Source organism: Paenibacillus sp. OSY-SE (assembly GCF_000283315.1).
Lineage (GTDB): Bacteria > Bacillota > Bacilli > Paenibacillales > Paenibacillaceae > Paenibacillus_B > Paenibacillus_B profundus.
In genome coordinates this window covers 1-166563 of the sequence record NZ_ALKF01000198.1, presented here as the reverse complement: position 1 = coordinate 166563, position 166563 = coordinate 1, and the positions used below count along the sequence as shown (strand labels likewise).

The following is a 166563-nucleotide window of genomic DNA, read 5'->3' as shown; positions in this document are numbered from 1 at the left end:
AATATGCGCCCTTAGCTCAGCTGGATAGAGCGTTTGACTACGAATCAAAAGGCCGGGAGTTCGAATCTCTCAGGGCGCGCCATATATAACTTCATAAGCCGGTGTGGCGGAATGGCAGACGCGCGCGACTCAAAATCGTGAGGGAAACCGTGGAGGTTCGAGTCCTCTCACCGGCACCATAAGATGTTCGGGACGTAGCTCAGCTTGGTAGAGCACTTGGTTTGGGACCAAGGGGTCGCATGTTCAAATCGTGTCGTCCCGACCACTAACATGAAGAACCGTCGGTTATATGCCGGCGGTTTTTGCATTTTATTTTGTGTATTCGATTACTCTTCGCATAATTCGGCATAGACTACTTCTTGACTAGGTTGCATCCTCTATTCATATCCGTCTTTTCAGTTCGTTTACATTCCTTTTTTTTCTATACATCTTCCAGTGTGGTCACTGGGGTTCCATATTTTTTTGCGCTGCGTTGAACGATTGAACCGCCTTGTTCGTATTACTTGCGACTGCAGTCATTAGAACATAAATCATAAGGAGCGTGAGAGTAATTGACCGAACAGGATACCATTGATCGTGCTCAAGCTGGTGATACGGCTGCGCTCGCGCTCCTTTTGCAGCAGCATTACACATTTGTGCGCAGCTATGTGCTGAAGCTAACTATGAATCCAACATTGACGGATGATATTGTGCAGGACACGATGTTGAAAAGCATGGAAAAGTTACATTTGTATAACGGCGCTTCCAAGTTTTCGTCTTGGCTTATTACGATCGCCACTCGAATCTATGTGGATCTAACGAGGCGACAGAAGGTGGAGAAGCGCTGGCAAGAACAGGCGATACGATCTCTCCGATACCAGATGGAGGCTCATAACGAAGAATGGACGGATATGATTGATTCATTAGGCAAGCTTCCGCCGGAGCAGCGCGCCGCAATCTTATTAAAGCATTATTACGGCTATTCCTATCCGGAAATAGCGGAAATGCTCAATTGTAGCGAAGGCACTGCAAAATCCCGCGTATTTTACGGCATCGAGCACATTCGAAAGGAGCTGAGATAAACATGGAGCATAAGAAATTGCCGGAGACCGAAGAAGAATGGTCAGCTATGCTCAAGGAACAATGGACCAAGCTGGATGTGTATAGCGAACAGAAGCCCGTGCCAAGTCAGACGTTTCTTATCGGAATGTTAACGGAACACAAGCAAAGGCAGAAGCGCGCGTTATGGCGCGAATTAAGTGTCCTGTGGCTGGCAGCTGCAGTTATGCTGCTTGGCGGATTTACATTGGCAGTGACCGATATCTCCGTATATGTAATGATCCAGCTCGTATTATTTGTCGGCATCCTAGGGGGATTGCTCATGCGAGGATATGTGATGAAAAGACGCAGAAGAGGTGCGCGTCATGAATAATCTGAATTCAATTCCGTTGTGGGCATTGTTCCTGTTAGGAGCTATATTGGTGACGCAGGGGACGTGGCTTTTTCTGCATGCCCGCAAGCACGGCTATTATCCGTGGTTATGGGCCTTGTGGGGCTTCCTTAGCTTTCCGCTGCCATCCCTAGTGTACGTGCTCTTTGTAGCTCAGCCATGGAGAAGGACAATACCTAAGAACAGACATACGGATGATAGCGAATAACTTACTTTATGGAATAGAGGGGATAACGAATGGAGATGGCTTGGGCGGATATTCCTTGGAATATCATTATGCCACTTATCGTTGTGCAGCTCATCTTGATGGTAGTTGCTCTGGTATCGCTGAACAAGACAGAATGGACCAACGGGCCGAAATGGCTGTGGCTTATCATTATTATCGTGTTAAATATTCCGGGTTGCATCGCTTATTTCTTAATAGGTAGAAAGGAGAGAAGATGAGCCAGTTCATTATTACACAATTGAGCAAGCAGTATGGCAATCATAAGGCGGTGGATGCCGTTAACTTTACGATACAAAGCGGAAGCTGCACGGCCCTTCTCGGTCCGAACGGGGCGGGAAAGACGACGACGCTGCACATGCTGACAGGAGTGACCAAGCCAAGCTCCGGGACAGTCGCGATGGTCGATGGGGCGGGACGGGAACATCGCGGGGATCTGAGACGCTGGATCGGATTTATGCCGCAGTCGCCCAGCTTTCATTATTGGATGACAGGCCGGGAGTGGCTGCAAATGATGGCTGAATTAACAGGCAGCAGCAAGCGTCAAGCTCGTGTAACGGCGGATGAATGGATGAAGACTGTCGGTCTGGAGCATGCGGGGCAGCGCAGCATTGGCGGATATTCCGGAGGTATGAAACAGCGACTCGGCTTGGCGCAAGCTATGATCGCGCGTCCGGAGCTGCTAGTGCTTGACGAACCGGTGTCTGCGCTCGACCCGATCGGCAGGCGTGAGGTCATGGCATTGCTGGAATCGTTGAAGCGGCGAACGACGATTCTATTCTCCACTCATGTGCTGCACGATGCCGAGGACTTATGTGATGAGCTGATTATTATGAAGCAAGGTAAAGTATTGATGCAGGGCAAATGGGATGAGCTTCGTAAACAATCGGAATCACCGTTATTTACGATTGAAGTGGAGCATACGGCGGCAGCTCTTGCTTGGCTGCGAGAGTTAGCCGATATGCCGCTCGTAAAGGAAGCGAGTGTACGCTCCGCACGAGCGGAGCTAGTCGTGAGCGATCACGATGCCGCAAGGGAATTTCTGTTGAAGCAGATTCGCGAACGCAGAATACCGCTTGTACGATTCGAGGCCGGCGTGACAACCTTAGAACAGCTATTTATGAAGGCGGTGAAGTGATGAAGGCATGGTCCGTCCTTTACCGGAAAGAATGCACGGAGATGCTGCGTAATTATAAATGGATTTGGGTGCCGCTAGTATTTGCTGTCTTAGGTATTGCTCAGCCTGTCACGATGAAGTTTATGCCCGATATACTATCGATGGCAGGAAGTTTGCCGGAAGGCACGATTCTGCAGATCCCGACACCTATGGCAGGAGAGGTGCTCGGCCAGACCCTGAGTCAATTTAACACGGTTGGAGTACTTGTACTTGTGCTTGCATTGATGGGGTGTGTATCGGGAGAAGTGAAGTCGGGAGCGGCTGCCGCACTGTTGACCAAGCCGATCTCCCATGTTAGCTATATGATGGCCAAATGGGCAGGAGCCATCTCCTTGACGATTCCGTCAGTCCTGCTTGGTTATTTATGCTCATGGTATTACACGGAACAGCTGATCGGACATGTGGATATATTAAATGGCGCGACAGCAGCCTGCCTTGCACTAGGCTGGTTCATATGGATCTCGAGCTTAACCGTAGCTATGAGCGCGCTGATTAATAATGCGGGCGGTTCAGCCTTTGCAGCACTTGCTGCCGCTATGTTGACGAGTATTCTAGCGGGCCTGCTTCCGGCGTCAAGCGGATGGATGCCTTCCAAGCTGCTGCAGGGAGCCCAACTGATGCTGATGAATATTGAACTGCCATTCCCATGGCCAATTGCGGCTATGACAACTCTGCTTCTTATGGCAGCCTTTATGGTCACAGCTGTTATTCGCAACGCCCGGCGCGGCACGTGGCTGCCGGCGTCGCACGAATAAATGAAATGAGACAAGCAAGTATAGACATCCCCTTCATTTGGCCAAACTAAGAAAAAAAGAGTAAGAGGGGATTGTTATGGCTCGGGAACCTCGTACCTATACACGGTTCTATTTTCGAGTGAAGCAATGGAAAAAGCGTCTGCGGCGATGGAAGCGTCCGCTCTGGTCATTGGCAGCCATTCTATTGTTTCTTACGATTTTGACTATCGGTATTCAATTGTCGGATAACATACGCAATCTGGTGGAAGGTAAAGATAATACGCCATCGCTGGAGACATTTGCAATGCTTCAGGGTGATGAATTCACAAAGTTAGATAGGTCAACACAGCTTGTCCTGAATCAGCTGATGAACAAGGATGAGAAGCGAGAGGTCGTCCATCGGAAGCAATACATTTGCGGAAAAAGTGATGAAGCGCTAGGCAAACAGAACTCGCGTGACATTATTCAAACCGTGCTGAATCATCCGGATTGGCTGACTTCGATGGACAGTGACGGCCGTGTTATTTTAGAGGAGCAAGTTGACGACATGTCGGAAATTTGTAAGGAACAAGCGCACATTGGATTGGATAAAGACGGGAACCTAACTCTATATGACGGACCGCCGCAGAAGCAGAAGGCGATACGAACTTTTTTTCAACTGGATGTAGAGTCGATGGAGAGCGCTCTTCCGCCTAAAGTGCTCAAACAGTTGTATCAAGGCATACGCATTACGGACATGGATGAATATCATAGCGTACTGTCCACGTTCAGCGATTATGCCGTAGAAGAGACCGAAAAAGTGATGAAACCAACTCCAGTCGATTGACGTAATCTTATAAAAAAAATGAAAGAAGGACGCCGTAAACCGGAGTCCTTCTTTTTTTATCCTGGCGGGGTTGGCTCGATTAAATCAGAGTGTGAAAATGGAATGGATTGCCCTGAACAGTTTCAAGAGAAATACCGGTTTACGGTCATAATATATATACAGCCGAAAGGGGAATGCCAATGGAACTAATTCTCATGCTGCTCATTATTTTGGCGTCGACGAAGATTGCGGGAGAGCTTACCGTACGATTGGGACAGCCAGCCGTACTTGGTAAATTGCTCGTCGGTATTATCATTGGACCTGCCGTACTCGGATGGATTATGGACGGAGAGGTCATTAAGGAAATGGCGGAAGTCGGTGTCATTTTGCTTATGTTTATCGCCGGTCTGGAAACCGATCTGGATCAGTTGAAGAAGAACTGGAAAGCGGCGTTTGCCGTAGCGATTGGCGGCGTCATTCTGCCGTTCATCGGAGGCTACAGCGGAGGCTTATTGATCGGCCTAGATAACAATCAATCGATGTTCCTCGGTCTGTTGCTGTGTGCTACATCCGTAAGTATTTCCGTACAAACATTGAAGGATCTGGGACAGCTAAGCACGAGGGAAGGCACGACCATATTGGGAGCTGCCGTGGTGGATGATGTTCTCGTTGTCATTTTGCTCGCCTTTATGCTGAGCTTGCTCGGAGCAGGCGGTGAAGCATCGATTGGACTAATTATCGGTAAAAAGGTGTTGTTCTTCGCAGTCGCCATCGCAGCGGGCATTTACTTGGTGCCGCACGTTATGAAGTGGCTAGCTCCGCTGCGAGTGACCGAAGCGGTCATTAGTGCAGCGCTTATAATATGCTTTGCGTTTTCTTATTTTGCCGATTATCTAGGCGTGGCGGGAATTATCGGTGCCTTTGCCGCTGGCATCGCCATATCGCAGACGAAATTCAAACACGAGGTGGAGCATCGCCTGGAGCCGATTGCGTATGGCATATTCGTTCCGATATTTTTTGTCAGCGTCGGCATTAATGTAACCTTCGAAGGGATTGGCGATCACATCGTCTTCATTATTATATTTACTGTCATCGCCATACTGACCAAGCTGCTCGGCTGTGGCTTCGGGGCTCGCATGACTGGCTTCGATCGCAAGAGTGCCATTGGTATCGGCGCAGGAATGGTATCCCGTGGAGAAGTGGCGCTCATTATTGCTACGACTGGTCTGGAAGGCGCGCTCTTTGACAAGGTGTACTTTACACCGATTGTCATCGTCATCATTCTAACCACGTTAGTCACACCTCCGATGCTGAAGGCTGCATTTCGCCAGCCGAAAGCGGGTGCGAAACCAATGACAGCAGGAAAATAACAGAATCTATAGCGTGAAAACATGTATCTATTGATTCATTCTCTTCCTATCGATCTGTGTTATAATGGGGTGAACACATATGTTCGCTTACTGTTACATGGACATCGGTGAGGGAGAGATTTTTTTGCGTATTTTAGGAATTGATCCTGGCATTGCTATTGTCGGGTTTGGGTTCGTTGATAAACAAGGGAGCAAGATTGTTCCCGTACAGTACGGCTCGATTCAGACGGAAGCGACGACAGCGCCCGAGACTCGGCTTCTGCAGGTGTTCGAAGCAGCCGAGGAGCTGCTGGACAGATATAAACCAGATGCGATGGCGGTAGAGAAGCTGTTCTTCAATCGCAATGTCACGACTGCATTCTCTGTGGGACAAGCCCGTGGAGTCACTATATTGGCTGCGGCTAAGCGCGGCATCTCGATTGCAGAATATACTCCTATGCAGGTAAAGCAGGCCGTCGTCGGATACGGGAAGGCGGAGAAGAAGCAGGTGCAGGAAATGGTGCGTATATTCTTGAAGCTGAAAGAAGTTCCCAAGCCGGATGATGTGGCGGATGCGCTTGCTGTGGCTATATGTCATGCGCATTCCAGTGGGCTTAATGACAAATTGAACGGAGTATCGCGGACATGATCGATTTTTTGCGCGGGCAGGTGGCCCATTTAGAAACGGATTATATTGTAATGGATGTACAAGGCATCGGTTACCGAGTGTATACGCCGAACCCTTATGCTTTTGCTAAGAACGATGATCCTGTTACCGTATATACGCATCATCATGTGCGGGAGGACGCCATGCTGTTATTCGGCTTCGGTTCGCGAGAGGAGCAGAAGCTGTTCCGCCGCTTGATCGATGTGAATGGCGTCGGTCCGAAAGTCGCCCTTGGCATATTGGCCGGTGGGAAGCCGGAGAGCGTTGTGTTGGCGATCCAGCAAGAGAATATAGCCTTTTTGACGAAGCTGCCAGGCATCGGCAAGAAGACGGCGCAGCGTATTATTCTTGATTTGAAGGACAAGCTCGACAGCATCGGAATAAATTTGAGCGCCGGCGCGCTGTTTATGGATATTGCGGTGCCAGGAGATGACGTAGCGAACAGCGCATGGGGAGAGGCTAGGGAAGCCTTGATGGCGCTCGGATATACGGACGCGGAGCTGGATCGGGTATGGCATGACCTGCAGCATCGAGTCCATGCTGACGAGAGCGTCGACTCTTTAATGAAGAAGGCGCTGCAATCGTTGTTTAAAGGTTAAGAAAGGCGGTTAAGATGGAAGAGCGCATCATATCAGCCAATTACATGATGGAAGATCAAGTCGTCGAGTTGAGCCTTCGTCCGCGGTATTTGTCTGAGTATATTGGGCAATCGCAAGTGAAGGACAACTTGAAGGTGTTTATCGAAGCGGCGAAAATGCGGAAGGAAGCGTTGGATCATGTTCTCTTGTACGGGCCGCCAGGGCTTGGGAAGACGACGCTCTCCAACATCATTGCGAACGAGCTCGGTGTCAATATTCGCACTACTTCCGGTCCTGCGATCGAGCGCCCAGGTGATTTGGCAGCGATCTTGACGAACTTGCAGGAAGGCGACGTGCTGTTCATCGATGAGATTCACCGCCTTCACCGCACGGTGGAGGAAGTGCTGTATCCCGCGATGGAGGACTTTGCGCTGGATATTATTATCGGCAAAGGTCCGAGCGCGCGGTCAGTCCGTCTGGATCTGCCCAAGTTCACGCTGATCGGGGCGACTACACGCGCAGGCCTACTGTCCGCACCGCTGCGCGACCGATTCGGTGTCATGAGCCGGCTAGAGTACTACAACAAGGACGAGCTCAGCTTTATCGTATCGCGGGCTGCCGATATTTTGGAAGTGCAGGTCGTAGGAGATTCTTCCGACGAGATCGCTGTACGATCCCGCGGGACGCCACGGATTGCCAATCGGCTGCTGAAGCGGGTTCGCGACTTTGCGCAAGTTCGCGGAGACGGCATCATTACTCCGGAAATTGCGAAGGAAGCGCTACAGAGCATTCAGGTCGATCCGATCGGATTAGATCAGATTGACCATAAGATGCTGCATGCGATGATTTCACATTTTCGTGGCGGACCTGTTGGACTGGACACGATTGCAGCGACAATCGGTGAAGAGAGCCAGACGATTGAAGACGTATATGAGCCATATTTGCTGCAGATCGGCTTTCTTCAACGCACGCCGCGCGGACGTATGGTGACGCCACAGGCATACACTCATTTAGGATTGCCAATTCCAGAAAATAAATAACTGAAATAATAGTGCGTGCTCAAAAAAAGTCACTTTTCAGCACCGAGAAGTACAAGTTTCAGCAAGAGAACTACATCGGAAGCATTCCTCGAAGGAAGAGCGGAATGTAGGTAAGACTCATGAGCGCCTGCAATGTTTCCGGAGGATACATACTTCGGAAGCATATGCTCTTCAAGGGTGAATGCAAGATTCGATGTCAAATGATATCTTGGATGCTTCGTGATCAAAAGGGGTTTTTTGCACAACCTCTAATTGTTTCAACGGAGAGACGTGCAGGAAGGGGAATGTAACATGAAAAACAACCGGAACGTTATCCGCAGAACGGCAGTGGGGATGCTGGCGGGGGCTTTGCTTGTGAGCGGGGCTTCGCTCGCACCGCTGCCTGGCAGCGGTGCGCAGCTCATAGCGCATGCAGCGGAGGCTGCAGCTGATAAAGACACAGTTCCTCCGCAGAATGTGAAGAGCGAGGACATCCGCGTAGCTTTATTTGCGAATCTGTCCAAGGGATCGCCAGGAGAGACGGCGCGCATTACGATGTCTTCCACATCGAAACTTCAGATTGCAGCGCGTCACAATGCGGAGAGCATAGGCATTGTCGATGCGGGTACGGAGCAGGTTCGATTCAGCGCAGATGATTATAAGGTAAAACTAATCGAGACGAAAGATAAAGCGGTCGCTACAGCGGTACTGAAGAAGGCGCAAGCGAGCGATGATGCAATTATGAGCGAGATGCAGCGCCGGGGTACGACCTTCTATGCGATATATGTAGGGAGCTACCCGACAGGCAAAGCAGCGAACCAAGCCTTAACCCGGCTGAAAAATGATGGAAGCGTTGTTTCTTTGCTGAAAGGTTACGAACCAACCGTCGCTGGCCCACATTATGTGCAGACGGGAACGTACGCTTCATCCAATGAAGCAAAAGCGGTCCAGAAGATGTTGCTCGATGCGGATGTGGACGCCTTTGTCGTCTCTATGATATCGAACGGGCAGTTATTGACCTCCGTATGGGCCGGACAAGCAGAATCGGAGGCGCAGCTCGAACAGACGAAAGCCTCCATTGAACGAAAGAATCTATCCGTATCTGTACGCCCTGCACAAGCGCAAGGAGCCCTTATACATACGTTAGAAGAGACAGGAACCGGAAGCTTGACCCATTTACGTGTTAACGGAACCGTCAAGTGGTTGGTGAAGCCGGCTGAGCCGACGAATATTAAAATCTCGGAACGATATGAACGTGCTTATCGTGGTGAGATGGAAGTAAGCTTGCATAATGGGGAGCTTGCATTAGTGAATGAAGTGCCACTGGAGCAATATTTAATTTCGGTAGTCGGTGGAGAGGTATACTCCAGTTGGCCGCAGGAAGCACTGAAAGCTCAGGCGGTGGCGGCACGCACGTTCGCGCTGTATCAGGGCACAAAATTCGAAATCGCCAATGTGGTGGATACGACATTAAGCCAAGCCTATTATGGTGTCGAGAAGGAACATCCCAACATTAAGAAGGCTGTTGAAGACACGGCTGGAGAAGTATTGATGCAGAACGGCAAACTAATCGAAGCGATCTTCAACTCCAATGCCGGAGGCAAGACAGCCGATCCTAGCGAAGTGTGGGGCGGTTCCTATGATTATTTCCAAGTGGTGGACAGCCCTGATGACGCCGTGCAGGAAGGCAAGAAATCATGGTATCATGTCGTTATGCCAGACGGCAAATCGGGTTACATCCGTGAAGATGTAGTCGACATGACCGAACGGCATAATGAAGCAGGCTTTGCGCTCGTCTCCGTACAGGAGGATGGCACGAATATTCGTCCTAATCCAGCCATTCAATCCGATGTGAACCCGATCGCTAAAGTAAATAAGGGCACATCACTCGCAGTGATTGAGACGGTTGCGGAATCAACGGAAATGAATTGGGTTCGCGGTCCATATACATCGGAGCAAATCACGAGTTGGTTGAAGAGCCGTACGAAGACCGCGCTGAACGGTCCGGTTACCAGCTTGGAGATTACGGAACGCGGACCATCTGGCCGCGCCGTCAAGATAGAAGCGAACGGAGTTCAAGTGGACGTTAGCTATCCTGATAACTTCCGCTATGCGTTTGGGGGACTTCCGAGCACGCTGTTCGACATTGTGTCTACTGACGCATATACGGCAGCAGGCGTGGATGGAAAGACGAAGGAACTGAACGGAGTTGGCGGTGCTCAGGCTGTGAGCGGCACGAACCAATCCGATGCGAAAGTGCCGGAGAACGGAGTTAAGCTAGGCGCGAATGAGAAGAGCGGCATCGTCAACTCAGAGCCATCATTCCTGTTTGTTGGCAAAGGCAACGGTCACGGCGTAGGAATGTCGCAGTGGGGTGCCAAAGGTTTGTCTGATCAGGGGTATGACTACAAGAAAATTTTGCAATACTATTACAAAAATGTGGAGCTTGTGAAGCGTTAGGACGGACAAACAATGAATGTGGACTTATTTGATTTTCATTTGCCTGAACATTTAATTGCACAGACTCCGTTGCAGGACCGGACGGCTTCTCGTCTATTGACGTTGAACCGCCGTACCGGAGCTATCGGACATCAACTATTTTCAGACATTTTGCAATTTTTGCGTGCCGGGGATTTGCTCGTATTGAATGATACAAGGGTAATCCCTGCCCGGCTGTTCGGCGTCAAGCCGGATACCGGTGCTAAGGTGGAGGTATTGCTATTAAAGCAAGAGCAAGATGATTGCTGGGAAGCATTGGTGAAGCCAGCGAAAAGGTTGAAGGAAGGGGCTGTCGTTCACTTCAGCGATAAGCTGCAAGCGGAGGTCGTAGAGGAGCGTGAGATGGGGGCAAGAGTTCTTCGCTTCTCCTATGAAGGCATCTTCAACGAAATCTTGGACGAGCTCGGTCAAATGCCCTTGCCGCCTTATATTAAAGAGCAGTTGGAAGATCGGGAGCGATATCAGACGGTCTATGCGAAGCATGAAGGTTCGGCAGCTGCTCCCACAGCAGGTTTGCATTTTACGAAAGAAATATTGAAGGATATCGAACGTATGGGCGTTCGTATCGCTTATATTACGCTGCATGTCGGGCTGGGAACGTTCCGCCCCATGTCTGCTGATACCGTGGAAGAGCATGTGATGCATTCGGAGTATTATGAACTAAGCGAAGAGACAGCTGCGCTTATCAATGATGCAAAGCGTCAGGGCGGACGAATTGTGGCGGTAGGCACCACATCCGCGCGTACGCTGGAGACGGTGGCTGAGCGGTATGAAGGCGCAGTTGTAGCTTCATGCTCGGGCTGGACGGATATTTTCATGTATCCGGGCTACACGTTCCAGCTCGTCGATGCGCTGCTTACTAACTTTCACTTGCCGAAGTCAACACTCGTTATGCTAGTAAGCGCAATGGCAGGACGTGAGCGAATTATGGCTGCCTATCAAGAAGCTATCGAACGCGAATACCGTTTCTTTAGCTTTGGCGACGCCATGTTCATTTATGATGATCGTTAAACCAAAAACAAGGATGAGATAATTACATGGCAGCAGTAACGTATGAGTTAATTAAGACATGCAAACAAACTGGGGCGCGCCTCGGACGCGTTCATACGCCGCACGGCTCGTTCGAGACCCCGATATTTATGCCAGTTGGCACTCAGGCAACCGTAAAGACAATGAGCCCGGAAGAATTGAAGGATATGGATGCCAAGATTATTTTGAGCAATACGTACCATCTGTTCCTTCGTCCGGGACACGACATCGTGAAGGAAGCGGGCGGTCTCCATTCGTTTATGAACTGGGATCGTGCCATTTTGACGGACAGCGGCGGATTTCAAGTATTTAGTCTGAGCGACATGCGTAAGATTGAAGAAGAGGGTGTACATTTTCGTTCTCATCTAAGCGGGGACAAGCTATTTATTTCTCCGGAGAAAGCGATGGAAATTCAAAATGCACTCGGTTCAGATATTATGATGGCTTTTGACGAGTGCGCACCTTATCCTGCCGAGCATGCCTATGTGAAGCAATCATTGGAGCGTACGACACGTTGGGCAGAAAGATGCTTGAACAGTCATTCTCGTCCACATGATCAAGCGCTGTTCGCTATTGTGCAAGGAGGCATGTTTGAGGATTTGCGTCGTCAGAGCGCAATGGATTTGACTTCGATGGATTTCCCGGGGTATGCTATTGGTGGATTGAGCGTAGGAGAGCCAAAACATCTTATGTATGATGTGCTTGATTACACGATGCCGCTATTGCCTGCTCTTAAACCACGATATTTGATGGGCGTCGGTTCACCGGATGCGCTTGTCGAAGGTGCTATGCGCGGAGTGGACATGTTCGATTGCGTCCTGCCGACTCGGATTGCTCGTAACGGAACAACGATGACGAGTCAAGGACGTCTCGTCGTACGCAATGCTAAGTTCGCGCGGGACTTTGGGCCGCTTGATCCGAAGTGCAATTGTTACACCTGCCGCAACTACTCGCGTGCGTATTTACGCCATCTCATCAAAGCGGACGAAACGTTCGGACTTCGCTTGACAACGTATCATAATTTACACTTTTTGTTGGATTTGATGCGACAAGTGCGTGAAGCCATTCGGGAAGATCGTCTCCGCGACTTCAGGGATGAATTTTTCGAGGCTTATGGGATGGATCGCAACGAGAGCGGCTTCTAATGGACGCGACTGCTCCTATTATGTATTATTATTTGTATTGTGTAACGGAGCAGCGAGTCTATACATATTGTTTATATTTTATGGAAAGGGGGATTACATATGCTATTAGCTGGAGCAGATGCAGCAGGGGGCGGCGGAATTATGGCGATGTTATTGCCTTTCATCGCTATGTTTGCCGTATTTTATTTCTTATTAATCCGTCCGCAGCAGAAGAAACAGAAACAGCGGAATTCGATGCTTACTGCATTGAAAAAGGGAGACAAAATCGTCACGATCGGCGGACTTCACGGTACGATTGTTGAGATTACAGACGACATCGTGGTCCTTCGCGTCAATGACGTAACGAAGATGACTTTTGACCGCAGTGCGATTAGCAACATTGTTACAAGCGAGGAAACTTCAAGCGCGTCATAATAAGGTATTTAGCAGCAATCAACAAAGAAGCGATACTCCGTTGAATAGGAGCATCGCTTCTTTGTTGTTGAGGCATTAGCAAGCTGCCGGCTTGCTTGAGTCGTTATCCTTCGTGTACAAAGGGAGGCGTTTTGAAAGCTCTTATAGCAATTCTTTGGAGTTGGGGTATGACTTGGCATAGGGCTTCTGTCGTGTTGGAAGCATCGTTCCCCAGGACATTTGAACACCAGCCAACTTCATGCCCATCCAGGCAGCGAAGACGGCGAGCATCGTTCCAGCCACCATATCGGTCAGCCAATGAATGCCGAGATAGAAGATGGAGAATACGATAATAATCGCACTAATAGCCGTAAAGATGGACCAACGCCGGTTACGGGACTGTGAAGCGAGCAAAGCGACAGTCACGGAGATGGAAGTGTGCAAGCTAGGGAAACAGTTATCGAGTCCAGATAAGGAGCGGTAACTTTCTTCAAAGCTCGGGAACACATCCAACATGCGGAACTTGACGCCTGCTGGCGGGTAAGACCATACTTCGTTAACCGGAAAGAACAAGTAGAAAGGTATGGCTACAATATAATTAATCATAATTGCATAACAGACCGCATGCGCCATGCGCATATTCCCGTTGGCTGTATAAATGGCGAGCGAACCTACAATTAACGCCTGAAACACAACAATATAGAAAAAAGACACAACTTGTGTAATAAGCGGGTGATTGAATATTTGCTGTACGCTATATACGAATTGTCCTTCCAAGCGATGAATATTGGCTGTAAAGTCCCAATTAATGTTAAGCCAACTTTCAATCGTAAGCTCCCATCCATTTATCATTAGAATAAGAATAAGTGCGATAAAGGCAAACAAGAACGAACGAGAAGTCCACAGTGCTTTCACAAAAGCGCTAACGACAGCCAACGGCTGTCGGCGCGAACCGAACCAAATTAGCAAGATGACGACTGCGACGGTCCAGAGCGTGACGGACTGCATGGAATGGAATAAAACCATGATAATCCCCCTAAGTATTGTCACTTTGCAATGTTAAACTTCAATAGTATATCACAAATAGAGGGGGATTACATGAATCGAATGTTCCTATTCAATCACATGAATTGGTCATTTGCCCGTTCTGCTCATATTTACACCGATAATTCCACCCAAGGCTCCGATGCAAAAAGCAATGAGTACAAGCAGGAGCTTGGTGCCGCTAAGCCCTGCGTCCATAGCAAGAAAGCCAATAAGCAGAACGAGCATAGAATAGCATAAGCCAGTTATCCCGCCATAATACCAGCCTTTCTTGCCGCTTCGCCGTCCAGAAATCCATCCTCCGATAAAAAGAGCGATAGCGTGAACAATATAAGTATAGCTTATCATATCATCTTCGCTGGCAGAACTGGAATATAACATGACGGATAAAGCTAAAGCGCCTAAGGCCATCCACACAAAGGCATAGACGACACCGGCCAATAACGGATGACTAACTTTCCAGTGGGAAACGCGCTGAATCGCATTCATGTTCAATTTCAATAACCCCTTTCCAAATTGGAACTGTTTAGTAATCATCGTATGGGCAAGCTGTACGAAATAGTACAAGGCATAGACGAAAAAAAAAGTCGGGTGTTATAATGTGTGATCGATAAGTCCATAGTGAGTATGAAATACTCGAACAAGCAATTCACTAGAGAGGGATGGAATTTGTGGGACAAGATGCAGCAAGTTGGCAGGTGACCGCAGCGGTCATCATTTTTTTGGTTTCGTATGCCATCATAATTTCGGAAAAAATAAACCGAGCGATAATCGCTCTGCTCGGTGCGGTGGCTATGCTAATCCTCCAAATTGTAGATGTGCATACAGCATTTACAACTTATATTGAGTGGAATACAATTTTCCTGCTTGTCGGAATGATGATACTCGTCGGCATTACGAACAAGAGCGGGATATTTCAATATGCAGCTGTGAAGGCTGCGCAGAAAGCGAAAGGAAGACCGATTCGAATATTGATTATTTTATTTCTGCTCACTTCTGTGGGCTCAGCCTTTCTGGATAATGTAACGACTGTCTTATTGATGGTGCCGATTACGTTCTCCATTACCCGCATGCTGAAAATCAATCCGGTGCCGTTTCTGATAGCTGAAGTCATTGCTTCAAATATTGGGGGAACGGCAACGCTTATCGGCGATCCGCCGAACATTATGATTGGATCTGCCAATAAGCATTTGACGTTTAATATGTTCTTGACCAACTTGGCACCGATTATCGCGGTCATCGTTGTCGCCGTCATCGGAATGCTAATTCTTATTTATCGCAAGCAACTAAAAGTATCGGACAGCCAGCGATATGCATTGATGGAATTGTCAGCGGCGTCGTACATTTCTGATAAGCGGTTGGTGCGTAAATCTGTAACGGTTCTTCTCCTTACGATCGTTGGCTTCGTCCTGCATTCGGTCATTCATGTAGAAGCAGCTGTCGTCGCCATGGCAGGAGCTGCAGTGTTAATGCTCATCGGTCTGAAAAACGAAGAGGAGCTCGAAGAAGCATTGCACAAAGTGGAGTGGGTCACTATCCTGTTCTTTATCGGTTTGTTCATCCTCGTTGGCGGATTGATTGAAGCAGGCATTATCAAACAGCTAGCCCAAATGACGCTTAGTATAACAAACGGAGATATGACGAGCACTTCAATGCTTGTACTGTGGGTGTCGGGTATTGCGTCGGCAACGATAGATAATATCCCGTTCGTCGCAACGATGATTCCATTGCTTCAGGATGTGGGTACACAAATGGGCATTACAGACCCGAACCAGTTAAATCCGCTCTGGTGGTCATTGGCGCTGGGAGCCTGCTTAGGAGGAAACGGAACGCTTATCGGAGCCTCTGCAAACGTTATTGTGGCAGGCATGGCGCAGCGCGAAGGCAACGGCTTCAGTTACATGGATTTCCTGAAGATCGGGGCGCCGATTACCATCGTGTCGTTACTCATTTCTACCGTGTATATTCTACTATTCATCCTGTAACTTTTGATCTCGATGTGTATTAACTCCACTCCTCCTTCTTCGAGGGATGTGCGCAACAGGAAGAAAGCGGATGGGAATATTTCAATAACTAAATGCTGAATGCCTTAGCGAAACGGCGGTCAGAATACCAATGAATGCGGCTTTCGCAATCCGACAATATCGGTACGCGAGGAGGGTGTTACATATGGAAATCTGGACCGTCGTTGTTCGTACGGTCGTCATGTATTTTACGGTGTTCATCGTGCTTCGTTTGATGGGAAAACGGGAAATCGGCAAGCTGTCCGTATTTGACCTCGTCATTTCCATTATGATTGCTGATGTTGCGGTATTTGTCATTGAGGACAAGAATCGGCCTTACTGGGAAGGATTTGTGCCCATAGGTGTGTTAATCATCATCCAAATCAGTCTGTCCTTTATGTCGTTGAAAAGTAGAAGGCTGCGGCTTCTTTTTGACGGGTTCCCGAGTATTGTAATAGCGAATGGGAATTTAAATCGGAAAGAAATGAGTAAGCAACGGTATAACCTGGATGATTTAATGCAGCAGTTGCGTGAACAAGGCATCGATAATTTCGAGGACGTGAAGTATGCGATCCTGGAATCAACGGGGAAGCTGACCGTGTTCCTTATGGAGAATGCCAGCAGCTCCAACGGGCAGTCCAGCGGCGCCGATGATTCGGATTATCCGGATATAATGGGCATGTCCAGCGGCTCCTCAGCATCAGGTGATGACAGTTCGGAAGCGTCCGCTGCAAATTCTTCAAGCAATACTAAACAGAAGAAGAAGCCTACCCTGCCCCAGCCCGATCGCTTTCGGTTTGCAACCTTACCTCTTCCCCTTATCATGGACGGTAAGGTGCAGGATGATAATCTACAAAGCATTAATAAGACGCGATTTTGGTTGAAAAATCAACTTCAGTTAAAAGGTGTAAACGAATTTAAACAAGTATTTTTCTGTTCAATTGATCATAAAGGGCATATGTTCATCGATCGGAAACAACCATAAGAGGTTCTCCAAAAAGCCCCTTTTGACTACGAGCATAGGTTATTTATGGTGCGGCTTCGGGGCGAACCACTGCCGGAGCAAAGGAAGCCGCGCCAAATCATCGCGATCAATGAGACGCATCAGGATAAGCAATAGAAGATAAACGACCACCCCAGCCAGGCATGAAACGATAAACTTGGCTAAAAATTGCCCCGAAGCTGCAGGAAAGTGCGTGTATACGGCCTGCATGCACCCCGCAGTAATAATCATCGCGGCAGCTACTTTTAAAAAGTCCATCCAAGGCATTTTGAGCTTTATATGATGAATGACCCCTATCCCATGAAGCATAGTGACGACAACCGTATTAATACATATAGCGATGACTGCACCATAGATGCCAAGACTTGGATTTGAAGTAAGCTGGACGATAAGAATGATCTTCAGCGCTGCTCCGATAAATGTATTTACCAATGCCGTGCCGGGACGTTCAAGCGCTTGCAAGGCGGCTTGAAGTGGAGCCTGCAAGTAAATGAAGACGGCGATGGGGGCCATCCATTTTAACATAGGCGCGACGCTCACATCGTTATAGAGCAGCGCACATAATGGAAGCGCCAATACGAACATGGCGACGGCAAACGGTGCACCGCTGACTAGAGCGAGCCGCAGCGCTTGATGGATGCGCTTATGAATCGTCTCCATATCTTTGCGTCCTAATGCCTCAGACAGAGAAGGGACCAAGGAGACAGCCAGAGAATACGTCAATGCGCCCGGTAAGGTAAGTATAGGGATAATCATACCTTGCAAGGCTCCATATTGAGCGGTGGCAACTGCGGTAACGACACCCGCCATGGCTAAGCTTCGCGCAATCGTAATGGATTCCAATAAATAGGACAAGGAGCCGATGAGTCTTCCTCCGGTCACAGGCAGCGCAATATGGAGCAGGCGTGACATTTCGCTGCGTTGGTCTGCAGCAGGCTGCTCTGTCTTGACTTCATCGTCCGCTGCGGTCTGCTTCCGAGCAGAGCGCATGAGAAACATTAACACGAGCAGTCCCCCTAATTCACCAACAACGACGCCTGCCATGGCGCCTGCGGCAGCCCACTCGAGGCCATAGGGCAGGAACATATATGCAAAGACGATGACGGCGACAATGCGGATGAGCGTCTCCGTGACTTGCGACATCGCGGTGGGGACCATGTTCTGCATGCCTTGAAAATAACCGCGCAGCACGGAAGAGATGGCGACGAACACAATGATCGGAGTCATCACGAGAAATGTATAATAGACCCGGCTGTCCGTCAGCAGCTTGGACGTAATCCATGGGGCCAGCACGACGTAGAGGACGGAGAAGATGATACCAGCGCTAACAGTGAGCCGCATGGCGGTCACTACAATTCTGCGAACGCGCTGCTTGTCCCCCGTAGCATCCGCCTCAGCGATAAGCTTGGCCACTGCTAGCGGAACTCCGCCTGTAATGAGTGTAATGATGACGATAAGAAACGGATAACCTAGCTGATAAATGCCTACTCCTTCTGCCCCGATAATACGCGGAAGGGTAATGCGAGGTATAAACCCGAGAATCCGATTAATGATGCCTGCGGCCAATAAGATTAGCGTTCCTTGTATAAACGATTGCTTTTTCACGGTTCATCCCTCTTCCGAAGCGGACTTGTCTACCTGTTATATCCATAGATATGCGGTTGTCCCTATTCCATGCCGATTCGTTCTATGAATGTCGCGCTGCAGGCAAGTTTTCTTTTTCTTACGCATGGAAAAGATGTGGAGCAGGAATTCGGCACAGTGAGGTCGAATGTTGTCATAATTAGAAAGGGGATGTGCGGCATGTCTGAGCTGTATACCGAACAAGAGCGCATTGAGGCTATCGAGCTGTGCTGCATCAGTAAGGCGGAAGAGCTAAGGCTGCTTGGCTATGAGTACGTAACGGGAGAAGATGTATGGGAATGCGTCAGTGCAAAGTATAAAAAAAATAATGACAAGCCGGCGCTGCATCGCGTCGTGAATGACATACTGTCTTTAAAATCAACGCAATTTATGAACTATATGACCATGGCGGCTTTCCGGGGGGAACCCATTTAATGTTCAAAAAAAACCTTTTGATCACGAATTTATATAGGTGAAAGCTAACATGTAAAACAGAAAGGCAGCTCATCATGCTCCGATAAGGAGCTTTTCTTCTGCAAACAAAAATAATAATTTTTTCCATGAAAATAGCGTGGAAACAGTATGTACAACGGCACAAGAGCACAGTGAATCCCGTTATCGCCATGATCCGTAAAATTGACTCGAAAAATGACCGCCGATATAATAGGAATATTGAATATGAAAGGGGACTTGGGACGATATGAAAAGGGTGCTCGCATTCCTGCTCATCGTTGTTGTATCGCTAGGCGTTATTGTTTGGACTAGCCCTTCGATAGTCAACAACATACGTCTCGGACTCGATTTGAAGGGCGGATTTGAGATTTTATATCAAGCATCGCCACTTGAACCGGGCGGGAAGATTACATCTGAGGCGCTGAGACAAACGGCAAGAAGCTTAGACAAGCGGATTAACGCGACAGGAACTAGTGAACCGGAAATTACGATTGAAGGTTCGGATCGCATCCGCGTAAAAATTGCCGACGTAAAAAACGAAGAGGAAGTACGCAAAAGATTGAAAGAACCTTCCGTGCTGACATTCCGCAGCTCTGACGGTTGTAAGGAAGCGACGGATTACTGCAAAATAGAGTTGAAAGGTACGGACTTTGTAGAAGGTGGAGCAAGCGTTGTGTTCAATGAGCTCCATCAGCCGATCGTAGCGATTAAACTGAAGGATGCCAGCAAGTTCTCGGAAATTACGAAACGATTGGCTTCTTTGGCACCGGAACAACGGAATCGCCTTGCCATTTTTATGGACGAGCATTTGATTTCCGATCCGGCAGTCAGCTACGAAATTTCAGGCGGGGAAGCAACCATTACGGGTCAACGCACGAACGAGGAAGCGAACGAGCTTCGGGATACGATTAATTTAGGGGCGTTGCCGCTGAAGCTGACCGAGAAATACTCGCAAAGCGTTGCTGCAACACTCGGTAAATTGTCACTCGATCAGACCGTGAAAGCGGGCTTAATCGGCACAGCGCTTATCCTTCTATTCATGCTGATCGTGTATCGCTTGCCTGGCGTCATCGCAAGCTTCTCGCTTATCCTGTTCACGTGGATGCTGCTCATCGTGTTCTGGCTGTCCGAGATTACGCTCACATTGCCCGGGATTGCGGCATTTATTTTGGGGCTCGGGATGGCCGTGGATGCCAATATTATTACGTACGAACGGATTAAGGAAGAGCTTCGCAGCGGCAAATCGATTAACTCTTCCATGAAAGCCGGATCCAAGAACTCCTTCCGTACGATTATGGATGCGAACATCACGACGATTATTGCTGGTGTCGTAATGTACGTTCTTGGAGAAAGCCAAGTTAAGGGCTTCGCGCTCATATTGATGATGACTGTTATCGTCAGTATCTTTACGAACGTGTTCCTCTCCCGTATTTTCCTGCACATGCTTGTGAAAGCACATGTGTTGACCAAACCGGGATATTTCGGCGTAAAGGAGAGTGAAATCCGTGCGCTTTAAGGGAACATTCAACTTTGTTCATTCCAGCAAGTATTTCTTTATCTTTTCCATCGTCATTACGATTCTTGGGGCGGTAGCACTCGGCGTATTTGGCTTGAATTACGGCGTTGACTTCAGTTCGGGCACGAATGTGGATATCACTTCGACGAAGACGATAGAGAAGACTCAGGTTGACGATTTGCTGAAATCGTATGATTTCAAGAAGGAACCCATTATTACGACGGGGGCCGAACGGATGACCATTCGCTTTAGCGAAGTGTTGACCGAGCCGCAAGAGAAGCAGTTTAAAGCTGATTTCAACAAGATTGATCCCGGGGCTTCCTTCGAAATCAGTACAGTTGACGTTGAGATCGCACGTGAGCTGCAGCGCAACGCGCTGCTTGCTGTCGGGATTGCCAGCTTAGGAATTATTCTTTACGTCAGCATCCGGTTCGAATGGCGCTTTGCGGTCTCGGCGGTTGTAGCCCTGCTGCATGACGCATTCATGGTTATCAGCTTGTTCTCAATTCTCAGGCTTGAGGTTAATCTGCCGTTCATCATTGCGATTCTGACGATTATCGGTTATTCCATCAACGATACGATCGTTATTTTTGACCGTATACGAGAAAATCTGCGGTTTTCAAAAGTTAAGAACATTCATGACCTGGCACACTTGGTCAATGACAGTATCTATCAGACGCTGACTCGTTCTATTAATACGGTGTTGACCGTGCTGGTGGCGGCACTCTGCTTGTTCATCTTCGGCAGCGAGTCGATTCGCATGTTCTCACTGGCGATTCTGTTCGGCTTGGGATTCGGTGCGTACTCCTCCATCTTCATCGCGAGCCCGCTCTGGGTTGTACTGAAGAGCAAGGAGAAGAAGAAACCGAAGGCATCTACCAAGACACAGCAAGCACAATAAGGACGAATTGGCATTGCATAATTGCGAAGTCAATGCTGCCTATTTCACTTGCGTGAAATAGCAAAAATTTTCGTTTCTTCTCATATTTGGGAGGAAAGAAACATACGATAAAGCCGCGTCCGTTTGTGACGCGGCTTTGGCGTTGTGCGGCAGCGTGCCTCTCATCGGTTGAAGATCAAGCTGCCAACGCCACAGACATAATGTGATACAAACGAGGGATGTAAATGTCTACCGACCGTTTTGCCAAAGCTGAGACAGGTGCATGGATAGGGATCATCGGAAATGTCGTTCTTGCTGCAGTGAAAGGAGCTGCCGGCTTTTTGTCCGGAAGTCAAGCACTTATCGCTGATGCATTCCACTCCGCCTCCGATGTAGCAGGCTCCTTTGCCGTGCTCATTGGGTTAAAGGCTGCCAAGCGTCCGCCGGATAAAGATCATCCCTACGGACATGGAAAAGCGGAATCGATTGCGGCCATTATCGTCTCGGTATTGCTCCTTGTCGTTGGACTTGAGCTGGCGATTTCTGCGGTCAAATCGATTTGGAACGGACAAGTGGAAATACCGAAATGGTATGCACTCGCGGCAATTATGTTATCCATTGTGGCCAAAGAAGGAATGTTCCAGTATAAATATCGTTTAGGCAAAAGACTCTCTTCCCAAGCTCTTATCGCGAATGCATGGGAGCATCGCTCGGACGTGTATTCGTCCATCGCGGCGTTAATCGGAGTCGGCGCAGCGATGATTGGGGGGCAGCTCAACATTGGTTGGCTGCTGTATATGGACCCTGCTGCGGGTGCCGCTGTTGCTGTACTAGTATTGCATATGGGCTATAAACTTGTCATGGATTCCATCCATTCGACGATGGATCATGTCCTTCACGACGAAGAAGCTAATCCGCTCATCCGTGCGGTGCAAACGGTCGATGGTGTTATTACCGTTGATGAGCTGCGCGCACGGGAGCATGGTCATTACGTCATCGTAGATGTTAAAATAAGCGTAAATCCGCGCATGACGGTAGCTGAAGGACATATGATCGCCAAGCGGGTCAAAAATCATTTGCTGCAGCGCTTTTTACACGTTGCCGATGTCTTTGTTCATGTGAATCCGTTCGATCCTGGGTATCCTTACCGGATGCAGGATCAAGTCCGGGAAGACACGACAACCTTATTGCAATAGATGTTGATAAAGGAGAGGAAGGATGCTTCATCCACGCTCGCGGTGGATCTGTGCGGAAACATCGGAAGCCCGCGTTGAACAGTTGGCGCGCGAAGCCAATATTTCGAAGCTGCTGGCGCGTATGTTCATGGTGCGCGGGGTAGAAGATGCGGAGCAGATTCATCGTTTTCTAAATGCTGATGTTGAACTTATGCACAATCCGTTCCTTATGGCCGGTATGGAACAGGCAGTGGAACGGATTCGACAAGCGATTGCCAATAATGAACGAATTCGCATTTATGGGGATTACGATGCAGACGGGGTGTCGAGCACCTCATTGATGATTTATGTGATGCGTCATTTGCAGGCGAACTTTGATTACTACATTCCGCATCGGGCCAACGAAGGTTACGGCCTGAATAAGGCGGCGATCGATCACGCGAAAGCGGCAGGCTGTACGCTCATCGTCACTGTCGATACGGGAATAAGCGCCCTCGAAGAAGTTGCATACGCCAAGGAGTTAAGCATTGATGTCGTTGTCACGGACCATCATGAGCCACCGGAACAACTTCCTGACGCTTACGTTCTCGTTAATCCGAAGCTTCCATACTGCACGTATCCGTTCAAAGGATTAGCAGGCGTAGGAGTTGCCTTTAAAGTTGCTCACGCACTGCTTGGACGCTTGCCAGAGGAATGGCTGGAGCTGGCTGCCATCGGCACGGTGGCGGATCTGATGCCGCTTATCGATGAGAACCGGATCATTGTCCAAAAAGCGCTGAAACGTATGGGTCGTTCCGATTATACGGGGATACGAGCCTTAATGAGAATCGGCGGTATCGAACCGAACCATGTAACATCGACAGATATCGCCTTCTCGATGGCGCCGCGAATCAATGCCAGCGGACGGCTCGATCATGCGGATACGGCAGTACAGCTTTTGACGACGGATGATGACGAGACGGCCCAAGCGTGCGCAGAAGAGCTCGATCGGCTGAATCGGGAGCGGCAAAAGATTGTGGAAAGTATCGTGAAGGAAGCGGAAGCCCAACTGGAAAAAAAGATAGAACAGAAAGAAGGCGTTCCTCACGTCATCGTGCTTGCAGCCGCAGGATGGAATGTTGGAGTCATCGGTATTGTCGCTTCTAAAATATTAGAGCGATATTATCGGCCTACGTTCGTGTTAGGTATTGATCCAGAGAGCGGTATGTGTAAAGGTTCAGCCCGATCGATCCCCGGATTTGACCTGTATGAAGCGATGACCGACTGCGCCGAGCTGTTCGAGCATTACGGAGGCCATCAGGCTGCAGCGGGTATGACGCTCCATCAGGATAAGCTTGAGGAACTGGAACGATGCTTGAATGAGTCAGCTCAAGCGAAGCTGAAGGAAGAACACTTCATGCCTAGCGTGGAAGTGGACGCGGAATGTGAAGTGTCAGACGTTCCGCTATCCGAGATTGAGCAGTTGGAACGTCTCGCTCCATTCGGAATGGGCAATCCAAGCCCTCGTGTCGTCATTCGCAATGCGATCGTGCGCGATAAGCGGACGATGGGTAAAGAAGGTCAACATTTGAAGTTGATGTTGGCGAAAGACCGTGCTACATTGGATGCGGTAGCTTTTCATCGCGGCAGCTTGTCGCATCGAATCGCCTCCGATGTGAGGGCAGATGTGCTTGGCGAACTGTCGGTAAACGAATGGAACGGCCAGCGCAAGCCTCAACTTATGATGCAGGATATTCGCATTGCAGAGCGGCAATTGTTCGATATGCGAGCCACCTCCAATGCTGTGGATAAGGCAGTTGAGTTGGCTCGAATATTAGAACAGGACGCGCCGCAATCATGCGCTCTTGTCTTGACACGGGAGCAGGCAGGTGTATATGCAGCCGAGCCGTATGTATGGCTGTACAGCGATGAAGAGAAGGGACCTGTCATTATTCCGGGTGCCTGGGGCTGGAAAGCGGACGATGCATTCGTTGCCGACCTGTCAAGCCATGTGCGAGAACTAGTCATCTGCGGCATGCCGCCAAGCGAGGAAGAATTCGAACGAGTGGCCCGGCAGCTGCCGGACGTCGAAAGAATATATGTCATCCTGCCCCGGCAACCGGAGGGAGGACGGCTGCACTCGCCTGAACGGGAACGCATCGCTCGCGCTTATAGTGAATTGAGACGATTGGCAACATGGGACACCGAACCGGCACTATTACAGTCACTTGCCTCTCGATTGAACATGAGCGATAGAGAACTGCTGCTCCTGTTCGGTGTATTTCAAGATTTGGACTTTATAACATGTATATTATCTCAAGAAAAAGTAACCTATCGCATCGTGGAGCAGCCTCAGAAGACTTCACTTGAACAATCGCAGCGCTATCAGGATTGGATGATTGCCTCCGCCTGGGAAAGTCGTTGGTATGAACCAGCGACAGAGGCTTTTGCGGCTTGGCTCTGGTCATGCTGGGACCGTGTGCGCGGTGTATAACCAATTTAGGAGGAATTCGTATGGATTTTAAATCGTACATTCGTGTCATCCCTGACTTTCCACAACCGGGAATCAGCTTCAAGGACATTACAACGCTACTCAAGGACGGTCCAGCTTATCAAGCTTCGATCGCAGCGATGAAAGAATTGGTCAAGGATAAGCAAATCGATCTGGTTGCTGGTCCAGAAGCGCGCGGGTTCGTTGTAGGCGCGCCGCTCGCCTTGTCCATCGGAGCTGGCTTTGTGCCTATTCGCAAGAGCGGGAAGCTGCCAGGCGACACGATTGAAGCCGGATATAATCTGGAGTACGGCAACGACAAGCTGGCGATGCACAAAGATGCGATTCAACCGGGTCAGAAAGTGCTTATCGCCGATGATTTGCTTGCTACCGGCGGTACGATTTCCACTTCCATCGACTTGGTTCGCCAATTGGGCGGCGAAGTCGTAGGCGCATTGTTCTTGATCGAGCTTAGCTACTTGAACGGTCGGGACAAGCTGAAGGATATTGATGTGTTCACGCTTCTCACGTATTAATCCGACCTAAACAAAAATCCCCTTGGAACTGTGTTCCAAGGGGATTTTCTCTAAGTGAGTGTTCCAACAAGTTTTTAGCTGTCGCTATTCGTTAGACAGGCGAAGCTTGTCGATGATGATGAAGAACAAGTTCAGGAAGATAGCGAGCACGGTCGCAAGCGCCATTCCTTTCAATTCGACGGCACCGAGCTGCAGCTTCGCACCACTAATGCCAATGACGATAACAAGCGTCGTCAAGAGCAGGTTTTTAGGTTTGCTGAAGTCAACTTTGGAATCGACCAGCACACGCAGGCCTGAAGCTGCGATGACCCCGAACAGCAAGAGTGATACGCCGCCCATGACCGGAACCGGAATGTTGGCGATAAGCGCAGATACCTTGCCGAAGAACGACATCAGCACGGCAAATACGGCCGCTCCGCCGATAACCCACACCGAGTAGACACGCGTCAGCGCCATGACGCCAATGTTCTCTCCATACGTCGTATTTGGCGTGGAGCCAAGGAAGCCGGAAATAACGGTGGAAACCCCGTTGCCAAGCAAGGAGCGGTGCAATCCCGGATCCTTGGACAAGTCTCTGCCTACGATATTGCTTGTCACCATCAAGTGACCGATATGCTCGACGACGACGACGAGCGCGGCAGGTATGATGATGGCAATTGCCGTCAAATTCCACTCAGGGAACGTAAATGTCGGCGTTTTAAAGAAGGCGGCTTCTGCAACGAGGCTCATTTTAACTTCTCCCATAAAGTACGCGACGACATATCCAGTTATAATTCCAATGAGCACAGGAATGATTTTAAAGAAGCCGCGGAACATGACGTTCCCGATTATCGTTGTCCCGAGCGTGATCAGCGCGAGAGTGATAGCAGTCGAATCTAGCGGCGCATCCGGACTGGCCGGAATGAGTCCCGACATGCCAGCAGCGACCGGCACGAGTTCCAGACCGATAACGGCTACAATTGCGCCCATGGCTGCAGGAGGGAACAGAACATCCAGCCAGCGCGTGCCAACCCATTTGACGATTAACGCCACGAGAATGAAGATGATTCCGGATACGATAAATCCGCCGAGCGCCTGTGCGTAGTTCTCAGTCTTCCCGGCCAGTACGACGGTCACCGGGGAGATGAAGGCGAAGCTCGATCCCAGATAAGCGGGGATGAGACCGCGGCATAAGACGAGATAGAACAGGGTGCCAAGGCCGTTCATAAGCAGTACGATACCCGGATCGATGTGGAATAGGTTGGGTACGAGAACGGTTGAGCCGAACATGGCGAACAGATGTTGAATGCTAAGCAGCAGTCCCGGGGCGAGGCCCGGTTTCTCATGCACTTGAATTTCGCGTTGCAAGGCGAATGCACTCCTTTAATATGTAATTGTAATTGGCCGCACAATGAAGTTTCAGACCCAACTATATAATTTACATGTTGTTGGGGTTTCATTTCAACAACAAATTTTACGATATCGATAAAAAAGTGACATGTATATAAAAAAATACGTTTCTTTATCAAAGTTTGACAGCAACGGACATCGGACATTGACAAAGCAATTTCGAGGCCATTGACGGGAGACACCGAATAAAGGCATAATTATAGGATAATCTGTAGTCTAGGGGTACTGCCCCGGATGTAGAAAGGAATCGAAACGACTCCAATGGGCATCGAGCAATTATTAATGAAGGCTTCGACCTATATGAAAGACCCGGACCTGCAGCGTATTCGCGAAGCTTACGAATTTGCCGACAGAGCGCATTCCGGACAAGTTCGGAAGTCTGGTGAACCTTATATATTGCATCCACTGGCGGTCGCAGATATTGTTGTGAACATGCAGATGGATCCAACCTCCGCCGTGGCAGCGCTGTTGCACGATGTCGTTGAGGATACGTCTGTGTCGCTGGAGGAAGTGCATGCGAAGTTCGGGGAAACCTGTGCGATGCTTGTCGACGGTTTGACGAAGCTGGAACGCATTCAGTTCCGATCCAAAGAGGAACAGCAGAACGAGAACTATCGCAAAATGTTCATCGCCATGGCGAACGATATCCGAGTTATTGTCATCAAGCTGGCGGATCGGCTGCACAATATGCGCACGTTGAAGTATCAGTCAGAAGAAAGCCAGCGCCGTATCGCGTATGAGACATTGGAAATCTTCTGCCCGATCGCTCACCGACTCGGGATATCTGCGATCAAATGGGAAATGGAAGATATTGCGCTTCGTTACTTGAATCCGCAGCAGTATTACCGCATCGCGAATTTAATGCATAAGAAACGTGCCGAACGAGAGCAGTACATTTCCGACGTTATCGCTCGCATCAAAGAGAAGCTGGATGAGATGGGAATTACGGCTGATTTGTCCGGAAGGCCGAAGCATATTTATAGCGTTTATAAGAAAATGACGGCAAAAAATAAGCAGTTTAATGAAATTTATGATTTATTGGCGATTCGGATTATTGTCGATAACATTAAAGACTGTTACGCGACGCTTGGCATCATCCATACGCTGTGGAAGCCGATGCCTGGCCGCTTTAAGGACTATATTGCAATGCCGAAGGCAAATATGTACCAGTCGCTTCATACGACGGTCATCGGCCCGACAGGAGAGCCGACAGAGGTGCAGATTCGCACATGGGAAATGCATCGCACGGCAGAATACGGGATTGCCGCCCACTGGGCCTATAAAGAAGGAAATACTTCCACAGGGGGCAGCTTTGAAGAAAAGATGACGTTTTTGCGTGAAATCCTGGATTTACAGCAGGAGACGAAGGATGCGCAGGAATTTGTCGAATCGCTCAAGATGGATTTCTTCTCGGACTCGGTATTCGTCTTCACACCGAAGGGAGAGGTTATCGAGCTTCCGACTGGATCGGTGCCGCTTGATTTCGCCTACCGCATTCATACCGAGGTCGGGAACCGCACGATTGGCGCCAAGGTGAATGGTCGAATCGTGCCGCTTGATCATAAGCTAAAGACCGGAGATATCGTTGAAATTTTGACGTCGAAGCATTCGTACGGTCCAAGCTCGGACTGGGTCAAAATTGCTCAATCCTCGCATGCGCGCTCGAAAATTAAGCAATGGTTCAAAAAAGAGAAGCGTGAAGAAAATGTGCAAAAAGGGCGGGACATGATTGAGCGCGAGTTAAAACGACTCGGCTTAGAGCCGCCTGCTTGGATGTCCGATGACAAATTGCTTGAAGCAGCGAAGAAATTCTCGTTTAACGATATTGAGGATATGATGTCAGCCATCGGCTTCGGCGGCATTACGGCAGCGCAAATCTGTACGCGCTTGACGGAGAAGCTGCGCAAGGAAGCAGAGGAAGCGAGTCAGATTGAACTGACGCACGAAGTGAAGGAAGTCAAGAAAGAGTCGGAACGCAAATCCCGGCCGACCCATGGCGTCAGCGTCAGAGGCATCGATAATTTGCTTGTCCGCTTTGCACGTTGCTGCAATCCGGTGCCCGGCGATGATATTGTTGGGTATGTGACGCGTGGACGCGGAGTATCGGTACATCGTGCGGACTGCTTGAATATCCCTACGACAGCGGATGGGGAAGAAGCGGAACGAATCATTGACGTGGCCTGGGGCGAATCAGTCGAGGCGAATTATAGCGTCGATATCGAGATTACAGGGATGGATCGGCGCGGATTTCTAAATGAGGTGCTGCAGGCTGTATCAGAGAGCAAGACGAATATCGCCGCAGTATCTGGTCGGTCCGACCGCAACAAGCTGGCGATGATCCATATGACGATTCTCATTCGGAACACAGATCATCTCCAAGCTGTCGTCGAGAAGATTAAACGAGTGAAGGATGTATACACGGTGCAGCGAATTATGCAATAATTCGCTGCTTTTTTTCATAAGCAAATCAGGAGGAACAAAGATGAAAGTCGTTGTACAACGGTGCAAAGAAGCCCGCGTCACTGTGGGTGATGAAATGGTAGGTCAGATTGCAGAAGGACTTATGCTGCTCGTAGGCATAACGCATGAGGATACGGAACAGGATGTGAACTGGATGGCGGACAAGGTGGCCGGTCTGCGTATTTTTGAGGATGAAGCGGAGAAAATGAATTTCTCTGTTCAAGATGTGAACGGCGCCATTCTTTCCGTTTCCCAATTTACGTTATATGGGGACTGCCGCAAAGGGAGACGACCGAATTTCATGTCTGCGGCCAGACCGGATCAAGCGGAACGGTTCTACGAGCTATTTAACGAACGGCTGCGTTCTTTAGGCCTGACGGTAGAGACTGGCCGTTTCGGCGCGATGATGGATGTCAGCTTCACTAACTGGGGGCCAGTTACTCTTATTATCGACAGCCAAGGCTGAGCTTAATGATAAGGGAACGTGCCATGATTAATGAACAAAGGAACCGCCCATACTAATAGTGCGATATGAATTAAGTCTTGTTACTAAAAGTGTGTGTTCAAGCTGCCGGATGATCTTCGTGATCAAAAGGGACTTTTTGAACAACCTCTAAAAGGAGTTATATCGTGCGGCAGTCTTTACATCAATTGGCGATACAATACAGTTCATTAACATCGGCGCAATCGTTGAAGGAATCAGCTAAGCTTTTGCGTGACGAAGCAGAACATCAGGACGCGCTTCGCCGCAGCGGAGCACATATGAAACGTTAGCATAATGCCTATAATGACGCCCGGACGCTCTGTCTTACATGATGGAGGTTCGGGCGTCATTGTTTCACCCCGGCAATCGTCAGGGTATATGGAAAACAAGGAAGCTTCCAGTATGAAATGAAACGGGAAGTAAACAATAGGGAGAATGAGGTGATGCACATGAAACAGATTCAAGCTTACACACGTACAGAAAACGAAGCGGAATCCTTGCGCACCCAACTCGTTACTGTGGATGCGACGAATATTGAAGTAGGCGAGTTAGAGGCGTCAGTTGACGGGAAAGCGCTGCTGTTTGCCCCGATAGCGACCAATAACTTAAATGGCTCGACCTATACAGGCGGCGTGGGCAGCTTCGCCCCGGCTGGCATAATCTTTGCGCGTGACGATGACAACATTGCCGCATCTGCACCGCCGGCGGCGGATTCAATCGGCGAGGAAGCAGATTTCAGCCCTGCGCAGGTGTCGATATCCGAACCGACTGCGGCTCCGGACGATTTACGTTACGTGGTGGCGGCCAAGGTGGAACAATCGCGTTATGATGAAGCCGTGCGGCTTATACACGAAAATGGCGGGTACGTCGAGAAGTTGGACTGACGTCGAATACTTTATTTTCCGTCTAAAATATGCTAGGATATCGATAATGCGCTCATGGATATGAGCGCTTTTTTACGCACAGAAAAGGCGGCAATGCTTGCCTTTTTTGCTTGCTTGGGAGGAATCTTGGAACGATGCGCATTACATTAATCGCCAACGAAGCGGCGTTTGAACGCTCGCTTGTCCATATTGTCCAATTGTTTGTCGAACAGCCTGAAGTGACCTATCAGGTAAGCTTAGATCCCGACTCAGTGCCGTCGGACGGGGAGGATGCCGTCATCGGACTGATGCAATGCGGCCCTGAGAGATTGACGCCCGAAGCATTTCCGCGAATGGAAGCGGGACTGGTGCGGGTGAAGGCCACGTTGCGCCTGCTGGGCGAAGGTAAAACGCTGGAAGCCCTCAACGAACGCTCGTTTCCAGCGGATGTGACGTATGAGCAATATCGGAAGCAGGTGAAGAACGCGTTTGCCCATGCGCTGCTGCAGGTATTGACGGAATGGACCGGAATCGAACAGCCGTGGGGCATTCTGACCGGTATCCGTCCGACGAAGCTGATGCACGACGCCCGCCGCAAAGGACTGTCTCAGGATGAGGCGAAGCGTATGCTGAAAGAGGAATATTTGATTACGGACGATAAGATTGGCCTGATGGAACGCATCGTCGGCCGGCAATTGACAGCCCTGCCGGATTTGGATCGTTTGCAGGAGGAGATCAGCATTTATATCGGTATCCCCTTCTGTCCGACCAAATGCGCGTACTGCACGTTCCCGGCCTATGACATTAATGGGCGGCAAGGATCGGTGAATTCGTTCCTAGGAGGTCTTCATTACGAGATGCGGGAAACCGGACGTTTCTTGAAGGAACGCGGTATTCGCATTACGACGATTTATTACGGGGGCGGCACACCGACAAGCATTACGGCGGAAGAGATGGATATGCTCTACGAAGAAATGATGACGTCGTTCCCGGATGTGGACCGCGTGCGTGAGATTACGGTGGAAGCAGGGCGGCCCGATACGATTACGCCGGACAAATTGGCTGTGCTGAACAAGTGGAACATCGACCGGATCAGCATCAATCCGCAGTCTTACATCCAGGAGACGCTCGATATTATCGGCCGACATCACAGCGTAGAAGAAACGGTGGAAAAATATAAGCTGGCTCGGGAGATGGGCATGAGCAACATCAATATGGACCTCATCATCGGCCTGCCGGGAGAAGGAGTTCCTGAGTTCGAGCATACGCTTGCGAAGACGAAGGAGCTGATGCCGGAATCGGTTACCGTCCATACGTTATCGTTCAAGCGGGCGTCGGAGATGACCAAGCACCGGGGCGAAGAGAAATTTAAGGTGGCCGATCGTGCAGAAATTGGCCGTATGATGGAATTGGCTGGGGATTGGACCAGAGAGCACGGCTACGTGCCTTATTATTTATACCGCCAGAAAAATATATTGGGCAACTTGGAAAACGTAGGTTATTGTTTGCCGGGAGCGGAAAGCTTGTATAACATCTTGATTATTGAAGAGATCCAAACGATACTCGGACTCGGCTGCGGGGCGAGCTCGAAGTGGGTGCATCCGAAGACGGGCGCTATAAGCCGCTTTGCCAATCCAAAGGAGCCGAAGGTATATAATGATAACTATGTGGAAGTGACTCGCAAAAAAATCGAGATGATGGCAGAGTTGTTCCAGTAATCAAAAATAAAACGCTTTATTATTTGTAATCGTTTTGTAATGTTTGTTTCATCTTCCTTTAACATTGACAGCCTATAATAACAGACATGACCCCCTTTTAAAAATATATCTTTTGATAAACCTACATTCGATGTAGGTTTTTTTCTTGACTTTAGCGTGCTGCATCCTTACAATGTTCTTTATATTCCGACAATCGCAATTTGATTTGGATGACCTCATAAATAACGATTTGATGACGGGAACAAGTAGTTTACCCCCACATATACAGAGATAGGTTCCTTGGCTGGAAGAACCTTATATGATGGACGAATGAATGACATCCCCGAGAACCAACGGCGAAACAGACAGCATGTCTTGCGGCAGACTGTCCATTACATGAAGTAGCCGTTCGGCGTGATACGGACGTTACACGTAAATGAAGCGCAGTCAGACGGAGCTTTACATTCGCTTGAGAATGAACCGTCTGTTTTGCGGAATGTGGGTGGCACCACGGGTGAATGGAACACAACCATCTCTCGTCCCTTTGCAAATTGATTTTTGCGGGGCGGGAGATTTTTTTATTTATATAGGAGGTTGAAACTATGGCTTATCAGAAACCGACGGGCACGCAGGATTTGCTGCCGGGCACGGTTGAGACGTGGCAGACGATCGAGCGGAAAGCGCGCGACTTGTGTCAACGTTTTAACTACAAAGAAATTCGAACGCCGGTTTTCGAGCAGACTGAACTGTTTGTGCGCGGTGTCGGTGAGACGACCGATATTGTGGAAAAAGAAATGTATACATTCAAGGACAAAGGCGATCGCAGCATGACGCTTCGCCCTGAAAATACAGCGGGTGTCGTTCGCTCCTACGTAGAGAACAAGCTCTATGGCGAACCAGATGTTACGAAGCTGTATTATATGGGGCCGATGTTCCGCTATGAACGCCCGCAGGCAGGCCGTTACCGCCAGTTCCACCAATTCGGGGTGGAAGCATTCGGTTCCGTTGCTCCGAGTCTGGATGCGGAAATTATCGCACTTGGATATCAATTCATGAAGGATGTTGGATTAAGCGGTGTGCGTGTGGAGATTAACTCGATCGGCAATGCGCCGAGCCGGGCGGCTTATCGCCAGCACCTGCTTGATTTCTTGACACCGATGAAAGAGACGCTGTGCAAAGATTGCCAATCCCGAATGGACCGCAATCCGCTTCGCGTGCTGGACTGCAAGGTGGATCAGGAGAAATTCAAGGAAGCGCCATCCATCCTCGACAGCTTGGACGAAGAATGTGCGACACACTTTGCCAAGGTGAAAGAATATTTAACGGCGATGGGCGTTGATTATGAAGTGAATCACCGCCTTGTGCGAGGCCTCGATTATTATACGCACACGGCGTTCGAATATAAGGCGCAGGGCATCGGTGCCATTGACACGGTTGGCGGCGGCGGACGATACAACGGTCTTGTCGCCGATATCGGCGGGCCGGACCAGCCTGGCATTGGCTTCGGAATCGGAATGGAACGGATTGCGCTCTTGCTTGAGAAGCAAGGCGTCGTATGCAACGATGCTCCTCCGCTAGATATCTATCTGGTCGGCCTCGGCGAACAGGCAGAAGATGAGGTAACGAAGCTTCTGTATGACCTTCGCAAGGCAGGCATTGCGGCGGAGAAGGATTATCAGAGCCGCAAGATGAAGGCGCAGATGAAATCGGCAGACCGGATGCAGGCACGCTATGCCGGAATTCTCGGTGATGACGAGCTCTCCCGCGGTGAAATCGCCGTGAAAGAACTGGCTACCGGAGAGCAGCGTTTCGTCAAGCTGAGTGAACTGGCTGAAGTATTAAAGCAAGGCTAATACGATCAACGACAGATACAATACTTTGCAGCTACCGTCATTCTAGTAACGAACTTCTACATGGCGCAGCCATAACATTATATAGTGAGGAGCGTGCATCACATGATGTACAAGACGCATCATTGCGGAAAAATTACAAAAGCTCAAATTGGAGAAACAGTTACTTTAAACGGTTGGGTGCAGCGCCGACGTGACTTGGGCGGCGTATTATTCATCGACCTGCGCGATCGCAGCGGGATAGTGCAAATCGTCTTTAACCCAGAATTCTCCCATGATGCGCATGACATTGCGGACCGTGCGCGCAATGAATACGTGCTGGCCGTTCGCGGACAAGTGGTCCTGCGTGACGATGAAACGGTTAATCCGAACATGCCTACCGGTGAGGTAGAAGTTCGCGTAACCGAGATCGAAATTTTGAACGGTGCGAAGAACCCGCCGTTCTTTATCGAAGACGGCATCGAAATCGATGAATCGCTTCGCTTGAAGTATCGTTATTTGGACCTGCGCCGTCCAGAAATGCAGAAGACGCTGGCGCTTCGTTCAAAAGCGACGAAGGTGTTCCGTGACTTCTTGGATGAGAATGAGTTCGTAGAGGTTGAGACGCCAATCTTGACGAAGAGCACGCCGGAAGGCGCACGTGATTATCTTGTGCCAAGCCGGGTGCATCCGGGTGAATTCTTCGCCTTGCCGCAATCGCCGCAGCTGTTCAAGCAACTGTTGATGGTGTCCGGTATGGAGCGCTATTATCAAATCGCGCGCTGCTTCCGCGACGAGGATCTGCGTGCGGATCGTCAGCCTGAATTCACTCAGGTCGACATCGAGACGTCTTTCGTCTCTCAAGACCAATTGCACGATATGATGGAGCAACTGATGGTTCGTCTGTTCAAGACGACTATCGGTGTGGACATCCCGACTCCGTTCCAACGCATTACGTATCAAGATGCGATGGAGAAATACGGCTCTGACAAGCCGGACCTTCGTTTCGGTCTCGAGCTTGTTGATGTATGCGACATCGTGGCCAACAGCGGCGTTAAAGTGTTCGGTTCCGTCATTGAGAAGGGCGGCGTCGTGAAGGTCCTGAACGCGAAAGGTTGCGGCACGTGGAGCCGCAAAGATATCGATGACCTCGCACCGTATGCAGCGCGGTACGGAGCAAAAGGGTTGGCTTGGATCCAAGTGAAGGACGGCGAATTCCGCGGACCGATCGTAAAGTTCATGAGTGAGGAGGAAATTGCCGCGCTTCGTGAACGGACCGTCGCTGAAGAAGGGGACTTGCTGCTCTTCTCTGCGGACAACCGCAAGGTCGTATATGACGTGCTTGGCAACCTGCGTCTTCTGATTGGACGCAGACTGAACCTAATCGACGACAGTGTGTATAAATTCGCTTGGGTTGTTGATTTCCCGCTTCTCGGCTATGATGAGGAAGCGAAGCGTTATGTAGCGGAACACCATCCGTTCACCCGTCCGAAGGATGAGGATGTGGAACTGTTCGACACGGATCCGGGACAAATTCGCGCTGAAGCGTATGACCTTGTCCTGAACGGATACGAAGTCGGCGGCGGATCGATGCGGATTTACAAGCGTGAAGTGCAGGAAAAAATGTTCAACGCGTTGGGACACTCCCCAGAGGAAGCGCAAGAGAAATTCGGCTTCCTATTGAACGCGTTCGAGTACGGCACGCCTCCGCACGGCGGGATTGCCTTCGGACTTGACCGGCTCATCATGCTGCTTGCGGGCCGCAACAACTTGCGTGAAACGATCGCGTTTCCGAAGACAGCTAGCGCGGTGGATCTCATGATGGATGCGCCGAATGAAGTGGATTTAGGCCAATTGGAATTGCTGCAAATTAAATCGACATATAAGAAGAAAGAAAAGAAAGAAGAGCAATAAGCCACACAGCTGTTTGACGGCAGCTTGATATGACGCCCCCCGCCCGATTCCTATTGCTGGATCCGGCGGCAAGGGGCGTTCCGACTATGTGCGGCTTATGCGGCAGGAGGAGTAAATAGACGATGTTACATCAATTTTCGCGTACTGAATTAGCGATTGGCCCGGAAGGACTGGAGAAGCTGAAGAATAGCACGGTCGCCGTGCTCGGCATTGGAGGCGTAGGTTCGATTGCCGCAGAAGCGCTGGCCAGAACCGGCGTCGGCCGCATTATTCTAATCGACAAGGATGTTGTCGACATTACGAACCTGAACCGCCAAATTCATGCGCTCACGACGACAGTAGGGCAGAAGAAGGCGGAACTGATGCAAGAGCGGATTAAGCTTATCAATCCGGACTGTGATGCGATTGCGTTAAATATGTTCTATACGGATGAAACGTGCGAGGAACTGTTCAAATACGAACTGGACTATGTCGTCGACGCCTCGGACACAATTTCATATAAGATTCACCTCATTAAAGAATGCTTGCGGCGTAAGCTCCCGATCATATCCTGTATGGGCGCCGCGAACAAGATGGACCCGACGCGATTCCAGGTGGCTGACATCTCGAAGACGTCGGTCGATCCGATCGCACGCGTCGTCCGCCAGAAGCTGCGGAAAGAAGGCATTAAGAAAGGCGTGAAGGTCGTCTTCTCGACGGAGGAGCCAATGAAGCCGCGCAGCGATGTAACGGAGAAAATTGTACCGGAAACGGCGCCTGACATCCGCAAGGCGAAGCAGCCTCCGGCAAGCAATTCCTTCGTTCCACCGGTTGCCGGACTTATTATGGTAAGTGCCGTCGTGCGTGACCTCCTCAAAACGATAGAATAACGGTGATGAACATGGATTTATTCTCGTATCAGGAAGACCGGGAACCGGGCATGCGGCTGTTAGCCGATCGCTTGCGCCCACGGACGCTCGAACAATATATCGGACAGGAGCATATCGTTGGCCCGGGACGGTTGCTTCGCAGAGCTATTGAGGCGGATCGTGTCTCGTCTATCATCCTGTATGGTCCGCCAGGCTGTGGAAAAACGACGCTCGCCAACATTATTTCCGAGCAGACGCAGGGCGAGTTCGTCCGCTTGAATGCGGTAGACGCTTCGGTCAAAGACGTGCGTGCGGTTATCGAGCAAGCGGAAACGAATAAACATATGTACAATACAAAGACGATCTTGTTCCTGGATGAAGTGCATCGCTTCAATCGCTCTCAGCAGGATGCGCTGCTGCCGGCAGTGGAGAAGGGCACAATTATTTTTATCGGAGCGACGACAGAGAATCCGTTCCATCATGTCAACGGCGCGTTGATGAGCCGTTCGACACTGTTCCAGCTGAAGCCGCTCACGAAGGAGCATTCGCTAATCGCGATGAAGCGGGCGCTCTCAGATAAGGAACAGGGGTTAGGGTTCATGCCGATTGAGGCTGATCCGGAGGCGCTTGAACATATCGCCTCCATGGCTAACGGGGATATTCGGCGGGCATTGAATGCGCTGGAGCTCGCCGCTATGACGACGACGCCCGAAGCGGACGGTACAGTCCATATTACGGTTCCGGTGGCGGAAGAATCGGTTCGTCGTCCGACCGTGCAAGCGGATGAGTCGGTACAGTATGACGTGCTGTCCGCCTTTCATAAGAGCATACGCGGGTCGAGCGATGCCGCATTATTTTGGTTCTTTTACGCCGTAGAGAAGCTCGGAATGGACCCTATGACGTTCATCCGCCGCTTGACGGTAGCGTGCAGCGAGGATATCGGACTGGCCAATCCCCAAGCGATGGTGCAGGCGGTAAGCGCCCTTGAGGCTTACCATCGAATTGGATGGCCGGAATCGAAGTATATTATTTCCCAAGCGATTTTGTTTGCGGTGGAAAGTCCGAAATCGAACTCCATTCCGCTTGCCATTGCTCGTGTCATGCAGGCATTTGATGATATCAAATCCGCGGACGTGCCCCTGCATCTACGGGACACGCATTATAAAGGAGCGGATAAGCTCGGTCATAAAGGATATCAATATCCACACGAATATCCGGGGCATTATGTGGAGCAGCAGTATTTGCCCGATTCGATTAAAAATCGCGTGTTTTTCATGGCAAGCGAACAGGGGACGGAAGCAAAAATGCGCATCAATCAGGAACGCCGCCGCAATCCGAACTGATGGTCAAGCGGATGCGGGGCAATCAGCTTGCTTGCAGCAGCGATAGGTTACGGAGTGACTGGTTTCGTTAGCTGAACGAAGGGGTAATACGGTTCATACATTCAAAATTGCGAGGGATCAGAGGAGGGGATGGGTTGTTCACGAAGATTCAACCTAAACGTAAGCAGCGTAATTTGTATCGTCTCGTGTCCGCAACCGTAATATTGAGTTTGTCATTAGTTGCTGCTGGCTGCAGCTCGGCCGAAACGGATAGTCAACCGTCTGCTTCACATGCGGAGCAGCATGAACATCTGCTTCCGAATGGCGATCTGCAGCAAACGACAGCATCCCGAAATGACCTTCCGCCGTTTTTAGATGATAAAAAGGAGGAGATGCGGCTCATTTATACGTTAGCTGCGCAAAACCACGAGCTGTTGCAGTATATTCCTTGTTATTGCGGTTGTGGGGAGATTGCGGGACATGAGAGCAATCTGAATTGCTTTGTTGCGCAAATGGAAGACGACGGAGCTGTGCAGTGGGATGATCACGGAACACGCTGTGGCGTCTGCCTTGAAATTGCGGTCGAAGCATCCCAAATGCAGCGGGAAGGCAAATCTATGCGCGATATTCGCCAAGCGATTGATGAGAAGTATAAGGAAGGCTACGCAGAACCGACACCCACTCCTCTGCCGACAGTGTAAATGTTCACGATTATATGTAGTCTCGCCTACACTCAGCGTCTCCTTCGAGGAATGCTTCTCATGTAGTTTTCTTGCGAAAACTTGTACTTCTCAGCGCTGAAAAGCGGTCTTTTTGAACACGCGCTTATATGTACTATAGAAACTTGAAATCGTTTCCTAGTGTCGCCATGTTTATTTTGTTTTCCTTTGTCATAACCTACAGGCATTAGCGTGCCGTACATATGTGGATATGTTCATTTCGATTGGACACTGCTGATACTTGGATGAATGAGCTTATTAAAGGAGACGAAGAACATGGATTATTTCCTGGGAAAAGATTTGGATGCAGAGGTGCTTGAACGTGTCTCGCAAACGTTTAAAGCGCTCGGTGACCCGACGCGCATTCGTATTTTAACGCTGCTTGCCCGTGAGGAGTGTGCCGTTAATCAGGTTGCCGATGCGCTGCAGTTATCTCAATCTGCCGTGTCCCACCAATTGAAGACGCTGCGGGCATACCGATTTGTCCGCTATCGCCGCGAGGGACAGAACATTTTATACGTTTGCGACGATGCCTATATCATTGGCTTGCTTGATGAAGCCATCCGATACGCGACTGAACAGCAATAAAAAGTGAGCATCCTGTCTGAATTAGGTGATAGGACGGCGTACAGATAGAATATATATAATGTCAATCAACGCATGGCAGGGAGATGCATATTATTTTAATATTTCGGCCGTGCGTCGATTTGAATTGTATGTATTTTCTTATATAATATAATTATATGATTTTATTTTTTGACGATGGGGAGGTGCACCTGTCCGCTTCTTATAGAGGAGGATGGGGAATCGATTGGATGATCCGTTACCGATAGGCTGGGGTTTGTTATTTGTCTTGTTTCTTGTGTTTTTAAATGGTTTTTTCGTAGCCGCGGAATTCGCGATGGTGAAGGTGCGCGGCAGCCGGATTGACACGCTGGTGCAGGAAGGAAATGCGAAAGCCAAATTCGCAAGACATGTAACAGACCACCTAGATGCTTATTTGTCGGCATGTCAGCTGGGTATTACGTTAGCTTCACTTGGATTAGGATGGATTGGGGAAAAAACGGTGGCCGAATTATTGCATGACCCGTTGACGGCCTTAGGTGCAGGACCTGCAGTCGTGCATTCTATAGCAACGGTGATTGCGTTTATCATCATTACGGTGCTTCATATCGTATTGGGTGAACTGGCACCTAAGACATTGGCTATCCGCCAAGCGGAAGGAGTTGCGCTGTGGACAGCCGGCCCGCTGCGTTTTTTCTACAAAATTATGTATCCGTTCATCTGGCTGTTAAATGGAACGGCCAATCTGGTGCTGAAGCTGTTCGGTATTGAACCGGCATCTGAGCATGAATCGGCCCATACGGAAGAAGAGATTCGCATTCTCATGAAGGAAAGTCATAAGAGTGGTTTGATCGATAATACAGAACTTACGTTAATGGATAACATTTTTGATTTTACGGAAACGCATGCCCGTGAAATTATGATTCCGCGCACGGACATGGTTTGTTTGTACGCACAGGATTTATTTGAAGATAATAAACGCAAAGCGATTACCGAAATGCATACTCGTTACCCGGTATGCGATAACGATAAGGATAATATTATCGGCTTCGTTCACATTAAAGACTTGGTGAAGGCGCCTGCGGACACACAGGACATTCGTGACATTATTCGGCCGATGATGAGCGTACCGGAATCGATGTCCATCAGTGCGCTTCTCAAAATGATGCAGAAAAACAAGGTGCAAATCGCGCTGCTTATCGACGAATTCGGCGGTACGGCCGGTTTGGTCACGTTAGAAGATATTATGGAGGAAATCGTCGGGGAAATTCAAGATGAATTCGATGAAGAACGGCCTCAAATTGAAAAAAAGGATGACATGAACTTTTCCATTGATGGACGATTGCTTATCGAAGAAGTGAATGCCTATTTTGACACGGATATCGTGTCCGACGATTACGATACGATTGGTGGATGGATTTACTCCAAGGTGGAGGTTCCGCCCCGCAAAGGACAGCGGATTACGGTGGAACAACAATTGGAATTTATCGTGGAAGAAACCGATCATCTCCGGATTTCCCGACTGCACGTAAGAAGGTTGACTCTGCCCGAGTTAGATTTGAACATAAATACAGCAACTTCATAACATATTACAAGCGAAGCCCTTTCCGGACTACATGCCGGGAAGGGTTTTTTATGCGGGTTTTCCCGATGAGGCTCAGATTGATCGAGGGAAGGGACGCTAGATCGTTCTTTTATCCATTCTCCCCATGATTCAGATCGTGCAGTAACTTTCAGCCCATACCGATACGCTGCTAAGTACTTCTTTCCACTCTCCCTCTTGTTCAGAAGGGGCATCTCTCCGTATGGGTAAGGTTAAACTTTGGTATACATGTCTCTTTCATCCCAAAAGTTATAGCCCTCGAATGGGCGAGGTTGCCTTCGGTGTACATGTCCCTAATAACGTTGCTCTTCAGCCTGTGTAATATTTCCCTCTATTACATTAACCTTCGACGATACCATAGAGCGCCTGAGCGATGCTGGAATCACTGTTCCTGATGGACAGGTAAAGGCGACAAGGTTTAAGGAATGAGATACAGAGCAATCCATGTACTTTTCGGAGCGTGAGGTGTTTCTGATGGCATAATCGGATTTTTCTGAATCAAAGGGTGAGTGGGCAAAAGGGCTTTTTGAAGCATCATTCTTACGAAAGAGGATACGTACGATTGTTGGAGCACAAACCGGGGACTGAACATCTCAAAAAGCCTGACGGAGGTTTCCTCATTCACTAAAACACGGCCCGCTCTTGTCCCAAACAACAAGGAAAGCCCATGAACCGATGCGATCATGCCGCGATTCATGGGCGTAGGTTTGGAGGTTAGTCCGATTATCCATACAGTACTGCGATGTGACCTAGCAACTCAATTAACGGAGGTATGATTTTACCAATGAACTCCAAGATCGCTATGAACATAGTCATATTAATCACTCCCGATACGATAGCCAAGAAACTGTAATGTTCCTTGTACTATATATATCGGCAAGCAGCCTCCTTTTTGTTAGCGCTTTCATAACAAAAATTAAAAAATATTGGTGGAAAAACCACCCAACCCCCTAAAAAGGGAATTGGGTGGGAGTCATTACGCTTCAAGCTTGCGAACGGCATCGATCGTGCCTCCGCCCAAACAAACTTCGCCATCATAGAAGACGACGGCTTGCCCTGGTGTAACGGCGCGTTGGTGTTCATCGAACGTCACCTCTACTGTTCCGTCAGCGTTCTTCATAAGAGTCACGCCTTGATCTGGCTGACGATAGCGGAACTTAGCCGTACAACGAATCGGTCCTTCAGGCATATCCCCTGAAATCCAGTTCACTTGGGAAGCGAGCAGGCCAGTGGAGTAGAGGCTAGGGTGGTGATCGCCCTGAACGACATATAAGATGTTATGCTGCAAATCTTTTTCCGCTACGAACCACGGCTCTCCTGTCCCGGATCCACCGATGCCCAAGCCTTGGCGTTGGCCGAGTGTATAATACATGAGCCCATCATGGCGGCCCATTACTTCATTGGTGCGGATATCGACCATCTCACCCGGCTGTGCAGGCAAGTATTGGCTGAGGAACTGTTTGAAGTTGCGTTCCCCGATAAAGCATACGCCAGTGCTGTCCTTCTTCTTCGCTGTCGCAAGGCCAGCTGCTTCGGCAAGGCGCCGCACCTCAGGCTTCGGCAAATGCCCGATAGGGAACATCGCTTTTGCCAGCTGCTCCTGACTGAGCGCATTCAGGAAATACGTCTGGTCCTTGTTGCTGTCAATCCCGCGCAGCAGTGTATGACCGCTGTCTTCGTGCACGACGCGGGCATAATGGCCGGTAGCCAAATAATCAGCTCCCAGATCGAGCGCCTTCTGCAGAAATTCGCCGAATTTGATTTCGCGGTTACACATGACGTCTGGATTAGGCGTACGCCCGCGGCGATATTCATCGAGAAAGTAAGAGAATACCTTATCGAAATATTGCTCCTCGAAGTTAACCGTATAATAAGGAATGCCGATTTGTTCACACACGCGGCGTACGTCTTCCGCATCTTCCTCGGCAGTACAGTGCCCAAATTCATCTGTGTCATCCCAGTTTTTCATGAAAATACCGATAACATCATACCCCTGCTGCTTTAAGAGCAGTGCGGTTACTGACGAATCGACGCCGCCTGACATCCCGACGACGACGCGTGTTTGTGGATTGGATTTTGTCATATTATCACCGTCTTTGCTGCGATCTGTTGAATGATGGATCTAGGATTCACTATTCATGTTCTATTGTAACATATGGCGCTTTTATATCGAAAATAAGGTTGCTTGTCAAGAGATTGACATCATTTTATGAATACGCAGGCAGATTATTGACTATAACGAGGATAGTTATGATACGATATACGGGTGCCTTAATCGGAATACATTGAATTGATACGATAATGAATAAACGAGGTGTACAATATGAAAATATCTACGAAAGGCCGTTACGGATTGACGATTATGATGGAGCTCGCGAAGAGCACTGGCGAAGGTCCGACTTCTTTGAAGAGTATAGCGGAAAAAAATCAACTATCTGAGCATTACTTGGAGCAGCTGATCGCGCCACTTCGCAATGCAGGACTCGTGAAGAGCATTCGCGGCGCATACGGTGGTTATATTTTATCGCGCAATGCGGAGCAGGTTACGGCTGGAGAAGTGATTCGCGTGCTGGAAGGTCCGATTTCACCAGTCGACTTCACGGAAGAAGACGATCCTGCCAAGCGTGATTTATGGTTGCGCATAAGGGATAGCATTGCTCAAGTGCTTGATTCGACAACGCTCGCCGATTTAATTACCTATAAAGAAGAAGGCAGTCAAGATAGTTATATGTTTTATATTTAGAGGTTAGGTTACGCATATTTAGTAGTTGGGGGAAGATGCGATGGAACGCATATATTTTGATCATGCTGCAACTACGCCGCTTCATCCGGACGTGCAAGCAGTAATGGCGGCAAGTATGCATGACGTATTCGGGAACGCATCAAGTGTTCATGCATACGGGCGTGAGGCAAAATCTGCTGTCAATCAAGCACGCGATCGCATGGCGGCACGGCTTGGCTGCCGTCCTCAGGAGCTGGTATTTACGAGCGGAGGTACGGAAAGTGATAATGCGGCATTGTTCGGGGCCGCCTGGGCGGCATGGCTGCAATCCGGGCAGTCGCCGCACCAGCACCAGCACAACACGAAGCCTCATATTGTGACGACTCAAGTCGAACATCATGCTGTTCTCCATGCCTGTGAACGATTGGAGGCTCTTGGCTTTGAAGTGACTTATGTGGCTCCTGATGAGACAGGCTTCGTTAGCGCGGACAAGATTGAATCCGCTTTACGGCCGAATACGTGCCTTGTCAGTGTCATGTACGGCAATAATGAGGTAGGCACGATGCAGCCTATACGGGAAATTGGCGGAATCGTGCGTTCACACGGTATTCTGATGCATACAGATGCCGTACAAGCTCTAGGCATGATACCGATCCAGTTGAATGAACTGCCTGTAGACTTTGCAAGCTTCTCCGCCCATAAGGTGAATGGTCCGAAGGGTGTCGGCGCGCTGTACATTCGTACAGGCGCCGTTTGGGATCCGTTTCTTTTCGGAGGCAACCAAGAACGCAAACGCAGAGCGGGCACGGAAAATATTGCGGGAATTGCCGGCTTTGCCGAAGCGGTGGAGCGGGCGGTCAGTTCGTTAGATGAGAAGATTCAGCAACTGAACAGCATCCGGGAAGCGCTGTGGACAGGGTTGAAGGATACTTTGGGAGATCGCGTGGTGTGGAACGGTCATTCTTCCTTGCAGCTGCCCCATATTTTGAATGTGAGCATACTCGACGTTCCTACCGAAACGATGCTGATGAATTTAGATATTGCAGGCATCATGGCAGCAAGCGGCTCGGCCTGCACATCGGGATCATTGGAAGTGTCCCATGTGCTGGAAGCAATGAATTTACCGGAAGAACGCAAGCGCACGGCTGTACGTTTCAGCTTCGGATTGGGCAATACTAGGGAAGAGGCAGCTTTCGTCGCTCAACAAATTGCAACCATCGTTTCACGTGTTCGTACTAGAAAGTAAGGGCGATTCCACGGCGTGAAAGGAGGGGCAGCATAGATACGGCGGTAAGCGAGTTCTCGTACTTCTTGGACAAGCATCAGGCGAAGTCGCGGATGTGTGCAAGAAAGTGATTATGCCGTAAGCTGAGGAGGCCCCGACATGAAGTTGTTGGAATTGATAGGTCTGCCTGTATATGAAATTGAAACAGGAAAGCAAGTATCCAAAGTGAAGGATTTCCGTATCACGGAACAATGGTGTATTACACATATAGAGCTTGAAGGAAGTGGCCGCAAAGCAAACGTCATATCTGTCGTAAGATGGGAGGACGTAACGGCTTGTGGCGAAGATGCCATCATGATAGCGAACGATAAAGCCATCCGGCAGACGGAGGCTATCCATATAGAACGATCGTTTCTTACGGGAAAGGCGGCAATGAGAGATTTGCCTGTCGTAACAACGGAAGGATCACAATTGGGATGGGTCGCCGATGTTTATTTTCAGCCAAATATGGGTAACCATATAACAGGTCTGGAAATATCAGACGGTTTGCTTTCTGACCTTTTGGAAGGGAGACGGCAGATAGATGGGATGAGCGGCTTGAAGTGGGGCGCTGATGTTATCGTCGTTGAAGAAAGCTGAAATAGCATTTAGTACGAACAAATTAGTCAATGGACGGAATGGTGAGAATGATGCGCTGCCCGAATTGCAATTCCAAAGATATCGGGAAAATTGGCTCCCACCAATTTTATTGCTGGGGATGTTTTATAGAGCTGACGGTAAACGGCGACAAAATGTCTGTATTTCAAGTGGAAGAAGACGGTACATTAAGCTCGTTGGACGATTTATTTTTCGGTGATGATTTTGTGACACCTCCTTATCCGGAAGCGCATGCTTCATCCTAGAGGATGCGAACAGGAACGGTTCAAAATAATGCCTAAGCGCTCGAACTCGGTCGTTGACACGGGAACGGGCGCTTTTTGTGTTGACTATGACAAAGCGCATATTGTGTTTATAATGATTGAGGCATAATACATATTGTGTTTGAAAACATAAAAATACACTACATATAGTGATTTGCCTGGAATATAGCAATGGAAGGACTGGACGAAGATGACGATGATACCGGTGAAACGCCGCAACACGGCTTGGGAAATGCACAAAAATCAAGAAGGAACCGCTGTGGCGGCAGGTTGGGACAGTCAGCTTCCCCGAACAAGTGAAATGAAGATGAACACATCTCTAGATATAGCATCCGCTTCGGATAAGCTGACTTGCTCGCTGCATGAAATTATCGACGGCGGCAACAAGGATTTAATGCAGGAAAACGCGAACGTGGACGGTCGCTCCCCAATGGGCATGATGGGGAAGATGGCAAGTGAAAGCGCTCGTTGGTACGCGGTGGAGCGCTTGCTGTCACCGGACGTGAGAGAAGCGATGGACAATAATTTGTTGTACCCGCACGATTTGGACTTCTATGCTTCCGGCACGACGACCTGTTGCCAAATTCCGCTCGGCAAGCTGCTTCGACTCGGGTTCAATACCGGGCATGGTCATATGCGCGAGCCGCAGGATATTAAGAGCGCACTGGCACTAGCTTCCATCATTCTGCAGGCGAACCAGAATCAGCAGCATGGCGGGCAAGCCTATCCGATGTTTGACTATGATCTTGCTCCATATGTGCGCAAGACGTATGAGCGTCATATGCGTTACATAGCAACCCTGCCGCTTGATCCAAGCTTCGACACGGAAGCCGAAGCATGGCGTCTTGCGGAACGAGACGTATACCAAGCGTGTGAAGCATTCATTCATAATGCGAACTCGATGCATTCGCGCGGAGGCGGCCAAGTTCCATTTATCTCGATTAACTATGGGACGGATACCTCTGTCGAAGGGCGCATGCTGATGAAGCAGCTGCTGCTCGCGACGCAGGCAGGACTCGGCAAAGGAGAGACGCCGATTTTCCCCATTCAAATTTTCAAGGTGAAGACAGGTGTCAACTTCGAACCTGAGGACCCGAATTATGATATATATTTGCTCGCGTTGGAGACGACGGCACAGCGTCTTTTCCCGAACTTTGCGTTTTTGGATGCGACCTTCAACGCGCAATATTACGACGGGACGGCGGAGAGTGAAGCGTGCTACATGGGGTGCCGCACGCGCGTAATGGGCAATGTTAACGGAAAAGAGACAGCGCTCGGGAGAGGGAATTTGTCGTTTACCTCGCTTAATCTTGTGCGGCTTGCCCTATTGTCCGCCAATGTGTCCGATTTCTTTCAGCGGCTCGACGAGCTATTGTCGCTATCGGTGAAGCAATTGCTAGAGCGCTATGAGTATCAGGCCAAGAAGCAGGTTCAGGATTTCGCGTTTCTGATGAAGCAGGGTGTATGGCGGGGCAGCGAAGCGCTTCGAGCGGAAGAGGAGCTGCGCGAGGTATTGAAGGAAGGGACACTCAGCGTCGGCTTTATCGGGCTCGCGGAGGCGCTTGTCGCCTTAACCGGAGAGCACCATGGTCAATCGGAAGCAGCATGGAAGCTCGGCCTCCGCATCGTCTCTCACATGCGCAAGCGGATGGACGAGGCGACCGATGCTACTGGCATGAACATGACGCTCATCGCTACGCCAGCGGAAGGCTTGTCTGGAAAGTTTACGCATAAGGATCGGGCTGAATTCGGCTGCAGGGAAGGAATTACGGATCGAAATTATTACACGAATTCCTTTCATGTGCCTGTGTACTATGACGTCAAGGCATATGACAAAATTGTGATTGAGGGGCCGTTCCATGAGCTATGCAATGCCGGACATATTACGTATGTAGAGCTGGACGGAAGTGCCAAAGCCAACACGCGAGCGCTCAATCAGCTCATTCGCGCCATGGCGGCGAACGGAATCGGCTATGGCTCCATCAACCACCCTGTGGACCGCTGTCGGGCATGCGGTCATCACGATACGATAGAAGAGGACTGTCCGGTATGCGGCAGTCCCAGCGATCAGATTGAACGCATTCGCCGCATTACGGGCTACTTGGTCGGAGATATGAATAAATGGAACTCGGCGAAGCGTTCCGAAGAATCGGAGCGGGTGAAGCACGGATGAGCTTGCAGGTGCTTTCGATCCTTCATGACAGCGTCGTTGATGGCGAAGGGCTGCGAACGGTCGTCTTCTTCAGCGGATGTCCGCATCAATGCCCTGGCTGTCACAATCCTGAATCGTGGAATATTAGGAACGGTACGAAGATGACTGTGGACGAGGTCGAGATGGAAATTTTATCAAATCCGCTGACCGATGTCACTTTGTCTGGAGGAGAGCCGTTCATGCAGGCCAAGGAAGTGAAGCAGCTTGCGCGCAAGCTGAAGGAGGCCGGCCGCCATATTTGGTCGTACACCGGTTATACTGTGGAGCATCTATTGCAGCGAGGTACGGCAGATCAGCGCGAGCTTCTGCAATATGTCGATGTGCTCGTGGACGGTCCGTTTCTAATGGAGCGGCGCCGTCCCGGCCTTCGTTTCTGCGGGAGCGACAACCAGCGCATTTGGCGAATGAATTGCGGTCAACCTGACGGGTTAATTTTTCCTTGAGTTACATATACTCTACTGTATGATGCTCGTCCGAACGGAGTGTGGAATGCAGTGGAACGTTTTTGGAAAAATCGGTTGTTCGTATACGGAGTCTATATTCTGCTTGGTCTTATTATTGTATATATTCTACTCTTGTTGAAGCCGTTGATCGGGCATGTGTACGGGGTTATGAAGGCCGTGCTGGCTCCGTTCTTCATTGCGATGATTATCGCATATGTGCTTAATCCCGTCGTGACACTGTTGAACGAGCGCAAGGTGCCCCGCACGATGGCGGTGCTGCTCATCTACGCCGTATTCATCGCCTCGCTTACCGTCATTCTCATCAATATGATTCCGATGCTGATGAAGCAGCTCGAGGAACTTAACAATCAAATGCCGCATCTCAATGCGAAGGCGGAGAAGCTGATGGACGGCTTGAGTCAGTCGTCTATCATGCCGCCTTCCGTACGTTCTGGGCTGAACGATTGGTTGTATGCGTTCGAGGAACGGCTCGGCAAAGGAATTTCTAACTTTATGGACAATATCGGTGCCACCATCAATATGCTGTTCATTGCCTTAATTGTGCCATTTTTGATTTTTTACATATTGAAGGATTTCGATGTGTTCGAACGGACGATTATCGCCTATGTGCCGAAGTCGCACCGCAAGCATATGGTTATGATGCTTAAAGAAATCGATACGGCGCTTGGCAACTACATTCGCGGCCAATTCCTCGTCTGTGTCATTATTGGTGTGTTGGCATATATCGGTTATATGATTGTCGGTATGCCCTACGCGCTGCTGCTAGCGTTGTGTGTGGCGATTTTTAACATCATCCCATACTTGGGGCCATACTTCGGCGCAGCACCGGCGCTGATCGTTGCTTCTACGATATCGCTCAAGATGCTCATTTTTGTAGCGGTAGTCAATACCATTTGCCAAATTCTTGAGGGCAATATCATTTCGCCACAGGTGGTGGGACGGACGCTGCACATGCATCCGCTCGTCATTATATTCGCGCTGTTGGTAGGCGGCGAATTGGCTGGAGTCGTCGGCTTAATATTGGCGGTTCCGTTCTTTGCGGCGCTGAAAGTGGTGCTCAGTCACGTGTTCACCTATTACATTTGGCGCAAGACGCCTTGACGCCCTTGAGGTGCGGAATAAGTGGAGGCCTGTTGACGGGCTTCTATTTTTTTTGAAAAAAAAGCAGGGCTGAAGGCTTGACCGTATCCCCCTTGTCTCAATTTCGTTCAGCGTATATCGTACATTTTGAATCATGTAAGCTCTAATTATATTTGATAATTGGAGTTTTTTATTTTTCCATATAAGATTGATCACAGTCACAATAACTACATTCACCGTCGATTACGGACTTACGAATAGGATCATATAGTTAGCCCAGTGAATACTCGGGACTATCCGACTTTTTACCTCCTTCCAAAGTTGTATTTTCTGGTAATTTCAAAAATAGGTACAACAAAACATGCTTTAGTCGCGTTTAAAAATGTGGATGCGGCGTTACATGATATTGTGTGCTGCATGTTTTGTTTCTGGAAAAAGACGCAGGTCAATAGACCAAAGGAGGAGAGTTCTAGCGTGAAAAGAACACTCGCGATACTACTCACCGTTGCAATGGCGATGGAACTTTCAATGAGTACCGCATTTGCCTTGTCTCCCGACGAGGTGAAGCAGACGAATAAAGCCTGGCATAACGTAAAGGTGGAGGCAACCTATCCTCGTTCCGGTACGAATGATGTGGATGTGCAATCGGAGCTGAGCATACAGTTTCAAGAACAGGTTGAAATAGGTACGGGAAATGTAACTATTAAGACGATGAACGGGGAAGTGGTGGAAGCCATTTCCGTCCAAAGCGATCAAGTAAAGCTTGACGATGCGAAGAAGACAGCGACGATCAAGCCTTCCAAATCACTTCATTATCGGACGAAATATGTCGTACAGGTCGATTACGGTACGTTCAAGGTCGAGAACGGCGAGTTCCTGGGCATTTACGACCCTGTTGCGTGGACGTTCGCCACAAAGGCGGAGCAAGGATTGCCAGTCCTGTCGAAGCTGTCTCCAGCACAAGAACAGCGAGATGTCCGTGTGGATGCAAATCTTGAGCTTACGTTCAACGAGAATGTCTGGAAAAAAGACGGCAGCGTCATTATAAAAACGGCAAAGGATGGCAAGGTGGCCGAAGCGCTGCCAATGTCGTCGGGCCGTATTACAGGTGACGGGACGAAGACGATTTCGATTGACCCTGTGCAAGATTTAAAGGGCAATACGGACTACGTCGTGGAAATATCAGCCGGGGCGCTTAAAAATGAAAGCAGCAAGGACTATGCTGGCTTGAAGGATTGGCGTTTCTCTACAGGCAAGCAGGACGTAACTGCACCGGTATTGAAGTCTGCGGATCTGACCGCCACCGATACGATTCGGTTGACTTACGACGAGTCGCTGGATAAGGCGTCCGTTCCGTCTGAGTCCAGATTTACGGTGACGGTTAATGGCGATGCGCGCCGGGTGAAGAGTGTAGCGGTAAGCGGCGAACACGTCGACGTGAAGCTGCAAAGCGGCATTGCCTATGGTCAGGAGGTGCGCCTGTCTTATAGTCCGGGCTCGGATCGCAAGCCGATTCGGGACACGAGCGGAAATGCGGCGGCTTCGATAGACCGTTGGACAGTCGCCAATACAGTGGACAATACGCTGCCGAGCGTTCGTAACGTAACGGCTCAAGGCAATAAGGTGGAGCTCGAATTTACGAAAGAGCTGGATGCCGTATCTTCCAAGGCGGATGGCCAGTTCACGGTGTGGGCAGACGGTAAAGAACGAAGAATTAGCCGTATCTCCCACAATGGATCCAAGGTGACATTGAGCATTATTCATCTCATTACGAACGGTGAAGTCGTAAAGGTAAGCTATAAACCAGACAAATACCCGTTAAAGGACCGAGGCGGCAATCAGGTGCAGGCCTTCTCGGACTTATATGCACGCAATTTGTCAGACACGAAAGCGCCTGTGTTGAGAACGGCAGAGGTGAACGGAAGCACTTTGAAGCTTATCTATGATGAAGCCTTGAAGGCGGATCAGGTTCCGCTGCGCAGCCATTATTCGGTGCTCGTGAACCGATCGGCGCGCTATGTCAGCGCAGTGAATATCAAAAGCAATGTCGTTGAGCTTACCTTGGATTCAAGTGTCGGTGACAACGATGAAGTGACGGTGTCCTACGCGCCGGGCGAGCCGCGCTTGGCCGATTTGGCGGGCAATCCGGCTGCGAGCTTTACGTTAGTGCGGGTGGATAACAAGTCAGACAATCAGGCGCCGACATTGAGATCGGCCATTATTAAAGGCGCGACGATGACGCTCACGTTCTCGGAGAAATTAAGAGAAACGCCAACGCCGACACTGTCGCAGTTCTACGTGCAGGCTGACAATAGCAGCCAGAAGGTGAAAAGCGCGTCCATCAAAGGCGATCAAATTACGTTGACGCTCACCGATGCGGTCAGCACGTATTCTAACGTGACGCTCGCATACTTGCCAGGCGCCAACCCAGTTAAAGATCGGAGCGGCAATGCGCTGCAAGCTTTCTCAAACGCGGCGGTGTCAAATCAGACGGACGGATCGACGACGAGACCCGATGATATTCAACCAGCGGCATATGAGTGGTTTTTGGATAACGGCTGGTACTTGCTTGCGAGCTCCGCGGCAGAAACGAAATCGGAGCGTTCGCGCTTCGGTGAAACGGTGAAGCGGTATACGTTACCGTCAAGTAAATTGAAATCATCCTTTGACTATGTTATTAAGAACGGAACGCGCAATCATCTCGCGTTCGATGTGCCGGCGTCTGAACGTGCCGCCATGGTTGCGGTGCCGCTGCAAACGTTGAAAGAGGTATACAATCAGGTCAATGATGCTATCTTTTCCGTGAGATACGGAGACGTGCTCTATTCCGTGCCGCTGAAAGAGTTGAACTTCCGTGATCTGGAGCGGGAATGGGGCAACAGCACGGCTTATCTGCTCCTGCAAGTTGAGAAGCAGCCAAGCTCATCGGCGGATGCTATGCTGCGCGACCTCAATTCGACAGGGGCGAACGTGCGTGTGCAGCCGCTGGATTTCTATGCTTCCACCTTTGCCGGTTCTGCGAGCCCGAAAGCACTTGCTGCGAAGCTTGAAAGTAAAGTGCGCACGACCGGATATGTTCAACGCCACAATGCGTCTGCGGTACGTTACGATTCCGTACTGAATAAGGTGGGTTACGTGCCGACAGTTGTGAAACAGAACAGCTCGATTACCGTCTTCTCTTCCACGTTCAAGGGCAATCAAGCGATGGCCATGATGGACCGCAGCAAAGACTTCACCGATGCAGCGAATCATTGGGGGCGTGAAGCGATACGCGAACTGGCATCCAAATATATTATTGAAGGTGTCAGCTCCACCTCGTTCGCGCCGAATGCGAACATTACGCGCGGTCAATTCGCCATTTTACTTGCTCGTTCGCTCGGACTGCAGGCCAACTCAGGGGCGGCTGCGGTGTATCGTGATGTCAGCTCGAACAGTATGATGGCGCCTTATATCGGAGCAGCGACGGAAGCCGGTATTATCGGAGGCTTTGAGGATCGCACGTTCCGTCCGAATGAGTCAATCAACCGCGAGCAAATGGCGGTTATGCTCGTCCGTGCGATGGAATATACAGGTCATACCGTATCGTATGAACCGTCATCGCTGAACAAATTCAAGGATCGCAACAACATCGGCGGATATGCCCAGCAAGGTGTTGCGAAGGCGATTTCGACCGGCATTGTACAGGGGATGACCGTGAATACATTTGAGCCGAAGGGGACGGCAACTCGCGCCCAAGCGGCGGTCATGCTGAAGCGGATGCTGGAGCAGATTGAATATTTGGGATAGGTCGCATTAAAAAGGCGCTTTGCCGTATAGGCACTGGCTAACTTGTCTGTTCTCGTTTGCTTCATCCATTGGATTTCGTACATTGAAAATTGCTCGTAATTCTCTTTATGGTTGGTTTCATTGGAGATTGTCCAATAGTTTGACGCTCATTCAGCAGCAAACGCCGAAAAGCATCTGGATCCGCTGGATATAATACAGTCCACATGCTGTGTATCCCGCCGAGTCCGTACATGTGACTGTATATTTTCCAATGGTCTTACTTCGAACTCGACTTGCCACGAGCTTCAGGATTGACAAGCGTTCGACATTTATTTATACTCTTGGATAAATATCTATTGCAAAACGAAGATGAAACCGAGTAAGCTGCAGTCCTTGGACCAGAGAGAAGATTCCGCGCGACTTCCGTCGCCAGGCTGGAAGAATCTTCACCATGAAGAGCGGCTGAAGGCTAGTTTCTGAGTGTGAATGAACTTCACCGGGACGTTCCCGTTATCAACGACGAGGCGATCGCAGACGCGGCACGACAGGTTGAACTGCTCCTATGATAGGGGGAGACAGCTATGTGCGCTGCATAAGCGATAACCAGGGTGGTACCGCGATACTTACAATCGTCCCTGTTTTACAGGAGGCGATTTTTTTTATTTTCAGAACAAAATCAGTATGATACCAAACCTATTGAACTGGGGGCTTCCATTCATGAAAGCAAGTGAAATTCGTACAAAATGGCTGAAGTTTTTCGAAAGCAAAGGACATCATATCGAGCCGAGCGCCTCGCTCGTGCCGCATAACGATCCGTCGTTGTTGTGGATTAATGCAGGCATGGCTCCGCTCAAACCGTATTTTGACGGACGGGAAAAACCGGAAAATCCGCGTATCGCCAACTCGCAGAAATGCATTCGCACCAATGATATCGAAAACGTCGGCAGGACGCGGCGTCACCAGACGTTTTTTGAAATGCTGGGCAACTTCTCGATTGGAGACTACTTCAAGGAAGAAACGATTACGTGGGCATGGGAGTTCCTGACGGACAAGAAGTGGATTGGCTTCGACCCGAACCGGCTGTATGTTACCGTATATAACGAAGATGAGGAAGCATACAAGCTGTGGAACGAGAAAATCGGTCTTTCACCTGAACATATCATTAAGACTGGCGACGATAACTTCTGGGATATCGGCGAAGGGCCCTGCGGTCCATGTACGGAAATTTTTTATGATCGCGGCGTGAAGTACGGGGATCTTGAAACAGATCCAGAGTGCTACCCGAGCGGTGAGAACGAGCGTTATCTCGAAGTGTGGAACCTCGTGTTCTCTCAATTCAACCACAACAAGGATGGCAGCTATACGTCGCTTCCGAATAAGAACATTGATACCGGCGCGGGCTTGGAACGCTTTGCATCTATTTTGCAGGACGTGGACTCGAATTTCGATACCGATCTGTTTCAGCCGATTATTCAAGCGACTTGTCAGATTGCTGGTGTGAAGTATAACGAAAATCCCGAATATGATGTGGCGCTCAAAGTTATCGCCGACCATGTTCGTACAGTAACATTTGCTGTAGGCGACGGCGTGCTGCCGTCCAATGAGGGAAGAGGATACGTCATCCGCCGCTTGCTGCGCCGTGCCGTGCGATATGGCAAAGTGCTCGGCATCGATCGTCCGTTCCTGGTCGATCTGGTTAAGACCGTCGGCGATGTGATGGGCGTGTACTATAATGAAGTGCTCGAGAAGCGTGAATTTATTGAAAAAGTGATTAAGAGCGAAGAGGAGCGCTTCCATGAAACATTGGTGGAAGGACTCGCTATTCTGGCGGACATGGCTTCCGCGGCGAAAGCCGAAGCCCGTTCTCAGATTACTGGAGCCGAAGCGTTCAAGTTGTATGATACGTATGGCTTCCCATTTGATTTGACGGAAGACTATGCGGCTGAGCATGGTTTGACGGTAGATCGAGATGGCTTTGACCAGGCAATGCAGGAACAGCGCGATCGTGCGCGTGCCGCGCGCCAAGATTCAGGAAGCATGAAGGTGCAAGGCGGACCGCTCGCTGATTACACGACTAAAAGCGAGTTCGTTGGTTATAATGAATTGGTAACTGACGCCAAAGTTCTGGCCATTATTGTAGAAGATCAGACAGCGGAAGAAGCGCAAGCCGGCATGACTTGCCAAGTCGTGCTTGACCGCACGCCATTCTATGCGGAGAGCGGCGGACAAGTGAGCGACTTCGGTCTGTTAAGTGATGTTGATTCGGACTTGAAGGCGCGCGTTGAAGATGTGATGAAGGCGCCGCACGGCCAGCATGTCCATCTGGTGCAAGTGGACGGTGGAACGCTGCGCGTCGGCATGACTGTACAGGCATCCGTGGCTCGTTACGCACGAGAAGATATTATTAAGAACCATACGGCTACCCACCTGCTTCATAAGGCACTCAAGCAAGTGCTCGGCGAGCACGTGAACCAAGCGGGATCCCTTGTGGAAGCGGAGCGCATGCGCTTTGACTTTTCGCATCTGGGCGGTATTAGCCAAGAAGAACTGCAAGATATCGAACGCCGCGTTAACGAGCAAATTTGGATGGGTACGGATGTGGTTATTCAATCGAAATCGATTGACGAAGCGAAAGCGATGGGCGCGATGGCGTTGTTCGGCGAGAAGTATGGCGATGTCGTTCGTGTCGTTCAAGTAGGCGACTACAGCATTGAGCTATGCGGCGGGTGCCACGTCGGCAATACGTCTGAAATCGGATTGTTCAAAATTGTAAGCGAGAGCGGAATCGGATCGGGTACACGACGAATTGAAGCCGTTTCTGGCCGTCATGCGTATCAATATATGGAAGAGCAATTGGAACTTCTAAAGCAAGCAGCAGGCTTGTTGAAATGCAATGTGACTGATGTGCCGAAGCGCATTGATGGGATGTTTATCCGTGAGAAGGAACTGTCCCGCGAGAATGAATCGTTAAAGGCGAAGCTGAGCAGCATTGAAGCCGGTCAATTGACTGATCAAGTGCGCACGGTAGCTGGTATCCAGGTGCTCGCTGCAAAAGTGAATGCCGGTGGAATGGACGCGCTGCGCACGACGGCAGACGAGTTGAAGGCGAAGCTGCCGGAAGCGGTTATTGTGCTGGGCGCCGCGAACGAAGATAAGGTTAACTTTGTCGTGGCTGTATCGCCTGTGCTCGTGAAGCAGGGACTGCATGCAGGCAAGCTGATTAAAGAGTTGGCAGCCGTATGCGGCGGCGGCGGCGGCGGCCGACCAGACATGGCGCAAGCGGGCGGCAAGGATGCTGACAAGCTGGATGAGGCGCTTGGTCTGGTGGAACAATTAGTGTCCAATCAAGCTGGCGCATAAGTGTTAGCATTGCAAATTCAGGGGAAAGAGTTAGAATGAGAACAAACGGTCCGCTTCATAGCATTCTCGTCAATTATGTGAATTGATTGTGCAATGAAGCGGAATATTTTCTAGTTTGTTCGGGTATGTGTTATGATAAGAGTAAAGCGAGGTGACGGCGATGAATTCCATGGATAAGACGATGAAGTTCAATGTGAAGGCGGAAGAACAGGAAGCATCCAATCAAGATATACTTCTGTCTGTCTATGATGCGCTTTTGGAGAAGGAGTACAACCCCATTAACCAAATCGTCGGTTATCTGCTATCTGGGGATCCCGCTTATATCCCGCGGCATAACAATGCTCGAAGCTTAGTGCGCAAGAAGGAGCGGGACGAACTTATTGAAGAATTGGTCCGCTTCTACTTGAATCATCACCGTTAAGCCGCGTGGATTAACGGAGTTCGCAACTTAAAATGCATGTGTCGAATAACTTCTTGGGATGCTTCATGATCTAAAGGAACTTATTAAACAACCTCTAGAAGTGAGTGCAGGAGATATCGGATGAAGATACTTGGATTGGATTATGGAGACCGTAAGATTGGCGTCGCGGTTAGTGACGCTTTCGGATGGACGGCACAAGGACTTGAAGTTATTGTGCAGCGCAAGCCCGGGGACGCGATGCGTCGAATCGGAGAGATCGTGCGCGAGCACGGCGTCGAGGAAATTGTTCTTGGCTTGCCAAAGAACATGAACGGTACGATTGGACCGCGTGGCGAATTAAGCAAGTCATTTGCTGAAGAATTACAGCAGTCGTTCGGATTACCCGTTCACCTGTGGGATGAACGCTTGAGTACGGTGTCAGCGGAGCGCACATTGCTCGAAGCTGACGTTAGCCGCAAGAAGCGTAGACAAGTCGTCGATAAAATGGCGGCAACCATTATTTTACAAACATATCTTGACTATCAATCAAGAAGGTGAGGGGTTAACATGACACAAGACAACCATTTGCAAGAAGAACCGGAGATCATTTATATTCCGGACGACGAGGGGAACGAGGAAGAGTTCGAGGTCATTATGAAGTTCGAAGTGGATGGCTCGGATAACAAATATATGATGGTCGTTCCTATGGATGCTGAAGACGATGAAGCAGATGAAGTGTACGCGTTCCGCTATGAAGAAGAAGGTGATGATCTGAAGCTCTACGTCATTGAAGACGAAGAGGAATGGAACATCGTTGAAGAAACATTTAATACGCTTGTAAGCATGGATGAGGAGAATGAAGGGTGAACGAATCGCTTGACATTCAATTCATCGACCGTCTGAAGAGCGTCTACGGCGATAGCATTGAAATGACCGATGATCGCGGAGAAATCCGCGTGCTGTCTTTGGCAGCAGAATTTGAATACCGCAATCGCGCGTATGCGGTGCTCTTGCCGGAAGGCGAGCGAGATGCGGAGCCGGATTTGTTCCGTATCGTACAGGGCGATGCGGAACAATGGCAGCTCGAGAGCATTAATGACGACGACGAGTGGGAAGAGGTAATGGAGCGTTACGATGAAGTTGCTTATCGCGACGCATTCTGATATTGCAATCCCGTGTTATAGAGATACGTAAGCATGATCTCGGCGAAAAGAGCGGAAAACCGCTCTTTTTCCATGTAGGAGAGTGAATGGATGAGGACAGGTTCCAAAGTGCTGCTTGCCATTATCCTTGTTGTCGCCTTAGCGGCCGGCGGGGGAACATGGTATATTTGGAATGGCATGAAGCCGCTGCCCAAAGAAGAACGGGATATTACCGTGACGATTGATCAAGGTACCGGAACGGCAAAGATTGCGTCTCAGCTTGAAGCTGAAGGCGTCATTCGCAATGCACTTATATTTAAAGGATATTTGAAGTGGAGTAAGGAAGGAGCTCGATTCCAGGCAGGCACCTACGCGTTCCAGGCGGGAACAACGTTTGATGAAATTATAGCCAAACTCAATCAAGGCGATGTCGTTCCTGAAGAAATGATTCGCTTTACTATCCCGGAAGGCTTCACGATTGAACAAGTTGCCGACACATTAAGCAAAGACGGCATCGTAGATAAAGCTGAATTCATGCAGCTTGCGGATGATACGGCTTGGTTAACCGATACATCTTCTATGGTACAGGCTATTCCGGACAACGACAAGCTGCGGCATAAGTTGGAAGGTTATTTATTTCCAGAAACGTATGAGCTCAAAAAAGACAGTTCTGCCAAAGATATTATTACACGCATGATTCAAGAGACCGAAAAACGATTGACGGAAGCTTCACCGAGCTGGGAAACGGACATGAAGAAGCAGGGTCTGACACTTCATGAGCTAATGACGGTCGCTTCGTTAATCGAGCGCGAAGTTGTCGTAGACGCCGAGCGGGGACTTGTTGCAGGAGTAATCTATAACCGAGTCGGGGAAGGGATGAAACTGCAGATCGACGCTACGGTTCAATATGCGCTGGACAAACCTAAAGAACGTTTGTACTATAAGGATTTGGAAATTGACAGTCCGTACAATACGTATAAAATAGAGGGATTGCCGCCGGGACCAATAGCAGGCCCGAGCGTAGCTTCGATTGAAGCGGCGCTTCATCCGAAACAATCGGACTATTTCTATTATGTCACGAAGAAAGATGGTACAGGCTCGCATTTGTTTGCAAAGACGTTTGCCGAGCATCAACGCAATATTGAGAAAAGCAAGCAAACTGCAGGGGAATAGAAAGTGGTGAAACAACATGATGACATATGAACCCGAATTGCTCGTTACAGCTGGCAGTGTGGCCGAGGTGGAGCGCATGCTCCAAGCCGGAGCCAATGCCGTATTTGTAGGTGAGCAGCGATATGGCATGCGCCTGCCGGGCGAAATGACGCTGGAACACATTGAAGAAAGCATGAATGCGGTCCGCGATCATCAGGCGAAGCTGTATGTTGCGGTCAATAATATTTTGCATAACGAACGTTTAGATGGGCTATCTGCTTACTTGCAGCGGCTGGGACAGATCGGTGTAGACGCGATCGTATTCGGCGATCCTGCTGTTCTGATGACAGCAAGAACAGCAGCGCCCAATCTTAATCTGCACTGGAATGCGGAAATGACATCCACCAACTATATTACGGCAAAATACTGGAAAAAGCGTGGCTCGAGCCGGTTTGTCGTCGCTCGTGAGCTCAATATGGAACAGGTTGTTGAGATGAAGCAGAAGCTTCCCGACATGGAGGTTCAAATTCAGGTCCACGGCATGACGAATATTTATCATTCCAAGCGCCATCTGCTGCAGCATTACTTCCGCCATATTGATAAAGAAGAGCAAGTGAACGAAGTCGGCATGGAGCGCAAGCTCTTCCTGATTGAACGAGAACGTCAGGACGAGAAATTCCCCTTATATGAGGATTCGAACGGCACTCATATTATGAGTTCGGACGACGTGTGCATCATCGAGGACTTTAAGCATTTGCTTGATGCGCGCATTGATAGCTTTAAGGTGGAAGGACTATTGAAGCCTACGGTATATAATGAGACAGTCGTCCAAGTATACCGCGAAGCAATTGACACTTACGTCGCGGATCCGGACAATTATCGATTCCAAGAAGAGTGGATTGAACGCATTCGTGCCGTTCAGGACCCTGAACGCGAGCTATCGTTTGGATTTTTCTATAAAGAGCAAATGTACTAAAAGGGAGCGAACAGTAATGACAACACAAGTGAAGCCGCAATACAAAGGTAAGCGGTATCGTCTCGACAAGCCGGAATTGCTCGCTCCCGCCGGCAACTTGGAGAAGCTGAAGTTCGCCGTCCATTACGGCGCGGACGCCGTCTATATCGGTGGGCAAAAATACGGTCTGCGTTCGAATGCAGACAATTTTAGCTTCGAAGAAATGCGCGAAGGCGTGGAGTTTGCAAAAAAATATGGCGCCAAGGTGTTCGTCGCGACAAACATTTACGCCCATAATGAAGATATCGAGGGATTGGAAGACTATTTGCGCAATTTGTACGAGGTCGGCATTAGTGCGATCATTGCAGCCGATCCATTCATCATTGAAACGGCGCAGCGCGTTGCCCCGGGCTTGGAAGTGCACGTGAGCACGCAGCAATCGATAGCAAACTGGCAGACCGTTCAATTCTGGAAGGAGGAAGGCGCACCACGCGTTGTGCTGGCGCGTGAGACGAGCTTGGAAGAAATCGCCGAGATGAAACAGCACGTCGATATCGAAATCGAAGCGTTCATACACGGCGCAATGTGTTCTTCGTATTCGGGGCGCTGCGTCCTCTCCAACCATTTCACGGATAGAGACTCCAACCGCGGCGGCTGCTGTCAATCATGCCGTTGGAAATACGATTTGTTCGAGGATAATCGTCCGGATGGAGACGAGCTTATTAGCGCTCAAGAAGCATCACAATTCCCGGTGCTTGAACAATTCCGTCTCGGCGTGAATCAGCTGGCTCTCTTTGACGAAGAAGACAATGCCTTCGCGATGAGCTCGAAGGATCTGTGCATGATTGAGCATTTGCCTGATCTGATCGATGTCGGAGTTGATAGCTTCAAGATTGAAGGACGGATGAAATCGATCCACTATGTCGCTACCGTCGTCAACGTATACCGCCAAGTCATTGACAGTTATATGGCGGATCCGGACAATTATGTTCTGAAGCAGGAATGGCTGGATGAAATCTATAAAGCGGCGAACCGACCGGTGAATACAGGCTTCTTCTATGAAGAGCCTGACCACGAAGATCATATCTACGAGCCGGAAGACAAACCTGCGCCTTACGACTTCGCGGGTCTCGTCATGGATTATGATGCTGAGACCGGCATGGCAACCATTCAGCAGCGCAACCACTTTAAAGCGGGCGCGGAAATCGAGTTTTTCGGTCCGAACGGAACATTCTTCAAACAGAAGGTAGATCGTCTATGGGATGTCGAAGGCAATGAGCTTGATGCTGCGCGCCATCCGCTGCAGCTGGTTCGGATCAAGGTGGAACAGCCTGTCACTTATTTCGATATGATGCGCAAAAAGAACGCGAAAGCGTGAAGATAATCGGCAATGCAGCCCTGCATGACGCAGCGGATGGCATTGCCGTTTTTTTTTGATCTTATAGAATTTGGAGTGTCTCCCTCCCCTTCATTCGAGAGTGATAATGTCGAGGTTAAGACATATGCCGTGTCATATAGCATGTCATGAAGCGGACGATTATAGTGGCAGTGAACCAGACTCGTCCTTGGGAATGCCGCCTCCTGATGGAAGGGGAGAATGAAGCAAAGGGGCGGTTGAAGCGAATCACCGTCAATCTGGACTCGCCACTGCACGAATGGAACATGTCGTCCATGATGAAGAGTCCATGCCAGACGAGACTTAGAAACTTATATTTTGAATGAATGGGAGATTATTGTAATTGGATACAGGAAAAAAGTGTATGGCGTCGAATGAGTAGTAACTAGGACATATGTCTTAGGACAATATACATTCATATGGGTGAGGTGTAGCGCATGTATACCGGAAAACGTCATGTCACAAAGGCTTCACCGTCCGCAACCGAACAAAGCAGCCACTCCAAGAATCGACCATTCAGACCGCTGCGTTCCGTCGGAATGAAGCTGTTTCTTCTCTTTTTTGTGAGCATTACACTGCTTGTTGGTTCCGTTGGTCTTTTCTCTTACAGTCAGGCTCGCCAAATCATTGAACAGCAGCTCTCTTATTCACAAGAGCAAACGGTAATCCAGGCCGGAGAAAAGCTGGATTTGTTCTTTAGCAAATACGCTGAGCTCTCGCAGCAAATCTTGTTCGATCAGGACATACAGTCCGCCTTGTCATTAGCGACACAAGGACAGAAGCTCAACGACTATGGCAAGCTGCAAATAGCCAAAACGATTGAAAATAATTTGAAAACGTATGTATTTGGCAATGATGCGCTGTACGGCATGTACTTGATTCCTGTGGAGGAAGATGGCGCAATGCTGTTCACGTCGGGCTTGTCCGCCGAACGGCTGCAGGAGCTTCGTCATGAGTCTTGGTTCAAAGAGCTGCTGCAACAATCCGGCAGTAAAATCTGGCTGCCGACGACTCCGAACGGTGTCTCTGGACAAAGTCCCAATGAAACCTTTGCCCTCGCCCGAACGGTGAAAAGCGTGAATCGCGGCGGCACGATGTATGTGATGGTTATGGAGATTAAGTCATCCGTTCTGAAGGAGCAGTTAGTATGGAATGACGCAGACGGGTCATTTGTCCAGATGGTAAGCTCTGAAGGCAAAATCGTATACGCTGAAGACACAACACTTATTGATCAGCCTCCTCAAATACGGTTGACAGCTGAATCATCGGCGCAGAGCGGGCGGGATATGTTGGTGGACCAAGCAGGAAATGAACTGCTCGGCGTTTATTATCGTTCGCCTGTAACGAATTGGACGTTGAATGGATTCACTCCGGTACATACCTTGCTGCAGGATACGTTGAAAATAAGGAACGCGTCATGGACGGCTATCGTGATCGCGCTAGTTGTAGCACTCTTTATCGGTTGGTACGTCATGCGCAGAATCGGCCTGCCGCTTCAGCACATGCGGGACTTGATGGAAGAAGGGGCAGATGGCCATCTCGGCGTGCGAATGACCGAGCGATCGCAGGATGAAATCGGACAAGTAGCTTCCAGCTTCAACACGATGATGTCGCGCATTAGCGAATTGGTGAAGCAGACAGGGAACGCGTCAGATTCGGTGCTGCAGACGGCGAACAAGCTGAGCGTCGCTTCGCAGCATACGGCCTTGTCAGCGAAGGAAATTGTTATGGCTACCGAGGAGATTGCACATGGCTCGACTACACTTGCGGAGGAAGCGGAGCGCGGAAATGAATGGACGGGACTCACTTCAGCAAAGATGCAGCAAGTTATCGAACTGAATGTAGATATGTATGGCGCCGCCAGTGAAGTGGAACAAGCGAGCCAGCGCGGCACGGGATACATGAACGAGTTGAACCGTAAGACCGAACTATCGGAAAGTATGGTGCGAGCGCTCGTGTCGAAGGTGGATGCGTTACAAAGCAGTACGGCATCCGTACGCCATATTCTTGAATTGCTGACCCAGCTTGCGAAGCAAACGAATATTTTATCACTGAATGCGGCGATTGAAGCTGTTCGCGCGGGCGCGTCTGGCAGGGGCTTCCGTGTCGTGGCCGATGAAATCCGCGGATTGGCCGATGAAACCCAACGCTCGATCGGGGTGGTCGGAGAAATGACGGAGAAGATCGGACAGGATGTGGAGGAAACGGTATCTATGCTGGGCCGAGTATACCCAGTATTTCAAGAGCAATTGCAGGCTGTACAAGATACGGATACGATCTTCCATGACGTGAAGCGTCAGATGGGTTTATTCATGAATAAGCTGGATCGGGCAACAGAGGCGTTGAACGAGTTGGATGAGACACAGAAGGTGATGACAGAAGCAATGACGAGCGTCAGCACGGTAGCCGAAGAGGCCGCCGCCACTTCGGAAGAGGTCGCATCGTTAAGCAACGAACAGGTGTCTGTCTCTAACCAGCTTGTCGGCTTGTCCTCCGAACTCGAACAGGTGTCGCAGCACCTGTCGGAATGTCTGTCCCAGTTTGCATTGAATAATGACGATTAAGTTATGAGGTATATTGCAGCAGACGGATTATAGCCCGCATTATCGTCGATAATGTGTATAAGTGCGAGTTCAAAAAGGGACTTTTTGAACAACCTCTATAAGGACGATATTAGGCTAGAAAGAGGGTCAATCCGCCTGTGGAAAGGATACGTCAATGGGGGAGAGCAACGGTGATGAAGCGAATCGCTGTTATCGTCATTCTCTTTACCGCCATTCTTATTGTATATGTCATACGGCTTGGCTGGCTGCAATTCATCGAAACGAAGCGCTCGGTTCAGACAAGCAGCCATACGCTGCTGCAGCGTTCCGTCATACAGCGCGAACGAGGCATTATTTTGGACGATGGAAGAGGTCGCATTCTGGACCGTTATGGACGTCAATATACGGGACTATCCGAATATGCTCTCGTTTTATTTCCTGTTCACAAGCAAGCGATGGCTGCTGAGGTGACGCGGACGTTGGCGCTATGGCTTCATGTGACCGAACAGGAGGTGCTGAAGCGGTGGGAGAATGCGATACAGCCGTATATTTGGCCTGATTCGGCTGATGCGAAGCTTCCTCACCCGCTGACGAAAGAACAAGTGGAGCGACTGCAGACGCTGTCTTGGGATGGCGTGCGCGCGCTTCCCGTCACGATTCGTTATCCGATGAAGGGGCAGACTCCCCAGTGGGTTGGAACGGTAGCGGAACGTTCTGGCGCAGACAAGCCTACAGAACGCTCAATCGAGGGAGTGTCTGGCTTGGAGCGCGCCTTTCAACCGCTGCTTAAAGGAATTGGTCCGACGACTTTCGTGCATTATACCGATGCGCTGCATCGTCCGCTCTATGGGTTGGATGTCAGAATACGGCGGCCCGACAATCCATATTATCCGTTGCGGCTGCTGACTACGACCAGCATGGAGCTGCAAGCGGAGATCGAACAAGTAATGGACCGGAACGGCATGAAAAAAGGATCGGTTACCGTGTTGGATGCGCGAACAAGGGATGTGGTTGCCATGGTGTCCCGTCCGGCTTTTAATCCGAATCATGTCGATCCGCATAAGGGAGACTGGAACAATCGTGCACTTAAGGCACTAGCCCCCGGATCCATATACAAATTATTTATTGCTGCCGCAGCGCTGGATGCGAAGGTGACGGATCCGGAAGAGGTGTTCCATTGTGACGGGCAGTATGGAAAGTACGGATTGTCTTGTTGGCTGCCTGAGGGACATGGGGAACTGACCTTGCGGGAGGCGCTTGCGAAGTCATGCAATGTCGTCTTCGCAGAATTGGGTGAACGGCTCGATGCCCGCACGATTGCGAGCTACGCCTCCAAGCTGGGGATGAGCGGCAAGGTAGGGATGGTATCTGATGACAGGTTAGGTCATTCCGCACTGCGCCATTTCGATGGGGAAGAAGACAGCCGCGTCTTTCATTCGTCATCTGATGAGCATACTGTAGACGGTGGTGTAAAGGCGCAATTGGGTATCGGTCAACGGGATGCGCGGCTTACTCCGCTTGCGGCTGCGAACTTCGTCGTTACTTTATTGCAGGGCGGAGTAAATGGAGAACCCCGACTTGTGCAGGAAGTTCAGTATGCGCATGGTCTGCCGCTCGCTCAATTCGCCGCACGGCCGAAGGTGGAACAGGCAATAAAGCCGTTTACGGCTCGGTATATCCAGCGCTGGATGGAAGATACTATACAATATGGAACAGGGCAAGCGCTGCGTCATGCGACATGGCGGCTGGCTGGCAAGAGCGGGACCGCACAAGCAGATGCTTTTGGGACGAATCGGCTCCATACATGGTTTGTCGGATACGGGCCAGTTCAGAAGCCGCGATTTGCCGTTGCAGTAGTAAGCGAAGAGGAAGCGGCGGGCCCATCCCATCGAGCTACCCTCGTCTTTGGTGAAGTGATGGATGTGTTGGCTGAGTATTCGCTTCATAAATAAATAACGCCGCTTCTCCGGGATAATGGAAAGCGGCGTTATTGCTTATTTGGTGGGTTGTGCAGGTTCTTCGGGTTCCTTCGCCACGTCTGGAGAAGCATCGAACGGATTGGAGATGAATTCTTCTTTAGGCATACGAATCCATTCTTTCAAATAACCTTGATCGTATAGGGCTTTCACTAAGATGAGCAAAATTGGCGATAACACCACGCCAATAACGCCAAACATGGAGAGCGATAGTATCATGAAGGATAACATGGTAAACCCAGACACGCCGAGTGTGTTACCTGTTATCTTCGGGTCCAGAATTTGACGAACAAGGAGCGTAAGACCTAAGACGACCGTAAGCCAAATAGCAAGAGAGCTGTTTCCAATGATGAACAGATAGACAATCCACGGTATAAAAATAAACGGGATGCCAAGCAGAGGCAGCAAGTCGAAAAGCGCGGATAGCAGTCCGATAAAGAATGCATGATCTACACCTAGAAGCAGCAATGATACGAAAATGATCGAAAATGTAACGGAAATGAGCTTCATTTGAGCTTTCAGGTAGGCTCCGATGCCCCGTAAAACGTTTTCTTTTAAAAAGTGATACGCGTTTTGAAACGTCCGCGGTGTCTTATCACGGGCTATCCGGCGCCACATATCTATCTCGATGCTCAGAAAATATGCGAGGATAATCGCGATGCCGAAGTTGAGCGTAAATGCGGAGAAGGAAGAAATATTATTGGTGAGCCATGCCAAAAAATTGATTGCGATTTTCGATCCTTCTTTGGTAATGATGCCGACGTATTCGTTCAGACGACCTGTCACCTCAGTCGGCAGAGTTTCATATTTATGAGTAAGGAATGTCGTAATGTTCACGAACCCTCGCTGAAGGGCGCCTACGTATTGAGGAAGTCTTTCCTGCAATTCCGCCGCTTGCTTCAAAAATATGAATCCAAGGCCAAAGATGGCGCCCAATATGATGAGCACGAACAGCAGCACGGAAATGGCGGAGGCAATGGCCTTCTTGATGCCGCGCCGATTCAGAAACGCAGCGAAAGGTTCAATCAGCATGAACACGATGAACGCTAAAAATATAGGCGCAGCAATCGAATACAAGAAACTGAACGTGTACATGACTAGGTAGACCGTCAAAGCCAAGAGGGCAATGTCAAATGCGGTCCTCCAATATTTTTGATAAAATGCGATCATGAATTCGACTCCTTTTCTTCCTTAAATATCTAGTTATCATTGTACACGAAAATGAATTACAGTGCCTATTTCTTTACGCAATATGATACAATAATGACAGTTACACGTATGAGTAAGATATAAAGAAAGAAACGGGGAAAACGGGATGGAATTCATTTTGTTATGGGGCTTTTACATCCTGACGTTTTATGCGTTTCTCCCAGGCATCATCAGCCGACTGTTCGGATTTAGAGTGTTTCAGAAAGGACGATCTGACCGCAACCTCGCCCTGACGTTTGATGACGGTCCGGATCCTGTGTATACGCCGCAGCTATTAGAGTTATTGAAGAAATACAATGCCAAGGCAACGTTCTTTGTCGTTGGCATTCATGCGGAGAAATATCCTGAATTGCTCAGGCGCATGCACGAGGAAGGTCATTTGATCGGCATTCATAACTATGTTCATAAATCCAATTGGCTCATGCGCCCTAAGACGGTGAAGCGACAAATTAGAAAGACGTCGGATATTATTGAATCGATCACAGGCAAGCGGACGACTTATTATCGCCCGCCATGGGGAATTGTTAATCTATTTGATTACGGCAATCTAGGTTACTTGCAAATTATTTTATGGTCTGTCCTATTCGGTGATTGGCGCAAGAAAGTCGGTGTAGACAGACTGCATAAGCGCATGATGAAGCGCTGCCGCGGCGGAGAAGTGCTGCTGCTCCATGACTGCGGATTGACCTTAGGGGCTGACCGCGAGGCGCCGGCCAATATGCTTGCCGCCTTGGAGCGGTTTCTGGAGGAAGCGGCGTCCCGAGATTTGCACTGCGTCCGCATTGATGAGTTGATTCGGGAAACCGACCAGGAACGGGCGAACAATCCTTCTTGGTTAAGACACATCATCGTCCGCACGTGGTTTCTTTACGAAAGAGCGTTCCATCTCGCATTTGGATTAAAGACAACGAATTGCGACGATCCCGTGTTTCATTTCCGGGTGCGCCCTTATCACGGGAAATCGATGATGTTGGATGACGGTGTAGAGCTGAAGCATGACGATCTGATTTTAGAACTTCACTTTGATAATAAGCGATTATATGATATCGGACGGCGATCGCGAACTTCCATGCAGCTTGCTATCCAAATGATACGTTCAGTAGAGAAGACGTTGCCGGAATTGGCGGAATATGTACTGGATCACCCCGATCTCAGGGTGAATGTCAAGGCCTTGTACGGGGTAAGCATGTTACACCGCGGACCCGAACAATTTGGATTTACGGTTCGCGACTTGTCTAACGGCTTGTTCTCATGGATAACCAAGAAATATTTGCGGCTTTTGATGAAGGTCATTCATCCGCAGGGCCAGCGGCGTCTGCGCCAACATGCGGAACAGATGGTTCCCAAGATGATGGCTATGTCGGTAGAGACGTTAATTGAGCGATACGGAAAGACAAGAAATTATGCATACGAGTCACGAACTGCAGAATGTATGATTTTGCTTGATCAAGGTGTAGAGAATGTGCCGCATCCGTTGTAATATATTTCCTGACTATATAAAATAAGACGAAAAGCCTCAGAGTGTGAATGTTTAACATCTCTGGGGCTTTTTTTATGCACAAACGGAATAACCGAATTATGCATGTTTTATGCATGATTATGAAATTATTGAATGTTGCACATGAGAGGCGGACTTTTTTGGGTTATGTGTTTCTCATAGTGGACAAAACGACAAAAAAGGGTGTCGAAACCAACTTTTTAGTTCAGAGTCTTTCATATATCACTACATTTCGGCATATATCGATAAAAAAAACTTATCGTGCAAAAATGAAAAAGTTTTAATCTAAAGCTGACATAGGGATTTACAAATCCGAAATTATAAAGTAGTATTATGAAAAAATATTCGTTTCCTGCTCATGGAACGGGCCTGCTTAACAAATTATTTGACCAATGTTCTATAAAGCATTAACGAATGTTTTTATTTTAATCGCGATGAGTATGTATGCAACTTTATAACTAAATATAATATGACATCATTGTAGGGGGAAAATGTAGTGAAAAAGAGATTTAGTATCATCATGTGCCTGCTCTTGTCCCTGACGCTTGTCCTGTCGGCATGCGGCGGTTCCAAAGAGGGCAGCGGAGACACATCATCTGCGGGTCAAACATCAGAGCAATCGAGTGGTAGCGGCGAAGGAGAATTGGTGGCGGACGGCCTTCTTAAAGCAACCGACCAGACAAAATCTCCAGAAGCGGCAAACAATCGTAAAGATATGGTAATTATCGGCTTTACGGCTCCAAGCGGTATCTTCAACCCGGCATATGCTGAAACAGCATATGATATATATGTATCTGAGACGCTGTTCGATTCGATGCTGCAAGTGAACAAGGACGGCACGTATTCCGAAGGGCTGGCCGAAAGCTACTCCATTTCGGACGACAAATTAGTCTATACGTTCAAGTTGAAGGACGGCTTGAAGTTCAGCGATGGCTCTGCATTGACTGCAGAAGACGTGGCATTTTCGATTACTATGTTCCATGACAAGTCATATGATGGACCTACTGACATCATCAAAGACGCCCACATTAAAGGCGGACAAGAATATAAAGACGGTAAAGCATCTACAGTCGAAGGGGTTAAAGTTATCGACCCTAGAACGATTGAAGTAACGACTACCGAGCCGGGCGCGCTTGCATTCTCCGCAATCGGAACGACAGGCGTTTTGTCTAAAGCCTACTATGGCAAAGATTACAAGCAAGGCGACTTGGGCTATATGAAAGATTTGTTCACGAAGCCGCTTGGTTCCGGATCGTACAAGCTTGAAAAGTTCGCTGCGGGTCAAGAAGCGGTATTGACTGCCAACGAGAATTACTATAAAGGCAAACCTAAAATTCCTAATCTGATTTTCAAATTCACGACGAATGAGACGAACGTTCAACTGCTGCAAACAGGCGAGACGGATATGGACTTCATTACGGTATCCAAAGACCAGGTTGATCAGTTGAAAGAAATGGGCTTCTTGGATGTCAATTTGTTCCCGACGAATGGTTACGGCTACATCAACTTCAACCATAACCGTGATCAATTCAAAGACAAGCGCGTGCGTCAAGCGCTCACTTACGGACTGGACCGTCAACAAATCGTTGACGCGGTATATCAAGGATATGCGGACGTTATTGACATTCCACAATCCAAGGAATCTTGGTCCTACACGGATGAAGTGACGAAATACAACTTCGATTTAGAAAAAGCGAAGCAATTGCTGGATGAAGCAGGCTGGACAGTCGGCGCTGACGGAATGCGGGAGAAAGATGGCAAGAAATTTAAAATCATCTTTACGGCGACAACGCCTAACGAGGTTAATGATGCCATCATTCCGATAGCGCAAGCTAATTATAAGGAACTCGGCATCGAGTTCATTGCAGAGCAAATGGACTTCAACGCCGCTATCGAAAAACGTAAAAAAGGCGACTTCGACATGATGTTCTTGGCATGGGGCTTGACACCTGACCCGCAATCTTCCGAGAACGTCTTTAAAACAGGCGGTTCCCAGAACGATATCGGTTATTCGAATGCTAAATTGGATGAATTGTTCACGAAGGCTGGCAAAGAAGTAGACATCGAGAAGCGCAAGCCAATCTTCAAAGAAATCTATCAAGAGCTGAATGAGGACTTGCCTTACATCTACTTGTACCAGCGCCGCGATATGTGGGCAACGAACGCACGTATTCAAGGTTTTGATATGTCGCCTTACCGTAGATTTACAAATGATTTGAGCCAAATCGAAATTAAATAATACGGAAATGTGCTGCATACCAAATGCTCAGCCTGTCGGCTGAGCATTTGGGTTTATCTAAAGCTAGGAGGAATATTTATGAAACAATACGCCATTCGGCGACTGTTGCAAATGATTCCGACCATTATCGGCGTTTCGGTTCTGCTCTTTATCGTGTTTGCGATGGCGCCGGGGAACTTCATTGATTCGAATCCGACGATCTCCAAAGAGCGCGCGGCCGAATTGAAAGCCATTCATGGGTTGGATAAGCCTCTTGTCGAACGTTATTTTACTTGGGCGGAGAATACGATTAAGGGCGACTTGGGGTTGTCATTGCAGCATAAACAGCCGGTCACGACGGTGCTTAACCGTTATATGTGGAATTCATTCTTAATTGCGGCCATCGTTCTTGTCTTAAGTTGGACAATAGCGATTTTGGTCGGCGTTTTTTCTGCAGTCAGGCAGCATTCCATCTATGACGGACTCATTACCTTTCTCGTCTTTGCTTTAATGTCGCTGCCGTCCTTCTTCGTCGGATTGTATGCGATTAAGCTGTTTGCAATCGATTTAAAGTGGACCCCAGTCGGCGGGATGTATACGTCGGGAAGCAACGCTACCGGCTTGGCCCGTATATGGGACCTAGTGGAACACTTGATGCTGCCGATCATCGTGCTTACCTCGATTAGCGTCGGAGGTCTGACACGCTATTTCCGGACGAGCATGCTCGACGTCGTCCGTCAAGATTTCATTCGAACGGCCCGCGCCAAAGGGTTGAAAGAACGGACTGTTATATTCAAGCATGCGCTGCGCAACGCTCTGCTGCCTGCGATTACGCTGCTAGGCATTGAGCTGCCGGGATTGTTCTCCGGTGCGATGATTACGGAGAAAATCTTCAACTGGCCGGGAATAGGACGCATTAACTTGGACGCGATTAACGCCCGTGACTATTTCTTATTGATGGGCTTTACGATGTTCTTGGCATTGTTGACGATGTTGGGTAATTTGTTGGCTGATTTACTGTATCGAGTCGCTGACCCACGTGTACGGATGAAATAGAAAGGGGAGTTATCTGTGTCTCAAACGGTAGCTGAATCCACAGCACAAGATAGTAAAGTGCAAACGATCAAACCGGCTTCCCCGTGGAGGTTGGCGTTCAAGCAACTGCTTAAAAATAAATTTGCGGTCGGGGGACTGGTCGTACTCGTACTCATGTTTCTCATTTGCTTTATTGGGCCATTTTTCTCGCCGTATTCTCTAGAAACGATGAATATCCGCAACGGCAACAAGCCGCCGAATGCGGCACATTGGCTTGGAACGGACAACTTGGGCCGTGACATCCTGCTGCGTGTCATGCTGGCAGGGCGGGTGTCTCTGCTTGTAGGTCTCGTAGCGATGATGATCTCGGTGGCCATCGGGAGCACACTCGGCGCCTTGGCAGGTTACTACCGCGGCTGGGTCGACTCCATCATTATGCGCCTTGCAGATATTATGATGTCGATTCCAAGCTTGCCATTGCTTATTATTCTCGGTGCGGTGCTGTCCGATATGAAGGTGCCGCCGGATAAACGTATTTATGTTGTTATGTTCCTGCTCGGATTTATGTCGTGGCCAAGCTTGTCGCGGCTCGTGCGCGGTCAAATACTGATGCTTCGCGAGCAAGAATTCATGCAAGCGGCTGAAGTGCTTGGTTTGCGCGACCGACGTAAAATTTTCCGTCACTTGCTGCCGAATACGATTCCAATTATTATCGTCGTGGCTACTTTGATGGTCGCTGGTGCCATTCTGCAAGAATCAGTATTGAGTTATTTAGGTCTAGGGGTTGTCCCGCCGACGCCGTCCTGGGGTAACATGATTACCGCGGCGAATAACTTGATCGACTTCCAGAAGCGTCCATGGCTGTGGGTTCCGCCTGGGGTCTGTATCTTCTTCACAGTAATTGCGATTAACGTAATTGGTGATGGTTTACGCGACGTGCTCGATCCGAAAATGAAGAGGTAGGAGATACGATATGGCAAACAATTTGATCGAATTTCGCAATCTGCGGACGAATTTCTATACCGGTGGCGGCGTCGTGAAAGCGGTCAATGATGTCAGCTTCTCGATTAAAGAAGGCGAAACGCTGTGCGTCGTCGGTGAATCCGGCTGCGGCAAGAGCGTTACCGCCATGTCGCTGATGCGCCTAGTCTCAGCTCCGGGGAAAATCGAAGGTGGACAAATTATTTATAAAGGGAAAAACCTGCTGGATCTTAAGGAACGCGAAATGCGTCAAATTCGCGGGAACGAGATTGCAATGATTTTCCAAGAACCAATGACATCCTTGAACCCAGTATTTACGATCGGCGAACAGCTGACCGAACCGATTCTGCTTCATCGCGGCGTGACGAAGAAAGAAGCGAAGAAGCGTGCGATTGATCTGATCGATCTTGTAGGTATTCCGCGTGCAGCGCAAATCTTCGACGCTTATCCGCATGAGTTGAGCGGCGGGATGCGCCAGCGGATTATGATTGCGATGGCATTGACCTGCGATCCGAAGCTGCTTATCGCTGACGAACCGACAACTGCACTGGATGTAACGATCCAGGCACAAATTCTAGACTTGATGCGCAATATTAAGAGCGAATTCAACACGGCGATTATGCTTATTACGCACGATCTTGGAGTCGTGGCGGAAATGGCAGATCACGTCGTCGTTATGTATGCCGGCAAAGTCATTGAAGAAGCGCCGGTCATAGAATTGTTCAAAAATCCTAAGCATCCGTATACACAAGGACTGCTGCGGGCGAAACCGATTATCAACGAACGCATGAAGCGATTGTATACAATACCGGGACAAGTTCCGAATCCAGTTGAACTGGGCAACAACTGCTATTTCAATGACCGCTGCGAGCATTGCATGGCGATTTGTACGGAGAAGCAGCCAACTCTGCAAACTTATGAGAAGGTGCACAAGGCGGCATGCTGGCTGTATGAGAAGGAGGGGGGAGCTCAATGAGTCAACAACCGTTACTTGAAGTAGACAACCTTAAGAAATATTTCCCCATCCAAGGCGGTATTTTTTCACGTACGGTAGGACATGTGCGAGCAGTTGACGGAGTCAGCTTCAGCTTGAATAAAGGGGAGGCGCTCGGACTCGTCGGAGAGTCCGGCTGCGGTAAATCGACGACCGGACGGACGATTTTGCGACTATTGGATAAAACAGACGGAAAAGTGCTCTTTAAAGGAACGGAGATTCATGACTTGTCCCGTAAAGACCTGCGCAAGATGCGTCCGAAGATGCAGCTCGTGTTCCAGGATCCGTATAGCTCGTTGAATCCCCGGATTAAGATCGGAGATGCTATCGGAGAAGCGCTGGTGGATCATGGTATAGCATCGAAGAACGATATCCGCGACCGTGTCAAAGAAATTTTGACGATTTGCGGCTTGGCACCATACCATATTGACCGTTATCCGCACGAATTCTCTGGCGGTCAGCGTCAACGTATTGGTATTGCGCGCGCACTCATTATGAACCCTGAATTTATCGTGGCGGACGAACCGGTATCTGCATTGGACGTCTCTATTCAAGCACAAATTATCAACCTGCTGAGCGACCTGCAGGAGCAGAAGAATTTGACCTATCTGTTCATTTCGCACGATTTGTCAGTTGTCGAGCATCTGTGCAACCGGATCGGCGTCATGTACTTGGGATCGCTCGTTGAGATGGCGCCGCGCGATGAGTTGTTCAAGCAGCCGCTCCATCCGTATACACAAGCGTTGCTGTCGGCGATTCCAGTGCCGGATCCAACCAAGAAGCCGGAACGGATTGTGCTGCAGGGAGATATTCCGAGCCCGGCGAATCCGCCATCAGGCTGTAAGTTCCATACCCGTTGTCCGTTTGCCACAGATATTTGCAAACAAGCGGTGCCGGAATATCGCGATGTGGGCAGCAATCATTATGTTGCTTGTCATTTGGTATAATCATTTATATGACAATTGATAGAAGAAAGACTGCAATGGTTGAGGCCATTGCAGTCTTTTTTTAGGTTTATCTCTATGTGGCGTATGAGCTGCTATGAGGCGATATGCTTGGCTGATGGGCCGTACCACAGCTTCGATTTCTCGAAATCGGATTTCAGAACCTTCTTAACAAGAAATGCTCCTATGAGAAGCCCGATGCCGTCAATGGCATACAGCAACTTGATTCCGATTCCTCCCATATTGTAGACGCTGTTGCCAAGTAGCGGAATTAAGATCGCGTATCCGCCGCCCGCGAAGCCCTAGCTAATGCCGATAACAATAATGGTTCTGATAGCTTTGTTCGAGCCAGCCTCGACAAACCCTTCCTTCAAAGCTTGACGGTACGGCTGCCGGTGGGACGAATCCGCTCGGCTTTCCTTCCAGTCGGAAGTATAAATGCATAGCGCTGGCCATAGGTAAGAGGCAGAGTTGACGGCAAAGCAAATCACGGGCGAGGCAGCGCCGATAGAAACCCGCTAAGAATGGCGCCGACTACACGCATCATGCCGGTAACCGCAGAATTCAAGGCATTCGCTTCAGCCAAATCTTCCGGCGGGACGGTGTACATAGCAGTTACGGCTGCGCAACAAATCATTAAATACAGCGTGTATTGCTTTCATTGACTGTCTGTTGATTATAGCTTAGCTCCTTTCTCCCCGTGTCTCAGATTTCAAATGGCAGGGAGCAGACTTACTCCGTCCGCAAAAGATTCTTTCCGTATCCCACTTTCCCGCAGTGCCTGAAGGGATGGTTTGCAGCACGTTCCTGATGGATTGGGAGAGTGACGTGAAGATAGGAATAACAAGGTATGAACTACGTTACTGTGAACAATAATCTCCTCTCAGCAAATGAGCAGCGACGATATCGGACATGAAGTCCATGAAATCAAATGCATCATTTGCATATTCCGTCCGTACGAATTGCACATTGCATTGCTCCGCCACTTGCTTCGCTTCTTCGCCAAGGTCATGGTACACTTCGATATTATCTGTCAACGACGTCAATTCGCAGACTACGACCGCTTGACAGCCGTCGGCTGCTGCCTGCTGAATAACATCCTTAATATCAGGACCGAGCCATCGCTGTGGTGCTGGCATGCCGCTCCGATAGGCGATATCCCAGTGGCAGATTTCTGCCTGCTCCGCAATCAGGCGGGCTAAGCGGCAATACTGCGCAATAAAGGCTTTATGTGCGGTTGGCAGTCCGGGCTTGCTATGAACCGTAAAGATGACCCGTGCTGTCGGCATGCTTGCCGAAGGCAGCCAGCGATAGGCATCCTGCACACGTCGAGCAATTAGCCTGATGAAGGTCGGATGCTCTTGCCAATCGGCTACGACGCTAATCTGCAGGGAGCTGCCTGCGGCGGCAATTGCTTTTTTCGCTTCCTGTACATACGTACCAGTGCCAGTCGGCGTGCAGAACGGCGTGAGGTGCAGCACGGCTAACTGATTGATGCCATCATGCACGGCTTGGTTTACCGCTTCGGGAACGAACGGGTTCGAATGCTTACAGCCGATATAGACGGGGATTGCGGATCCGCATTTCGTTCCGATCAGCCGTGATAGGGCATCCGCTTGCCTCCTGGAAACCGCATGAAGCGGATCGCATACGCCAGTCTGCTTGTATCGCTCGACCCCTTGAATTATGGTGTCCGCTGAAGGCTTATGTCCGTGAAGAATATGCTCGTACAGTGCCGGCACATCGTCAATGGACGAGCATGCGCCATAGGCTGTCAATAGAACGGCTCGTTGCGCCCGTTCTGCTCTCTTCGTCAAAGCCTCTTCATGCACGGGATATGGGGAAGGCTCCGCCTGATGGACGAATCTATGTTGCTCGTTCATCGTGTCTTCTCGCCTTCATCCCATAAGTCAGGATGAAGCCACGCTGACATTTCCATCAATCCATCTACTGTATAACGGTTAGGCGCTAGCAGATGTTTGGCTTTCATCGTTGTGATGCGGCCATTCTTCACTGCAGTCAGCGTCTTCCATGACGGCTGTGATTTCAATTCAGACAGCCACTCTTCTCCCGTGCCGTCCCAATCTCCAAGCACAATATAATCGGGATCAATTTTAATCAAATCTTCGCTAGAAGCTTTGGTCGATTTATTGATTCCAAGGGCAGCGGCTGCTGGCTCAGCTCCGGCAAGGCGAATCATTTCATAGGCAATATTGCCTGGACCGATGACGTATGGACCGGTATTCGGACCAACAGGTGATAATACGAGCACGGTTGGCTTAGTGGTGAGTGCTGACGTGCGTTCGGCGACTTCATTTAATTTATCTTTGATTTCTTTCCCGATGCTGTCGGCTTTCTCTGGCGCCCCTACCGCTTCACCAATCGTGCGGAAATTAGCGATCAGCTCATCAAAAGTGCCCCATTGCTCAAAGGTAACCACCTTAACGCCGGCTTGCCGCAGCAATTGCTCGGCATCGCTCTCGCTATTATGCAGCTTCGTAATGAGTACGAGATCCGGGTTGAAGGAGAGGATGCCCTCCGGGTCGAGGCCTGTAGCTCCGCTAACTTGGCCGGCAACCTGCTCGCCGCTCTCATGGTTGGACGCCAAGAAAGGGTTGGTAATGCTCTTCGGCACAGTTACCACCTGTTCCGGCGCGACGATCTCCAGCACAGCGTCGGCAGTATCCAGAGAAACAGGAGCCACTCTCAATGCTTCTGCTGACACGGCTGCCTTCTGGACCGCAGCGGTTTCTAGCGGGGAAGGTTCGGATGAGGCCGTGCGTGAATCGTTAAATAAAATGTTAGTTATAGCTGCTGCTGCACCAATGATGACGATGAGTGCTGCGCATAAAAGATATCGTTTCCGTTTTCTTCGTGTTTTTGCGTTCATTCGTTAATTCCTCCATGTTGTTCTTAGTAGTTAAAGTTATAATTGGCAATCGATTCTACTTGATCAAAGGCGATGACAGACAATCCCTTCGTATCGGGCTCCTTGCGTATGACGGCGTGAATACCATATACGGCATGCAATGCTGCCGTCGTCAGCACTTCGTCCGGTCGGCCGCTAGCTTCTACCCGTCCATCGTTTAAAAGCAGCAGCCGATCGCAATACCTGGAAGCGAGCGACAAATCGTGCAAGGAAGCGACCACGGTAAAGCCTTTCCCGGCAAGTTGCCGCAGCAGGGACAGCGTCCGCAGTTGATGGCGGATGTCGAGCGCGGATATCGGCTCATCCAGCAGCAGCAGCTGCGGCTCTTGCGCCAACGCTTTGGCGATGAACGCCAGCTGTCGCTGTCCGCCAGAGCAGGCGTGGATGTAACGGTCCCGCAATGCGTCGATTCCGCACTGGCGCATGGCTCGTTCCGCGCACTGGATATCCGCTGCGGACAAGCTCCGGAATAGCGACCGATAGGGATGGCGTCCCATCGTAACAATCTGCTCGATCGTGAAATCGGCATCGATAGAGCAGTCTTGCGGGACATAGCCGATGATTCGCGCACGCTCCTTGGCAGAATAGGCGGAATAAGGCCGACTCAAGAGCATGAGCCGCCCTTGTTCCGGCTGCAGCAGACCGCACAGCATGCGGAGCAGGGTGGACTTGCCGCTCCCGTTCGGACCGATAATGCCGAGAAAGGAGCCGGGATGCAGGTGCAGCGAAACGCCGTTAATAATCGGTCGACCGTCGATGGAGCAGGTTAACCGCTCGGCTCCCAGCAGCATGTCCGTCCTCTGATTGATGCTCATACGGATACCTCCTTTCGTTTGCGCAGCAGCATTATCATGAATAGCGGCGCGCCAATGCAAGCACAGACGACTCCGACTTGAAGCGTAATCGGCTGCAGCACCATTCTTGACGCGAGATCCGCAAGAACAAGAAACGATGCTCCGAATATGGCGCTGAGCGGAAGCAAATATCGATGGTCGGCGCCGGCGATCAAACGGACAAGATGCGGGATGACCAAACCGACGAAACCAATAATGCCGCTGACAGATACCGCCGTCCCGGTCAAGAACGATGCTAAGAGAAGGATTGCATAGCGTGCTCCCTGTACGGGAACACCGGATGCTTGCGCATGCTCATCACCAAGGAGCAGCAAGTTAAGCGTACGGCTGAACATATATAAGAGTGCGCCTGCGAGCGCAATCGGAAGGGCAATGATATGCACATGCTCCCAAGTTCTCGCCTCGAGCCCGCCCTGCAGCCAGAATACGATGCTTCGCAACTGCTGCTCATGGGGTGCGCTGGCGATAATGACGTTGATGACGGCTGACAAGAGCGCATTCATACCGATGCCAAGCAAGAGCAACGTCGTCACATTCGGCTTGCCGCTCGCCCGCCATATGGCAAGGATAAGCACTACCGCACCCAATGCGCCAGCAAAGGCAGCCAGAGGGAGCGCGAATGGAGAGTGTCTAGCGAAGCCGAATGCGATGCACAATACGGCACCGGCTGCCGCTCCGGATGATACACCGAGATACCCTGGCTCAACGAGAGGATTGCGAAATACACCTTGCATGGCGGCACCTGCTATCGACAGTCCGGCTCCAACAAATACGCCGGCAAGAACACGTGGCAGACGGATATCGGTGACAATCGTCAGATTGCGTTCTGAGACAGTGACATGGTCCAGCCACCCTGCTGCATGGAGCATTGCTGCGAACGTATCCGCAAAGGGTATCGAGACCGGACCGATGGAGCAGCTGGCAATGACGGACAACAGCAGCGTCAGTATCCCCGCGATAGTCAATGTGGTGATACGCAACCACTTGAAGGTCAGTTTGCGCCGGGGGACGGATTCTTGATGTCCTTGAGCCGGCTTCATCGTGATGTTCATGTTGACCTCCTCTCCTAGTCTGAAAGAAAATTGATTTAACGAAAATAAGTTGCATAAAGGAAACATTTATTACTATACCGCAGGTAATTGTTGCCGTCAATGGCTCAATTCGTGCGTCTTTGGTGTTATAGGCAGCATTAAAGCTGTGAGATGAGGGGATTTTCCGGGTTTTAACCCGCCTCTTTTTCTGTTGCTGGATGAACGTTTATACCAATATGCCGTGATGGAATAGAGTGAAATATGGAGGTGGAAGCGGGATGCTTGTTTTTTGGGAAAAGGTGATTTTGCCCCTCTTGAATTGGGCCGGAGCAAAAAAAATCGTCGAAATCGGATCCGAATTCGGCGGGAACACTTACAATTTTCTCCATTACTGCAGTGCCACGAACGGTGAATTATTTGTCATTGACCCTGCCCCACAGTATGATGTGCATGGATACAAGCGCATGTATCACAAACAATTCCATATGATACTGGATTACAGCTTGGAGATGTTGCCACATTTGAACGGGTATGATTTTGTGCTCATTGACGGCGATCACAATTGGTACACCGTGTACAATGAATTGAAAATCATCGAGTCCATGGCTATGAAGACAGGGAAATTTCCGCTCGTTCTGCTTCATGATACGCAATGGCCGTATGGCAGAAGGGATATGTACTATTTTCCGGAGTCGATACCGCCGGCCTTCACGATTCCGTATGCGCAAAAAGGGATGGAGCAGGGCCGTTCCGAATTGGTTGAATCCGGCGGGGTCAACTGGATGTTGAACAATGCGATTTATGAAAATGGGGAACGAAACGGCGTGCTGACTGCGATTGAGGACTTTTTGCAGCATACCCGGCTGCATCTCAGCTTCCACCAGCTTCATTCCCACAGTGGGTTGGGAATCATCACGACAAAAAATAGGTATTCCGATGAGCAAATCAAGACGATTCTGTCTGCCTCGCAATTATAAAAGCGCAGGAGTAAAAAACGGATGATGTGTTCTTAGGGAGGTGGGAACGACTAATGAGTGCGTCTCCATTAGGGATCGTCATTCCCGTCATGAATCAAATGGAAGTGACAAGAAAATGTATCGCTTACATTCGCAGCCATTCCAACGGGCAAATTCCGATATTGATTGTCGATAACGGCTCGCGCAACGAATATATGGATGAGCTTCGCTCGCTTAGTGATTACTACATCCGAAATGAAGAGAATATCGGCGTCATACAAGCGATGGATCAAGCGTGGCAGGTGCTCGATACCCGTTATATCATGTACCTTCATAACGATTTGTTCATTTTGGAACCGGAGTTTGATGTGAGGGTGAACCGGATATTGACGGAAGTCCCTTTTGTTGGGGCAGCCGGTTTTGGGGGAGGACACTCTGTAAATTGCGTCGGAGTAAGGACTTCATTTACAAGCAATCTGATTGATGCCGAGAGCCATGGCACGAGACTGCTCGAGGATTACGTTCCTTCGGTCGTTCTGGACGGGATGTGCTTAATTGTAAGAAAAGAGCTGATACAACAGATTGGCGGCTTTGTAAATCATTATTCGTTCCATCATTACTATGATATGGATATTTGTCTGGAAGCCATTTACCGAGGGTACAAAGTAATTACGATTAGCATCTCGATCGATCACCCGGGGAGCCGGACGGCCTCACAGCCAGAGTATGCGGCATGGCTTGGCAAGAAAGGCTTGACGGACGGGGACCTGTTCGAAATGAACCGCAATCGATTCATGTCTAAGTGGGGAGAACGGCAACATGTTGTCGTAGATTCGCAATTCAACTATTGTGATGCACACGGTCCCATTTACATGAAAACAACATAGACAAGAAAGCCAGTTCTGCACTGCAGCAGAACTGGCTTTCATTTATCGGGAAGCGCCTATTAAATCTTGAGAATTCCACCTTGGCTGGCGTTGGTGACCAGCTTGGAGTAACGCGCCAAGTAACCGGTCTTCACCTTCGGTTCAAAGCCTTTCCAATTCGCCCGGCGGCGTTCCAACTCTTCATCGGACACTTGCAGCTCAATTTTGCGATTGTTCAGGTCCAACTCGATAATATCTCCGTCTTCCACGAAAGCAATCGGCCCGCCTTCAGCCGCTTCTGGCGAGATGTGGCCGATGCTGATGCCACGGGATGCGCCCGAGAAACGTCCGTCCGTAATGAGACCGACCTTGGCTCCCAAGCCCATGCCGACAATTTGCGAAGTTGGCGCTAACATTTCAGGCATACCTGGACCGCCCTTCGGACCTTCGTAACGGATGACGACAACATGGCCTTCCTTCACTTTGCCGTTCGCGATGCCAGACAGCGCCTCATCTTGCGAATCGAAGCAAATGGCAGGACCGACGTGACGACCGCCGACGGATGGATCAACTGCGCCCACCTTCACGATGGCGCCTTCCGGCGCTAAGTTGCCGAACAGGACTGCGAGTCCGCCGCGCTCGCTGTGCGGCTGGTCGAGCGTATGAAGGACTTCGGTGTTCTGAATGTCGCAGCCGGCTACGTTCTCGCGCAGTGTTTTGCCTGTAACTGTAATGCATTCGCCATGCAGTGCGCCATCCTTCTTGAACAGCTCGTTCAAGACAGCGCTCACGCCCCCGGCATCATGCACATCTTCAATGTGATAATCCGATGCTGGAGCGATCTTCGCCAAGTGCGGCACGCGTGCAGCTACCTCATTAATCCGCTCGATCGGATACTCAAAGCCAGCTTCTCTTGCAATTGCCAGCGTATGCAGAACGGTATTGGTCGATCCGCCCAGAGCCATATCAAGCGCAAAGGCATTGTCGATCGCCAGATCGGTTACGATATCACGCGGCTTAATGTCATCTTTAATAATGTTCATCAATTGCTTCGCGGAACGTCTGACGAATTCGCGGCGTTCCGGTGACACGGCGAGTATGGTCCCGTTGCCCGGCAGGGCGATTCCGAGCGCTTCCGCCAAGCAGTTCATCGAGTTCGCTGTGAACATGCCTGAACAGGAACCGCAAGTCGGACAACCGAATTGCTCCAGCTCCTGCAAGCCTTCATCATCGAGCTTGCCAGCTTGATAGGCACCGACGCCTTCGAATACGCTTGACAAGGAGATGGAGCGTCCGGACGAGTCTTTGCCTGCCTTCATCGGTCCGCCGCTTACAAATACGGTCGGTATGTTGACCCGAAGCGCGCCCATAATCATGCCGGGCGTAATCTTGTCGCAGTTCGGGATGCAGACCATGCCGTCGAACCAGTGCGCAGATACGACCGTTTCCAGCGAATCCGCAATAAGCTCGCGGCTTGGCAAGGAGTAGCGCATACCGATGTGTCCCATTGCGATGCCGTCATCGACACCGATCGTATTGAACTCGAACGGCACGCCGCCCGCTTCGCGAATCGCTTCCTTGACGAGTTTACCGAACTCTTGCAAATGAACATGGCCCGGAATGATATCGATATAAGAGTTGCACACCGCAATAAACGGTTTATCAAAATCTTCTTCTTTAACGCCTGCAGCACGCAGCAAGCTGCGGTGAGGCGCACGATCAAAGCCCTTTTTAATCATGTCTGAGCGCATCTTTTTGGCTGTCATAAATGGTGAACCTCCGTCTCTCTTGCTCCCCTTTATGAGGGATGAATGGAATGTAAGCTTGCTTTCTTCAAAAGTACGCCAATGGGTATTTCTTAGAGTCTATCATAACTGCTCTGCTTTTTCTACCAACTTTAAACAAGCTTTGCACCGCATTCTGACAGGGAAAAACCGGAAAAGACAGCATCATTTCAGAGCTGAAAACGTATACATACTACGACATTATCCTCATTTCTGTCATGGAGGCATGGCGATGATAAAATCCCCCCATCCGTATGGGCAATACGCAGAACAGTGCGCCGGACTGCAAGCGCCGCTCGCTTGTCTCAACCTGGACTTGTTGGAGCAGAACGCGCAAGAAGTGCTAAGACGCGCAGGAGGCAAGCCGGTACGCATCGCCACGAAATCGATTCGCTCGCTTGAGGTGCTGCGCTACGTATCGAGACTGAGTCCGCGGTTTCAAGGCCTCATGTGCTATTCACCATGGGAGGCAGCCGCTCTGGCGCAGGCCGGCTTTGCCGATGTGCTTCTGGGATATCCTACAATGGATGCCGCTGCATTATCAGAATTGGCCAAATACTCAGTGAGAGCGCATCACGTCACACTGATGGCGGACGGTCTAGAGCAGTTGCAGCTGGCTGAGACGATCGGGCGGCAGGAGGGCGCCTGCTTCGCGATATGTCTCGACGTCGATATGTCGTCCTCCTTATACGGCATCCATTTCGGTGTCCGCCGTTCGCCGCTCCGCACCGTTGAGGAGACGCTGCGGCTTGCGGAGTACATCCGCCGCTCCTCGTCGCTGAGGCTCACAGGCGTGATGGGTTATGAAGCGCAGATGGCGGGTGTGGCGGATCGCGTGCCGGGTGCCACCATGATGAACACCATCGTTCGCCATCTGAAGCGGCGCTCGGGCAAGGACATTCAGGCGCGCCGCTCCCGCATCGTGCAGGCGCTCTCCGCCGAAGGGCACGAGCTTGCCTTTGTGAATGGCGGCGGCACGGGGAGTCTGGGCTTTACCGCTGCGGATGCCAGCGTTACGGAAGTAACGGCAGGCTCTGCCTTTTTTAATCCGGCTTTGTTCGACCATTATGCAGGCTTGAGGCTGTACCCTGCCGCTTCGTTCGCGCTGCCTGTCGTGCGTATTCCGAAGCAAGGCATCTATACATGCTTCGGCGGCGGTTATGTAGCATCAGGGAAGGCGGGCAAGGATAAATATCCCCGGCCAATATGGCCGGAATGCGGAATATTGCTGCCGAACGAAGGAGCAGGCGAGGTGCAGACGCCTGTGCAGTATCCGGAGGCGGGCAGCGGCGTATCGCTTCAGACCGGGGATTGGATATGGTTCAGGCATGCGAAGGCCGGCGAACTATGCGAACGATTTCGGGAGCTTCATGTGGTGAAAGGCGGCGTCAGGATCGGAACGTGGTCAACTTATCGGGGAGAAGGGTGGTGCTTCGGATGAAATCAGCTTCACAACCGCTGCATTGGAGCAATTGGTCGGGAACCGTGCAGTGCGATCCAGAGCAAATGTTGCGCCCGGACACAGAAGAGGAGGTATCCGAACTCGTTCAAGCAGCTGCTCGCCAAGGAAAAACAGTGCGCATTATCGGATCGGGCCATTCGTTCACTCCGCTCGGCGAGACCTCGGAATGGATGGTTCAATTAGACCGGATGCAGGGCATCCGCGAGCTGAACGAAGCGGAAGGCACCGCGACCGTCTATGCGGGCACGAGGCTGAAGGATTTGGGTGAGCTGCTCTTTGCGAACGGATGGGCGCAGGAGAATCTGGGCGACATTAACCGTCAAACCATTGGCGGCGCTATCGGCACGGGCACGCATGGGACCGGAGCCAGATACGGCAGCTTGGCGACGCAGGCCGTACGGTTCAAAGCCGTGCTCGGGGATGGAAGCATCGTGAACGTGGATGCCAGCCATCCCGATTGGTTCAAAGCGATGCAAGTATCGCTCGGCGCCTTCGGCATCATTACAGAAGTGACGTTGCGCGTCGTGCCGGCCAAGCGCAAGCGCCTGACCAGCTTCCGCACGACGCTCGAGGAGACGCTGGCCCAGCTTGACGAGTGGCGGGATCAACACGAGCACTTTGAATTTTTCTGGTTTCCCCATACGTCAGGGTCACAGGTGAAGACGATGAATTCGACGGAAGAGGAGGTAACGCCGAACCGGCGTTGGAACGAGTGGAGCAAATACGTTGTGGAGAACGGGCTGTTCTGGGGCATGTCGGAAGCATGCCGTCTCGTGCCTTCATTAAGCAAGCGTGTCAGCAGCGTATCCGCGCGCTTCGTGCCCGTGTTCGATGAGGTCGGTTACGGGCATCGGCTCTTCGTCACTCCAAGGCTCGTGAAGTTCAATGAGATGGAGTACAGTGTCCCGGCGGAAGCGATGCGCGGGGCGCTCCTCGATATTCAGCGCGCGGTGCAGAAGCACCGTTTCGCCGTTCACTTTCCGGTGGAGTGCCGTTATGTGCGGGGAGACGATATATGGTTGTCTCCGGCCTATGGCCGCGATTCAGCCTATATTGCGGTACATATGTATAAGGGGATGCCGTTTCAAGCGTATTTTCAGGAAATGGAGCGTATATTGCTTCATTACGGAGGCAGGCCGCATTGGGGCAAGTGGCATTCGCTTACGGCGGAGCAGTTGCGCCCTCTTTATCCGAAGTGGGATCAGGCGATGACGATTCGCGGGCAATGCGATCCGGACGGCATCCTGATGAACCGCTACGTCAGGCGGGTGTTGGGGGAGTGACTGGCGATCTCCTTCGATCTCCTTTGAATCCGAGTCATCCCCGCATAGTCTCGTCCTAATGACTTGGATTCAACAGTGACGGAAGCGGATATCCCCACCATGCTTGCTTCCTTTTTACTTCATTTTGGGCTTCACAACAAGCTGAGCCGCCCTAACATTGACAGGGCGGCTCATATATATTATCGAGCATGTCTTTATACCGACATGGATTTTATTTTCTTTGCGCTTGCCGGCTCATTCTTGTCATTCCGCGGTAAAACACGGATCGGCGTGTCCATGCGGCAATTTTGTCCCATTTCGGTTCAATGATCGGATGGCAGCATTCCCGAACTTGAGGCTGCGCCAGCATAATTGCGCCCGCAACGGAAGCGGCAATTAACAGAGCCGTTTCAATCCCGGCAGAAATGTGATTGTAGATGCCGGAATACACGACAAAGCGAATGACGATTCCATGAATCAAAAAGACGTAAAGTGTGCGTTGACCGAGAGCGGTGATGCCGTTGTTGCGTTTGGGCACCCATGCGAGGAAAGCGATGGAAGCGATGATTTCCAGTGCATAAATGCTAAGCCGCAGAACAGATGCCGCCCAGATGTTGCCCGTCCATCCCAGCTCGTGGAATGTCATGTTGTTCATCAGCCAGACTGGGTTGATCCGATTCGCCATCAAGTACAACGTAACGAGAATTCCAGCGGATAAGGCTGCCGCCAGCAGGCGGAGCGCCGGCGTAAATCGTGCGCGGAATGCATCGAAATTGAAAGTGTAGCCAATGACGAAAAACGGCAAGTATACGACAGACCGCGAGATGCCAAGCCATGCGCCTTCTACCGGAAGAAATCCGACGAGCACGCCGAGCATGAGTGACAAGATGATCGGATGGCGGACCTGATAGCGTGTGAAGAGCATCATCATAAGCCGCCAGAATATATGCCCGACAAGGAACCACAGCAATAGATAGGGCATGAAGAAGGAATGCGTAATGCCCGGAACCCGGAACAAGAACACATCGAGCAGCGAATATATCGATTGGAAAATGACATACTGCAGGGCGATCTGCTTCAGAACGCGAATACCAGCCATACCGTTCAAGTTATGACGCGCGAAATAACCGGTCACAAAGACGAACAGAGGCATATGAAACGCATAAATCCATAGAAACAAAGCTTTGATTTCCGGCATGCCGCCAATAAGAGGCTCGATAGCATTGCCGACAAATACGCATACGATTAACAAAAAACGCAAGTTTAATGCAAACGTCTCTCCACTCCCATGTGACGTTACCGATGCATTTTCGGGGGCGGTTCGTGTCAACCAACGCTCCCACATGGTGTATGTCCCTCCCTACAACATCAACCAATCGGCCTCTTTGTATATTAGCCGAAATTTCTTGTTATTTACAATTTAAAGTTATCATAGCTTATCGGCATATATTGTGATTAAGGTCACAAAGACTGAGGCGAAAGCGCTGCGCACTTTTGACAGAATTGCGAACGTTGCCCCGTCGCCTTAGACAGGAGCTCATCCTTGAAGTAACATATCAACATAGGGGAAATGAAAGGGGATGCAGAACATGTCTACCGTGTCTGCCGATAGTCGCAGCCGTCGGCTCAAGCGTGTGCGTTCATACATACCGAATCAGCACGGAGCATGGGCCATGCTGATCGTGCCTTTTGTAGTCGGTATGTTTGCGAGCCGGCCTAACATGACACATGTATGGCTGTTTGTGGCCTGGCTGGCTGTGTACTGCGGTTCCTTTGCGTGCATGCAGTGGATAAAAACGAGGCGGATAACGGTTTATCTAGGTCCTATGCTGGTATACGGAGTTACTTTTGTGGTATCGGCCGTTGTCGTGGTCGCGCTTCGCCCCGATATTTGGTGGATGGGCGCGGTGATGCTGCCGTTGTTCGTTGTTAACTTGATGTTCGCTAAGCAGAAGAACGAGCGGCATCTAGTAAATGATTTCGTTGCCGTTTTGCAATTTTGCTGGATGCTTATCATTTCGTTCGAGATTGGCGGCGGCACGGACTGGAGCTTGGCTTGGCGCTTGTTTGCCGCTTGTGTGCTGTACTTTGTCGGTACTGTTTTTTATGTCAAGACGATGATTCGCGAAAAAGGAAATCCCGTATATTATGCATTATCGATCATCGTGCACCTGATTGCGGCATCCATTGTTGGACTATTGTTTCCAGCGTGGATTGCAGTGCCGTTTGCGCTGCTGTTCATCCGCGCGGTCTGGATGCCGAAGCAAGCCGTAACGGTGAAGCAGGTCGGTATTTCGGAGATTGGATTCAGTGCCGTCACCGCTTGTTCACTCATTGCATTGCTCTGATTGGCAAGGCTGTTCTACCTGAATTGGGGGAAGGGCCTTGTCTTTTTATCAATTGACGCTGTGGCAAATATAGGATTATGATTAAGGACATGAACGATAGTGAACCAATGGGTTGTGGGGCGAAGGAGGTTGCGGCAACATGCAAGCGTTATCAAGGGGGAGCGAACCAGAAGTAGTAACTTTTGGCGAGTCGATGGCGCTCTTTAGTTCTGCCGACACACGGGGGCTGGAGTATGCGCAGACGGTAGGAAAATCATTCGGTGGCGCCGAGAGCAATGTGGCTATCGGCTTGGCACGCTTAGGTCACCGTGCCGGTTGGTGCGGCCGGTTGGGGAAAGACCCGCTTGGCCTTCACATTTGGAAGGCGATTCGCGGGGAAGGCGTTGATGTCTCCCGGGCCGCACTTGTCGGCGATGCGCCGACCGGCCTGATGATGAGAGAGCTTGTGGCAGGCAAATCGTCCGTATACTACTATCGCAGAGGTTCCGCTGCAAGCCGTATGGCGCCGGAGCATTTGGATATGGAATATATAAGTTCCGCACGTATGCTGCACGTTACCGGCATTACATGCGCCTTGAGCGATAATAGTGCGGATACGGTGGCGGCTGCGGTTCGGTCGGCGAAGGCAGCGGGTGTGAAGGTATGCTTCGATCCGAATCTGCGGCTTAAGCTGTGGTCAATTGAAGAAGCGCGAGCACGTCTGCTTCCGCTGTCTCTCGAAGCGGATTATTTTATGCCAGGACTCGACGAACTGAAGCTGCTATACGATACAGAGGATGAAGCAGCGATCTTCAAGCGGCTCTCTGCTCTGCCGGGCATCAGCATCGTCAAAGGCGGGCAAGGCGAAAATTACGTCGTTCAAGGTTCACATATCGAGAAAGTCTCTTATGAACTGGTCGAGCATGTCGTGGATACGGTAGGTGCGGGAGATGCATTCTGCGCCGGATTTCTATCTGGAATATTGCGCGGCAGCACACCGGTCGAAGCCGTCTCGTTCGGCAATGTGATGGGAGCAATGGTCGTGCAAGCTTTCGGCGATTGGGAAGCCATGCCGACATGGGAGCAGGTGCAAGCATCGCTTACGAATGCGGTTCATATCGAGCGCTAATTCCGCAAGCTTGAGCTTGATCTGCATATCAGACTGCTCGAATTTCGTCTAGTTGTGGTTGTCATGCACATGGTTGTCGAACACAAGGTAAAAGTAAAGGTGTAAGTATGGGGAGGAGAGTCAACATGGAAAAAATTCGCGTTATCCAACAAATACACGAGCAAGGTGTTGTTGCCGTACTGCGTGGGAATTCGCCTGAAGAGGTCGTTGAAATGGCGGCACAGGCCATTGCCGGAGGCATTCGCGTCATTGAAGTGACGATGACGGTCCCAAATGCGCTGCAAGCAATTGAACAATTAAGACGGATGTACTCTTCGAAATCTTCCAATGTGGACCGCTTTGCGATTATTGGTGCTGGCACCGTGCTTGAGCCTACCACCGCGCGAGCCTGCATTTTGGCCGGATCCGAGTTCATCGTCGGTCCGTCGTTGAATGCGGATACAATCAAGATGTGTAATCTGTACCGTATTCCGGTCATGCCTGGCGTCATGACAATTGGCGAAGTGCAGGAAGCGCTTGAGCTGGGGGCGGATATCATCAAGCTGTTCCCAGGCAATTTGTACGAGCCATCCATTATCGGGACGATAAAGGGCCCAATGCCGCAAGCGAACATTATGCCGACTGGCGGGGTCAACGTGGCGAATCTCGGCGATTGGATTAGAGCTGGCGCCGTTGCCGTAGGCATCGGATCAGACTTGACGAAGGAAGCGATAGCATCCGGCGACATGAGCTTGGTGCGCAAGAAGGCGGAGCAGTATATGGATGCGTACCGTCAGGCCAGATCGAAGCTGACGCTGCAGCCGCAATAGCAACAACAGCTCTTATGACCATAGGTTTATTAAGTTGTTAGATGAACCACACAACCTCCTCATTTCCATGAAGCGGCGATCCATGCAGCTATTTATTGTGGAAAGAGGAGGTTGTCTGTTTTGGTATGGTTTGCTTGTAGGAACAGATGAGCCCGTGGTAAGGTGAAGAATAAGAAGGCGCTTTCAAGGAGCGATGATCAGCATGCCTTATCCGGAGCCTGCCCCACGCTTGCACAAGCGAATTCGCTTGCTGTGGAAGCGGTTGATTTCGTTCATCCATCAATGTCTCAGACAGGTGACGATACGCCGGAGACTCACGACGACACTCGTTATTTTGGCGATTGCCCCCGTCTCCATCATGGGGGTATTCACGTTCACGCAGACGACGAAGGATGTGCGGGATAAGGTCAGTTACGCGTCCATCCAATTGCTGAATCAAGTGGCGAAAAATATTTATTACGTCAATCAGCGCTTCGAATCGCTGTCTGATTACATTATGTATGACAGTATGGTGCAGAAAGCGCTCATAGAGAAGGATCAGATTACGAGCTGGACGCAGCGCGTCGTCAATGAGCATATCAATGAGATGCTGGAGAAGCAATTTGAAATTTTAGCGGACATTAAGACACTGATGCTGTTCACCCCGGATGGTCAAGTATTTTACGATATCGGCTACAACCGGTTCCGTGAATCCGATCTTCAGGCGCTGTACCGCCAACTCGAAGCGCATACGGCTTCGAACCGTTCCCGGGAATTGTGGACGCACGTGAAGACGATAAACGGGGATAATTGCTTAGTATACGCCCGTCCCATCAACAACATGAACGATTGGAGCCAGCGGATTGGCTACATTGTCGTAGCAGTGGACGAATATTTATATTCGACCTTTACGTATGGCGATGTCACGATGGGACAAGGTTCCAGCTTGTTTATCATCAATACGGCAGGCAAGGTTATGTCGACGAGCGATTACAGGCTAAAGGTCGGACAGTTCTATCCCGATCCGAGCTTCAAGGACCATCTGCAAGTGGACGCGGAACGATTGAACGGCGTATTCACGATGAACCGGTCGATTGATTCCACCGAGAAACCTTATTTATTTGTTTATACGTACAGTGTATTCAATGATTGGTTTTTGGTCGGTTCCATACCTTATAACTATTTGAATGAGGAAGCTTGGAAGCTGCAGCGTGATTTCATCATTATCTGTGGCGTGCTGCTTGCTCTGTCGCTTGTCATTACGCTCGTCATCTCCACGAGCATTACGGGGCCTTTGAAGCGTCTGACGGACGAGACCAAGAGGGTCTCGATGGGACAGCTGGACAATCGGATTGTGGACAAAGGAAATGACGAGCTCGGCTTTCTCACGCACAAATTTAATGACATGGTCATTCAAATTAAAGATCTCATCGTGCGGACTGAGGAAGAGCAGCGGCTAAAGCGAGAGATAGAATTGCAAATGCTGCAAGCGCAAATTAACCCGCACTTTCTATTCAACACGTTGAACTCGTTAAAATGGACGGCAGCTTTAAGTCAGGCGGATAGCGTTAGCAACGGACTGGGCGCCTTGGCGGATCTGCTTCGACATACGATAGTGGATAAGAAGGAGCTTGTCACGCTGCGCGATGAATTCCGACAGCTGCGCAATTACGTCACGATTCAAAAAATGAGGTACGGGGAATTTGGCATCAATTTCGATGTTGATCCCGGGCTGTACGATATATACGTCATCAAATTTTTGCTGCAGCCGATCGTGGAGAACGCCATCATTCACGGGCTCGATACCGGGAAGGCGGAGCGGGTAATACGGATATCGGTTCGCCAGGTGAAAGTGTCTCAGTATATGAATACGCAGGGCGCGTTTGACACGGCTGCAGCGTCAAAGGCGATGAAGGACTCGCCAGTGCTGCAAATTCAAGTGAGTGATAACGGAAAGGGAATGGACGAAGAAACGCTGCGTTCCTTTTTCACAAAGCAGCCAAAATCCCACCAGCGTCTTGCGAATATCGGCGTTCATAACGTTCTTGAACGCATTCGCCTTCATTACGGTGAGCCTTACGGTATGCAGGTCATGAGCAGGCTCGGCGAAGGAACAACGGTGACGTTCTGTTTGCCGCTCATCCTTTACATTTCGTCGGCGGAACAGGATTAGACATAAGCTACACGAAGAAGGTGACAGAACATGTATAAAGTGCTTATTGTTGATGACGAGTCCATCGTACGCATTGCGATGAAGACGATGATACCTTGGGAAGCGAACCAATTTCAATTGCTTGGCACAGCGGAGAACGGCCGGGCGGCTATGGCGGTCATTCAAGAAGAAGAGCCCGATATCGTCATTACCGACTTGAAAATGCCGGAAATGGACGGGCTTGAACTAATCCAGAATATTAAGGAGCAAGCGCATCGCTGCCGCATTATCGTGCTGAGCAACTATGGCGAATATGAAATGGTGCGTGAAGCAATGAAGCTCGGAGCGGAAGATTACTTGCTTAAAGTAACGCTTCAATCCGACGATCTGCTTGAGCTGATGCGGACGGTGAGCGAGCGAATCGAGAAGGAGCGGGAGCGGGAACGGGAGAACGTTCAGCTGCGTGTCGCCTTGAAAGAGAAGGAATCGAGAACGCGCAACGAGCTGTGGAAGGAGTGGCTTACGGACAGAGATGCCGCTCAGAATGAAGCGGCCTGGGTGAAGAAAGCCGAGCGGGCTGGCATCGGCCAGCATCTGAAGCAATGTGCCATGCTGCATATTACCGTAGATCGATATGAGCAGGCCATTACGGCAGGCAAGATCAAGGACAGGCACTTGCTTCGCTTTTCTATTCAAAATTTCGTAAGCGACGTACTGAGCGAATATAAGCATTACGAGTGGATAGAGCTGAATAATAAGGACTTCGTGGTGCTGCTTGCCGAAGACGGGTATACTCGCGCGCTCATTCCCACATTGGCACGCCATATTCAGAAGACGCTTCATATGTATTTAAATGTAAATGTGACCGTCGTATACACGGACACATTCTCGGCCTTTCCGAACTGGCGCGGGGAATGGCAGCGCTGTCGTCATACCGGTGAGCTGGTGTTCTATATGGAAGATTCCGAATCGCTGGAAGATATCCCGTGTCTGCAAGCCGAAGAGATGGAGGCCGTGCAGCGTGAAACGAGTGAAAGCAAGGCGATGACTTCTGCCAAAATGGTGGAGTGCGGAAGCGGCGGAGACTGGGCAACATTGACGGCTTCCGTTGATTACTTGCTAGACGAGGCAATAATAAATCGCATGCCGCCCAACGAGTTAAAGCGTCTGGCGGTAGATGTGATGAGGGAGATGAAGCTTGACATGAGCTTGGAGAACGAGCAGCTTCTGGCACGCATGCAGCAGTCCGAATCCTGCTATCAGCTGCGTGACAATTGGTATCGGGCCATCTCCGCCCTCGCCGAAGCACGCAATAACGATTTGGCCAGACAACGTCCGGAAATACGGGATGCCATTTTATTTATGAAGCGTAATTACCAGCACAAAATTACATTGGGCATGATCGCAAGCGAGGTAAAAATGAATGAAAGCTATCTATCCCGTCTGTTCAAACAGGAAACCGGACTCAACATGATGCAGTATTTGACGGACATCCGGATGGAGAAAGCGAAAGTGCTGCTGAAGGACCCGCAGGCGAAAGTGAAGGAGGTCGCGGCAATCGTCGGTATCGAAGACCCGTTCTACTTCAATCGGCTGTTTCGCAAGACGTTCGGTGAAAGTCCTTCACATTTTAAGGAGAAGATGAGCAGGAATTCTATCGTTCCTGTCGAATAATATAGCGAAATATGTTATTTCCTTCTTCGACGCAATGAAATTCATGTAAGCGGTATATTTTACTCATACCAGCATACACATATTACACTCCATGCACTCTCTAACTTTAACGGAAGAGGGGCAAGTCTTCCGATATCATGCCCTTCCTCCCTTTCTACGACATCATGCGACATCCTATGCGCATGCTTAACCCTTCCTAATATGAACCGTGTCATTCCATCCATCAAGACGATCCTTTCTTTCAAACTTAAAAAGTTCAAATTTCACACGTTGGTCATATACAAACACAATCAAGTGACAATTATCATACAGAATGGCCTGCTCCGAGTTTACCATTTTGTCATAACGTTACAATTTGGCTCGACCTGTCTTCATGACAGCTTATCATAATGACAATCGTCCTGCCTCGCGGTGCATATCACCATTCGGTATCAGGAGTTAGGAAAGGAGTAACTTTATGGTCACTTTGCCAAAAGTAAACGCACTTGGTTTCTTTGAGATCCGGTTGGAATCCATTGGAGGACTCGGCGCGAATTTGGCTGGAAAAATGTTGGCGGAAGCTGGAGTAAATGGAAGCGGATTGAACGGTGTCAGCTTCTCTTCCTACGGTTCAGAGAAGAAAGGATCGCCGGTGAAGGCGCATATCCGATTTTGTATGCCTGAGACGCTCATCCGCGATACGACGCCGGTTGAACGTCCACACATCGTAGGTATATTCCATGAGTCGCTTCATAAGACAACGCATGTAACAAGCGGAATCTACGAAGACAGCCTCGTTCTCGTGAATTCGACGAAAACGCCGGAGGAATTGAAGGAGAAGCTGTGTCTCTCTGGAGGGAAAATTGCGGTCGTAGACGCTATCGGCATCGCTTTGGAGGAGAAGAACCGTGTCAATATGGCGATGTTAGGCGCCTTGTTCCGTCTGTGTGATTTCTTGGACGTAGAGCAGATGAAGAGCGTCATCCGCAAATCGCTGGAGAAGAAATATCCGAACGCGGTGCAGCCGGCGTTGAACACCTTCCAGCGCGGCTACGATGAAGTGAAGTTCCAGACGTTCGCCTTCCCGGAAGGCATTGAGCTGCCAGAGCCTGTACGTTGGGACACGCCGCTGCTTGGCTATGAGACACAGCCTATCGGCGGGATGGTCGTGAACCCGGGTAATTCAATCCTCAAAGATTTGAGCATCTCGCGTGCGGGAATGATGCCTCATTTCTTATCAGACAAGTGTATCCACTGCGCTGCGTGCGACAATGTCTGTCCTGATTATTGCTTCGTATGGGAAGAGAAGCCGGATAAGAAGGGACGGCCGCAGATGTTCCTGCAAGGCATTGATTACCAATACTGCAAAGGCTGCTTGAAGTGCGTCTATGCTTGTCCGACGGACGCGTTGTCCAGCGAGAGGGAAGAGGACGGATATGCGGATGAGCATCGCGTTCCGCATCTGTTCGATTTAACCGCGCGCCAGTAAATAGAGTGAGGTTAAGGAGGATGAGGACCTGTGGCAATTGAGTATGAAAAGGAAATGAAGAGCGGGACAGTAGAGCAGCGCATGGTGTACGAATCGGGGAACGAAATGGCCGCTTACGCCGCCCACCAAATTAATTATCATATTATGGGCTACTACCCGATATCGCCGTCGACGGAAGTTGCGCAATTTCTCGACTTGATGAAAGCGAACGGACAGCACGATGTCAAGCTCATTCCGGCGGATGGAGAGCATGGTTCGGCAGGAATTTGCTACGGCGCATCGACGGCAGGCGGACGCGTATTCAATGCGACGAGCGCAAACGGATATATGTATATGCTTGAGCAGATGCCGGTGCAATCGGGCACTCGCTTCCCGATGGTCATGAACTTGGTATGCCGCTCAGTCTCAGGACCGCTCAACATTCACGGTGATCATTCGGATTTATATTTTGCGCTCAATACGGGTTGGCCAATCTTGCTCTGTCGTGATCCGCAAGCGGTATATGACATGAACATTATGGCAATTAAGCTGGCAGAGGATGCGGAGGTCCGTCTTCCGGTGCTCGTCGCGTTCGACGGCTATTTTACATCGCACCAGAAGCGCCGCGTGCAGACGTTCGCTCACCGGGAAGACGTTCACCAGTTCATCGGGGAGCAGCCGGTGCGCGGCTTCGCCGACACGCTTGATCGGCACAATCCGATTACGGTCGGGCCTTACATGAATGAGCCGGATTACATTAACAACTGTTATCAGCAGTCCATGGCCATGTATAAAGCCGGCGAGGTGTTCGACCGCATCCGCCAAGAATATGCCGAACTGACCGGACGCGATTATCCGATTCTTGATCTGTACCGGATGGAAGATGCAGAGGTCGCCGTGTTTTTGCTGAATTCGGCGGGAGAGATTATTAAGGACGTTGTCGATCAATTGCGGGCAATGGGAATTAAGGCAGGGGCTATATCGCCGAACATCATCCGTCCATTTCCGGCGAAGGAGATCGCCGAGGCGTTGGCGCATGTGAAAGCCGTTACGGTCGGCGACCGTGCGGATTCCTATGGCGGACACGGCGGAAATATGGTGAATGAAGTGAAGGCGGCGCTCTTGACGCACGGCAACCGCGACACGATGATTATTAACCGAATTTACGGCTTGGGCGGTAAAGATTTCTATTCCGAGGACGGTCACGCTTTGTTCGAATGCGCCTTGGAGGCTGTGCAGAAGGGGCATGTGGAGAAGCCGTTCGATTATTACGGCCACACGCCAGGCGATGCGGCAACAACGCCTCAGCGGGTGCTGGAGCCGATGAAATATGAGGATTTGAAGACCGGGCTCATTACGGTCAAGCAGGATGAAGAGACAGGCAAGCTGAATGTCCGCATTCCGCCCTTGCGCCAATTGACGAAGAAGCCGAAGCGCATCGCCCCGGGACATGGCGCATGTCCGGGCTGCGGCATTTTCTCAGGCTTGGAGTTGTTCTTCAAAGGGATTGAAGGGGATATCGTGGCCCTCTTTCATACGGGCTGCGCAATGGTGGTGACGACAGGCTACCCGTATTCCGCTCATAAAGCAACTTATATTCACAACCTGTTCCAGAACGGAGCGGCAACCTTGTCCGGCGTCGTCGAAATGTTCTGGGAGCGCAAACGGAGAGGCGAGCTTGACGCATTGAATTTGCCGGACGACTTCACGTTCGTCATGATAACGGGCGACGGCGGCATGGATATCGGTATGGGCCCGGCCATTGGAGCCGCTCTGCGCAATCATAAAATGATTATTTTGGAATATGACAATGAAGGGTATATGAATACCGGTGCCCAATTGTCCTATTCGACACCGCTGGGGCACCGCACCTCGACTTCCAACGTAGGCACCGTACAGGCGGGCAAGATGTTCCATCATAAGGATACGGCGCAGATTATGGCTGCGACGAACATTCCTTACGTATTTACGGGCAGCGAGGCTTATCCCCAGGATTTGCTCAAGAAGGCAGCGAAGGCGCAGTGGTATGCCCAGAACGAAGGGCTGGTGTACGGCAAAATACTCATCACTTGTCCGCTGAACTGGCTGTCCGAGGATAAGATGGGCACGCAAATCGTAAATGCGGCCGTAGAATCCTGCTTCTTCCCGCTCTATGAGGTGGAGCGCGGTGTAACGAACATTACGTACAATCCGGAAGAGAAGAACAAGAAAATCCCGCTCTTGGATTGGCTTAATATGATGGGCAAGACGCGACATATGGCGAAGCCGGAAAATGCGGACACCCTTCATCGATTCGAGCATGAAGTGGATCGCCGGTGGAACGCGCTGAAAGCGAAGCATGAGCATCCGGATTTATAAGGAACAAGGCAAACCTGTGAGGCATCTTCATTTCCTGAATGATGCTGCGCAGGTTTTTTTTTTGTGAGCAAGGCAAGAGTCGTCAAAGTACTCTTTTGTTCACTCTCCCCATGATTCAGACTAAGCAAGGAACAGCCTAGAAACTGAAGGCAATGGCTTATATGATAAGATACGGGTGAGATCATATTCTTTTTTCTGGAACACATTCTCAAAAATTCCTGTAAATGAAAAGAAAGTCTGATATGATCCCGGTAGTGGAGAGCAAGAGCAATTGACTTTTCCGACTGGTGACTTGATAGGGTTTCGTTTTTCTGAATCAAGGGGCCTCGACAGAGGTTTTCTCATTAGGTCACCCTGCGCTATACTTAATTACATAGCAATCGATGTAGAAAAGGGAGGAAAGCGAACATGATGCCAACCGGACATTCTGATTCAACACTACAAGCCCATGCGAATCAGCTGGCAGACTGGCTAAGCCGCAGCCGTTCCGTCGTCTTCTTCGGCGGCGCCGGCACTTCGACGGAGAGCGGAATTCCCGACTTTCGCTCCAGTGACGGTATTTTTGCGGATGATGAGACATTCCGCCACCCGCCGGAGGTCATATTAAGCCGGTCCTTTTTTGAACACGATCCGGACACGTTTTATCGTTTTTATCGAGCGAAAATGATTCATTCAGCGGCCAAGCCAAATGCGGCCCACCGTGTTCTGGCTCAGCTGGAGCAAGACGGCATCGTCAAGGCCGTGGTCACGCAGAACATCGACGGCTTGCACCAAGCGGCAGGTAGCGAAGAGGTGTGGGAGCTGCATGGCTCCATCCATCGCAACGAATGTACGAGTTGCCGGGCGAAATACGGACTGGACAGCGTGCTGCATAGCGAGAGCGCAATTCCGGCGTGCTCCGAGTGCGGCGGCATGCTGAAGCCGGACGTTGTGCTGTACGAAGAGCAGCTGCATGATGACGTAATCACGCATGCCGTCGCGCGAATTCGTGAAGCGGATTTGCTCATCGTGGGCGGGACTTCGCTCACGGTGCAGCCGGCCGCCAGCTTTATCAGGCTGGCGGCCAAGGCGAAGCTCATCTTGATGAACCGGTCGGCAACGAGCGTGGACGCATATGCGGATGCAGTCTATCGCGAACCGATGGGTGCGCTGTTCGATGCAGCTTATAAGCAGCTACGAGGAAAAGGGGAATAAGAGCATGCGGATGATGGGGATTGACTTGGGTACGACGAATCGCAAAGTCGGCCTGTTTGATGAGACCGGACAGCTGATTGGTCAAGTGAGCCGTCCGACGGAAACGGTTGATTCGAATGAAGGCTTTGTCACATATGATCCGGAAGCGCTATGGAATGACGTGGCCACGATGATTCGGGAGCTGATGGCAGCTTACGGGACAGAGCCTGTCGCCTATATCGGCATTACAAGCATGGCGGAGAGCGGATTGCTCGTGAATCGCAGCACCGGAGCCGTGCAATCTCCGTTTCTGCCTTGGTTCGAGACATGCTCGGCCCCGCAGGCCGAGCGGATTCGCCGTGAAGGGACACCACTAGAACTGTTCCAACGGACAGGGCTGCATTTATCCTTCAAGCATGGCTTAGCCAAGCTGCTCTGGCTGAAGGAACGTGATCCGGACATGTTCGACGATGCCGTGTGGCTGTCCGTATCCGGTTATATTGCTTACCGCTTGACGGGCGTGATGGCGTGCGACCCGACCCTCGCGACGCGCACATATGCTTACAGCATCCCGAATCAGGCGTGGGATATGGAGTGGATTCGCCACTTCGGCTTGAACGAGGACGTATTTCCGGAAGTTCGTCCGAGCGGTGTTCCGCTTGGCTCCGTCACTGCGGCCACGGCTGCGGCGCTGCACCTGCCGGAAGGGGCGGCGGTAGCTATCGGCGGGCACGATCATGTATGTGCCGCACTGGCTGTCGGCGCCGTCGATCCCGGTGATGTGTATGTGTCGATGGGGACGGCGGAGACGCTCGTCGGGACAATCGAGAAGAGGGCATTGGGCCAAGCTGAATTTGAAACGGGATTGTCCTATGGCTTTCATGTCGTCCCAGGGTACCATTTCTGGATGGGAGGCAACGCTTCCTCCGGCGGTGCCGTGGAATGGATTCGACGGCAGTTGGCAGATGAGGCCTTATCCTACGAGCAGATTAAAGAACTGATGGTTGAGGTGAATGATGGACCGGGCGAAGCGATGTTCTTCCCGTACTTATCGGGCAGCGGCGCGCCGTTCCCGAATTCACGCACACGGGCGGCATTGATCGGGCTTGCGCAATCCCATGGCAAGAAGGAATTGCTGCGCGCCGTCTTTGAAGGGACGGCCTATCAGCTTGAAATGATCCGGCAGAGCGCCGAACGGAACTCGGAGCATGCCATTCGCTTCATGCGGGCGGTTGGAGGCGGTACGAGACTGCCGGCATGGCTGCAGATGAAGGCGGACATTTCCAACATTACGCTCGTCGTGCCGCCGATTGAAGAAGCGACGATGCTGGGGGCGGCTTGTGCGGCCGCGCTTGGCGCTGGATATTACGGCAATGCCGAAGAGGTTCGGGTGGCGATGCAGAGCCGCGGTGTCGTGGAATATGCGCCGGATGCGGTGCGCCATGAGCGTTACCGGCAAGCATTCGAGGAGCGCTATGTTCCGATGGCAGCACATTTAAGAGGCTTATCATGACAGGTTCATAAGATCAATAAAGCCGCCTGTGGCCGATTAGCGCTGCAGGCGGCTTGTGCTTGTTCAGTTTTCCTTTTCAGCATGGACGACAGCTTCTCAACTCCGCGGCGCGATAATTCGGATATCGCGGCGACTAGCTCACTCCTACGAATGAATTGTACAGGGTGTAAAATAAGCATGACCAATATCCTCTAAAATGCCTGTTCCTATTTGTTGCGTTTGCCGGGTCGATTTAGTTCCAGTGTGCTGTTTCTGTATATGGTGGGCGACTGTCCATAGAAACGCCGGAATTGCCGTGAGAAATAAAGTGCGTCAGGTATGCCGACAGAGGCGGCGATTTGCTCTATGGTCAGATTCGGACGTTCTCGCAGCAGCTGCCTTCCTTTGTCGATGCGCAGCTTCAAGAGAAAGGTGACTGGTGTCATCTCAGTGACGCGTTTAAAGATGCGAGACAAATAGGCACGGCTATAACCTAAGCTGTCCGCGATTTGCTCGATGGAAAGCGGATGTGCATATTGCGTTGACATCATTTGAATCATTTGTCGCACCGTCTGTTGAATTTCGGATTCTGGTCTGAGACGAACATCGTCACCAACACTGCGCTGATGATCCGCATAGTCCGCCATAATGAGATGGAGACAGCCGTGCGCGATTAAATCGGCAGACATGTCGCGCTGCTGATAAGCATGCCGAATGCGGTCCATCCATTGCGGAGCTTCACATTGCAAGCCTGCGCTGACGACCGGTCGCTGTGGCGTAAAGCCGGCAGCGCGCACGAGGGACGCGGCGCGTTCTCCCTTGAAGGCGATCCAACGGTATTCCCATGGGGAACGGGCATCGGACGCGTAACTGACCAGTTCATTGGGCGCAATGAGAAAGGCGTCCCCGGGTCCGAGCGGATAGGACTTCGTCTCGGTTATAAATGTACCGTGACCATCCATAATATGATGCAGCAAAAAGTAGTCATACAGCTTGGGACCGAGTCTGTGGGACGGATGAGTCTGACTCTCGCCGGAGAACAGGACATGAATCCCTTCCCGTTCGATCAACATCGGATTGGAGGCTACGGAATAAGTTTCTTCCTTTTGCCATGCAGTCTGTGCCGGTTCATCGGCAGCATTCGGCCTATTCAGGTCTTCTATGGAGTGTGTCATGCTCTCCCCCTTACGCTAACCGTTCTATCGATGTCTATTGTATCATGGAATTGAACCGAGGTCACATTTGTCTATATGATGTGCACATCGCTATATTACAGACTCCCACGTATTTCAGTATGATAAATGTATGAAGTGCAATTACGGAAACCTATCAGGTGACCATGCAGTCTTGCCAGTGGATGCTTCCGAAGCGAGTTTGCTTGCGCAAACTTTTAACTGCGCTCCTCCTTCTTCGAGGGATGCTTCCGATGTAGTTTTCTAACGAAATCTTGTACTTCTCGGTGCTGAAAAGTGCCTTTTTGAACACGAACTTATTAGGAGGTAAATTGTGATGGAAGCAAACGCATTGCTCTCACGATTCGAACAGGAATTTGGGACAAGTCAATTGCCGGTTCGTTTTTTCCATGCTCCAGGTCGGGTGAATCTGATTGGTGAACATATCGATTATAACGGAGGCTTCGTCCTTCCGGCTGCTTTGGAGTTCGGGACGACATTACTGATTCGCCCGCGTGATGACGACATGATTCGCTTGGTCACGACCAATTTCGATTTTCAACGTAATGTAAATATAGCGGATATCAAACATGCGAAGAGCGGAGAGTGGACGGATTACCCGATCGGTGTCATGGTCGAGCTGGAAGAGTCCGGACGTGGCATAACGAACGGGTATGACTTGCTGTTCCACGGGGAAATTCCGAACGGAGCGGGATTGTCATCGTCTGCTTCATTGGAGGTCGTAACCGCTTATGCCTTGTTGATCCTGGAAAGGCATGGGATTGACCGTACGGATATCGCCGTATTGTCCCAACGGGCAGAGAATCGATTCGTTGGCGTCAATTGCGGTATTATGGACCAGTTCGCCGTAGCGAATGGCAAAGAAGGCCACGCCATTCTGCTCATGTGCGATACGCTGGAATTTACGCATGTGCCGTTCCGTACGGACGGTTATAAGTTGGTTATTGGCAATACGAACAAGCGCCGTGGACTGGTCGATTCCAAGTATAACGAGCGCCGTTCACAGTGCGATCAAGCGGTTCAGGCGTTACAGAGCGTGTTCTCTGATCTTGAATTGCTGGCACAGCTTAGCGCAGAACAGTATCAAGTGAATAAGCAAGCGATTGTCGATGAGACCGTACGCAGACGGGCGGAACATGTCATTGCGGAGAACGACCGTGTGCTGCAGTCGGTGGAGGCTCTCAAAGCGAACAAGTTGGAACGCTTCGGCGAGCTGATGGTTGCTTCGCATGAATCGTTGCGCGACCTGTATGAGGTCAGCTGTACTGAGCTTGACGTGATGGTGGAGGAGGCGCTGCAGGTGGAAGGGACGCTTGGCTCGCGCATGACAGGCGCCGGCTTCGGCGGCTGCACCGTATCCCTCGTGAGCGAAGCGGCGGTCGAACGCTTTATCGCACAGGTCGGTGAAGCATATGAGCAGCGCACCGGATTGAGAGCAGAGTTCTATGTATGCAACGTCGGTGACGGCGTACATGAGATAACAGAACAGACAACTGCAGTGAAGGGGGAGGCATAATCGATGGCTGTATTAGTAACAGGCGGTGCAGGCTATATCGGATCCCACACGGTAGCGGAATTGCTTGCGCGTGGGGAAGAGGTTGTTATTGTTGATTCATTAGAGACCGGGCATCGGTCATCGGTGCTGGGTGGTGCGCTTCATGTCGGAGATATCCGTGACAAAGCCTTCTTGGAAGGCGTCTTCGGGCAGCATGACATCGATGCGGTCATACACTTTGCTGCTTATTCTCTAGTAGGAGAAAGCATGCAGAACCCAGCCAAATATTATGACAATAATGTACATGGCACACTCATGCTGCTGCAAGTGATGCAGCAATTCGGCGTGAAGCGCATCGTCTTCTCTTCGACAGCAGCGACGTACGGCGAACCGGAGCGGACGCCGATTGAAGAGACGGCCAAGACGAACCCGACGAACGTATACGGCGAGACGAAGCTGACGATGGAGCGGATGATGCGTTGGTTCGACGAGACGCACAGCTTGAAGTACGTGGCGCTTAGATACTTTAATGCGGCGGGAGCGCACGAGAGCGGGCTTATCGGCGAAGACCACTGTCCAGAGACGCACCTGGTGCCGATCGTATTGCAGACTGCGCTTGGCAAGCGAGACGAAATTGCTGTCTTCGGCAACGATTACCCGACAGAGGACGGCACTTGCATACGGGATTACATTCACGTAAGCGATTTGGCGGATGCCCACTTGTTGGCAGTGGACTACTTGCGGCAGGATGGTGAGAGCGACGTGTTCAATTTGGGCAGCGGCAATGGTTTCTCTGTCTTGGATGTCATTCACACGGCTGAACGCGTGACGGGACTGTCGATTCCGACGGTCATTCGCGAGCGTCGTGCCGGTGACCCTGCCGTGCTCATCGCCTCCGCCGACAAAGCGAAGTCGATTTTGGGCTGGAAGCCGAAGCGGGAGAACATGGAGATTATTATTCAGAGCGCATGGCGCTGGCATCAAGCGCATCCGAACGGATACGTGGAATAAGGAGGGGAAGGACGATGCAAGAGTCAGCCTTAACCGAGCGTGTTGCCTTGCAAATCGAAAGGTTGATTCGCTACGCGCTGCACAAAGATATGATTGCCACATCCGATCTGCCATATGTCCGCAATCAATTGCTCGATCTGTTCCATATTGCCGAACCTTGCGCAGGATACGAAAGCGACACATGGAGCGATATTCCAGATGAGCCCCAAGCGATGCTTGAAGACCTGCTCGATTATGCTTATGGCATCGGGATCATACCGGACAATACGGCAACCCGGCGCGACTTGCTTGATGCGAAGATTATGGGACTGCTAATGCCGCGACCATCGGAAACGATCGCGCGCTTTGAGCAGCTGCGTGTGGAGAGCGGAATTGAGCGGGCGACCGATGACTTTTACGAGTTAAGCAGGAACTGCAATTACATTCGGGTGGACCGCGTCCGGAAAAATGAATACTGGCTTCATCACAGCGAATTCGGCGCTATGGAAATGACAATCAATCTGTCTAAGCCGGAGAAAAGTCCGCAGGAGATCGCGCAGGCAGGGCAGGCGTCCGTATCGGACTATCCGAAGTGTCTGCTCTGCGCCGATAATGTCGGATATGCGGGCCGGCTCAATCATCCGGCTCGTCAAAATTTGCGCGTCATACCGCTGCAATTGAATGAGGAACCGTGGTTCTTCCAATACTCGCCGTATGTATATTACAACGAGCACAGCATCATATTCCGCAAGGAACATGTTCCGATGACGTTGACTCGAAGCACCTTCAGCCGTCTGCTGGCGTTCACGGAGCAATTTCCGCATTACTTCATCGGATCGAATGCGGACCTGCCGATTGTAGGCGGCTCCATTCTGAGTCACGACCACTTTCAGGCGGGCAGACACACGTTTCCGATTGAGAGAGCGCCGATGGACGCGGAGTTTACGCATTCTGCCTATCCGGGGGTGACGGCGGGCATCGTGCAGTGGCCGATGTCGGTGTTGCGTCTGCGATCCGATAATAAGGAGATGCTGCTGCAGTGTGCAGATGAGGTGTACGAGCAGTGGAAGTGCTACAGCGATCCTAGTGTAGAGCTGCTTGCTTCGACATCCGGATCTGACGGGGAAGTAAGACATAATACGGTGACGCCGATCGTGCGGCGCCGCGGGGCGCAGTATGAGATGGATCTCGTGCTGCGGAACAACCGTACCAACGAGCAGCATCCGGAAGGCATCTTCCATCCGCACCGCCACCTCCACCACATCAAGAAAGAAAATATCGGTCTGATCGAAGTGATGGGGCTGGCAATACTCCCGGGCCGTCTGAAGCAGGAAACCGAACGAATGGCATCTTTGCTGACAGGTCAGGATGATTGGCAGACGCTGCGGCTCCAATTGGATGAGAAGGACGCTCTATATCCGCACGCCGCTTGGATTGAGGCGATGCTGGGGAATGCGGGCACGACGAATTCACAAGCAGAAGCGATAGACATCATCCGCAATGAAATTGGAACGAAATTCGTTGAAATTTTGGGGACTGCAGGTGTGTTCAAGCAGGACGGGCAAGGGCAGGAAGCGTTCCAGCGTTTTGTATCCAGAGCCGGATTTCAGAGTTGAATTATTGGGAGGCGAAATGATTGAATCACATAAGTGTCAATAAGATACAGCATGAACGTTTTGGAGAAAGTCTGAAGCTGGAGAACGGAACTTATTGTATGATTGTGCCGCTTACCTACGGCATTCGAATTATGCATCTAAGCTTAGCGGATGGTGAAAATGTCTTTTTTGAGGATATCGAAGGCAGCGTCCGTCAGGAGGGGCCTGAATTTCATGCAATGGGCAGCGATGGATGGCTGCTGCGCGGCGGGCACCGTCTCTGGGCAAGCCCGGAAGCATATCCACGCACCTATGCGCCAGACGATAAGCCTATTGAGTATGTATTGACCGAATCGGGAGTCAAATTCATCTCACCGGTCGAGCCGTGGACCCATATCAGCAAAGAAATTGAACTTCTTCTATCTGATGAAGAGATTACAGTTCGCCACGTCATCACGAACAAAGGGCCATGGCCAATCGAGCTTGCGCCTTGGGCGATATCGGTCATGGCGCCGGGAGGCATTGCGGTCGCTCCGCAGACGAAACGTGAAACCGGCTTCTTGCCGAACCGTTCGATCTCGTTGTGGCCGTATGCGAAGATGAACGACGAGCGCGTCACTTGGGGCGAGGAGTTGATAACGGTTCGTCAATCCTCCGAATTCCAACAGGCTTTTAAATTCGGGATGCACAATGAGGAAGGCTGGGCGGCGTATATCCGAAGCGGCGTTGCGTTTGAAAAGCGTTACGAGCCGCAGCAGGACGTCCATTACCCGGATTTCGGCAGCTCGTTCGAGCTATATACGAACGCTCACATGCTGGAGCTGGAAACATTGGGGCCGTTGGTCACGATCCAGCCGGAACAGACGGCGAGCCATACAGAATATTGGCGTCTCACCGCATGCCAAGATGCAGACGACTATATACGCCTCAGATCGGCAGCCCAATAAGCTTGCAATATTGCAGCACCCTCTCCATCCGGATAACGTTGAATCGGCTTTAATGCGAAGAAAATACCGGGAGGAGAGGGTATGTTTTTACCACTGAGATATGTTTAAGTTCTCTTCGGAAGGCCTCGATAGAGATTTTCTCATTCAATTGCCGGAATTGATACGAAAGGGTCTTTACAAGCGGATGGAAGGACGGTCATAATGAATCCGTGGGAATCATTGCTCACCAATGAAGGGAGAGATATTATGCGTATTCGGAAGTGGCTGGCACTCGGACTAGTTGCCATGCTCGTCGTGCTGACGGGTTGTCAATCGATCGGCGGGCTTGATGTTGCGAAGGTACTGAAGCAGCAGCTTGACGTCAAATCGGCTGAATCCAAGAGTACCGTTTCATTAAAGCTTGATCTCGCTGACAATGCGAAATTGAGCGATGAAGACAAGCAGATCATTCAATGGTTGAATGATGCGCAGATTACCATTGATGCGAAGACACAAGACATCACACATGTGTCAATGGAGGGCAAGCTGAAGCTGGCGGGCCAGGAAGTGCCGTTCAAATTAGGCAAGCAGGATACTGCTATGGCATTATGGGTGGAAGGAGCGAAATCACCACTTATTATTAGCGATCCTGGTTTGGTTGCAGGTATCGGCATGCTGCCGACGGATGAAGTGACGAAGCAAGCGCAATCCTTCATGAAATCGACGGTGGATTTGTTAGTCAAGCATGCTCCGAATCCGAAGCAAGCGGACGTATCGTCGGTGAACGAGCAAGTTGCAGGCGAATCCTTGTCGCTCAAGAAGCTGCACATGGAATTTACCGGGGAGGAATTGATTCCTTGGGTGAAAGAAACGTTGCAATCACTCTTGAAGGATGAAGCGGGATTGAAGGCATGGTTCCAAGAGATGGGCAAATTGTATGCGCCAATCATCACGGCAGGCATGGGACTGTCTCTCGGGGATGAATCCGGTCAGCTGGATTTCTTGAAAGACGGTGAAGTGCTCGGCTTGACGGCGTACAAGTGGGTCATGGAAAATGCTCCGAAATGGGTGGAAGAACTCGATGCCGCTTATGCCAAGCTCGTAAAAGAAACGCCAGAGCTGGCAACGGTGTTAGGACCGAATACGAAGCTGACGCTGGACTATTATGTAGACGGACAGTCTAATGTTCGCAAATCTTCCATACAGTTGAATGTGGCACTGCCTGCAGGCCAAGAAATCCCGTTAAAAGGCATTACATATTCGATCACATCGGAATTGAGCAACATCAATGGCAACGTGAAGGCGGATGTTATCGATACGGCGAATGCTGTGAAGATGGACGATCCGAACATGACGCCAGGAAAGTGGCTGAATCATTTCGATTCCAAATCGGTTGTATATAGCTGGTTGAAGGGAATGGGCATTACGAGCAAGATCGCAATGCTGCCTATGAAGAGCAGCGAATACGACGATTGGTTCTCTGACGATCCGCTTCCTTACAACAAAAACGGCAGCATGATGGCACCTCTTAGTGAAGTGGCGCAGCAATTCGATGCAGATTTGAAATATGACAGCAGCACGAAGCAAATCGCTATCATTGATGATATTACAGGCAACCGCATTGAAATGAAGCTGGGCAGCAAGGAAGCGACAGCCGACGGGCAGGCAATGACACTGCCGGTTGCGCCGGAACTGAAGGACGGAATGATTTTCGCTCCACTTCGTTCGCTCGGCGACATGCTCAACTTTACGATTAAGTTCGAAGAGACAGAGTATGCCAGTTGGATTATGCTTGAGCGCAAATAAATAGACGCAGCACAAAGGAAGCCAAAGCTTGAACCGGATGGTTCGGGCTTTGGCTTGTTGCATTTGTAGAAGGGTTCTGACAAGAAGATTGCCTAGCAGGCGTTATTTATAACCGACTAAGCGGGACATTTCCTTCGTCATTTGCAGCAGCGCGCTGAGCCAGCGGTCTACATTCGGTTCCATTCGGTCACTTGGTCCGATGAGACTGATGGAGGCATTTACACTGCCATCGGCTTGATAGATCGGGGCAGCGATACCCGTAACACCGACATTGCGCATGTTGGAGCTAATCTCATAGCCGCGGCTGCGAATGAGTTCGAGACGACTTCGTATTTCGCTAAGATCGGTGAGCGATTGTTCCGTAAACGCGGTAATTGGCTCTTCGAGTGCAGCATCCCACATTTCCTCCGGACTGAAGGCGAGAATAACGCGCGATGCGCTTGTCGCGTACAGCGGGAAGCGGCGGTACGCATCGATGATGAAGCGGATAGGCAAGGGAGAATCCAGCTTGTCCACATAGATGGCATCACGATGGTCACGAATGCAAAGACAGACGGATTCTTTCGTCAATTCAGCCAACTGCTGCAAATAAGACCTTGAGAAGCTGACCCAATCATCATCATGCTTTACTTTGTTGCCCAGCTCCAGAAGGGTATATCCGAGCGAGTACAGCTTCGTTTGCGGATTCTGCTTGATGAATCCTTCGCTTTCAAGCGTCGACAGCATTTTATGCACAGCCCCTTTGGACCACTGCAGTTCCTTGCTTAGGTCGGTGACGCCCCATTCTTTGTTGCCGTTAATAAATACTTTAAGCAGCGTACAGCATTTCTGTACGGAAGTCAGATAGTGTTCCATACCCTCTCTCTCCCTACCCTGCATCTCAATAGAGTTTGTTCAAAAAGGTTCCTTTTCGAACACGCACCAATATGCAAACAAAACGATGATTGCAAATATGTTTTCCGTAAGACATCGAAAATTCACGAATGTGTTCAATATTTTTCCTGATAAGTGATTAAAATGTGACAAAATTCATGGTATCTGTATTGAACATACCAAATCGCTGTGCTAAAATCAAACCAATATTCACTATTCATAAACAGTGTTCACTATATGTGAACGAATTAGGGAGGAAAATAATGAAGGTACGTCGCTGGGCTTCGTTGATATTGGCTTTGACGTTAGCAGGAACTTTGTTGGCAGCTTGCGGAGAATCGGTTTCAACCCAAACTAATGGAAGCGATTCCAATTCAACTGCGCTTGCAGGCGAACTGATTGTTGCGGGAAATGGCGCGACGGTCGAAGCCTTGATGAAGGATGAAATTTTTAAGAAGTTCAATGACAAATACCCAGAGGTCAAGCTGTCATATGTGTCGGGCGTGTCGACTGATATTGTAGCGAAAGTCACTGCCCAGCAAGGCTCGCCGCAAATAGACGTCGCCGTCATCGAGGGCGGTGAACAAGAGGCGGGACGCGCAAAAGGGTTGTGGGAAACACTTGACTCGAGCCAAATTCCGAATATGTCCAAGATTGACGAATCATTAAAGGTGAACGAGAACAGCGGCGTAACCGTCAACTTTACCCCAATGGGTATTTCGTATAATGCCAAGCTTGTACGGGACAAAGGGCTGCCTGTCCCTGAATCATGGAATGACCTGGCTCGTCCGGAGATGAAGGGAAATATTACGCTGACGGAAATGTCCAGCAATTTCGGACGATCCGCTACCATTATGCTTGCTTATGCCAATGGTGGATCCGAGAAAGACATGACCGCAGGGTTCGATAAACTGAAAACGATTGCCGGGTATATGCCGACCTTTGCGAAGACGGCCGCCCAGCTGCAGCAAAATTTGCAAAATCATACATCCGTGTATACAGCATGGACGATGGCGCGCAGCATTGTGCAGAAGGATCAAGGTGTGGAGCTTGAATTCGTTATCCCGCAGGAAGGGGCAAATATCGTGCCGAACGTTGCCTCTTTGGTGAAAGGCGCCAAGCATCCGGAGGCTGCAAAAGCGTTCATTGATTTCCTGTTGACGGAGGATGTCCAGATTCTGTACGCAACCAAGCTGTATTATAATACGGCCGTCGATGTGAAATTGCCGGAGGACACGGGGAAGCTGCTTGATTTCGATAAGAGCAAAATTGTCGCACTTGATTATGAAGTCATCAGCCAAAAAATGAAGGAATGGCTAGATACGTTTAATAAAGAAGTAGCACCTCAGGTCGGCAAACAATAATTCGTGTTCAAAAGAGACTTTTTTGAGCAACCATACATGGCGAATACTTATCGGAGCGGAGGCATGTTCATGACACAATATGACGTAGAACTGCAGGGCGTGCACAAGCGCTTTGGAGGAACGGCCGTCGTTGACAATTTCAACTTGCAGGTGGAACGGGGAGAGTGTGTCACATTCCTCGGTCCTTCAGGCTGCGGGAAGACGACGACATTAAATATGATCGCTGGCTTCCTGGAACCGGATGGAGGGGAACTGCGCATTAAAGGCAAATCGATGAATGGGGTCCCTGCGAACAAGCGCGATCTCGGCATGGTGTTCCAGACCTATTCGTTGTTCCCGCATATGACCGTGGAAGAGAATGTCGCTTACGGTCTGAAGCTGAGAAAGACGTCCAAGCGTGATATGCAGGCACGCGTGCGCAAGGTGCTCGAACTGGTGAAGCTGCCGCATGTAGCCGATCGTTATCCGAAGCAGCTATCCGGCGGACAGCGTCAGCGTATTGCGATTGCCCGGGCGCTGGTGACAGAACCGTCGTTGCTCTTGCTTGACGAGCCACTCAGCAACTTGGATGCGAAGCTGCGGGAAGAATTGCGCGAGGAGCTGAAGCGGCTGCAGCAGGAGATTGGGGTAACGACTATTTTCGTCACGCATGATCAGGAAGAAGCGATGTACTTATCCGACCGTATCGTCGTCTTGGACCACGGGAAGGTGGAGCAAATTGGTGCGCCTGAGGACATATACCATTCCCCAGCGTCCGCATTTGTACACGAGTTTATTGGGAAATCAAATCGATTTGAGGCGGTCGTCACCTCCCAGTCAAACGGCATGGGGGCGCTCGTGACGACAAACGGCATCACATTGAAGGCGGAGCAACATATGTATTCGTTCCAGGAAGGGGAGCGGGTGTCGGCTTATATCCGCCCCGAGCATATCCGAATGGCTGCAGCTCATGAGGAACGCGATGCCAAGGCTGGCCTTGGTGAAGACAATACAGTCTTTGGCACGGTTCGCCTCATCTCTTTCCTCGGATCCTATGGCGAGCTTATCGTCGACGTGGAGGGAGCTCCGGTTACCGTTCGTACGCATACGCTGCGCCGTCAGGCGGGGTTTGACGAAGGGGAGCGCATCAAGCTCATATGGGATGCCCATGACGTCAGCGTCTTTCCGTGGAAGGAGGAGTAAGCGATGTCCAAGCTTGCGCGCAACAAAGTGTGGGCAGCGCTACTGCTGCTCGTCCCGAGCTTCATTATTATCTTCGGCGTGTTCGTGCTGCCGATGCTATACATGCTAATGATTAGCGTTCGTGAAGACGGAGGAACGGGAGCGTGGACGGCTGCTCAGTATAAGCTCTTTTTTCAAGACCCCTATTATATTGAAGTGTTATGGCGCACGGTCAGGCTTAGCTTGTGGACGGTGCTGGCTTGCCTTATTCTTGGTTACCCTGTGGCGATGTATATGGCGAGAGCAACGCCCAAGATGCGCGGTTTCATTACTTTTCTTATTTTATCGCCGCACTTAATCAGTGTTGTCATACGCAACTTCGGCTGGGTCGTCATTTTAAGCGATAACGGCTTTATTAACAATACGTTATTAAAGCTTGGGCTTATCGATAAGCCGTTGCGCTTGCTTTACAATGAGCTCGGCGTCGTTATCGGGTTAACGGATTCCCTTATTGTCTACATGGTGCTGGCGGTGGCCACGAGCCTGTATGCGGTAGATGCTTCATTATATAAGGCGGCCGGAATCCTCGGGGCATCCAAGGCGCGCATGTTCTTCAGCGTGACCTTGCCGCTCAGCATGCCTGGCATCTTTGCGGGCACGACGCTCGTATTCAGTCTGGCAATGAGCGCGTTCGTGACACCGGCCCTTATGGGAGGCACTTCTGTGAAGGTCATGCCTGTCATCGCGTATGAGAAGATGATGGCTGCTTACGATTGGTCGCTTGGAGCGGCGCTTGCTTTCTTGCTGCTCGGTTCGACACTGGGGTTGGTTGCGTTCTTTACGAAGCTGGTCGAGACGAAGCGCCATAAGGAGGTGTTCTCATCATGATGAGGGAGTCAGGACGTTTCCGCCTCACCCCGCTTGGTCTAATTACGTTCTTTGTCGTGCTGATGGTCATTTCACCGCTGCTTATTATCGTTCCCACCTCGTTCACATCGACAGGTGTGCTGAGATTTCCGCCGGAAGGCTTTTCACTGCAATGGTATATCAAAATATTCGATCGACCCGAATTCGTCGATTCCTTCTGGTTCAGCTTGAAGCTGGCGGTGCTGGCCGCTGTCATTGCAACGCTCTTCGGCACGCTGGCTGCGTTGGCGCTTCACAAATACAGGCCGCCCGGCAGCGGTGCGATTAACGCTCTCTTGCTGTCGCCGCTAACGGTGCCTTCACTCATTATCGGGATTTCAGCACTCTTATTCTTTACACGGATCGGGCTCGCAGGAACGTTTACAGGACTTCTCTTATCTCATATACTCATTTCGGTGCCGTACGTAGTGCGGCTGGTGTTAACTGGACTCAGCTCCTTCGATTATACATTGGAACGAGCGGCTGCTATATTGGGCGCTCACCCGATACGCACCTTCTGGGACATTACGCTCCCGGTCATCCGGCCAGCGATCTTCTCCGGAATGGTGTTCGCCTTCTTAACTTCATTCGATAACGTGACGGTATCGCTCTTTCTCGTTTCGCCGTCGACGACCACGCTGCCGATGGCGATATTCAACTATATGCAGGAGTCGCTGACTCCGCTTGTCGCTTCGATTTCATCCATCATGATTCTACTTAGTCTTATTTTTATTTTCATCTTAGAACGGGTATATGGATTAGACCGCTTATTCGGTTCCAATTCGCATTCCCATTAAGGCAGGTCGAGAACCTATGAATTTTGTATCGCAGCTCGAACGTTGGTTGCCGGACATGGTCGCTCTCTTGGCGGAGAGTGTCAACATGGATTCACCGTCCACGGACAAGTCATTAACGGACCGGATGATCGGTTGGTATGCTGCACGCTGCAGCGAAGTTCTCCAAGCACGGGTAGAGCGCGTTCCGAACCGGCAATACGGAGATCGGTTGGCCGTTCGTGTAGGCAATGGTCCGAGGCAAGTTCTGCTGGTCGGCCATGCGGATACGGTATGGCCTGCTGGCGAGGCGAAGCTCAGGCCGTTCCGAATTGATGGGGATCGCGCCTTCGGTCCTGGCGTCTACGATATGAAGGCAGGTCTTATTCAAGCATTATTTGCATTAAAATTGCTGCAAATGACAAATAAACTTTCCCAACAGCTATCAATTGTGTTATTAATTAATAGTGATGAAGAAATTGGGAGTCCCACCTCCCGGCAATGGATCGAATCTTATGCGCGCAAGAGCGAGGCCGCCTTCGTGCTGGAGCCTCCCATGGAACCGTATGGAGCGGTAAAGACCGCCCGCAAAGGCAGCGGTCGCTTCCTGCTGTCCTTGGAAGGACGGTCAGCCCACGCCGGAGTCAACCCGGAGGCGGGCGTGTCCGCAGTCGAGGAGATGGCGCGACAGATTATTAGATTGCATACTTGGTCCGAACCAAGCCGCGGCATTTATATCAACGTAGGTGTCGTAAACGGGGGCATCGGTGCGAATGTCATTGCAGATCGCGCGACGGCGGAAATTGATGTTCGCGTGCAGACGATGGACGATTTTCGGCATTTTGCAGCGAGAATGAACCATCTGACGCCCTTTCATCCCGAAGTTCGTATGCAAATGACTGGGGATATGAATCGCCCGCCGATGGAAAGAACGAAGCAAATCGAACGACTGTTCAATATCGCCCGCGGGGCTGCCTGGGATCAATTGAACCTTGATCTCGGTGAAACGAGCACGGGCGGAGTCAGTGATGGGAATTTTATTGCAGCATGCGGAACGCCGACATTGGACGGGCTTGGAGTCCGCGGAGACGGAGCACATTCATCGTCAGAATATATATGGCTTACAGAACTTCCGCGCAGAGCCGCATTGTTGGCTGGCATCTTAGAACGCTTATAAAGGATCTTACGCCAAGGGAGAGTGACGACAATGGCCAAGTCGTTAGGGTCAAGCACGAATATTATTATTCGTATGGAAATTGATAAAAATCAGTGCACATTTGCACAAGTTGCAGCAGCTATCGGTGAAGGCGGCGGTGACATTGTTGCGATTGACGTCATTCGCGGCACAGCGGCATCAACAGTTCGCGACATTACGGTGAACGTGTATGACGGCAGCGTAGGCGATCGCATCGTCCAACATTTGAAGCAAGTGGAAGGCGTCAAAATCGTTAACGTATCGGACCAGACGTTCCTGCTTCATTTGGGCGGCAAAATTGAAATGCAGCCAAAGGTTCCGATCCGGAACCGCGATGATTTGTCGCGTGTCTATACCCCAGGTGTAGCACGTGTCTGTATGGCAATTCACGAGGATCCTTCTCGTGCCTATACGCTGACGATTAAGCGGGATACGGTTGCCGTCGTCTCAGACGGAACGGCCGTGCTCGGACTGGGCGATATCGGGGCGATGGCCGCGATGCCGGTCATGGAAGGGAAGGCGATGCTGTTCAAGCAATTCGCGAATGTCGACGCGTTCCCGATCTGTCTCGATACGCAGGATACGGAAGAGATTATCCGGACGATTCAGGCGATCGCACCAGCCTTCGGCGGCATCAACCTGGAGGATATTTCAGCACCGCGCTGCTTCGAGATCGAACAGCGTCTGAACGAGCTGCTTGACATCCCGGTCTTCCATGACGATCAACACGGTACGGCTGTCGTCTTGCTTGCCGGTATTTTGAACTCGCTGCGCATCGTCGGCAAGCGGATAGAAGATTGCAAGATCATATTGTGCGGCATCGGCGCAGCTGGAATGGCATGTACGGAAATGCTAATGTCTGCTGGAGCGGTCAACGTTATCGGCGTCGATCGGCAAGGAGCGCTTAATCGGGATGAATTGTACGCGAACGAGGCTTGGAACCGTTTTGCGGCGAAGACGAATCCGAATGGTGAGCGCGGCATGCTGTCTGATGTCATTAAAGGGGCGGACGTGTTCATCGGCGTATCGGGTCCAGGTGTGTTGAAGAAGGAAGACGTATCTGCGATGGCGTCGGATCCGATCATATTCGCGATGGCGAACCCGACACCCGAAATCGATCCAGAGGAAATCGAAGGCATAGCCCGCATTATTGCGACTGGCCGCTCGGATTACCCGAATCAGATTAACAATGTGCTCTGCTTCCCAGGGTTGTTCCGTGGCGTGCTGGATTGCCGCGCCTCCAAAGTGACCGAGCGCATGAAGCTGGCGGCAGCCCATGCGATTGCGGAAGTGGTGTCCCCTGAAGAATTAAGTGAACTATATATTATTCCGAGCGTCTTTAACACGCAGGTCGTGTCCAAGGTTCGCGACGCGGTGGTGGATGCCGCGTATGCAGATGGTGTGGCTCGCCGGCGTGATTATCGAGACAGCACGAACAAAGGAGTATAGAGAGAGCAATCATGTTTGCGCTATTAAAAGACGAATCTTTGTTAGAAGCTTATCAAGAAGCGCTCCGCATGGAGTTGGAGCCTTCTTTCCTAGAGCTGCTGCGCATTGAAATCGAGAGCAGGAAGCAGGGCGGCAGCCATCTTCATCACACAACGCAATAAAGAAAAATTCACATTCGTGTGAAACATACATCCAACAAAGCCATCTTTCGACAGCAGTGAAGAAAGATGGCTTTGTTTATATATGGAACAAGAAAACTATAAAAACACCCATTTTTAACCTAAAAAATACCATAAATATCAAACGTTTATATTGACGAGACGGCATAAATATATACAATTATGTCAATGGCACGTTACTGGGTTCATGCTTTTGCGCGTTAAACCATAAAAACGGTAATTGACCATCGGTGCGTCGCATTAGTGCAGGTTATAATTCAGCTCATATCGAGGGAGAAGAAAGGGGAAAGCATTTATGAAGTCAAGTCGTCATTTCGTTCTAGCGGGGATTCTTACGGTAATGATGCTGTTCACTGCAGCTTGCGGCGGCAGTGAAGCAACCAACGGAGGGGCTGCAGGAGCCGGGAACTCGTCTACCGCAGTTGGTTCAGACACGAAAAAAGAAGCGGCAGGCAAAGTGAAAATCGGCGTAGCGCAGGTCGTAAACCATACGTCGCTTGATGAAGCACACAAAGGATTTCTTCAAGCGCTCAAGGATAACGGATATGTCGAAGGCGACAATCTGGAAATCGATTATCAGAACGCGCAGGGAGACAACTCGAATGCGGCAACGATAGCGCAGAAATTTGCTACGGGTGGCGTTGAACTTATATTAGGCATCGGCACCTCTGTGTCTCAAGCGGCGGCAAAGGAAGCACAGGATATCCCGGTTCTGTTTACTGCTGTAACGGACCCGATTGGGGCAGGCTTGGTGAAGAGTATGGAGAGTCCGGGCGGTAACGTGACGGGAACGACCGACCTGCACCCGGAAGCGATTTCGAAGCTGATGGAGTTTATCAAGAACAATGTGAAGGACGTAACGGCGGTCGGCATATTAGCCAACGAAGGCGAGCAAAACACGATCGTGAACGTGACGCAAGCGGAGGAGGCGCTGACAAAGCTGGGCTTAACCGTTCATAAAGCGCCGGTCACGAACAGCTCTGAAGTGAAGCAGGCTGCCGAATCGCTTATTGGCAAGGTGCAGGCAATCTATGTGCCTTCCGACAATACGGTGGTCAGCGCATTAAGCGCTGCGGTTGGCGTTGCGAATGACAACAAAATTCCGCTGTTTGTGGCAGAGAAGGATTCGGTCAAGAACGGCGGTGTGGCATCCTATGGCTTTGAATATTTCGATCTTGGTTACACGACAGGCAAAATGGCAGTAGAAATATTGAAGGATGGCAAGAAGGCGTCGGATATCGCGGCCAAATTCCCTGAATCGCTTGATCTGGCCTTGAACTTGAAGGCTGCGGCAGCGCAAGGCTTTGAAGTGTCGGATGCGTTGAAACAAGAAGTGAAGCCTGATAACTTATTCGAATAAAAGCGATATCGCATCTGCTGAGGTAGTGAGCGGAACGAAATGTATGGTCGGCAAGAACGGTCGGCAAGGTGACGGCACGTTGTCCGGTGAAGACGGATAATACGACCTGCATCATTGCAGGCCGTTCTTTATTTTATAAGATTATAAAGGAGGAACAAGTGATGAGTGGATTTTTGATGGCAATGCAAAAATCAGTTGAACTCGGTTTGTTATATGCCATTATGGCGCTTGGAGTATATATAACGTTTCGAATTTTGGATTTTCCGGATTTGACGGTAGACGGCAGCTTTACGACAGGGGCGGCGATTGCCGCTCTATGCATTACATCGGACATTCATCCGTTAATCGGCACGGTGCTCGCCTTTTTAGGAGGGGGCATAGCGGGGATGATTACGGGGCTTATCCATACGAAAGGTAAAATCAATGCGCTTTTGTCTGGTATTTTGATGATGATCGCCCTTTATTCCATCAACCTGCGCATTATGGGGAAGGCCAACATCGGGATAGTGGACACGGATACGGTATTGACCCCATTGTCGCAAGGATACACGATGCTCATCGTTATGGGAGTATTTGCATTGCTTGTTAAGTTCGGATTGGATTGGTTCTTGCGCACGGAAATTGGACTTTCACTGCGGGCGACCGGCAACAACCCGCGCATGATACGCAGCTTCGGCGTTCATACCGACAGTACGCTTATTCTCGGCGTCAGTCTCTCCAATGCGCTTGTTGCTCTCTCAGGCGCCTTGGTCGCACAGTCACAAGGCTTTGCCGACATTCAATCAGGCGTGGGCATGATCGTAGTCGGATTAGCTTCGGTTATTATCGGAGAAGCCATCTTTGGACATCGTACCATCGCACGGGCGACATTTGCCGTTCTTCTGGGCGCTGTATTATATCGTGTTATCGTCGCGATCGCGCTGCGTTTGCAGATGAACGCAACTGATATGAAGCTGCTTACAGCCGTCATCGTCATCGTTGCCTTGACGCTGCCTATGATTCGCCGCTCGGTGAATCAGCGCAACATAAGCCGTCAGCGAGCTATTCAATATACAAAAGAGGGCGGTGAGTAAAATGCTGAAAATGGAACAGGTCAGTAAATTTTTTAATCCGAACACAGCGGACGAGAAGTTGGCACTGACGCATATTCATTTGCATCTGAATCCAGGTGATTTCGTGACGATTATCGGCAGCAACGGGGCAGGCAAATCGACTTTGATGAATATTATATCTGGTGCAATCCTTCCCGACATCGGAAATGTAATCATCGATGACCGCGATGTGACATCGATGCCCGAGCATCGGCGGAGCCGCTGGATTGGCAGAGTATTTCAAGATCCGATGGCAGGTACGGCGCATGCGATGACGATCGAGGAGAACTTGGCTATCGCGGCAGCACGTATAGGAAGGCGTGGACTAGGCCCAGGAGTGAACCGTCATCGCCGTACGTGGTTCAAGGAACAGCTGGCCAGCTTGCGGCTGGGCCTTGAGGATCGCTTGAGTGCGAAGGTCGGCCTGTTATCCGGTGGGGAGCGCCAAGCGCTTAGCTTGCTGATGGCGACATTTACGAATCCTAGCATTTTGCTGTTAGATGAGCATACGGCGGCCCTTGATCCGGCTCGTGCCGAACTGATTACACGTTTGACGGAAGAAATCGTCCGCAGGTCCTCGCTAACGACATTGATGGTGACGCACAATATGGAGCAGGCGATTCGGCTCGGCAACCGGCTGATAATGATGGATAAAGGCAGAATCGTGCTAGATATTGCGGCAGCTGACAAAGGCTCACTGACGGTCGAGAAACTGCTGCGTGAGTTCGAACGGGTTCGCGGAGAGCAATTCGTCGATGATCGTGTCGTATTGGGGGGATAAATGATCTAAAAAGATGCATACGCGCTGCCGAAATATGATAAAATCCATGAAGATTACTTTATTGTAAGCAAGATTGAAAAGGGGGACGCTCATGGATTGGTTTAAGCGCAGCATCATTCCGAAGCTTATTTTGGTTTCGTACATCATTGTGATGGCGATTAGCGGCTTTTTCATCATGCGGGAGTATTCTCGTGAAAAAGCGTTATACCTGGACTTTTTACAACAAAAGCATGAATTGTTCGTGAAGATGGAATTAACCGATGTAAAGGGCGCGATCCGGCAAGCATCCAACATGCTGCAGAGCAAAGAAGCCAATGCGCCGATGGAAGATTCGATCTTCAGGCTCATACGCGGACGTCTTAATGTCATTGCCAAGGATGACATTGTAAACGCCTTCCTTATTGTGCCCGAAGGGAAGCAAGAAGGAGCGGAACGCGCCGCATTTCGTATTTTGCAAGCGAATAGCGGCCTTGAACAGCAAGGGGTGACCGCGAACAAGACCTACGAAATGCCTCCATCCATTGAAGAGGCTTATAAAGAGATGATGAAGAAGGGACAAGCCTTGTCCGACGAGTTCCTTATCGGTGATGATACGCTGATTAGCGCGATTGCGCCGGTCAAGGATGATCGCGGCAAGACGCTTGCTTACTTTGTGCTTGATTTTGACTACACACCGGTCAAGCAAGAGTTCATGAACTACTTGAAGCAGGCGCTCATTACCGGTTTGGCGTTGGGATTCGTCGGCATGCTTATTCTCACTTGGTATATTTACCGCCAACTCAAGCCGCTTAACGTCATCCATCGTCTTAGTGAGCAAGCGGCGGAAGGCGATCTTACGGTGAAGCTGGATGTGAAGACGCAAGATGAAATTGGGCGGCTGTCGACCGTATTCAATCATATGATTGGCCGACTGGGGAATTTGTTGCAGAGCGTACAGCAAGCTGCGAACAATGTGTCGATATCGTCGCAAGAGCTGAAGCGCGGCGCGGAAGAAACAGCCATCGCGGCGCAAGAAGCGGCAAGCGCGATGATGGAAGTGACGAACGGAGCGTTGGAGCAGCAGCATAACGCGAAAGAGACGAAAGCAGCGATGGGTGAAATTGCAACAGGCGTTCAGCAGATCGCGGCATCATCTGATCAAGTAGCGCTATGGATGCAGCAATCTTCAACACAGGCAAATACTGGGCGTAATGTCGTGGAACGAGCGGTCGAGCAGATGAATGTCATCCAATCCGCATCCGAAGAGACGCACCACGCTTTTTCAAGCTTGTCTGAAGTGGTCAACCAGATTAACGGGGCCGCCAGCTTAATCCAGAATAGCGTCAAGCAGACGGAGCTGCTCGCGTTGAATGCCTCGATTGAAGCTGCTCGCGCCGGTGAGCACGGACGGGGCTTCCAGGTAGTCGCGTTGGAAGTGCGCCAATTGGCAGAGCATTCGAAGCGTTCACTCCATACTATTATGGAGTTGATTCATGAAGTTCATGCAAAGCAAATGATGACCGAGCAAGCCGCGCTGCGGCAGCAGGATGCGGTTATGCATGGTCTGACGGCGGTCCAAGAGGCAGATAACGCCTTCAGCAGCATATCCTCAGCCATTGCTCAGACGAATGAGCAGGTGGAGCAGTATCGAACGATCGCTAAGCAGATTGCGCAATCCTGCGAAGATGTCTCGCTGCTCGTCGAGCAGTTGTCCAGCGTCGCCAAGAGCTCCCACGATCATACGTCCCGCGTCGCTGCTACGACGGAAGAACAGTCGGCGCTCACGGAACAGATTGCCGCCTCTGCTGACAGCTTATTGTCATTGAGCCGGGATATGGAATCGATGCTGACGCAATTCAAGGTCAACTCGAACGACAGCAACAAGCAGTAATTGCATCATGTCCTTCGTCATAAAAGAGTGTGCTGTGGGAAGGATAAGGGTGGAGGTGAGCGGCATGCCGCACAATAAAGCGGAACGCATTCATCAACAGCAGAACAAATCAAGCCAAAAAGAAGAAAGCATCACGCTTAAGCCTGAGAAAGCGGGCGCCCGACCACCAAGCCTCAACCGCATTCCTAAGCAGGAAGGCTAGTTGATGGGAATTCATTTGAATTCATTCATTCGCAGCATACTAAACCATGACAAAGGATGTGTATAACAATGGCACACAAACAGCAAGGGCATTCCAGACAAAACACGACGACACGCACTTCGGACGCCAACAACGCAAAAGGAAAAAACAAAAGCAAATAGCAGCAGGCTTTAGTCTGGAGGGATTACGATGCTCGACAATATTGAAAGTGATTACAACTGTGCGCGAGTAAACGACGATCTGCCCCAGCTTATAGCGGAGCTCGAGTCGTTGCGCACAAAAGCCATCGGCGGCATGTCCGATGAGATCGAGCAGGAAATGAATCGCGTGGAAAACCAAATTCATTTTATAAAAAACAAATGCTCTTTACACTAGCACGACCAGCGTAGGCAAGGAGAAAGGAGCTATCCCAAAAGTAGTTAAATTCCTTGAGGGACAGCTCAGTTCATTAAAACAAAAAAAATGGTGGGGCAGGTTCTATTCTGCTCCACCATTTTGCGTTTTTATACGGCTTATGCGTAAATAATGGGAAGGCGCTTTTCCCTGCTTGAGACAATTGAGGGACAACCTTGTGGACTGACTGCATTTCAGTGAATGATGCGAATTTAGTGTCAAAACGCTGGATGAAATCCAATAAAATCTACCGTAAAGAGAGATATGAAGCTGTTCCATTGCACAAAATTCATTGCAGGAAGAATCAGAGAGCTCAGCCCGCCCTTCAGTAAAAAGAGGGACTGCCCTTCAGGTCATTCAAACCTTGTGGACAGCCCCTTTCGTTTTTTAAAATGTAATTTAACAGTTCGCCCTAACGCCTACAGGGAGGGCACGATGGTGGCGGCAGACTGTGCCGCGGCGGTGTGCTGCACACCGTACACATCCGTATTTGTAGCTGTATTGCCCGCGCCTTGCTGCAATTGATACATTTTGTAATAACGGCCTTTTAGCGCCATCAGCTCATCGTGAGATCCGCGTTCGGCGATTTCACCCCGATGTAGAACGAGAATGACGTCGGCGCTGCGAATTGTGGACAGACGGTGAGCAATGATGAATGTGGTGCGTCCGCGCTTCAGCACGTCTAGCGCCTCTTGAATGATAGACTCCGTCTCCGTATCGATATTGGCCGTTGCTTCATCCAGAATAAGAATGGCCGGTTGAAAGGCGAGCGCCCGTGCGAACGAGATTAACTGCCGCTGTCCGGCAGACAGTGTGCTTCCTTTCTCAACGACGGGTTCATCGAACCCGTTAGGCAGCCCTTTCAGTACACGATCAGCCCCGACAGCCCGCAATGCGTCCTCTACTTGTTGACGCGAAATTCGCGGGTCATTCAAGCTGACGTTGCTCGCAATCGTCCCGGTGAACAGATACGGGTCCTGCAGCACAATGCCCATATGCTCGCGTATCCACTGCTTTGGCACGCTCGTTATCGGTGTGCCGTCAATGCGGACCTCGCCTTTTTGCGGATCATAGAAGCGGAATAGTAGGTTCATAATCGAGCTTTTTCCCGATCCAGTATGCCCGACAAGCGCCACCGTCTGACCCGGCTTTGCTTCGAACGAAATTTGTTTCAATACAAAGTCTTCTTTATAGGCGAAGGAAACTTGATCGAACTCGACATGACCTTGGTAACGAGGCATAGAGCCTTCGGAGAGCTCTTCGCCCGGTTCATCCATCAACTCGAACACGCGGCCCGCCGAGACGAGTGATGAATCCAAGTTGGCCAACTGGTTGACCATGCCTGTAATCGGTTGGAACAAGCGATTCAACAGGTCGGAAAATGCATACAGCACACCGAGTGTAATCACCCCAGAACCACTCAGCGACGCTCCTCCGAAATACCACAGCACTACCGCAAAAGAAATATTTCGCAAGACGGTAACCAAATTATGAGACGTTAATGCATTTAAATTCAACATCTTGTTCTGATTCGCCAAATATTCTTCATTCCAATTTTCGAATTCCTCCATCGTTTCTTTCTGACGGCGGAACGAGCGAATGACCGGGATCCCTTGAATGGATTCGTTAATCATTGCATTGATGGAGCTCAATCGCGAGCGTATCACTTTGTTATATTTTGTTGCAAATTTACGGTAGAGCACAATCCAAATAATGATAAGCGGCAGCACGAACGTGCAAATCAATGCCAGCTTCACATCCAGAATGAACAGTGCCACATAAATACCTGTAATCGTAATGATACCTGAGGTGAAGCCCTCCAGCACCGAGACGAACAGATCCTTCACTGCCTCCGTATCATTCGTTACCCGGGAGACGACTTTGCCCGCAGGTAAATTGTCGAAATACGGGATTGGCAGACGCTGCACGTGCGCATATACATCGCCCCGCAGCTTGCGGATGACCCGGTTCGCCGCCGTCTGCAGCCCCAGTATCTGACCGAAGCTCATTATGACGCTAACGAGCAGGAGACCGACATATAAAGCCATATTTTGAATAATGCCGATAATTTCAGGCTGATAAAACGTTAAAAGCTGCTGCAAGGTCATTGCCGTTGCAGGGGACGACCATGTGGCAGCTCCCGTGCCAATCGTTAATGTACCCCCTTCGTAGCGACGCTCTCCCGCAATAGCAGGGACAGAGCCGTCCACGAAGATGAATTGCTTGCCAACTTGTAAAATACGGACCTCTTTGCCTTTCGGATCCACTTCTGCAAAGCGATCCTCTCGCTTGAAGTGGCGTCCTTCATAAGCAATTGCGCCCTTCGCATCAGCAGACGTTTCATAGTAAGGCTTTTCGATGCCCAGTATATGTTTATCAATTATATTTTTTGCAATAAACGGACCAGAGAGCTGTGCAGCAACGGTTAAAATTAGCATGAGCAAAGCGATGATGAAGCTCGCTTTGTACTGCAAAGCGTATTGCCACAGGCGCTTGCCGACATGTTTCGGATCGGTCGTCTGTTGTTCCACTTCCATATACGAAGTCCTCCTATAATTATAATCCGGATTCCAGCTGCTGACGTTCGTATTGTTCTTTATACCAACCGTCTTGCTTCAACAGCTCTTCATGTGTGCCTTCTTCAATGATTTTGCCGTCATCGAGCACGATAATCCTATCAGCATGCTCCACGGCGGACAGCCGGTGCGTCGTAATAAGCGTCGTCTTGCCGGAGCGCTGCTCGCGGATGTTGGCGATAATATTGGCTTCCGTTCTGGCATCTACCGCCGAGAGCGCATCATCGAGAATCAAGATTTCCGGCTCTTTAATGAAGGCGCGCGCCAGCGAAACACGCTGCTTCTGGCCTCCGGACAATGCGACGCCTCTCTCGCCGACAAGGGTCTCCACTCCATTTAAGAGAGTCGGGATGTCATGGGTGAAGGAGGCGGTGTCGATGGCGTTCATGACATCGTCATCGCTGCCGCCCGAGCGGCCGTATAATATATTTTGCTTGACTGTTTTGGAGAATAATATCTGCTCCTGCGGCACGTAGCCGATCCAGCTATGAATGCGATCGATCGGAATCTGCTCGACCGGAACGCCGTTAATCCGAAACTCGCCGTCGCCCATCGGATATTCGCGCAGCAGTTGCTTGACGAAGGTGGACTTCCCGCTGCCGGTCCGGCCGACGATGCCAAGCGTCTGTCCTTTACGCAAAGTCAATGACACATGAGCCAAGTTGTCTGCCGTCGAAGCCGGATACCGGAATCGGTAATTGCTCCAGGTGAGCATTTCCGGAACGGCGACATCTTTGGTCTGTGCAGCATCTTGAACGTCTGGAGTATAGAACAGCACTTCATTGACCCGGTCGAGCGAGGCGTTGCCGCGCTGCATGACGTTAATCAAATTACCGATGGCGAACATCGGCCATATCATCATCCCGAGATACATATTGAACGCGAGCAGTTCTCCGAGCGACAGCTCGTTATGAATGATGAGATAAGCTCCGTAACCCAATCCAATCATATAGCTCAAGCCGATACACAGCCGAATTGTCGGATCGAACAAGGCGTCGACTTTGGCGACTTCAATATTTTTTTCATATACGTCCTGGGTAATGCCGCGGAAGCGCGCCTCATCGGATTTCTCCTGCACATACGCACGGAGCACCCGCACGCCGCCGACGGATTCGAGTACCTGATCGTTCATATCTCCGAACGCATTCTGAGCAACCGTATAGCGTTCATGAATCTTTTTGCCGAACACGTTCATGGCCACGGCAATGAAGGGAAGCGGCAGCAAGGCCGCCAGTGTCAGCTTCCACTGGAGCAGGAACATGGCGAACAGCACGACGACCAAAAAAGCAGTCGAGTCTGTCAAAGTAAGCATGCCAAATCCCGTCGTTTGCGATACCGAGCGCAGATCGTTCGTGGCGCGTGCCATCAAATCACCGGTACGGTGTTTTTCGAAAAATGGAGGAGTCATCTTGAGAAGATGACGCATCAGCTTGGAACGAAGCTTGCGCTCGACCAAGTTCGCGCCCCCAAAAATTTGATACATCCATACGTATGTGATTCCATAAATAACGACCATGGAGATAAGGATGTAGGATAGGTAACGCAATAGCGATTCCGCCGTAATGACTCCATATACGATGTCGTCGATGGCTTGCCCCAGCAGCCGAGGCGGTATCAGTTCGATTACGCCAACCACTATTAGCATCGTCACTCCGATGATGTATCTCGTCTTATGTTCTTTAAAGAACCAACCGAGCTTGCCTAGTACAGACAGCATGAAATTTCACTTCCTTTGTCTCTTTAGAGGATAATATGTAAAAATAAAAAAGGTATATCGTTCGTAGACGATATACCTCTGGGTTACGCAAGGTGTATGTTCGAGCGATATTAGCGCCCGTCTTGTTCATATGAAGTGATCGCATCGCTTCGCCATGGACTGTGTTCGAACAGGGCTTGCGAGGCACGCCAGCGTATGCTGCGCGCAAAGGTACACTTCATGAGAGAATCACGATCCGGTTCGATGCTGGTGCATTATGCTTACGAATGATCGTTTCTTCCGGCAGGGCTCCAAACATATGAAATTAGTTGATGGAATACTTGGTTCCGTTGATTGGTATCAAATAATTTGCGCATGGAGTTCACCCGCCTTTCTGAAGTAATGTTCACTGCGACGATGTTTCCGCTCAATAAATTGTACGAAAAAGTCGCTTCTGTTTGTTGATTCTAGCATCGTTCTTCAAGCATTGTCAACTAATTTTTGCATCATTTTTACACCTTGTGCGTTATATTCCACGTAATCTTGTCTGCGTTCGCACCTTATCGAAACGAGGTGAAGACGGCATTAGCCTAGCATATGACGGCGCGTTCAGCCTCATTCCATCAGTAAATAAAAAGTCGCCGCTCTACAAAAATTCGATGATATCGCGTTCCACGGCGGCATCGCCGCCAAGTTGCTCTGGCCGCACCGCATTAATGACGGTGACGTCCTGTCCCGCAGCAGCGAGATGCCGCGCCAAGACCGTCGCCGCCGTTATTGCCTTTACCGACGAGTACGACCCAATGTCCGCGCCCATGCGAGAGCAGCCGGAGCGCTTCCTCGGCAACTGCGCGTCGCGCATTTTCCATCAAGACAAGTGCCGGAATGCCAATCTCGTCGATCGTGCAGCGATCCATGTCCGCATTTGTTCTACCGTAACGATAGGGAAGGTGTGCATTGATTATTTCGCTCCTTTTGAATCCTTTATCCCGATTGTAACGCTTCCATTCATTTGCTGGCAAACCGGATTCGTCGTATGATGTGTGAGGGCGAAAAGCGGTTCATGGAAAGAAAAAGACGCCCCGATCGAAACGTCCGAAGCGTCTTGTGCGTACTGTTTTACGATTCCTATATTGCAATGATTACGATTTGCCAATGAATAACGATAGAATCCCAGCGGCAATGAGCGGTCCGACTGGCACGCCGCGGAACAAGGCGACGCCGAGCACCGTGCCGACCAATAATCCGGCGACGATCGTCGGGGATTGGCCCATTAGCTGAGCACCCCGTCCACCTAGGTAAGCGACGAGCATTCCGATAACGACAGCCAAGAGCGATTTCCAGTTCACAAAGGAAGCCAAAATCGTCTCGACGGACATTTTTCCGCTTGCAATCGGCGACATGACCCCGATCGTTAAAATAATAATTCCGACGGTGAGCCCGTATTTTTCTATCCAAGGGAACAGGCTGTTCAGGTTGGTTACGCGCAGCAGCAGCAGCACGATCATGGCGATCGTAATGGTGGAATTGCCGCTAACAATGCCCAAACCCGCCATTCCGAGTAATAGAAGTGATGAGATATCAAGCTGTGACATAGTTCGCTGCTCCTTTCACACGTTGACAAGGATATCATATTTTCCGCCAGATTGAAATGAACCATACTATACATAAGAGGTGCATCAATATGAGCAAAAACTTATTACTAACGGGCTTTGACCCATTCGGAGCAGACAGCATCAACCCTTCATGGGAAGCGGTACGCTCCCTCCATGGACGTACTATTGGCAGTTACCAAGTACACGCGGTGCAGCTGCCGACTTCGTTCGCGCGTGCAGGAACTGCGCTGCGTGAAGCGATGAATACGTTCGCGCCAGATGCCATGCTCTGCATCGGACAAGCGGGAGGAAGACCGGATATTACATTGGAACGGGTAGCCATCAATCTGATGGATGCTCGCATACCGGATAACGACGGAGCACAGCCGACAGATGACGAGGTCATGCGGGGCGGACCTGCCGCGTATTGGTCGCGTCTGCCCGTAAAAGCGCTGCGCCAAGCATTGCATGCTGCCGGCATACCATGCTCGATCTCATATACAGCGGGGACATTTGTCTGCAACGCAATCTTCTATACATTAATGCATGAGCTTCATATTGAGCCTGACGGTTCAGGAAAGCGCGGCGGCTTCATCCATATTCCGTATTTGCCCGAGCAAGCGGCCGTCCATCCCAATGCCGCAAGCATGTCATTAAGCTCCATCACCCATGGCTTGGAAACCATCATTTTACATCTGGATGACGTTGAAGATACGAACTGTAGCGCCGGGACGTTACATGGGGCCTAAAGTAGGCTATAATAGTGCGTGTTCAAAAAAGACTTTTTGAACAGCCTTTATATATTTTGAAAATTGATTTCGTGTTGCCCAATGGGCAGAAAGGAGTGCCGACGTGCACGGTAAACCTTCTAATATAGATGACGAGCAGCTCTATTTAACGCGCGTGCTGCAGTTGATGGACCGACAGATCGCCGAATTGGAAGCGACCGTTGACGACCGTCAATCCGAAATTGTAGAAATGAAACGCCATTTCTGGGATGAGGTGACCGTCGATAAAGACGAGATGTTCGAAACGTATGTCAGCATCATGCAGCAGGCGAAGGACTTAGCGAGTCATGAGCGCGTTCAAGCGCACGCTGCCAAGTGGATGAACAAACTGCGCAAACATATTGATGCGCCCTATTTCGGACGTGTCGACTTTGTGGAAACGACGGACCCAGAAGTGCTGCCAGTCTATATCGGCCTTATGTCCGTAACGGATGAAGCGAGCGGAGAGCATCTCGTCTACGATTGGCGCACGCCAATTGCGAGCCTCTTCTATGATTATGCCCCTGGGCCAGTCCGCTATCGAACTCCGGCAGACATGATTGAAGGCGAGATGACGTTGAAGCGGCAATATTTGATTCGAGGCGGACGATTGGAAGCCGTGTTCGATACCGGTATTCAGATCGGCGACGATATGCTGCAAGAAATGCTGAGGCGTAGCGCAGATACGAAGATGAAGAGCATAGTCAGCACAATCCAGCGCGAGCAGAATGCGATCATTCGCGATGATGCGCATGATGTGCTCGTCGTGCAAGGTGCGGCAGGCAGCGGAAAGACGTCGGCCGCGATGCAGCGTATTGCCTATTTACTTTATAAATATCGCGACAGCATGAGGTCGGAGCAAATTGTGCTGTTCTCACCCAATGATTTGTTTAACGACTATGTATCCAACATTTTGCCAGAGCTGGGCGAGTCCAATATGACCCAGACAACTTACCAGTCATATATCGAGCATCGCCTTGTGACGGAACGCCGTATTGAGGATATTTATGACCAGAAGGAGCGGCTCATGGGCACTGCTGCGCAATTAGTGGGTGAAGACATCGCCGACATAGAATCGGTAGCTGCATGCTGGAAAGCGTCTGCCTCTTACAAGCTGGTGCTGGATACGTACATGGATTCGCTCAAGCGAGAGGGAATGCGATTCATCCGCTTTGGTACACCAAAACGGACGATCATCTCGGCGGAGCAGCTGGCGGATCAATTTTACGGGCCGCTTGCGGATTGGTCCCTGCCGGCGCGCATTGATAAGCTGAAGGATTGGGTGCTGACCGAGCTGAAGGCTTGGGCGGAACGAGAGGTGAAGCGCGTATATCGCAAGCTGGCAGCCCAGCCTAATTATTTGGGAACGGATGATGAGCTGCGGAGCATGAGCAGGAAGCAGGTCAATAAATGGCTTAAGCTCATGCGCGTGCAAGCCAAGAAGCTGCGGTTTGTCGAATGGGAAGAAATGTACTTGGACCTGATGCGAGGGTTGCCAACCTGGACAGAGCAAGCCGGCGTAACTGTTCAGGAGTCGGGAGCGGCCACGGATCCGATGGCATCGGAGCGATATGCCAATGACATCGGCAAGCGCACGGTGGAACGTTTCGAAGCAGGTGTGATCCCGTTTGAAGATGCTTCACCGCTGTTATATTTAATAGAGAGCGTGGAGGGCTTCGACACATTTAACCATATCCGGCATGTGGTTATGGACGAAGCGCAGGACTATTCGCCGTTCCAGTATGCGCTGCTGAAGCGTTTGTTCCCGCGCAGCCGCTTTACGATATTGGGGGATTGGAACCAAGCGATCTATGAAGCGAACCGCATGAGCTCCATCGCTTCGGTGGAGGAGATGTTTGCGGACAAGCAGGTTGGAGTCATCCGCTTGACGAAGAGCTATCGTTCAACGCTTGATATTATGGAGTTGGCCCGTACTGTTCTGCCATATGGGGAAGAGGCGGAGCCATTCAATCGCGAAGGCGATAAGCCCGAGCTTCATATGCTGTCTGATGAGTCGGAACGAATGCAGTATTTGGATTCTTGCTTGCAGAGGATGAAGGCAGACAAGCTGTTATCGACAGCGATTATTACAAAGGATGAAGCGGCGGCAGAACGCGTGCACGCGCAGCTGCATGCTCTCCATCCGCAGCTGAAGCGTGTATCGAAGCATACGAAGCAGTTCGTATCCGGGCAATGGGTAGTGCCGTCTTACTTGGCAAAAGGCCTTGAATTTGACGCCGTCATCGTCTACGACGCAGAGGAGCAGACCTATGGTGACGAAACGGAACGGAAGCTGTTCTATACGGTATGTACGCGCGCATTGCATCGGTTGTCGTTTCTCTCTGTCGGCCAGCCGACCTCGTTCCTGAATAACTGGTTATCTGCTATAAAATGACAAGAAGCGCCTCGTCAACGTAGTGCACTACATTCTGCCAATGTTGACAGGCGCTTTTCCTATTCAGGCGAGAGGCTGCAGGATGTCAGGGGAAGTCCAGCTTGCTTTCCGCAACGCCCTAGGATTGCATTACATGAAATAGCAGATCTGATCGTACAGCACGTATGCTTTCTTACCATGTGTTCCATGTGTTCCATGTGTTCCATGTGTTCCGTGTGAACCGTGTGTCATGAGTGTAAGATGATCGACGCAGACGTCGCACAGCTTTCCTTCGAGTTTTCCGCATTTGGTCATTACCGCAATGTGATCGCCCAGATGCTCCATGAGTTGTTCCATAAATTTCGGTCTTACATTCGTAACGTTGGTGGAAGGAATCGGCGGAAGAAATGGTACTGGCTTCTTGTGGGCAGCTGGCTTCACCATAGGTTGTTGCACCGGCAGTGTCATCGGCTTGGGACAACATGCATGAGAAGGGTAGTGGTAGCCGCTCACGGCTTGGGGTCCACAGTGGGACGAACGGACATAGCGTGTCATCGGTGGAAATCGCTCCTTTTGGAATGGGATTATGACATGGATAGCATATGCCCTGTTCCGCAGCTGTGCGTGGATGAAAGCCTAGAACAACATGAAAAATCGGGGGCGGCATGCCCCCGATTTTTCATGTTGTTTATTCTATTTTAATAAATCCTCGATCGAATTGATATCCATATACTTCGGCACAACGAGACCAATCTTCGTTCCGTCCAGATTCGGTCCCAAGTCGTCGATCTTGTCTTTAAATTTATCATAGTAATCTTTGTGCGTTGTCGGCAGCCATGCCGCAACGATGGCGTCTACATCGCCGTTGGCGACACCGGTCCACATCGGTCCGGCTTCCACCTGCACGAGATTTACCTTATATCCGAGTTTCTCTTCCAGCACATGCGCGACAACATGCGTGCTTGCGATTTCCGAATCCCATGCGACATATCCTAGTTTTAGCTTCTGGCCTTCGGCAGGCTGGGCGCCGGACACCCACGCTTCAACTTTGTCTCCGTTTGCGCTAACCCATTCCTTAGCTGCTTCTTTTGGATCCTGTCCGTCATGAACGGCAACCATCACTTTCGCCATATCATCTGGTGTCCATTCAAATTGGTCCAACACCTTATAAGCCTCAGGCTGATCTTCCTTCAGACCTGTGCGGGCGATCGTATGGATTTGCTCGTCTCCGCCGTATACGCCTTTTGGATCCTCTAAATATTTCAAATCATATTTGGCGAATTTCCAGTGGGGTGTCCAACCGGTTATAATGATAGGCTCTTCTTTCTTCATCGCTTTAGCCAAAGCGGCGGTCATCGCTGCTCCCGAGCCTTCAATAAGCTTCCAATCCTTCAAGCCGTATTGCTCGATCGCTTGTTCGGTCGCTTGCATAATGCCTGCGCCAGCATCAATGCCGATAATTTTGTAATCGACTTGAGCGCCTACGCTGCCCGTCTTCGTGTCTTCATTCTTTTTGGAGTCTGACGAACCCGATGAATTAGAGCAGGCGGCTAATGTCCATCCGATGACGACGATAAGTCCCAATACCATCCAACGTTTCATTGAGTTATGCTTCATGCACAATCACGCTCCTTGTTTTTGAGTATTGCGTTTCTTCAAGCTATGTTGGGAGAAACGGTCAATAATAATGGCCAGCAATACGACTGCGAGCCCGGCTTCAAAGCCTTGGCCGATCTTGAGCTGCGTCACAGCCCGGTATACTTCAGCCCCGATGCCTTGAGCGCCGATCATCGATGCGATTACGACCATGGACAAAGACAACATAATCGTCTGATTGACACCGGCCATCAAGGTTGGCATAGCTACGGGCAGCTGGACTTTCCACAGTGTCTGCATCGAAGTGGATCCAAAGGCGGAGGCGGCTTCCATCATGTCATGGGGAACTTGCCTAATCCCTAGCTCGGTCAGTCGAATTGTAGGAGGAACTGCAAAGATAACAGAGGCAATAACACCGGGTACAATACCTAAACCGAAGAATGTTACCGCAGGCAGCAAATATACAAATGCTGGCATCGTCTGCATGAAGTCAAGCAGCGGGCGGACGATGCTTGATAATCGGTCCATTTTGCCGCATGCGATTCCTAATGGGATGCCGATGATAACGGACAACAGCGTCGATATAATAACGAGCGCCAACGTGTTCATCGTAGGCTCCCAGTAACCTAGCGCTTCAATAATAAAGAGACCAATGAGCGTCAACAAGGATAAGGACCACCGTCCTACCCAGAACGCCAGTAAAGTTAATATGATAATAAATACATAAGCAGGAGGCCATAAAAATAAGCCGGATATTCCGTCTACGCTGCCTTCAATCCCGGTCGACATCACCTGGAAAAAACCGTCCGCATACGTTGCCAGCCAATCTACGCCCTGCTCGACCCATTCACCGATGTTGAGCCGCATCAGGCTTCACTCCTTCCGTCTCTTCCGCGATGGCGCCGTTCGGCATATTGCCTGCCAGTGCGCCAAGTATGGCTCCGCGCACAATCGCTCCAAGCAGCTTGCCATCCGGATCGACAACTGCAATCGGCAGCTTCACTTCTCCAGACAAAGCAAATAAATCATTTAGTACGATGTCTGGCGAGACTACCGGAATGTCAGTCGTCATAACATCCTGCAGCGATTGTCCACTGCGTGCCGCTTCGCTCGCCTGCTCGGCCGTAACGACTCCTTGAAGAGACTTATCCTTTCCAACGACGAACAACGTGGAAATTCCGATATCCCGCATCAATTGCAGAGCGACACGCGGACCGCGGTCGAGGGATACCGTCTCCGGTCTGCGCATAATATGTGCAGCCGTTAACACTTTAGATAAGTCCACGCCTTCAACGAATCGCTCCACATATTCGTCCGCCGGTTCCATCAGCATTTGCTCCGGCGTTCCGATCTGCACGAGATTGCCATCTTTCAATAAGGCAATGCGGTCTCCGATGCGAAGCGCTTCATCCAAATCATGCGTAATAAAAATAATTGTCTTATGCATCTTTTGCTGCAGGGCAATCAGCTCATCCTGCATGTCGCGGCGTATGAGCGGATCGAGTGCACTGAATGCCTCGTCCATGAGCAATACGTCCGGATCGTTGGCCAAGGCCCTTGCGAGTCCGACACGCTGCTGCATCCCGCCGCTCAATTCGTCGGGATATTTGTCTTCCCATCCGTTCAGACCGACCAGACCGAGGGCTTCGCTTGCTTTCTTGTAACGCTCATCTTTCGGCATGCCTTGAATTTCCAAGCCGTAGGCCGCGTTTTCGAGCACGGTACGATGGGGAAAGAGGGCGAATTTCTGAAATACCATTCCGATCGTTTTGCGTCGGACCTGTCGTAAATCCACATCATTTAGCTTGGAAATATCGCGATCCTTCAACCAAATTTCACCTGCGGTCGGCTCAATCAGCCGATTCAGCATACGTACGAGCGTGGACTTCCCGCTGCCCGACAGTCCCATAATGACGAATATTTCGCCTTCTTCTACCGAGAAGGACACTTGATTGACAGCTACGGTCGCTTGTTTTTCTTTCGCAAGCCGTTCCCTTGACCACCCTTGCTGCAGCAGAGTGAACGCTCTTTGTTCTTGTGTGCCAAATATTTTCGTCACTCCATTGACGTTAATGATGGACACTCGCTTCACCTCTCTTGCGTGTTTGAATAGTGAGAGTAATCACTGCTTCTATTGTATCCCTTGGAAATTTTAGAGAACAACCTTGGAAACAGTTTGTATAATACGTTCAGAAAAAACTGTACAAACTTATCCGTCCATATCCTCCCGTATCCTGAATATTCCTACCTCATTTGGTGCTTTACTTTTCGTTCGGCCTCCCATACAATGTTTGTTGGAACCTTGGAGAAGACTTTTTATCAAGGATTTACAATAGAAATACGCAAGAAATATAAAGTGAGCAGACAGCGGTTTCGAATCGATAGGAGCGGGTTGCATCTTTTACGATTCGGCACAGGAGGATTGGCATATGGCAACGTTCGCACAGTTGACGGAGTACCAGCAGAATATGGTGGAGAAGGCTCGCAATCGTGTCATTGAAGCGATCGGACAAAATATGGATTTGTACGGAATGACGCATTCGACAGGTCATTTATACGGATTGCTGTTTTTTAGCGACCATCCCATGACTTTGGATGAGATGGGAAAAGAAATGGAAATGAGCAAAACAAGCATGAGCACCGGTGTTCGAACGCTTGTCGATATGAAAATGGTGCACAAAGTATGGGAAAAAGGAAAACGCAAAGATTTGTATGAAGTCGAAGCGGATTGGTATCAGACATTTGCCGATTATTTCAGTTTAGAGTGGAGAAAAGCGGTTGAAATGAATCTATTGGCGATACGCCGTTCGATGAGAGAGCTTGAAGGGCTTATGAACGAACATCCGGATGATGACACGCTGGCTGTCATCGTCAGACGGGATTTAACGAAGATGCACGAGGCTGAAGCTTATTATCATTGGTTGGAGCGGTTAATCGAGACGTTTGAAACCGGACAGATTTTTGATTTTGTACCGAAGACTGCGGAATAGAAAACCTGGTTGGAGCGGATAATTCCGCTCTTTTTTTATAATTATTTGAAAGTATAATTCCCCCTTTTACGTTTGAGCATCTCTAAGCTGTCACTCCTGTACACTTTTCCTGTTTCGAATTGCTCTTTTGTCCACTCTCCCAATGAATCAGATTGCGTATTTTGGTTCGGTACTTATTGATCTAACGGGTTATTGGATGGAAAGTGGATGACTAAATGTTCTTTTGGAGCGGGCGACGCAGAACGCGTTTTTTTTCGTGGTCTGAGGTCGAGGCAAGTTGAAGTAAACGCCGTTGGAAAATATACAGTCAAATGTACGGACTCGGCGGCTAAACGGCGTGTGGACTGTAATTTGTCCAATGGATCGGGCTGTTTTCCAGCCATCGGAGCGGAGGGAGTGTCAATCGATTGGATGAACTCCAATGAAACCAACCGTAAAGAGCTCTACGTCGCTGTTTTATTGGATCAAATCCAATGGATGAGACAAGGGGTACCCCAAACTATCCTTCTTGCTTTTTTCGACTTGAGCAGGAGGTAGGCCAGACGAATATCATCGAACACCACTTATGTTGGTCTCCACTGCAAGTACTAACGGCTTGGGCGGTACATATTTGCAAGCTTATTCGGACGAGTACTGCTACCGTTGCAATCTTGAGCTCGAATGCTTATGAGGATGGCAGATTCGGTATTGTTCGCAATTTTCTGAATAATTGGGATAGTGGCCGAAGGGTCTTTATGGCAAACCTTCTCTAGAAGCGCGAGCGGTTTCAAGCAAATATCTTAAATGGACTGTCTGAACAAGGCCCTTCTGCATGAGACGATATAACGAAACTTTAAACGCGGTCGCTCATTTTCGAAAGGGTCGATAGAGATTTTTCTTATGTTTTAACCGCTTTAATATTGTATCTTGTTCGTAAATGATATATTATATATATTAAATTATAATTAAGGATGATTCGGATGAGTTATGATTCTCGTTCCCCGCTCTATATGCAGGTTCATCGCTATATTGAAGAGATGATTCAAAGCGGGAAGCTGCAAAGCAATGACCGTATTCCAACGGAAAAAGAGCTCATGGAGCAATTTCAAGTCAGCCGCATTACCGTAGTGAATGCGCTTGCAGCTCTTGTAAAGGAAGGGTGGATTTATCGCGTTCCTGGTCGCGGCAGCTTCGTGGCGACTAATCTCCCGCAGAGTGCGGGCCTTCGTGAAGAGGAGGAACAGAATGTTCCGAAGATGGCTTCTGCTTCACGTACAACGGGTATCGTGCCAAGAGATGCGGCAGACAGACGGCTGGTTGGTTTTCTTATGCCGACGCTTGATGATTATTTTGCAATTCGTTTAATTAATTCCATTCAGAACACGCTGCAAGAACGAGGCTATTCGATTATCGTCGCGTTCAGTGGCGGGTCTAAAAGCCGCGAAGAGCAGCAAATTCGTGAATTCATTCGAATGGGCGTCAACGGTCTGCTTCTCTTCCCGGTCGATGAGGACACGTATAATGAAGAAATTCTTTCTTTGAAGGTGAGCGGCTTTCCGTTTGTGCTTATCGATCGCTATTTGCCTGGGGTGGAGACACATTACGTCTGCTCTAATAACCGGAAGGGCGCGCAGATGGCGGTGGAGCATTTATGGGAGCTTGGACATCGCGATATTGCGATTTGTACGGATGCATATCGGGAATGTGTGAGTGTGCAGGATCGCATTACAGGATATATGAATGAGTTCGAACGCCGCGGGGCGATGATTAATCCGGCACTTATTTTGACGGACTTCTCGATCCCGGTGGGCACAGAGGCGGATGAATCGGTGCTTGCCCGCTACATGCGGAGCCGGATGGCAAGTGCATATATCGCGCTGCATGGCAAGCTGGGCATGCGCATGGCTCAGATTGCGACACGTATGGGACTTCGCGTACCTGAAGATATTTCGATTGTAACGTTTGACGATCCGGAACATTTTGAAGAACGGGAGACGTTCTTCACCCATGTGTATCAGAATGAAGCGGAAATCGGTCGCCGCGCCGCCACCATTTTGGCCGATATTATGGAACAGGGCGCGCAAGAGGACGGAAGCCGAGACTCGACTTACCAGAAGGTAGTGCTTGAACCGGAACTGGTTGTCCGCCGCTCTACAGCACCATTTCAAGAAACATAGCCGTTCAGGTATATACAACAATCGCCAACCTCTGCCGAAGCGGGGATTGGCGATTACATATCATCGTTATTAAATCTGCACAAGCGACAGCACAGCGAAGAAGTGAGCCGCTGAACCCCCTAGCACGAATAGATGCCAAATCATATGATGAAACGGGAATCCGCGCCACACATAAAATATCGTACCTACCGTATATAGTATGCCTCCCGTCACTAGCAGCGTCAGCCCAGCTGGCGGCATCGCCGCCGAGAGCGGTCCCCATGCCCACACGATGAGCCAGCCCATTCCGATATAGAGAAGCGTCGACATAAAGAGAAAGCGCTTCGTAAAGAACGCCTTGAACACGACCCCGCCGGCGGCGAGCGTCCATACGACGGCAAAGAGCGTCCAGCCGAGCATCTTCGGCAATGCAATGAGAACGAGCGGCGTGTACGTTCCCGCTATAAATAAATAGATGGACGCATGATCGAACGTTTCGAACAGATCCTTGACTTTGCCTTCAGGAAAGCTGTGTACTAAGGTGGAGGATGTGTATAGGAGCAGCATGGAAATTCCGTAAATGATAAAGCTGACGACATGAATTGCGTCACCATATAACGCAGCAAATACGATGAGCAGTGTCAAGGCTGCGACACTGAGCACGACGCCGACGCCATGGGTGATCGCATTGGCGATTTCTTCGCCGCGAGAATAGGTATGCGTGTTGGCCATTGCGTTCTTCCTTTCTTTCCGAGCCATTCTTTATCCTTATTGTATAAGAGTATAAAGTGTCCTGCAAATGAGAGGAGGGTTTCCTATGCACAAATCCGTACTGGGTGTAATTATTGGCTGTTTTACTCTGGTCGCTCTATTTGTTTGCTATTTGCTCGTGGAGGAATTGGCATTTTTGATCGGAATAAGCATTATTGTCGCGTTGCAGAGCGTAATCGTAATGAATGTGTCGGAAAGTGCAAAGCTTGAGCGAGCCGCAGCTAGAAAGGAGCGTGAAGAGAGAATTAGGTGCAACAATAAGCGGGTTATCGAGCAATTAAATGCGGACCAGGAAAAATAAAAACAGCACCGTCGTCTATCCCTTTGCGGCATAGCTTCCGGCGCTGCTCGGCTCTCTTATTCGGTACGATTTGGGTACGCGGTTTGCGCGTCCAGCAATTGCGGATCAATTCCGGATTCATGTGTCCGGCGCGTTCGGCCTTTTGGCGCGATCGTTTCGCTTTGCTCATAATGATCTTCCCCCTATATACTTGTCTCTTCACAGCGTAAATTACAATGTGGAATAAATCAAGGCCATTTGGTCCTGATTCGGTTAATATAGTAAGAAAGCAGTTATTTCAATAGACATAGGAACTGATTCTCTTATCGTAAACATAAGGAGGAGACAAATATGATCATTCGCACAAATGAGCAAGAAATCATATTTATTCAGCAGCATGACCATGGTTTTCTTTCTGGTGAAATGGCGCGCCACTTTAATCCACAGCTGTTGGGACGCACGGAGCGCTTCGAAGATGTCGTATTAGCGGCTTATGAGCATGATCGCAGTTGGATTGGACTTGACAAGACTCCGATCTGGTACGATGCAGAGCAGGTGCCATATACGTTCATGGATTTTCCACTCGCGCTGAAGCTGGCCTTCTACCGGATCGGGCTCGATGAGATTGAAGCGATGAACCCGTATGCAAGCCTGCTGTGCAGTATGCACTTTGCGTCCTTCTTCCATCTGGAGGAGCAGCAGGAAGTGGTTGGGTTCCTGCGCAAAGAACGTGAACGGCAGAAGCGAGTACGAGAACAGCTTGGCGAATTGCCCGAAGATCTTATTCATAGTCACTTCAGGCTGCTGCAATTTTGCGACGATTTGTCGCTGTTCGTGTGTCTTAATAAGCCTGGGGTGAGCAAGGAAGACGAGTTCCCGTGGTATCAGGAAGGCTTCGAACGGACGGAACCGTTCAACCGAGATACAGGCAAGCCTCTCGTTGCGGAGTGGGTGAGCGAGAAAGAAATTCGAGTCGCTCCATTCCCGTTCACGGTGCCGTTTACAACGATATTGAAATACAAGACGGTAGCAAAAGAGAACATCCGCAAGCTAGGTATCGATAAAGCGTATCACGCAGCTTCATGGCTGGAGCAGGAAATTACGTTTGTTCAATAAGTTGAACCTATAAAAGTTGACCCAATAAATTCACCCAGAATGCCAATTTTTTTATCCCTATATTGAAGGAATGCTCATAGGTTGAAACGTCTTATCAGGGACAGAATGGAATAATGTCATTTAATTAAAGAAAATAGAAAAAAGAATTTGAAAGAAAGAAAAGGGTGAATCGTATGATAACAAGAAGAAATGCGGAAGCAAGCGTATTTATCGGATTAGGGCTGCTTCTCGTCTTATTTTCATGGAGCGGCTGGGGGAATTTGCGGCTGAGCGACCCCGGATTTATTTTCGGCTATTTCTGGCCGATTCTATTTGTAATTCCGCTGGGAATTTTGTTTCATGTTATGTATTTCGTCTTTTTGCATAGACGGGCACCAGGGCTGTTAATTCCGGGAGGCATCTTGCTCGTCAGCGGCGTCGTATGTCAGATTTCAATGCTGTTCGACGCCTGGGAGTATATGTGGCCTGGATTTCCTTTGGCCGTCGCATTTGGACTGTTCGAATTTTATTTGCTCGGCATACGCAACAAATGGCTGCTTATTCCGGTTTACATTTTAGGAAGCATGTCCTTGCTTTTTTTCGCTATCTTTTCCTTCGGCGTATTTACGAGCTCTGGCGCCGGCAGCGGTACGCTCGCCTTGCTGTTGATTGTAGCCGGCATTGCGCTGATGTACCGGCGCAAACCTTCATATGAATATTGATGAGGTTCGAAGCGGCAGCGGGCTTGAGTAGTTCAAGCACGATGCCGCTTTTGCTTTGATTGCCCGGACGGAACGATCCGACACGTCTTGACATCCACCTGCGCTGTAACTATAATTGTTACAAGAAAGGGTGAGCAGCATGAAAATTAGCAGCCGCTTTAGTGTAGCCGTTCACATTCTGTCATTGTTGTCACTCGAGCCGAACGCACATCATACATCGGAATGGATGGCGGGCAGTGTTAACACGAATCCAGTCATTATCCGGCGCGTCACGAGCCAGCTGAAGAAGGCAGGCTTGGTGGCAGTTCGTTCGGGAACAGGTGGTGCCACGCTGATGAAGCCGGCAGAGCAGATCTCACTCCTCGACGTGTACCGGGCGGTGGAAGCAGTGGAGGAAGGCGAATTGTTCGGCTTCCATGAGCATCCGAATCCGCAATGTCCAGTCGGCGCCAATATTGAATCGGTGCTGCAGCTCGTAATGCTGCGTGCGCAGACTGCGATGGAGCAGGTGCTGGGGGAAATAACGCTCGACCAACTTTCAGCCGAGTTGAAGCATAAAATAGACGAGAAAATGTGCTAATTTTTTTAATGTAGTTGTAATTGATTTGGTTACAACTAGTTGAAGTTGTTGTGGCTGTTTTATCTGCATTATAACGAGACGAGCACATGAGCAAAAAGGAGAGGAAATGATGGGCAAGTCGATTTTTCTAAGCCACGGATCACCGATGATTGCGGTGGAGAATAATGAATATACCCGCTTTTTGGCGGAACTGGGTGCAAGCTGGACTCCCGAATTTATCGTCATATTTAGTGCCCATTGGGAAAGTGACGACTTGACGATCTCCTACACAAATGAGACATACGAGACGATATATGATTTCTATGGATTCCCAGATGAGCTGTATCGCGTTCAATATCCGGCCCGCGGATCTGAGCAAGCGTCCGCTCGGTTGGAGGAGCTTTTTACCGCCAGTGGGATACAAGTCCAGCGGGATACATCGCGAGGACTTGATCACGGCTCATGGTCGCTGTTAAAGCACATGTATCCGCAAGCGAATATACCGGTCGTCCAAGTATCGGTCAATGCGTATTTGTCAGCTGAGGAGCAGGTGAAGATTGGAGCAGCTTTACGTGAACTCCAGCATGAAGATGTGCTTATCATCGGCAGCGGAGCTTCCGTTCACAATTTGCGCACGTTGAAATGGGGACAAAAGACAGCGGAGACATGGGCTCTTCAATTCGATGATTGGCTCATCGATAAGGTGGAGAGTAAGAAAATGAACGATTTATTTGCTTACCAAGACCTGGCGCCGCATGCTTCATTAGCGGTTCCAAGAGCGGAGCATTTTGTCCCGCTGCTGATCGCATTGGGAAGCTCTAATCCGGACAGCAAGGCCAAAGTGCTGCATCGCAGCTATGATGTAGGAACGCTCAGCTACTTGTGCTTTGAATTTTAAGCAATTGCATATAGCGCACAGGCATATATCTGTCAATGATTGACGATGATGCTTGTGCGTTTTTTTGTGCTGTTAGATCGCGAAGTATCATCAGCTGTGGTTGAACTTGGGCAGAAGTTGCATTATATTCAACAACAGGACTTGATTCAACAAGTGAACAACGAATGAAGACATAGAGCGGCGAGGGGAAGCAGCATGGCTAAAACAACAGTAGTCCGGCGCAATGTGGGCGTGTTCGCCCATGTGGATGCCGGGAAGACGACGACGACCGAGCATATGTTATATGAAAGCGGGCAAATTCGCGCGTTGGGAAGTGTGGATGCGGGAACGGCGCAGACCGATTGGCTTGACGTGGAACGGGAGCGAGGCATATCGGTCCGGGCGGCGACTACGACGTTCCATTGGCGGAATGCAGCTATCAATATGGTTGATACGCCGGGACATGTCGACTTTCTGTCGGAAGTCGAGCGCTCGCTGCATGTCATGGATGGCGCGGTGCTTATCGTGTCGGCGGTGGAAGGGGTGCAGGCGCAGACGGAAATCATCTGGCAAGCGCTTCGCAGCTTAAACATTCCGACAATCATTTATGTAAACAAAATGGATCGCATTGGAGCTGACGCCGACACGGTTCTTCTTGGCATCCGCAAATACTTAACTGCGCATGCCGTTCCGATCCAGTCACCGGCCGGCCGGGAAGACAGCTTCTTGGGCGGACAGGATTTATGGGGAGCGGACCCTTTTGTGCCCGAAGAGGAACGAAAGCAGCTGATCGAAGCTATCGCGGAATGCGATGAAGGTCTATTGGAACGCTATTTAAACGGGGAAAATGTGAACGTTGACGAGTGGAAACTGCATTTGACGGCGCTTACGCACAGATGCGAGTTGTTTCCGGTGCTGTTCGGCGCTTCCAGCAAAGGCATCGGCGTGAGCGCGCTGATGGATGCCGTCGTCGATTATTTACCAGACCCGTCGGGAACGCTAGATGCTCCGCTGTCAGGTATCGTGTTCAAGATTGAACGTGACAAGACGATGGGACGCATGGCCTATGTGCGGCTGTTTAATGGGATTATTCACAATCGGGATGTCGTCTTCAATGATACGCTTGGCGTTGAGGAGAAAGTGACGCAGATTCGCAAAGTCGACGGACACAAGGCCAAGGATACCGGTATGCTGGAAGCGGGAGATATCGCCGCCGTCTGCGGAATGCATCGCGTCCGCATCGGTGACGTGCTTGGCTGTCGCGCAGGGGTGAAGCAGGCTATGCGGCTTGCCGTGCCTCTTCTGAAGGTACAGGTTCACTGGGCGAACGAGCAGGATTATCCGAGAACAGTGGCAGCGCTCCAGGAGCTGGCAGACGAAGATCCGCTATTGGACCTGCAATGGCTGCAGGATGAGCGTGAGCTGCATCTCAAAGTGATGGGGCCAATCCAGCTTGAAATTATGTCCAGCCTGCTGCATACGCGGTTCGGTCTGGACGTGACTTTCGGACAACCTTCAGTCATCTATAAGGAAACGCCGAAGCATGAGGGAGAAGGCTTTATCGCATACACGATGCCGAAGCCATGCTGGGCTGTGCTCCGCTTCAAAATCGAACCGGGCCCATGCGGAAGCGGTCTGCAGTACGACTCGCAGGTTCGTGCCGAGAACTTACTGCCGCAATATCAGAATGAAGTGGCGCGCCGCGTTCCTCAGGCTTTGCAGCAAGGGCTGCACGGCTGGGAAGTCGTCGACCTGAAGGTGACTCTTATCGAAGGGGAACACCATGTATGGCATACGCACCCGCTCGATTTTGCCGTAGCGACGCCGATGGGCATTATGGACGGGCTTGTCAATACGGAAACGAGGCTGCTGGAGCCGATGCTGCAATTCCGCATTACAGTGCCCGAAGAGTTCGGGGGAAAAATAATGAATGATCTTGTGCAAATGCGCGGTGTATTCGAAGCCCCGGTTCCGCATGGCGGGCGGATGACGCTGGAAGGGAGGATGCCGGCGGCCACCTCGTTAGACTATCCGATCAAGCTTGGCTCCATGACGAAAGGGCGCGGCACGATCGCAACCTTTTTTGACAGATATGAACAATGTCCGCCGGACATCTCGGTTACTTGCCCGCGGCGAGGAGTCAATCCGCTCGATCAATCCAAATATATATTAAGCGTCCGCAAGGCGCTGCAATCATGAACTGGCTTCATGTCCCGAATCGGAAGCGGTATGGGTAAGCGTGTCATCTTCTAAAGAGGGGCGCGCTTTTTTTTTTGTAAAGAAAAATTCACATAAAATTTATTTAAAATTTAAATTATCGCTATTCATTTTTGTCGAATATTGACGATATATAGCTGGTAAAATTGCTACTACAGCAGACATACGGTACGTGTACACCGGCGACAACGCAAGGAACAGCCCGTATTCAACCTGCTCATCAGTCAAAAGGGGGCTAATCTATGAGAAACAAAAGTCTGGTATTCAAGTCTGTCGTCGCTATGACGGTGCTTCTCGCTGTCATGTCAGGTGTGTTCACGACCTTCTCTTACATGATGGAACGGAGCATTTACAATGGAGAACTATCTTCTCTCCATACGACCCTTACCAAACAAATCGAACTCGAATGGGAGGGCATCGCCGGAGCGGCCGAGAAGCTAAAATCGTTAGACGCATTGCAATATGTCAAGGATCAGAGTATTGCATGGATACATAATAGCTTGAATGGCATGATTCGGGACAATTTCATCAGCAATACGTATTTGCTCTTTCCCGAAATGATCGAACAGGATGGGAAATCGTATTTGAAATTGCTGCAGGGGAGCCAGTCTTTCATTGACACGGGCATAAAGCCTGGTGACAACTACGAGCTTCCGCCCGAGCTTATTCAAGCGGTTCAGGACATGAAGGAGACGGGCACCGGGCTTAGCGACATGTACGAGGATGAGGATGGGGAATGGATTACCGTCTTTAAACCAATCCAGAACAAACAAAATCAAACCGTAGCGATTTTTGCCGTCGATTTCAATAATGAAACAATTAATGACGACCTGAACGTGATGCTGTGGAAAACGGTTGGAGTCGGAGCGGCTACCGGTGCCGTGTTTATTGCTATTATTGTCTTGCTGATCCGCCGCCTTATCCTGCCGTTGAAGGAATTGTCCGAGCTGTCGAAGCGGGCGGCGAACGGCGATTTGACCGTGACGATCCCGGTCACGTCCAAAGATGAGATTGGCGTTCTGTCAGACAACTTCAATGTGATGATGACCCACATTAAGCAGCTTGTTGCGAATGTAAAGTCTACGGCGGACCATGTGGCTGAATCGTCAGATCAACTATCGATTATCGCGGAGCAAACGGCTCAGTCGAGTCATGAAATATCCGGCTCCATTCAGGAAGTCGCCTCCGGCTCGGAGACACAGCTGCAGGGTGCGGAAGAGAGCAAAGCGGCGATGTCGGAAATCGCGATCGGCATTCAACGGATCGCCGAATCAACTGCGACGGTGTCAGAGCTCAGCCTTGAGGCAGCAGGTGCGGCGCAGCAAGGTAATGAAGTCGTGCAGCAGACGATGAAGCAGATGAATCATATCAACAACTCTGTCCACCGTTCCGTGGAGATTACGAAGTCGTTAACCGAACAATCGAAGCAGATTGAACAGGTTGTTGGCATTATCGGCAATGTAGCGACGCAGACGAATCTGTTGGCGCTCAATGCTTCCATAGAGGCGGCGCGAGCGGGCGAGCACGGACGGGGCTTCGGTGTGGTTGCGCAAGAAGTGCGGCAGCTAGCCGAACAAACGAAGGCTTCGACAGAGCAAATCGCCGAAATGCTCCATTCCGTCGTGAAGTATACGAGACAGTTGGCGGAAGCGATGGAAAACAGCGCGATTGAGGTGCAGGAAGGGGCGAAAATCGTTCAGGTCGCAGGCGATAACTTTCAACTGTTATGGACATCTGTGCAAGATGTTACTGAACAGGTTCAAGAAGTGTCTGCCGCAGCTCAAGAAATGTCCGCTGGCAGTGAAGAGGTGGCGGCTTCCCTTGAGAATCTGGCGGAAATTGCAAGAAGCTCATCAGAAAGTTCGCAGAGCGTGGCCGCTTCGTCCGAAGAACAATTGGCAATCGTCGAAGAGATTTCGGATTCTGCAGTCGTGTTGAATCGGAAAATGAAGGAATTGCAAGAAGAGCTGCGCAAGTTTACTTTGTAGTGATGAAAGTCCCTGCTCCATTAACGAGCAGGGGCTTTTTTCACGAATTGACGGGAAATTGCTCATTGGTACTTCTGGCCGTGTTCAGTATACTAGAACTCAGGCTTTACAAATCGATCATATTGAATGAGGACACAACATGAATGACAGCTCGATATCTGAACATCCCGTAACGTATAAGCAGATGCTTGCCTTTTTCCTGCCCTTAGGATTCTCTTCTACTCTTGTTACGGTATCCCACGTCATTATTAACAGTACGCTTGCAAGGTCACCGAATCCGGAATTTATTATTTCTACCTATGCCATCGCATTGAGCCTGTACAGCTTGACGGAGCGGCCGGGCATTCTGCTTAGACAGACCTGCTCAACCTTGGTTCGGGATCGGAATTCTTTCCGGGCGATGACCTCAATCAGCAACTATGTGTTGGCCTGCATTATGCTGCTCAACACGATTATTGCATACACTCCGCTCGGTACGGTCGTATTTCGCCACTTCTTCGGCGTGGAGGAGGCAGCCTTAGAGCCGACGCTTGGTGTATACCGGATATTAATGTTCGTCAGTATATTTTCGGGAATCCGCTGCTTATATCATGGCATCATTATTTATAATATGCGGACGAAGTGGCTGACCATCGGGATGATAATCCGTTTGGCTGCCATGTATGGTCTGTCGCTGTATTTTATTCGGACGGGTGTGAACAGCGGCAAGGCTGGAGCTATCATTTTTTTGTCGGGGATGGCTATAGAATGTCTGGTCGCTTGGTTGGAGGGACGCAACTTGTTGAGACATAGCATTCCCGATAAGGTGGAAGGTCACGCCATTACGAACCGATCCCATATTTTCAAATTCTATAAGCCGCTATTATATTCATCCTTTATTGCCGTTCTGATCGGACCATCTATCAATGCCATGCTGGGGAAAACGGCGGAACAGCAGCTTGCGGTTGCTTCGTTTGCGCTTGCGAGCAGCATTAACCTGCTTGTGCTCAGTTTTTTTACGTATTTGCATCAGATCGTGCTCAATTTCTATGCGAAGGATAGCAGGAAAGTCAAACGCTTTGCGTTTACACTCGCCTTTCTTCCCGGGTTGCTGACGGCTCTGCTCAGCTTCACACCGATTGGACCATGGATATTGACGCAGGTGATGGGGGCGAACGAGGAATTGATGCGTGCGAGCCTAGACACGCTACGGGTCCTCATGCTGTACAGCTTCATTTTTCCGTGGATCGACTATGGCAACGGAATCATCATGATGCGCGGACAGACGAAAATGATGATGAGATCTCAAATGGGGAACGTCGTTCTTACGATTGCGACTCTCATCTTATGTGTCTGGATGACGCCTGGATGGAACGGCACGATCGGTGCGCTTGCCCAATCGCTAGGAGTGGCGGCGGAGTTGACAATCGTCATGATTGTCGTCAATTCGGGAAATACGCCTGTCCGTCCGGCTCGCGATAAGGGCGCTTCACTATAAATTCATGCATAAGGATAAATGAGGTAATTCACTTCGGCTTCAATACCTGTCATTTATCCTTTTTTTTGTGCTTTAAGTCCTGTTGAATTATTTGAGTGTATGACGAAAAGCGCAATACAAATGCAGGTCGTGGATACACAAGAGTCGTCCGATGAAAAAGATTGCGTTTGCGGCCAAGTCGTACCGTGAGATACCCGGTTCTGTTCGGGATGCAGACATCAATTTCCCGAAGAAGCAGCGCCGGTACCGGCCGATATGCAATCATAAGGAGGTCTTTGTCGATGCAGCAATTTTCCAATGTAATTCGTGAATTGAGAACCTGGTTGTTGTCCTTTTCATTTATTCAAGTTCTTTCGCCTTTTAGGCTGTATTTATTATTTGGCGGGATAGGAGTCGGGTTTCTTCAAGCTTTACTGTTCAAGGTGCTGCCCTATTCCAGCTATGGTGTCTTGGACTTTATGTTTTATACGATTCCGTTAAGCGCGGTTGCCGGTTATTCCTTTCTGCTAGGAGTATGGCTGACGCTTATATCCAGCGATATCAAGTATTTGCCGTATGGCCTTTGGGCGAAAGCCGTTCTGATTTTGTTTCCCTTTATGGCCATTAGTGTTAATTCCCTGATCTCTGTAGCTGTATATGCTTACCTCGGTTATCTCGCATTTAAATACTCGGCCTCTTCTTTTGCGGAGCAAGCAGCCTGACTTATTCATTGAGTTCAAATATACATACGGCCCCCAATTTTGGGGGCTTTCGCTGTTTATCCGCAGCTCATTCAGATAATGCAATAATAGGCTTGCGATCTCTCCATTAAGAGGCGTTCCTTTGGACAGAAACGGTGTCTGGACAGAGGAAGTAAATCCCTTAAGGCGAGCTTTGCAAGCTGAACTTTCTCAAAGCACCACGTTCCCTTCATCTCCTCCACAAGCTCGAATGCTTCCACTACAGTTTTCCCTTTTACCTGATCCAGCCGCCGCGACCAGTGAATGAGATCAAAGTGCGGAGCAGTATGATAAAACAGTAACTTACCCCAACCAACGGCGCCGTTTGCGCAGGAAATTTTCAATACCAACGTTAGCGGCCTTGAGCCGCCTTCCAATCCGTGTCCGGACGACACAGATATTTGATACAATTCCAAATTGCTAATGATTCGTTCCGCTTGCTGCTTTGCCATGTTCATTCCCTCCAGGCATTGTCTTGCGCGCAGCGAAGCCATCATGACTGATTGCCGCGGGTTGCTGCGGCATAATTGAACAATCAGGCTGCGAATGACAGACACTGCGCAGGTAATCATGTGCCTCTCCCGCTACGCTTACGAGGTTAGCTGACGGATTCGGACGTAGGAGTCGCCCTGCCGACGGCAAGCTTGCCAATCGGATTCACCCCGATGGACCAAGTTAAACCAAGTCAGAAAAGGTCCTGATGGGTCCCCCGCTCCTTGCTTCAAGAATTCAGCGATCGAAAGAATGATGGTGTACGACACGTATCTTACTCCTTTCCTTTATGCTTTGTACAATGTGAAAACAGTTAAAAAACCGTATATTTTCATCGAATCGGCTGGGAAATTGGTTTTGTTTACAAATAGGAACTGTTTATTTCGCGATTTTACGGTTGTTTCTTCGAAAAGCTAATGTTTTCTGAAAATGCAGAAACCGCATCACGATTTCTGCGCAAAATGGGTGAAGGGAGACTGTGCTCATATGATGCGCCCTATAGAGGAAGTATTCTGAAATACCGAGCAAGAACGAGATAATGAACGCGATAAATGGATTTAGAAGTGTAAATCGATTTTGGCAGACCAAAAGCTGCCGTTTTCTAGTCATTTTTGGAAATTTGGCTGCTTTACAAAGTAACTGCCGAGACGTAATATACGTTCATGAATTAAATTATCCGTTCAGCATTCTGAATCGCTTAATTTCTGCACAGCAGAAAGCGGGGGAACCAACATCTGATCGAATTCCGATGTGAGAGTCGGAGAACGGTCATGGGGTGAATCCTGCGGAATTGGATTCCATGGGTCTAATTCCGGGGTAGGGCAACTCTCACTGCCCGAATCCGTCAGCTAACCTCGTAAGCGTAGGAGAGAGGATGAGGACTCGTGATCGATTAATCGGCCACAGGGTTTATGCCTCTGTGGCTTTTTATTGTCTTCCCATGAAAATAATGAAAATCATAGCTTGTACCTTTTCAAATTTATCGCTTAATTTCTGTAAAGCAGAAAGCGGGGGAACCAACGAGCTTGGGCGCATAGTTGACCGAGCTCACGGGGTGAATCCGACAGTTCACTGTCGGTAGGGCGACTCTCGCGCCCGAATCCGTCAGCTAACCTCGTAAGCGTACGGAGAGAGGCAACGATCGTCGTGTGTGACACGGTTTAATAGACTGTGCCCGGAAACCACGAGAAAGTTCCTTTTCTCGCAGGTTTCTTTTTTATTGCCTTTTTTGGGCGTGAGAGCACGATTGCGTGTTAAAAACAATGCTAATGAAGAGAGGTTGTCACATGTCTGATCTATATATGATTGCTGCTCTAGCCCTTGCCTTTTCCATGTTCTGCGGATTTTTGGCATGGTGCGGCAAAGTTGTCGAACAAACGGGAGGAGACGAACGATGATGTTCCTCACCATTTGTATCGTGTTTCTGTTCCTGTACTTAATTTACGCGCTGATTCATCCGGAAAAATTTTAACCGAACGACGGACTTATACATTAGAGGGGGAGCCTATCCATGGGGATTTTGCAAATTGCGGCGGTTCTTATTCTGCTGCTTCTACTTGTCAAACCATTAGGGAGCTATATGTACCATGTGTTCTCTAATCAACCGAACCGGACCGACAAGCTGTTTACACCGTTCGAGAATGTCATTTATGGCATTGCGGGTCTGAAGAACCGCTCCAGCATGTCGTGGAAGAAATATACGCTCAGTTTGATTTTGACCAACATTGTGCTGGTCGTGCTAGGATATATCATTTTGCGAGTGCAGAAGCTGCTGCCGCTGAATCCGAACGGCATCGACAATATGGAGCCGACACTCTCGTTCAATACGATTATCAGCTTTATGACAAACACGAATTTACAGCATTACAGCGGTGAATCCGGGCTGACCTATTTCTCGCAAATGGCGGTCATTATGATGATGATGTTCACGTCAGCGGCCACCGGTATCGTCGTGGCCATCGCCTTTATTCGCGGGATTACGTCCAAAGGAAATACGCTTGGCAACTTTTTCGTTGACTTTGTCAAGGCGCATACGCGCTTACTGCTGCCACTCGCAGTTGTTGTGACGCTTATTCTTGTTGCATTGCAAGTTCCGCAAACCTTCGGGGCTACGGTGCAGGCGACAACGCTGCAAGGAGACGTGCAATCAATTGCGCGGGGCCCGGTTGCCTCGCTGGTGTCGATTAAGCACTTGGGTACGAACGGCGGCGGATTTTTCGGGGTGAACTCCTCTCATCCGTTCGAGAACCCGAACCCGCTTACGAATGTGATTGAGATATTATCGATGTGGTGCATCCCGGCTGCATTGACTTACACCTTCGGCAAATTTGCCCGCAATCAGAAGCAAGGGTGGGTCATCTTCGGTGCGATGAGCATGCTGTTTCTCATGTTTTTGTCGCTGGCCTATTATGCGGAAAGCCAAGGCAATCCGGCGATAAACGCACTTGGCATCGATGCTGCGCAAGGCAGCATGGAGGGGAAGGAGGTGCGCTTCGGCATTGCCCAATCCGCCCTATTCACGACCGTAACGACGGCAGCTACGACCGGCACAGTCAACAATATGCATGATACATTAACGCCGCTCGGCGGCTTAGTGCCGCTGGGGCAAATGATGCTGAACTGCGTGTTCGGCGGAGACGGTGTCGGCTTGGTCAATATGTTGATGTATGCCATACTGGGCGTGTTCTTGTGCGGTCTTATGGTCGGGAGAACGCCGGAATTTCTGGGGCGCAAGATTGAGGCCAGGGAAATGAAGCTGGTGGCGATTGCTATTTTGGCCCATCCGTTCATTATTTTAGTTCCAACGGCGATCGCTTTCCTGACCGATTTGGGCAGGGGATCCATAACCAATCCGGGTTATCACGGCATCTCTCAAGTGCTGTATGAGTTTACGTCGTCGGCAGCAAACAATGGATCTGGATTCGAGGGGCTGGCAGACAACACGCCATTTTGGAATATTTCTACGGGCCTGGTTATGCTGTTCGGACGGTATATCTCGATTATTGCGCTGCTCGGTGTAGCAGGCTCGATGGTTAAGAAGCAGTGGATACCAGAAACGATCGGAACGTTTCGTACGGACAATGCGCTGTATACGGCCATCCTCGTCGGAACCGTGTTCATTATCGGCGCACTGACCTTCTTGCCCGTGCTTGTATTGGGACCCATTGCGGAACATCTGACACTCCGATAGTAGAGGTTGTTCAATAATATCCCTTTTGATCAGGAACTAGTAGATGAGGTGAAACGGAAATGAACTCAGCCAACAAAAAATCGTTGTTAACCGGCGAATTGATCAAGCAAGCTGCGATAGATAGTATTAAGAAGCTCAATCCCGTAATCATGATGAAAAATCCGGTCATGTTCGTGGTTGAATTGGGAACGCTCGTCGTTCTTCTCATGGTGCTTTTGCCAGAAGTTTTTGGCGCGGAGGAGCGTATCGGTTTTAACGTGACCGTGTTCTTTATTTTGTTGTTTACCGTGCTGTTCGCCAACTTCGCAGAGGCCCTCGCCGAAGGGCGGGGCAAGGCGCAGGCGGATTCGTTGAAGAAGGCGAAGAAAGATATCGTCGCGAACAAAGTAGTCGGCAATGGAATCAAGGTTGTATCGTTGGCCGAACTGCGTAAAGGGGATATCGTCATCGTAGCGCAAGGCGAAATGATTCCGGGTGACGGTGAAGTTATTAAAGGTCTGGCTTCGGTTGATGAATCCGCGATTACCGGTGAATCGGCCCCGGTCATCAAGGAAGCGGGCGGAGATTTCAGTTCCGTCACCGGCGGCACTCGGGTCGTCAGCGACAAGATTACGGTGAAGATTACGAGTGACCCGGGCGAATCGTTCATGGATCGGATGATATCGCTCGTCGAAGGGGCGAAGCGGCAGAAAACGCCGAACGAAATCGCATTGAACACGTTGCTTATCAGCTTGACGCTCATTTTCCTCATCGTTGTCGTGACGCTTGCCCCGATAGCGAATTATTTAGGAATCGAATTGGAAATTCCAGTGCTCATTTCCCTGCTTGTCTGCCTCATTCCGACGACGATTGGCGGGCTGTTGTCCGCTATCGGGATCGCCGGGATGGACCGCGTGACCCAATTCAACGTACTGGCGATGTCCGGTAAAGCGGTAGAAGCGGCTGGAGATATTAATACGATGATTCTCGATAAGACCGGCACGATTACGTTCGGGAACCGGATGGCAAGCGAATTCATTCCTGTCTGCGACCAATCGCTCGCTGCAGTAGCAGAATGGGCAGCGATCAGCTCGGTGAAGGATGAAACGCCGGAGGGTCGATCGGTCATCGAGCTGATGAAGAAACAGCAGCTTTCGTATGAAGCCTCTCTTGCGGAAGGCGGCGAATTTATCGAATTCAAAGCGGAAACTCGGATGAGCGGCATCGATTTACTGGATGGACGCCAAGTGCGCAAAGGGGCGGTTGACGCCGTGAAGACATGGGTGGCTGCGCAAGGCGGTGTCATTCCCGCCGACTTGGATGACAAAGCGAACGCGGTTGCGCGGGAGGGCGGCACGCCGCTGGCAGTCGCTGTCGACAATGTCATGTACGGCATCATTTATTTGAAGGATACGGTGAAGCCGGGCATGAAGGAACGGTTCGACCAGCTGCGCAAAATGGGCATCAAGACGATTATGTGCACGGGCGACAATCCGCTTACCGCTGCCACGATTGCACGGGAAGCAGGCGTGGATGATTTCATTGCGGAGAGCAAGCCGGAAGACAAAATTGCGGTCATTCGCCGCGAACAAGCTGAAGGAAAGCTGGTCGCTATGACCGGTGACGGGACGAATGATGCGCCAGCCTTGGCGCAAGCGGATGTGGGACTTGCGATGAACAGCGGCACCGTGGCGGCGAAAGAAGCGGCGAACATGGTCGATCTAGACTCCGACCCGTCCAAAATTATCGAAGTGGTCGCAATCGGCAAGCAGTTGCTTATGACGCGCGGCGCACTGACAACCTTCAGTATTGCGAACGACGTGGCGAAGTATTTTGCCATTATCCCGGCGATGTTCACACTTGCAATTCCGCAGATGGAGGCTTTGAACATAATGGGACTAGGTTCCCCGACTTCGGCGATTTTGTCGGCGTTAATCTTCAATGCGATCATTATTCCGCTGCTCATTCCGTTGGCGATGAAAGGTGTAACGTACAAACCGATGAGCTCGTCGCAGCTGTTGAGCCGCAACATCATCATTTACGGTCTGGGCGGAATTATCGTTCCGTTCATTGGCATCAAGCTTATCGATATGGCCGTAAATCTATGGATATAGAGAGGAATGAAAAAGGATGAAACCAATGACTAATCAAACGGCAGCGGATGTTTCCGGAAGCTCTTATCTATTTTCGATTGTCAGAATCGGCATTTTGTTTATTATTATGTGCGGAATTATTTATCCATTAGTATGCACTGGTCTGGCACAGCTCCTTATGCCCGGCTATGCGGAAGGAAGCTTCATCAAGAATGCGGAAGGCGGAATTATCGGATCGGAATTAATCGGGCAGAAATTTACGGACCCGCATTATTTCCAAGGACGCGTATCCAGCATTGAATATGCGGCGGATGCATCGGGATCGAACAACTACGGTCCGTCTAATCCTGAACTGGTGAAGCGGGTGCAGCAATCGGTTGCGGATTGGCAGAAGAGCAATCCCGATGTGCCGGTAAGCGAGCTGCCGGCAGATTTGATTACGAATTCGGGCTCAGGATTGGATCCTCACATCACTCCGGATTCGGCGGAAGTGCAAATTCCACGAATAAGCAAGCTGACGGGAATTCCAGCAGCCGAGCTCGACAAGATCGTTGCGCAGCATACCGAAGGGCGCTCGCTTGGCCTCTTTGGCGAACCGCGGGTCAATGTGCTGAAGCTGAACTTGGCTGTAGATGAGATGATGAAAAAATAAAGCCGCTTCCATTACTTGGTTGAGCGCCCTGCTTCACATCTGTGGAGCAAGCGCTGCATAAAGAGCGGGCACCGCAGTCGATTTTTTTTATTAATATTTGTAAAGTTGCGACTTGGACAATTGCTGGAAAGGGGAAACTTCAATGGACAGCTTTCGCCGTAGAGCTCCAGAGGAAATTCTTGCATCCATCTCTGACATCCGGCGCGGGAAATTAAAAGTATATATCGGTCCAGTCAGCGGCTCGGGGAAGACGTATCATATGCTGCGCGAAGGACAGATGTTGAAGAAGCAAGGTATTGATATCGTCATTTGCGCTGTATCTACGAATCAAAGACCGGAAACGATCGAGCAAATCGGCGACTTGGAACGGATACCGAGCATGCACTGGCACAAAGGCGGCGTGGAACGCAAAGATTTGAACGTGGATGCGCTCATCGAACGGAATCCGGAAGTCGTGCTGACCGATGGCCTGGCTCACCGCAACCGCAAAGGTGCCCCGTTTGCGACACGTGAAGAAGACATTCGCTATTTGTTGCAGCACGGAATCAGCGTCATCACTACAGTTAACGTGTATGAATTGGAAGGGGCGACAGAGATCGCCCGCCGCTTGACCGGTATTGCGGTAGAGGAGACGGTGTCGGCGGATGTGCTCAATCTCGCGGACGAAGTGAGATTGATTGACGTCACGCCGGAGACGATTTTGACGAGGGTGTCTGAAGGCAATCTAGGATATCATTCCGATGCCTCGCTGTTCCAGCGCGGGAACTTGGGTAAATTGCGGGAATTGGCACTCAGACTTGTAGCTGAAGATGTGAATGAGTCTCTGCAGAAGCACAGGGAACAGTTAGGCTTGGCAGGGCCTTCCGGCACGGCTGAACGAATTTTGGTATCTGCCCAGTACTATTGGAACGGCTCCATTCATGTCCGCCGCGGACAACAGATTGCCAAGCGATTGAATGGCGACCTATGGGTTGTATCCCTTGTGAATCCGCAGCGGCCGCTCACGAAGGACGCGGCAGCATTCAAGCGCTCTATATTGAAGCTGACCGACAAAATCGGGGCCTCATTCGAAGAACTGCATGTGCCTTCACGCAGAGCCATTCCGAAGGTGCTGGTCCGGTACGCGATGGAGCATAACGCCACGCGTATCGTTATCGGCCATTCGAAGCAGACGCCTTGGCAAGAGTTCTGGCGGGGTTCGATCGTCAACAATGTATTGACACGAATCCACAACATCGACGTTTTTTTCGTAGCTGACCGCTCGAATAAGGAAGGTGAGCGGATTCTTCCCACGAAGCGCAATGATCAGGAGTCGGAACGCGATTGGTACCGCAGGCTGAGCAATAAAGAAATGGAGCAAAAAATTAAACAGATGAAGCGAGGGACGTTTAAAGTATATATTGGCGCGGCCCCAGGTGTTGGAAAGACGTACACAATGCTGCGCGAAGGGAACGATTTGCTGCGCAAAGGGATCGATGTCGTCATCGGTCTTCTGGAAACGCATGAACGTCAAGAGACGATGGAGCAGGTGGGAGATCTGTGCGCGATTCCGCGTCAACAGGTGCGTTATCGCGAATTTGAGCTCGAAGAGATGGATACAGAAGCGATAATCCGGCGCAATCCCGAAGTTGTGCTGGTCGATGAGCTGGCCCATACGAATGTGCCGGGAAGCAAGCGCAAAAAACGGTACGAAGACGTATCAGCCATCCTGGACGCAGGCATTTCGGTCATCTCTACGGTCAATGTGCAGCATTTGGAAAGCTTGAACGACGCGATCGAACAAATTACCGGGGTCCGGGTTCGGGAAACGGTGCCGGATAGTATTTTGAATATGGCAGACGAGGTGGAGCTGATTGACGTAGCGCCGAAATCACTGCAGCAGCGCATGAGGGAAGGGAAGATTTATGCGCTGAACAAGGTGGATCAAGCGTTGAACCACTTTTTCAAGACCGGCAATCTCATCGCACTGCGCGAGCTGGCGCTGCGGGAAATCGCGGACGATGTCGATGAGAAGCTGGAGTCTTGGGATCGCAACGACTCCTTGCGCGGTCCATGGCGAAGACGAGAGGTCATCTTCGTCGGCGTGACGGCCAGCCCGAATGCAGAGCGGCTTATTCGGAGGGGGTTCCGCATTGCCTATCGCTTGAAGGCGGAATGGATCGTCACATATGTCCATGACGAGATGAGCATTCCCGAATCGCTGCATCCGCGGCTGGAGAGCTTGCGAGCATTGACCAAGCGTCTGGGCGGAACATTCGAAGCGCATGCGTCCCATTCTCCGCGGGACATTCCGCAGCTGCTGCTGAACAAGGCCAACGAAAAAAAGAGCACGCAAATCATTATCGGCCAATCTAAACGCGGATGGCTGCATGCGCTGCTGCACGGGTCCGTAGTGGGTGCGATTCTTCGTTCGGCCCGACATATGGATGTGCTCGTCGTTGCGGATTTTGTCCCAAATCACAAATAAACACAACCCATCTGAAAATAACAAATTTACCTTTCGGCAATACCATTTTATCTTTAACCGCGAGCGCTTACAATGCGCTTTACTACTCCACATGGGAAAGGTGAGTGGCATGAAAGGCGAGGGAGGGTTCCACGAAGAATTGGAGCAAGGTTGGCGGTGCTGCTTATGCTAAGCCAACTGCTGCCGCTTGGTTTCCAGCCTGCAGTTAGAGCGGCAGATACAGACGGACAAGTGAAGGATATGGCGCTGCATCAACCGTCTATGGCGAGTTCCGAAAGAAAGCTGTTACTCCTTATTCCTGCGTGTTCTTCAACAGTTCGATGAAGCTGCGCGCGCTCTTCGAGACATAATGATCCTTCAGCCAGATGAGCGCGGAGGATGCAGGCTGTGATCCTTCGATCTCCAGCGAATGAATGCCGGAGAATGGCTGCAGGCGCAACACGGATGCGGGTACGACGGCTGCTCCGAAGCCGGATGACACCAACGTCATTAACATCGCAATATCAGAGCATTCGCAGACGATGTCCGGCGTCAGCTGTCGGCGCGCAAACTGTTCCATTATCGTGTAATATACCCCAAGTCCCTGCGTGCTCGGCAGAATAAGCGGCCGATGCGCAATATCCTCGAACGTCACGGATGCAGAGTTGGAAGCAGGAGGTTCTGAAGTAATATAATAGAACGGCTCTGCAGGCAAGTGCAGGACGGTGAAATCGCTCAGCTCGAGCGGAAGCCAGACGATGGCAAGCTCGAGCGTCCGATCCTTGACCATGCTGCACAGCTGGGCTGACTCGTTCTGCCGGATCGAGTACGTGATGTTCGGGCAGGTCGCCCTGAAGGCGCGCAGGAGCGCCGGCAGCCGGACATTCGATAGCGTGTTTACGCCGATCGTCAGCTGACCGCGCAGACCGTTGCCGATTTCCTTCACTTCTGCCGCAGATTCATCCATCCGTTTCGTTATGTGCAGCGCATGACGATACAGGGACCGCCCTGCTTCCGTCAACTCCAGAGTCCTTCCGTTTCGCAGGACGAGCGTTACGCCGAGCTCGGTCTCCATTTGCTTCAGCTGCTGGCTGAGCGGGGGCTGGGCTATATGAAGCCGGTTCGCCGCAGCCGTAATCTGCCGCTCCTCGGCAATCGCAATAAAATAGCGCAATTGTCTAATGTCCATTGTGCAGATGCCTCCCTTTGGCGCATGAACCGCGCCATACTGATCTATTTCTTGTACTTTCATATCCTCTTCATTCGTATTTTTAATATAATATATGTTTTTCCTATATAACAACTCGCAGCGGCAAAACAGCAAAAACGGTCCAAACGGCCGCAGCCTGCTTTTATACAATGAAGATATCCTGTTGAACAGGAAAGAGGAGGATACAGAATGCAAGAGGTCACAGGTTATTTCGCACAGTTGAATGGAACAAGCAAGGAAGCAGGCAAGCAGCAAGGCATGTTTGCCGTGGAACATCCGGCTTTTATGCCCATGATAGCATTGCAGGAGCGCCTGCCGGAGCCGCGGCTGCGTGAGACGATTAAGCTACTGGACCAGTATTGCCCTGGCATCAATGACGAGATTCACGGCGCGGCCGAGGCGATAGGTCTGGATCCCGGGCGGATGGCCTATTATGCAGGGACGGACATTCAGGCGGGCTGTAGCCACTGCGCCGTGCTGCCGGGCAAATCAACGGATGGCCGGACTTACGTGCTGCGCAATTATGATTTATCGCCGGAGCTTACGGATATGCGGCTTTGCTATACGGACATTCAAGGTCTGTATCGGCATACAGGATTCTCCGCATCGTTGTTCGGGCGCACCGAAGGCATGAACGAGCATGGTCTATGCGTCACGTTCTCGGCTTGCGGGCAGCCAGTAGGTGAAGTGCAGGGCATGCGGCCTGCGAAGGTGCGCGGATTGCAGTTCTGGGCAGTCGTGCGCACGGTGCTGGAGCAGTGCCGGAGCACGGCAGAAGCGGTGGATGCGATTCGGGACATGCCAATCGCCTCGAACATGAACCTGATTATAGCAGATCCGTCAGGGGCGGCTGCGCTCATCGAGACGTTCGATGGCAAGCTGGCGGTACATGACACGGACGGGAGCTCCAGTCAGCCGTATGTTACTGCGACGAACCATCCTCTGTTTGCGGAAGTGGAACGGCTCGAACCGCGCAAGTTGAACCATTCCGTCATCCGTCACAGACTGTTGAATGACATGCTCGAGAAGCAGGATTCGGTTGGCAAGCAAGACTTGAAAGCGATGGTAGAGACTGAGTATCCGCACGGCCTGACCGTGCACAATTACCGCCAATGGTTCGGCACGCTGCATTCCGTCCTCTTTGATCTTGAGGAACGTTCGCTGGACGTTTGCTTCGGTTCGCCGCTCATGAACCCGTGGTATACTTTACGGATGGGGGAACAGCTTCCTTTTGCGAAGGTGAATGTACAGGTGGAGCATCGGGAGGCAGGTCCCGACTTCTGGAAGCTAGTATAACGAAAAAAAGGAGGCACCGGCATGGATCTGTCCTTGATAGAAAGTGCTGTTCAGTACATTGAGACTAATCTGAAGCAGCCGCTTCTTGCAGAAGATGTGTCGCGATCCGTGCATGTCTCTTACTATCATTTTCACCGTATCTTTCATGTGATGACCGGAGAGACGATTGGGGACTATATTCGCAGGCGGCGGCTGACGGAAGCGGCACTGGAACTATTGGCTGGACAGCGGCCGATTCTGGACATCGCGCTTGATTATCAATTCGAATCGCAGGAGGCGTTCGGCAGGGCATTCAAGAAAGTGTTCGGTTTCACCCCGAACGGATTTCGCCGCAAAAGCGCTCGTCCTGTCGTCAATGAGAAGGGGGCGCTTGTCGGCCGGCGGCTGCAGCACCGTTTCGATAACATCAGCATTGAACCGGAACTTACAGAGCTGACAACCGCGATTTCCCTTGTCGGCCTGCAGGGACGCACGAATTTACGCGACAACCGCATTCCGCTGATGTGGTCCGAGCTCGTTCGGCGGCGGCAGGAGTTGACGAATGCAGGCGCAGGCGGTACCGCCTACGGCATATGTCAGGCGATGGACGCGATGCCGGTGCACGATTTGACGGAAGATACGGAGTTTACGCAATTCGTCGGCTTTGAATGCGCTGAATGCGGCGATATCCCTTCCGGCATGTTGGTATATACGATTCAATGTGGAAAATACGCGGTGTTCCGGCACCGAGGGCCGACTGCCTTGCTAAGGGACAGTTACGAATACATTTGGGGAACATGGTTGTACAGTACGTCATACGAACTGGATAATCGTGATGATTTTGAGATGTATGGGGACGATTTCCGCGGAACAGAGAACGAGGAGTCCGTAATCTGGATCTATATTCCGGTGAGGTAGCTTGATTCATTATGTCATGTCATCGCTCAACTTGAATGGGAATACCGCCAAACCTGGCCACTTGGCCAGGTTTTTCTTTCATTATAAAAATGATAAAAAGTCGAGCTGCCGTACAATGGCCCTTATCTCCATTCTCCCATACAGTCAGAAGAGATAACGACGAGGATAAGTCACATTGCCTTTTCGTATATCATTCTATGAAGCGGCCGATTGTGTTGGCGGTTAACCAGAGTCGTCCGTAGGCATGCAGCCTACTGAAGGACGGGGAGATTGAAGCAAAGGGTTGGATGAAGCGAATCCCCGTCAGTCTGAACGCGCCACCGCACACACGGAACGTTTTGTTTCATCTTTGAAAGACCTTGATAGGGGCTTTTACATTGATGAAGTATACACAATACATATGCAAAATAGATATTATAAATATTTTTTATATACTTTTGGGCGTGGTAGCATGTAATCAAGCAATAGTTGATGATAAATTGTGAGAGGATGAACGAGGATGGAAGCGAAATATTGGCTGACTGATGTATCGTTAGAGCACAGCTTTCGATATGAAGCTGGAGTGATTGCGGGTACGATGATCGAACCGAGCCATTTGCTTATTGAGCAAGGACGCATCTCTAGAATTGTTCCAGCCAGCATGCGCTTAGATGATGACTTGCCGCGACGGAGCGCCCGCGGTCTGCTGGCGCTTCCTGCATTTGTCGAGAAGCACTGCCATTTAGATAAGACGATATTGGGTGATGAATGGAGAGCCGTACGACCGGCAGCGAACATTTTGGAACGGTTCGAGATTGAGAAGAACGTGCTGCCACACTTGTCTACCACGATGAAGGATAGAGCGCGAATACTTGTTGAGAGGCTGCTCAATGCAGGATCCACTCATATCCGCACGCATGTGGACATTTACCCGGAAGTCGGCCTGCGTCATCTGGAAGAGGTGCAAGAAGTGTTGGCGGAGTACGATGACAGGTTGACCTGCGAGATTGTCGCGTTCCCGCAGCACGGACTGCTCCGGACAGATTGCGGCGATTTGTTGCGTGAAGCAGTCCGGCGCGGTGCGGACCTCATCGGCGGCGTCGATCCAGCGACGGTTGATGGCGACATGGAGACGTCCTTGCAGACGATGATGGACATTGCAGTGCAGGGTGATGCGGACATTGATCTGCATCTGCATGATGGCGGAGCAGTCGGCCTGCAGACGATAAAGAGGCTGTGCGAACTTGCCGGGGAAGCAGGCTGGCAGGGCCGCGTGGTGGTTAGCCACGCCTTTGCGTTAGGGGATGCGGCTGGTCAAGAAGCGGATGACATCGCACAGATGCTGTCCGAGTATGGGGTTACCATTGTGACAAGTGTTCCGCTCGCCCGCACGATGCCACCGGTGAATTTCTTGCATGAGAAGGGTGTATCGCTCGCAGTCGGTTGCGACAATATATATGATTCGTGGTCGCCATTCGGCACCGGGGACATTCTGGAGCGTGCCGGGCGGCTGGCGGAACGATTCGGCAGAGTGACGGAGCAGAAGCTTGCGGAGACGCTAGGCTTTATTACGGGAGGGATAACCCCGCTTGATAAGGAAGGGAAGCGAGTCTGGCCCGCAGCAGGAGATGAAGCAAACCTCGTATTGGTAGACGCAAGCTGCTCGGCCGAGGCGGTGGCGAGAAGAGCGGTTCGGAAGGCGGTGCTGTTCCGAGGGCGAATTGCGGCAGGCACATTGTAATTCTGTGTGCTGACCGGCCGAAAAGAAGCAGCCTTCACCCAAGCTCAATACTTGGGTGAAGGCTGGTGGGTATCATTCCGTTTTGGAGCAATGCTACCAGTTCGAACCGCCGGAAGAATTGTTGTTTTTGTTGCTCCAATTGGAGCCGCTGGAAGAGTTGCTGCTATCGCCCCAGCTGGAGCCGCCGGAAGAATTGCTGCCACCGATCCAACTGGAGCCGCTTGAAGACTGGTTGTTGCGTTGTTGCGCTTGACGTTCCCGTTCTCGTTCCCGCTCTCGTTCCCGTCGTTCGGCTTCACGGCGCCTCTCTTCCTGTCGGCGTTCCTCGCGGATGACCTCATCGTATGCCCGGTCCATCGCCGTGATGATGCCAGCCAATGTAGCGGCGCTCCGGGCAGCTTGATCGTAGGCGCCTAACCGCATGAGATGACTGATTTCGTTGTTCACGCTGGAATATTGCGACTGATACGGAGACACGTTTATTTTGCGTCTGACCCGCGAATGGACGGAATGGTAGCGGCTTTCCAATTTATCGATTTCGCGCTCGGCGTTCCGCTTTTGAACGACTGCCCGTTCGATTTCCCCTAAATATTGCTCCGCCTCGGCCACGAACTGATTGCTGACTTCGGCCAAGAGAACAAGATCGTATGGCTCGTCGGCGAACAGCTGCTGCAAGCCGGATTGCAATTTCGCCAAGCTGTTTTCCTGACGGCTCCAGACATGCACAAGTCTGTGCCGGGATATCGCCTGCCGCCCTTTGGCATATGCGGTTTCAGCCGCAGCCTGCTTCCGTCTTGCTTCCTCCAGCATGCTATCGAGCTTGCGTACCAGCTGAGAGTAATGCTCGGCCCGTTCATCCAGTTCCGCTAGCGTATGAAGCATCTGGTCAAGCTCTTTCCGTGCCATCTCATATTCTTGAACTTCCTCATCGCACCAGTGCTGCACTTGACGCAGCGACTCTGCGATATCTGCTGTGTACGGCACCTTATCCCGATAATCGTGCCATGCCTGTTCCCAATGCTTCGTCCGGTACATCCGCCGGACCCGTTCGGTCAGACCTTGAAGCTGTTCGTCCTGCTGGGGATAGCCGGCAAGCTTCGATACGATTAAAGCGATATCGCTCGCATTTTTGATTTTTAAATCCGCCTGCCGTTGCGTCATTTGCACGGCTTCGCTCAAGAGCTGGCGCATGAGTTCCACCTGCTGCGCGGCTCCAGACATTTCCCCCTGCTGCAGGCAGGCGAGCATTTGTTCATTTGCTTGGCGCGCCTGCTCGACATGGCCGTACGGATCGATTCGAACGAGCTTGAGGCGATGTTCCTGTATAATTTGTTCGAAGCGTTGCCTGCATGCTCCCATTTCATTCGGAAAGCTCCGGTATAAATCGGCAAACGAAGAAATGGAGGAGACATCCTGTTCCAGCCGCAGCAGCGTTTCATTGGCATGGTTGACCCGATGCTCCGCGCCGAGCGGATCGAAGATTTCCAGCTGCTTGCTCTTTCCAAGCTCGGCTTCGATCGCATCCTGACGGATTCCAAGCCCCCCGAGCGGCCAGCCGCGGTTCGCTTGTTCTGCGGCCAGCGCCGTCTTTAGCGTGTCCAAGCGGCTGTCCGCATCGGCAATCGTCTGCTTCAACGTGCGATCCACCTCTTCGATGTGAGTGACCTGCTGGGCGAGCTCCGTTGCCTGCCCTGTCATTTCGGCAATCTCGGTCAGAGCGGACTTGAGCCGCTTGCGCAGGCGCGGCAGCAACCATTCCCTCATTTGAATGCGCAGGAGCGATTGCTCCAATCCATTGAGCCGAACCAGCATATTCGACAGTTGATGATCGATGGACTTGGCTGTTTGCAGCGTTTCACCTTGAGACAGGCCGACAAAAGGCTGAATGCCTTCCATTCCATGATTGGCTTGAACCATTAGCTTCGGAAGCTTCTTGCGTATCCCGCGCAGGCGCAGCGCCTGAAATCCGATTTCAGCGAGAGCCGCTAGCAGAAGCAGGGTGACGGCAACTGCAATGACCAAGCTCCAATTGATTTTGGCGCTAACGGTAAGTTCGGGCTTCACTTGTTTCTCTGATGAAGGCGAAGCATGCTCCGTTGAATGCTGCTGCACCGAAGATTCGTCCTGTACCGCCGGCGCCTGCTCGTTCGCGCTTGGCTTGGCCTCTGTTCCTGTTTCGCTCGCAACGGGTTCCACCGGCTTCAACGCGTGGGTTGCCTTCATCAGCTGAATTGATGCTTTTGCGAAATTGCCTTCTTTGGCATGAGGGATGAAGTTCGCATCGACAAATTCTGTCAGCTTCTGATCCGTCTTTCCGTCGCCATTCAAGTCATTCGGAAGCGCATCGATCTTTTCTTGCAGCATGGCGTTGTTGAAGTTCATTTCTATGCGGCGGTCTTCCTTGGACAAGAGAAGCAGGATGTCGTCCGTGCCAAGGTCCCATTTCGTGTAGACGTCTGTCGCATATGAAGCGGGATCCGCTCCGCCCAGATTGGCAATTGTCAGCACATAGAAGGTGTACAGCTTGCCTTGAGCCGCCTTTTCGATTTGGGGTATCGCTTCTTTGGAAAGCATTTTGGCTGTATCCTGTATGAGCCCCTTTTTGGCGGGGATGTTGGCTGCCGCGATGATGCTTGGAAAGGCGAGACACATCACAATCATAAGCAGGAATAGGCGTTGCGCATGTTTCACAATCAACCCTCCAGTTATCCGGTTATATCGTGCAAAATGGAATGCAGTATGATACCAGTATAACGGATTTACGGATATCGTCGAATGAAAGTTCCTGTTTTTCGCAAAATGACACAAATAAATTGGAGGGCAAATTCATCAGATGAGAGCAGAACGGGCTCGTCGAGGGAGTGTACCGTGTAGATTTTGGATAATTAGGGGAATACAATAGAAAAGAACAACTTGTATATTTGACATTCACGACAGATATGGGATGTGTTGGGGTTGAGCATGGCGGAAGTGTACAAAAAAATACGGCGCGGAGAAACATTTAAAACGATATCGGATCTAGACTTCGCTCGTCTGAACATTAAAAATCCTGTTGAATTGGCTGCAAATTCCCCGGTCATGCAGCAAGTGATCGCCAAACAGTGGAACCGAATTCAAACGACCGTCAGCAAAGAAGCAAACAAAACCCGCCAATAATGGCGGGGTGCTTATCTAATGGCTTTTAAAATACGAGTCACGCTCGGATCATCCTTCGGGACTTCGACCATTCGGACGA

The 166563-nt window shown here is 50.4% G+C and carries 140 protein-coding genes, 3 tRNA genes, 1 pseudogene and 3 riboswitches; of the genes and pseudogenes, 116 read left to right on the top strand and 28 right to left on the bottom strand.

What is annotated here, in order from left to right; genetic code table 11:
* Positions 1-5 precede the first annotated feature (5 nt).
* From A372_RS0125110 to yajC, 18 genes are all read left to right on the top strand, one after another.
* A tRNA-Arg gene (locus tag A372_RS0125110) sits at positions 6-82 on the top strand.
* Between the two features lie 15 nt (positions 83-97).
* Positions 98-179 (top strand) — tRNA-Leu (locus A372_RS0125105).
* 9 nt (positions 180-188) lie between these two features.
* Positions 189-265 (top strand) — tRNA-Pro (locus tag A372_RS0125100).
* Positions 266-551: 286 nt separating this feature from the next.
* The gene (gene sigY / locus A372_RS0125095; protein WP_019423677.1) at positions 552-1061 is read left to right on the top strand and encodes an RNA polymerase sigma factor SigY; all 510 of its coding nucleotides are present in this window, start codon (positions 552-554) and stop codon (positions 1059-1061) included.
* Positions 1062-1063: 2 nt separating this feature from the next.
* Entirely contained in the window at positions 1064-1411 is a 348-nt protein-coding gene (locus A372_RS0125090) for a YxlC family protein (protein ID WP_019423676.1), read from the top strand.
* Entirely contained in the window at positions 1404-1637 is a 234-nt protein-coding gene (locus tag A372_RS0125085; RefSeq protein WP_019423675.1) for a hypothetical protein, read from the top strand. Before A372_RS0125090 ends, A372_RS0125085 begins: the two co-directional genes overlap by 8 nt.
* 29 nt (positions 1638-1666) lie before the next feature.
* Positions 1667-1873: a PLD nuclease N-terminal domain-containing protein gene (locus tag A372_RS0125080; protein WP_019423674.1), complete on the top strand. Its 207-nt coding sequence runs from the start codon at positions 1667-1669 to the stop codon at positions 1871-1873.
* Positions 1870-2790: an ABC transporter ATP-binding protein gene (locus A372_RS0125075; protein WP_019423673.1), complete on the top strand. Its 921-nt coding sequence runs from the start codon at positions 1870-1872 to the stop codon at positions 2788-2790. Before A372_RS0125080 ends, A372_RS0125075 begins: the two co-directional genes overlap by 4 nt.
* Complete coding sequence (locus A372_RS34725; protein WP_019423672.1) at positions 2790-3584, top strand: ABC transporter permease subunit; 795 nt, start codon at positions 2790-2792, stop codon at positions 3582-3584. Before A372_RS0125075 ends, A372_RS34725 begins: the two co-directional genes overlap by 1 nt.
* Before the next feature lie 76 nt (positions 3585-3660).
* A complete protein-coding gene (locus A372_RS0125065) occupies positions 3661-4389 on the top strand; it encodes a BofC C-terminal domain-containing protein (RefSeq protein ID WP_019423671.1) in 729 nt (242 codons plus the stop codon).
* 179 nt (positions 4390-4568) lie between these two features.
* Positions 4569-5738, top strand: coding sequence for a cation:proton antiporter (locus tag A372_RS0125060; RefSeq protein WP_019423670.1), 1170 nt, complete (start codon positions 4569-4571; stop codon positions 5736-5738).
* 124 nt (positions 5739-5862) lie between these two features.
* On the top strand, positions 5863-6366 hold the full coding sequence (gene ruvC, locus A372_RS0125055; protein WP_026011283.1) for a crossover junction endodeoxyribonuclease RuvC: 504 nt from the start codon (positions 5863-5865) through the stop codon (positions 6364-6366).
* The gene (gene ruvA / locus A372_RS0125050; RefSeq protein ID WP_019423668.1) at positions 6363-6983 is read left to right on the top strand and encodes a Holliday junction branch migration protein RuvA; all 621 of its coding nucleotides are present in this window, start codon (positions 6363-6365) and stop codon (positions 6981-6983) included. The genes ruvC and ruvA overlap by 4 nt, the downstream gene beginning before the upstream one ends.
* Positions 6984-6997: 14 nt before the next feature.
* Complete coding sequence (gene ruvB, locus A372_RS0125045) at positions 6998-8002, top strand: Holliday junction branch migration DNA helicase RuvB (RefSeq protein ID WP_019423667.1); 1005 nt, start codon at positions 6998-7000, stop codon at positions 8000-8002.
* Positions 8003-8293: 291 nt separating this feature from the next.
* A complete protein-coding gene (locus tag A372_RS0125040; protein WP_019423666.1) occupies positions 8294-10441 on the top strand; it encodes a SpoIID/LytB domain-containing protein in 2148 nt (715 codons plus the stop codon).
* Positions 10442-10453: 12 nt separating this feature from the next.
* On the top strand, positions 10454-11491 hold the full coding sequence (queA, locus tag A372_RS0125035) for a tRNA preQ1(34) S-adenosylmethionine ribosyltransferase-isomerase QueA (protein WP_019423665.1): 1038 nt from the start codon (positions 10454-10456) through the stop codon (positions 11489-11491).
* Between the two features lie 26 nt (positions 11492-11517).
* Complete coding sequence (tgt, locus tag A372_RS0125030) at positions 11518-12654, top strand: tRNA guanosine(34) transglycosylase Tgt (protein WP_019423664.1); 1137 nt, start codon at positions 11518-11520, stop codon at positions 12652-12654.
* A 99-nt stretch (positions 12655-12753) separates the two neighbouring features.
* Positions 12754-13068, top strand: a complete 315-nt coding sequence (gene yajC / locus A372_RS0125025; protein WP_019423663.1) for a preprotein translocase subunit YajC — start codon at positions 12754-12756, stop codon at positions 13066-13068.
* A gap of 141 nt (positions 13069-13209) precedes the next feature.
* Here yajC and A372_RS0125020 read toward each other — a convergent pair whose 3' ends face one another.
* Together A372_RS0125020 and A372_RS0125015 are read right to left on the bottom strand one after the other, a co-directional pair.
* Positions 13210-14073 carry a phosphatase PAP2 family protein gene (locus A372_RS0125020; protein WP_019423662.1) on the bottom strand — a complete coding sequence of 288 codons (864 nt, stop codon included), beginning with the start codon at positions 14071-14073 and terminating at the stop codon, positions 13210-13212.
* A 108-nt stretch (positions 14074-14181) separates the two neighbouring features.
* Positions 14182-14580 (bottom strand): TIGR04086 family membrane protein, encoded by a 399-nt coding sequence (locus A372_RS0125015; protein ID WP_026011282.1) that lies wholly within the window; start codon positions 14578-14580, stop codon positions 14182-14184.
* A 173-nt stretch (positions 14581-14753) separates the two neighbouring features.
* On the opposite strand from A372_RS0125015, the gene A372_RS0125010 reads away from it, so the two are divergent.
* Positions 14754-16076 carry an ArsB/NhaD family transporter gene (locus A372_RS0125010; protein WP_019423660.1) on the top strand — a complete coding sequence of 441 codons (1323 nt, stop codon included), beginning with the start codon at positions 14754-14756 and terminating at the stop codon, positions 16074-16076.
* Positions 16077-16260: 184 nt separating this feature from the next.
* Positions 16261-17079 (top strand): DUF421 domain-containing protein, encoded by an 819-nt coding sequence (locus tag A372_RS0125005; RefSeq protein WP_019423659.1) that lies wholly within the window; start codon positions 16261-16263, stop codon positions 17077-17079.
* A 39-nt stretch (positions 17080-17118) separates the two neighbouring features.
* On the opposite strand, the gene spoVB is transcribed toward A372_RS0125005, so the two are convergent.
* Positions 17119-18702 carry a stage V sporulation protein B gene (gene spoVB / locus A372_RS0125000; protein ID WP_019423658.1) on the bottom strand — a complete coding sequence of 528 codons (1584 nt, stop codon included), beginning with the start codon at positions 18700-18702 and terminating at the stop codon, positions 17119-17121.
* A 198-nt stretch (positions 18703-18900) separates the two neighbouring features.
* On the opposite strand from spoVB, the gene A372_RS0124995 reads away from it, so the two are divergent.
* From A372_RS0124995 to A372_RS0124970, 6 genes are all read left to right on the top strand, one after another.
* Positions 18901-19155 carry a post-transcriptional regulator gene (locus A372_RS0124995; RefSeq protein WP_026011281.1) on the top strand — a complete coding sequence of 85 codons (255 nt, stop codon included), beginning with the start codon at positions 18901-18903 and terminating at the stop codon, positions 19153-19155.
* Positions 19156-19420: 265 nt separating this feature from the next.
* Complete coding sequence (gene secD, locus A372_RS36710; protein ID WP_019423655.1) at positions 19421-20689, top strand: protein translocase subunit SecD; 1269 nt, start codon at positions 19421-19423, stop codon at positions 20687-20689.
* Entirely contained in the window at positions 20679-21590 is a 912-nt protein-coding gene (gene secF, locus A372_RS36705; protein WP_019423654.1) for a protein translocase subunit SecF, read from the top strand. Before secD ends, secF begins: the two co-directional genes overlap by 11 nt.
* Positions 21591-21814: 224 nt before the next feature.
* Entirely contained in the window at positions 21815-22765 is a 951-nt protein-coding gene (locus tag A372_RS0124980) for a cation diffusion facilitator family transporter (RefSeq protein WP_019423653.1), read from the top strand.
* Positions 22766-22787: 22 nt separating this feature from the next.
* Positions 22788-25217, top strand: a complete 2430-nt coding sequence (gene recJ, locus A372_RS0124975; protein ID WP_019423652.1) for a single-stranded-DNA-specific exonuclease RecJ — start codon at positions 22788-22790, stop codon at positions 25215-25217.
* A 20-nt stretch (positions 25218-25237) separates the two neighbouring features.
* On the top strand, positions 25238-25750 hold the full coding sequence (locus A372_RS0124970; protein WP_019423651.1) for an adenine phosphoribosyltransferase: 513 nt from the start codon (positions 25238-25240) through the stop codon (positions 25748-25750).
* A gap of 84 nt (positions 25751-25834) precedes the next feature.
* On the opposite strand, the gene uraA is transcribed toward A372_RS0124970, so the two are convergent.
* On the bottom strand, positions 25835-27097 hold the full coding sequence (uraA, locus tag A372_RS0124965; RefSeq protein WP_019423650.1) for a uracil permease: 1263 nt from the start codon (positions 27095-27097) through the stop codon (positions 25835-25837).
* A 303-nt stretch (positions 27098-27400) separates the two neighbouring features.
* Here uraA and A372_RS0124960 point away from each other — a divergent pair, with 303 nt between their 5' ends.
* From A372_RS0124960 to A372_RS0124905, 12 genes are all read left to right on the top strand, one after another.
* Positions 27401-29581: a RelA/SpoT family protein gene (locus tag A372_RS0124960; protein WP_019423649.1), complete on the top strand. Its 2181-nt coding sequence runs from the start codon at positions 27401-27403 to the stop codon at positions 29579-29581.
* A gap of 40 nt (positions 29582-29621) precedes the next feature.
* The gene (dtd, locus tag A372_RS0124955) at positions 29622-30065 is read left to right on the top strand and encodes a D-aminoacyl-tRNA deacylase (protein ID WP_019423648.1); all 444 of its coding nucleotides are present in this window, start codon (positions 29622-29624) and stop codon (positions 30063-30065) included.
* A gap of 164 nt (positions 30066-30229) precedes the next feature.
* Entirely contained in the window at positions 30230-30373 is a 144-nt protein-coding gene (locus A372_RS38030) for a hypothetical protein (protein WP_019423647.1), read from the top strand.
* 159 nt (positions 30374-30532) lie between these two features.
* The gene (locus tag A372_RS0124945; RefSeq protein WP_157259700.1) at positions 30533-30967 is read left to right on the top strand and encodes a flagellar basal body rod protein; all 435 of its coding nucleotides are present in this window, start codon (positions 30533-30535) and stop codon (positions 30965-30967) included.
* A gap of 134 nt (positions 30968-31101) precedes the next feature.
* Positions 31102-32664, top strand: coding sequence for a coproporphyrinogen III oxidase (locus A372_RS0124940; protein WP_019423645.1), 1563 nt, complete (start codon positions 31102-31104; stop codon positions 32662-32664).
* A 581-nt stretch (positions 32665-33245) separates the two neighbouring features.
* A complete protein-coding gene (gene hisS, locus A372_RS0124935) occupies positions 33246-34496 on the top strand; it encodes a histidine--tRNA ligase (protein ID WP_019423644.1) in 1251 nt (416 codons plus the stop codon).
* A gap of 105 nt (positions 34497-34601) precedes the next feature.
* Positions 34602-36386: an aspartate--tRNA ligase gene (gene aspS / locus A372_RS0124930; RefSeq protein WP_026011280.1), complete on the top strand. Its 1785-nt coding sequence runs from the start codon at positions 34602-34604 to the stop codon at positions 36384-36386.
* A gap of 122 nt (positions 36387-36508) precedes the next feature.
* Positions 36509-37255, top strand: coding sequence for a tRNA threonylcarbamoyladenosine dehydratase (locus A372_RS0124925; protein ID WP_019423642.1), 747 nt, complete (start codon positions 36509-36511; stop codon positions 37253-37255).
* A gap of 5 nt (positions 37256-37260) precedes the next feature.
* Positions 37261-38577, top strand: a complete 1317-nt coding sequence (locus A372_RS0124920; RefSeq protein ID WP_019423641.1) for a replication-associated recombination protein A — start codon at positions 37261-37263, stop codon at positions 38575-38577.
* 134 nt (positions 38578-38711) lie between these two features.
* The gene (locus A372_RS0124915) at positions 38712-39257 is read left to right on the top strand and encodes a PCYCGC motif-containing (lipo)protein (protein WP_019423640.1); all 546 of its coding nucleotides are present in this window, start codon (positions 38712-38714) and stop codon (positions 39255-39257) included.
* Positions 39258-39551: 294 nt separating this feature from the next.
* Positions 39552-39863: an ArsR/SmtB family transcription factor gene (locus tag A372_RS0124910; protein WP_019423639.1), complete on the top strand. Its 312-nt coding sequence runs from the start codon at positions 39552-39554 to the stop codon at positions 39861-39863.
* Positions 39864-40086: 223 nt separating this feature from the next.
* Complete coding sequence (locus A372_RS0124905; protein ID WP_019423638.1) at positions 40087-41424, top strand: hemolysin family protein; 1338 nt, start codon at positions 40087-40089, stop codon at positions 41422-41424.
* 994 nt (positions 41425-42418) lie between these two features.
* On the opposite strand, the gene mnmA is transcribed toward A372_RS0124905, so the two are convergent.
* Positions 42419-43525, bottom strand: coding sequence for a tRNA 2-thiouridine(34) synthase MnmA (gene mnmA / locus A372_RS0124895; protein WP_019423636.1), 1107 nt, complete (start codon positions 43523-43525; stop codon positions 42419-42421).
* Positions 43526-43765: 240 nt separating this feature from the next.
* Between mnmA and cymR the strand changes: the two genes are divergently transcribed.
* From cymR to A372_RS0124805, 18 genes are all read left to right on the top strand, one after another.
* Positions 43766-44185, top strand: coding sequence for a cysteine metabolism transcriptional regulator CymR (cymR, locus tag A372_RS0124890; RefSeq protein WP_019423635.1), 420 nt, complete (start codon positions 43766-43768; stop codon positions 44183-44185).
* Between the two features lie 40 nt (positions 44186-44225).
* On the top strand, positions 44226-45410 hold the full coding sequence (locus A372_RS0124885; RefSeq protein ID WP_019423634.1) for a cysteine desulfurase family protein: 1185 nt from the start codon (positions 44226-44228) through the stop codon (positions 45408-45410).
* A gap of 138 nt (positions 45411-45548) precedes the next feature.
* Entirely contained in the window at positions 45549-46028 is a 480-nt protein-coding gene (locus tag A372_RS0124880) for a PRC-barrel domain-containing protein (protein WP_019423633.1), read from the top strand.
* A gap of 50 nt (positions 46029-46078) precedes the next feature.
* Complete coding sequence (locus A372_RS0124875; RefSeq protein ID WP_026011278.1) at positions 46079-46291, top strand: hypothetical protein; 213 nt, start codon at positions 46079-46081, stop codon at positions 46289-46291.
* Positions 46292-46616: 325 nt separating this feature from the next.
* Entirely contained in the window at positions 46617-48482 is a 1866-nt protein-coding gene (locus tag A372_RS0124870) for an anaerobic ribonucleoside triphosphate reductase (RefSeq protein WP_237728592.1), read from the top strand.
* Between the two features lie 2 nt (positions 48483-48484).
* Entirely contained in the window at positions 48485-48964 is a 480-nt protein-coding gene (gene nrdG, locus A372_RS34715; RefSeq protein WP_036705267.1) for an anaerobic ribonucleoside-triphosphate reductase activating protein, read from the top strand.
* Positions 48965-49015: 51 nt separating this feature from the next.
* The gene (locus A372_RS0124860; RefSeq protein WP_019423629.1) at positions 49016-50086 is read left to right on the top strand and encodes an AI-2E family transporter; all 1071 of its coding nucleotides are present in this window, start codon (positions 49016-49018) and stop codon (positions 50084-50086) included.
* Positions 50087-50539: 453 nt separating this feature from the next.
* A complete protein-coding gene (locus A372_RS0124855; RefSeq protein ID WP_019423628.1) occupies positions 50540-53851 on the top strand; it encodes a SwmB domain-containing protein in 3312 nt (1103 codons plus the stop codon).
* A 696-nt stretch (positions 53852-54547) separates the two neighbouring features.
* Positions 54548-57190 carry an alanine--tRNA ligase gene (gene alaS / locus A372_RS0124850; protein WP_019423627.1) on the top strand — a complete coding sequence of 881 codons (2643 nt, stop codon included), beginning with the start codon at positions 54548-54550 and terminating at the stop codon, positions 57188-57190.
* A 160-nt stretch (positions 57191-57350) separates the two neighbouring features.
* Positions 57351-57611, top strand: a complete 261-nt coding sequence (locus A372_RS0124845; protein WP_026011276.1) for an IreB family regulatory phosphoprotein — start codon at positions 57351-57353, stop codon at positions 57609-57611.
* A 120-nt stretch (positions 57612-57731) separates the two neighbouring features.
* Entirely contained in the window at positions 57732-58148 is a 417-nt protein-coding gene (gene ruvX, locus A372_RS0124840) for a Holliday junction resolvase RuvX (RefSeq protein WP_019423625.1), read from the top strand.
* Between the two features lie 9 nt (positions 58149-58157).
* Complete coding sequence (locus tag A372_RS0124835; RefSeq protein ID WP_019423624.1) at positions 58158-58457, top strand: DUF1292 domain-containing protein; 300 nt, start codon at positions 58158-58160, stop codon at positions 58455-58457.
* Positions 58454-58753: a DUF1292 domain-containing protein gene (locus A372_RS0124830; RefSeq protein ID WP_019423623.1), complete on the top strand. Its 300-nt coding sequence runs from the start codon at positions 58454-58456 to the stop codon at positions 58751-58753. The genes A372_RS0124835 and A372_RS0124830 overlap by 4 nt, the downstream gene beginning before the upstream one ends.
* A 90-nt stretch (positions 58754-58843) precedes the next feature.
* A complete protein-coding gene (mltG, locus tag A372_RS0124825; protein WP_019423622.1) occupies positions 58844-59905 on the top strand; it encodes an endolytic transglycosylase MltG in 1062 nt (353 codons plus the stop codon).
* A 19-nt stretch (positions 59906-59924) separates the two neighbouring features.
* The gene (locus A372_RS0124820; protein WP_026011275.1) at positions 59925-60860 is read left to right on the top strand and encodes a peptidase U32 family protein; all 936 of its coding nucleotides are present in this window, start codon (positions 59925-59927) and stop codon (positions 60858-60860) included.
* A 16-nt stretch (positions 60861-60876) separates the two neighbouring features.
* Entirely contained in the window at positions 60877-62217 is a 1341-nt protein-coding gene (locus tag A372_RS0124815) for a peptidase U32 family protein (protein WP_019423620.1), read from the top strand.
* A 455-nt stretch (positions 62218-62672) separates the two neighbouring features.
* On the top strand, positions 62673-64799 hold the full coding sequence (locus tag A372_RS0124810) for a methyl-accepting chemotaxis protein (RefSeq protein ID WP_019423619.1): 2127 nt from the start codon (positions 62673-62675) through the stop codon (positions 64797-64799).
* Between the two features lie 173 nt (positions 64800-64972).
* Complete coding sequence (locus A372_RS0124805) at positions 64973-66730, top strand: peptidoglycan D,D-transpeptidase FtsI family protein (RefSeq protein WP_019423618.1); 1758 nt, start codon at positions 64973-64975, stop codon at positions 66728-66730.
* Positions 66731-66772: 42 nt separating this feature from the next.
* On the opposite strand, the gene A372_RS0124800 is transcribed toward A372_RS0124805, so the two are convergent.
* The gene (locus A372_RS0124800) at positions 66773-67924 is read right to left on the bottom strand and encodes an AI-2E family transporter (protein WP_019423617.1); all 1152 of its coding nucleotides are present in this window, start codon (positions 67922-67924) and stop codon (positions 66773-66775) included.
* A gap of 145 nt (positions 67925-68069) precedes the next feature.
* Here A372_RS0124800 and A372_RS0124795 point away from each other — a divergent pair, with 145 nt between their 5' ends.
* The 6 genes from A372_RS0124795 (at position 68070) to A372_RS0124765 (ending at position 75636) form a co-directional block, all read left to right on the top strand.
* Positions 68070-69443 carry a polysaccharide deacetylase family protein gene (locus tag A372_RS0124795; RefSeq protein WP_019423616.1) on the top strand — a complete coding sequence of 458 codons (1374 nt, stop codon included), beginning with the start codon at positions 68070-68072 and terminating at the stop codon, positions 69441-69443.
* A 514-nt stretch (positions 69444-69957) separates the two neighbouring features.
* Entirely contained in the window at positions 69958-71700 is a 1743-nt protein-coding gene (locus tag A372_RS0124785; protein ID WP_019423614.1) for an ABC transporter substrate-binding protein, read from the top strand.
* 78 nt (positions 71701-71778) lie between these two features.
* A complete protein-coding gene (locus A372_RS0124780; RefSeq protein ID WP_019423613.1) occupies positions 71779-72735 on the top strand; it encodes an ABC transporter permease in 957 nt (318 codons plus the stop codon).
* Between the two features lie 15 nt (positions 72736-72750).
* Complete coding sequence (opp4C, locus tag A372_RS0124775) at positions 72751-73677, top strand: oligopeptide ABC transporter permease (RefSeq protein WP_019423612.1); 927 nt, start codon at positions 72751-72753, stop codon at positions 73675-73677.
* Between the two features lie 10 nt (positions 73678-73687).
* Positions 73688-74671 carry an ABC transporter ATP-binding protein gene (locus A372_RS0124770; RefSeq protein WP_019423611.1) on the top strand — a complete coding sequence of 328 codons (984 nt, stop codon included), beginning with the start codon at positions 73688-73690 and terminating at the stop codon, positions 74669-74671.
* The gene (locus A372_RS0124765; RefSeq protein ID WP_019423610.1) at positions 74668-75636 is read left to right on the top strand and encodes an ABC transporter ATP-binding protein; all 969 of its coding nucleotides are present in this window, start codon (positions 74668-74670) and stop codon (positions 75634-75636) included. The genes A372_RS0124770 and A372_RS0124765 overlap by 4 nt, the downstream gene beginning before the upstream one ends.
* Before the next feature lie 484 nt (positions 75637-76120).
* Here A372_RS0124765 and A372_RS39145 read toward each other — a convergent pair whose 3' ends face one another.
* The 5 genes from A372_RS39145 to A372_RS0124735 form a co-directional block, all read right to left on the bottom strand.
* On the bottom strand, positions 76121-76243 hold the full coding sequence (locus A372_RS39145) for a hypothetical protein (protein ID WP_272943481.1): 123 nt from the start codon (positions 76241-76243) through the stop codon (positions 76121-76123).
* Between the two features lie 250 nt (positions 76244-76493).
* Entirely contained in the window at positions 76494-77516 is a 1023-nt protein-coding gene (gene hemH, locus A372_RS0124750; RefSeq protein ID WP_019423607.1) for a ferrochelatase, read from the bottom strand.
* Positions 77513-78523 (bottom strand): ABC transporter substrate-binding protein, encoded by a 1011-nt coding sequence (locus A372_RS0124745; protein WP_019423606.1) that lies wholly within the window; start codon positions 78521-78523, stop codon positions 77513-77515. The genes hemH and A372_RS0124745 overlap by 4 nt, the downstream gene beginning before the upstream one ends.
* Before the next feature lie 23 nt (positions 78524-78546).
* On the bottom strand, positions 78547-79377 hold the full coding sequence (locus A372_RS0124740; protein WP_019423605.1) for an ABC transporter ATP-binding protein: 831 nt from the start codon (positions 79375-79377) through the stop codon (positions 78547-78549).
* A complete protein-coding gene (locus A372_RS0124735) occupies positions 79374-80468 on the bottom strand; it encodes a FecCD family ABC transporter permease (RefSeq protein ID WP_019423604.1) in 1095 nt (364 codons plus the stop codon). Before A372_RS0124735 ends, A372_RS0124740 begins: the two co-directional genes overlap by 4 nt.
* A gap of 257 nt (positions 80469-80725) precedes the next feature.
* Between A372_RS0124735 and A372_RS0124730 the strand changes: the two genes are divergently transcribed.
* Positions 80726-81424 carry a class I SAM-dependent methyltransferase gene (locus tag A372_RS0124730; protein WP_019423603.1) on the top strand — a complete coding sequence of 233 codons (699 nt, stop codon included), beginning with the start codon at positions 80726-80728 and terminating at the stop codon, positions 81422-81424.
* Positions 81425-81477: 53 nt separating this feature from the next.
* Positions 81478-82290 carry a glycosyltransferase family 2 protein gene (locus A372_RS0124725; protein WP_019423602.1) on the top strand — a complete coding sequence of 271 codons (813 nt, stop codon included), beginning with the start codon at positions 81478-81480 and terminating at the stop codon, positions 82288-82290.
* Positions 82291-82349: 59 nt separating this feature from the next.
* On the opposite strand, the gene ilvD is transcribed toward A372_RS0124725, so the two are convergent.
* A complete protein-coding gene (gene ilvD, locus A372_RS0124720) occupies positions 82350-84035 on the bottom strand; it encodes a dihydroxy-acid dehydratase (RefSeq protein ID WP_019423601.1) in 1686 nt (561 codons plus the stop codon).
* Between the two features lie 250 nt (positions 84036-84285).
* Here ilvD and A372_RS0124715 point away from each other — a divergent pair, with 250 nt between their 5' ends.
* Entirely contained in the window at positions 84286-85494 is a 1209-nt protein-coding gene (locus A372_RS0124715) for an amino acid deaminase/aldolase (RefSeq protein ID WP_019423600.1), read from the top strand.
* Positions 85491-86798, top strand: a complete 1308-nt coding sequence (locus tag A372_RS0124710; RefSeq protein ID WP_019423599.1) for a D-arabinono-1,4-lactone oxidase — start codon at positions 85491-85493, stop codon at positions 86796-86798. The genes A372_RS0124715 and A372_RS0124710 overlap by 4 nt, the downstream gene beginning before the upstream one ends.
* A gap of 211 nt (positions 86799-87009) precedes the next feature.
* On the opposite strand, the gene A372_RS0124705 is transcribed toward A372_RS0124710, so the two are convergent.
* Positions 87010-88122: an acyltransferase family protein gene (locus A372_RS0124705; protein ID WP_019423598.1), complete on the bottom strand. Its 1113-nt coding sequence runs from the start codon at positions 88120-88122 to the stop codon at positions 87010-87012.
* 244 nt (positions 88123-88366) lie between these two features.
* Here A372_RS0124705 and A372_RS0124700 point away from each other — a divergent pair, with 244 nt between their 5' ends.
* The 9 genes from A372_RS0124700 (at position 88367) to A372_RS0124660 (ending at position 101338) form a co-directional block, all read left to right on the top strand.
* Positions 88367-89125, top strand: coding sequence for a YwiC-like family protein (locus A372_RS0124700; RefSeq protein ID WP_157259696.1), 759 nt, complete (start codon positions 88367-88369; stop codon positions 89123-89125).
* A gap of 139 nt (positions 89126-89264) precedes the next feature.
* Positions 89265-90233 (top strand): sugar kinase, encoded by a 969-nt coding sequence (locus tag A372_RS0124695; RefSeq protein WP_019423596.1) that lies wholly within the window; start codon positions 89265-89267, stop codon positions 90231-90233.
* A 125-nt stretch (positions 90234-90358) separates the two neighbouring features.
* A complete protein-coding gene (locus A372_RS0124690) occupies positions 90359-91042 on the top strand; it encodes a bifunctional 2-keto-4-hydroxyglutarate aldolase/2-keto-3-deoxy-6-phosphogluconate aldolase (RefSeq protein WP_019423595.1) in 684 nt (227 codons plus the stop codon).
* A 202-nt stretch (positions 91043-91244) separates the two neighbouring features.
* Positions 91245-93194, top strand: coding sequence for a cache domain-containing sensor histidine kinase (locus A372_RS0124685; protein WP_019423594.1), 1950 nt, complete (start codon positions 91245-91247; stop codon positions 93192-93194).
* A gap of 30 nt (positions 93195-93224) precedes the next feature.
* The gene (locus A372_RS0124680) at positions 93225-94847 is read left to right on the top strand and encodes a response regulator (protein WP_019423593.1); all 1623 of its coding nucleotides are present in this window, start codon (positions 93225-93227) and stop codon (positions 94845-94847) included.
* Between the two features lie 457 nt (positions 94848-95304).
* Positions 95305-96315, top strand: a complete 1011-nt coding sequence (locus tag A372_RS0124675; protein WP_019423592.1) for a 2-oxoacid:acceptor oxidoreductase family protein — start codon at positions 95305-95307, stop codon at positions 96313-96315.
* Between the two features lie 30 nt (positions 96316-96345).
* Complete coding sequence (locus tag A372_RS0124670; RefSeq protein WP_019423591.1) at positions 96346-98652, top strand: thiamine pyrophosphate-dependent enzyme; 2307 nt, start codon at positions 96346-96348, stop codon at positions 98650-98652.
* Between the two features lie 408 nt (positions 98653-99060).
* Entirely contained in the window at positions 99061-99846 is a 786-nt protein-coding gene (locus A372_RS0124665; RefSeq protein WP_019423590.1) for an NAD-dependent protein deacylase, read from the top strand.
* Positions 99809-101338, top strand: a complete 1530-nt coding sequence (locus A372_RS0124660) for an FGGY-family carbohydrate kinase (RefSeq protein WP_237728590.1) — start codon at positions 99809-99811, stop codon at positions 101336-101338. Before A372_RS0124665 ends, A372_RS0124660 begins: the two co-directional genes overlap by 38 nt.
* 206 nt (positions 101339-101544) lie before the next feature.
* On the opposite strand, the gene A372_RS0124650 is transcribed toward A372_RS0124660, so the two are convergent.
* Complete coding sequence (locus A372_RS0124650) at positions 101545-102492, bottom strand: AraC family transcriptional regulator (RefSeq protein ID WP_019423587.1); 948 nt, start codon at positions 102490-102492, stop codon at positions 101545-101547.
* A gap of 334 nt (positions 102493-102826) precedes the next feature.
* Between A372_RS0124650 and A372_RS0124645 the strand changes: the two genes are divergently transcribed.
* The 5 genes from A372_RS0124645 (at position 102827) to A372_RS0124625 (ending at position 109322) form a co-directional block, all read left to right on the top strand.
* Positions 102827-104026: a galactokinase gene (locus A372_RS0124645; RefSeq protein ID WP_019423586.1), complete on the top strand. Its 1200-nt coding sequence runs from the start codon at positions 102827-102829 to the stop codon at positions 104024-104026.
* Positions 104027-104029: 3 nt separating this feature from the next.
* Complete coding sequence (gene galE, locus A372_RS0124640; protein ID WP_019423585.1) at positions 104030-105016, top strand: UDP-glucose 4-epimerase GalE; 987 nt, start codon at positions 104030-104032, stop codon at positions 105014-105016.
* Positions 105017-105030: 14 nt separating this feature from the next.
* Complete coding sequence (locus A372_RS0124635) at positions 105031-106611, top strand: UDP-glucose--hexose-1-phosphate uridylyltransferase (RefSeq protein ID WP_019423584.1); 1581 nt, start codon at positions 105031-105033, stop codon at positions 106609-106611.
* Positions 106612-106631: 20 nt separating this feature from the next.
* Positions 106632-107537, top strand: a complete 906-nt coding sequence (locus tag A372_RS0124630) for a hypothetical protein (RefSeq protein ID WP_019423583.1) — start codon at positions 106632-106634, stop codon at positions 107535-107537.
* A 201-nt stretch (positions 107538-107738) separates the two neighbouring features.
* Positions 107739-109322 (top strand): copper amine oxidase N-terminal domain-containing protein, encoded by a 1584-nt coding sequence (locus tag A372_RS0124625; protein WP_019423582.1) that lies wholly within the window; start codon positions 107739-107741, stop codon positions 109320-109322.
* A gap of 102 nt (positions 109323-109424) precedes the next feature.
* Here the strand turns inward: A372_RS0124625 and A372_RS0124620 are convergent, their stop codons facing one another.
* On the bottom strand, positions 109425-110177 hold the full coding sequence (locus A372_RS0124620) for an IclR family transcriptional regulator (RefSeq protein ID WP_019423581.1): 753 nt from the start codon (positions 110175-110177) through the stop codon (positions 109425-109427).
* 281 nt (positions 110178-110458) lie between these two features.
* On the opposite strand from A372_RS0124620, the gene A372_RS0124615 reads away from it, so the two are divergent.
* The 13 genes from A372_RS0124615 to A372_RS0124555 all read left to right on the top strand — a co-directional run bounded on the left by A372_RS0124615 (position 110459) and on the right by A372_RS0124555 (position 122901).
* Positions 110459-111559, top strand: a complete 1101-nt coding sequence (locus tag A372_RS0124615) for an ABC transporter substrate-binding protein (protein WP_019423580.1) — start codon at positions 110459-110461, stop codon at positions 111557-111559.
* Positions 111560-111628: 69 nt separating this feature from the next.
* Complete coding sequence (locus A372_RS0124610) at positions 111629-112741, top strand: ABC transporter ATP-binding protein (RefSeq protein WP_019423579.1); 1113 nt, start codon at positions 111629-111631, stop codon at positions 112739-112741.
* A 3-nt stretch (positions 112742-112744) separates the two neighbouring features.
* Complete coding sequence (locus A372_RS0124605; protein ID WP_019423578.1) at positions 112745-113608, top strand: ABC transporter permease; 864 nt, start codon at positions 112745-112747, stop codon at positions 113606-113608.
* A complete protein-coding gene (locus A372_RS0124600) occupies positions 113605-114423 on the top strand; it encodes an ABC transporter permease (protein WP_019423577.1) in 819 nt (272 codons plus the stop codon). The genes A372_RS0124605 and A372_RS0124600 overlap by 4 nt, the downstream gene beginning before the upstream one ends.
* Before the next feature lie 16 nt (positions 114424-114439).
* Positions 114440-115576, top strand: coding sequence for a M20 family metallopeptidase (locus A372_RS0124595; RefSeq protein ID WP_019423576.1), 1137 nt, complete (start codon positions 114440-114442; stop codon positions 115574-115576).
* Between the two features lie 30 nt (positions 115577-115606).
* Complete coding sequence (locus A372_RS0124590) at positions 115607-117043, top strand: NAD-dependent malic enzyme (RefSeq protein ID WP_019423575.1); 1437 nt, start codon at positions 115607-115609, stop codon at positions 117041-117043.
* Between the two features lie 11 nt (positions 117044-117054).
* The gene (sda, locus tag A372_RS36700) at positions 117055-117204 is read left to right on the top strand and encodes a sporulation histidine kinase inhibitor Sda (protein WP_019423574.1); all 150 of its coding nucleotides are present in this window, start codon (positions 117055-117057) and stop codon (positions 117202-117204) included.
* A 313-nt stretch (positions 117205-117517) separates the two neighbouring features.
* Complete coding sequence (locus A372_RS0124580) at positions 117518-118582, top strand: ABC transporter substrate-binding protein (protein ID WP_019423573.1); 1065 nt, start codon at positions 117518-117520, stop codon at positions 118580-118582.
* A gap of 161 nt (positions 118583-118743) precedes the next feature.
* A complete protein-coding gene (locus A372_RS0124575; protein ID WP_019423572.1) occupies positions 118744-119655 on the top strand; it encodes an ABC transporter permease in 912 nt (303 codons plus the stop codon).
* Between the two features lies 1 nt (position 119656).
* Positions 119657-120454, top strand: a complete 798-nt coding sequence (locus tag A372_RS0124570; RefSeq protein ID WP_019423571.1) for an ABC transporter ATP-binding protein — start codon at positions 119657-119659, stop codon at positions 120452-120454.
* Between the two features lie 91 nt (positions 120455-120545).
* Positions 120546-122324, top strand: coding sequence for a methyl-accepting chemotaxis protein (locus A372_RS0124565; protein ID WP_019423570.1), 1779 nt, complete (start codon positions 120546-120548; stop codon positions 122322-122324).
* Between the two features lie 64 nt (positions 122325-122388).
* Entirely contained in the window at positions 122389-122526 is a 138-nt protein-coding gene (locus A372_RS38025; protein ID WP_019423569.1) for a hypothetical protein, read from the top strand.
* Positions 122527-122715: 189 nt separating this feature from the next.
* Positions 122716-122901: a hypothetical protein gene (locus A372_RS0124555; RefSeq protein WP_019423568.1), complete on the top strand. Its 186-nt coding sequence runs from the start codon at positions 122716-122718 to the stop codon at positions 122899-122901.
* Between the two features lie 437 nt (positions 122902-123338).
* On the opposite strand, the gene A372_RS0124550 is transcribed toward A372_RS0124555, so the two are convergent.
* The 4 genes and pseudogenes from A372_RS0124550 to A372_RS0124530 all read right to left on the bottom strand — a co-directional run bounded on the left by A372_RS0124550 (position 123339) and on the right by A372_RS0124530 (position 128786).
* Positions 123339-125456, bottom strand: a complete 2118-nt coding sequence (locus A372_RS0124550; protein ID WP_019423567.1) for an ABC transporter ATP-binding protein — start codon at positions 125454-125456, stop codon at positions 123339-123341.
* A 19-nt stretch (positions 125457-125475) separates the two neighbouring features.
* Positions 125476-127212 carry an ABC transporter ATP-binding protein gene (locus tag A372_RS0124545; protein WP_019423566.1) on the bottom strand — a complete coding sequence of 579 codons (1737 nt, stop codon included), beginning with the start codon at positions 127210-127212 and terminating at the stop codon, positions 125476-125478.
* 628 nt (positions 127213-127840) lie between these two features.
* Positions 127841-128149 (bottom strand): annotated as a pseudogene (locus tag A372_RS36695) (NAD(P)H-hydrate epimerase); the annotation flags it as partial.
* 184 nt (positions 128150-128333) lie between these two features.
* Positions 128334-128786, bottom strand: coding sequence for a DUF441 domain-containing protein (locus A372_RS0124530; protein ID WP_019423563.1), 453 nt, complete (start codon positions 128784-128786; stop codon positions 128334-128336).
* Between the two features lie 89 nt (positions 128787-128875).
* Between A372_RS0124530 and pcp the strand changes: the two genes are divergently transcribed.
* Positions 128876-129535, top strand: coding sequence for a pyroglutamyl-peptidase I (gene pcp, locus A372_RS0124525; RefSeq protein WP_019423562.1), 660 nt, complete (start codon positions 128876-128878; stop codon positions 129533-129535).
* A 103-nt stretch (positions 129536-129638) separates the two neighbouring features.
* Complete coding sequence (helD, locus tag A372_RS0124520; RefSeq protein ID WP_019423561.1) at positions 129639-131948, top strand: RNA polymerase recycling motor HelD; 2310 nt, start codon at positions 129639-129641, stop codon at positions 131946-131948.
* 129 nt (positions 131949-132077) lie between these two features.
* Here helD and A372_RS34710 read toward each other — a convergent pair whose 3' ends face one another.
* From A372_RS34710 to A372_RS34705, 4 genes are all read right to left on the bottom strand, one after another.
* Positions 132078-132482 carry a DUF2642 domain-containing protein gene (locus A372_RS34710; protein ID WP_083858937.1) on the bottom strand — a complete coding sequence of 135 codons (405 nt, stop codon included), beginning with the start codon at positions 132480-132482 and terminating at the stop codon, positions 132078-132080.
* Positions 132483-132620: 138 nt separating this feature from the next.
* Complete coding sequence (locus A372_RS0124510; RefSeq protein ID WP_019423559.1) at positions 132621-133544, bottom strand: glycine betaine ABC transporter substrate-binding protein; 924 nt, start codon at positions 133542-133544, stop codon at positions 132621-132623.
* A 6-nt stretch (positions 133545-133550) separates the two neighbouring features.
* Positions 133551-134390 carry an ABC transporter permease gene (locus A372_RS0124505; RefSeq protein ID WP_019423558.1) on the bottom strand — a complete coding sequence of 280 codons (840 nt, stop codon included), beginning with the start codon at positions 134388-134390 and terminating at the stop codon, positions 133551-133553.
* Complete coding sequence (locus A372_RS34705) at positions 134371-135606, bottom strand: quaternary amine ABC transporter ATP-binding protein (protein ID WP_019423557.1); 1236 nt, start codon at positions 135604-135606, stop codon at positions 134371-134373. The genes A372_RS0124505 and A372_RS34705 overlap by 20 nt, the downstream gene beginning before the upstream one ends.
* 346 nt (positions 135607-135952) lie before the next feature.
* Here A372_RS34705 and A372_RS0124495 point away from each other — a divergent pair, with 346 nt between their 5' ends.
* Together A372_RS0124495 and A372_RS0124485 are read left to right on the top strand one after the other, a co-directional pair.
* Entirely contained in the window at positions 135953-136513 is a 561-nt protein-coding gene (locus tag A372_RS0124495) for a GbsR/MarR family transcriptional regulator (protein WP_019423556.1), read from the top strand.
* Between the two features lie 959 nt (positions 136514-137472).
* Positions 137473-138669: a GntR family transcriptional regulator gene (locus A372_RS0124485; RefSeq protein ID WP_019423554.1), complete on the top strand. Its 1197-nt coding sequence runs from the start codon at positions 137473-137475 to the stop codon at positions 138667-138669.
* Positions 138670-138738: 69 nt separating this feature from the next.
* Here the strand turns inward: A372_RS0124485 and trhA are convergent, their stop codons facing one another.
* Positions 138739-139380 carry a PAQR family membrane homeostasis protein TrhA gene (gene trhA / locus A372_RS0124480; RefSeq protein ID WP_019423553.1) on the bottom strand — a complete coding sequence of 214 codons (642 nt, stop codon included), beginning with the start codon at positions 139378-139380 and terminating at the stop codon, positions 138739-138741.
* 85 nt (positions 139381-139465) lie between these two features.
* On the opposite strand from trhA, the gene A372_RS0124475 reads away from it, so the two are divergent.
* Positions 139466-139720, top strand: coding sequence for a hypothetical protein (locus tag A372_RS0124475; protein ID WP_019423552.1), 255 nt, complete (start codon positions 139466-139468; stop codon positions 139718-139720).
* Here A372_RS0124475 and A372_RS36690 read toward each other — a convergent pair.
* Complete coding sequence (locus A372_RS36690) at positions 139686-139889, bottom strand: hypothetical protein (protein ID WP_083858936.1); 204 nt, start codon at positions 139887-139889, stop codon at positions 139686-139688. The genes A372_RS0124475 and A372_RS36690 overlap by 35 nt on opposite strands.
* 161 nt (positions 139890-140050) lie before the next feature.
* Here A372_RS36690 and A372_RS0124470 point away from each other — a divergent pair, with 161 nt between their 5' ends.
* The 9 genes from A372_RS0124470 (at position 140051) to A372_RS0124435 (ending at position 149335) form a co-directional block, all read left to right on the top strand.
* The gene (locus tag A372_RS0124470) at positions 140051-140815 is read left to right on the top strand and encodes a DUF3891 family protein (RefSeq protein WP_019423551.1); all 765 of its coding nucleotides are present in this window, start codon (positions 140051-140053) and stop codon (positions 140813-140815) included.
* A 173-nt stretch (positions 140816-140988) separates the two neighbouring features.
* Positions 140989-141516: a hypothetical protein gene (locus A372_RS0124465; RefSeq protein ID WP_019423550.1), complete on the top strand. Its 528-nt coding sequence runs from the start codon at positions 140989-140991 to the stop codon at positions 141514-141516.
* Positions 141517-141655: 139 nt separating this feature from the next.
* Complete coding sequence (locus A372_RS0124460) at positions 141656-142096, top strand: Rrf2 family transcriptional regulator (protein WP_019423549.1); 441 nt, start codon at positions 141656-141658, stop codon at positions 142094-142096.
* A gap of 109 nt (positions 142097-142205) precedes the next feature.
* Positions 142206-142973: a dioxygenase family protein gene (locus tag A372_RS0124455; protein WP_019423548.1), complete on the top strand. Its 768-nt coding sequence runs from the start codon at positions 142206-142208 to the stop codon at positions 142971-142973.
* A 195-nt stretch (positions 142974-143168) separates the two neighbouring features.
* Positions 143169-145151 carry a GTP-binding protein gene (locus A372_RS0124450; RefSeq protein WP_019423546.1) on the top strand — a complete coding sequence of 661 codons (1983 nt, stop codon included), beginning with the start codon at positions 143169-143171 and terminating at the stop codon, positions 145149-145151.
* 260 nt (positions 145152-145411) lie between these two features.
* Positions 145412-147157 (top strand): methyl-accepting chemotaxis protein, encoded by a 1746-nt coding sequence (locus A372_RS0124445; RefSeq protein WP_019423545.1) that lies wholly within the window; start codon positions 145412-145414, stop codon positions 147155-147157.
* Positions 147158-147296: 139 nt separating this feature from the next.
* A complete protein-coding gene (locus tag A372_RS0124440; RefSeq protein ID WP_019423544.1) occupies positions 147297-148634 on the top strand; it encodes a hypothetical protein in 1338 nt (445 codons plus the stop codon).
* Between the two features lie 151 nt (positions 148635-148785).
* Positions 148786-148944: a hypothetical protein gene (locus tag A372_RS38020; RefSeq protein WP_192813634.1), complete on the top strand. Its 159-nt coding sequence runs from the start codon at positions 148786-148788 to the stop codon at positions 148942-148944.
* A complete protein-coding gene (locus A372_RS0124435) occupies positions 148916-149335 on the top strand; it encodes a hypothetical protein (protein WP_019423543.1) in 420 nt (139 codons plus the stop codon). Before A372_RS38020 ends, A372_RS0124435 begins: the two co-directional genes overlap by 29 nt.
* 71 nt (positions 149336-149406) lie before the next feature.
* On the opposite strand, the gene A372_RS0124430 is transcribed toward A372_RS0124435, so the two are convergent.
* Positions 149407-149925, bottom strand: a complete 519-nt coding sequence (locus A372_RS0124430; protein WP_019423542.1) for a hypothetical protein — start codon at positions 149923-149925, stop codon at positions 149407-149409.
* 1 nt (position 149926) lies between these two features.
* A riboswitch (cyclic di-AMP (ydaO/yuaA leader) is annotated at positions 149927-150098 on the bottom strand.
* A gap of 431 nt (positions 150099-150529) precedes the next feature.
* Positions 150530-150723, top strand: a riboswitch (cyclic di-AMP (ydaO/yuaA leader).
* A 95-nt stretch (positions 150724-150818) separates the two neighbouring features.
* Positions 150819-150984: riboswitch (cyclic di-AMP (ydaO/yuaA leader) on the top strand.
* A gap of 212 nt (positions 150985-151196) precedes the next feature.
* On the opposite strand from A372_RS0124430, the gene kdpF reads away from it, so the two are divergent.
* The 5 genes from kdpF (at position 151197) to A372_RS0124410 (ending at position 158226) form a co-directional block, all read left to right on the top strand.
* Positions 151197-151316, top strand: a complete 120-nt coding sequence (kdpF, locus tag A372_RS39675; protein WP_083858935.1) for a K(+)-transporting ATPase subunit F — start codon at positions 151197-151199, stop codon at positions 151314-151316.
* Between the two features lie 39 nt (positions 151317-151355).
* Positions 151356-153035: a potassium-transporting ATPase subunit KdpA gene (kdpA, locus tag A372_RS0124425; RefSeq protein WP_019423541.1), complete on the top strand. Its 1680-nt coding sequence runs from the start codon at positions 151356-151358 to the stop codon at positions 153033-153035.
* A gap of 59 nt (positions 153036-153094) precedes the next feature.
* The gene (kdpB, locus tag A372_RS0124420; protein WP_019423540.1) at positions 153095-155128 is read left to right on the top strand and encodes a potassium-transporting ATPase subunit KdpB; all 2034 of its coding nucleotides are present in this window, start codon (positions 153095-153097) and stop codon (positions 155126-155128) included.
* A 25-nt stretch (positions 155129-155153) separates the two neighbouring features.
* Positions 155154-155759 (top strand): potassium-transporting ATPase subunit KdpC, encoded by a 606-nt coding sequence (gene kdpC, locus A372_RS0124415; RefSeq protein WP_019423539.1) that lies wholly within the window; start codon positions 155154-155156, stop codon positions 155757-155759.
* A 142-nt stretch (positions 155760-155901) separates the two neighbouring features.
* Entirely contained in the window at positions 155902-158226 is a 2325-nt protein-coding gene (locus tag A372_RS0124410; RefSeq protein ID WP_019423538.1) for a universal stress protein, read from the top strand.
* A 292-nt stretch (positions 158227-158518) separates the two neighbouring features.
* Here A372_RS0124410 and A372_RS0124405 read toward each other — a convergent pair whose 3' ends face one another.
* Positions 158519-159394, bottom strand: a complete 876-nt coding sequence (locus A372_RS0124405) for a LysR family transcriptional regulator (RefSeq protein ID WP_026011272.1) — start codon at positions 159392-159394, stop codon at positions 158519-158521.
* A 210-nt stretch (positions 159395-159604) separates the two neighbouring features.
* Between A372_RS0124405 and A372_RS0124400 the strand changes: the two genes are divergently transcribed.
* The 3 genes from A372_RS0124400 (at position 159605) to A372_RS0124390 (ending at position 163328) form a co-directional block, all read left to right on the top strand.
* Positions 159605-160711 carry a C45 family autoproteolytic acyltransferase/hydolase gene (locus A372_RS0124400; protein ID WP_019423536.1) on the top strand — a complete coding sequence of 369 codons (1107 nt, stop codon included), beginning with the start codon at positions 159605-159607 and terminating at the stop codon, positions 160709-160711.
* 21 nt (positions 160712-160732) lie between these two features.
* On the top strand, positions 160733-161608 hold the full coding sequence (locus A372_RS0124395; RefSeq protein WP_019423535.1) for an AraC family transcriptional regulator: 876 nt from the start codon (positions 160733-160735) through the stop codon (positions 161606-161608).
* Between the two features lie 499 nt (positions 161609-162107).
* Positions 162108-163328, top strand: a complete 1221-nt coding sequence (locus tag A372_RS0124390) for an amidohydrolase (RefSeq protein WP_019423534.1) — start codon at positions 162108-162110, stop codon at positions 163326-163328.
* Positions 163329-163421: 93 nt separating this feature from the next.
* Here A372_RS0124390 and A372_RS0124385 read toward each other — a convergent pair whose 3' ends face one another.
* Complete coding sequence (locus A372_RS0124385) at positions 163422-166019, bottom strand: TPM domain-containing protein (protein WP_019423533.1); 2598 nt, start codon at positions 166017-166019, stop codon at positions 163422-163424.
* 264 nt (positions 166020-166283) lie between these two features.
* Here A372_RS0124385 and A372_RS0124380 point away from each other — a divergent pair, with 264 nt between their 5' ends.
* The gene (locus A372_RS0124380) at positions 166284-166484 is read left to right on the top strand and encodes a hypothetical protein (RefSeq protein WP_019423532.1); all 201 of its coding nucleotides are present in this window, start codon (positions 166284-166286) and stop codon (positions 166482-166484) included.
* The last annotated feature ends 79 nt before the right edge of the window (positions 166485-166563 follow it).

What these genes read in the sequence shown, in the direction of transcription:
- A372_RS0125085 (WP_019423675.1), top strand. Translation starts at nt 1,404, where the DNA reads ATGAATAATCTGAATTCAATTCCGTTGTGGGCATTGTTCCTGTTAGGA.
- A372_RS0124700 (WP_157259696.1), top strand. Translation starts at nt 88,367, where the DNA reads ATGTCTACCGTGTCTGCCGATAGTCGCAGCCGTCGGCTCAAGCGTGTG.
- A372_RS0124545 (WP_019423566.1), bottom strand. Translation starts at nt 127,212, where the DNA reads ATGCTGTCTGTACTAGGCAAGCTCGGTTGGTTCTTTAAAGAACATAAG.
- tgt (WP_019423664.1), top strand. Translation starts at nt 11,518, where the DNA reads ATGGCAGCAGTAACGTATGAGTTAATTAAGACATGCAAACAAACTGGG.
- A372_RS0124910 (WP_019423639.1), top strand. Translation starts at nt 39,552, where the DNA reads ATGGATTATTTCCTGGGAAAAGATTTGGATGCAGAGGTGCTTGAACGT.
- A372_RS0125015 (WP_026011282.1), bottom strand. Translation starts at nt 14,580, where the DNA reads ATGAATGCGATTCAGCGCGTTTCCCACTGGAAAGTTAGTCATCCGTTA.
- A372_RS0124645 (WP_019423586.1), top strand. Translation starts at nt 102,827, where the DNA reads ATGGAAGCAAACGCATTGCTCTCACGATTCGAACAGGAATTTGGGACA.
- hisS (WP_019423644.1), top strand. Translation starts at nt 33,246, where the DNA reads ATGGCTTATCAGAAACCGACGGGCACGCAGGATTTGCTGCCGGGCACG.
- kdpA (WP_019423541.1), top strand. Translation starts at nt 151,356, where the DNA reads ATGGGGATTTTGCAAATTGCGGCGGTTCTTATTCTGCTGCTTCTACTT.
- A372_RS0124980 (WP_019423653.1), top strand. Translation starts at nt 21,815, where the DNA reads ATGTCTACCGACCGTTTTGCCAAAGCTGAGACAGGTGCATGGATAGGG.
- A372_RS0124580 (WP_019423573.1), top strand. Translation starts at nt 117,518, where the DNA reads ATGAAGTCAAGTCGTCATTTCGTTCTAGCGGGGATTCTTACGGTAATG.
- A372_RS0124400 (WP_019423536.1), top strand. Translation starts at nt 159,605, where the DNA reads ATGCAAGAGGTCACAGGTTATTTCGCACAGTTGAATGGAACAAGCAAG.
- A372_RS0124445 (WP_019423545.1), top strand. Translation starts at nt 145,412, where the DNA reads ATGAGAAACAAAAGTCTGGTATTCAAGTCTGTCGTCGCTATGACGGTG.
- A372_RS0124845 (WP_026011276.1), top strand. Translation starts at nt 57,351, where the DNA reads ATGAATTCCATGGATAAGACGATGAAGTTCAATGTGAAGGCGGAAGAA.
- A372_RS0124595 (WP_019423576.1), top strand. Translation starts at nt 114,440, where the DNA reads ATGAATTTTGTATCGCAGCTCGAACGTTGGTTGCCGGACATGGTCGCT.
- A372_RS0124570 (WP_019423571.1), top strand. Translation starts at nt 119,657, where the DNA reads ATGCTGAAAATGGAACAGGTCAGTAAATTTTTTAATCCGAACACAGCG.
- kdpF (WP_083858935.1), top strand. Translation starts at nt 151,197, where the DNA reads ATGGTGCGGCAAAGTTGTCGAACAAACGGGAGGAGACGAACGATGATG.
- ruvA (WP_019423668.1), top strand. Translation starts at nt 6,363, where the DNA reads ATGATCGATTTTTTGCGCGGGCAGGTGGCCCATTTAGAAACGGATTAT.
- A372_RS0124695 (WP_019423596.1), top strand. Translation starts at nt 89,265, where the DNA reads ATGCAAGCGTTATCAAGGGGGAGCGAACCAGAAGTAGTAACTTTTGGC.
- A372_RS0124690 (WP_019423595.1), top strand. Translation starts at nt 90,359, where the DNA reads ATGGAAAAAATTCGCGTTATCCAACAAATACACGAGCAAGGTGTTGTT.
- A372_RS0124870 (WP_237728592.1), top strand. Translation starts at nt 46,617, where the DNA reads ATGAACACATCTCTAGATATAGCATCCGCTTCGGATAAGCTGACTTGC.
- A372_RS0124835 (WP_019423624.1), top strand. Translation starts at nt 58,158, where the DNA reads ATGACACAAGACAACCATTTGCAAGAAGAACCGGAGATCATTTATATT.
- A372_RS0124590 (WP_019423575.1), top strand. Translation starts at nt 115,607, where the DNA reads ATGGCCAAGTCGTTAGGGTCAAGCACGAATATTATTATTCGTATGGAA.
- A372_RS0124810 (WP_019423619.1), top strand. Translation starts at nt 62,673, where the DNA reads ATGTATACCGGAAAACGTCATGTCACAAAGGCTTCACCGTCCGCAACC.
- A372_RS0125065 (WP_019423671.1), top strand. Translation starts at nt 3,661, where the DNA reads ATGGCTCGGGAACCTCGTACCTATACACGGTTCTATTTTCGAGTGAAG.
- A372_RS0124970 (WP_019423651.1), top strand. Translation starts at nt 25,238, where the DNA reads ATGGATTTTAAATCGTACATTCGTGTCATCCCTGACTTTCCACAACCG.
- A372_RS0124620 (WP_019423581.1), bottom strand. Translation starts at nt 110,177, where the DNA reads ATGGAACACTATCTGACTTCCGTACAGAAATGCTGTACGCTGCTTAAA.
- A372_RS0125060 (WP_019423670.1), top strand. Translation starts at nt 4,569, where the DNA reads ATGGAACTAATTCTCATGCTGCTCATTATTTTGGCGTCGACGAAGATT.
- A372_RS0124615 (WP_019423580.1), top strand. Translation starts at nt 110,459, where the DNA reads ATGAAGGTACGTCGCTGGGCTTCGTTGATATTGGCTTTGACGTTAGCA.
- A372_RS0125020 (WP_019423662.1), bottom strand. Translation starts at nt 14,073, where the DNA reads ATGGTTTTATTCCATTCCATGCAGTCCGTCACGCTCTGGACCGTCGCA.
- A372_RS0124995 (WP_026011281.1), top strand. Translation starts at nt 18,901, where the DNA reads ATGTCTGAGCTGTATACCGAACAAGAGCGCATTGAGGCTATCGAGCTG.
- recJ (WP_019423652.1), top strand. Translation starts at nt 22,788, where the DNA reads ATGCTTCATCCACGCTCGCGGTGGATCTGTGCGGAAACATCGGAAGCC.
- kdpC (WP_019423539.1), top strand. Translation starts at nt 155,154, where the DNA reads ATGACTAATCAAACGGCAGCGGATGTTTCCGGAAGCTCTTATCTATTT.
- A372_RS0124815 (WP_019423620.1), top strand. Translation starts at nt 60,877, where the DNA reads ATGACAACACAAGTGAAGCCGCAATACAAAGGTAAGCGGTATCGTCTC.
- A372_RS0124605 (WP_019423578.1), top strand. Translation starts at nt 112,745, where the DNA reads ATGTCCAAGCTTGCGCGCAACAAAGTGTGGGCAGCGCTACTGCTGCTC.
- A372_RS0124435 (WP_019423543.1), top strand. Translation starts at nt 148,916, where the DNA reads ATGCAGCAATTTTCCAATGTAATTCGTGAATTGAGAACCTGGTTGTTG.
- aspS (WP_026011280.1), top strand. Translation starts at nt 34,602, where the DNA reads ATGTACAAGACGCATCATTGCGGAAAAATTACAAAAGCTCAAATTGGA.
- ilvD (WP_019423601.1), bottom strand. Translation starts at nt 84,035, where the DNA reads ATGACAGCCAAAAAGATGCGCTCAGACATGATTAAAAAGGGCTTTGAT.
- A372_RS0124625 (WP_019423582.1), top strand. Translation starts at nt 107,739, where the DNA reads ATGAATCCGTGGGAATCATTGCTCACCAATGAAGGGAGAGATATTATG.
- A372_RS36690 (WP_083858936.1), bottom strand. Translation starts at nt 139,889, where the DNA reads ATGAGCAAAGCGAAACGATCGCGCCAAAAGGCCGAACGCGCCGGACAC.
- A372_RS0124600 (WP_019423577.1), top strand. Translation starts at nt 113,605, where the DNA reads ATGATGAGGGAGTCAGGACGTTTCCGCCTCACCCCGCTTGGTCTAATT.
- A372_RS0124495 (WP_019423556.1), top strand. Translation starts at nt 135,953, where the DNA reads ATGGCAACGTTCGCACAGTTGACGGAGTACCAGCAGAATATGGTGGAG.
- A372_RS0124635 (WP_019423584.1), top strand. Translation starts at nt 105,031, where the DNA reads ATGCAAGAGTCAGCCTTAACCGAGCGTGTTGCCTTGCAAATCGAAAGG.
- A372_RS0124880 (WP_019423633.1), top strand. Translation starts at nt 45,549, where the DNA reads ATGAAGTTGTTGGAATTGATAGGTCTGCCTGTATATGAAATTGAAACA.
- secD (WP_019423655.1), top strand. Translation starts at nt 19,421, where the DNA reads ATGAAAAGGGTGCTCGCATTCCTGCTCATCGTTGTTGTATCGCTAGGC.
- A372_RS0124940 (WP_019423645.1), top strand. Translation starts at nt 31,102, where the DNA reads ATGCGCATTACATTAATCGCCAACGAAGCGGCGTTTGAACGCTCGCTT.
- hemH (WP_019423607.1), bottom strand. Translation starts at nt 77,516, where the DNA reads ATGAACGAGCAACATAGATTCGTCCATCAGGCGGAGCCTTCCCCATAT.
- A372_RS0124805 (WP_019423618.1), top strand. Translation starts at nt 64,973, where the DNA reads ATGAAGCGAATCGCTGTTATCGTCATTCTCTTTACCGCCATTCTTATT.
- trhA (WP_019423553.1), bottom strand. Translation starts at nt 139,380, where the DNA reads ATGGCCAACACGCATACCTATTCTCGCGGCGAAGAAATCGCCAATGCG.
- yajC (WP_019423663.1), top strand. Translation starts at nt 12,754, where the DNA reads ATGCTATTAGCTGGAGCAGATGCAGCAGGGGGCGGCGGAATTATGGCG.
- A372_RS0124530 (WP_019423563.1), bottom strand. Translation starts at nt 128,786, where the DNA reads ATGTCACAGCTTGATATCTCATCACTTCTATTACTCGGAATGGCGGGT.
- A372_RS0124405 (WP_026011272.1), bottom strand. Translation starts at nt 159,394, where the DNA reads ATGGACATTAGACAATTGCGCTATTTTATTGCGATTGCCGAGGAGCGG.
- A372_RS0124735 (WP_019423604.1), bottom strand. Translation starts at nt 80,468, where the DNA reads ATGAACATCACGATGAAGCCGGCTCAAGGACATCAAGAATCCGTCCCC.
- A372_RS0124390 (WP_019423534.1), top strand. Translation starts at nt 162,108, where the DNA reads ATGGAAGCGAAATATTGGCTGACTGATGTATCGTTAGAGCACAGCTTT.
- A372_RS0124455 (WP_019423548.1), top strand. Translation starts at nt 142,206, where the DNA reads ATGGGCAAGTCGATTTTTCTAAGCCACGGATCACCGATGATTGCGGTG.
- A372_RS0124650 (WP_019423587.1), bottom strand. Translation starts at nt 102,492, where the DNA reads ATGACACACTCCATAGAAGACCTGAATAGGCCGAATGCTGCCGATGAA.
- A372_RS0124665 (WP_019423590.1), top strand. Translation starts at nt 99,061, where the DNA reads ATGATGCCAACCGGACATTCTGATTCAACACTACAAGCCCATGCGAAT.
- A372_RS0124885 (WP_019423634.1), top strand. Translation starts at nt 44,226, where the DNA reads ATGGAACGCATATATTTTGATCATGCTGCAACTACGCCGCTTCATCCG.
- A372_RS0124740 (WP_019423605.1), bottom strand. Translation starts at nt 79,377, where the DNA reads ATGAGCATCAATCAGAGGACGGACATGCTGCTGGGAGCCGAGCGGTTA.
- A372_RS0124460 (WP_019423549.1), top strand. Translation starts at nt 141,656, where the DNA reads ATGAAAATTAGCAGCCGCTTTAGTGTAGCCGTTCACATTCTGTCATTG.
- A372_RS0124505 (WP_019423558.1), bottom strand. Translation starts at nt 134,390, where the DNA reads ATGCGGCTCAACATCGGTGAATGGGTCGAGCAGGGCGTAGATTGGCTG.
- A372_RS0124920 (WP_019423641.1), top strand. Translation starts at nt 37,261, where the DNA reads ATGAACATGGATTTATTCTCGTATCAGGAAGACCGGGAACCGGGCATG.
- A372_RS0124745 (WP_019423606.1), bottom strand. Translation starts at nt 78,523, where the DNA reads ATGAACGCAAAAACACGAAGAAAACGGAAACGATATCTTTTATGCGCA.
- queA (WP_019423665.1), top strand. Translation starts at nt 10,454, where the DNA reads ATGAATGTGGACTTATTTGATTTTCATTTGCCTGAACATTTAATTGCA.
- ruvB (WP_019423667.1), top strand. Translation starts at nt 6,998, where the DNA reads ATGGAAGAGCGCATCATATCAGCCAATTACATGATGGAAGATCAAGTC.
- A372_RS34710 (WP_083858937.1), bottom strand. Translation starts at nt 132,482, where the DNA reads ATGACACGCTATGTCCGTTCGTCCCACTGTGGACCCCAAGCCGTGAGC.
- A372_RS0124555 (WP_019423568.1), top strand. Translation starts at nt 122,716, where the DNA reads ATGCTCGACAATATTGAAAGTGATTACAACTGTGCGCGAGTAAACGAC.
- A372_RS0124795 (WP_019423616.1), top strand. Translation starts at nt 68,070, where the DNA reads ATGGAATTCATTTTGTTATGGGGCTTTTACATCCTGACGTTTTATGCG.
- A372_RS0124710 (WP_019423599.1), top strand. Translation starts at nt 85,491, where the DNA reads ATGAAATCAGCTTCACAACCGCTGCATTGGAGCAATTGGTCGGGAACC.
- A372_RS0124820 (WP_026011275.1), top strand. Translation starts at nt 59,925, where the DNA reads ATGACATATGAACCCGAATTGCTCGTTACAGCTGGCAGTGTGGCCGAG.
- A372_RS0124765 (WP_019423610.1), top strand. Translation starts at nt 74,668, where the DNA reads ATGAGTCAACAACCGTTACTTGAAGTAGACAACCTTAAGAAATATTTC.
- A372_RS0124685 (WP_019423594.1), top strand. Translation starts at nt 91,245, where the DNA reads ATGCCTTATCCGGAGCCTGCCCCACGCTTGCACAAGCGAATTCGCTTG.
- A372_RS0124725 (WP_019423602.1), top strand. Translation starts at nt 81,478, where the DNA reads ATGAGTGCGTCTCCATTAGGGATCGTCATTCCCGTCATGAATCAAATG.
- A372_RS0124960 (WP_019423649.1), top strand. Translation starts at nt 27,401, where the DNA reads ATGGGCATCGAGCAATTATTAATGAAGGCTTCGACCTATATGAAAGAC.
- A372_RS0124485 (WP_019423554.1), top strand. Translation starts at nt 137,473, where the DNA reads ATGAGTTATGATTCTCGTTCCCCGCTCTATATGCAGGTTCATCGCTAT.
- A372_RS0124565 (WP_019423570.1), top strand. Translation starts at nt 120,546, where the DNA reads ATGGATTGGTTTAAGCGCAGCATCATTCCGAAGCTTATTTTGGTTTCG.
- A372_RS0124510 (WP_019423559.1), bottom strand. Translation starts at nt 133,544, where the DNA reads ATGAAGCATAACTCAATGAAACGTTGGATGGTATTGGGACTTATCGTC.
- A372_RS0124730 (WP_019423603.1), top strand. Translation starts at nt 80,726, where the DNA reads ATGCTTGTTTTTTGGGAAAAGGTGATTTTGCCCCTCTTGAATTGGGCC.
- A372_RS0124440 (WP_019423544.1), top strand. Translation starts at nt 147,297, where the DNA reads ATGAATGACAGCTCGATATCTGAACATCCCGTAACGTATAAGCAGATG.
- dtd (WP_019423648.1), top strand. Translation starts at nt 29,622, where the DNA reads ATGAAAGTCGTTGTACAACGGTGCAAAGAAGCCCGCGTCACTGTGGGT.
- A372_RS0124705 (WP_019423598.1), bottom strand. Translation starts at nt 88,122, where the DNA reads ATGTGGGAGCGTTGGTTGACACGAACCGCCCCCGAAAATGCATCGGTA.
- A372_RS0124780 (WP_019423613.1), top strand. Translation starts at nt 71,779, where the DNA reads ATGAAACAATACGCCATTCGGCGACTGTTGCAAATGATTCCGACCATT.
- ruvX (WP_019423625.1), top strand. Translation starts at nt 57,732, where the DNA reads ATGAAGATACTTGGATTGGATTATGGAGACCGTAAGATTGGCGTCGCG.
- A372_RS0124675 (WP_019423592.1), top strand. Translation starts at nt 95,305, where the DNA reads ATGGTCACTTTGCCAAAAGTAAACGCACTTGGTTTCTTTGAGATCCGG.
- A372_RS0124925 (WP_019423642.1), top strand. Translation starts at nt 36,509, where the DNA reads ATGTTACATCAATTTTCGCGTACTGAATTAGCGATTGGCCCGGAAGGA.
- A372_RS38020 (WP_192813634.1), top strand. Translation starts at nt 148,786, where the DNA reads ATGAAAAAGATTGCGTTTGCGGCCAAGTCGTACCGTGAGATACCCGGT.
- A372_RS39145 (WP_272943481.1), bottom strand. Translation starts at nt 76,243, where the DNA reads ATGTACACCGTCCCGCCGGAAGATTTGGCTGAAGCGAATGCCTTGAAT.
- A372_RS0124800 (WP_019423617.1), bottom strand. Translation starts at nt 67,924, where the DNA reads ATGATCGCATTTTATCAAAAATATTGGAGGACCGCATTTGACATTGCC.
- A372_RS0124715 (WP_019423600.1), top strand. Translation starts at nt 84,286, where the DNA reads ATGATAAAATCCCCCCATCCGTATGGGCAATACGCAGAACAGTGCGCC.
- A372_RS0124450 (WP_019423546.1), top strand. Translation starts at nt 143,169, where the DNA reads ATGGCTAAAACAACAGTAGTCCGGCGCAATGTGGGCGTGTTCGCCCAT.
- kdpB (WP_019423540.1), top strand. Translation starts at nt 153,095, where the DNA reads ATGAACTCAGCCAACAAAAAATCGTTGTTAACCGGCGAATTGATCAAG.
- A372_RS0124680 (WP_019423593.1), top strand. Translation starts at nt 93,225, where the DNA reads ATGTATAAAGTGCTTATTGTTGATGACGAGTCCATCGTACGCATTGCG.
- A372_RS0125080 (WP_019423674.1), top strand. Translation starts at nt 1,667, where the DNA reads ATGGAGATGGCTTGGGCGGATATTCCTTGGAATATCATTATGCCACTT.
- A372_RS0124475 (WP_019423552.1), top strand. Translation starts at nt 139,466, where the DNA reads ATGCACAAATCCGTACTGGGTGTAATTATTGGCTGTTTTACTCTGGTC.
- A372_RS0124395 (WP_019423535.1), top strand. Translation starts at nt 160,733, where the DNA reads ATGGATCTGTCCTTGATAGAAAGTGCTGTTCAGTACATTGAGACTAAT.
- A372_RS0124575 (WP_019423572.1), top strand. Translation starts at nt 118,744, where the DNA reads ATGAGTGGATTTTTGATGGCAATGCAAAAATCAGTTGAACTCGGTTTG.
- sda (WP_019423574.1), top strand. Translation starts at nt 117,055, where the DNA reads ATGTTTGCGCTATTAAAAGACGAATCTTTGTTAGAAGCTTATCAAGAA.
- A372_RS0124770 (WP_019423611.1), top strand. Translation starts at nt 73,688, where the DNA reads ATGGCAAACAATTTGATCGAATTTCGCAATCTGCGGACGAATTTCTAT.
- A372_RS0124550 (WP_019423567.1), bottom strand. Translation starts at nt 125,456, where the DNA reads ATGGAAGTGGAACAACAGACGACCGATCCGAAACATGTCGGCAAGCGC.
- A372_RS0124430 (WP_019423542.1), bottom strand. Translation starts at nt 149,925, where the DNA reads ATGATTACCTGCGCAGTGTCTGTCATTCGCAGCCTGATTGTTCAATTA.
- A372_RS0124410 (WP_019423538.1), top strand. Translation starts at nt 155,902, where the DNA reads ATGGACAGCTTTCGCCGTAGAGCTCCAGAGGAAATTCTTGCATCCATC.
- A372_RS0124875 (WP_026011278.1), top strand. Translation starts at nt 46,079, where the DNA reads ATGCGCTGCCCGAATTGCAATTCCAAAGATATCGGGAAAATTGGCTCC.
- A372_RS0124465 (WP_019423550.1), top strand. Translation starts at nt 140,989, where the DNA reads ATGATAACAAGAAGAAATGCGGAAGCAAGCGTATTTATCGGATTAGGG.
- mnmA (WP_019423636.1), bottom strand. Translation starts at nt 43,525, where the DNA reads ATGACAAAATCCAATCCACAAACACGCGTCGTCGTCGGGATGTCAGGC.
- A372_RS0124610 (WP_019423579.1), top strand. Translation starts at nt 111,629, where the DNA reads ATGACACAATATGACGTAGAACTGCAGGGCGTGCACAAGCGCTTTGGA.
- galE (WP_019423585.1), top strand. Translation starts at nt 104,030, where the DNA reads ATGGCTGTATTAGTAACAGGCGGTGCAGGCTATATCGGATCCCACACG.
- A372_RS38025 (WP_019423569.1), top strand. Translation starts at nt 122,389, where the DNA reads ATGCCGCACAATAAAGCGGAACGCATTCATCAACAGCAGAACAAATCA.
- pcp (WP_019423562.1), top strand. Translation starts at nt 128,876, where the DNA reads ATGAGCAAAAACTTATTACTAACGGGCTTTGACCCATTCGGAGCAGAC.
- A372_RS0125010 (WP_019423660.1), top strand. Translation starts at nt 14,754, where the DNA reads ATGGAATTTGTGGGACAAGATGCAGCAAGTTGGCAGGTGACCGCAGCG.
- mltG (WP_019423622.1), top strand. Translation starts at nt 58,844, where the DNA reads ATGAGGACAGGTTCCAAAGTGCTGCTTGCCATTATCCTTGTTGTCGCC.
- A372_RS0125040 (WP_019423666.1), top strand. Translation starts at nt 8,294, where the DNA reads ATGAAAAACAACCGGAACGTTATCCGCAGAACGGCAGTGGGGATGCTG.
- A372_RS0125005 (WP_019423659.1), top strand. Translation starts at nt 16,261, where the DNA reads ATGGAAATCTGGACCGTCGTTGTTCGTACGGTCGTCATGTATTTTACG.
- A372_RS0125090 (WP_019423676.1), top strand. Translation starts at nt 1,064, where the DNA reads ATGGAGCATAAGAAATTGCCGGAGACCGAAGAAGAATGGTCAGCTATG.
- A372_RS0125075 (WP_019423673.1), top strand. Translation starts at nt 1,870, where the DNA reads ATGAGCCAGTTCATTATTACACAATTGAGCAAGCAGTATGGCAATCAT.
- alaS (WP_019423627.1), top strand. Translation starts at nt 54,548, where the DNA reads ATGAAAGCAAGTGAAATTCGTACAAAATGGCTGAAGTTTTTCGAAAGC.
- cymR (WP_019423635.1), top strand. Translation starts at nt 43,766, where the DNA reads ATGAAAATATCTACGAAAGGCCGTTACGGATTGACGATTATGATGGAG.
- A372_RS34725 (WP_019423672.1), top strand. Translation starts at nt 2,790, where the DNA reads ATGAAGGCATGGTCCGTCCTTTACCGGAAAGAATGCACGGAGATGCTG.
- A372_RS0124660 (WP_237728590.1), top strand. Translation starts at nt 99,809, where the DNA reads ATGCAGCTTATAAGCAGCTACGAGGAAAAGGGGAATAAGAGCATGCGG.
- A372_RS0124470 (WP_019423551.1), top strand. Translation starts at nt 140,051, where the DNA reads ATGATCATTCGCACAAATGAGCAAGAAATCATATTTATTCAGCAGCAT.
- A372_RS0124945 (WP_157259700.1), top strand. Translation starts at nt 30,533, where the DNA reads ATGAAACAGATTCAAGCTTACACACGTACAGAAAACGAAGCGGAATCC.